Source organism: Enterobacter nematophilus (assembly GCF_026344075.1).
In the GTDB taxonomy this organism is placed as follows: Bacteria; Pseudomonadota; Gammaproteobacteria; order Enterobacterales; family Enterobacteriaceae; genus Enterobacter; species Enterobacter nematophilus.
In genome coordinates this window covers 56,568-287,253 of the sequence record NZ_JAPKNE010000001.1, presented here as the reverse complement: position 1 = coordinate 287,253, position 230,686 = coordinate 56,568, and the positions used below count along the sequence as shown (strand labels likewise).

The window sequence follows — 230,686 nt, the reverse complement described above, 5'->3', positions numbered from 1 at the left end:
CCCCTGACGCTGGCCGAGCTGGCGGCGCAGGCCGCCCTCAGCGAATACCATTTTGCCCGCATGTTCCGCCAGTCGACGGGGCTGGCGCCGCATCAGTACGTCATGCAACGGCGCATGGAAAAAGCGAAAAACCTGGTACAGCATACCTCGACGCCGCTGACGGATATCGCGCTGGCCTGCGGGTTTAACTCCGCCAGCCACTTCAGTAACCGTTTCCGCAGCGTCATGGGTATGACGCCCTCACAGCTACGCGCGGCGAGCGCGTGAAAACAGGGCGTAGCATACGCCGCCCAGCACCAGCCCCCAGAATGCCGAACCGATGCCCAGGATCGTGACGCCGCTCGCGGTCATCAGAAACGTGACGATGGCCGCGTCGCGCTCCGCTTCATGATTTAGCGCCTGATATAAACTCCCGCTGATAGTACCCAGCAGCGCCAGACCGGCCAGCGTCTGGATCCAGCTGAGCGGCAGCGCAGCCATTATGCCGGTGATGGATCCGCCGAACACCCCCGCCAGCAGATAAAACCCGCCGGCCGCGATGGCTGCCAGCCAGCGTTTACCGGCATCCGGGTGGGCATCCGGGCTCTGACAGATAGCGGCGGTAATGGCGGCTATGCAGATGGAAAAGACGCCAAAGGGCGACAGCAGCAGCGCGAGCCCGCCGGTAAAAATAATGAGCGGTGAGACCGCCAGCGGATAGCCGGAGGCTTTCATCGTCGCGAAACCGGGGGCATTTTGCGAGGCCATGGTCACCAGGAAGAAGGGCAAACCGATGCTCACCAGGCTGGTGAAGGTAAAGTCCGGGGCAATGAACTCAGGCATCACGAGGGAGAGGGTGATTTTATCGGTGACAACGTCACCTCCCGCCCACGCCACGATCCCGCCCGCTAGCAGCGTTACGACGATGGCATAGCGCGGTGCCAGCGCTTTCGCCAGCAGCCACGCCGCAATCATGCTGCCGCACAGCAGAAAGTGCCCATCCAGATGGGCAAACGCGTGCAGACCAAACTGCAGGAGTACGCCTGCCAGCATGGCGGCCGCAAGCGAATGGGGGATCAGCCTCATCAGACGGGCGAAAAGGCCGGTAATGCCGCAGAGTAAAATGAGCGCGTTGGCGAAGATGAACACGCCGATTGTCTCAGCCAGCGTCACGCCGTGCAGGCTGGTGGCGAGCAGCGCCGCGCCGGGCGTTGACCAGGCGGTCAGCACCGGGGCTTTATACCACCAGGAGAGCGCCAGCGTGCTGACGCCCATCCCAATCCCCAGCGCGGTCATCCAGCCCGCAATCTGCTGCGCGCTGGCGCCTGCCGCCGCGGCGGCCTGCCAGATGATGGCTGCCGAGCTGGCGTAACCGACCAGAACGGCGACAAATCCAGCCAGTACGGCTGGAACGAGATGAGAGGAAGGGCGCATAGAGACTCCGCTGTGCGTTATAACGTCCGCGATAAGGTAACACTGTGCGCTATAGCGTACAAGTGGTATGCTCGGAGTCATCAGGAGGGAGCATGGACATTACACAACATCTTGCAGCAACGCTGAAAACGCTGCGCCAGGCGCGCGGCTGGAGTTTGTCGAAGCTGGCGGACGAAACCGGCGTGTCGAAAGCGATGCTCGGGCAAATCGAGCGCAATGAGTCCAGCCCGACGGTGTCGACGCTGTGGAAAATCGCCACCGGGCTGAACGTCCCGTTCTCCGCCTTCATCACGTCCGAGGCGGACAGGCCGGCCGTGTTTGACTCGCAGCAGCAGGCGATGGTGGTCAAACCGCTCTTTCCCTGGGATGAGACGCTCGGGTTTGATTATTTCTCTATTACGCTGGCACCGGGCGCCGTGAGCGAGTCCACGCCGCACGAGGCGGGCGTGATTGAGCATGTGGTGGTGATCGGCGGCGAGCTGGAGATGAACATCAACGGCGAATGGCAGACGATTTTTGCCGATTCGGGCGTGCGTTTTGCCGGCGATAAACCGCACGCCTACCGCAACAGCAGCGACCGGCCGGTGCATTTTCACTCTCTGATCCATTATCCCCGCTGAGGCTACGCAAAACTGTTTCGCTGGCGCATACTTCTGACTACAATAGCCGCCATTTTGACCATAACGGATAACGACGAAGTATGCGCCTGCAATCCCATCATCTTGAACTTTTAAGCCCGGCCCGCGACGCCGCCATTGCCCGTGAAGCGATCCTTCACGGCGCTGACGCCGTCTACATCGGCGGCCCTGGCTTCGGTGCCCGCCATAACGCCAGCAACAGCCTGCGCGATATTGCCGAGCTGGTGCCGTTCGCCCACCGTTTCGGGGCGAAAGTGTTCGTGACCCTGAACACCATTCTTCATGATGATGAGCTGGAGCCCGCGCAGCGTCTGATTACCGATCTCTACCAGACCGGCGTCGATGCCCTGATTGTTCAGGACATGGGCGTGCTTGAGCTGGATATTCCGCCGATTGAGCTGCATGCCAGTACCCAGTGCGACATCCGCACGGTAGAAAAAGCCAAATTCCTCTCTGACGTCGGTTTCTCACAGATCGTGCTGGCGCGCGAGCTGAACCTGAATCAAATCCGCGATATTCACCAGGCGACAGACGCGACGATTGAGTTCTTTATCCACGGCGCGCTGTGCGTCGCCTATTCCGGCCAGTGCAACATTTCCCACGCCCAGACGGGCCGCAGCGCCAACCGCGGCGACTGCTCACAGGCCTGCCGTCTGCCGTATACCCTGAAAGACGATCAGGGGCGCGTGGTGGCGTTCGAAAAACACCTGCTCTCCATGAAGGATAACGATCAGACCGCCAATCTGGGCGCGCTGATCGATGCAGGCGTGCGCTCCTTCAAGATTGAAGGGCGCTACAAAGACATGAGCTACGTGAAGAACATCACCGCGCACTATCGCCAGATGCTGGACGCCATTATTGAAGACCGTGGTGACCTGGCGCGCGCCTCGGCTGGTCGTACCGAGCATTTCTTTATTCCGTCGACGGACAAAACCTTCCACCGCGGCAGCACGGACTATTTCGTGAACGCCCGCAAAGGGGATATCGGCGCGTTTGACTCACCGAAGTTTATCGGTTTACCGGTCGGTGAGGTGCTGAAAGTGGCGAAAGATCACCTGGACGTTGAAGTGACGGAGCCGCTGGCGAACGGCGACGGCCTGAACGTGATGATCAAGCGTGAAGTGGTGGGCTTCCGCGCCAACACGGTCGAAAAAACCGGCGAGAACCGCTACCGCGTCTGGCCGAATGAAATGCCTGCCGATCTTTACAAGGCAAGGCCGAACGCGCCGCTCAACCGTAACCTGGATCATAACTGGCAGCAGGCGTTGCTGAAAACCTCCAGCGAGCGCCGCATCGCGGTGGATATTGAGCTGGGCGGCTGGGAAGAGCAGCTGATTCTGACCATGACCTGCGAAGATGGCATCAGCGTAACGCATACGCTTGATGGCCTGTTCGAGGTGGCAAACAACGCGGATAAAGCCCTTAACAGCCTGAAGGACGGCGTGGCGAAGCTGGGCCAGACGATTTACTACGCCCGCGCTATCGAGGTTAATCTGCCGGACGCGCTGTTCGTGCCGAACAGCCTGCTTAACCAGTTCCGACGCGAAACGGCAGAGATGCTGGATGCTGCTCGTCTGGAGCACTATCCGCGCGGCAGCCGTAAGGCCGAATCCGTTCCTGCGCCCGTGTATCCGGACACCCATTTATCGTTCCTGGCCAACGTTTACAACCATAAAGCGCGTGAATTCTATCATCGCCACGGCGTGCAGCTGATCGACGCGGCCTATGAAGCGCACGAAGAGAAGGGCGATGTGCCGGTGATGATCACCAAGCACTGCCTGCGCTTTGCTTTTAACCTGTGCCCGAAACAGGCGAAAGGGAATATCAAGAGCTGGAAGGCCACCCCCATGCAGCTGGTCAACGGTGACGAAGTCCTGACCCTGAAGTTTGACTGCCGTCCTTGCGAAATGCATGTTATCGGCAAAATGAAAAACCACATTTTCAAAATGCCACCGCCGGGCAGCATCGTCGCGTCCGTGAGCCCGGACGACCTGATGAAAACCCTGCCGAAACGCAAGGGCAGTTAACTACCTTACGTGCGTGTCCGGTTTGCGCGATTTCTGCCACAGGTGGTGCTCGCGCAAACCCTCCGCTGACTCTTCCGCTGCGCTGCGTAACTCGTCGCTGTCGGCCTCATGCCGCAGCTGATGTTCCACATTCTTTACCCAAATATATTCATGGCCTTTGTGCCCGGCCATCAGCTGGCCGGAAAACAGAGCACAAATAAGCATAACGAGAGATAACCCTTTTTTTACCATGGTTTCACCGCTGAATAACATTGCGGGAATAAGCATGCCGATTATTTTTTCTCGTTATTATTCAATAATTCAAAGTACAGCAAAGAAAGTGTCAAATACTGTAGGTAGTGAATCCGTCTTAAGAAATATCCTAAATATGAATTACGCGTTGTAAACTACCTGTTCTGGTACGGAAATAGACATTTACTTTAAGGATAATCCTATATAATAGAGGTTCTCTGGCTAAGGAATGAGTCTAAATAAATGAAAAAAATAATCGCGCTTGCGCTCCTCGTGGCGGCCGTTGGGGCTACCGCAGGGGTTCGCTATATCGGTAATGACGAACCAGAATATATTCAGTCCGCGGAAGTTCGCGTTGGTTCTTATTTAACCAGCGACTATGGACGCGTAGCCTGCAATAGCAAAAAAGTAAACGATCAACGCTGGGAATTAGACTGCACCCATCCGGCACGGGGAAAAACATTCCAGTTTGCGGTATATCCCTCTGAAAAAGCTCCCTACGGAGTATCGCGTTCGTTTTATCTCGAGGCACTTAACGATGATGCAAAACAGAGCGCTGAGCAGGGTCTGATGCGCTATTTGCAAATCAATACCAGCGCGAGTTAACCGGGCTGTTTAGGTTTCGTTAAGGCAGCCGGTGTTAGTTTATACGAGATCCGCTGCCCGACCATGGAGCGTCGGGGACGTAGAGACCAAAATACAAATCTATCCATGCAAGCATTTACCGCCAGATAATGGCGGTTTTTTTTTGCGCTTTTACCGCTAGCGGGCAGGATCGGAACGTGAAAACTGTTTACGATACTGGGCCGGAGACAGCGCGAACTGCTGGCGAAAATGATGGCGCAGCGTCGACGCCTGACCAAACCCGGTCTGTTCAGCGATGCTGTCGATGCTTAAACGGCTGCTCTCCAGATAATCTTTTGCTCTCAGCAGGCGCTCGTTGAGCAGCCAGCGTGCGGGCGTCGTGCCCGTTGCCGCCTCGAAGCGACGAAGAAAGGTGCGCTGGCTCATGCCGACCCGACGCGCCAGCGAGTCGACGCTGTGCGGCTCGACGAGGTGCGTGTGCAGAAAATCAAACAGCTGGCCCAGGCGCTGGCTCTCCCGCAGCTGCGCCACCGGGCGGCTCAGCTGCTGCGGCTGTGAACCATCCCGGTGAGGGGGGATCACCAGCCGTCGCGCCACGCTGTTGGCGGTTTCCATGCCATAGTCCCGCCGGACGACGTGCAGACAGAGATCGATTCCCGCCGCGCTGCCTGCGGACGTCAGGATATCGCCTTCGTCCTGGTAGAGCACGTCCTCAACCACCTCGATGTCAGGGTAGCGGGCCTTAAGCGCGTCAATGTAGCGCCAGTGCGTCGTGGCTTTGCGGCCGTTCAGCAGCCCCGCAGCGGCCAGCACGAACGCGCCCGAGCAGATGGACAGCAGTTGACATCCTCGCGCGCTGGCCTGGCGCAGCGCCTCGCAGAGCGCCGGAGGAACCGGTGAGTCCAGCCCCCGCCAGCCGGGAACCACGATCAGATCCGCCGATTCAAGCAGGCTCAAGTCCCCATCGGCAACGATGCGGATCCCGCCGGTCGCCCGCAGTTCTCCGCTATCCACGCTCGCCACCGCAAAACGGTACCAGTCGTCGCCCAGCTCCGGACGCGGCAGGCCAAAAATCTCAACCGCCACGCCAAACTCAAAGGTACACAGCCCGTCATACGCCAGCACTACCACCTGCGGGCGGATAACCTGTCTTAAGTTTGTCATCTTTTTGCTGTTTTCTGGCATAAGCGAGCGCATTCACGGGCTGAATTTGTGGATAGAGTAGTGTTAACACAAACGCCAAAGATGAGGAAGGATCATGAGCTATGTTACTGAATTTCCGGCTGCCGAGCCGCAGGAAGCCGTTACCCATTTTCTGCGTCGCCTGAGCGTCGAAACCGACTGCGCCGACGTGCATCATGCCATCGCCAATAACGAGCAGGACTTCGTGCTGCTGCACGTGGTGGGGAGCCCGGAGCAGTTTGCCCGCCGCCACGTGCCGGGCGCGCTGCATATGCCCTGGAGCCAGATCACCGCTGATCGGATGTCCCAATGGCCGGAGGGGACGCTGTTTGTCGTGTATTGTGCGGGGCCCCACTGTAACGGCGCGGACAGGGCGGCGCTGAAGCTGGCGCGTCTCGGACTGCCGGTCAAAATCATGCTCGGGGGCATCACCGGCTGGGAAGATGAACGCTACGCGTTTGCCAGCCAGGCGCATGAGGCCGCGCTGTGAAGATGAATTTTTTTCAACACCCGTGAAATTTTCTCGTTTGCCGGAATCGGTCAGGTATGACATCTTTTTTGGACATTTAGACATCCAGAAGTCTAAAGATTCAAATGATGAATTATCACCGCGGGCAATTATTACCGGCAGACTGAGGAGATTTCCATGCAACGACAGCACGCCCCATACCGCGCCGACGTAGTCGGCAGCTTTTTACGTCCGGATGCCGTTAAGCAGGCGCGCCTGAAGTTCGCCAGCGGCGAGATTGATGCCGGACAGCTTCGTGCGGTGGAGGACGAGGCCATTCGCCACGTCGTAGAGCAGCAGTGCGCGTGTGGCCTGCATGTGGTGACCGACGGTGAATTTCGCCGCGCCTGGTGGCACTTCGATTTCTTCGACGGTCTTCAGGGCGTTGAGCGTTACGATTCACAGCAGGGGATTCAGTTCAACGGAGTGCAAACCAAAGCCCACGGCGTGCGCGTGACCGGCAAGCTGGGCTTTGGCGACCACCCGATGCTGGAAGACTTCCGCTATCTGAAAAGCATCAGCGGCAGTGCCCAGCCGAAGATGACCATTCCCAGCCCAAGCGTGCTCCATTTCCGCGGCGGGCGCAAAGACATCGACGCGACGGTGTACCCGGATCTGAACGACTATTTCGACGATCTGGCGACTACCTGGCGCGACGCCATCCGCGCATTCTACGAAGCGGGCTGCCGTTATCTGCAGCTGGACGACACCGTCTGGGCCTATCTCTGCTCGGACGACCAGCGCCGTCAGATCCGCGAGCGCGGCGACGATGCCGATGAGCTGGCGCAAATCTACGCCCGCGTGCTGAACAAGGCCCTGGAAGGCAAGCCGGAGGATCTGACCATCGGGCTGCACGTCTGTCGCGGTAACTTCCGTTCAACCTGGATTTCCGAAGGCGGCTACGAGCCGGTGGCGGAGGTGCTGTTCGGGACGGTTAACGTTGACGCCTTCTTCCTCGAATATGATAACGACCGCAGCGGGGACTTCGCGCCGCTGCGCTTCGTTCGCCCGGGCAAGCAGCAGGTGGTGCTAGGCCTGATCACCACGAAAAACGGTGAGCTGGAGAACCCGAAAGGCGTGAAGGCCCGTCTGGAAGAGGCGGCGAAATACGTGGCGAAAGAGCAGATCTGCCTCAGCCCGCAGTGCGGCTTTGCCTCCACCGAAGAGGGCAACAGCCTGAGCGAGTCCCAGCAGTGGGATAAGGTCCGCCTGGTGACGCAGATCGCCAGCGAGGTCTGGTAATTCCTCCGGTACAGCGCTGCATTATAAAAGTGCAGCGCTGTGCCATTCTGAGTCGTTCTCTTTACATCCTGCCTTCTGTCTCCTGCAATAGCGCGTTTTTCATCCTGGCATCCTTTTTGCTCCTGCTTCGCTGACACCTTTATTTCCGCGTCCATGCCGTAACGGACGTTTTCGCACAGCGTTCTTTTTCAGGAGTGAAAATATGCAGCGTCGTACCTTATTAAAAGCCTTTGCGTTATCCGCATCCGTCGCGGCGATGGGAATGAGTTTTGGCGTGCAGGCGGCCGATACCATCAAAGTGGGGATCATGCACTCTCTGTCCGGCACGATGGCCATCTCCGAAACCCCGCTGAAGGACGTCGCCCTGATGACCATCGACGAGATCAACGCTAAAGGCGGCGTGCTGGGTAAAAAACTGGAGCCAGTGGTGGTGGATCCGGCCTCAAACTGGCCGCTGTTTGCCGAGAAGGCGCGCCAGCTGCTGAGCCAGGATAAAGTGGCCGTGGTGTTCGGCTGCTGGACGTCGGTTTCGCGCAAATCCGTGCTGCCGGTGTTTGAGGAGCTGAACGGCCTGCTGTTCTATCCGGTGCAGTATGAAGGCGAAGAGATGTCGCCAAACGTTTTCTATACCGGCGCGGCGCCGAACCAGCAGGCCATCCCGGCGGTGGAATACCTGATGAGCGAGGACGGCGGCGGGGCGAAGCGCTTCTTCCTGCTGGGTACCGACTACGTTTACCCGCGCACCACCAACAAGATCCTGCGCGCCTTCCTGCATTCGAAAGGCGTTGAGGATAAGGACATCGAAGAGGTTTACACCCCGTTTGGCCATAGCGACTACCAGACCATCGTCGCCAACATCAAGAAATTCTCCGCAGGCGGCAAAACCGCCGTGGTATCGACCATCAACGGCGACTCCAACGTGCCGTTCTACAAAGAGCTGGCTAACCAGGGGCTGAAGGCCACCGACGTGCCGGTGGTGGCGTTCTCCGTAGGCGAAGAAGAGCTGCGCGGGATCGACACCAAACCGCTGGTAGGCAACCTGGCGGCGTGGAACTACTTTGAATCCGTGGATAACCCAACCAACCAGGCATTTGTGGCGGATTACAAAGCCTATGCGAAGGCGCACAAGCTGCCGAATGCCGATACCGTCGTCACAAACGATCCGATGGAAGCCACGTATGTGGGTATCCATATGTGGGCGCAGGCGGTTGAAAAAGCGGGCACCACCGACGTGGATAAGGTGCGTGCGGCGATGGCCGGTCAGTCGTTTAAGGCGCCGTCTGGCTTTACGCTCACCATGGATGCTACCAACCATCATCTGCATAAGCCGGTCATGATCGGTGAAATCGAAGGTAACGGCCAGTTCAACGTGGTCTGGCAGACGGAGCAGCCGGTGCGCGCCCAGCCGTGGAGTCCGTTCATCGCCGGGAATGACAAAAAGCCCGACCAGCCGATGAAAACCGCCAGCAACTAAGCCATTGCCTCAGGGAGAAACGTCATGAACGCCATGCGCATGTTCATCGCTCTTGTATGGCTTTCCGGACTGCTGCCAGGGATGGCGCAGGCATCGGATGCCGATCGTTTTGTTGCCGCCAGCCGCGGACAGCAGGCGGAACTCCTCGCGCAGTGGGCCGCCGCGCCGGATGCCGCCAGGCTTCCGCTGCTTCAGTCCCTGCAAAAGGAAAACCTGTATACCGACAGCCAAAAGCACGCCTTTGCGAAGCGTAACGGCGAAATAATTTCGCTCGGTGACGCCCGCGCGGCCGAAGGGCAAACCAAAGCCGTACGCCTGACCAACCGGCTGCGCGTGCTGGCTGCAACGGCCATTGCCACGCACCAGCTTGTTAGTGACAGCGTCACAGAAAGGCGGGCTGCAGCCCGTCAGCTCCAGCGTGATGCCCAGCCCGACATGCTCGCTTTTCTGGAAAAGCGCGCCGGGGATGAAACGGACGCCGTAGCGCGTCAGGCGCTGCAGCTGGCGGTGGCAAACCTCCAGCTGGCGAGCCCGCAGCCGGAGGTGCGCCGCAGGGCCGTTGAACTGCTGGGCCAGTCAGACGATCCGGACGTGCAGTCCAGACTCACGCCATTTACCCAGGCGCAGACCGAGCCGGACGCCGGCGTGCGCGCGGCCGCAGAAGAGAGCCTTAGCCAGATTACGCATCGCCTGATGTGGGGCGATCTGCTGGGCCAGGCGTTTATGGGACTTTCTCTGGGGTCGGTGCTGCTGCTGGCCGCGCTTGGGCTCGCGATCACCTACGGTCTGCTGGGCGTTATCAATATGGCGCACGGCGAGATGCTGATGCTGGGGGCGTACGCCACGTGGATGGTGCAGCAGGCAATGGCCGGGCTTGCGCCCCAGTGGCTGGCGCTCTATCCCGTTATCGCGCTGCCGGTGGCGTTCTGCGTGACGGCGGGCATCGGAATGGTGCTGGAGCGCACCGTGATCCGTCACCTGTACGGTCGCCCGCTGGAAACGCTGCTGGCGACGTGGGGGATCAGCCTGATGCTCATCCAGCTGGTGCGCATGACCTTTGGCGCCCAGAACCTGGAGGTGGCAAACCCGGCATGGCTTTCCGGCGGGGTACAGGTTTTTGCCAACCTGACGCTGCCGTGGAACCGCATTGTGGTGCTGGGCTTCGTGCTGCTGGTGCTGTTGTTCACCTGGCTGATTCTGAATAAAACGCGTCTTGGCCTGAACGTGCGCGCGGTGACGCAAAACCGCAGCATGGCCGCCTGCTGCGGGGTACCGACCGGGCGCGTCGATATGCTGGCGTTCGGGCTGGGCTCAGGGATCGCCGGGTTAGGCGGCGTGGCGTTATCCCAGCTTGGTAACGTCGGGCCGGAGCTTGGTCAGGGTTACATAATCGACTCGTTCCTCGTTGTCGTTCTCGGTGGCGTAGGCCAGCTGGCAGGCAGCGTGGCCGCAGCGTTCGGGCTGGGCATTTTTAATAAAATCCTCGAGCCGCAGATGGGGGCGGTGCTGGGCAAGATCGTGATTCTGGTGGCGATCGTGTTGTTTATCCAGAAGCGCCCTCAGGGGCTGTTTGCGCTGAAAGGGAGGGTGATTGACTGATGAGCCAGCCGCTGACCTTAACGCTGGCGCGTAAAGCGCCGCGCGTAACGCAGATTGCCGGCAGCCTGCTGGTGGCGTGTCTGCTGATATTACCGTTTTTCGCCCTGCTGCCCGCCACGCATCCGCTGGCGCTGTCGACCTGGATGCTGACGCTCATCGGCAAGATCCTCTGCTATGCCGTCGTTGCGGTGGCGCTGGATCTGGTGTGGGGCTACGCCGGGATGCTCTCTCTTGGACACGGCATCTTCTTCGCCCTGGGCGGCTATGCGATGGGCATGTACCTGATGCGCCAGGCGTCAGGCGACGGCCTGCCCGCGTTTATGTCGTTTCTCTCCTGGAGCGAGCTGCCGTGGTTCTGGTGGGGCACCCAGCACTTCGCCTGGGCGCTGGTGCTAATCGTGATGGTGCCGGGCCTGCTGGCGCTGGTGTTTGGCTGGTTTGCCTTCCGCTCGAAGATCAAAGGTGTCTACTTCTCGATTATGACCCAGGCGCTGACCTACGCGGGCATGCTGCTGTTCTTTCGCAACGAAACCGGCTTTGGCGGCAATAACGGCTTTACCGGCTTTACCACGCTGCTCGGGTTTTCGGTGACGGAAACGGCCACCCGCATCGCGCTGTTTCTGGCGACGGTGCTGCTGCTGCTCCTGGCGTTGGGCACCGGATTCGCGCTGGCGAAGAGCAAGTTTGGCCGCATCCTGACCGCCGTGCGCGACGCGGAAAACCGCCTGACGTTCTGCGGGTACGATCCGCGCGGGTTCAAGCTGCTGGTGTGGACGCTCTCTGCCGTGCTGTGCGGCCTGGCGGGGGCGCTGTACGTTCCCCAGGTCGGCATTATTAACCCCGGTGAGATGTCGCCGACCAACTCAATAGAAGCCGCTATCTGGGTGGCGCTGGGCGGGCGCGGCACGCTGGTGGGGCCGGTGATTGGCGCGGCGCTGGTGAACGGGGCGAAGAGCTTCTTTACCGTCGCCATGCCGGAGTACTGGCAGCTGTTTCTGGGGCTGATTTTTATTGCCGTCACGCTGTTCCTGCCGCGCGGCGTCTACGGTCTGTTGCGTAAGGGAGAGAAATAATGCAGCAAACGGAAGGATTATTTACCCGCCAGTTGCCCGGCGATCGCTATCGGGACCAGACCGACCCGGTGCTTCAGCTTGAGGCCATCAACGTCAATTTTGATGGATTTCTGGCCCTGACCGATCTCTCGCTGAATATCGGCGTGGGCGAGCTGCGCTGCGTGATTGGCCCCAACGGGGCGGGTAAAACCACGCTAATGGACGTGATTACAGGTAAAACGCGGCCAAAGAGCGGGAGAGCCATTTACGACCAGTCTATCGACCTGACCGCGCTGGAGCCTGCGGCCATTGCCCGTCGGGGGATTGGCCGAAAATTCCAGAAGCCCACGGTCTTTGAAGCGCTGACGGTGTGGGAGAACCTTGAGATCGCCATGAAAACCGATAAATCCGTCTGGGCGAGCCTGCGGGCAAAACTCAACGGCGAGCAGCGGGACCGCATTGACGAGATGCTGGTTCTTCTGCGCCTTGGCAGCGAGCGGGACCGTCGCGCGGGGCTGCTTTCGCACGGGCAGAAGCAGTTCCTGGAGATCGGCATGCTGCTGGTGCAGGACCCGCACCTGCTGCTGCTGGATGAACCCGCCGCCGGGATGACCGACGCGGAAACGGAATACACCGCCGAGCTGTTCAAAACCCTGGCTGGCAAGCATTCCCTGATGGTGGTGGAGCACGACATGGGCTTTGTTGAAACGATTGCCGACCACGTCACGGTACTGCATCAGGGACGCGTGCTGGCGGAAGGCTCGCTTCGCGAGGTGCAGGCCAACGAGCAGGTGATTGAGGTCTATCTGGGGCGCTAAGGAGCGATGATGTTACAGGTTAACGAACTGAATCAGTACTACGGCGGCAGCCATATCCTGCGCGGCGTGAGCTTTGAAGCCGCCACCGGTGAAGTCACCTGCCTGCTGGGGCGCAACGGCGTCGGGAAAACCACGCTGCTGAAGTGCCTGATGGGGCTGATCCCGGCGAAAACCGGGGAGGTCATCTGGCAGGGTAAAACGATCACCCACAGCAGGCCGCACCAGCGGGTGCAGTCTGGCGTGGCGTATGTCCCACAGGGCCGCGAGATTTTCCCGCGCCTGACCGTGGAAGAGAACCTTCTGCTTGGGCTGTCGCGTTTTTCCGCCCGCGTGGCAAAGCAGGTTCCTGACGAGATCTGGCAGCTGTTCCCGGTACTCAAAGAGATGAAGCACCGCCGCGGGGGCGATCTCTCCGGCGGGCAACAGCAGCAGCTGGCGATTGGTCGCGCGCTGGCGAGCCGTCCGCAGCTGCTGATTCTGGACGAACCCACCGAAGGCATACAGCCTTCCGTCATCAAAGAGATTGGCCAGGTGATCCGCACCCTGGCAAACAGAGGCGATATGGCAATCCTGCTGGTCGAGCAGTTTTACGACTTTGCAGCCGAGCTGGCCGACAGCTATCTCCTGATGTCCCGCGGCACCATAATCCAGCGCGGGAGGGGCGAAAATATGGAGCAGGAGGGCGTTCGCGGACTGGTTGCGATCTGAAATGTTATAATATAACATCCTCATTTTTATAAAACGGAATGAGGGCGTTACTTTGGCTGCACATATTGGGAAATTTGCCATGACTCTGGGGGCGCTGCTGGTCAGCGGCCAGCTGTTTGCTCACTCGCACGGCCATCAGATGACCGAAGCGGAACAGAAGGCGGCAAACGGCGTGTTTGAGGATAAAGACGTAAAGGACAGAGCGTTGTCCGACTGGGACGGCACCTGGCAGTCGGTCTATCCGTTCCTGCTGGACGGCTCGCTGGATCCGGTCTTCAAACAGAAAGCGCAGAAGGATAAAAGCAAAACCTTTGACGAGGTGAAAGCGTACTACCGCAAGGGATATGCCACGGACGTGGATGCCATCGGCATCGAAAATAACGTAATGGAATTCCACAGAGGCAAGGCGGTCAGCAGCTGTCAGTATGCTTACAGCGGCTACAAAATTCTGACCTACGCATCGGGCAAAAAAGGCGTTCGCTATCTGTTTGAGTGTAAGGATGCCGACAGCAAGGCGCCGAAGTTCGTGCAGTTCAGCGACCACATCATCGGGCCGAAAGCCTCTTCGCACTTCCATATTTTTATGGGCAACACATCCCACGAGGCGCTGCTGAAAGAGATGGATAACTGGCCGACCTATTATCCAAACGAGATGTACAAAGAGCAGGTGGTGGAGGAAATGCTGCACCACTGATGCGTTATTGCCGGGTGGCGGCCACGCCTTACCCGGCCTCTATTCTCTACGCCGCTTTGGGTGACTCGTTCCACGCCTTCACGCTCATTCCCCGCAAAATCATCAGCCAGGCAATGACGATGGCGACCATCATGATTGCAAACAGCGACCAGTGCGGCAGGTGGGTCAGGATAATGCCGGTGATCATCGGGTTTGCCGCCGCCCCGAGCCAGCCCAGCGCCTGCGCGGAAAAATAGCTCGCCTTCATCCCCGGCGGGGCGATGTTGTCGATCAGCATGTATTCACCCGGTGCGTAGATAATCTCACCCAGCGTAAAGATGGCGGCGGCGATGCCCCAGTAAATCAGGTTCTCCCCAGAGAGCATAAAGCCTCCCAGCCCCAGGATAAAAAACAGCGTTGCGGCGGTCATTAAAGGCCGAATATTGCTGGCGGAGATCTTGCGCCCCAGCGCGTACTGCAGGGTTACCACCACGGCGGCGTTAACGGGCAGCACCACGGCGACCACCTTCTGGGCAAAATCGCTGTCGGCATTGGCGGCCAGCACGTACTGCGAAATGCAGCTGGCGAACGATCCGCCCACGTAAGACGCGAGCAGGCCGGAGAGGGTGAACCAGAACAGGGCGCGGTCTTTCAGGAGCACCGACGGCTGCCAGGGCATCTTTTCCTCGGCGGTATCCAGCGCGACGCTTTTTTGCACGAAGAAATGAATAAACCCGAGCGGCAGCGCGGCGCAGAAGGCCGCCAGCCAGAACGGCAGCTGCAGGCTGTACATCACCAGCAGGGTGCCAATCGGCGGCCCGATCGTCCAGCCAATGTTCAGGAAGCTGTAGTTGAGCGAGAAGACGCGCGCTTTCTGGCTGGAGGTCAGCACGTCCGAGAACCAGGCTTTCAGCACCGTCGAAAAGACGGAATAGGCGCAGTTGATGAGGGAAAAGAACAGCACCACCAGGGTGACGTTATCCACCAGCGGGATTGCGACAAACCCGGCGATAAAAGCCACGATCGCGATCAGCATGTAGCGTTTTTTATCAAACTTATCGGCCAGAATGCCAAATCCCAGGCTGAACACCACGCCAACGGTCAGCGCAATCGTCAGGGCATAACCAATATTCTCGACGCTCATGTTAAACACGCGCGTGAGATAAATGGTCATGAACGGCAGCGTTGCTCCCCGACCGATGGTTAATAACAATGACGATGCCAGCAGCGCTGCGGTTGAGCGCCTGAGAGATGGTTTCATTTTCCTTCCCGACGGTTGCTTATGCTTTTTTTTAGACGTGTGTTAACAGGATTACCATGACATAAGGGGCTTGTATAGCACCCGATTTATCCCTAAGTGCTTCAGCTGCCTGCCAGAAATAATGATCTTCTCGCGGCACACTTTTTTCTGTTACCTTGAAGTGTTAACAAATTATTAATAATTCAGGGGCAGGGTATGACGCGTAAAGACGGACTGCTGGCGTTGCTGGTGGTCGTGGTATGGGGGCTCAATTTTGTGGTCATCAAGCTGGGATTGCACAACATGCCCCCGCTGATGCTGGCCGGTTTGCGTTTTATGCTGGTGGCGTTCCCGGCGCTCTTTTTCGTCGCCCGTCCGAAAATCCCGTTGAAACTCCTGCTGGGCTACGGTCTGACCATCAGCTTTGGCCAGTTCGCGTTTCTCTTCTGCGCCATCAAGTTCGGCATGCCGGCCGGTCTTGCCTCGCTGGTGCTACAGGCGCAGGCGTTCTTTACCATCATTCTAGGCGCGTTCGTTTTTGGCGAACGTTTACAGGGCAAACAGCTGGCGGGGATAACGCTCGCGGTGTTTGGCGTGCTGGTGCTGATTGAAGCCAGCTTGAACGGTCAGGATGTGGCGCTGCTCGGGTTTATGCTCACGCTGGCGGCGGGGCTGAGCTGGGCGTGCGGCAATATTTTCAACAAGCTGATTATGCAGCACGAGGCGAGGCCTCAGGTGATGTCCCTGGTGGTCTGGAGCGCACTGATCCCGATAATCCCGTTTCTGGCGGCGTCGTTTATTCTGGATGGCCCGGAGGTGATGCTGAAAAGCCTGGTCGAGATCGATCTGACCACGATCCTTTCTCTTATCTATCTGGCGTTTGTCGCCACCATCGTGGGCTACGGGATCTGGGGCTCGCTGCTGGGGCGCTATGAGACCTGGCGCGTCGCGCCGCTGTCTTTGCTGGTTCCGGTGGTGGGGCTTGCCAGTGCGGCTATACTGCTGGATGAAACGCTGAGCGCGCTGCAGTTGCTCGGTGCCGTGCTGATCATGGCCGGTCTGTACATCAACGTGTTTGGCCTGCGGGTTCGCCGGGCGGCGCGGGTAAGGGGATAGGGCATAAAAAAGCCCCGCATCTGCGGGGCAAAAACGAATCAGAGGCCGTGCTGATTATAATAAGGCACGCCTAATTCGTCGGATTTGTCGCTACCAGCACCCATGTGGTTGAAATCATAAGGCGACTGGTCATGTGCTGACGGCAAAATCATCGTGTCATGATTATTTTGCTGCGTTGCACCTGGGGTTTGCTCCGCGAAGGTCTGGCTGGAAAACAGCACCAGCAAGGCGAGGGCGGCGGAGGCGGTAACTTTCATTTTTTCCTCGGTTACGTCTTTTACAGGCGATGATTAACTACAGTGTTTTAACGGATACAGGTAACGGGATTCACCCGGCACGCTGGTGATTCGGTACTTATGAGGCGGCACGTCAAAATAGTTCTTGAACGTACGCGTGAGGGTTTGCTGTGATTCAAATCCGTAACGCTCCGCCAGATAAAGGATCGGTTCATTGCTTTCTTTCAGCTTCTGGGCAATTTCCGTCAGCTTGCGGCTGCGAATATATTGACCTAATGAATGACCGGTCTCTTTTTTGAACATCCGTTGCAGGTGCCATTTGGAGTAACCTGAACGCTCTGACACTTTTTCAAGGGAGAGCGGCGATTCCAGGTTATCTTCGATCCAGTCCAAAATGCTATGAATAGTGATAGCGTCAGTATTGCGTCTGGACATCGTCATACCTCTTTTTTCTGTTTACGGCAGTATTTTCTTCAGCAAAAGCTCAAGGGTTGCCACTTCATCTGCCGTTAAGTTTTTTGTTAGTTCCTGATGCAGTGTTTGTCCTACTAATTGATGACATTGCTCGCACATAGCCGCACCATCGCTGGTGAGCCTGACCAGTACGCCGCGTTTGTCATTCGGGTTAGGGCTTCGTTCTACCCATCCTTTGCAGACGAGACGATCGAGCATGCGGGTTAACGCACCCAGATCGACAGAGAGCACCTTTTTCAGCTCAACCGGCGTGATACACACTTCGCAGCGAATGGAACACAGCACTTTGAACTGTGTTGCGGTGATATCCAGCGGTGACAGGTAGTCATTGAGCAGGCGATCTTTTTTCTGGTTAACCATATGAATAAGACGACCCAGCGGAACAACGTCGTTAAAGATATCACTGGTGCTTTTCACAATGGTTGCCCTGGCAAGTAGTTTAATCACGGCAGATATTATTGCTCAGGCAAGTATAAGTCAACTGAATGAATCAGCCGATGCCACGAATTGCTAAAACGTTTCATGAACTCTTTTTGAAGGCTTTCAAATCATATAGATAACGGCAGATTATCTTTACCGGAAGAAAATAATCGTTACGTTGCGCGCATGGCTGAACGTCATGCTTTCACCCTATAATTGCGATGTTAAATGTGGATAAGGACAACGACGCACTATGTTGGATTTGATTAAAGCAATTGGGCTTGGGCTGGTGGTACTGCTGCCGTTGGCTAACCCGTTAACGACGGTGGCGCTTTTCCTCGGACTGGCAGGGAACATGAACAGCGCCGAGCGCAATCATCAGTCGATGATGGCTGCAGTGTATGTATTTGCCATCATGATGGTGGCCTATTACGCCGGGCAGCTGGTGATGAACACCTTCGGGATTTCCATCCCTGGCCTGCGTATCGCCGGGGGGCTGATTGTGGCATTTATCGGTTTCCGCATGCTGTTCCCGGCGCAAAAAGCACACGAGTCGCCCGAGGCGGCCAGTAAATCCGAAGAGCTGGAAACTGAGCCGAGTGCCAATATCGCTTTTGTACCGCTGGCTATGCCCAGCACGGCAGGGCCGGGTACCATCGCGATGATCATCAGCTCCGCGTCGACGGTGCGCGACAGCGCAACCTTCCCGGACTGGGTGCTGACGGTTGCGCCGCCGCTGATTTTTGCGATTATCGGGCTTACCGTCTGGGCGTCGCTGCGCAGCTCCGGTGCAATTATGCGCTGGGTAGGCAAGGGCGGTATCGAAGCGATTTCCCGCCTGATGGGCTTCTTGCTGGTCTGTATGGGCGTGCAGTTTATTATTAACGGCGTGCTGGAGATTATTAAGACTTATCATTGATGTGATTGCCGGGTGGCGCTGTGCTTACCCGGCACATGCACACGTCACCCGTGCTGCCCCTGTTCCTCCAGCGCCACCGGCCACTTGCGGAAGATGAGTACCGACCAGATCAGCGCCACCAGGGCCGGAATCGCCCCCAGATAGCCAATCGCGGACATCGACACGTGCAGGCTAATCTGATTGCCCACCAGCGCCCCCGCGCCAATCCCCAGATTGAATATCCCCGAGAACAGCGACATCGCCACGTCCGTGGCATCCGGCGCCAGTGCCAGGACTTTCACCTGCATGCCGAGACCAATAATCATGATCGCCACGCCCCAGAACAGGCTGAGGATCGCCAGCTGGCTTTCGCTGCCTGACGCAGGCAGCAGCAGCACCAGGCACGCCAGCAGCAGGCCGATGGCGCTGCTCACAAGCGTGGAGGCATGCTGGTTACCCAGTTTGCCGAACAGCACGCTGCCAATAATGCCCGCGCCGCCGAGGATGAGCAGTAAGAGGGTGGCAAAGTTATCGCTAAAGCCCGCGACCACCTGCACAAACGGTTCAATGTAGCTGTACGCCGTGTAGTGCGCGGTGACCACGATAACGGTGAGCAGGTAGATACTCAGCAGCGCCGGGCGACGCATCAACAGCGGCAGGCTTTTCAACGAGCCGGAGTGTTCGCTTGGTAGTTTTGGCAGCAGCTTAATCAGACACACCAGCGTCACCAGCGCGCCCATGCCGATGGCGAAGAAGGTGGTACGCCAGCCGAAGTACTGCCCCACGATGCGGCCAATGGGCAGCCCCAGCACCATCGCCAGCGCGGTACCGGTGGCAATCAGGCTCAAGGCCTGGGCGCGTTTACCCGCCGGCGCGAGCCGAATAGCCAGCGACGCGGTGATCGACCAGAAGACCGCGTGGGCAAAAGCAATGCCGATGCGGCTAATGACCAGCACCGTAAAATTCCACGCCATAAACGACAGGACATGGCTGGCAATGAACAGGGCAAACAGGCCGATCAGCAGCCTGCGCCGCTCCATCTGGCTGGTGAGCAGCATAAACGGCAGCGACATCAGCGCTACCACCCAGGCGTAGATGGTCAACATAATGCCCACCTGCGCCGTTTCCATCTGGAAGCTTTCGGCTATGTCAGACAACAGCCCAACCGGAACAAATTCTGTGGTGTTAAAAATAAACGCGGCAATGGCCAGCGTGACCACGCGTAGCCACGCAACTCTGCGGGAAACTGTGTTCGTTGTCATAGGGATGTCGGAGATTCGTTGCTGGAAAGAAGAGGAGACGATCTTAAAACGTCGAACGGCGAAAACTCAATCATTATGTGACGCAGATCTCAATATTTACCTTATGAAAGCGGTAGCCGGAGGCGCTGTTTTCATTGAATATAAAAGTACAACACAGCAAAAACGGGCGGTAAGACAATGCAGGAGATTGATTTTTATCTGGTAGATGCGTTCAGCGATACCTCGTTCGGCGGCAATCCCGCGGCGGTTTGTCCGCTGAACGAATGGCTGCCGGATGAAACGTTACTGAAAATGGCGCAGCAGCATAACCAGTCGGAAACCGCATTTTTCGTCTGCACAAAAGGCGGCATTGAGCTACGCTGGTTTACCACGCTCACTGAAGTCAATCTCTGCGGCCACGCCACCCTGGCCGCCGCGCACGTTCTGTTTAATGAACTCGATTACCCCGACTCGCGGATCCACTTTGATACCGCCTCTGGCCGCCTGACGGTCAGCCGGGAGGGAGAGTGGATGACGCTGGACTTCCCGGCGTGTCCGACCCGTGAAGAGACGCCGCCGCCGGAGATGCTTGCGGCGCTCGGTATCCGCGATTACGTTGAAGCCCGCAAAGGCCGCGCCTGGGTGATTGTGCTGGAAAACCGCCAGCAGGTTGAAGCGCTTGCCCCGCGCTTTTCGGCGATGATGCCGGGCGAGCATAAGGTGAGCGTGACGGCACCGGGCGAAGGGGAATATGACTTTGTCAGCCGCTTCTTCTCGCCGGGCGTTTCCGTTCCGGAAGATCCGGTCACCGGATCCGCGCACACGATGCTGATCCCCTACTGGAGCGAAAAGCTGGGGAAAACGGCGATGTTTGCCCGTCAGGTCTCGGCGCGCGGCGGGGATGTGCGCTGCGAGCTGAAAGGGGGGCGCGTATTGATGAGCGGTCAGGCGTCGTGCTACCTGAAAGGCACTGTGTATCTGCGCTAAAACTGATAACAAGAGAGGAAGAGACAATGCGGGAAATTGATTTTTATCTGGTGGATGCCTTCAGCGACAAAACCTTTGGCGGCAACGCGGCAGCGGTATGTCCTCTGGAAGAGTGGCTCCCGGACGAGACGCTTCTCAAAATGGCGCAGCAGCATAACCAGTCGGAAACCGCCTTTTTTGTGCGCACCGACGGTGGATTTGAACTGCGCTGGTTCACCACGCTGCATGAAATTAACCTCTGCGGCCATGCGACCCTCGCGGCATCACACGTTATTTTTGAGTATCTGGACTATCCGCATACGGAAATCCACTTTACCACGCGCTTCGTGGGCGAGCTGACGGTCAAACGCAGCGGCGACTGGCTGACGCTGAATTTCCCCGCGTGGTCGACGGAGGTCGTTGATAACCCACCGCCAGCACTGTTTAGCACGCTGGGCATCCCGGCGGCAAAAGAGGTCCGCGTCGGGCGAGACTACATCGTGGTGCTGGAGAGTCAGCGGCAGGTGGAGGCGCTAACGCCGGATATTGGCGCGATGGTTCCGCTGGATAAAATGGTCTGCGTGACCGCGCCGGGCGAGGGGGAATATGACTTCGTCAGCCGCTTCTTCTGCCCGGGCGAAGGGGTGCCGGAAGATCCGGTTACCGGGTCCACGCACAGCATGCTGATCCCCTACTGGAGTGAAAGGCTGGGTAAGACGTCGCTTAACGCCCGCCAGGTGTCGTACCGCGGCGGGGATCTTCGCTGTGAACTGAAGGGCGACCGCGTGCTGATTGGCGGCCAGGCCACGCTGTATCTGAAAGGGCGTATCTTCTTACGCTAGCCGGACAGGGCTATAAGTTAATACTATGAAGCACCCTGGCAGGGCTGCGCTATGTTGGAATTGAGTCTAAAAAACAAGCAAGGAGCCTGCCATGTATTCCATTACCTCTGAATCTGCCCGTCATCCTGACATTCTCAAACTGATAGCGGCGCTTGACCGCTATCAGAGCGAACTCTATCCCGCTGAGAGCAATCATCTGCTCGATCTGGCTGCGCTGCCGGAAACGTCGCTCATCCTGATGATCGTCCGCGACCAGCAGCTACAGGCCGTGGGCTGCGGGGCCATCGTGCTCAACGGCGACGGAACGGGGGAGATGAAGCGGGTCTATATCGATCCGGCCCATCGTGGGCAGCATCTCGGAGAGACGCTGCTGGCCGCCCTGGAAGACGAGGCGCTGAGCCGTCACTGCCACACGGTACGCCTGGAGACGGGTATCAAACAACCCGCCGCGATTCGTCTCTATGAACAGTGCGGATACGATGTGCGCCCGGCTTTTCCCCCGTATGCTGACGACCCGCTCAGCCTGTTTATGGAGAAGGCGCTGGTTGAAGACGTTCGTTTAGCAGCGCTATAAACGCTTCCAGCTGGCGGGTCATCGCCCCGCGTCGCCACACCAGCCAGGTGGTGAGCCAGCGCCAGTTTTCCGCCAGCGGCCAGGCTTCAACCTGATGGTGGCCAGGCATACTCTCCAGCATTGAGCGCGGCATCAGCGCGATGCCCGCGCCCGCAATGACGCAGGCGAGCATGCCGTGATAGGACTCCATCTCATGAATGCGTCCCGGCGCGGCTCTGTCTGCATGAAACCAGCTCTCCAGGTGCCGGCGATACGAGCAGTTTGCGCGAAAGGCATAAACGTCGCTGCCGCTCACCTGCGCAGCGCGCGTCACCTCCGCCTGCCCGGCAGGGGTGACCAGCATCATCTCTTCCCGGTAGACCGGCATCCCCTCCAGCTCCGGGTGCGACAGCGGCCCGTCGACAAAGGCGGCGCTCAGGGTTCCCTCCAGTACGCCATCAATCATCGTCCCGGACGGCCCGGTAGAAAGGGCAAACTGGATGCGCGGATAGCGCTGGTTAAACTGCGCCAGCGTCTCAGGGATGCGCACGGCGGCGGTGCTCTCCAGCGCGCCGAGGGCAAAAAGCCCCTGCGGCTCATCGCCCGCGACGACCATGCGCGCTTCATCCACCAGCGCCAGGATCTGCCTGCTGTAGCGCAGGAAGTTATGTCCGGCGGGAGATAAGCGCAAACGCTGGTTTTCACGAATAAACAGCTCAACGCCAAGATCGGCCTCCAGCTGGCGGATGCGGGTCGTCAGATTCGAAGGAACGCGATGCACCTTCTGCGCCGCATGGGTGATGCTTCCCGTCAGCGCGACGGCGTTAAACATTTCAAGCTGGGTTAAATCCATAGCATTCTCGTTTCGTGAATAAGGTGGTCAGTATTATTCATTTTTAAGAAATAGCAGAGTGAGCCACACTTAATCAACCGAAACGCGTGGAGAACATCATGAAATATTCATCTGCTACACATGCTCTGTCCGTTAACCCTGCAACGGGCGAAACGCTCGCCTCGTATCCGTGGGCGACGCAGGAAGAGGTTGAACGTGCCGTCGCGCTGGCTGATGCGGGCTTTCGTCAGTGGCGGCGCGAAAGCGTAGCCCACCGGGCGCAGAAGCTGCGGGATCTCGGCGCCGCGCTGCGCGGCCGGGCGGAAGAGATGGCCCGGATGATGTCCCGCGAGATGGGAAAACCCATTCAGCAGGCGCGGGCGGAAGTGGCGAAATCAGCCGGTCTCTGCGACTGGTATGCCGAACATGGCCCGACGATGCTGAATGCTGAACCTACGCAGGTCGAGAATCACAACGCGGTCATTGAGTATCGCCCGCTGGGTCCGATTCTGGCGGTGATGCCGTGGAACTTCCCGCTCTGGCAGGTGCTGCGCGGCGCGGTGCCGATCCTGCTGGCGGGCAACAGCTATCTGCTCAAACACGCCCCCAACGTGCTCGGCTCGGCGGAACTTATCGCGCAGATTTTTGCGGACGCCGGTTTTCCTGAAGGCGTGTTCGGCTGGGTGAACGCTACCAATGACGGCGTAAGCCAGGCGATTAACGATCGCCGCATTGCGGCGGTGACCGTGACCGGCAGCGTGCGTGCCGGGGCCGCCATTGGCGCGCAGGCCGGGGCGGCGCTGAAAAAATGCGTTCTTGAGCTGGGAGGCTCTGACCCGTTCATCGTTCTCAACGACGCCGACCTGGATCTTGCCGTGAAGGCGGCGGTAGCAGGGCGCTACCAGAATACCGGGCAGGTGTGCGCGGCGGCCAAACGGTTCATTGTGGAAGCGGGTATTGCAGATACCTTTTCCCGACGCTTCGTTGACGCCGTCGCCGCGTTAAAGATGGGCGCGCCCGATGAAGAAGAGAACTACCTTGGCCCGATGGCGCGCTATGACCTGCGCGATGAACTGCATCAGCAGGTGCAGGCGAGCCTGGCAGAAGGGGCAACGCTTCTACTGGGGGGAGAGAAAATCAGCGGTGAGGGGAATTATTACGCGCCAACCGTGCTGGCGAACGTCACCCCGTCAATGACGGCCTTCCGCCAGGAGCTGTTTGGTCCGGTCGCGGCCATTACGGTTGCGAAAGACGCGGCGCACGCCCTGGCGCTTGCCAACGACAGCGACTTTGGCCTCTCTGCCACGGTCTTCACCGCCGACGCAGCGCTTGCGGATAAATTCTCTCGCGAGCTGGAGTGCGGCGGGGTGTTTATCAACGGTTACAGCGCCAGCGACGCGCGCGTGGCCTTTGGCGGCGTGAAGAAGAGTGGCTTTGGCCGAGAGCTTTCCCATTTCGGGCTGCACGAATTCTGTAATGTGCAGACGGTGTGGAAGGATCGCGTGTAATTTTTTCGGCCCTCATCACGAGGGCTGTTGTCATTTATCTGCAATGGTTCTGTCATTTTCGTTTCGTAGACTCGCACGCGTCTAACGTCTTGTTACTGAAGAGAATTATGAACCTAACGCAAATTTTTCGTCGTATTGCGCAGCGTCTTATCCCTCGCCAGTTTGGCCTGCTGACGGGTATCTTTTGTATTATTGGCCTTTTCTCCGCGCTGCAGCTCTCCTCATCCTTTCTGCTGAACGCTTCCCTGAAGGAAGCTCAGCGCAATGAACGGCAAAACCTGCTGGCGTATCAGCAGCAGAGCAAGCTGGATCTGGCGCGCGTCTCCCTGCTGGCGGCGAGCGATCTGCTCAACCGCTCCGGCGTCTGGTTTATGCAGGATAAAGAGACCGGCTCGGAAGGAAGCTGGCACAGCCTGATGGACGACGCGCAAAAGTCGCTGGCGGTTTCTCAGCAGGCGTGGAAGGCGTGGCTGGCGCTCAGCCCGCCAAAAGATGAGGCGCTGATTAACAGCTATCAGCTTTTCTACGATGCCATTAAAGAGCAATCGGAAGCGCTTGTCAGAACCAACTCCATTGATGCCTTTTTTGCCGTGCCGGCGCAGGCGTTTCAGACCGACTTTAACGACAACTACGCGCGCTATCAGCAGGCCAGCGAGAAGCAGGCCATGCAGGGGCGTCAGGCATTGATGGCGCAGCTCTCCGGTCTGCAAACGCTGTTCCTGCTGGCGCCGGTGCTGCTGCTCGCCATCGCCGTAGCCGTCTGGTTCGGCATGTCCAGGTGGGTGATTACGCCGCTGCGTCGGCTTATTGCGCACATCAACCAACTGGCCGCCGGAGATCTCTCCGGCACGCCGCCAAACGTCATGCGCTTTAACCGGGAGACGGGACAGCTCAGCGACAGCGTTGCCACCATGCAGCGGGGCCTGCAGCAGCTGGTGACCCAGGTCAGCCACGCCACGGCCACGATGGTGGAGAACATTGGCTCCCTGGCGGAGGGAAACCAGAAGCTGTATCAGCAGTCGGCGCGTCAGGCCAGGGAGCTAGAGGAGGTGACAACGCATATCGCGGCGCTGGAAACCCACGTGGAAGGGAATACCGGCTATGCCCGACTCGCCAGCTCGCGGGCGGATGAAGCGCGTCAGGCCGCGGTAGGAGGCGACCAGATGATGTCCACCGTGAATGCGTCCATGCAGGCGATCGTCGAGCGATCGTCAGAGATGCGCGGGATCGTGGCGATGATCGACAGCGTGGCGTTTCAGACTAACATTCTGGCGCTGAACGCCGCCATTGAGGCCGCCCATGCCGGGAACCAGGGGCGCGGGTTTGCCGTCGTCGCCCGGGAAGTCGGGCTCCTGGCGCGAAAGAGCAGCCACTCGACGCAGACCATTCAGGAGCTGATCAACCGCTCCGTACAGGGCATTGAAGACGGCTCCCGCGCCGTGAATCTGATGGAAGAGAATTTGCAGCAGGTTACCGGTCTGGTGGGCAATTTAAGCAGTTTGCTGAATGAAATCTCTACCGCCACGCTCAGTCAGGGAGAAAGTATCCACCAGATGACGCGCCAGCTTCAGGCGCTGAATCAGGTCTCGCGCCAGACGGATTTGCTGGTCTCTGACGCCTCGGAAGCCTCAGAACGCCTGCAAAAGCAGTCCGATCTTTTATTGCAGGCCGTTTCGCGTTTTCGTCTTAGCGCCTGACGCAATACATTAGCCTCTGTTATACTCGCAGCCCGTTTTAGCCTGAGGGCAAGGAGCAAAAAGAGTGGCTGCGGTCATCCATAATGAGATGCTGGACGAGATTCTGGCGCAGGTTCGTCCGTTATTGGGAAAGGGGAAGGTGGCCGACTACATTCCGGCCCTTGCCTCGGTGAGCGGGAATAAGCTGGGCATCGCTATCTGTACCATAGACGGACAGCGATACCTGGCAGGCGATGCCACGGAACGTTTCTCCATTCAGTCTATTTCTAAAGTGCTGAGTCTGGTCGCGGCGATGCGCCAGTACGAGGAAGAAGAGATCTGGCAGCGCGTGGGAAAAGATCCGTCCGGCCAGCCCTTTAACTCACTGCTTCAGCTCGAAATCGAACAGGGTAAACCGCGCAACCCCTTTATCAACGCCGGGGCGCTGGTGGTCTGTGATATGCTGCAAAGCCGCCTCAGCGCACCGCGTCAGCGAATGCTTGAGATTGTTCGTCAGCTCTCGGGCGTGGACGACATTGCCTATGATTCGGTGGTGGCGCGCTCGGAGTTTGAACACTCCGCCCGCAACGCGGCTATCGCCTGGCTGATGAAATCCTTCGGTAACTTCCACAACGACGTGGCGACCGTGCTGCAAAACTACTTCCATTACTGCGCCCTGAAGATGAACTGCGTTGAGCTGGCCCAGACGTTTCTGTTCCTTGCGCACCAGGGGCACGCGCCGCATCTCGATCAGGAGGTGGTTTCCCCGCTTCAGGCGCGTCAGGTTAACGCCCTGATGGCAACCAGCGGCATGTATCAGAACGCCGGGGAGTTTGCATGGCGGGTTGGCCTTCCGGCGAAATCGGGCGTTGGCGGCGGGGTGGTGGCGATTGTGCCGCATGAAATGGCGATTGCCGTCTGGAGCCCGGAGCTGGATGAAACGGGAAATTCACTTGCCGGCGTGGCGGTTCTGGAGAAGCTGACCCAACGTCTGGGACGTTCCGTATACTGATGTCTGACCTGGATCCTCTCTTTTCCCGCCTGGCGAGATCGACGTTTCGCTCGCGCTTCCGCCTGGGCAATAAGGAACGGCAGTACTGCTGGGACAAAGGTCCCGACACCATTGACCAGCATGCCGCCGATTTTATCGCTAAACGCCTTGCACCCGCGCAACCGGCAAACGACGGCAAGCAGACGCCCATGCGCGGCCACCCGGTGTTTATCGCCCAGCATGCCACCGCGACCTGCTGCCGGGGCTGTCTGGCAAAATGGCATAACATTCCCCAGGGCGTGCAGCTGAGCGAGCAGCAGCAACATTATATCGTCAACGTGATCCACCGCTGGCTGGTGATACAGATGAACGCCCAAAAATGATATTTAATGCGTTCTGCGCTTACCGCCTCCAGCCCGGTTGGCTGACGAGCAAATCGTCATAACGCATTGACGTGAAATGGATAGCGGCTTAACAGGATGTCGAACACTGACAATGTCTCTGTTTAAGCTACGCTTTGAGTAACGCTTTACGTCAGGAGACATTATGAAAGCACCTGCAACACCTGAAAATGAAATTGACAGACTTCACGCGCTGCGCGAATCGGGTCTGCTTGAGATTGACAGTTCCCCGGCGTTTGACCGCTTAACGCGTCTGGCAAAACGCTTTTTCCAGGTACCGCTGGCAATGGTCAACCTTATTGATGAGCATACGCTGATCGTTAAGTCGGCGGATGGGCAGGCACCCGATTCCGTTCCGCGCAACATCTCTTTTTGTGGCCATACCATCCTCACCGAAGCCCCGCTGATCGTCGGGGATATGCTTCAGGACGATCGTTTTGCGGATAACCCGCTGGTGGCCGGCGAACCTCGCGTGCGGTTTTACGCAGGCTTTCCGCTGCGCTTGCGCAACGGTGCAAGCGTGGGCTCGCTTTGCCTGATTGACTACGCACCGCGGGAGTTCTCAGCGGCCGATCTCGCCGTGCTGGGGGATTTGGGCGCGCTTGCTGAAGATGAGTTTGCGGCAATCAGCGCGGCGACCACGGATGAATTGACCGGATTATTCAACCGACGGGGCTTTAATCAGCTCGTGCGGTTCACGCTCTCCATCGCCCGACGCCGGGCTGAGCCGTTAACGCTCGGCTGGCTGGATCTGGATCGTTTCAAGGAGATTAACGATCGCTACGGGCACGAAGAGGGGGATAAGGCGTTAAAAACCATGGCGCAGCTGATGCGTGCCTCTTTCCGCGAAGCGGATCTGCTGGTTCGTTTCGGTGGCGATGAGTTTGCCGTGCTGTTTGCCGATACGGATGAGAAGGGCGCGTGGATTGCCATGCAGTATCTCGCCGAGCAGGTCGAAAACTACAATGCACGCAAGCTACATCCGTGGTCGCTTCTGTTCTCCTGGGGGCTCAGCGAATTCGATCATAACGGCAACGACCTGCAGCAGTGGCTCAAAGATGCCGATGAAAAAATGTATGCCATGAAGCAGCAGCGGCAGCGGGCCAGATGACATAACAAAAGCGTATGACCGTTCCGTTTGCGTTAATAAAATGTTAAATGCAAAGTGAGGGTATTCAACGTAAGGACAAAAAATGAATACCTCACTGCAAATCCAAAACCTCACCCGCGACGACATTCTCACCCATCTTGATGCGCTGGCCGAAATCCTCGAAAACTGCGTTAACGGCGGCGCATCCGTCAGCTTTATGCTGCCCTTTAACCTTGAGAAGGCCCGTTCATTTTGGCGCGGCATAGCTGACAGCGTAGGGCGCAACGAGCGCGTTGTGCTGGCGAGTATTGATCCGCAGGAGGGCGTTATAGGCACGGTACAATTGATTACCGACCAGCCGGAAAACCAGCCGCACCGTGCGGACGTGGCAAAGCTGTTGGTTCATGAAAAAGCGCGTCGCAAAGGAGCCGCAATGGCGCTGATGGAAGCGCTGGAAGCTGAGGCCCGGGCCAGAAACATTTCGGTTCTGGTGCTCGATACCTCCACCGGCAGCGGCGCCGAAACCTTCTACCAGCGCGCCGGCTGGCAAAAGGTCGGTGAGATCCCGCGCTACGCCCTGATGCCGGACGGCGCCCTGACGGCCACGTCGGTGTTCTATAAATTCTTATAATTTTTCACAACCGCGCCGGGGATTGATCGAAACAGGGTTTCTGGTCGTAAAGTTTTGATAAGTTATCGTACCAATCTTATCAGGCTGTATGACTAATCATAAAAGGAACCCTCTTGTGAACACGCTCAACCGTCGTGATTTTCCCGGTGCGCAGTATCCCGAACGCATTATTCAGTTTGGCGAAGGCAATTTCCTGCGTGCGTTTGTCGACTGGCAAATTGACCTTTTGAATGAACATACCGATCTCAACGCCGGTGTGGTTATCGTTCGTCCTATTCAGAGCGACTTCCCGCCGTCGCTGAACGCGCAGGATGGTCTCTATACCACCCTCATTCGCGGCCTGAACGGGCAGGGTGAGGCGGTGAGTGAAAGCCGCCTTATCCGCTCCGTTAACCGCGAGATCGACGTCTACGGCCAGTATGATGCGTTCCTCAAGCTGGCTCATAACCCGGATATGCGCTTTGTTTTCTCGAACACCACCGAAGCCGGAATCAGCTATCACGCGAGGGATAAGTTCGACGATGCGCCTGCCGTCAGCTACCCGGCGAAGCTAACGCGCCTGCTGTTTGAGCGCTTCAGCCACTTTAGCGGCGCGCATGACAAGGGCTGGGTCATCATTCCGTGTGAACTGATTGACTACAACGGCGACGCATTGCGTGAACTCGTGCTGCGCTATGCGCAGGAGTGGGTGCTGCCTGCCGCCTTTATCCAGTGGCTGAACGAGGCAAACCACTTCTGCTCAACGCTGGTTGACCGTATCGTGACCGGTTACCCGCGCGACGAAGTGGACGAGCTTGAGGCCGAGCTGGGTTATCACGACGGGTTCCTGGACACGGCTGAACACTTCTATCTGTTTGTTATTCAGGGGCCTGAATCACTTGCCCGCGAGCTGCGTCTGAATCAGTATCCGCTTAACGTGCTGATTGTGGATGACATCAGGCCCTACAAAGAGCGCAAAGTCGCAATCCTGAACGGTGCGCACACGGCGCTGGTGCCAGTGGCCTATCAGGCAGGGCTGGATACGGTTGGCGAGGCGATGAATGATGAAGACGTATGCGCCTTCGTCGAAAAAGCTATTTATGAGGAAATTATTCCGGTTCTCGATTTGCCCCGCGACGAACTGGAGTCGTTCGCCAGCGCGGTAACGGGGCGTTTTCGAAACCCGTACATCAGACACCAGCTGCTTTCCATCGCGCTCAACGGCATGACCAAGTACCGCACGCGTATTCTTCCGCAGCTGCTGGCAGGGCAGAAGGCAATGGGGCAGCTGCCTGCACGTCTGACGTTTGCACTGGCTGCACTGATCGCGTTTTATCGCGCGGAGCGTAACGGGGAGAGCTATCCGGTGCAGGATGATGCGTTCTGGCTGGAACGGTACCAACAGCTATGGGCGCAGCATCGCGATAATCAGATCGCTACCCGCGAACTGGTGCACGCCGTGCTGAGCGTGGAGGCGCACTGGGAGCAGGATCTGACGAAGGTAGACGGTCTCGTCGACCAGGTGACGATTGATCTGGATGCCATTCTGCTGAAGGGCATGCGCGCGGCGGTGAAGCCGCTTTGCTAATCACGTGACCCGGCTTCGGCCGGGTTTAGAAAGGCATTGCTTTAGTTACAACATACTATTTATCCCGTTTTTTAAAAACAGATGCAACACCGTGCGGTTTTCGTTCTTCAGGTGAGAGAATGCAATGTTCCGTTAACATGCTTGCAACCGTGAGGGGGATCACGTTTAATAGCCACGCTCTTTTCTTGCCTGAAACTCACTATGATTGTTCGTCCTAAACAGCACTGGCTACAACTGATTTTTGTCTGGCACGGTTCGGTACTTCCCAAAATCTATACCCGACTGCTGCTCAACTTCCTGCTTTCTATCGCCGTTATCCTGATGCTGCCGTGGTATACCTCGCTGGGCATCAAATTTACCGTGGCGCCGTTTAGCATTCTCGGCGTGGCGATCGCCATCTTTCTGGGTTTCAGAAATAACGCCTGTTATTCACGCTACGTTGAGGCTCGCCTGCTTTGGGGGCAGCTGATGATAGCGGCACGCTCGCTGTTTCGCGAGGTAAAAAACACCTTGCCGGACGATAAGCACCTGGGGGAGTTTGTCCGCCTGCAGATCGCCTTTGCCAACTGCCTGCGCATGACCCTGCGCCGGGAAATGAACGCTGAGCAGCTCTCGCGCTACCTTGCACCGGACGTTTTAGCTCAGGTAATGGGCGCCAACTCGCCGGCGAACCGTATTTTACTGGTCATGGGGGAGTGGCTGGCCGCGCGGCGGCGTAACGGGCAACTCTCCGACATCCTGTTCCACAGCCTGAACAACCGTCTGAACGATATGTCTATCGTCCTTTCGGGCTGCGAGCGCATTGCGAGCACGCCAGTACCGTTTGCCTATACGCTGATTTTGCACCGCACTGTGTATCTGTTCTGCATCATGCTGCCGTTCGCGCTGGTTGTGGATCTGCACTACATGACGCCGTTTGTCTCGGCGCTGATCTCATACACCTTTATCTCGCTGGACACCCTGGCGGAAGAGCTGGAAGACCCGTTTGGCACAGAAGATAACGACCTTCCGCTGGACGCCATCTGCAACATGATGGAACGCGATCTGCTGCAGATGAACGACGAAGAGAACATTCCGGAAAGGCTGATGCCGGATAAGCACTATCAGCTAACCTGACGGGCGTTCCACTCGTCGCGGGTGATTTCCCACAGTTCGGAGTCCAGCATCCCGCTGACGTAGGATTTCTTTTCCGTTCTGATAAGCCGCATGCCGCTGCTGTCTGAAATACGACGGGAGCGGCTGTTCGCGGCGGCCTTCGGCGCCCGCAAAACGGATTTGTTCAGCGTATTAAACCAGTAATCCGTCGCCGCAATGCTGGCCTCACGCATATAACCCTGTCCCTGAAACTCCGGCGCCAGCCAGAATCCGCGGTTGTTATCGTCAACATCGTACAGACAGATAATCCCCATCAACGCATCCGGCACTTCACGACGGCGGATACTCCAGATCCAGGCTATCCCTTTTGCCATATCCGGCAGCGCAACGTTGTTGACATAATTTTCCGCGCCATTATCCGGGTAGGGCCAGGGCACCGAAGAGACCAAATAGCGGACGATCTCCCAGCGCGGATACAGCTTTTGAATCTGAACCGCATCTTCGGCAACCAGCGGTTTCAGCAGGAGACGTTCTGTCGTGAGGGTCGGTATCGTCATCTGCGGATCTCCGTATTTAAGCGTTATGTTTTTGTTTGCGTTCTGGTATTTTCATCTCTATCACATTCTGGTGAGGCGTGCTGTGGTTATTCACTATCAAAAATGGGCAACGTCTCTTTAATGGCGAAATATAGATGAGCTTTTTGTCTCTTTTAACCGGACGCGTATTCCAGGATCTCATGCAGCATGGCAAAGAGATAGAAGAGGCTGTTGCTCGTCGTGATACCCGCCTTTTAAACCATTCCACTCCCGAGCTGGAACGGTATTTTTCCCGGCCGCTCAGCGAGCTTCCGCGTCAAAATCCTTATCCGGTAGCGGCGCTGTTGCCTCTGTTTTTAGTGGCATTTGCGTTAAACCTTTTGCCTTTTCTCCACGCATTGCCGGGCCTATCGCCATTACATCATGCGCTCAGTTTTTTCATACCATCATTAACAATGACATGCGTGCTCATAGTGATAAGCGTACTTCTGGCCCGTGGGAAGACGTCTGGATTGTTGGGGTTTACGGCCTTGTTCATCATTCTGCTGATAGCGACCCTCGTTCAGGCGCTCCCTATACTGCTTTCTCATGACGGAAGTCTTTGGCCACTGGTCATCGCATCTTTCGCTCTGCTACTTTGTCGGATGGTAATGAACAGCAGAGGCTTTGTGCTGTTTACGCTCTATTGTCGCACTCAGCGTCTTGCCAGACTGGCCCGCGAAATGCGGCTAAAAAGCCGTTAAAGAGGCGATATGATGGGGCTGATTTACGCTGTTTTGAAATGGCAATCGACTTGTAATGAGAGGAACGCATGGCTGTCACGGTAAGATCTCTACGCGAAGACGACTATTCCCAGTGGCGACCGCTGTGGGATGGCTATACCCATTTTTATGAGTGCTACCTCGAGGAGTCCGTCACCGCATCGACATGGGAAAGGGCGCTCTCAGCGCATTCTCCGATGTTCTGCCGCGTGGTAGAGAAAGACGAAAATGTCATCGGTTTCGCCATGTGTGTTCTGCACGAAGGAACCTGGTCAACCGCGCCCGTCTGCTACCTGGAAGATCTGTTTGTTGATGCAGCCGAGCGCGGCGCGGGAGCGGGTAAGGCGCTTATTGATGCCCTGATCGCGGAAGGCAAGCGCGAAGGGTGGTCAAAGCTCTACTGGGTCACCCGGGAGAACAATCCGGCACGTAAACTCTACGATCGGTACGGTGACGCAGACGATTACGTCCGCTATCGTCTCTCCCTTTAAGAGGACAGCGCCTGTGTTTGTATCAGACTGTATCCGTGTTCCGGATACATACACAGGCTTGCAATAAACGCGTTTTCGCACATATCCGCTATACATTGAACTGTTGTTATAACCCCGTAAATTGTTCTCAACCGGAGATACCAACATGTTCAGCAAACTCGCTTATTCAACGCTTGCTCTCACCGTTTCCCTGGGCACCGTCATGTCCTGTCAGGCCGAAGCCACCGGCACGAACTTCGCGGCCGCTTTCGATCGCCCACAGCAAATCAACGCCGGCGATCTTAACGTCGGGTATGTCGACATTGGCCCGAAAGACGGCCAGCCGGTCATTTTGTTACACGGCTGGCCATACGATATTCACAGCTACGCTGAAGTCGCGCCTGCGCTGGCGGCAAAAGGCTACCGCGTGATTGTGCCTTCTCTGCGCGGCTACGGCACTACGCGCTTCCTGTCGGCAAAAACGCCGCGTAACGGCCAGCCTTCCGCGATGGCGAAAGATATCGTGAACCTGATGGACGCCCTGAATATCAAGCAGGCGGTATTTGCAGGCTATGACTGGGGTGCTCGTACGGCGGATATCGTTGCGGCACTGTGGCCAGAGCGCGTTAAGTCGCTCGTTTCGGTGAGCGGCTATCTCATCAGCAGCCAGCAGATTGGTAAACAGCCGTTGCCGCCAAAAGCGGAGCAGCAGTGGTGGTATCAGTTCTATTTCGCCACCGAGCGCGGCGCTGAAGGCTATGCCAAAAACACGCATGACTTCGCCCGTTTGATCTGGTCGCAGGCCTCGCCGGACTGGAAATTTAGCGATGCAACCTTCAACGCCAGCGCCAAATCCCTTGATAACCCGGATCACGTTGCGGTGACGCTGAGTAACTATCGCTGGCGCTTAGGGCTGGAAAAAGGCGAGCGCAAATACGACGCCTACGAGCAAAAACTGGCCACGCTGCCGAACATCACCGTTCCGACGATCACCATCGAAGGCGGAAACAACGGGGCGCCGCATCCGGCACCGCAGGCCTACGCGGGTAAATTCACCGGTAAGTATGAACACCGTACCTTCGGCGCAACCGTGGGGCACAATCCCCCTCAGGAAGATCCGCAGGATTTCGTCAAGGCAGTCGTTGACGCTGACAAACTCTGAAATGTGCTATTTTCAGTACGTTACCCTTCGGTCTGGAGATTTCGGTGGAGCATATTGATCATATCCTTGTCGTCGATGACGACAGGGATATTCGTGAACTGATTATCGACTATCTCGTTAAATCCGGTTATCGCGCCTCTGGTGCGGCAAACGGCAAAGAGATGCGCGTCGTGCTGGACAAGCAGCATATCGACCTGGTGGTGCTGGACGTTATGATGCCCGGCGACGACGGGCTTACGCTGTGTCGGCAATTACGCGTCGGGAAATATAAAGATCTGCCCATCCTGATGCTGACGGCGCGCAACGAGGAGACGGACAGGATCCTGGGCCTGGAAATGGGAGCCGACGATTACGTTGTAAAACCTTTCGTCGCGCGAGAATTGCTGGCGCGTATTAAAGCGATTTTACGCCGTTTTCGCACGATGCCGCCCAATTTACAGGTGACGGAAGCAGGGCGGCTGGTGACGTTTGGTGAATGGCAGCTCGATACCGTTGCCCGACACCTGATCGACCCGGAAGGGGTGATTGTGGCGCTCAGCGGGGCGGAGTATCGCCTGCTGCGCGTTTTCCTTGACCACCCGCAGCGGGTGCTGACCCGCGATCAGCTGCTCAACCTGACGCAGGGACGCGACGCCGAGCTGTTTGAACGCTCAATCGACCTGCTGGTTAGCCGGGTTCGCCAGCGTCTGAATGAAGATGCCCGCACGCCCGCGTATATCAAAACCGTACGCAGCGAGGGCTATGTGTTTACCATGCCGGTCACCATCAAAGAGGCTAACGAATGACGCTCTGGCCTCGCTCGCTGCTGGCCCGCCTGCTGATCGTCGTGCTGCCCGGCCTGTTGCTGGCCAACGCCCTGAGCCTGACGCTGGTCATGATTGAGCGAATGCACAGCGCCCGAACGGTGATGCTCGGTAATCTGGAATACGATGTTGCGACCAGCGTGGCTATCTTAGACCGCTTACCGGCCAGCGAGCGCGCGGCCTGGCTGCCGCGCCTCGAACGGGGTAACTACCGCTATATTCTGGGGCCGGGAGAGCCCGGCAACGCGCCGACGGACAAGCGTTCGCGGGACGCCATCCGAACCTTAAAAGCGACGCTTGCGGAACAGTACCCGCTCAGCTTCACCGCCGTTCCCGGCGCCATTTCACATATCCAGGCGCATCTCACGTTACATGATGGCGCGCCCCTGACCATCGACCTGATCCCTCGGATGCCGCCGGTCGCCAGCTGGCTGCCGGTTGTTCTTATTCTGCAGCTGCTCGTGCTGGCTGCCTGCTCCTGGATCGCCGTGCGGCAGGTGGTGCGGCCTTTTTCAGAGTTTACTCGTGCGGTAGATTCCCTGGACCCGGCGGCCAATTCGCCAATGACGGAAAAAGGGCCGGTTGAGGTTCAGCGGGCAGCGCACGCCTTTAACGCGATGCAGGCGCGCATTCAGACTTATCTCCGGGAGCGGGCGCAGATTCTGGCATCCATTTCGCACGATCTCCAGACCCCGATTACCCGCATGAAGCTTCGTGTTGAAATGGCTGAACAGCCTGACCTGCGCGACAAGCTTTTAAACGACCTGGATAACATGTCGCGTCTGGTGCGGGAGGGTATTGCGTATGCCCGGTCATCAGAATCACTGGAAGAGACCTCGCTGAAGCTGGAGCTGAATGCCTGGATAAACAGCATCGCCTGCGATTATCAGGACATCGGTAAAAACGTGCAGTTTCAGGCAGGCGAAAACCGTTTGCCCATCGTTACGCGTCCACAGGCGCTGCGCCGGGTGATGACCAACCTGCTGGATAACGCCCTGAAATTTGGCGACTACGCCATCATTAACGTTGATGACTCGGCAGCCGGAGAGGTGGTTATTCACATCATCGACGGCGGGCCGGGGATACCGGATGCCGAGCTGGAGGCGGTATTACAGCCGTTTTATCGGGTGGAAACGTCACGCAACCGCGACACCGGCGGGACAGGGCTCGGCCTGGCTATCGCTGCGCAGCTCACCGCTCAGCTGGAAGGAAAGCTAAAGCTGGCGAACCGCGCAGAGGGCGGGCTGGACGTTTCGATTACTCTCCCGCGCCGTTAATTGTACGGTTCTGTATCACCCGGCATGGGCGATACAGAGCCAGACAAAACCCACGCTTTTACACATATCCTGAACACATCCGCACGATGAAATAGCCTCACTGCAGCGTCGCAGGACTTGTAATGTGAGGTGTCTATGTTTCTGATAATTGCTTTCCTGGGTGGGATGATAAGCCTGCTCAGTCCATGTACGCTCCCGGTTATTCCTCTCCTGTTCGCCGGTTTTCAGGGGCAGCGGCGACACATTCTGGCGCTGCTCGCGGGGATGATCGTCATGTTCACCCTGGTGGCGATGGTCGTCACCGTTGCCAGCGAGTGGATAGCAGAGGCAACTATCGTCGGGCGCTGGATCGCGCTTATCGTCCTGGCCACGGCCGCGCTGGCCTTAATTTTTCCGGCCTTTGCCCAGCGTATTGCCGGGCCGGCAGTGAGCGCGGGAAATGCCCTCAACGCCCGAAGCGGGAAAACGCGCGGTATGGCATCGGCTTTTCTGGCCGGGCTTGCGGTCGGGCTGCTCTGGTCTCCCTGCGCGGGACCGATTCTGGGCGCCATTTTCAGCATCAATATTGCCGGACACTCGGCCATTGCCACAGGAGCCTTGCTGGCCGCCTACGGTAGCGGCTGCGCGCTGATGCTGGGTTTGCTCGTTTTCGGAGGCCGCACGCTGATGGCGCCGCTGAGAGCAAGATCGGCGCTGATGGAAAAATTACGTCAGGGGGGAGGCGTGGTAATGTTAGCGGCCGTCGTCATTAACGCAACAGGGATGACGTCTGTTCTGCAGGGCGCAAACGGCGTCGCGGATCGCCTTGAAACCGCGCTGCTGAATCTGGCAAAACCCGCCACGCAACCGGCGAAGCTTCAGCCGGTCGTCATGACCGAGCCCAGCAGCCAGCTGCCTTCATTAAGCGGTGGAACAGGGTGGGTGAACGGTGACCCTGTCACGTCTGAGTCACTGCGCGGGAAGGTGGTTCTGATCGATTTCTGGACCTGGGACTGCATTAACTGCCAGCATACGCTTCCGCACGTGCGCGACTGGGCAACAAAATACCAGTCCCAGGGCCTGGTCGTCATAGGGGTACACACGCCTGAATATCCCTGGGAGAAACCGATCGCCTCGGTGAAAAACGCGGTAAATAAATGGCAGCTGCCGTACCGTGTTGTGACGGACAACAACTATCAGATCTGGAACGCTTTCGGCAATCAGTACTGGCCAGCGCACTACTATTTCGATGCTAAAGGCCAGCTACGCTATACCTCGTTTGGCGAAGGGAATTATGAGCAGCAGGAAAAGGTTATCCAGCAGCTGCTCAAAGAAGCCCGTTCATAGCGTCGTTCAGGGCTGACGCTGGGCAACCATAAACAGCCGGGGAAAAGCCAGCAGTATCTGCCCGTTTTCCTGGAGCGGATACTGCTCCTCCAGCAGTTCATGGTAGCGTTCCAGGAAACGTTTCTGCTCGCTCTCGTTGAGTTCCTGGAGCCACGGGCGCAAACCGGTCGCGCTGACCCAGTCAATAATGGCCTGGTGCGAACTCATTTTATGGAAATAGGTTGTCCGCCAGATATCCACATCGCAGCCGGCCTCCGACAGGATATCGTAATAGGCATGCACGCCGGGCAGCGGCTCGCGGCCACGGTCCGGGTAGCCTTGCTCCAGCGCTACTTCGCGCATCGCCACATGCGTGGGCTCAAGCCAGTTGTCCGGCATCTGGATCGCCAGCACGCCATTGAGCGTGAGAAGTGACGCCAGGTGAGGCAGGAGATCGTAATGGTCAGGGACCCACTGTAGCGATGCGTTCGCATAGATGAGGTTCAACGGCTGGCCTGGCCTGAACTGGCGGATATCGGCCTCAACGAACTGACAGTCGGGCAGTGCGCTGCGCGCCTCTTCCAGCATGGCAGGCGAGTTATCGACGCCGACGATCTGAGCCTTAGGCCAGCGATGCTGCAACAGCGCGGTGCTGTTTCCCGGCCCGCAGCCCAAATCAGCGATGGTGGCGACGTCACTCAGGGGAATTCTGGCAAGCAGCTCGGCGGCAGGGCGCGTTCGTTCAGCGCCGTATTGCAGATAAAGCGAAGGGTTCCAGTCGGCCATCTTCAGATCTCCGTTTTGCGTGTTTCAGCAAGGATAGCACAGGGCGACACCTGCACCGGGACAGGCGTCGGAAGAGCGGCAGGTTACAGAATGCCTTTCAGTGCAATATGGTAGAGCAGCATGATGGTTTTTCCGTCGACGATCTTGCCCGTATCAATTCCCCGCAGTGCCTCTTCAAAGGGCATTTCAAGCACGTCGATATCTTCGCCCTCCGCTTTGATACCGCCGCCTGCGCTGGTTTTGTCCTTCGGCTGATACTCGGCAAGATAGAAGTAGAGTTTCTCCGTGACGGAGCCAGGGCTCATGTAGGCTTCAAAGATTTTCTGCACGCTCGACACGTTAAACCCGGTCTCTTCTTCCGCCTCTGCTTTAATGCGGCTTTCGGGATCCATATTATCGAGCAGGCCGGCCGCCGCCTCGATCAGATCGTCCTCATGGCCATTAATAAAGACCGGGAAGCGGAACTGGCGGGTCAGAATCACGGTTTTTTGGTCGCGGTTGTAGAGCAGGATCGTGGCGCCGTTCCCCCGGTCATAAACTTCACGCGTTTGCCGCTGCCATTCGCCATCGCGCCTTTGCAGGTCAAAGGTATATTTTTTAAGTAAATACCAGTTATCGGACAGGGTTTCACTGTCAATGATGCGCACATCTGCACGTTTTGATTGCACGTTTCGTCCTCCTTACGTAGAGTAACTATCAATAACAGCATTAACGTGCAGTTTCAAGATTAAACATGCAACATCAGGAATCCAGGATGCTCACCAGTCAGCGAAAACAGTTGATCCTTGAAAAGCTCGGCGCCGAAGGTCAGGTGCAGTCAAAAGCGCTCAGCGTTCTTTTCGACGTCTCTGAAGACACCATCCGACGCGATTTGCGCGAGCTGGCGGCAGAAGGGCGTTTACAGCGGGTTCACGGCGGCGCGCTGCCGTCGTCTTCCGCTACTGTGCCTTTCGCGGAACGGAAGTCCGTTAAAATGGATGCCAAAAGAAAGGTGGCGCAGAAGGGGGCGCAGCTGATTTCTTCGGGCCAGGTGGTGATCGTTGACGGTGGAACGACCACCTCAGAACTGATCGCCTTTTTACCGCATGACCTGCGCATTACCGTGGTGACGCACAGTCCAAGCATTGCCCTGGGGCTTGTTAATCATCCTTCCATCGAGGTTATTCTGATCGGCGGCCGTTTGTATAAACATTCGATTGTCGCGGTCGGCGCGGCGGCCATCGAAGGTATCGAAAATATTCATGCGGATCTGTTCTTTATGGGCGTAACCGGCATCCATCCGGAAGCAGGGCTGACGACCGGAGATTTCGAAGAGGCGTGCATCAAACGTGCATTTTCCGGCAGAGCCGCCGAGACGGTTGTTCTGGCGTCGCCGGAGAAAATTAATACGGCGTCATCATTTGTGATCGGCGATGTGGCGCTGGCAAATACGATCGTGGTTGAAGGAGATACCGATCAAGGCTGGATTAATGCGGTATCGGAAAAAGGGGTGTCGGTCGTGCTGGCTTGAGCGTGAGCCAGCCAGAAACTGGCTGGCGTGGGAACCGTTAAGCCTGAGGAATGCTTTCAAGCGAGGTATAAATCGTGAGGCCGTGTTTTCGCGCAACCTCTATGTCCATGTCCGCGCCCTGAGACGCGCCGGCAATACGATAGATTGCATCACATTTTGCGATAAGCCGGTGTGCAACGGGATACAGCATCGACTCTGCAATCTCATCGCCCACTGACGTCGAGCCCGCGGCCTTCGCCAGTGGAAGCGCCAGCCATTCACCAATCACCGGAACGTGTCCGCGCTGGTAAACGGCTAATGCAGCTCGTTCAAGACGAGCAAGATTTTCATCAATGCGGGCCTGAATGCCGTCTGTACCGCTTCGATAGGGGCCAGCAATCAAAATCAACTGTTGCGTCATATCCACCTCGTTAAGTGTTTTTGCATGAAACTGCAGGTTTGTGTCTCACTTCACGGGAATGATAATCGGCAATATCGTGCAATATCAAGAATTATCAGGCAAGCAGATGAAATTAAGTTATCCTTCTTCGGGGGCATGGCATACCGCTTCGATATTATGACCATCAGGCGCAATGACAAATGCGGCATAGTAATTTTTACCGTAGGAGCGCAATCCCGGTGCACCATTATCGCGTCCGCCTGCGCGCAGCGCGGCATGGTAAAAGTCATTAACCTGCTGGCGTGTCGTGGCTACAAAGAGCAGCGGTGGTCAAAGCCTGGAGTATATCAAACGTCTTTTAACCTTGTATAAACGTAGACGTTGAGGGTGCGGATATCGTGATAGCGTTGACATTTGAACAGGCGAATTTTCAGGCTATCAATGACCAGAGCAATCGCCGTAGATAGGCAGATTTTGCCTAACCTTACTTTAGTGCGCATAATGTATATTATGTTAAATTAAGTTCGTCGTTCATTTAGTTCATAGCCGGCCACAGACTACGATCAATCATACACTTACCTATCCCCCCCAACTTCTTCTTGCAGGACGTTATGTTTGTTGGTTACTTTGTTCATACGCATACTATCCATAGGGTTAAGTGCCGCGTGTTCATGCTCACACAACTCAATATCAACCAACGGCAGCATTTATGGATCCTGAAAGATAATCATACGTGCCAGCCGCTTTTATATCCTTATAGACCACCTTGCTTTGTGTTCATTAGCCACGCAATCCGCTTCACTTCAAGCGCTCAAGTTTTTCTATGAATTTTGGCACCAGAAACATGGCGTGACGTTTTGTTTTGCTTAAGCTTCTATTCCTCGAACCACAATCCCTTGATAGCCATTGATGAACTTACAGCTTTTTTCATTATCTGGAAGATACATAAAGCAGAATCCCTACTCTTACCCATTCTCGTCAGATGAACAATGGCACGCCCCATAAGCGCTTTCGAAGCCTGACTGCTAAGATGGTCATAAATGATTTTATTTGTAAAGTTATAGTGGGTATAAATGGCCGGAATTGGGGGCGTAAAGAAGATATAACGGCGCTTCGCCAGTCAGTACTGAAATTTAGGTGTATCTTCGACCCAACAAAAGGGCAATTAATTGCCCTTTTTAATCAGTCTGCAACAACTTCTAAACCATTGCGGAAATTGCGCCACAGTCATGGGGTTTATCAAAACCAGAGGTGCTTTTCACATATTCAGTAATAAGCGCACCAATAATTTTAACTGCATCTCTGTTCGTTGTTATAAAGCCCAAGGGCATCGTAACAGGCAACGTTTCGGGTTGAGAAATATGATAGACAACGGCGGAAAACTCACCTTCAAGATGAAGGATCTCAACATTACCATCCAACAGTCCTTCTACCAGCCCTTTAGCGCACGCGTGGAATTGCCCAAGTTCATGCTTCCACTGTCTCGCAGCCCGGGCATCAGCTGAATCATGGACGGGTATGTACAGCACCGGTTTATATAGCCGTTTATCCTTCGTAGCCGACTTGTTAAGAAAATCGCTCAGGCTTGAGATGAATCGGACGCTTTTTGACCAGTAGGGATCTGTTGGTGCCACCCAGATGAACGGGCTACCGCCATAATCGGTTTTGTCTCTGATACGCTGATTAAGCACTGGTGCCAGAACTTTCTGTAGCTTTTCCCAGTTGTTTTTAGAATAAACCGGGCCTAAAAATGTTGTCCTGCCTGAACCTGAGTATTCTTCCAGCGCCTGCATATCCTTGATAAATAATGGATTAAGCTGATTGGTTTTAGAGTCAAACAGCTTAAGCGTAAGGTCATCGTTAATGGAAACCATGGCCTTAAAAATACTCATGGTATTGTTATGTCGTGATAACCTGGCTATCTCAACAGCCATTAACTCATGAACACATTCCGAACTGTTTAACAGTTCATAGTCTTCACGTTCGACAGCCTTACCATCGTTATCCATTTTAAATTCCGTTGTTAAACGGAGCGGTATTTGCCGCAGCTTGTTAACAGAATTAACAGTATAAATTGAAGGTTGTTCTTTTCCGCCCTGAGCCTGCAGATGAGACAAGTAACCTTTATCCAGGATTTGATTAAACTGGTATTGAAAGTACTTCTCAACCAGTTTCTCACTTTGTGAAATATTGTTGTCATCAACCTTTAAGGTTAACCCTCCCCTCCAGTGATCCTGGAAAGTTTGGTTGCTGAAGCAGCTAAATGTGGCTAAATCAAAGGATAAGGTACCGCCACTGTCCTGGACAGTGGCGAGGTGCGGTATCTCACCAACCTCTGAAAAATAGCCATTTGATTTGTCGGTTAAGGTCAGTCTGCCATCAGAAGAGAGCGTCAATTCACCACGCTGCACAAGATCGGAAATCGCCTCCTCTGTCTCACGGTGGGTCAGACCAAAATAGGTTGCTATTTGTGCTTTGCTCATCGAGGCTACATGAACAAGTCTCAGCACAAACTCTCGGATGAATGGCAGCCCTTTCTGGGAAACATAGGAAAACTGAATGTTAAACCTCTGTGCGGGCAGCAAGAAGTCAACCTCATGATAGGTTACTTTGTTATCATATATCATTTTTTTTGCCTCCCTGTGGAACGGAGAGGAATCTGTATCCAGCTTCCTGACCACGTTCAGCCATATAACTTACAACGGAGCCTAATGGCAGTTCTTTATTATTTCCCTTCCAGATATCGGCATTACCCACAATCAACAGGCGATCCATTGCGCGAGACATCGCGACATTTATACGGTTTGGAGCGCGTAAAAAACCTGGGCTATGATGCTTATCCGAACGCGTCAGCGACAGGATGATGATCCGATTTTCTTTGCCTTGATAACTATCAACCGTGTCAATTTTAACAATATCCTTAAATCCCTCGCTCCAGATTTCTTGGTTGAATTTCTGACGGAGCAGCCGCTTTTGTTCGGCATACATACATATCACGCCGATAGCTGCTTCATCTTTGTTAACAAGCTTTGAGAGTTGAGCGACAAATTCTTCATTCTCTGACACCTGTTTAAGAACAGAAATAATCTCGTCAGCTTCACATCGGTTGTAAATGCTTGTTCCGCGATCTTCAAGATGATGTGCCCGGTGGCCCAGATTAGCAGTATCAAGCCAAGTTACGACGCTACGTAACGCTTCCGGTGCATGCTGATAGACATCCGGAATTGCCCGTTCTCCATTCAGAAGCTGCTTGTCATAGAACGTCTTAGATACGAGATCGCCAATCGGCGGAGCCATACGATACTGGGTCAGCAAAGCTGCACTCGCTTGCGCACCATAAGCAGAGTTGAAGGCACGGGCAAAGTCACTTCGTAATACCTCGTCAATTTCAGTACGGGGGTTATTGATACCCAACTTCCTCGCTAATGCCGCCTTGTGGGCATCTGAGTACAACGGCGGAAGCTGCAGGTGGTCACCCACCAACAGAACGCGTCTGGCCGACTGCATTGCAATGGCCAGTTCACTTGCAATCGAGCGCGCCGCTTCATCAATGATAACCCAGTCGTAGATATTCTCCTGAATGCCAATGTGCCCCTGTCCTATACCTACGCATGTTCCAGCCACTAATTGCCTGGAGCGCGAATAAAATTCGTCCAGGTTAACTCGCTCTCCCGACATAGCATCCTGCATATCGCGGGATATTTTAGCTAATGCCTTTACCCGTCTTGCCTCATCAGGTCTGACGCCATAATCCGTACACAGCCTGGAAATTAGAATGTCTTTTGCTGCAGAGACCTTCGCGCTTTTATCCAGGTTAATCCCATATTCCTGACTCAGCCTGGAGCGGATGGAAAAATCGAGTTCAACTGCAATTTCTTTCAGTTCACTGATCTCTTTTGAATCCGTTAAATCGTTAACTTGGTAGAGCAATTTCTCAAGGTGATCGATTTGCCTGAACAACCTGAGCTCAGCAAGTACAACACCCGAAATAAACCCCGGCTCCAGGCCAATGGCTTCACTCAATGCTTCAACACGGTACTTAATTTCAGCATTGAACAGTTCGCGCTTCTCCGTTGTAATTGCGTTTGAATACACATCTTTCAGGCCAGGGGAAACGGCCCCTTCCCGGTTGCTGAACCTGACGACGTCCAGCTCTGTACCCAGCCGGAAACAGTGCTTTCTGATGCGCTCGGCCGCTGTATTAACAGCCTCGTGTGACTGGCTGACCAGTAAAATGCGTTTGGTATTCTGTTTCTCGATAAGGTAGTGAACAAAGGCCGCGATGAACTCGGTTTTACCGGTCCCCGGTGGCCCTTGAAGCAGGGAGAGAGGGCCATTATTGACCAGTTTGTTAAACGCTTTTCTTTGCTGCTCGTTCAGACTGATCTTGTTTCCGTGCTGGTCTTCACGGTCGTATCTGGCAAAATCTGCATCGCTGAGATTGATACCGTAATTTTGAGCCACCTGTTTGCAGGAAGGGTCGAACAGGTCAATTAAGTCAGGCAGCACACTTTCTCGATCGAGGAGCCGCTCCAGTGCGCGTTTACGTTTCTGATAAGACGCCCGATCCTGCTTTGTACGGAAGAAGACAATATCAGAATCTTTCAGCCTGTATGCTGCTGAACGCACTTTGACCAGACGGATCTCTTTGAGCTCTGACTTCTTAAGGGAAACCTCACCTATAAATCGCTCAACACCTTCATGATCGACCTGCAAGGCTTCAACTTCATCACCACTTCTGAATGCGCCAAGAGGATCAACATCTGCGGAGTAAGGGAGAAGTAGCTCTCCATGAGCATCTGCAACCGGGACCACCTCCCCGCTGACTTCAATGTTTGGATAGGATTCTGTTTCAGTATCCAAAATGGCGCGCCAGAGCTTCACCGTCGGGATTTCCAGCACTTCTTTTAAAGCAGGTTCAAGCACCTGCTTATCCAGTCTTGCAAAGGCATCTTTTAGCTGAAGCGTAAGCGGATCTTGTTCCTGAACGTCTTTAGATGCGGCAATCAACTCGATTGCACGAGCAAAAGATTCTTCTTCATTAAGCAATACTGTCAACGCCGACAGATCATGTGTACTGCCGGGTATAATCCTGATGCCGGTATCAATTTCGAAATGGCTTTCATCAATATCTTGCTTACGAATGGATGAGCGTGCCCATGGTTTGAAGCTATGAATCAGCGTTTTCTGCTCTTTGTGGAACACTGCAGTGAAACCGCCGCCTATTCCGTTGAAAGTGACTTTTACTTCGGCTGGCACTTTAGGATTTGGCTCAACTTTGACATACAGATGGCCGTTATCTGGCAGGACAGAGATTATTTCATCGGCATTTCCTGCTGTTATCTCTATCAGAGCTTGTTCTGAGGCCAGGTCATTGCTGTCTATCGCTTTTTTAAACCGCCCTAAATCCTTAAACCCAAAAACTGGATCTTCCAGCTCAGCACGGATGGCATTCGCAATAGTCGGATAAATGTCAGATTCCTGCCCCCATGACAAACCTAACAACTCGCTGGACATCTTCATCACTGCATAGTTGTCGCGTTCAAAGGAAGTACAATTATCGACGTATTCAGGGCTGTAGCTGTGGTTTTTAGATTCTTCACCGGACGGTGAAAAATCGGGGATATCAATGAGGAAAAGCGAACGACTCTGTGTCCCAAGCATCACATTGCCAGGATGGATGTCCCCGTGAGAAACACCCAGACCGTGTAAGTGCTCAACGGCGGCGACGAACTTATAAATAAGGTCGATTTTTTCATCATCGGGGACCACCATTTTATCCCAAGTTTCTCCCTGTACCTGATCCGTGACCATATAGAGACTTGATGATTTTGATGCGATACCGAATTCACGAATTTCAGGCAGATACGTTGGTTTAACTAAAGAAAGCTGCTCAACCTGCTTTAAAAACTTCAGAACCTGGAAGTTAATTGAAGGAGCCTCTCCCTGCCCCCCCACGTTCAGCCAAGCCTTAACGAGCCTTCCACCCGAGATATAGACTTCTTTGTCGGATGTTTCGACTAGAAAGTCATCGTCTTCCCGGTACTGACGAGAGTGATTGATAGCATGCCGATAAGGATCAAGCTCAGCATCATCAAATGTAGGGATCGCCTTGCCCGCAGGTTCGGCTTGTTTCAGGGCATTAAAGAATTCAGTCGCGGAAGTAAATTTTGCAGCAACGGCATCCAGTAATACATTTGAATACCAGTACTGACTATTTAGCATACTGTCCTGTACTGTTTCCAGACTCTTTGGCGACATGCGCATACCGCTTAATAAGTGCCAAGCTACAAGGCTCAGGGCATGAACATCCTGCTGAAAAGGTGTAAGCTCGCCCTCATCAAGCATGTCTTTTACCTCGACTGCACCTACAGATAAAAGCTTACGATAATCGCCGACCGTTCCGGCTGGCCGGTGGTATGCCGAAATAAAGTTTGAAAGGGCGACTTCTTTTGAAGGTGAAATCCACAGGCTGTGATCGGCGATATCCCTGTGCGCAATTTTCATCTCATGGAGATCGCTAAACTTCGCGATGAGCAGTTTGACCACATTCAAGCGGTCCGGGTCAGAAAACGCCTTGCCATATTTTCCGATAAATTCGTTAAACCGGACATGACCCGGCGGAAGCTCATAGACTTCGCTGTACTCGGCCGTCACCTCGTCTTTCTGAAAACTCGTCAGAGACCTTAGACAGTGGTTATATAGGTCACGGTTCTGATGATTGATGTGCTGTAGCACCTCACGCTCACGTGAAACGATCTGAGCTCTTCCTTCCGGCGTGTTCGCTTTCGTTCCCGCGATATTCCTAAAATTCCACACTCTGAGTAACGCTTCGCTATTTGCTGATATTTCAGATTTTGCTAGATATTCCCGATACACCTTTTTAGGATGTTCGAAAATCATATCCTTAGCTTCGTAGCCATTAACTCTCAGGGCTTTTGGCGCCGTCTGAGGCCCTAGGAACAGATTATCAAAAAGAGGAAAATCCTTGTTAAGAACCTCGGAGCCTCGATGCGGTTTGAAGTAATTATTGAATGTCCTGCGATCGGCAAATTTCAAAAAATCTTTTAACGAGATCGTATGGTGGAGTTGTTCCTCCGGCAGCGCGCTGAAGTCTGTATTGCCGGTCATCACAACAAAAAAATGAACAATAGGGGTATAGCCTTTGTTCGTAAAACGGTCTGCAAGACGCTTGAGTTTGTTGTCCAGCATGAATTTTTTGCTACGGGTCACACTTACTGGCGAGCGCCCCATGTTCATATCACCCTTATACCAAGTATCCCCGCGCGCGGTTACAGGCTGATGGTTCCAGTCTTTAAGTTCAACAATGATCACGTTGCAGTGTGTGACAATAACTAAATCGAATTCACCTTCTTTTTTTGCCTCAACAAATCGAAAACCTGCATAACCTTTCCAGGGGAACATTCCATTGCCGGTAAAACCATAGCTTTGTAGCTGCTCACTAATTGAACCGCCACGGACAGGCTTATCAGGCTTAGATACGTTGACTGAAAAAGCAGCCTTTATTTTCTCGATAGCCAACACTTCCTGCTCTTGTAAGCCACCATCCCACATTTCTACTTCCAACGAAGTTCCCCTTAGATTTCGGTTTAAATTTGCTTTGAAAGTCAGGCCATTTATTCTGGTCAATAACGGATGAACCGGATTAATTGCTATCTATGTTACTCTTAACCATATATTTTTTAACATCATCGATTGTTTGAAACGCAAACAGGCTCACTAGTGAAGTTCAATTTATAAGCCAAAACGCACCGAAAGAGACCTTTATACATGCTTATGTGGCCTGTCAGTTTCTACTACGTAATGTAAACAAAAAGATAGCTGTCTTGCGCCGTGTTTTCACCCTAAAATACGGCAATATTTCTCCATAGCAATAGCAAGGTCCACAACTCGGTAGTAAGAAACTCTACTCATTGATACTTATCAATTCTAATGCCTTTTCCCAACGCATAGATCCTAATCATCACAAAAATCACTGCATCGTGAGCTTATGATTGCGGTCAATAACGCATCGGCATTTGTGGGTAGTTCACTCACGGGGACTATCCGCAATCCTCAAAATACGGTCCAATCCGGGCGCTATGTTGCAGTCATTTTCACCTAACTAAACGCTGAGTGTTCTAATGCTTAAAGTTTTATCCCGTCGCCTGAAACACTGTAACGAGGTGGCGACCAGAATAAGCAATTCCACCCTGACACAACTGCAACAGCTGAAGGCTCAGTTGGCCGAAGAAATGGGCAAGCCTGTGGGGCTACATACCATGGGCATTCCGGCGGCACTCAGTACTCTCGGCGTGATTGTCAGTTTCGCGATTCCGCAATTGTGGCTGGGGTATGGCGTACTGGCAGCACTCAATCAGCCAGCCGAACGCGTCGCCCTGCTGTTCGCTGGCCTGAACGACGTGATGATGTTTATGATTGGCAAAGGCAGCATACGCGCCGTACGGTTACATCTTACGCTGGCGATGATAAGCCTGATATTGACGGCAGCCTACCTGCTGGCCGCGCTGAGCGGTAGCACTTCTCCGGGGGTCAGCCTGGCCGCAGCGCTGGTAAGTCTCGTCATGCTGGGGCTTAGCGGCAGCTGTATCCTTTCTACCGCTTTCTATAAGATGCTGTTATTTACTTTGCATAATCGCGCCTGGCGGAGGCTTATAAGCCAGACGCGCTAAGCAAACCCGCCGCTATCGGCGGGATTCTTTTATGCCTTTCTCTGCCTGCGCAACCAAATTAACTTATACGCCGCAGGAATAATAAACAGCGACAGCAGCGGCGCCGTGATCATCCCGCCTATCATGGGCGCGGCTATCCGGCTCATAACTTCCGACCCTGCCCCCGTCCCACAGAGTATCGGCAACAGGCCCGCAATAATCACCGCCACGGTCATCGCTTTTGGCCGCACGCGCAGCACGGCGCCATGATAAAGGGCGTCATCCAGCCCCTTTTCGGTGAATGTTTCTGGACGCGACAACGCCGGATTCGCCTCGATGGCATGCCGCAAATACATCAGCATGACGACCCCGAACTCTGCCGCCACCCCGGCCAGGGCGATAAAGCCGGTGCCGGTTGCAACAGACATATGGAAGCCCTGCCAGTACAGGAACCAGATGCCGCCGACCAGGGCAAACGGCAGACTCATCAGGATCAGCAACGCCTCATCCACGCGACGGAACGCCAGATAGAGCAGAATGAAGATGATCATCACCGTCATCGGCACCATCAGCTTCAGTTTCTTATTGGCGTGCTCCAGCAGTTCAAACTGCCCGGAGAATGACACGCTGGTACCCGGCCTCAGCTTCACGTTTTGGCTGATGGCCGCCTTAATGTCGTTCACCACCGACACCATATCCCTGCCCCGTGCATCGATGTAAATCCAGCTGGCAGGACGCGCATTCTCCGTTTTCAGCATGGTCGGGCCAGATACGACCTTTATATCAGCCACATCGCCCAGCGTAATCTGCTGCTTCATCGGCGTCAGAATCGGCATCTCTCTCAGCGTCTGCGGGCTGTTCCGGTAGTCCTGAGGATAGCGAATGTTTATCGGGTACCGGGCAACGCCCTCCACCGTTTCCCCCACCGTCGCGCCGCCGATGGCCGAGGAGACAAACAGCTGCACGTCACCCACCGTCATCCCGTAGCGGGAGGATTTTTCCCGGTTGATATCAATATCAATGTAGCGCCCGCCCTCCAGACGTTCAGCCAGGGCTGACACCACGCCCGGCACGGTTTTCGCTACTGCCTCGATGCTTTGCGCCGTCGCGTCGATATCAGACAAAACGGTACCGGAAACCTTGATACCTATCGGGCTTTTGATCCCGGTTGAGAGCATATCAATGCGGTTACGTATGGGCGGCACCCAGAGATTAGCCAGGCCGGGCAAACGAACGGTTTTGTCCAGCTCGTCAACGATCTTGTCCATCGTCATGCCTGGCCGCCATTGATCCTCCGGCTTAAGCTGAATGGTGGTTTCCACCATTTCAAGCGGCGCAGAATCCGTTGCCGTTTCCGCCTTACCGGTCTTACCAAACACTGACGCCACCTCAGGCACGGTTTTGATTAATTTGTCCGTGGTCTGTAACAGCGAGGCCGCTTCTGCCGGGGACACGCCGGGCAGCGTGGACGGCATATACAGCAGATCCCCCTCGTTGATCTTCGGCAGAAACTCGCCGCCCACCTGGCTCAAAGGCCAGATGACAGTGAAGATGGACAAGACGGCAACGAGCAACGTTGTTTTGGGCCAGTGCAGCACCCGAACCAGAAGCGGGTGATAGGCTTTAATCAACAGCCTGTTCAGTGGGTTACTGGTCTCGGCGGGGATTTTACCCCGGATCCAGAATCCCATCAGAATAGGGATAACAATGATGGCCAGCGCGGCTGCACCTGCCATGGAGTACGTTTTGGTAAAGGCCAGCGGACCAAACAGCCGCCCTTCCTGCCCCTCCAGGGTGAAGATGGGAATGAACGACAAGGTAATAATCAGCAGGCTGATAAACAGCGCTGGCCCCACTTCCACGGAGGCGTTGGTGATCGTCTTCCAGCGAGTAACGTTATCAATCTGCTCGCCCGGATGCTGATGATCCCACTCTTCAAGCCGTTTGTGCGCGTTTTCAATCATCACGATGGCCGCATCCACCATCGCGCCGACGGCAATCGCAATCCCGCCCAGCGACATGATATTGGCGTTCAGCCCCTGGAAGTGCATGACGATAAAGGCAATACACAGGCCCAGCGGCAGAGAGACAATCGCCACCAGCGCGGAGCGGACGTGCCAGAGGAACAGCGCGCAGACGATGGCCACCACAACAAACTCTTCAAGCAACTTGAAGCTCAGGTTGTCGATTGCCCGGTCGATCAGCTGGCTGCGATCGTAGGTGGTCACGATCTCAACGCCTTCCGGCAGGCTGGCCTTGAGGGTCGCCAGCTTATCTTTCACCGCGGTAATAACGTCGCGCGCGTTTTTGCCCGAACGCAGAATTACCACGCCACCCGCAACTTCCCCCTGCCCGTTCAGCTCGGCAATACCGCGCCGCATTTCCGGCCCCGTCTGTACGCGGGCAACATCACGAAGGTAAATCGGTACCCCGTTTTCGCCGGTTTTCAGGACAATGTTATTGAAATCATCCAGCGTCTGCAGATAACCGCTGGCGCGGACCATATACTCCGCTTCCGCCATTTCAACCGACGATCCCCCTGCTTCCTGGTTCGACGATTCAAGCGCCTGCTTAACCTCCGGCAGGCTGATGCCGAACTGGGTCAGCTTTAGCGGATCAACCTGAATCTGATACTGCTTAACCACGCCGCCCACCGACGCGACCTCGGCCACGTTCGGGATAGTTTTCAGCTCAAATTTCAGGAACCAGTCCTGCAATGAACGCAATTCGGCGAGATCGTGTTTTCCGCTGCGATCCACCAGCGCATACTCAAATATCCAGCCCACGCCAGTGGCATCAGGGCCGATTTCAGAGCTCACCCCGGCAGGCAGTTTGCCCTGAACCTGGTTCAGATACTCCAGCACGCGCGAACGGGCCCAGTAGAGATCGGTGCCATCTTCAAAAATGACGTACACATACGAATCGCCAAACTGGGAAAAACCGCGCACGGTCTTTGCGCCGGGAACCGACAGCATGGTGGTGGTAAGCGGATAGGTGACCTGGTTTTCAACAATCTGCGGGGCCTGGCCGGGATAGCTTGTTTTAATTATCACCTGAACATCAGACAGATCGGGCAAGGCATCGACCGGGGTGTTGATGATGGTCCATGTCCCCCAGACGCTAAGAAAAAGCGCCCCCAGCATGACCAGGAAACGGTTGGCGACCGATCGCCGGATAATCCATTCAATCATCATCGTCTCCTTAATGGCCGGAATGCGCGTCGTCAGCGGTTTCAGCCTGACGCATGCGCTCCAGCGCGCCGGTGATATTGGCCTCCGAGTCAATCAGGAACAGGCCGCTGACCACCACCGACTCCCCCTCTTCCAGTCCGCTACCAATCCCGGACTGCTGTTGAGATTCATGCAGCACGTGTATCGGTTTCGGCACAAAGCGCCCGTCTTTATCAACGGTAATGACGCGCTGTTCTTTTCCGGTATCGATCACGGCTTGGGAGGGGATCAGCAGCATCTCCTGACTTTGCGTATTCAGCTTCAGGTACGCGTTCATGCCCGGCTTCAGCAGCTCGTCCTTGTTAGAAACCTGCAGGCGAACCTGCAGCGTGCGGGTGGTCTGGTCCACGCTCGGCAGAATGTTCCATTTTTCTACCGGGAAGGTTTTATCCGGATAAGCCGGTATCGAAACAGCAAACTGCGAGGTGTCTTTCAGCAGATAAGCGATGGATTCAGGTACCGCCGCGCCGATCCATACCGGATCCATCCCCTGTATTTGCGCTACCACCTTATCTTTGGAAATATTCATGCCGGTACGCAGGTCAAAGGCCGTAATGACCCCGTCGATGGGCGCCCTGATGGTAAACCGGGTCTGGATAGTACGGCTGGCGCGCAGCCTCTGGATATCCTCGTCCGGCATACCCGCCAGCCGCAGCCGTTCAAGCACCCCTTTTATTTGCGTCGGCGTTCCGCCGGTGCCGGATAACAGCAAAAATTCACTCTGCGCCTCGACCCAGTCCGGAATAGTAATATCAATCAGCGGCGTGCCTTTCTTCACGCGATCGCCGGTCGTCAATGGGTATACTTTTTCAACGAAGCCTTCCGCGCGCGCCTGCACAATAACAAACTGATAGTCGTTATAGCTGACGTTAGCCGGGATCGTCTGGGCATAATTCAGCGTTCCGCGCGTCACCTTTTGCGTTTTTAATCCCAGGTTCTGAACCTGAGTCGGATCGATACGTATACCGGCACTGGTGTTATCCTCGTTTTCATCCGCATATTTCGGCACCAGATCCATATCCATAAACGGCGATTTACCGGGCTTATCGAATTTAACGTCGGGTTTCATCGGGTCATACCAGAAAAGCACCTCTCTTTCCGACGCGTTATTTGCCGTTTTTTCAGATGAATGAAGCGCCTGCCATGCCGTCAACGATATCAGCCCTCCCGCAATAAGGCTGCTGACTATCATGGCAGCATATTTTATTTTTAATGAGGCCATGCCGTATCTCGCTATTTAATGCTTTTGAGTAAAGAGATATTGCCCTGCTGAACAAATGAAAAATCAACCTGGCTGCCGGGCTTCAGTGCGTTAATACTCTCGTCAGCGTCGGTAAAGGTGAACCGCATGGTCATCGCGGGCCAGCCAATGGCCGGAATAGCGTCATGAGAAATGGTGATTTTTTTATTCGTAAGATCAACCGCTTTCACAACGCCCTTACCGTGGATAATCTGCTCGGAAGCCGCGTCGCTGGCGGCGTTCATTGCGTCGTGCTGATGCACCTCCGCCTGGAGGCTGGCAGAAAACACAACGGAGATCGCACCGAATACAACGGCCTTAAGTGAATTACGCATTTTTATTTTCCTCTTTGATTAAGTTATTCGACCCAACCACCGCCCAGCGCGGTGAAGAGATTTATTTCATTCACCTGTCGGGCGTAAATAAGGTCGAGAATGATTTGCTGCGTGGAGAAAAGAGAACGTTCCGCGTCGAGTACCTCGATATAGCTGACCGCACCGCTGGAATATAACCCTCTGGCACGCTGCAGCGTGATTTGTAGCGAAGCAAGATAACGCTGCTGCGCTTCAATTTGCTGGGTAATGCTGTCCCGCAGCGCGAGCGCGTCGGCAACCTGTTTAAAGGCGGTCTGGATTTTTTGTTCGTAATTAACAACCGACTGCTGCTGGCGAATTTCGGCCAGCTTCAGGTTGGCCTTATTCCTGCCCGCATTAAAAATGGGAAGTTCAATTTTAGGAATAAAATTCCACATTCCGCTGCCCGCGGTGAACAGGCTGGACAATTCCGTACTGCCCGTTGAAACCCCGCTGGTCAGCGAAATGGACGGGAAAAAGGCAGCTCGCGCCGCGCCGATATCCGCATCGGCCGCCTTAAGCTGATACTCCGCCTCCATAATATCCGGGCGCTGCAGCAGTATCGCTGATGAAAGATGGGGAGGCAGTTTCACCGGCGCAACGTCGCCGCCGTTCATACCGCTGTCGCCCGGCAGCGCGCGATACGTGCCGAGGACCAGCTGCAATGCATTATTGGCCTGCTCCAGCTCCCCCTCTCTTTTGGCAATCTCTGCCTGCGTGCTTTCGATCTGTCCCCGGGCCTGTTCCAGCGCCAGGACGTTCGTGCTTCCCGTCACCAGCTGCTGCTCAACGAACGCATAGGACTGCTGGTAATTTTTCAACGTCTCCCGCGCAATGCGCAGCTGTTTATACGCCAGCTGCTGGTTGAAATAGCCCTGCGACACGTTAGAGACGAGCAGGATATGCACGGCGCGGCGGGCTTCCTCGCTGGCGAAATAGCGCTGTCGGTCGGCCTCGCTCATGTTTTTCAGCCTGCCGAAAAAGTCGAGATCGTAGCTAAGCGCAAGCCCCGCCTCGTACTGCTGTGAGGTGGGTTTATCACCTTTCAGCCCACCGCTGTAGGTGATACCCGAATTTGCATTCAGCTGAGGATAACGGTCCGCGTCCGTCACGTTGAACTGCGCCCGGGCTTCTTCGACCTTCAGGGCGGCCATTTTTATATCGCGGTTGTTCTTCAGGGCTTCCGCAATCAGCCCGGCAACCTGCGGGTCGACAAAAAAGCGTCGCCAGCCGGTGTCCTGATACCCCGGCATCGCTGGCGTCAGGCCGTTACGCGAGAGGGAAAACTGCTGGGGTACCGGTGACGCGGGCCGCTGGTATTCAGGCGCCAGCGAAACGCAGCCTGCCAGGATGAATACCGTACTGATGCTTAGTCGTTTTAACAGGAACATAACGCTTCTCGTCCAGAGTTTGACGAGGGCTACTCTACGGAAGGCATCCTGTTTGACGGGTGACAGGATAATGACAATGTTGTCATTTTTAACGTAAGTCATTGTTAACGGCGGTACGCTCACTAGAATGTCATCAGCAGCCAGTCAGGGGGAGCACGATGAAAATACTGATCGTTGAAGACGAAATGAAAACCGGTGAGTACCTCAGCAAAGGGCTGACTGAAGCGGGGTTTGTGGTGGACCACGCTGACAATGGCCTGAACGGATACCATCTCGCCATGACCGCTGAATACGATCTGCTGATCCTGGATATCATGCTGCCCGATGTGAACGGCTGGGATATTGTCCGCATGCTCCGCTCGGCCGGAAAAGGGATGCCGATACTGTTACTCACGGCGCTCGGCACGATTGAACACAGGGTAAAAGGGCTTGAGCTGGGCGCGGATGATTATCTGATTAAGCCTTTCGCCTTTGCTGAGCTGCTCGCCAGGGTAAGGACGCTGCTAAGACGCGGGAATACGGTGATCGCGGAAAGCCAGCTTCATGCGGCTGACCTGACGGTTGACCTCGTGTCGCGAAAGGTGAGCCGGGCCGGAAACCGCATTTTACTCACCAGCAAAGAGTTCAGCCTGCTGGAGTTTTTCCTGCGCCACCAGGGAGAGGTGCTGCCCCGTTCCCTGATTGCCTCTCAGGTGTGGGACATGAATTTTGACAGCGACACGAACGCGATTGACGTGGCGGTTAAGCGGCTGCGGGCGAAAGTTGATAACGATTATGAACCGAAGCTGATCCAGACGGTGCGCGGCGTAGGCTATATGCTGGAGGCGCCGGATGCGCGCTAAGCCCTTCAGACGGCCTTTTTCGCTTGCCCTGCGGCTGACCTTTTTTATCAGTCTTTCCACGATCCTGGCCTTTTTCGCCTTTACGTGGTTTATGCTGCACTCCGTTGAAAAGCATTTCGCCGAGCAGGACATCAGTGACCTGCAGCAGATTAGCACCGCGATGCACCGCATCCTGCAGTCCCCGGCCGATCCCGACCAAAAGAAAATCAGCAAGCTTAAAGAGTCGATTACCAGCTACCGCAACGTGGCCGTCCTGCTTCTGGATCCGCAGGGAAAGACCCTGTTCAGCTCGGCGCAAGGGGCGGCGTTACGCCCTGCAATGAACGCGGCAGACTTTAGCGCACACCGTCGCGCGCAGGATGTGTTTCTCTGGACGGTTGAAGACCCTGCCGCCCCCATGCACGCCGGGCACGACATGAAAATGGAAACGTACCGGATTATCGCCTCTTCGGGCACGGCGACGCTGCAGGGCGAAGCGCAGAACTACGTTATGCTGATCGGGCTTTCCATTAATTTTCATCTGCACTACCTGGACGCGCTGAAGAAGAATCTTTTTGCCATTGCCGCGGTAATCAGCCTGCTGATTATTCTCATTATTCGCATCGCGGTGCGCCAGGGTCACCTGCCCCTGCGTAACGTCAGCAACGCCATTAAAAATATCACCTCGGAGAATCTGGACGCGCGGCTGGAACCCTCCCGCGTGCCCGTTGAGCTGGAGCAGCTGGTTATCTCCTTCAACCATATGATCGAAAAGATTGAAGACGTCTTTACCCGGCAGGCGAATTTTTCCGCCGACATCGCGCACGAAATCAGAACCCCCATCACCAACCTGGTGACGCAAACCGAAATCGCGTTGAGCCAGAACCGCTCGCCGAAGGAGCTGGAGGATGTCCTGTACTCCAGCCTTGAAGAGTACAACCGGATGACCCGGATGGTCAGCGACATGCTGTTTCTGGCGCAGGCGGATAATAATCAGCTGATCCCGGACCGGGTGATGTTTGATTTGCGTGCCGAGGTCGTGAAAGTGTTCGATTTCTTCGAAGCCTGGGCGGAAGAACGTAACATCACGCTGAACGTTAACGGGCAGCCCTGCCTGACGGAGGGCGACCCGCAGATGTTCAGAAGAGCGATTAACAATCTGCTCTCCAATGCCCTGCGCTATACGCCGGAAGGAAACGCGGTGACCGTCTCGCTCAGTGAACAGGAGAACGATGTTGAACTGGTGGTTGAAAACCCCGGCACGCCGATCCCGCAAGAGCATCTGCCGAGGCTGTTTGACCGTTTTTATCGGGTGGATCCTTCCAGGCAGCGCAAAGGCGAAGGAAGCGGGATTGGGCTTGCCATCGTGAAGTCCATCGTCGCTGCGCATCACGGAAAAGTTCGCGTGGAATCAGATGCGGTATCGACGCGCTTCATTCTCTCCGTGCCGAAAAAAGTGACCTGAGCCGTCAGCGGACAGCGCGGCACACCTCCAGCACCTTTTCCCTGAGCCAGCGATGCGCCGGGTCCCTTTCCATGCGCGGGTGCCACATCTGTGACACCGTAATGCTCCGGGTTTTAAACGGCAGTTCAAAGACGTGCACGCGCTCGGTCATCGGCTGATTGAGCAGGTAGAGCGCCGGCACCATGGCAACGAGATCGGAGACCAGCGCCACCGATAGCGCCGTCGGGAACCCTGGCACCACGCTGGCGATTTTGCGCTTCATCCCGCGTTCCGCCAGCGCCTCATCGACAAACCCGTGTAACGAGCCGTCGGGCGAGGCCACCACGTGCCCCCAGGCGACATAGTCCTCAAGGCTGACTGACGGCAGCGAGGCCAGCGGATGCCCCTGGCGCACCGCGCCCACAAACCGATCCTGAAACAGCCGTTGCAGACGAATTTCAGGCCCCATATTGCTCTGCACGCCGATCTCCAGGTCAACCAGCCCCTCACGCAAATAGCGCGACGTTTTCTCCGGTTTCGGCGAAAAGCGAATGCAGACGTCGGGCGCCACCGCCGCCACGGCGGCAATGAGCAGTGGCCCAAACGCCACTACAAAGCCATCGTTGGCTCTGATGGTGAACAGGCGCTCCATACGCTCAACATTCAGCGTTTCCGTGGAGGGCTGCAGCACCGCCCTCGCCTCATGCACTGCGCTTCTGGCCCGGTCCCGGGTGGCTTCGGCCCAGGGGGTCAGCACCATCTGCCGACCGGCCCGCACCAGGATAGGATCGCCGGTCACCTCCCGCAGCCTGCTCAGGGTGCGGCTCATGGCGGAGGTGCTCAGGTTTAAGCGTCGCGCCGCGCCCGCCACGCTGGCTTCGGCCAGCAGAACGTCGAGCGCAACCAGAAGGTTAAAGTCAGGATCGGACACGATGGCTCCTCAGATAAGGCGTTACATGCAACGATAAAGTGCAAACGCTGCGTCTTCCGCCCTGTATACCCCATGATTATAGTTTCGTCATCACTATTCTTATCGGGAGTAACAACGATGACGCTCTTTTCAAACCAGCCCGGCGATGAAGGCTTACCCGGTCATGAACGTGCAAGGGTGATGGTCGCCGTCATGACCACCACGCTGATGGGCGTCTTTGACGGCACTATGATCAACATCGCGCTGCCCTCCATGGCGAGGGCGATGCAGGTCCCCGCGAATGTTGCGGTGTGGTTTGCCAACGGCTATCTGCTCTCTGCGGCAATGACGCTGGCCATCTTCGCGGCGCTGGCGGCGCGCGTGGGATATCGACCGGTGTTTCTTGCCGGGCTTGCCACCTTTACGCTCACCTCGCTCGGCTGCGCGCTGGCGACCACGCCAGAAATGCTGATTGGCATGCGTATATTACAAGGCATCGGCGGCGCGGCTACCCTGAGTATCGCCCCGGCGATCCTGCGTTCCGTTTTTCCCGGTCGCCTGCTTGGGCGTATTCTTGGGCTGCACGCCCTGCTTATCGCCTCCAGCACGGCGATTGCTCCCGTGCTGGGGGGAACGATACTGGACGCGCTGAGCTGGCAGTGGCTGTTCGCCATTAACCTTGTGCCGGGCAGCATCGCCCTGCTGCTGGCATGGCGGGCGTTGCCGCGCCAGTCGGACGTTGACCGCTCCCCCTTTGATGCGCCGGGCGCCGCGCTCTCCGCCGTGCTGTTAGGTTCTGCAATCATGCTGGCCGACAGCCTTCAGCACATAACGCAAGGCATCGACCCGGCGGCCACTGGCTGGGGGCTTCTCGCGCTGGTCAGCGCTATCGCCTTCGTCTGGCGGATTCGGCGCGCGCACAGTCCCATACTGCCGCCCGTAATGTTCAGAAACGGGCGCTTCACCCTCGCCGCGCTGACCTCGCTGGCCTCGTTTGTCAGCCAGGGCATCACCTTTGTCGCGCTGCCGTTCCTGTTTCAGAGCGTCTATGGCTACAGCCCGGTGGTTTCGGCGCTGCTGTTCACCCCGTGGCCAATTGGCATCGTGCTGATCGCGCCGCACGCGGGGCGCTGGGCGGATACCCTTTCCGGGCCGCTGATCTCGACAATCGGGCTGATGATTTTTGTCGGTGGACTGGTTCTGCTGGCGACGTTGCCGGAAAATCCGTCCGCATGGAATATCTGCCTGCGCAGTCTGGTATGCGGGATTGGGTTTGGCTGCTTCCAAAGCCCCAATAACCGGGAGATGCTCGCTAACGTGGCGCGGGAATATGCCAGCTATGCCTCCGGCGTGTTGTCTATCGTCAGGACGTTCGGCCAGTGTCTCGGTGCCGCCGTCGTGGGCGTGCTGCTTGCGACGACGGAATCAGACCATGACCGGGCCGTGCATCTGGCGCTGTGGATCGCCGTTATCGCCTCGACGGGATCGGTGTTGTTTAGCCTGAGCAGGCTGCGCCCGGCGGTTCGGGCATCTGCGTAAACTGTTGCAGCGCCTCGCGGCGCTGCACGTTTATTTACTCCAGCGCCAGCAGCGCAAAGCTCGCCAGCCAGTGCCCGCCGCTGTAGTGGCTGCCCACCACGTGCTCAATGCTTGCCTTCAGGTGCTTCGCCACGGCATCACCCAGCGCCTGCTGCGCCGGATGATTTGCCGGAAGCGCCCTGGCAATATGCTTCATGCACCAGGCGCGGCTGAGGTTTAACCCGTCGAGATGGGCGATTTTCGGGTCGGTACGGTCGCTCACTTCCGCCGGGTTCATCAGCGCCGCAGTGGAGCCGACATCCGGCAGAAACGCGTCAAACCAGGCAGGGAAATTCTCTGCGACCTTGCTCATCAGCAGCGCTTCCGTCAGTGCGCCGGAAATGTACTCATCGCCACCCGGCTCGTAGTGGGCCGGATAGCGCGTGTCGGCGAGATAAAACCGCTCCGCCGCCGTCACAATCGCCTGCTCAAGCGCGCTATCTTCTACGGCACGGGCGTAGTCCAGCCCCAGCGCCAGGGCAAACGCGGTGTTGTAGTGCGTCCCGACGCGGATCGGATAGGTAAGCTTGTTGAGGTAGTCCACCAGCCGGTTGCGGATATCCTGGGTTAGCGGCTCCAGCGTCTGGTACCAGCCTGCGGCCTGCGGCAGCGACGACTGTTTCAGCTCCTGGGCCAGCGCCAGCAGCCAGCCGTAGCCATACGGCCGCTCGAACGAGGCGCGGAACGGCGCGGTGAAATAGGCCAGCTCCTTCGCCACGTTCTGCTCCGTCAGATGCTCGTCGAAAAGCGCAACGATGTCATTCCGACACGGTAGCTCAGGATAGAGGCGCACGCAGCGCAGCAGCAGCCAGTAGCCGTGCACCGCCGAGTGCCAGTCGAAACAGCCGTAGAAAATCGGGTGCAGCTCGCGAGGCGGCAGAACGTCACCATCATCATTCAGCAGGTGCATGATGTGGTTCGGGTATTCCTGGCGCAAGTAGGTTAAAGGCATGCGGGCAAACGCGTCAGCCTGATGTTGCGTCAATTCCATAACAGCTCCTTAGCGAAACACGAGGAAATACATGAGGAACACGTTCACCACCAGCAGGGTTAACGCGGTCGGGATCTGGATCTTGATAACCTGATATTTATCCTTCAGCTCCAGCAGCGCCGCGGGAACGATGTTAAAGTTCGCGGCCATCGGCGTCATCAGCGTGCCGCAGTATCCCGCGTACATGCCGATCGCCAGCAGCGGCGCCGGGTTGCCGTGATGCACGTTGATCAGAAACGGCAAGGCGATCCCCGCGCTCAGCACCGGGAAGGCTGCAAAGGCGTTACCCATGATCATGGTAAACAGCGCCATCCCCACGCAGTAAATCACCACCAGCATAAAGCGGCTGTCCGGGTTCACAAACAGGCTCACCACCTTCTGCACCGAATCACCGGTATTGGCCGCCACGAACACGCCGCCGAGCATGGCCAGCATCTGCGGCAGGATCACCGCCCAGCCGATGGTATCGACAAGACGACGAGACTGGCGAATGGCGTGCAGCGGCGTGCCTTTGGTCAGCCACCAGCCGGTGAGGATCGCCGCGACGCAGGCCACGCACAGCGCCGCCAGGGTGAGCTGTTTCTGGTCGAGAAGATAAACGCCGCCAATCGACACGCCCTTCAGGAACAGCGTCCCGATCACCGTCACCACCGGGATCATCAGCGCAGGAAGGAACAGCCAGTTTTTAAGCCGGTTCGATGAGGCAACGCGCTCCTCGTCGGAGGCCATTTTATAGTGCCCTTTCCCCACCAGGCCAAAACCCGCCAGCAGCGCGATTGCGATGACGCACCCGCCGATGATTCGGTACGCCAGGGATTTACCCAGCTCCTGCACCATCAGGTCACCGAACAGGAAGATCCCGCCGAATAAGAACCAGAACAGCGCAGTGGTAAAACGCTTCGGATTGGCGCGGTCGCGCAGGGTCATAACCACCAGCAGCATCACGACAAAGCCGATCAGGTAATACACGCGGTTAATGGTGATAAGCGTCATCATTGCGCGGCCTCCTGCGTACCCTGCTCTGCACGCCAGGCCATAACGTCGCGGCGGATGCTGGCATCCAGGCGCAGCAGGCGCGTCATATGAATAATCAATGCCGCAATGGCGGTGGGAATGGCCCACAGGCCGATGTGCAGCGGCTCGATCCCTTCGATCCCGTTTTCCTTCAGAAACGCGTCAATCAGCAGCACCGCACCGAAGGCGATAAAGATATCTTCCCCAAAGAAGACCGCGATGTTATCGCACGCCGCGGCATGGGCCTTGATTTTGTCGCGGATGTGCTGCGGCAGCTCGCCGTACTCGTTCAGCGCCGCCCCTTCGGCCATCGGGGCCAGCAGCGGGCGCACCGTCTGGGCATGGCCGCCCAGCGACATCAGCCCCAGCGCGGCGGTGCCCTCACGCGCCACGAAGTAGAGCATCAGGATACGCGCCGAAGTGGCGCTGGCGATCTTCGCCACCCAGGCCTGGGCGCGCTCTTTAAGGCCGTAATATTCCAGCAGACCAATCACCGGCAGGATCAGGATGAAGGTCGCCAGCGATCGGCTATTGACGAACTTCTCGCCAAAGGTCTCCAGCAGCATCCCGAAATCCATCCCGACCAGCAGGCCCGTCGCCAGCCCCGCCACCACGACGACCAGCAGCGGGTTGAAGCGCAGTGCAAAACCAATGACCACGATCGGTATCCCGATCAGCGGCAACAGCGTAGTACCGTCCATAACGTTTACCCTATCGAAAGTGAGCGTTGCGCGCCGACGGCTATTTTTTTAATTTGCGGCGAGCGATGTTGTGTTTTTCGTCAGGCTTCACAAAACCTGCGCTAAAAAGCTATATCTGAACCTCAAAAACATGTAAACAAATTATCAATAAAATGTTCTTATTTTATCGACGAGTTTACATTTCTGGCTAAGGAACGTTATGACCTCGAAAAAGAGTGCTTCACCCGATCGCGACGATATCAACGATGGCCGGATCGTCTCTTCCCGCCACCTGGTGTCGGAGCGCTGCGCGGAACTGTCAGAGCTGGAGTACGCGCTGATCATGACCGGCAACGCCTTTAACAAGTGGATGGTGCGCTGCATGACCGCCGCCGGCGAACCGGATATGGGCGCCTTTGACGTCTCGCTGCTGCATCACGTGAACCACCGCGACCGCAAGAAAAAGCTGGCCGACATCTGTTTCGTGCTTAACGTGGAAGATACCCACGTGGTGACCTATGCCCTGAAAAAGCTGGTCAAAGCGGGCTACGTAACGAGCGAGAAAGCGGGGAAAGAGCTCTTTTTCTCCACCACGGAGGAAGGGAAAGCGCTGTGCATGAAGTACCGGGACGTGCGGGAGGCGTGTCTTATCGCCATTCACGCGGAGAGCGGCATTTCCGGGAAATCGATCGGCGAAACCGCGCAGCTGTTACGCGCGATCTCTTCCCTGTATGACACCGCCGCCCGGGCGGCGGCATCACTCTGAACTACGGACGTCTGAACAGGGTTATACTGCGTCCGGCCAGTTCGTACTCTACGGCGTCGACGATCGCTGTTCCGGCGGCAGCGTCATCCGCCGTAGACAGCTCCAGCACCCATCCCCCTTCGCCAAACTGCGGGATCTGGAACGGCACGGTGCCTTCAAACGGGTTGAACAGCATCAGCACGTCGTGCCAGATGCCGTCCTCCTGCCTGAGATCCGGCCTGCTGATGGAGACCCCGAGCGTCGAGCCTTCATCCCACTGCTCGGCCTGCTGCGGGCCGCCTCCGGCGTTAAACCAGCGGATCTCCAGCCCGTCGCGCCAGCTTTCACGGCGCAATAATGGCTGCTGCGCGCGAAGCGCAATGAGCCGGCGGGTAAACTCGCGCAGCGCAGCGTCGTTTTCGGACAGCCCGTTCCAGTCGATCCATGATATTTCGCTGTCCTGACAGTAGCCGTTGTTGTTGCCCTTCTGCGTGCGGCCAAACTCGTCCCCCGCCAGCAGCATCGGGGTACCGTGGGAGAACAGCAGCGTGGTCAGGAAATTACGCTTCTGCCGTTCGCGGGTGGCGATAATGTCCGGGTTCTCCGTCGGCCCTTCTTCGCCATAGTTGTACGACCGGTTATCGTTATGCCCGTCGTTATTGTCCTCGCCGTTGTCGGCGTTGTGCTTCTCGTTGTACGACACCAGGTCATTCAGCGTAAAGCCGTCGTGGGCGGTGATAAAGTTGACGCTGGCCCACGGGCGACGTCCGCGCAGGTCGTACAGATCCCCGGAGCCGAGAAGACGCGCGGCAAAGTCGGTGGAGACGTTATCCCCCTTCCAGTATTCGCGCACGGTGTCGCGGTATTTATCGTTCCACTCGCCCCAGCCCGGCGGGAAGCCGCCGACCTGATAGCCGCCGGGGCCAATATCCCAGGGCTCGCCGATCAGCTTGAGTTTAGAGAGAACCGGATCCTGGGTAACGGCGTCGAAAAAGCCCCCGCGCGGATCGAACCCCTCGGGCTCGCGGCCCAGTATCGTCCCCAGGTCGAAACGAAAACCGTCAATGTGCATGGATTCGGCCCAGTAGCGCAGGGAGTCCATCACCATCTGCAGCACGCGCGGGTGCGAGGTATTCACCGTGTTCCCCGTCCCGGTGTCGTTAATGTAATACCGGTGCTGGTCCGGCAGCGTGCGGTAGTAGCTGTAGTTATCAATGCCCTTGAACGAGAGCGTTGGCCCCAGCTCGTTACCTTCCGCCGTGTGGTTGTAGACCACGTCCAGAATCACCTCGATGCCCGCGTCATGATACGCGCGCACCATGTCGCGAAAGCCCTGGATCCCCGCCGGGCCGTAGTAGCGCGACGCCGGGGCAAAAAAGCCGAGCGTGTTATAGCCCCAGAAATTTTTCAGTCCACGGTCGAGCAGATGCTGGTCGTCCGGGAACCAGTGAACGGGCAGCAGCTCCACCGAGGTAATGCCCAGACTCTTGATGTAGTCGACCGAGGCTTTATGTCCCATCCCCTCGAACGTCCCGCGCAGCTCGGGCGGGATGGCCGGGTTCATCTGGGTAAAGCCCTTCACGTGGCTCTCATAGACGACGGTATGCGGCCAGGGCACGTTTGGCCGGTTGTTGTCCTGCCAGTCGAAGGCGTTCGGGTCGATAACCTTGCATTTCGGCGTGAACGGCGCGCTGTCCCGCGTATCAAAGCTCAAATCCAGCTCGTCATGCCCCAGCTCATAGCCGAAATGGGCGTCGTTCCAGTCGATATCGCCCACCAGTTCACGGGCATACGGATCGATAAGCAGCTTATGCGGGTTGAAGCGATGGCCGTTTTCCGGATCGTAAGGGCCGTAGACGCGATAGCCGTACAGCGCGCCGGGCTTCAGGTCAGGCACATAGCCGTGCCAGACCTCATGGGTACACTCCGGCAGCTCCAGCCGGGCGATTTCGGTTTTCCCGGACGGGTCAAACAGACAGAGCTCCACCCGCTCAGCGTGCGCGGAGAACAGCGCGAAGTTGACCCCCTTCCCGTCATAATTCGCACCCAGCTGCTGGCCATGACCGGCCCGAATTTCAAACGTTGTATCCTTTGCCATTTTCGTTCTCCACGATTATTCGCAGGTAAGCAGAACCAGTACACATCCCTTTTCTGACGTTAAATCCAGCGTCTCTTGCAGAATGCGGCTTTCACCGCTGAACAGATCCCGGTAGCGCTTCCCGGCCAGTTCGTCGGGTATCGCTACCGTGGTATTGACCCACAGCTGATGATTATCGGTGACGCCAAAAACCAGACGCGGCACGGCAACGATCAGCGCCTCGTCGTCCTTAACCCGCGCATAGACAATCAGGTTTTCCTCGCGCTCGCCGGAAACCTTGAGCGGCAGCCAGTCGCCGTAGCGGAAAAGCGCGTCGTAATGTGGTCGAAGCCGTAACAGCGTTGCGGTGACAAACTGCTTAACCCTGCCGTCTCGCCAGCACGCCGGGTGTTCAAACACCGTGGCATCCGCCGCGCTGAGCTTTTGCACCAGCGCGTTGAAGTCCGGCTCCCGTCGGTTATCCGGGTCGACGAGGCTAAAGTTGAGCGCCTCGCTGCCCTGATAGATGTCCGGCACGCCGGGCGCCGTCAGCTTGATCAGCGTCTGGCTGAGGCTGTTCACCAGCCCGGCGCGGATAAAGAGCTGCATCGCCTCGCTAAAATCGTGCAGAAACAGGCTGTTGTCCGGGGACAGCAGGTGCCGCGCGTAGCTCAGCACCACGCTCTCATAGCTCTCGTTGCTGTCGATCCAGTCGGTGCGCTGCTTCGCCTCGCGAAGCGCTTTCTCAAGGAAGCCGATGAAACGCGTCTCCAGCGATGCAAGCCCTTCGGCATCGTCCGGCGACAGCGTGGCGGGCCAGACGCCCGCCAGCGCCTGATAGATCATCCAGGTATCGGCGGCGTTCGGCGCGGTGCCGTCGTTGAGAAAACGCACCTGGGTCTGGTTCATCTGCCGCCAGCGGGCGAGGTTTTCTCCCCAGCGTTCCGGCGCCTCCGTCAGGGTGTAGAGCCGCGCCCGGGCGTCTTCTCCGCGCTTGGTATCGTGCGTGGAGGTGCCCAGCAGCGCGTCGGGCTGACGGGCGAGACGAATGCGCATCTCCTGGTGAAAGCGGGATAACGAGAACGCGCGCGGCGTCGGGTCAGCGCCCACTTCATTGAGCGCAAGCTCAAGGTTCAGGCGGAAAAACAGCGTATCTTCCACCGATTTCGCCATCAGCGGCCCGGTCAGCTGCTGGAAGCGGGTCCTGAAAAGCGCGGCGCAGTCGCGGCAATCTTCCGGCAGATCGCCGGTAAGAATGCGCACAATCAGGCTCAGGGCCGCTTCGGACGTATTTACCCCGGCGACCACGCGGCTGAGCAGCGCCACGTCCGGCGGGGTTAACCCCTCGCGAGTGCCGTAGGTGCGGTACACCGGAAACGCAATAAGCAGCTCGCGAAGCGCGTGGCGGATATTCTCGCGCGGCAGCGCAACGTCATTGCGTTGGGCCAGATCGTCCGCAAGGTTTAGCAGCGTGGTGAACTCGCCCTCAAAATTACGATCGGTCATCAGGCCCTTGGCATCGCGCAGTTCCGCGTGGCGGTCGACCGTGACGCCCAGCGTCTCGTCGTGGATTGTCTCCAGGCGCGAGAGGTTATCGTCGTCGACCAGCACCTCCGCCAGCGAGGCAATAAACTCGTACCCGGTGGTGCCGGAAACCGGCCAGTCGGTGGGGAGCTGCTCTCCCTTCGCGAGAATTTTCTCGACCGTAATGTAACAGTCGGGTCCGGCTGCCTGCCGCAGCTTCTGCAAATAACCCAGCGGATCGGCCAGGCCATCAATATGGTCAATGCGCAGGCCGTCCACCACGCCCGCGTGAACCAGCTCAAGAATGAGCCGGTGCGTATCGTCGAAGACCGCCTCGTCTTCAACCCGAACGCCCACCAGACCGGTGATCTCAAAGAAGCGCCGCCACGAGAGCTGCTTCGGCGCTTCCCGCCAGGACAACAGACGCCAGCTTTGCGCCTCATGCAGTTCGGCGATGCTTTTATCGTCGCTGTACGTGCCCGGGTTGAGCGGGTACGTCGTGTCGTAATAGACCAGAGAGGCCTTATTCGTGACAGCGTCACGCTTTAACGTAATGGCCCCCTTCTCCAGCTCCGCCTCAAAGGTGTCGCCGAGAAACGGTAGCGTAAGCGGGCGCGACGCGTCGATATCGAAATAGCGGAAATAGCGGCTCTGCTGGCCGTATTCAATCACGTCCCGCCACCAGGCGTTTTCCAGCGAGGTGGACATATGGTTCGGGACAATATCCAGAATCAGCCCCATGCCGGCCTGCCTGAGCGCCGCGGCCATGCGGTCAAACCCTTCCCGACCGCCAATCGCGGGGTCAATTTCATTCGGGTTGGTCACGTCATAGCCGTGGGTGGAACCCGCTGTGGCGGTAAAGACGGGCGAGGCGTAGAGATGGCTGATGCCGAGGTCTTTCAGATACGGCACCAGCCCGACGACGCGGTCAAACGTCATGCCGTTGCGGAACTGAATACGGTACGTGGCGGAAGGGATCATAACGATGCGTCTCCATCAGCAAAGCGAACGACAATACTGTTCGGCGGCAAAACGTCCTTTACCTCCGGCCAGGCGAAGCGCGTCTCCCCTGCGAGCGCGGGCAAGTCGACAGGCTTAGGGCCGATATTGAGCGCCAGAGAGAGCGTCCCGGAGGGGAAGCGCCAGCTCACCGCCACCATGCCGGGCGCGGTCTCGATCGCCTTGCCCTCAACGGCGCCGCCCTGATGCAGAAGCGGAACGATATGGCGATGGCGCAGCGTCAGCAGGTGACGGGTGAAGCGCAGCCACGTTTTCCCTTCGTCGGTTGCAATCTTATGCCAGTCGAGCTTTGAGCGGACGAAGGTGTTCACGTCGTTCGGGTCCGGAACGGCTTCATCGTGCCCGGCGTGGCCGGTAAACTCTTTCGCGCGCCCTTCCCGCACCGCTTTTGCCAGGTCGCCGTGAAAGTCGGTGAAGAACAGGAACGGATGCGTTTCACCGAACTCCTCGCCCATAAACAGCAGCGGGATATGGGGAGAAAGCAGCAGCGCGGCAAGCAGCACCCGCGTTTTATCGGCTCCCGCGAGGGTAATAAGCCGCTCCCCCTGGGCGCGATTCCCGGTCTGATCGTGGTTCTGAATGAAATCGACGAAGAACTGCGGCGGCTGGGTGCGGCACTCCACCCCGCGCGATTCCCCGGTTTGCAGCGAAATCTCGCCCTGGTAGACAAACCCTTCCGCCAGCGCGCGGGCGAACTTTTTCTCCGGCTCACACGCAAAATCCTGGTAGTAGGCGTGCGTTTCGCCGGTGGCAAACACGTGGGCAGCGTTGTGGAAGTCATCATTCCACTCGGCGGTGAACAGCGGCGCGTTGCCCTGTTCGTCGCGCGGGTGCAGGAAAATGACGTTGCGGCTGTCTTCCGTGGTCAGGTGAACGTGACGGTGGGGGATCGCCTCGCGGATCTTCGCGGCAATCTCCTCCAGAACGTGCGTCCCGGAGCTGTCTTTAATCTGGTCGATGGCATCGAAGCGCAGGCCGTCCAGACGGTACTCCGTCAGCCAGTAGAGCGGTGCATCGGTAATGTACTGCCTCACCGGCTCGCGCTCGTAGGCGATGCCGTTGCCCCACGGCGTCATCCGCTCGGCATCAAAAAACGCGGGCGACAGCAGAGGCAGATAGTTGCCCTCCGGGCCGAAGTGGTTGAGCACGATATCCAGCACCACGGAAAGCCCCAGCCCGTGCGCGGCGTCGATAAACGCGTGGAAATCCTCCGGCGTGCCGTAGGCCGCGTGCGGGGCATACAGCAGCACGCCGTCGTAGCCCCAGCCGCGGGATCCGCCAAACTGGGAGACGGGCATGACTTCAAGCTGGGTGATGCCGAGCTCCGCCAGATAGGGCAGCTTGTCGATGGCCGCCCGGAAGGTGCCCTCCGGGGTAAAGGTGCCGATATGCAGCTCGTAGATAACCGTCTCTTCCCACGGCCGTCCTGCCCAGTCCCGGTTGACCGGCTGATAGCGTCGGGGATCGATAACGACAGAGGGGCCGTTCACGTCGCCCTTTTGCGCGCGCGACGCCGGGTCGGGTACCGCCGTGCCGTCCTGCAGGACAAACTGATATTCTGCACCGTGCGTGACGCCAGAAACGTCTGCCTGGAACCAGCCGTGCCCCACCGCCGTCATCGGCACGTCGGCGGCGGCCAGACGTAGCGTAAGTTCTTTCTGTCCTTCTGCCCAGACGCGAAAACGTACCACGTCATCGGAAATAAACTCAGCACCCCACTGCTTTTGAAATGTCCTGAATTCCATTCATTGTCCTCGAATGACCCACATTTTACGCGGAACGAAGTACAAGCTTAGTCCAGGATTAAAAGTCCGTTAGCTCAGCGGATTTAACCGCTTCGTCTATTCTTTATGAAATAACTCACTACCGGGAATACTATGCAGATTCGAAAAGGATTAAATACCGATCTCCCACGCCTTGAATGCTGTGACTTTTCGTTCACCATTAGCCGCATCGCCAGAGAGCCTTTTATCCACGGTGATTTGCATATTGAAACCGTTGCCGAGCCGTGGATAAAAACCTACGAGCTCGACATCCAAACCCTTGAAAACCACTGCGTTAATCCGGACGCCATCTTTCTTGTCGCTGAAACGGATGACGGTGAAATAGCGGGATTTATTACCGCGTCAATCGGCTGGAATAAGTTTATTTCGGTGGATTACATCGCCGTGGAGCGCACGAAACGCCGAACCGGCGCCGCACAAAAGCTGATGGCCGCCGCACACGTCTGGGCCCGGAGCGTAAACGCGCCGGGATTACGGCTTGAAACACAAAATGTGAACGTCTCAGCCTGTCTGTTTTACCGTCACTACGGGTTTACCCTGGGCGGGTACGATCGTTATCTCTACAATGCCTTACCGGAAAAAGACGAGGTCGCCCTGTTCTGGTATTACATGCTGGTGTAGCGACGCAGCCTTCATATTTCTGTCATTGAACGTCATTACGCTTTCGGGATTTTAACCACGGTGTTGAGGAAAGAAGTGTGAATTCAATGGCTAAGGCATTACTGCTGGCATTACCCGTATTGAGTGCAACGGCAGCGGCGATGGCCGCCGAGCGCGAGTTATGTGAGCCTAAAGCGTACGAAATGGCGCTGCGCTATCAGCAGAAATCGGCAGAGATTATGGCCCTTCAGCTGCAGACGTATCGGTTTGCCACCGGGCGTTTCAACGAGAAGTTAAAGGATCTGAAAAATCCTGAAAATTACGCCGTGGTGATGGACCTGGATGAAACGGTGCTGGATAACACCCCTCTGCTGGTGCGCGACATGGCGCAGTGTCACGACTATACCAAATGGGATACCTGGAGCGACTGGGAAAAACAGGGAAAGCCCGGCTTAATTCCGGGTGCGAAAGGGTTTCTTGACCACGTTAATCAAAGCAAGGTCCGTATCTATTACGTCTCGGACCGCATGCAGGAAAATAAAGCCGACACGCTCAGGACGTTAAAAGCCCTGGGGCTTCCGCAGGTATCCGATGAAAGCGTGCTTCTGGACACGGTCAGCAAGGAAGAGCGTCGCCAGAGCATCCTCAAAAAGCAGCAGATCGTGATGCTGTTTGGTGACAGCCTGGCGGATTTCGCCGTGCAGTTTAAAAACAAAAAGCCGAGCGAGCAGCAGCGAGAGCTGGTTGAAGCCAGCGCGGAACGCTTCGGTAATGACTGGATTGTGCTGCCTAATGCCGCTTATGGCTCCTGGTCGAAAGCCACGCCGGACGCCTGGAACGCGCCGCTGAAAAAATAACGCCTTAAGGGCCGGGAGAGGCTTCACCGCCCCCCGGCTTTTGCGCTGTGCTATTTATCTCGTTTATAGGTCCTATCATTTCTGAGCAGGTTCTTATAATTTTACGGAGCAGTAAGATGAGCACTTTCAAAGGAGACTCGTATGCTTACCGTGAAAAAACTTGCTCTTTCCACGCTGATTTCCAGTTCATTGCTTTTCTACCCCGCGCTGCAGGCCTCTGCAGAGACGCCGCAGCACGTCGTGAAACAACCCGCTGGCGGTTACAGCGTGCAGGTCGGCGACGTTCTGGTCACGTCGTTTACGGACGGGACCGTAGCACAGGATCTGCACAAGCTGCTGCGCCGGACCACCGGGGAGAAGACCGACGCGCTGCTCGCGAAAAACTTCCAGACCAACCCGGCGGAAGTGTCCATCAATGCCTTTCTGATTGCGATGCCCGGACACAAAATCCTGGTGGATACCGGCTCCGGCCAGCTCTTTGGCCCCGGCAACGGCGGACGTCTGATTGAGAGCCTCGCCACTCAGGGAATCAAACCCGAGGACATTACTGAAGTCCTGCTGACCCACGCCCATTCCGACCACGCGGGCGGCCTGGTGAAGGACGGCAAGGTGGTGTTCAGCAACGCGCGCGTTTACGTCGGCAAACCGGACGTCGACTTTTTCTTTAACGAAGATAATCAGAAAAAAACCGGCTATGACCAGAACTACTTTGACGTCGCGCAGAAAACCTTAAAGCCCTATCTTGACGCCGGCAAAGTGGTGCCGTTTAGCGGGACCTCTGAAATTCTTCCCGGGCTTACCGGCACGGTTCACCCCGGACATACGCCGGGCTCGGCCTTCTACACGCTTGAAAGTAAAGGCGAGAAGATCACCTTCATCGGTGACGTTATCCACGTTGCGGCAGTCCAGTTCCCGCAGCCTGAGGTCACTATCGCCTACGATCAGGATCAGGACAGCGCGGCCCGCGTGCGCGAGCAGGCGTTCGCAGACTTTGTGAAAAACAGAGACCTGGTTGCCGCGCCCCATCTGCCTTTCCCGGGTATCGGATACGTGACGAAAGGCGAGAAAGGCGGCTATGCCTGGGTCCCCGTCACCTATACCAACCGGGACGCCAGCAGCGCGAAATAAAATGGCGCCCGTTTCTGAGATGGACATAGACCTGCTCCTGACGCTTGACGCTCTGCTTCAGGACAGGAACATCACCCACGCGGCCGCGCGGCTGGGCATCAGCCAGCCCGCGCTGTCCGCCCGCCTGGCGCGTCTGCGCACGCTCTTTGGCGAACCGCTGTTTATCCCCTCCCCACATGGACGCGGAGTGTTACCCACCCCGAGAGCGGAGGCGCTGAAGCCGCAGGTTGAAAGCGTTTTACGCGGCATCAGCGCGATGTTTGCTCCCACCGCGTTTGATGCGAAGACCAGCACCCGGACCTTTGTCATTGCGCTGCATGAAAACCCGGCGCTGATGCTGGGCACCGGGCTGCTTAACCAGGCAGGCGCCGCGGCGCCGGGCATCCGCCTGCGCTTCGCCCTGCCGGAGATGGCCGAACTGCCGCAGCAGCTGGAAAACGGTGACGTGGATATCTATATCGGCGTCAGCGCGGGGGCCCATGACGGCTGGGTAAGGCGCAAGCTGCTCGACGACGCGTTTGCCACCGCCCAGCGCAAAGGCCATCCGCGCGGGACCGGTGCGTTAGATCTGGAAAGCTACTGCGCGCTTTCTCATCTGGTGGTGTCGTCAGCGGGGGATCCGTTTACCGGCTTTGTCGATCAAACCCTGGCCGGGCTGGGCCATCAGCGGCACGTCGCGATGTCCACCCAGAGCTACGCCATGGCGCCTGCGCTTGTCGCCGGAACCGATCTCGTTTGCACCTTACCGGAACGGATGCTGCGACAGTTCGCCAGCACGCTGGATATTTTTCCCCCGCCGCTGCCGCTCCAGCCGATTACCATTTACATGTACTGGCACCCGAAAAACAGCCGGGATCCGGCGAGCGTCTGGCTGCGCGAGCAGCTGCTGGAGGCGGCCGGGCGTCAGGTGTGATTGAGACCTTTACTACCCGTCGTTACAGGCGGGGGGTCTTTGGCCTGTTTGATGGCTTACTTTTCGGCGTAGCCCACGGGTCGTCATAACCCGGCAGTGGCGCGGTACGAGTCAGTCCACCCCATGGAGAAAGATGTTTCTTTATTGGGTCCGGTAAGGTATCCACTAACAGGAATTCTGTTAGAAGAATTCTTTCTGTCTGGATCTTTAGGGCGAGTGATTTCGCCAGGCTTTTTAAAAAATGACCATAGTTATATTCAGTTATTTTACTGTACTGTTCCAGCGTTGGCCTTATCCTCTTAATCACACGTCGTAATTCTCTTCGGGATGGAAATAGCGCGGTGAGTTTTATCCACCCCTCTTTAAAATATCCCGCCTCGTTATCATTCCCAAGCTTGAGATCAACCACCTCCTTCAGCGCCAGATAGATCCCAAGACTGGATTTTATTTCATCCTTGTACATGAGATACGCTTTTGGAATACCAAACTGAACGTCATCGTATTCTGGTGCATGTACAAATGCCCAGTCGTCCATTCCTTCAATCTCATACTGACGGCTTGTTTCAATGGCGGACAGGGTATCGAAAAGACTGATTAACGTCAGTTTCGAGAGAAGGATGCAAACGTCGGGATTGAAAATAATGGGCTGAGCGTTCTCCGGGACAGGATCGACAACGTTGATGGCAATATTCTTGTCTGCATCAATCGAGGTGTGCGTACAGACGAAGGTGCTGACATCTTTAGGCGGTTCATCGTTACAGATAATCTGAGTGACGCTGTCCAGTTGTGCGACCGCCTCTTCAATTCTCTGCCACCGGGGGGAATGCTCGCCACCTTTACTCTCAAAAACATGCCATTCGCCAGCGCTGGTCTCAATAAGATAATCAGGCGTTTTTCTTTTATCCTCCTCCGGGTAAAACTGCAAAGACGCTTTTTTAATCAGCCCGGCGTGAATAAAATGTTCTATCTGTTCATGTCTTGAGGTGAGCCAGTAAGTCGCCGATTGATAACAGAAAAAACCGCCGAGAATAAACGATATGGTCGATTTTTCTGAGGATTCAATGCACTGGTAAAATTTCCGCATTTTGAATGCTTTGTCCTGGCCCACTTCAACGCATGTCCCGGCAAGTCTTAATCTGGAGCGCGTATACCAGCCAATCCATTTGTAAATGTTTTCATCTAAAATGCCGTCAGCCGTCCAGTCGATACACTGCGAATATCCACATTCCAGTGCGCCAGGGGTCGCAAGCAATGACGTTTCAGCGATAAGCCTTTTCTCCGGGAATACCATGTCCATCGGTGGGGCATAAGTCATGCAGGCATCTTTGTATGACGGATAAGGGATCCTTTCTTTAATCCCTTTTTTCTTGTTGCTGAGCCTTTTCTTATTAATACTGACTTTAATTTGATTTCTTCTTGAAACGAGGCTCTCTGAAACCTCCCAGTAATCGAAGTTGTTCCCGCCCTTCTGCATATTCTTTTCCCGGAGTGAAAATTGTAGGTATTGAGACGCCTTGATTATACCGAACGGGATCGAATCCTTTACGCTCAAATAAGGTAGGTTTGTTGCCGCTTCCCCTGCTTTCTTGTACCCTTTCACCGGTAAACCCACCCCACTAAAACTGAGACCTTCGACGCCTATGACTGCACACATTTCCAAAGATCCTTTGCATGGCGTTACGCTGGAGATGATGGTCAACGCCCTGGTGGCGCGATATGGCTGGAGCGAGTTGGGCGACCGCATCAAGATTAACTGTTTCAGAAAAGACCCCAGCGTTAAATCGAGCCTGAAATTCCTGCGCCGCACCCCGTGGGCGCGCGCGGAAGTTGAAGCCCTGTATCTGGACTCCCTCAACGATGAGGAATGCGCAGAACAGGCGGCGCCCGCCTTTAATCCCTGGGCTAATAGTCGGATTATCAAGAGCTAATACGCAAATGACGCGACACGTAAAACGGATCGGTGCGCTGGCTGCCTGCGCACTTTTACTTGTAAGCTGCTCCTCAAAACCCCCTAAATCACTGGTTACCCCTCTTTCCACCGCCAGCAAACCGACGCCGCAGGCAAACGAGCCGATGCGCGGGATCTGGCTGGCGACCGTTTCTCGTCTCGACTGGCCGCCGGTGGCCTCGGTGAATGGCCGCAGCGCCGACCAGCGCATCGCCATGCAAAAGCAGGCGCTGATCGGCAAGCTCGACAACCTTAAGCGCCTCGGGATTAACACGGTATTTTTCCAGGTGAAGCCGGACAGCACCGCGCTCTGGTCTTCAAAGATTTTACCTTGGTCGGATATGCTGACGGGCAACATCGGCGAATATCCGGGTTACGACCCGCTGCAGTTTATGCTGGATGAAGCGCACAAGCGCGGTATGAAGGTTCATGCCTGGTTCAACCCTTACCGCGTGTCGACCAATACCAAACCGTCAACCATCGCCGCCCTGAACCGGACCGCATATCTTTCCCCGTCCAGCATTTATGTCCAGCATCCGGAATGGGTGCGCGTCTCCGGCGATCGCTTTGTTCTCGACCCGGGCATTCCCGACGTGCGCGACTGGATAACCAAAGTGGTGACCGAAGTGGTGGCGAACTACCCGGTAGACGGCGTGCAGTTTGATGATTACTTTTACGCTGAATCGCCGGGATCCGCGCTCAACGACGCGCAAACCTGGCGGCAGTACGGCCAGGGATTTGCCTCAAAGGCCGACTGGCGCAGACACAATACGCAGCAGCTGATCGTGCAGGTGTCCCGCGCGATCAAGCAGACCAGGCCCGACGTGGAGTTTGGCGTCAGCCCGGCGGGCGTGTGGCGAAACCGCTCCTTTGACCCGGCGGGTTCGGACACGCGCGGCGCTGCGGCCTACGATGAATCCTTCGCCGATACGCGTCAGTGGGTGCAGCAGGGCCTGCTGGACTACATTGCCCCGCAGATATACTGGCCCTTCGCCCGTGATGCGGCGCGCTATGACGTGCTGACCAGATGGTGGGCCGACGTCGTCAAGCCGACCCACACCCGCCTGTATATCGGCATCGCGTTCTACAAGGTGGGCGAGCCGTCGAAAAATGAGCCGGACTGGACGGTTCAGGGCGGCGTGCCGGAGCTGAAAAAACAGCTCGATCTCAACGATTCGCTGCCCAGCGTGAACGGCACCATTCTGTTCCGGGAAGATTACCTGAACCAGCCGCAGACCCAGCAGGCGGTGAACTACCTCAAAGGACGCTGGGGTAGCTAAGTGATTATCAGGCAGAAACGCCCCGTTTCTGCCTGATTTTTTACGGCTTCGGCCCGAACATCGCCTCAAGCTGCTGCGCGTCCGGCATACCGACCACCTGCTGCAGCTCGTTTTCCGCATTCAGATAGTAAATGGCCGGCGTGGCGTTTGCGCCCAGGCTGTCCATTAACGCCTGGTGTTTTTGCAGGATTTCTACCGTTTCGCGGGAAGCGTCCCCTTCTGGCTTGGGTAATTTTTTACCGCCGGAAAGCTCGTATTCGCGCCAGGCCGAAACCGGATCTTTCGCATTCAGGATCGCAGAGGCGTTGCGCCCGCTGTTGGGGTTAAGAAACGCCACCAGCAGCGTGTTGAGCTGAACCTTGCCCGCCTTCACCCACGGCTGCGCTTCGGCCCAGAACTGCTTGCAGTACGGGCAGAACGGATCGGCGAAGACGAAGACCTTACGCGGGGCGTTATCGGCCCCTTCCTTCAGGGGATGCGCCGCGTTGAGGTTCTTCCACATCTCGCGTCCCATCGGAGCGTAGATCTCTTTCTGGAAGTAGCCTTCGCTGAGGTTTTTTCCTTGGTCATCGTACAGATAGCCCGAAATAACGTGCTTGCCGTCCGGCGTTAAAAACAGCGTCACGCCCATGTCCTGATATTGACCCAGCCAGGCCGGTGCGCCGCCGGGGGCATCCAGTTTCTTAATGATTTTGATCTGCTGCTGCTCGCTGAACTGCTTCACCACATCCGGTATGGCATCAGCGGCCTGGGCCAGCCCTGATGCCGCCAGCGCCGAAAGTAACAGTAATTTTTTCATTTCCCTCTCCGGTTTGTCGGGGGCATTCCGCCCCCTTCAGGTTAGCGGTTTTTCAGTGCGTCACTGACCATTTCGTCAAACTGTTCAAAAGGAACCCAGCCGGGCAGCAGACCTTCACCGATAAGCGTGGCGGGCGTGCCCTGAATTCCCATTTTTTCCGCGACGATCAGGCTGCGTTTGATCGATACCATGCTCTCATCATCCGGCGCGGTAATGCTCACCCCCGCGCGCTTCTGCGCCTCCTGAATGCTGGCGTCATCGTGGTATCCCTTTTTTGCCATCAGGGTATGGTTAAATTTCATAAACTGCTCAGGATGCGCGCGCCAGACGGTTAACGCGTCACGCGCGGCGGTCAATGAACTTTCCGAGCGGAAAGGTAAAAACTTAAAGACCACCGCCACATCCGGGTGTTTTTCGACGATCTTCTCCAGGTAAGGATCGAATTTCTTACAGTACGGGCAGTTGTAGTCGGTAAACACCACCAGGGTGAGCTTTGGATTTTTCGCGCCAATACGCGGGGAGTTCGGATCGTTAAACAGGAAATCAGAGATCATCTTCTGCGCACGCTGTTCCTGGTCCGGCGTCAGCGGCTGGGCAGCGAACACCTGAGCCGAGGCCAGCAGGAACATAAGCGTAATAAAGAATTTTTTCATAATGCATTAGCCTTTTGCGTTATTCAGGGTGGTGACCAGAGTGTGCTTATCCAGCAGCGGCGAAAGGATCTCTCCGTCAGGCGCGCCGGGGCCATACACCTCATTAAAGGGAATGGCGTAACGGTTTCGCTTCGCCAGAAACTCCGCGATAAGCGCGGAGGGCTGGCTCCAGTCTCCGCGCAGGGCCACCACGTCCGGCTGGCTCAGCGCGGCAATAACGTCCGGCTGACGCAGTACCCGGTGCTCGTTAACTTTACAGGTCACGCACCAGTCCGCGGAGATATCCACAAACACCCGTTTCCCCTGCGCCAGCGCATGCTGGATGGCTTCCTCGCTGAGCGGCTGCCACGGGATGGTCTGTGCCACGCTTTGCGTGGTGGCGTCAGACGGTGAGTTGAGCAACCCGCGCAGCTGATATCCGCCAGACACCGACAGCGCGATGACCACGACCCAGAACAACGGCGAGGAGGTTTGCCCCTTCTTCGCGAACAGCGCCAGCGCGATAGCGATCAGCACCAGCATCACGATCTGGCTGACCGCCTCGCCCAGATGCAGGCTCAGCAGCGTGACCAGCCAGAGGCTGGAGGCCAGCATCATCAGGCCCAGGATCGTTTTGAGCGTATTCATCCAACGGCCGGGTTTTGGCAGCATCATGGCCGTTTTCGGCACCAGGGCGACAAACAGCCACGGCAGGCTCATGCCCACGCCGAGCATCAGGAAGATAAGCCACAGGGAGTGCAGCGGCGCGCCAAGGGCAAAGGCAACGGCCGTACCGAGGAACGGCGCGGAGCACGGCGTGGCCAGCAGCGTGGCGAACATCCCTTCGCAGAAGCTGCCGCCAAGCCCTGTGCCCCCTGCCGTTGCCAGCCGCCCGGCGGCGGCTGAAGGGAGCAGCATCTCAAACGCCCCAAACAGGTTCAGCGCAAAGAGGAAGGTCACGGCGACCATCAGGCCGATAAACCACGGGTTCTGGAACTGAATGCCCCACCCAAGCGACGCCCCGGTCAGCTTAAGCGCGGTCACCATCGCGGCCAGCAGCATAAAGGAGGTGAGGATCCCGGCGCTGGTGGCCAGGAAGCGCAGCCTGATGGCGCGCCTGTCCGATCCCGCCTGCAGGATGCTGTTAAGCTTCATGCCCATTACCGGCAGCACGCAGGGCATCAGGTTCAGGATCAGCCCGCCCAGCAGGGCAAAAAGCACCATTTTGCCCGTTCCGCCCGGTGCGGAAGGCTCTGCGGGGGCAGCGCCAACGGTCATGTTGGTTTGCTGCGCGTTACCGCCATTGGTCAGCACAAACGACAGCTTCTTGCCTTCCAGCGAGACGGGTTTATCGCCCCATTCGTCGGTCACGGGTACCGCCACCCGAAGCGTATTGCCGTCGTGTTTAATGACCGGCTCACCGGGCAGAACGTCACCCTCCAGCGGGTCAAAGTAGATCCCCGGATTGTCCCACTTCCCGTCCGTGGTGCCGGTAATCACCAGCTTGTCGACAGAGAGCCAGGCGGCCAGATCCGCGGATACGCCCGACGTGCCCGGAACGGTGCGCATCGCTTGCTCGAAGGCGGCCTGAAAGCCCTCATCCACCGGCTGGTTAAAATCGAGATGCAGCGGATAGTCCGTCAGCAGGCAGACGTTACTGCACGTGGAGAGCGTAAGCGTCCCGTCCAGCGTGTCGCTCTTCACCCCGTCGAGAACGATCGGAATCGTGACCTTGTCGTGATACCCCTGCGTGGTCATGCCGGAGATGTCGAAACGCGACGGTACCGGCCAGGACCAGCTGTCGGTTACGCCTTCCGGCCAGCTGATTTTCGGGGCCACACCGCCCTCGCCCGGCGATCGCCAGTAGGTTTTCCAGCCGGGCTTTAGCTCAACGGTGAGCAGGCCTTTAATGTGCGCTTGTTCCCTTTCCGCCTGGAAGCGGATGCGGGCGTGATCGTTTTGTGGGGAGACCAGCCAGCCGGTGTCTGCCGCATGGACAATGCCGATGCAGGACAGCCACAGGAGGACGAATCCCCTGAAGAGGTTAACCATGTATTACTCCGTGAACAGTGAAAAATTATCGTGTTAAGACGATGATTTTCATTCACGGAAAACGCAGTTTTTAAGGTGTATTCGGGGAGGCGGTGCCTGAACGGGCTGTTCCGCGGGAGAAAATGCCCGCCCTTGCGTCAGTAGCTGTAACAGCGCGAAGAAGATAATGATGGCCGGCAGCGCGCCGTCAAAGAACAGGGGCTGGGCACAAAGAAGCGACTGGGCGCCTAGCTGGCAGGGCGATGGCCCGGACGGCTCAGTCTTGCTGCTTTGCGTTGGGGCATCTGCACTCAGTGAAATCTGCGGATCCAGTCCCTGTAAAAAATGGTTGAGATACACCGCACGCTGCACGAGGCAAAGCGCCATCGCGAGACAGGTGATGATCAAAAGCCATTTTCCGAGGAGCTGACGGTTGCGCATAATATTCCACAATAACAAGACGCCCCGATCATAAACGATAGTGATGAATCTACAAGTATCCGGAGTGTAAGGTTTTGTCTGTCGCCGCTATTCACCCGTCAGCGCGTCGTAGATATCCCGCAGCCGCGTGCGCAGAAACAGCACCGCCTTGTGCTTGCGGGATAACAGCGCCTGCTCGCTGGCCCCCGTCTCCTCTGCCAGCATTTTAATGCTGCAGCCGTGCAGCTCGGTCTTTTCAAATACCTCGCGCTGCGGCGGCGGGAGTTCTGACAGCGCCTGCCCCAGCACTTCCCACAGCAGCGTTTTGAGATACTCCTCCTCCGGCGTTTGCGGTACGCCGAACAGGGTTTCGGCCAGCTCGTCTTCGGGGAAACCCTCTTCGTCTTCGCCCGTAAAATAGCCGGAGAGCGGCACCTCGCGCTTTTTACGCGCCCGGTCGGTCATCTCGTTACGCGCCGCGCGGAACAGCCAGGCCGCGACGTTTTCGACCGGCTGCTCCACTTTCATCAGCTGATAGGTTACTTCCTGCAAAATGTCGTCGGCATCATCGCGAACGGACGTCCGTCCGCGAATAAAAGCTTTCAGCCTGGTGCGGCAGGCATTGAGCGCCGACATCAGCATGGATCCGCCCGCCTCCCCGGATTTCATTTCGCTCACTCTGATTCCGGCGTTTTTGGCGCGGCGTCGTCGCGCTTGTCGTCACGATGGCCGTGCCAGCCGCAGTGCCCGCGCCCGTGGCGACCAAACCCTTCGCGGCGCTGCTGAATAAACGCCTCGCGCTGCTCGGGCGTCATGTTCATCCAGCGCTCGTGCATCCGGCGGTGCGCGCCAAACATCCCCGGGCGGAAACCCAGCCCGCCAAACAGAATGCGGCTCAGCACCAGAATGCCCAGTGCCTGCCAGAACCCGATGGCCTTCACGCCGAGGATCGCCGGGAGTAAGGCGTTCCACAGGGACATAACCAGCAGGCCGAGCACGATGAAAATTACCGCGCCGATGACTAAGCCCTTGCCCATACGGTGGCGACCGAATCCGCGCCCGTGTCCTCTGCCGTGCAGTTCAAAATCTCTCATGGTGTTTACCTCGTTTACAGTAACTGATTATGGCTTGTGATGAGGTAGACGGATGAGGAAGGGAAATATTGCCGGGGTGAATATAATTTTTTTTGTGCTGCGAAATTTGGACTCATAGCGGTTAGGGCTGGCGCTCGCTATGAGTCAACGTCAGGCCATCATTTTTTGCGAATAATTCGCTTAAAGAATGCGATAGCGATGGCGGCCAGTATGATTGACACCAGTGCGAGGAAGATGAGCAAGGACAAAAGTGGATTTAACAAGCCACCTAAACTGGTGAAGTCGCTGATACGACCAAGTTGCTCTGACGTGCATACACGCAGAATGATCTCAGGGATAATAAGCAAAAATATAATGACGGTCAGGACATAAACCAGAGCACTCTTGCGCTTTCCCATTTCCGTTGTAGCTCCTTTCTCAATCATGAACAATGATAATAAGATAATGATACTGCAAGGTTATATAAAATGGCACAAAATTCATAAACTACATACTGTCCGTGGCATTAAAGTTTTACTAACAACTGCCGATGTATAAGTTACCACTTAAGTTTGAGGCTCCAAAATGTTCTCTGATATTTTTAAAAATAAAGATTTCATTATTTATTTTATTTATGGCGCTGTATTTATAGTAATTATAAACAGAGCGTATGGAATGTCTAATTTACTAAGATTTGTCTTTCGCTACTTGGCAATTGGCTACTCAGATGTAAGAATGAAAGAACTTGATGATAAATGGTTTGATATCCAACTATTCAAAATCACCAATGGAATTAACACCACCAACCTAAACGACGCGCGACTAATACAAAGAGGGTTAAATGAGGGGGTGTTAAAGCCATCATGGTTTTTATTTACTAGTTCATGGGGAGACATCACTATAAAAATGTCGAAAAAGAAATTAATCTTCTCCTATTTAATTGGGTTAGTTATATTTTTCATGGGGAATTATGCATGGATTGAGCAAACAAAGATTGTAGATGGATTCGTCAAAGTCGACTACAAGGAATTTAGTTATTACCTTTCTAAAGAAAAGCTGATCATAACATCACTTAACAGATCCATCGATAACGCCACCGTTCATAGTAAAGAGGATTGCAAGAATATCCCGAACTCTATCGCTAAGGACTCAATGTTATCTATAGCATGTACGAAGTTACTTGATAATAGATTGTCGTATATATGGTGGCTTGAAAAAGAAATCCAGTCTGTAAATAACAGAAAAAACACGCTAAAACTTATATCTTACATTTATTGCATCACTAGCGTTTTGTGGGTTTTTTCATTATACCAATTCAATCGTGCCAGCACCCATGTCATAAATTATAAGTTATTAATACAAAATCAGAACTGATCGAGAAAAGTAAAAGCCCACCTTCGACCACTTTTATAGAAGGTGGCTTTCGAGAGTGCCTTTAAGGGGGTATTGCTATTTTAAGTCTACCCGTTTTAGCTCCATATATTTTAGAGATGGCTAGTTTTGTGTTGTTTTAGTCAATCAAAAAAACATGTTAGTCATTACAAATGTAAAAAATCACCAAAGAAAACTGTCAGAATTAAAAGAATTGTGGTGGAAGTAGTAAACGACGAGGCCCCCTCAGGAGCCTCCCACCATCAATCAAGCCTGCACCGGCAACCTAAAACTCGAAATACTCCGTGAAAGCTGCTGCGCCTGCTCTTCCAGCGAGGCCGCCGCCGCCGCAGACTGCTGCACCAGCGCGGCGTTCTGCTGGGTTACGCCATCCATCTCGGTCACCGCCTGCCCGACCTGGCCGATCCCGCGGCTCTGCTCTTCGGAGGCGACAGAGATTTGCTCCATCAGCGTATTCACCTTATTCACCGACGAAATAATCGAATCAATGACCTCGCCCGAGCGGCTCACCAGCTCCGCGCCGTTTTTGACGCTGGAAACCGACTGCGCGATCAGGCTCTCGATGTCCTTAGCCGCCACCGCGCTTTTCTGTGCCAGGGTGCGCACTTCGCTGGCGACCACCGCAAATCCGCGCCCCTGCGTGCCGGCGCGCGCCGCTTCAACCGCCGCGTTCAGCGCCAGAATATTGGTCTGGAAGGCGATGCTGTTGATCACGCTGGTAATGTCTTCGATGCGCTTCGAGTTCGCCGCGATGGTGTTCATCGTGTCGATCACTTCACGGGTCACCGCTTCACCGGTGTGGGCATTTTTCACCGCGTCCTGCACCAGTTTACCGGCCTGATAGACGTTGTCGGTATTGTTCGCCACCGTCGCGCTCAGCTCTTCCATGCTCGCCGCGGTCTGGGTCAACGCTGAAGCCTGCTGCTCGGTACGCGAAGCCAGGTCGATATTCCCGGAGGCAATCTCCTGCGCCGCGTGCGTCACGGTATGGCTTGCATCGCGCACCTGGGCGATGGTGGCAAGCAGTGCCTGACGCATCTGCTCCATCGAGCCCATCAGGTGGTCGATTTCGTTATGTGAACTCCCCTTCACCGGCACCGGAATGTCCAGCTTGCCCGCCGCAATCTGGCTGCAGTGCTCGCGCGCCAGGTTGACCGGGGCAAAGACGAAGCGCTTCATGAAAATGCTGACGGCAACAATCACCACCACAAACAGGCTGGCAATAACGGCAATCATCACCAGGCCGGAGACGAAATTACTGCGCGCATCCTCGTTCAGGCTTTTGGCGTATTTTTGATGAACCGAAAGCACCTGGTCGAGCACGATTTCATACTGGCGGTCGAGACGGGAAACTTCCGGGATCAGCGCGTTAAATTTGGCGACATCGTGCGCCGCCGCGGCATCGATCAGCGGCGCCAGCCCCTGGTTACGGTAGTTTTGCCAGGCGTCCTGATAGGCGCTCACCAGCGGCGCTTCATCAGTCAGACGCGGCGAAGCCATAAAGGCCGCAAAGGCATTGTCCGCTTTGGTCAGCGCCTCTTTCACTGCGGCAAGCTTTGCAGACTCGTCTGTCGAGTTGCCCGCTTCCACCATCTTCACATACTCCATCACCCGCACGCGCAGGGTACGGCTGTGGTTGATGGGGTCAATAATCGACAGCACCACCTGGATCTCTTTGTTCACGTTATCCAGCGAGTTATTACTTTTAATGATGAGGCCAACGCTGGTCACGGTGCTGACAACAAAGAACAAAAGCAGTGAGAACAGGACAATCAGGGACGACTTTTTCAACGACATAAACCAATACCTCAAGGAGAATTATTCCTTATGGTTATCGGCGCATCCAAAACTTAAATTAATTAAAGTTATTGATGTATCGGTCGGCGCTATACCGCTGGCTTATAGCGCCGCTGCAAGGTGGCATCCAGCTTGCGCTGCAATGGCTGCGGCGTCTCCCCTTCGATCAGTTTGCCAATCAGATCAAAGCAGTGCCACGCCAGCTGGCGGTTGTCCTGGCGAATGGTATCCACCGGGATCGTCAGCGAATCATACAGATAGTGATCGTCAAAGCTGGCTAACCTGATCTCGCTTTGCAACAGGTTGTGCTGGCCCATATAGCGCAATACCCCTTCCAGCAGCCCACAGGCGGCGGTGAACAGCGCTTTTGGCGGACGTCCCAGACGCGCACAAAGTTCAGCAAACATCTCGTATCCGGAGCTCGGGTGATAGTTGCCGTGAATGATCCACTCGGGGCTCAGCTCCACGCCGGCCTCTCGCAGACCTTGCTTAAACCCTTCCAGACGGTCGCGCGTCGGAGAAAGCCGCGGCTGGCCGCCGAGGAAGTAGAATTCATCCGGATGCTGACGCGCAATGTCCGCTACAAGCGTTGCTGTCGGGGTAATGGAATCGGTGATCACCAGCGGCAGCGCGCTGTCGTTCATATGCCGGTCAAAAAGCACCACGGGCAGCTGCTCGCTGAGCTTCAGGTAGTCCGCATCGTTCAGCATGCTGGAGGCCACAATCAGCCCGTCCACCTGACGCGCCACCATGTTGTTCACCACCACCGTCTCCTGCCCCGGATTTTCATCGCTGCAGGAGATCAGCAGCTGAACGCCCGCCTCGCGGCACAGCGTCTCCAGCTCGTGAGAAAAGACGGCAAAACCGTAGTTGGTGATCTCAGGAACCACCAGGCCAATGGTGTGGCTGCGGTTATCGCGCAGCGACCGGGCGTGAATGCTGGGCTGATAGTGGTGCTCTTTTGCAATCGCCAGCACGCGCTCGCGCGTCTCTTCCGCCACGCGAAGCTCTTTGCTGCGCCCGTTCAGGACCAGGCTGGCGGTGGCTTTTGACACCCCCGCCAGCTCCGCGATGTCTTTAATGGTGACGCGTTTTGTTTTTCTCACAACGACTTAGATCCGGCTGCCAAAACCCTCATTCTATCATGCAGGCGCGCAGCGACCAGTAGCGTAATGTGATGTCGGACGCACCTTCGAATCGCACCCGGGCCGGATGGTCAGGAAAATAGCGGCTGCTCATCACCCCTTCGCCGTGATTGATGAAAATTTCGACGCTGGAGCGGTCGCACAGAACGCGTAAATGACGGACGTCGCCCAGCCAGTAGCGGGTCAACGTTTCACCGGTTTTCAGGCTGGCGCGTTCCAGGCGCACGCCCTGCTCATCGATCGTGAGGCGCAGCGCGCCGGCAAAATCAACATTCACCTGCGATGCGCCCAGCTCAAACTCCAGGCGCGCCGCGTCCAGTTCCGGCGCCTCGCTGGCGCGCCCCTGCCAGCGCTGCTCTTCTTCGCGCAGCGCCGCCAGCTCGCGCGCCGGGGTCTGCCAGAGCCTGCCGTCGCGATAGCGAAGTTCGCGCGGGCAGGTCATCTGGTGCATCCAGCCGTGCGCCCGCGTCGGCTGAAGCATCTCTTCCCCGTCCGGTATGCCCATCCAGCCGATCAGAATGCGGCGTCCATCTTCTGCTAACGAGGTTTGCGGGGCGTAGAACTCAAAGCCCGCGTCCAGCTCGTGCAGCTCGCCGTGATCGAATGCGGCGCTGGCGTAGTCAAATGCCCCGCTCATCCAGGTGGCCGGATAGGTGTTGAGGTAGCGATGCGGCTCGCGCGCCAGCCCCTGCGGGCAGCAGATCAGCACGTGCGTGCCGTCGAGGGCGAACAGGTCCGGACACTCCCACATATACCCCGCTTCCGTCAGGCCGTTGACGCCGTGACCGGCGATCTCCCCGCAGGACGCCCAGGCGTGCAAATCGGCTGATTTAAACAGCAGCACCTTGCCGCGCTTTTGCACATCCTGCGCGCCGAGCACCATGTACCACTCCCCGTCGTGCTGCCACACCTTCGGGTCGCGAACGTGGCCGGTGTAGCCTTCCGGCAGCGCCAGGACCGGCCCCAGCTTCTTAAAGGTTCCGTCCGCCTGTTCCTCCGCCAGGCACTGCCAGGCGGTGCGGCTGCCGTCATCAAACTTAACGTTGCCGGTGTAGCACAGCGTCAGGACGCCCTGGTTGTCCACGGCGCTACCGGAGTAGCAGCCGTTGCGGTCATACTCTTCGTCGGGCATCAGCGCCAGCGGCTCATGCTGCCAGTGCACCAGGTCCGCAGAGCTCCAGTGCCCCCAGCATTTAAAGCGATGCTCGCAGCCCAGCGGGTTCCACTGATAAAACAGATGGTAGCGTCCGGCAAACCAGATAAACCCGTTCGGGTCGTTCATCAGACCCGTCACCGGCGCGGGGTGCCACTGCGGGTAGTGGCTATCCGCCAGCGCCCGCGGCTGCCCTTTCATAACGGCCTGCAGGATCGCAGGCCAGCGGGAAGGTAACGTCATTATTCAGAGTCCGTTTTATATTTCAGCAGCAGCGAGACGGTAAACGCCACGCCGAAGGCAATCACCATGCCGATAATATAGTTGAGCAGCGAGCTGGCCTGCACGATGGCCATGCCCGGAATGGCGGTCAGCCCGACGGCGGTCATGTAGACATGGACTGACACTACCCAGGCCCCGCCCGCCGCGCCGCCGATCAGCGCGGCGATAAACGGCTTCACGAAGCGCAGGTTGATACCAAAAATGGCCGCTTCGGTGATGCCCAGCATCGCAGAGAACGCCGACGGTAAGGTAATGGCCTTGATTTTCACGTCTTTGGTTTTGAACCACACCGCCAGGCAGGCGCCGCCCTGCGCCACGTTCGCCATGGCCCAGATCGGCAGCAGGAAGTTCACGCCAATCGACGGGTTACCCAGCAGCCCGGCCTCAATCGCGTGGAAGCTGTGGTGAATACCGGTGATCACAATCACCGAGTACAGGCCGCCGAACAGCAGCCCGGCCAGCCAGCCCGCGTGTTCAATCAGCGTGCTGAGGATAAAGGAGATGCCGTCGCCCAGCGCGCGCCCTGCCGGGCCGATAATCAGCAAGGCGATAAAGCCGGAGATAACGACGGTGAGAAACGGCGTCAAAATCAGATCCAGGGCGTCCGGGATCGCGCGGCGCAGGTTTTTCTCGACGATGCTCATAAACCAGACGGCCAGCAGCACCGGGAATACCGTGCCCTGGTAGCCAATCATCGCGATCTCAAGGCCGAAGAAGTTCATGGTGTGGAAGCCGGAGGCCACGCCCCAGGCGTTGGTTAGCGCCGGGTGGGTCAGAATGCCGCCCAGCGTCGCGCCCAGATACGGGTTACCGCCAAACTCCCGCGCCGCGGTAAAGCCGATCAGGATTGGCAGAATGATAAACGCCGCCGAGCTGCACATGTCCAGCATGATGTAGAGGGCGTTATCCGCATTGACCCAGCCGTAGGTTTTCACCATCCCGAGCAGGCCCATCAGCAGGCCGGACGCCACAATGGCGGGAATGATCGGAACGAAGATATTGGAGAGCAGACGCGCAATGCGCTGGAACGGGTTCAGCTTGCGCGCCGCCAGATCTGCGGCTTCAGACTTGCTGGACTCGCTAATCCCCGCCGCCTGAATAAACGCGGCGTAGACCTTATTCACCACGCCCGTGCCGAAAATCACCTGCATCTGCCCGGCGTTATGAAAACAGCCCTTCACGCCCTCGACCTTGCCAATCGCCTGCCGATCGGCAAGCGCGTCATCGACCAGCACCAGACGAAGACGCGTTGCGCAGTGCGCCGCTCTGGCAATATTTTCCTTGCCGCCCAGCAGCGGAATAAGCTCGCGGGCGATTTGATTAACATCCATAGATACCTCTGCCTGACTTCTTTTTATGATGTGCGAAACGCCCCCGCCGGGCGGGAGCGTGATGGGTTAAAACCAGGTTTCCATCTGGACCCCAAAGTTCCATTCCCCGCCGGCGTTGAAGCCGCTGCTGCCAAAGGCATCATCGCTGGCGTAATTATCCAGTTTGCTGCTCCAGTCCATCCAGGTGGCAAACAGGCGCAGCTCCGGGCGGCTGAAGAAATCGCCGATTTTGCTCGCTTTTAGCGTTGGCGCAAAGGTCAGCTTGTAGAAACTGCCGTTAACGGCGTTACGGTCCTTATAGCCTTCCGGATTTAAATCCATGTACTGATAGCTTCCCTCAAACGCCAGGGCGAAGTTCTGGGTCACCTCTTTGATCAGGCGGGCGTTGAGCGTCACCCACTCATAGCTGTCGCCCTTGACGTAGCGATCTTTGCTGCTCTGCGCCAGCACGGCAGGCGCGATGCTCCAGCCACCGCCAACAGTCGTGACACCGTAACTTGCGAAGCGCCAGGTATCGGCATCAGAGAGCAGCGCCCCGTCGGAACCGATGCTCTTAACTTCTGCCCCCAGGCCGTGACCGTACAGCAGCGCCGTTTTGGCACTCCCTTCCCGCAGGCCGTAGAAGCTCTCGTTGTGCAGCCCAACCAGGGCATGAACGCCGTTATTGGCCGCGTCGGTTTTGATGAGATCGCCGTTAGCGTCTTTACGGTCGTCGTTATCCTTCGCCCGCAGGCCGCTGACCATCACCTGCAAAGGCCCGGCGAAGTGGTTCATGGTGAGGATATAGTTCTGAACGTTATTGTCGGTCTGTTCCACGCTGCCGAAGTTACGGCCGTAGATCGAGAAGTTGCTGCGCAGCGAATCGTTCCACTTCACGTCGTAGACGCCGCCACCGGTACCTGCGAGGAACACCACGTCGGAATCCAGCCAGTGAATGTCAAAGTTGTCGCGGTCGAAGCGTTTACCCGCCCAGAAGGTGCTGCCCTTCAGCGCGCCGGTAAAATCAGGCAGGTTGCCCAGCTCCGCAAAGGCCTGGCGAATATTGAGATCGCTGGTGTCTGCTGACCAGTCGTTATAGGTTCGCTGACCGTCGGCCAGCATCGCCTTGAAGCGCGTGGTCGCCCCGTTATCCAGGGTTTGCTTGTGCTCCAGGTTCAGCTCGACGTAGGTGTCGGCTTCGTTACCCAGACGCCCTACCGCACCGCCGGTTTCCCCGGCTGGCGTCAGGTACGGGCCGCTTTTGCTGCTGGAGGCCGCGTCGTTCATCAGCAGGCCGGAACGGGCGTAGCCGTGGAACTCAAACCCGCTGCTCTGGTCCGCCTTTTTCTCCAGCGCGGCGGTACGCTGCGCCACCGCCTGGGCTGTGGTTTGCGTCTGCTGCTGGGCGGCGACCAGCTGCTGCGTTTTTTGCTCGGCTTCGGTGGCGCGTTTTTCAGCGCTCTGCGCACGCGCTTCAGCAGCCTGAAGGCGCTGCTCCATCGCGGCAAGGCGCGCTTCGATGCTTGTCATATCCGTCTGGGCAAAAACAGAGGTACTGCCGGCCAGCATGCCTATCATCACGGCAAGTCTGCGTTTTTTATACATTTTGTCGCATCCCTAAAAGTATTAATCGAACGTGCTAAATTGCTAAACCGGTTTAGGCTGCTGATACTAAACCTCGGAATTTTGGATCGGCAATCTTTTTTGCTAAACCGTTTTAGTAAGTGTGATCGGGGCGACAATTCAGGCCGCCGAACGGCGGCCCGTGAAGGAATAAATTACAGATCCTGCTGCCAGGGTAACGCGGTCATCGCCCCCTTTGCCGTGGTGGCTAACGCCCCGCAGCGCTGGGCTAAGGCGATTACCGGAACCAGCTCCTGACCGGCGGCCAGCCCGTAGAGCAGCCCGGCGACGAAGGCATCCCCCGCGCCGGTGGTATCGACGCACTGCACAGGGGTGGCCGGATAGTGTTTCACCCCGCCCTGATGCCAGGCGATAACGCCCTCTTTTCCCTGGGTGACCAGCACCAGGCGCGCCGGGCAGCGCTGCATCAGCGCGTTCAGACCTTGTTGTACATCCGCATCGCCGGTTAAAAACGTCAGTTCCTCAGCGGAGAGCTTGACCACGTCGGCGCTTTGCAGGGCCTGTTCCAGGCAGCGACGCAGCGCGTTTTCATCCGGCCAGAGATCCGGGCGAATATTGGGGTCGAAGCTCACGTAGCCGCCCACCTTCCGGATGGCGTCCATCGCCTGAAAGGTCGCCGAGCGGCTCGGCTCTGCGCTTAGCGCGATGGAACAGACGTGCAGCCACTCGCCCGCGCTGAAGGTCGGCAGGTCGGCAGGTTCAAGAAACAGATCGGCGCTCGGGCGTACCATGAAGGTAAACGAGCGTTCGCCGTGGTCGTCCAGATCCACCACCACCGTCGAGGTGCGGTGCGCCGGGTCAAGGCGCATATGCTTCACGTCAACCCGCTCGTCAGCGAGCGTTTTCGCCATAAAGCGCCCGAAAGGATCGTCGCCAACCCTGCCGATAAACGCGCTTTTGCCCCCCAGCCGGGCAATGCCCACCGCGACGTTTGCCGGTGCCCCGCCGGGGCACTGCAGTAGTCTCCCTTCACCATCGGGCAATAAATCCACCACCGCATCGCCAAGTACCCAGATTTTTTCCATGTGATCCTCTTAGCTAAACCATGTTAAACCGTTTTAGCTATTTAAGCACAGGCAGGGCTAAGGGGAAATAACGCGGGAGGAAAATTGCCTAACGCATCAGATGCGGCCAGCGAATATCGCCGACGCCGTTAAGCTGCGGACGGGCAAACAGGAAGCCCTGGAAGCGGCGGATCCCGGCAGATTCGAGCCAGCACCACTCCTCTATTTTCTCGATCCCCTCGGCCACCAGGGTAATTTCAAGATCGGAGCAGCAGCTGATGATGGAGCGCACAATCGCCTGCTTCGGGCCGCTGAGGTGGATGTCGCTGATGATTTCGCGGTCGATTTTGATTTTATCCGGCTGGAAGCGGGTCAGCAGCGAAAGTCCGGCATAGCCGGAACCGAAATCATCAATCGCCAGCCCCACGCCCTCGGCGCGTAGCTGTTTAATGGCGCTGTTGAACTGGTTAAGCCCGGATATCATCTCGTTTTCAGTGATTTCAACGACCACCTGCTCCGGCTGAAGCCCATGCTGTTTAATCTGATCGACCAGAAACGCCACCGCGCCCGGGACGTTCACCAGCGACATCGGCAGCAGATTGACCGCAATTTTATGGCTGCCAATCCCCAGCTTTTGCGCCAGCGCGAAGGCATACGCTTTCGTCTGGAGATCGACTTCATAGATTTTGGCCGGGTCCAGGGCGCTGAAGAAATGTTCCGGGCTGCCGCCATCATTGCCGCGGATAAGAGCTTCAAAGGAGCTGATCTTACCTTCCGAGGGCTCAATAATGGGCTGAAGCGCAAACTGGCAGTGCTGGCTGACAAGCAGGCCCAGGCTTTCTCCCAGCGGTAAAGTTTCCGTTGAGAGCGTCCATTTTGCCGGATCGTAGCGTCCCCCCGACGGAGCCGGACGTTTGCCCGTAATAAACGTCTGTATAAATTTGAACACCCGGTCATCAGATGTCAGATAGCTGTCCAGCTTGCTGTAATGCAAAACCGACTGCAGAACCTCTTTCGATGACTGCGTCTGCAGATCGAACAGCAGCATGCCGACATTTTCAAAACGCCTGCGCGGGCCGTAATCCCGCATCAGTTCAACCACCCCGCCGTGCCGCTTGTCATTGCGGATTTTATGGAACAGCTTAACCACGCTCTCTTCAGAACCTTCGAGTATTTGCAGCACGTCAGTGCCTTTTGCGAGCAGAACCCCGGTGATATTCAGACTGGCATTGCGGATCCGGGCGTGCTCCACCAGCTCCCTCAGCGCGGAGGACTGACAGGATAATTTCAACTGGCTTCGGTAAATCAGCGTGGTCAGCACAATAGGGTGTTCCGATGAGAAAGAGCGGTGCATTGAAGCTACTGTTTAACATACTTTAACAATGCGACCTAACACATTCACGCCACAAGGGAACGTTACTTTTTCTCAACCCCGATTCGGCTGTTAATCCTCTCCTGCATATAGCCATAAAACGGGTTTGAGGTGACCCTCATCAGCGCCTCTTTGCCAACGCTAAGCACGGACGTCTCTCCCCACAGCGCAATCGTCCCCAGGCTTATCCCGTAGCGGTTTTTCACGCCAGGCTCGCGACCGTAGAGATCGTCATCCGGCGGGAACGGCACGGCAACGTGCGACAGCGAATAGACATCCTGCGGCCAGGCCTGCGCAAGCGGCACGACCGTTTCGCGGGTGCTGCCTGCCGGGGTTGTTTTCGCCACCGTCGAGAGACTGTGCTCGCTGGCATTGGTGATAATCGTGACACTGTAACGCCTCTCGGCAACCGGCAGGAGCGCCGAGGTTGCCGTCCACGACGAGGGCTTGAACAGCGGGCGGAAGCTCGCCGCCTGGTTGATGTCAAACACCACCAGCTCGCTGCCGTTTGCAGGAAGCTGGTCAAACAGGCCGCTCACCACCGCGCGGGTGCTGACCGTAGAATCCATGACCGACTGGAACGCCAGTACCGGCGGCAAATTCGCCAGCCTGTTCTCCCGCGCCTCGCGGCCAATCTGTTCCTGCAGGGCCTTCGTCAGCAGCCACGACTGGCGGGCGGCGTTCACCGGGAAGGAGTTGTATTTATACGGGTTATATTCCGGAGAGATATTCAGCCACGCCGCTTTGGCAAACGCCGGCAGCAGCGCCGGTAGCCCTGCAAAACCGGCAAAGCGCGCAAAGGACGTCACGCCGATCATCGGTGAGAGCAGGATTACCTGCTGCGGCCGACGAAGCGAAGAGGAATCCAGCGCATCGAGAGCATATTTCATCGCCAGCGCCCCGCCGTTGGAGTACCCCACCAGATGCAGAGGCACGTTCTCTCCCGCCAGGCGCGTGGCTTCCCGCACGGCAAGACGCGCTGCGGCGAGCCACATCTCCCAGTCAACGTCCGTCAGCGCGCCGGGCGCGGTGCCGTGTCCGGGCAGGCGCGGTGCCACGGCCACAAAGCCGTGCTGCTGATAATTTTCGGCAAGGTGCCTGACGCTGTAAGGCGAGTCCGTCAGCCCGTGCAGCAATACCACCGCGCCGCGCGGCTTCCCGTTCGGCATCAGCACGAAGGAGCGGTTGGCATCGGGCGTAAACTGCCCCGGCCACACCAGGCTTTGGCGATAATAGCGGTTTAGCGGCGTTTGTTCCTCGCCCTCTGTTTTCGCCGTCACCGCTCTATCCAGCTCGGCGAAAATGGCGTTTTCCCGGGCAACATACCCGGCAAAGTTGGCGTTATCGAGTTCACGCACGGACATCTCGTCCGCCCGCCAGGTGTGCCAGGGGTGCAGCTCCGGCCCCTGCTGCGAGAGATAGACCCGCACCGCCAGCAGGACGACCAGGACGATCCCCACGACCATCCCTGTTTTCTTTGCCAGCGCCACCAGGCGCACGCTGATTCGCCAGGGCAAATTCGCCATGCCGGGATCCCTTTCATGTTCACAATGCTTCTATCTTATCAAAAATGTGAACGCGCTGACGTATTCACCAAATTCATACCTGCCGCGTCAGCCGCTGCACCAAAAGTGAACTACGCTGCACAAATGTTGATCATCGGTTAACCAAATATTGCGTGAAATTTACAGCACGGCGGGTTTTAACCGCCCTGTGAACATGGCACACGTCATGCATTGTTAACCCGGTAACACAAACCCAGCTTTTGACAGCCAATTAACAGCGAGGCGGTATGACGACGAAACCCGAGATGTTGAGCCGTATCGAAGCGACGTTCAGCCAGCTCACCCCCAGCGAAAAGCGGGTCGGAAGCTGGCTGCTGGCGCACGCCGCGCAAATCCCTTTTGAAACGGCGGAGAGCGTCGGTCTGGCAAGCGGGACCAGCGGGATCACCGTCGGACGCTTCCTGCGCAAGCTGGGGTACCGCAACCTGGAAGATGCCAAAAAGAGCCTGCGCGAACCGTACCAGCCCTGGGGCATGAACGAGCGGCTGGACTCCTGGCAGCAGCAGCGCCCCCTGCCCAACCGCCTTCAGCACGCCCTGTCGCTGGAGGTGGACGCCATCACGCAGGTGTATCAGCTGGCGCAAACGGACGCCTTCCGTCAGGTGGTGCACAACCTCGCCCATGCCGACGCGGTTTTTGTGCTGGGGATCCAGTCCACGCGCGGGATCGCCAACGCTTTCTTCAGCCACCTTGAGTACCTTCGCCCGCGCGTGAGCTATTCCGAGGGCGCTTCCGGCAGCTGGGTGGAGTCCCTGAACTCGGGCTTTTCGCACCCTTACGTTGTGCTGACCGATACGCGCGCCTACTCCGCCATGGCCCGCCAGTACTGCCGCGTGGCCAGCGAGAAAGGCATTCCGCTGGCCTTAATCACCGACATCTGGTGCCCGTGGGCGCGGGATTACCCGATGGATTTACTGCAGGTGAAAACCGACACCGGTCATTTCTGGGATTCACTTGCCCCCGTGAGCTGTCTGTTCAACCTGCTGCTGTCGGGCGTGGTGGAAGCGCTGGGTGAAGCGCTTCCGGCGCGTCTGGCGGTCAACCGACAATTACAACAAGAGTTTGGTCAATTCGAACGCTAAAGGAGCGGAGCTATGCCCGATGAGAGTGAACTGATTGATGTGGCGAAGACGTTTCCCACGCTGCATATCGATCTGAAGTATGCCACCGCCGACAACATCACCGGCAGGCCGATCTATCAGGAGGCGCTGTGCCTGCTGCATACCGACGCCGCCACCGCGCTGGCAAAAGCCATCAGCATTGCCGCGCTGGCCGGGCTGAAGCTGGTTGTGTACGACGCCTACCGGCCGCAGCAGGCGCAGGCCCAGCTGTGGGACGCCTGCCCGAACCCGGAATACGTGGTCGACGTGGCAATTGGCTCCAATCACAGCCGCGGGACGGCCATCGACGTCACCCTGATGGACGAGCATAACAGCGTGCTGGATATGGGCGCCGGCTTTGACGAAATGCATGACCGCTCGCATCCGTATCACCCCTCCGTACCGCCGCACGCCCAGCGCAACCGTCTGCTGCTGAACGCCATCATGTTCGGCGGCGGCTTTGTGGGGATTAGCAGCGAATGGTGGCACTTCGAACTGCCGAACGCCGCCAGCTATCCGCTGCTGGAAGACCGTTTTGCCTGTTTTCCCCTGACGCACACCTCTCTTTAACCTGGAGCACTGCCATGAAAACATCGCTTCTCACGACCGTAATCGGCGCCACGCTGGCGTTGAGCGCCCCGCTGGCGCTGGCCGCCGTCCCAAAAGACATGCTCGCAATCGGTAAAGCCGCCGATCCGCAAACGCTTGACCCGGCCATCACCATTGATAACAACGACTGGACCGTCACCTATCCGTCCTACCAGCGTCTGGTTAAGTACAAGCCCGGCTCTACCGAGGTGGAGGGCGATTTGTCGACGGGCTGGAAAGCGTCCGACGACCAGAAAGAGTGGACATTTACCCTGGCGGATAACGCCAAATTCTCCGACGGCACGCCGGTCACCGCCGAAGCGGTCAAACTCTCCTTTGAGCGCCTGCTGAAGCTCGGCCAGGGGCCGTCTGAAGCCTTCCCGAAAGATCTGAAAATTGATGCCGTGGATGACCACACGGTGAAATTCACCCTCAGCCAGCCGTTCGCGCCTTTCCTTTACACGCTGGCAAACGACGGGGCGTCCATCATTAACCCGGCGGTGCTGAAGGCCAATGCCGCGGACGACGCGCGCGGTTTTCTGGCGCAAAACACCGCCGGTTCCGGGCCGTTTATGCTGAAAAGCTGGCAGAAAGGCCAGCAGCTGATCCTGGTGCCGAACCCCCACTGGCCGGGCGAGAAGCCGCACTTTAAGCGCGTCTCGGTGAAGATTATCGGCGAGAGCGCCTCGCGCCGACTGCAGCTTTCTCGCGGCGATCTGGACATCGCCGACTCCCTGCCGGTCGATCAGCTTTCGGCCCTGAAGCAGGAAGGCAAAGTCGCCGTCGCGGAATACCCGTCCCTGCGCGTGACCTATCTCTACCTCAACAACAGCAAAGCGCCGCTCAATCAGGTGGATTTACGCCGGGCCATCTCATGGGCGACGGACTACCAGGGGATTGTGAAAGGCATTCTGAGCGGCAACGGCAAGCAGATGCGCGGCCCGATCCCGGAAGGCATGTGGGGCTTTGACGCCGCGGCCATGCAGTACAGCTTCGACGAGGCCAAAGCCAAAGCGGCGCTGGAGAAGGTCAAAGACAAGCCCGCCAGCCTGACCTTCCTCTATTCGGACAACGACCCGAACTGGGAGCCGATCGCCCTCTCCACTCAGGCGAGCCTCGGCAAGATCGGCATTAACGTCAAGCTGGAAAAACTGGCCAATGCCACCATGCGCGACCGCGTCGGAAAAGGCGATTACGACATTGCCATCGGCAACTGGAGCCCGGATTTTGCCGACCCGTACATGTTCATGAACTATTGGTTCGAATCGGACAAAAAGGGGCTGCCGGGCAACCGCTCGTTCTATGAGAACAAAGAGGTGGATTCGCTGCTGCAGGCCGCGCTGAAAACCACCGACCAGGCGGAACGCACCAAAGATTACCAGCAGGCGCAAAAGGTGGTGATTGACGAAGCGGCCTACGTCTATCTGTTCCAGAAGAACTACCAGCTGGCGATGAACAAAGAGGTCAAAGGCTTCACCTTTAATCCGATGCTGGAGCAGGTGTTCAACATCGCCACCATGAGTAAATAACGGTTCTCGCCGGGGGAAAGCGTATGACGTTCTGGAGCATAGTGCGCCAGCGCTGCTGGGGGTTACTCCTGGTGGTGGCCGGTGTCTGTATCATTACCTTTATTATTTCACACATGATCCCCGGCGACCCGGCGCGTCTGCTGGCGGGCGACCGCGCCAGCGACGAAATCGTGCAGAACATCCGCCAGCAGTTAGGGCTGGATCGGCCGCTGTATGTGCAGTTTGGCCGCTACGTGGACGCCCTGGCCCACGGTGATTTAGGCACGTCCATCCGTACCGGACGCCCGGTTGCGGAAGACCTGAAGGCCTTTTTCCCCGCCACGCTGGAGCTGGCCTTTTGTTCCCTGCTGCTGGCGCTGGTCATTGGCGTGCCGCTGGGGATTTTGTCGGCGGTGTACCGCAACCGCTGGCTGGATCACCTGGTGCGTTTAATGGCGATGACCGGGATCTCCACGCCGGCCTTCTGGCTCGGGCTGGGCGTGATTGTCCTGTTCTACGGGCACCTGCAGATCCTGCCGGGCGGCGGCAGGCTGGACGACTGGCTCGATCCGCCGACCCACGTCACCGGGTTTTATCTGCTGGACGCGCTGCTGGAGGGCAACGGTGAAGTCTTTTTCAACGCGCTGCAGCATCTGATTTTACCCTCGCTGACGCTGGCGTTTGTTCATCTGGGCATCGTGGCGCGCCAGGTGCGCTCGGCAATGCTGGAGCAGCTCAGCGAGGACTACATCCGCACCGCCCGCGCCAGCGGCCTGCCCGGCTGGTACATCGTCCTGCGCTACGCCCTGCCGAATGCCATGATCCCGTCCATCACCGTGCTCGGGCTGGCGCTGGGCGATCTGCTTTACGGCGCTGTACTGACCGAGACCGTTTTTGCCTGGCCGGGAATGGGCGCCTGGGTGGTGACGTCCATTCAGGCGCTGGACTTCCCGGCGGTGATGGGCTTTGCGGTCGTCGTCTCGCTGGCCTACGTGCTGGTTAATCTGGTGGTCGATCTGCTTTACCTGTGGATTGACCCGCGAATCGGGCGCGGAGGTGCCGAATGATGTTAACGCAGGAAACGCCCGTCCCGGTGAAAACCGCCAGACAACGCGTCAACTGGGCAAAGCTGTTCTGGATGCTGCGCCAAAGCCCGCTTACGATCGTTGGCGGCGTCATTATGATCGCGATGCTCTTCCTGATGGTGGCCTCGCCGTGGATAGTGCCGCATGACCCGAACGCGCTGGACCTTACCGCCCGCCTGCAGGCGCCGTCTGCGCAGCACTGGTTTGGCACCGATGAGGTGGGACGCGACCTGTTCAGCCGCGTGCTGGCGGGCAGCCAGCAGTCGATTACCGCCGGGCTGGCGGTGGTGGTGATTGCGGGCGGCATTGGCTCGCTGCTGGGCTGTTTGTCCGGCGTACTGGGCGGGCGCGGCGACGCCGTCATCATGCGGGTGATGGACATTATGCTCTCCATTCCCTCTCTGGTGCTGACCATGGCGCTGGCCGCCGCGCTCGGCCCGAGCCTGTTTAACGCCATGCTGGCGATTGCGATCGTCCGCATACCGTTCTACGTGCGGCTGGCGCGCGGGCAAACTCTGGTGGTGCGTCAGTTCACCTACGTTCAGGCCGCCCGCACGTTTGGCGCGTCCCGCTGGCATTTGATCCGCTGGCATATCCTGCGCAACGCCCTGCCGCCGCTGATCGTGCAGGCGTCGCTGGATATCGGCAGCGCCATTCTGATGGCCGCCACGCTGGGGTTTATTGGCCTGGGTGCGCAGCAGCCCACCGCCGAATGGGGCGCGATGGTGGCCGTGGGCCGTAACTACGTTCTGGACCAGTGGTGGTACTGCGCCTTTCCCGGTGCGGCGATTTTTATTACCGCCGTGGGCTTTAACCTGTTTGGCGACGGTATCCGCGATCTGCTGGATCCCAAATCAGGAGGCAAACAGTGATGACCGAATCGGTACTAAGCATTGAAGACCTGCATCTGAGCTTCCCGATTTTTCGCGGTGAGGTCCACGCGCTGAACCACGTTTCGCTTGAGATCGGCAGGGGCGAAATTGTCGGCGTGGTGGGCGAATCAGGGTCGGGCAAATCCGTTACCGCCATGCTCGCCATGCGCCTGCTGCCGGAGGGCAGCTACCGTATTCATCACGGTCAGGTGAAATTACTCGGTGAAAACGTCCTGACGGCGTCCGAGAAACAGCTTCGCCAGTGGCGCGGCGCTAAAGTGGCGATGATTTTTCAGGAGCCCATGACCGCCCTCAACCCGACGCGGCGAATTGGTAAACAGATGGTGGAGGTAATCCGCCAGCATCAGCCGCTTTCCCGGCGCGAGGCGCAGCAGAAAGCGATCGCCCTACTGGAAGAGATGCAAATCCCGGACGCGAAGCAGGTCATGGCGCGTTACCCGTTTGAACTCTCCGGCGGCATGCGCCAGCGGGTGATGATCGCCCTTGCCTTCTCCTGCGAGCCGGAGCTGATCATCGCCGACGAGCCTACCACCGCGCTGGACGTGACCGTCCAGCTCCAGGTGCTGCGCTTGCTGAAGCATAAGGCGCGGGCCAGCGGGACCTCGGTGCTGTTTATCAGCCATGATATGGCCGTGGTGTCGCAGCTCTGCGACAGAATGTACGTGATGTATGCGGGCAGCGTGATCGAGAGCGGTGCCACGCAAACGCTGATCCACCGACCTGTGCATCCCTATTCCATCGGCCTGCTGCGGTGCGCGCCGGAAAACGGCCAGCCGCGCGATCTGCTTCCCGCCATCCCCGGCACGGTGCCCAACCTCAGCCAGCTTCCGCAGGGGTGCGCTTTTCGCGATCGCTGCTTTGCCGCCGGGGCGAAATGCAGCGAAACGCCGCGCCTGGCGCCCGCTGGCGCTGAAGGACAACGGGCTGCCTGCTGGTATCCACAACGGGAGAAACACCATGTCTGACGTACTGCTGGAACTGGACAGCGTGCACGTGAACTTTGCGGCGCGCAAAAACTGGCTGGGCCGCGTGACGGAACAGGTCCATGCCCTCAACGGGCTGGATCTCCAGATCCGTCGGGGGGAAACGCTGGGCATTGTCGGGGAATCCGGCTGCGGGAAAAGCACGCTGGCCCAGCTGCTGATGGGCATGCTTAAGCCGAGCTTCGGCGCATGCCAGCGTGCGCACCACGCGGGCGGCATGCAGATGGTATTTCAGGATCCGCTCTCCTCGCTCGACCCGCGGCTGCCGGTCTGGCGCATCATCACCGAGCCGGTGTGGGTGCAAAAACGCAGCAGCGAGCGCGAGCGCCGCCGGCTGGCGGAGGAGCTGGCGCTGCAGGTAGGCATTCGACCGGAATATCTCGACCGCCTTCCGCACGCCTTCTCCGGCGGGCAGCGCCAGCGCATCGCCATCGCCCGGGCGCTCTCGTCCGACCCAGATATCATCGTGCTTGATGAGCCCACCAGCGCGCTGGATATCTCCGTGCAGGCGCAAATCCTCAACCTGCTGGTGACGCTACAGCAGCAGCGTAATCTGACATTCGTACTGATCTCGCATAACGTCTCGGTGGTCAGGCACATGAGCGACCGGGTGGCGGTGATGTATCTCGGGCAGATTGTGGAGCTGGGCAGCGCCGCGCAGGTGCTGAGTGAGCCGCGACATCCCTATACCCGCCTGCTGCTCGATTCGGTTCCCCGCACCGGAGAGCCGCTGGATGAAACGCTGGCGCTACGCAAAACGGAGCTTCCCGGCAACCGACATCTGCCCGCAGGCTGTTTTTTCCGCGACCGCTGCCCGATGGCAACGCAGGGGTGTGAACGTCCCCAGCCGCTACAGCCCTCTCGCGAGGGCCGTCACGTTCGCTGCTGGCGCAGCCTGGATTAAATTTGCGCCATCCCGCCGTCCACAAACAGTTCGGTGGCGTTAATAAAGCTGGCCGCGTCGGAGGCCAGAAACGCCACCGCTTTACCCACCTCAACGGGCGCGCCTAAACGCCCCAGCGGTACCTGCGCGGCCAGCGCGTCGTACAGCCCCTGACGGTGTTCTTCCGGCACCAGATCGCCGAGACCTGGCGTTTTGATTGGACCCGGGCTCACCACGTTGACGCGGATCCCGCGGCCCTGCAAATCCAGCGCCCAAGAGCGGGCAAAGTTACGCACCGCGGCCTTACTGGCGCTGTAGACGCTGAAGTTGGCCGTCCCCTTAATCGACACCGTCGAGCCGGTCAGAATAATCGACGAACCGGCGGATAACAGCGGCAGCGCCTTCTGCACCGTGAACAGCACTCCGCGAACATTGGTGCCAAAAATCCGATCAAACTGCTCTTCGGTGATCGCGCCCAGCGGCAGCATATCGCCGCCACCCGCATTGGCGAACAGGATATCAAGACGGCCTTCTTCTTTTGCTATCCGGGCATAGACCGCATCCAGATCCGCAAGCTTAGAAACGTCCGCGCGAATGCCCACGGCCGTTGAAGCTATTTCTGCCACCGCCGCGTCCAGCTCGGCCTGGCGACGCCCGGTGATGTACACCTTCGCGCCCTGAGCCGCCAGCTCCTGCGCCGTGGCAAGACCAATACCAGTGCTGCCGCCGGTGACCAGTGCGATTTTTCCTGAGAGAGTCGTGTTCATGTCATTTACCTTTTTGTGTTTGCGTTGGACAGACTTTAGCCCTTGCGGCATTAGTGAAAAACGGGCAAAAATGAAAATGACTATTCACCTACAGAAACAATAAGAGGCCATCATGGATCAGCTCATGGCGATGCGCGCTTTCACGCGGGTGGTGGAATCCGGCAGCTTTACCCGCGCGGCGGACTCGCTGAATATGCCGATCGCCACCCTGAGCAAGCTGGTTAAATCACTTGAGGCGCATCTGGAGATACGCCTCCTGCACCGGACGACTCGCCGGGTGGTCGCGACGCCTGAAGGGATGGAATACTATGAAAAAGCGCTCCGGGTGCTGATTGATATCGAAGATATCGACACCTCGTTTCGCGTTTCCCGCGCGACGCCCAAGGGGCATTTGCGGGTTGACGTGGGCGGGTCCACCGCCAGGGACGTACTCATCCCTCTGCTGCCGGAATTTGTGCGGCGCTACCCGGATATCCGCATCGATCTTGGCGTGGCCGATCGTCCGGTCGATCTCATCAGCGGTAACGTAGACTGCGTGATCCGCGGCGGCCCGCTGAACGATTCAACCCTTATCGCCCGCCATCTCGGTGATGCCCAAATGGTCACCTGCGCGACGCCGGGTTACCTGAAAAACCACGGTGTACCGGCCTATCCGCAGGAGCTGCGCAACGGCCATAAGCTTATTAGCTATCTCTCTCCCGTCACCGGACGACCGTTTCCGTTTCGCTTCAGGGAGAACGGCGAAGCGCTGGAAATCAGCATTCCGCACTATCTCGGCGTCAATGAAAGCAACGCTCATCTGGCGGCTGCCGCGGCGGGGCTGGGGATCGTTCAAACCTTTGAGTATTCGGCTAAGTCATATTTACAGGCGGGAGGGCTGACGGCGATCCTGGGCGACTGGCGCCCTGCCGCCTATCCGTTTCATGTGGTTTACCCGCAGAACCGGCATTTGACGCACAGACTGAAGGTATTTATCGCCTGGCTGGCGGAGGTGTTTCCCGCCGCGCTGAAGGGATAGCCGGGCGCGAACCCGGCTGGGGCTTAGTTAAGCTTATAGTCCAGCGTAATCTCAGCTTTCAGGAGCTGCGAGACCGGACAGCCCGCTTTGGCTTTCTGAATAATGCCGTCAAACTGCTGTGGCGCAATGCCCGGAACGGTTACCTTGCTCTGCAGCGCAACCTTAGTAATGGCAAAGCCGCCGTCGGTTTTATCCAGAGAGACGTCCGCGGTCGTATCAATCGAATCAGCGGTATAGCCCGCTTCACCCAGCATCAGCGACAGCGCCATGGAAAAACAGGCCGCATGTGCCGCGCCAATCAGCTCTTCCGGGTTGGTCCCTTTTTCACCCTCAAAGCGGGTGTTAAAGCCGTAAGGCTGTTGGTTGAGAACGCCGCTCTCGGTGGAAACCGTTCCTTTCCCGCGCTTAATGTCGCCAGACCAGTGTGCCGAACCGTGCTTATGAATCGTCATTCTTGCTCTCCTTTTGGCTTACAAAGGGTTAAGTATAGACTACGCATCTGACACGCCCTGGAACACAGACGATTCCGGCTCTTTCACCTGCTGTACCGACAACAAGGATAAAAATATGACGCTAAAAATCAGGATGGCCGTCGCGGTAACCACGCTGGCTCTCTCTCTTTCTTCACTGGCCAAAACGCCGGAAAACTTTATCTATACCAGCTCAGGCGACCTCGATGCGGCGCTCCCGCTTGTTGCGCGTGGCGACATCGGCGGCGTGCAGATCGTATACAACTGGCGCCTGCTTGAACCCGAGAAGGACAGCTATGACTTCTCGCGAATTGAGCAGGATCTGGCGCGCGTTAAGGCCGCCCGGAAAAAACTCTTTATTCAGATCCAGGATCGTTTTTTTGAGCCGGACGCCCGCTACGTTCCGGACTATCTGATGCACGATAAGCAATACAGCGGCGGGATTGCGCCGCAGTTTGATAACCCCGGCGAGGGCAAGCCTGTCGGCGCGGGATGGGTAGCGCGTCAGTGGGACCCCGCGGTGCGCCAGCGCTACCAGGCGCTGCTGGCTGCGCTCGCAAAACGCTTTGATGGCGAGGTGTATGGCGTAAACCTGCCCGAAACGGCGATTGATATTGACGAGAAAAATCCGCCAGCGGGCTTTACCTGCGACAGCTATTTCGCGGGTGAAATGGAAAACCTGGCCTTTGCGCGCAAGGTCTTTCAGAAATCACACGTGGTGCAGTACGTGAACTTCTGGCCGTGCGAGTGGGATAACGACCACAACTACATGGGGCGTCTGTTTGCGTATGCCAGCGCCAACAATATCGGCCTCGGTGGGCCGGACATTGTTCCCAACCGCAAGGCGCACATGAAGAATGCCTATCCCTTCTTCCATAAAAATAAACAGACGCTGCCGCTTATCGCCATGGCGGTTCAGGAACCGACCCTGACCTATAAGGATCCTCAGACCGGTAAGCCCTTCACCAAAGCGGAATTTGTCCGCTTCGGCGAAAGCTATCTCGGGGCAGATATTATTTTCTGGAGCACGGCCTCTCCCTGGCTAAAGGCAAAGTAATTGCCCCTCAGGCAAGGCTGCGGGACAGTTCGTCGAGGAACGCGCGCAGCGCGGCAGGCTGGTATTCCCGTGACTGATAAATGCCGTGGATGGCAAGCGGTTTTGGCTCGAGCGCCTCCAGCACCGGCACCAGCAATCCCTGCTCCAGCGCGGCGCGCGCTTCGCGCTCCGGCAGCATGGCGATGCCGCAGTGCTCGATCGCCGCGTGCATCAGCAGTGAAGAGATGCTGGCGCTCAGGTTGCCGCTGACGGCCACGCTCAGGCTTTCACCTTCCGGCGTCAGGAAACGCCAGGACTGGCCGGCGAAAAAGCTGTAGTGCAGGCAGTTGTGCTGCGTTAATTCTTCCGGGCTGGCGGGGGTTCCGTGCTGTGCCAGATACGCCGGCGAGGCGCAGAGCACCGAACGACACTCCCCCAGCCGGCGGGCGATCATGCCGGGCTCGGGGTTATCGGTAATGCGCACCGCGACGTCAATGCGCTCTCCCACCAGGCTGACCGGGTGGTTGTTCACGTCCAGTTCGATGCGCAGCTGCGGGTAGCGCGAGAGCAGGCCGGGCAGGACCGGCGCAATCAGGTGCATCGCGGTAAAGTGCGCGCAGGCTACCCGCAGCGTGCCGGACGGGAGATCTTTTTCCGACTGGCCTTCGATTTCCTGCGAGATCTGCGAGAGCGTCCGCGTTTTTTGCAGCACCTTTTCCCCTGCCGCGGTTAGCGTCAGCTTGCGCGTGGAGCGATTTACCAGCCGCGTCCCCGCCCACTTCTCCATTTGTTCAAGGTAGCGGCTCACCATCGGGCGGGAAATGCCCAGCGCGCGGGCCGCCGCGCTCAGGCTTCCCAGCTCGCATATCCGGTTATAGACCTGAGCGGCAATAACGCGATCCATATAAGCTCCATCTGCTCGATTTATGAAACTAAGCATGTCTTGTTTCAGGAATTCTGGCAAATGAGAATATCCGTACAATAACGATATTCCTGAACAACAGAGACAACAGCATGAAACTCACTCATATTGCCCTGCTTTCCGCCCTTTTCGCTCCGGCCGTTTTTGCCGCACCGTTGACGATTGATACCTATAATCCGCAGGAAAAAGGCATTTTCGCGGTCTCCTCCACGCTCGTTTCCGGACCGAAAGAGGCGGTGCTGTTTGACGCGCAGTTCAGCGTGAAGGATGGCGAAGCGCTGGTAGAGAAAATCCGCCGCAGCGGTAAAACGCTGAATAAGATTGTGATCACCTCCGGCGATCCGGACTTCTATTTTGGCCTGCAGCCGCTGGTGAAAGCCTTCCCGAATGCCAAAGTGGTGGCCACGCAGCAGGTGGTTGACCATATTAAGGCCACCAAAGACGCCAAGCTCGCCTTCTGGGGCCCGCAGATGAAAGACGGCGCGCCGACTGAACTGGTGGTGCCGCAGGTGCTCGCCTCCACCACCTTTATGATTGACGGGGAAAAGGTCGATATCGAGCAGCCGGACAGCTACGCGGCCTATGTGTGGATCCCGTCAGCAAAAACGATTCTTGGCGGCACCGGCGTCTCCTGGGACATTCACGTCTGGACGGCAGATACCCAGACGCCGGCTCGCCGTCAGCAGTGGCAACAGATCCTGGACAACATGGCCGCGCACAAACCGGAACGCGTGATCCCGGGTCACTATCTGGGCACGCCGCCGGCCGGGACCGGGGCTATTGATTTTACCCGTGGCTATCTGCAGCATTTTGAACAGGCATTGTCGGCACATAAAGACTCTGCTGGCGTCATCGGTGCACTGAAAAAACAGTATCCGGGCCTGGCCGAAGAGAGCTCTCTGGAATTAAGCGCCAAAGTGAATACCGGCGAAATGAAGTGGTAATTTAAAAACGGCTCCTGCTATATTTTCGCGATGGCAGGAGCCCCCAAAAATATCTTCACCGCTACACATCAATATATCCCCACATTCTAAAAGCGCATAAAAGCATGCACTTATGTCATTTTTATTTCTAAGATGAATCTGAGCCACAACCGGGAAAATATTTGCCATTCTGTTTATGAATTAAATTTTTTGCGAGCCGTACCATTAAACAGACAACGACACGGAGGCAGCATGTTTACTTATTACCCGGCTAATACCGCAGCAGCACAACCTGAACTCGTTAACGCGATCGCGCAGGGTCTTCACGCCGAGCACGGTGCTGTGACTGAAGATGACATTTTAATGGAACTGACCAAGTGGGTGGAATCCACGGATAATGACATCCTCAGTGACATCTACCAGCAGACCATTAACTACGTCGTCAGCGGGCAAAACGCACCTTTGTAAAAACCTGCTAAGCTGGATCTGCAACCTAAGGGGTTACATTTCGTTTGCGAACGCAAACTGGTCCTTAAAACTATCAACAGGATTGAGGAGTTAACATGAAATCGAACCGTCAGGCACGCCACATTCTGGGACTGAACTACAAGCTTTCTAATCAGCGTAAAGTGGTGATTGAAGGCGACCACGAAACGCAAGTCACTCACGCCACCGGCAGAAAACGCCACGCGGGCAAGTAAGTTCCCGACTGAGATCCAGAACACCATCGGCAAAACCGATGGTGTTTTTGTTTATGTGTTGCGGTAATTAATATTTAGCTCCTTTATAATACCGCCCGACCGCACCCCGTAGCACAGGCCAGAAAGATGACAAACAGCAGTGTCAGGGACGGATCTTCAAAAAAAGAGTGAGTGACATGGACAACAAACTGAAAAAACATCGTTCCTTATATATCCCTTATGCCGGCCCGGTTTTACTCGAATTCCCCCTGCTCAACAAAGGTAGCGCCTTCAGCATGGAAGAGCGCAGCAGCTTTAACCTGCTGGGCTTACTGCCCGAAGTGGTTGAGACCATTGAAGAGCAGGCAGAGCGCGCGTGGATCCAGTATCAGGGCTTCAAAACCGAGATCGACAAACACATCTACCTGCGCAACATTCAGGACACCAACGAAACCCTCTTCTATCGCCTGGTGCAAAACCATCTCGAAGAGATGATGCCAGTGATCTACACCCCGACGGTGGGTGCGGCGTGCGAACGCTTCTCTGAGATCTACCGTCGCTCACGCGGCGTTTTTATCTCTTATCAGAACCGTCACAACATGGACGACATTCTGCAGAACGTGCCGAACCACAATATCAAAGTGATCGTGGTGACCGACGGGGAACGTATTCTCGGCCTCGGCGATCAGGGTATTGGCGGGATGGGGATCCCAATCGGTAAACTCTCTCTCTACACCGCCTGTGGCGGCATCAGCCCGGCCTACACCCTGCCGGTGGTGCTGGATGTCGGCACCAACAACCAGCAGCTGTTGAACGATCCGCTTTACATGGGCTGGCGTCATCCGCGCATTACCGACGACGAGTACTATCAGTTTGTCGACGACTTTATCCAGGCCGTGAAGCACCGCTGGCCGGACGTTCTGCTGCAGTTCGAAGACTTTGCGCAGAAAAACGCGATGCCGCTGCTGAACCGCTATCGCGATGAGATCTGCTCCTTTAACGACGACATCCAGGGCACCGCAGCGGTGACCGTGGGCACGCTTATCGCCGCCAGCCGCGCGGCCGGCAGCCAGCTGAGCTACCAGAAAATCGTCTTCCTGGGCGCAGGCTCTGCGGGCTGCGGTATCGCCGAGCAGATTATTGCCCAGACGCAGCGCGAAGGCTTAAGCGAAGAACTGGCCCGCTCCCGCGTCTTTATGGTTGACCGTTTCGGCCTGCTGACCGACGGTATGCCGAACCTGCTCCCGTTCCAGACCAAGCTGGTCCAGAAACGTGAGAACCTGAAAAACTGGGATACCGACAACGAAGTGCTCTCCCTGCTGGACGTGGTGCGCAACGTGAAGCCGGATATTCTGATCGGCGTTTCCGGGCAAACCGGTCTCTTCACCGAAGAGATCATCCGCGAGATGCACAAGCACTGCGAGCGCCCTATCGTGATGCCGCTCTCTAACCCGACCTCCCGCGTGGAAGCGACGCCGCAGGACATCATCGCCTGGACCGAAGGTAACGCGCTGGTTGCCACCGGCAGCCCGTTCGATCCGGTGGTGTGGAAGGATAAAATCTATCCGATCGCCCAGTGCAACAACTCCTATATCTTCCCGGGCATTGGTCTGGGCGTGATCGCCTCCGGCGCGTCCCGCATTACCGACGAAATGCTGATGTCAGCGAGCGAAACCCTTGCGGGCTATTCGCCGCTGGTCAACAACGGCGAAGGGCTGGTGCTGCCGGAGCTGAAGGACATTCACAAGGTGTCGCGCGCAATCGCGTTTGCGGTGGGTAAAATGGCGCAGCAGCAGGGCGTGGCGGTGAAAACCTCTGCCGACGCGCTGCAGCAGGCTATTGACGATAACTTCTGGATGCCTGAATACCGCAGCTATCGCCGTACCTCGATTTAATTCTGCGCTCGAACCGTTCCCTCTCCCCTGCGGGGAGAGGGTTAAGGTGAGGGGCACAGACCGCACGATCGAATATCCCCTGGCCAAACCCCCTTTCCCCCGCTACACTCCTTTCATCCATTAACCCACTGAATATATAAGGAGGCCAATTATGCTGTACTGTGAAATTTTCAATGTTTCACATACATTTGGTGATCGCACCAGCTCAAGCGTTATCGGTATCGTGCTGCGATAACTTCTGCTTGAGCGAAGACACCAACCCCTGAAATCCCTTCTCTCGGGCTTACTGAGTTATCGTCAGCGATGTTTGACGAGGCATAAACATGCCTGTAACTCTTGGGTAAGCAACAATGAGCACTTTACTTACTGCACAATCTTTACGCGTTGATACGGCGTTTGGCACGCTCTTCGACTCCCTCTCCTTTACGCTGAAAAAAGGCGACCGCATTGGCCTGCTGGGCGACAACGGCTGCGGCAAAAGTACGCTTTTAAAGGTGCTGGACGGAACAGATATCCCTGCCGCCGGAACGGTCGCGCTTGCCGGGCACTGCCTGATGGCGCGCGTGGAGCAACATCTCCCGGACGCCATTTTCCCGCTGACCATGCTGGATGCCGTACTCGCGCAGCTGCCTTTAGCTGAGCACGACAGCCTGCGCTGGAAAGCCGAAACGCTGCTGGCCAGTATGGGTTTTACGCCGCAGGATATGACGCTGCAATCCGCCACCCTGAGCGGCGGACAGCACACCCGCCTGCTGCTGGCGCGGGCGTTGATTCACGAGCCGGATCTGCTCCTGCTGGATGAACCCAGCAACCACCTCGATTTGCCGACCATGCTCTGGCTGGAACACTTTTTACAGAACTGGTCAGGCAGCTTCGTGCTGGTTTCGCACGACAGACAGCTGCTGGATGCCGTCACAAACGGCAGCTGGATCCTGCGCGATAAAACGCTGCACTACTTTGCCCTTTCCTGCACGGCCGCCCGCAGGGCGCTTGCCGCAAAAGATGAAAGCGATGCGCAGCGCAATAAGGCGGAGCAAAAGGAGATCGACCGCGTAACCGCCAGCGCGAAGCGGCTGGCGACCTGGGGCAAGGTTTATGACAACGAAGATCTGGCCCGCAAAGCAAAACAGATGGAAAAACAGGTCGAACGGCTGAAGGAGAGCCAGACGGAAGTAACGGCAGGCAGCCAGTGGACGTTAACCCTGCGCGGTGACGCGCTGCGGGCAGACCGTCTGCTGGAAATGGAAAACCTCGGCGTACCGCCTGCACCGGGGCTGCCGGACCTGTTTGGCATCGACGTTGCGCGGCTCAAAAGCGGCGATCGCGTGGCGATTGTCGGGCGTAACGGCTGCGGTAAATCGTCGCTGATGAAGCTTATCTGGCGCGGCTTTACCGGGGAACTGGCAAACGCGGGTCTGAAGCTGCACCCGCGCGTGTCGGCAGGCTATTACGACCAGACGCTTCATCAGCTTGCGGACAACGCCACGCTGCTCGACGCGCTGGAGCCGTTTGCACCCGATCCACAGCACAGGAAGATGGCACTCATCAGCGCCGGCTTCCCGTGGGCGCGCCACGGGCAAAAAGTCAGTACGCTCAGCGGCGGCGAGCGCTCTCGCCTGCTGTTCGTCGGGCTGACGCTTGCCCGTTATAGCCTGCTGATGCTGGATGAACCCACCAACCACCTCGACATGGAGGGCAAAGAGGCGCTGGCGGAAACGCTGCAGCAGTTCGAAGGCGGCGTGCTGCTGGTCAGCCACGATCGCCAGTTAATCAGCCAAAGCTGTAACCGCTTCTGGCTGATTGAGGACGGCAGGCTGAGCGAGTGGCACGATGCTGAAGCGGTGTTTGAGCGGCTGCGTGAAAGCGCGGGGCTCGGAACATCCCCCGCACCGGTGATTTCCTCTGCGACGGTTCAACCCTCGCCGTACGACGATCTGCTGGAGCGGCTGATCGCGCTGGAAACGCTGCTGGAAGAAGACCTGGCGCGTAAGCCGAAGCATCAAAAGCCGCAGCTGCAGGCGCAATGGCGTAAAGAGATTGAGGAGATAGAAGCACAGCTGTAACGCTGCGCCCGGCGAGCCTCTCGCCGGGCCAGTATTTTCCCCCTAAATTATTAGAGTAACGCCCTGTTCTTAATCTGAAATCGGATTAAATGATGACATTATGTTGCTGCAGCCTTGCATTACCAGGCTAATGTATTAATCCTTAAGAGGTATTACCCTGCTATGCAGATTCTTATCATGAACAAGGAGATACACATGAAGGCTGCTGTTGTTACTCAGGATCATCAGGTTAACGTCACCGAAAAAACCTTACGCTCCCTTAAGCATGGGGAAGCCCTGCTGAAGATGGAGTGCTGTGGCGTTTGCCATACCGACCTTCACGTGAAGAACGGGGATTTTGGCGATAAAACGGGGGTGATCCTCGGCCATGAAGGGATTGGCATCGTAAAAGAGGTCGGCCCTGGCGTGACGTCGCTGAAGGTGGGCGACCGCGCGAGCGTGGCGTGGTTTTTTGAAGGCTGCGGCCACTGCGAATACTGTAACACCGGCAATGAAACCCTGTGCCGCGATGTGAAAAATGCCGGTTACTCCGTTGATGGCGGTATGGCCGAAGAGTGCATCGTCACCGCGGATTACGCGGTAAAAGTGCCGGACGGTCTGGATTCAGCTGCGGCCAGCAGCATCACCTGCGCCGGCGTCACCACCTACAAAGCGGTGAAAGTTTCCGGAATTAAGCCGGGCCAGTGGATCGCGATTTATGGCCTGGGCGGGCTGGGCAACCTCGCGCTGCAGTATGCTAAAAACGTCTTTAACGCCAAAGTCATCGCCCTTGACGTTAATGACGAACAGCTGAAGCTGGCGGCCAGCATGGGCGCGGATTTAACCATCAACTCCCGCAGCGAAGACGCCGCTAAAATTGTGCAGGAAAAAACCGGCGGCGCGCATGCTGCGGTGGTCACTGCCGTCGCGAAAGCGGCCTTCAACTCGGCGGTGGATGCGGTTCGTGCCGGTGGCCGCGTGGTTGCGGTTGGGCTGCCGCCGGAAGCGATGAGCCTCGACATTCCGCGTCTGGTGCTGGACGGCATTCAGGTGGTGGGTTCGCTGGTCGGCACCCGTCAGGATCTGCAGGAAGCGTTCCAGTTTGCCGCTGAAGGCAAGGTGGTGCCGAAAGTTACGATGCGTCCGCTTGAGGATATCAACGCCATCTTCAAAGAGATGGAACAGGGCCAGATCCGCGGCCGTATGGTGATCGACCTACGTTCATAATCTCTTGCCCTTTATCACCGCTCCCTCCCGGGAGCGGTTTTCATACTGGCGCACGGGCCTTAAGCTGCGTCTGTCTCGCCCGCAGATACCCGTAAATAAGCAGCGCGCTCATGGCCGAGAAGGAAAGTATTGCCGCTGGCAGCGTGACGTAACGCCAGCTAAAGCCCAGGGTAATCATCATCCCGCCGAAGTACGCGCCAATCGCGCTGCCGAGATTAAACGCCATCTGCCCTCCTGCCGCCCCCAGCATCTCACCGCCCTTCGCATTTTGCAGAAGCAGGATTTGCAGCGGCGCAGAGAGCGCAAACAGCCCGGCACAGCAGATAAAGCCCATGACCAGCGAGGCCGTTTTCAGTTCACCAAAGGCAAAAAGCAGCAGCAGCGAGGCGACAATCACCATGTCGGTAGCCGCCGCAATGCGCAGCGGGCTAAACCGGCCAGAAAGCTTACCGCTCAGCAGATTGCCCAACACCATGCCCAGCCCCATCAGCATCATGATGACCGTCATCACACCTTCCGAAAAACCGGAGACGTTGACCATAAAGGGCTTAACGAAGCTAAACCACGCGAACACGCCGGCGTTGCCAAACATGGTGGCGGCAAAAATCAGCCAGGGTTCCGGTTTCTTCAGGAAGTGGAACTGCTCGGTCAATTTAATTTCTGATTTGTCGTGGATGTCCGGCACCCAAAGCAGAACCGAGAGGATCACCAGCGCGTCGAACACGGCAATCAGGAAAAAGGTATAGCGCCAGCTAAACTCGTGCCCCAGCCAGGTCCCCAGCGGCACGCCCACCAGGTTGGCTACGGTCATACCGGCGATCATCCCGGCCACCGCGACCGTCACCTTCCCCGGTGGCGCAATCTTGGAGAGGATTATCGCCCCGACGCCAAAAATGGCCCCGTGCGGAAAACCGGAAATCAGCCGCCCCAGCGCCAGCCAGAAATACGACGTAGAAAACGTAAACAGGGCATTTCCAACTGCGCACATCGCCACCAGAAACAGCAGCGTGGTTTTTAAGGAGAACTTGCCTGAAAACAGCGCCACAATCGGGGCGCCTATCACTACGCCGAACGCATAAAAGGAGATCATATTCCCGGCGGAGGGAATCGAAATGCCGGTGTCATGCGCCAGCTCGGTTAGCACGCCCATAATGCCAAATTCAGCCATGCCCAGGCCAAACGTGCCAAGCGCCAGCGAAAAAATTGTTTTTTTCATACCGCAACCACAGGTTAAAACTCGCGACGGGCATTATTGAACAATCTTGTATGGTGAGCCAGTTCAAATCAGCCGGCTGACACATTAATCCATTAATTCAGGTGGATTACACTTCATAGTGCGGTCTCGCTTTTTCCCGCGCCGGACAACCTGAGGATGACAATTATGGGAAGCAAAAAGAAAACCCGTGTCGCTGTTGATGTCGAAAAAAATGCGCCGTTGAAGACCAAAGAGTACGAACAAGAGCTGCGCCGCCTGCACGTTGAACTGGTTAAGCTCCAGCAGTGGGTCGTCGCCAAGGGATTAAAGGTGTGTATCGTATTTGAAGGACGCGACGGCGCCGGTAAAGGCGGCACCATCAAAGCGATTACCGAGCGCGTCAGCCCGCGCGTCTTTCGCGTCGTTGCGCTTCCCGCGCCTACCGATAAAGAGAAAAGCCAGCTCTACTTCCAGCGTTACGTGCCGCATCTGCCCTCAGCGGGCGAAATCGTCATCTTCGACCGCAGCTGGTATAACCGCGCGGGCGTCGAGCGCGTGATGGGATTCTGTACCGAAGAACAGGTGGATAAATTTTTGGACGGCACGCCGGTCATGGAAAAAGCGATGGTCGATGCCGGCATTATCCTGCTGAAATACTGGCTGGAGGTGACGCCGAAAGAGCAGGAGCGCCGCCTGCGCGACCGCATCAACGACGGGCGCAAAATCTGGAAGCTGTCGCCCATGGACATTAAATCCTTTAACCTGTGGGACGAGTATACCCTCGCCCGCGACGCCATGTTTGAAGCGACAGATACCGCCTGGGCACCGTGGTTTGTGGCCCGTTCAGAAGATAAAAAGCGCGTGCGCCTGAATATTATTTCGCACCTGCTGACGCAAATCCCCTATAAAGAAATTCATGTTGATAAGGTAGATTTACCGAAACGTAAAATCGGCAAAGTGAAGCCCACCAAATACCCGTTCCGGTATGTGGAAGAGCGGTTCTGATATTACTGGAAGGCGGCTCGCAGAACGTAGATTACCAGGGGAAACGGTATTGTTTTTTGTTGGCTGCGGTTGATAATGGCCGCACCAACAAAGGATAAAATAATGAAACATACCGCAAGAATAAAACAAGGCCAGGACATCGCGTCGCGTAAACCCTTGTATCATGTAGAGCAACACTCGGTTAACCGCCGTCAGCCATCAGAAGCGGATCGTTCATTCATTCAGTCAATGAATGAACTTGTCGAAAAGCATGGAACCATTACTGATGATGAGTTTTTCAGGGTGCTTTAATGCTGAGACAATTTAATGTTTACCGTAATACATCTGCAGCTACCCGGGACAAGCTTCCCTACTATATGCTCATTCAGGATGATTGTTATGACGATCTTGCCACGCGCGTAATTGTGCCGCTCGCAAGAAATAATAAGTTACCGTTATGGCAGATCCATCTGGCTCCGGGGGTAAATATCGACTTTGAAACATTTCTGATTTATTCACCCATGATAACCCACCTTAACAACAACAAAATTAACCCTAAAGACTTTGTTTGTAATTTACGCAATACACGCCATGATGTTATTGCAGCAATCGATCGCTTATTGACTAACACATGACGCCGGCTGGTCAGGCATTTGTCCTGCCTGAGCAAGCGCAGCGCCGCCGGACAAAGCCGACGGCGCAGGCCTTACTTGATCCCTTCCGTACTTTCCTGTTTCGCTTCCAGCCGTTCCACGTCACGATACCAGCGCGGGTGGTGTTTCTGCGCCCAGCGGCGGCTCACCTTCCCTTCAATCATGCCTTTAATCGACCCTTTTACCCAGAACGCCATATACATATGGATCAGGATAGCGTGGATCAGAATAATGGCCGACGTCGCGTGAATAAGCAGCGCGTAGCGAATCACCTGGATCGGGAAATAGTGCGCGAAATACGGACGCCAGATAATCACGCCGGTCACCAGCAGCACAAAAATCATGCTCATGATGGTCCAGAACATCATCTTCTGCCCGGCGTTATATTTTCCCACCTTCGCGACTTTATGCTCGTTACCTTTGAGGACTTCGACTATCCCTTTCACCCACGGAATGTCCTGCTTGTCAGGGATGTTGTGGTGCACGAAGCGCACGAACATAAACATCAGCACCACGAAAATCAGCACCCCGAAGAACGGGTGCAGAATGCGCCCCATCTGCGGCGTGCCGAAGGTTTCGGTCAGCCACTGCAGCGTCGGGAAGAAGAACGAGATGCCGGATACCGCCACCAGGAAGAAGCAGATCACCACAGTCCAGTGACAGGCGCGGTCGACAAACTTCGTGCGCACGATCGTTTTCGATTTACTCATGATGCTCCTCCTCGTCCTCATCCACCTCTTTGTTAGGGCCGATACCGATGTAGTGATAAATCAGCCCCGCAAAGGTGGCGATAAAGCCCGCCGCAGAAAGCGGTTTAAGCGCCCCTTTCCACAGGTTGATGGAGGTATCGATCGCCGGATCCTTCGGCAGGTTGTGATACAGCTCCGGCTGGTCGTTATGGTGCAGCACGTACATCACGTGCGTCCCGCCCACGCCCTGCGGGTTGTAAATGCCCGCCCTGTCGTAGCCGCGCGCTTTCAGCTTGTTCACGCGTTCTTGCGCCACGTCGAGCATCTCTTTTTTGGTGCCGAAGTGGATAGCGCCGGTCGGACAGGTCTTGACGCAGGCAGGCTCCTGCCCGACGCTGACGCGGTCCACGCACAGGGTGCATTTATATACCCGGTTGTCCTCTTTACTGAGGCGCGGGACATTAAACGGACAGCCCGCGATGCAGTAGCCGCAGCCGATGCAGTTGTCCTGCTGGAAGTCGACGATCCCGTTGGCGTACTGAATAATCGCGCCGGCTGACGGGCACGCCTTCAGGCAGCCCGGATCTTCACAGTGCATGCAGCCATCCTTGCGGATCAGCCACTCCAGCCTGCCGTTCTGGTCGGTTTCGCTAAAGCGCATCACCGTCCAGGATTTGGCGCTCAGATCCGCCGGATTGTCGTAGACCCCAACGCAGTGCCCCACCTCGTCGCGGATATCGTTCCACTCCGAGCAGGCCACCTGGCAGGCCTTACAGCCCACGCAGGAGGAGACGTCGATAAGCTTGGCGACCTCTGCCTTATAGTCCCGCGCGCGAGGCGCGGGCGTGATCGGGTTGGTCGCGGAGCGTTTAATAATGTCTTGTGTTTCCATCGCCATTTAATCGCTCCTTACGCTTTCTCGATGTTGACCAGAAACGCTTTGTACTCCGGCGTTTGCGAGTTGGAATCGCCGACGTTTGGCGTCAGGGTGTTGGCGATGTAGCCCTTCTGCGCCACGCCCTCAAAGCCCCAGTGCAGCGGGATGCCGACGGTTTCCACCTGCTGGCCGTGCACGTTCAGACTTTGCAAGCGGCGGGTCACCACCGCCACCGCGCGAATAAAGCCGCGCTTGCTGCTCACCTTCACGCGGTCGCCGTTGGCAATGCCCTTCGTTTTCGCCAGCGTTTCGCTTATCTCCACAAACTGTTCCGGCTGCGCGATGGCGTTAAGCCGCGCGTGCTTGGTCCAGGTGTGGAAATGCTCGGTCAGGCGGTAGGTCGTCCCCACGTACGGGAATTTGTCCTTTTTGCCTAAGCGCAGCACGTCGTCTTCGTAAACCCGCACCACAGGGCTTGAGACCACGTTCGGGTGCAGCGGGTTGGTGCCGAGCGGCGTTTCCATCGGCTCGTAGTGTTCCGGGAACGGCCCTTCCGCCAGCTTGTTGAGGGCAAACAGGCGCCCCAGCCCTTCCGGCTGCATGATGAATGGCCCGGTGCTGCTGCCCGGCGCGGCGGTGTTGTAATCCGGGATGTCGTTCCCCGTCCACTTCGCCCCGTTCCACTGGATCAGCATCCGTTTCGGATCCCACGGCTTGCCGTTCACGTCGGCGGACGCGCGGTTGTACAGCACGCGACGGTTCAGCGGCCACGCCCATGCCCAGCCAAGCGTGTTGCCCAGGCCTGACGGGTCAGCGTTATCGCGGTTCGCCATCTGGTTACCCTGCTCCGTCCAGCTGCCGGTGTAGATCCAGCAGGACGATGCCGTGGTACCGTCGTCACGCAGCAGCGCGAAGCTGTTCAGCAGCTGGCCTTTCTTCGCCACCAGGTTGCCGTTGGCGTCGTAGAGATCCGCCAGCGCCAAGCCGTTGTTCTCTTTCGCGACTTCCTCAGACTCAGGACGATCCGGCTGCTTGTAGTGCCAGCTCATCTTCAGCAGCGGCTCGGCGCCCTTGCCGCCTTCGGTGCGGTACATTTCGCGCAGGCGATGGTAAATGCCGGCCAGGATTTCGCCGTCGTTACGCGCTTCGCCCGGCGCGTCCTGCCCTTTCCAGTGCCACTGCAGCCAGCGGCCGGAGTTGGCAATAGAGCCGTCCTCTTCCGCAAAGCAGGTGGAAGGCAGGCGGAACACTTCGGTCTGAATCGACGCCGGATCGACATCGTTGGATTCCCCGTGGTTCTGCCAGAAGGTGGACGTTTCGGTAACCAGCGGATCGATAACCACCATGTACTTCAGCTTGCTCAGGCTGCGAACGACTTTGTTCTTGTCCGGGAAGGAGGCCACAGGGTTGAAGCCCTGGCAGATATACCCCGTGACGTTGCCCTTATCCATCATGTTGAAATACTTGATGACGTCGTAAGCCTGGTCCCACTTCGGCAGCCACTCAAAGCCCCAGTCGTTCTCCTTCTGCGCCGCGTCGCCGTAGAAGGATTTCATCAGGCTGACGTAGAATTTCGGATAGTTGCTCCAGTAGTTCACCTGGTCCGGCAGCGTCGCTTTTGGCGTATTGGCCTCAAGATACGCTTGCAGACTGGCCTGCTTTTCCGACGGCAGCGTCAGGTAGCCCGGCAGGCTGGTGGAGAGCAGACCGAGATCGGTTAAGCCCTGAATGTTAGAGTGGCCGCGCAGGGCGTTCACGCCGCCACCGGCCATACCCATGTTGCCGAGCAGCAGCTGGATCATCGCCATGGTGCGGATGTTCTGCGCGCCCACGGTGTGCTGCGTCCAGCCCAGCGCATACAGGAACGTCGTGGTTCTGTCTGCGGCGCTGGTGGAGGCCAGCACCTCGCACACCTTCAGGAAGTCCGCTTTCGGCGTGCCGCAGATGTTCTCCACCACGTCCGGCGTGTAGCGGGAAACGTGCTGCTTCAGCAGGTTCCACACGCAGCGCGGATGCGTCAGGGTTTCATCCCGCATCGCATAGCCGTTTTCGTCGAACTGATAGTTCCAGGACGATTTATCGTACTGGCGTTTTTCGGAGTCATAGCCGCTAAACAGCCCGTCATCGAAGGCAAAATCATCCCGCACCAGCAGGTTCGCGTTGGTGTAATGCTTAACGTAGTCCGCGTTAATTTTATTGTTTTCGATCAGGTACAGCAGGACGCCGGAGAGGAACGTAATGTCCGTACCGGAGCGGATCGGCGCATAGATATCGGCCACCGATGCCGTACGCGTAAAGCGCGGATCGACGACGATAAGCGTCGCATCGTTGTTGTTTTTCGCTTCCATCGCCCAGCGGAACCCCACCGGATGGGCTTCAGCGGCATTACCGCCCATCACCACCACGACGTTAGCGTTTTTGATATCAACCCAATGGTTGGTCATCGCACCGCGACCAAATGTTGGAGCAAGACTTGCTACCGTTGGTCCGTGTCAGACGCGCGCCTGGTTGTCTACCGCCAGCATGCCGAGAGAGCGCACAAATTTTTGCGTCAGCATGCCGGTTTCATTGCTTGCCGCAGATGCGCACAGCATCCCGGTAGAAAGCCAGCGGTTGACCGTTACGCCCTGCTCGTTCTTTTCAATAAAGTTGGCGTCACGGTCGGCTTTCATCAGTTTTGCAATGCGGGAGAACGCCTCATCCCAGGAGATACGCTGCCATTTGTCGGAGCCCGGCGCGCGGTATTCCGGGTAGCGGAGGCGGTTTTCGCTGTGGACATAGTCCAGTAGCCCCGCCCCTTTCGGGCACAGTGCCCCACGGCTCACCGGATGATCCGGATCCCCTTCAATATGGTAAATTGCTTCTCTGGCGTTTTTTGCGCCATCGCCCAGGCTATACATCAATAGCCCACAACCCACGGAGCAGTATGTGCAGGTGTTACGGATCTCTTTCGCACGCAGCAGCTTATAGTTGCGTGCCTGAGCCAGCGCCATTTTGGGAGCAAATCCCAGCATTGCGGCTGTGGTTCCGGCCATACCGCCCGCACAGATTTTGAAAAATTGTCTGCGGCTGACGTCCATTGTTGTCCTCGTTATCTGATAAGACTTCGCGCCGCAAACTAACATTAAAACCCCTGTTTTTTTTGCGTCAAATCAAGGACGCCTGACGTCGCCCCCTTAATAGTCACCGCTGCCGCGTTTGAATAATCCTTTAGGGTTAAACACTTGAGAGAATAATTCGCGGCAGGGCCAGAATTAATGCTATACATTTTCCCTTTGATTTTATTAGCGATGAAAACGTAATGGACAGAAAGAGAGCAACGCTCACGGGGCTGGCGGCGATACTGCTATGGAGCACAATGGTGGGCCTGATTCGCAGCGTAAGCGAGGGGCTGGGGCCCGTCGGCGGCGCGGCGATGATTTACACCCTCAGCGGGTTATTGTGCCTGGTGACGGTAGGATTTCCTGATATTAAACGTTTTTCACCCGGGTATCTTATTGCAGGCAGCGTACTGTTTGTCAGTTACGAAATTTGCCTGGCGCTGTCGTTAGGCTATGCCGCCACGCGAGCGCAGGCGATTGAAGTCGGCATGGTAAATTATCTCTGGCCGAGCCTGACTATCGTCTTTGCTATTTTATTCAACGGGCAGAAATCCACGCTGTGGGTCATTCCCGGTTTAGCTATCGCTCTGCTCGGCGTGTGTTGGGTATTAGGCGGTGAGCAAGGGTTACATATTGATGAAATAACCCGCAATATTGTCTCGAACCCGCTCAGCTATGCGCTGGCCTTTGCCGGGGCATTTATCTGGGCCGCCTACTGCACCGTAACCGCTAAATTTGCCAAAGGGCAAAACGGTATTACCCTCTTTGTTTTGCTCACTGCGCTGAGCCTGTGGGTGAAATATGTCGTTAGCGATCAGCCAGAAATGGTGTTCAGCTTTCCGGTTATCGTGAAGCTCGTTATGTGCGGCATTGCGCTTGGGTTTGGCTATGCGGCATGGAATATTGGCATTCTGCACGGTAACGTCACGGTGCTGGCTGCCGTGTCCTATTTTACTCCCGTACTCTCTGCCGCGCTTGCAGCCGTGCTGCTAAGCTCACCCCTCTCTTTTTCGTTCTGGCAAGGCGCGCTGATGGTCTGCGCCGGGTCATTGCTCTGCTGGTACGCTACACGAAAATAGGGTTCAGATTTATGCCGGGTTCGATTAAACCCGGCATAAAAATTAACATAAATTTAATATGTGATCACACCGTAATATATTTATCAGAACATTAGTGCGCTTGTTGATGTTCTGTTTATATTAGATTCCTTCGTCAATTCCCACGACGTCAAATTGACATAACCTGACACCGTAGGGTAACTATTTATCTGCGAATATTACCGCCATTAATAACCCGTAATGCAATAATACCCGCCATCAGACCTGCCAGAAATTAAACGCATTCTGATTAAATAATCGCCACCTCATTTTATTCAGCCGTCATTAACCCGATCTCGATCACACTAAATGAAATTATTACTCATATTTTGAAACTTATTATTGAAAGGCAGCGACAAGATTTTTAAAAATAGCACGCCGTTGACGAACAGCCTCGTTTAGAAATCGTTCGCGATGGTTCAGGAAATACTGAAAAAAATTATAAGGAATATTTAAGATGAAACTTAAATTAGTTGCAGTGGCAGTCACTTCCATGTTGGCAGCAGGCGTTGTAAACGCAGCTGAGATTTATAACAAAGACGGTAACAAGCTGGATCTGTACGGTAAAGTGACAGGTCTGCACTATTTCTCTGACGACGCTGGCGCGGACGGTGATAAAACCTACATGCGTATCGGCTTCAAGGGTGAAACCCAGGTTAACGACCAGCTGTCCGGCTACGGCCAGTGGGAATACCAGATTCAGGGTAACAAAGACGAAGGCGACAACCAGTCCTGGACCCGTGTGGCCTTCGCAGGTTTGAAGTTCGCTGAAGCCGGTTCATTCGATTACGGTCGTAACTACGGCGTGATCTACGACGTGACCTCCTGGACCGACGTTCTGCCAGAATTCGGCGGCGACACCTACGGTGCCGACAACTTCCTGCAGTCTCGTGCAAACGGCGTGGCAACCTACCGTAACCAGGACTTCTTTGGTCTGGTTGACGGCCTGAACTTTGCCCTGCAGTACCAGGGTAAAAACGGCAGCGTAAGCGGTGAAAACACCAACGGCCGCAGCCTGCTGAACCAGAACGGCGACGGCTACGGTGCGTCCCTGACTTACGATCTGGGTGAAGGCTTCAGCGTCGGGGGTGCAATGTCCTCCTCCAAACGTACCGCTGACCAGAATGCGGCTGGCGTATACGGTGAAGGCGACCGCGCAGAAGTATACAGCGGCGGCGTGAAGTACGACGCGAACAATATCTACCTTGCCGCGCAGTACTCTCAGACCTACAACGCGACCCGCTTCGGTACCTCTAACGGCAACCGCAGCGACATTTACGGTTTCGCAAACAAGGCGCAAAACTTCGAAGTTGTGGCTCAGTACCAGTTTGACTTTGGCCTGCGTCCATCCATCGCTTACCTGCAGTCTAAAGGTAAAGACATCGAGAACTTCGGCGACCAGGATCTGGTTAAATACATCGATGTTGGCACGACCTACTATTTTAACAAAAACATGTCCACCTACGTGGATTACAAAATCAACCTGCTGGACGACAACCAGTTCACTCGCCAGGCAGGTATCGGTACCGACAACATCGTTGCGCTGGGTCTGACCTACCAGTTCTAAGATTTGTCAGTAAAAAAGCCAGCTGAATAAGCTGGCTTTTTTTTGGCTTCTGCACATGTTTACCGCGAATTGACCTTCGCCAGGCTAAACCAAATCCCGACGGCCAACAGCAGCAACATCCCTCCTGCGCTCCCCAGCGCCACGCTGTGTGAGGTAATGAACGCCGCTTTCGCCGCTTCAATTACCGAGTCTCCCAATGCTGGCGTCAGCTCCTGCGCCACCTTCATCGCCTCACCAATGGATGACGACGCGCTATCGACGAGCGTTTCGTTCAGCCCCTGCGGCAGCTCAATCGACGCCGAGAAGCTGCGGGTGAGCAGCAGGCCGAAAATAGCAATCCCTAGCCCCGCGCCCAGCTCGTAGGACATGGTTTCAATGGCCCCTGCGGCTGACGCTTTCTCTTTTGGCGCCGCGGCCATAATGGCTGAAGTCGAGGCCAGCAGCGCGCTTGCGGCGCTAAAGCCCAGCAGAACCATCAGGCTCCACGCCTGCCACTGCTGCGTGCTGAAATCAAGCATCGACAGGCCGATGAAGCTGACCGCGCTGAGCCCCATCCCCCCGGCAGCGACAATGCGCAGCCCCAGACGGCCCACCAGCACACCGGCAATCGGCCCGCTGAATCCACTTGCCACCATCACCGGAAGCATAAACATGCCCGCCTCAAACGGCGTAAAGCCGTGGACAAACTGCAGCTCCTGCGCCATCAGCAGCTCAAAGCCCACCAGGGCGATCATCGCCGTCATCGCCATGACCACGCCGCTTAAAATAATGCGGTGACAGAACAGGCGCATGTCGATCATCGGCACGCGGGCGCGCAGCTGGATGCGCACAAAAATAAACAGCATCACGGCCCCCGTGAACAAGGTACACGCTACCAGCCACGGCGACAGAACGCCTTTTAACGCGGTTTTGGCGCTGTAGACCAGCAGCAAAATCGCCACAATCAGCATGACCGCATGGCTGATATTTAACGGCTGCTCAGGACGCCCTTCCTGCTGCGGAACAAAGCGCGCGGCAAGGGTAACGACGATAAGCACGATCGGCACGTTGATCAAAAATACCGAGCCCCAGTAGAAGTGCTCCAGCAGCATACCGCCAATCAGCGGACCAAACGCCGCCCCGCCGGAACCCACTGCCGCCCAGACGCCGAGCGCGATGTTGCGATCTTTCGCGTCGGTAAACAGCGTACGGATCCCCGCAAGCGTAGCCGGAATGATCATTGCTGCACCGATCGCCAGCGAGGCGCGCGCCGCTATCAGCCACCCTGCCGACGGGGCAAACGCGGCCGCCAGGGACGACAGGCCAAACAGCGTGCTGCCGATCATCAGCAAGCGTTTAAAGCCAATGCGGTCACCCAGCGCGCCCATCGGCAGCACCATCCCCGCCATCACCAGCGAGTAAATATCGATGATCCACAGCAATTCATTGCCGCTGGCGCCCAGCGTCATGCTCAATGTCGGCGCCGCCACGTGCAGCACCGTCGCGTCAATCGCCACCGGGATGTACACCAGCACGATAATCACTAACGCTAACCACTGACGAAACATAAATTTCCTTTTCATTTTAAACATGGACACATGTCCAGAATCCGATCCTACGTAAAGTTGAACGTCTGTCCAGCTTTTTGTTACACTCGTTTCGGTCTTATTGAGAGTAGAGAAAAAATGCGCTATTTGAGCAAGGAAGAGAGACGGGAAGCGATCTTACAGGCCGCGATGCGCGTGGCGCTGGCCGAGGGGCTGGCAGCCATGACGGTACGGCGCATTGCCGCAGAAGCGGGCGTCGCGACCGGACAGGTTCACCACCACTTTGCCTCCGGCGGCGAGTTAAAATCGCTGGCGTTTGTGCGCGTGATCCGCGAGCTGCTGGATGCCGACGTGGTGGGGGAAAACGCCAGCTGGCGGGAACGGCTGCACAGCATGCTCGGCAGCGACGACGGTGGGTTTGAACCTTACATTCGCCTGTGGCGGGAAGCCCAAATTCTCGCCAGTCGGGATCCCGAGATCAAAGCGGCTTATGTCCTGACCATGGAGATGTGGCATCAGGAAACCGTGGCGATTATCCGTGACGGGGCTGATGCCAGCGCGTTCACGCTTACCGATCGGGCGGAAAATATCGCCTGGCGTTTAATAGGTCTGGTTTGCGGCCTGGATGGGATCGCCGTATTAAATATGCCTGAAATGGACGATGCGGCGTTTAATAAGCATCTCGATAAACTTATCACCCTGGAATTGTTTTAATACTCCTTCTGGAGTATTAATTTTCAAGAGAGTTACAATTAGTAACACATTAAGCGAACCCTTATTTTCATTCTAATCTCGGGGGTTCGCTTTTTTATCTATCCTTTCAGATGTATCCCAAAGCATCCAAAAAAACCAATAACGCTTCCACAATCATCTTTTTGTTTTTACTTCATTTTTCTCTCCATCATGGTAAGCAAGAGGGCGATATGTCGCAACAAAGTGAAAAGAATAATCCCCATCTGTTGAGTAACTGGAAACCTGAAAACGTGCAATTTTGGGAGAACAAAGGAAAACATATCGCACGAAGAAACCTATGGATTTCGGTAGCTTGCCTGCTATTAGCGTTTTGCGTGTGGATGTTATTTAGCGCCGTTGCGGTCAACCTGAATAAAGTCGGATTTAATTTCACCACCGATCGGCTTTTTATGCTAACGGCATTACCTTCTCTCTCCGGCGCGATATTGCGCGTCCCCTACTCGTTTATGGTGCCAATATTTGGCGGACGTTACTGGACGGTATTGAGCACCGTTATCCTGATTATTCCCTGCGTCTGGCTGGGGATAGCCGTTCAGGACACCGCGACACCTTACTGGGTCTTTATCGTGATTGCCCTGCTCTGCGGTTTTGCCGGGGCCAACTTTGCCTCCAGCATGGGTAACATCAGCTTCTTCTTTCCGAAAGCCAGACAGGGCAGCGCGCTGGGCATCAACGGCGGGCTGGGAAACCTGGGCGTCAGCGTGATGCAGCTGGTTGCGCCGCTGGTGATTTTCCTGCCGATGTTCACCTTCCTCGGCGTGCACGGCGTACCGCAGGAGGACGGCTCGACGATGTGGCTGGCCAATGCGGCCTGGATCTGGGCGCCGCTGCTGCTGCTGGCAACGCTTGCGGCGTTTTTTGGCATGAACGATATCGCCAGTTCAAAGGCCTCCATCGCCAGCCAGCTGCCGGTGCTGAAGCGCTTACACCTCTGGCTGCTGAGCCTGCTTTATCTCGCTACTTTCGGCTCGTTTATCGGCTTCTCGGCGGGCTTTGCCATGCTGTCGAAAACCCAGTTCCCGGACGTGAACATCCTGCACCTCGCCTTCTTTGGCCCCCTGATCGGCGCGCTGGCGCGTTCGGCGGGCGGGATGATCTCTGACAGGCTTGGCGGCGTGCGCGTCACGCTGATTAACTTCGTCTTTATGGCCGTATTCAGCGCCCTGATCTTCCTGACCCTGCCCGGCTCTGGCTCCGGCAGCTTTGTCGCCTTCTACCTGGTCTTTATGGGCCTGTTCCTTACCGCCGGGCTGGGCAGCGGTTCGACCTTCCAGATGATCGCGATTATCTTCCGCCAGATCACCCTCGACCGCGTCAAAAAGCAGGGCGGCACGGACGAGCAGGCGCAGCATGAAGCGGTGACGGAAACCGCCGCGGCGCTGGGCTTTATCTCCGCCATCGGTGCCGTTGGCGGGTTCTTCATCCCTAAAGCCTTTGGCACCTCGCTGGCGATGACCGGGTCGCCGGTCGGGGCCATGAAGGTCTTCCTCGTGTTTTACATCGTCTGCGTGCTCGTCACCTGGCTGGTGTATGGCCGCAAATCCGCACAAAAATAAAAATTATATCTTCGCCGGAGCGTGATGCACCACCCTCCGGCCATGCTATCGAAGCAGGAGAAATGTCATGAGCAAACTGCTGGACCGCTTCCGTTACTTCAAAACAAAAGGCGACAGTTTCGCCGATGGGCACGGGCAGGTGTACCACACCAACCGCGACTGGGAGGACAGCTACCGCCAGCGCTGGCAGTTCGACAAGATTGTGCGATCCACCCACGGGGTAAACTGTACCGGCTCCTGTAGCTGGAAAATTTACGTTAAGAACGGCCTGGTGACCTGGGAAACCCAGCAGACCGACTACCCCCGCACCCGCCCTGACCTGCCTAACCACGAACCGCGCGGCTGCCCGCGCGGCGCAAGCTACTCCTGGTATCTCTACAGCGCCAACCGACTTAAATATCCGCTGGTGCGCCGCAGGCTGATTGAGCTCTGGCGCGAGGCGCTGGCGCAGCATGCCGATCCGGTGCTGGCCTGGGATGCCATCCAACACGATCCGCAAAAGGCCCAGAGCTACAGAAAGGTGCGGGGTAAAGGCGGATTTATCCGCTCGAACTGGAAAGAGCTAAACCAGCTGATTGCCGCCGCTAACGTCTGGACCATCAAAAACTACGGCCCGGACCGCGTGGCCGGTTTTTCGCCTATTCCGGCGATGTCGATGGTCTCCTACGCCGCCGGTACGCGCTATCTCTCCCTGCTGGGCGGCACCTGCCTGAGCTTCTACGACTGGTACTGCGACCTGCCGCCGGCGTCGCCGATGACCTGGGGCGAGCAGACCGACGTGCCGGAATCCGCCGACTGGTACAACTCCAGCTACATCATCGCCTGGGGCTCGAACGTGCCGCAGACCCGCACCCCGGACGCCCACTTCTTCACCGAGGTGCGCTACAAGGGGACCAAAACCGTCGCCATCACGCCGGACTTCTCGGAGGTGGCGAAGCTCAGCGACCAGTGGCTGGCCCCCAAACAGGGCACCGACAGCGCCCTCGCCATGGCGATGGGCCACGTGATCCTCAAAGAGTTCCACCTCGATAACCCGAGCGATTACTTCCTTAACTACTGCCGCCGCTACACCGACATGCCGATGCTGGTCCTGCTCGACGAGCAGGCAGACGGTCGCGTGGTGCCGGGGCGGATGCTGCGCGCCTCGGACCTCGTCGACGGTCTGGGAGAAGCCAATAACCCAGAGTGGAAAACCGTCGCTTTTGATATTGCCGGGGATCTGGTGGTGCCGAACGGCTCCATCGGCTTCCGCTGGGGAGAAAAAGGCAAATGGAACCTGGAGCCTCAGGCCGCGGGCCATGAAACAGAACTCACCCTCTCCCTGTTGATTACGCACGATAGCGTGGCGGACGTCGCCTTCCCCTACTTTGGCGGCAACGAAAACCCGCACTTCCGCAGCGTGAAGCAGGAGCCGGTGCTGACGCGCCGCGTGCCGAGCAAAACCCTGACGCTCGCCGACGGCAGCCAGAAACGCGTGGTCAGCGTTTACGATCTGGTGCTGGCTAACTACGGTCTCGATCGCGGTCTGGAGGACAGTAACGCCGCAGACAGCTATGACCAGATCAAAGCCTACACGCCCGCCTGGGGCGAGCAGATTACCGGCGTGCCCGCGTACCTGATTGAAAAAATTGCCCGCGAGTTCGCCGACACGGCGCACAAAACGCACGGTCGCTCGATGATCATCCTCGGTGCCGGGGTGAACCACTGGTACCACATGGACATGAACTACCGCGGAATGATCAACATGCTGGTCTTCTGCGGCTGCGTCGGGCAGAGCGGCGGCGGGTGGTCCCACTATGTCGGCCAGGAGAAGCTGCGCCCGCAAACCGGCTGGCTGCCGCTGGCCTTCGCGCTGGACTGGAACCGCCCGCCGCGCCAGATGAACAGCACCTCCTTCTTCTACAACCACGCCAGCCAGTGGCGCTACGAGAAGCTGACCGCGCAGGAGCTGCTCTCCCCGCTGGCGGATGCGTCGAAATTCACCGGACACCTGATCGACTTTAACGTCCGCGCCGAGCGCATGGGCTGGCTGCCGTCGGCCCCGCAGCTCAACCTTAACCCGCTGCACGTGAAGGCGCGCGCGGACGCGGCGGGCATGACGCCGCAGGAGTACACCGTTCAGGCGTTAAAATCCGGCGATATCCGCTTCGCCTGCGAGCAGCCGGACAACGGTAAAAACCACCCGCGCAACCTGTTCGTCTGGCGCTCAAACCTGCTCGGCTCGTCCGGGAAAGGCCACGAGTACATGCTGAAATACCTGCTCGGCACCGAGAGCGGCATTCAGGGTGAAGACTTAGGCTCAACCGACGACGTGAAGCCTGAGGAGGTGGAATGGCAAACCGCCGCCATCGAGGGCAAGCTGGACCTGCTGGTGACGCTCGATTTCCGCATGTCCAGCACCTGCCTGTTCTCCGATATCGTCCTGCCGACCGCCACCTGGTACGAAAAAGACGACATGAATACCTCGGACATGCACCCGTTTATTCATCCGCTTTCCGCCGCCGTCGATCCGGCGTGGGAATCGCGCAGCGACTGGGAGATCTACAAAGGCATCGCCAAAGTCTTCTCCGAGGTGTGCGTTGGCCATCTGGGTACCGAAACCGACGTGGTGCTACAGCCGCTGCAGCACGACTCCCCGGCGGAGCTGTCGCAGCCGTTTGATATTCAGGACTGGCGCAAGGGCGAATGCGATCTGATCCCCGGTAAAACCGCGCCAAACATTGCGGTCGTCGAGCGTAACTACCCGGAAACCTACGAGCGCTTTACGGCTCTCGGCCCGCTGATGGATAAGCTCGGCAACGGCGGCAAAGGCATTTCATGGAACACGCAGAACGAGGTCGATTTCCTCGGCAAGCTGAACTACGTCAAGCTCGACGGCCCGGCGAAAGGCCGCCCGCGCATTGAAACCGCTATTGACGCCTCTGAAGTGATCCTTGCCCTCGCCCCGGAAACCAACGGTCAGGTGGCGGTGAAGGCCTGGGAAGCGCTCGGCGAACTGACCGGGCGCGACCACACCCATCTGGCGCTGAACAAGGAAGACGAAAAGATCCGCTTCCGCGATATCCAGGCGCAGCCGCGCAAAATCATCTCCAGCCCGACCTGGTCCGGCCTTGAGAGCGAGCACGTCTCCTATAACGCGGGCTATACCAACGTCCACGAGCTGATCCCGTGGCGCACCCTTTCGGGCCGCCAGCAGCTGTATCAGGATCATCCGTGGATGCGCGCCTTTGGGGAGAGCCTGGTGGCCTATCGTCCACCGATTGACACCCGCAGCGTCACCCATATGCGCGAGATCCCGCCCAACGGCTTCCCGGAAAAAGCGCTCAACTTCCTGACGCCGCACCAGAAATGGGGCATCCACTCTACCTACAGCGAAAACCTGCTGATGCAGACCCTGTCGCGCGGCGGACCCATCGTCTGGATCAGCGAAACCGACGCGCGCGAGCTGGGCATTGAGGACAACGACTGGATCGAAGCCTTCAACGCCAACGGCGCCCTCACCGCCCGCGCGGTGGTCAGCCAGCGCGTGCCGCCGGGAATGACCATGATGTACCACGCCCAGGAGCGCATTCTGAACATTCCGGGCTCAGAAGTGACCGGGCGGCGCGGCGGGATCCACAACTCGGTCACCCGCGTCTGCCCGAAACCGACGCACATGATCGGCGGCTATGCCCAGCTGGCGTACAGCTTTAACTATTACGGCACCGTTGGCTCCAACCGCGACGAATTCATCATGATCCGCAAAATGAAAAACATTAACTGGCTGGACGGCGAAGGTCGGGATCAGGTACAGGAGGCGAAAAAATGAAAATACGCTCACAGGTTGGCATGGTTCTGAATCTCGATAAATGCATCGGCTGCCACACCTGCTCGGTCACCTGCAAGAACGTCTGGACCGGGCGCGAAGGGATGGAATATGCGTGGTTTAACAACGTCGAGACCAAACCGGGGATTGGCTACCCGAAAAACTGGGAAGATCAGGAGGAGTGGCAAGGGGGCTGGATCCGAGGCATACACGGCAAGCTGACGCCTCGCCTCGGCGGCAAAATGGGCGTGCTGTCGAAAATTTTCGCCAACCCCGTCCTGCCGCAGATTGACGATTATTACGAGCCCTTCACCTTTGACTATCAGGATCTGCACCGCGCGCCGGAGGGGGATCACCTCCCTACCGCCCGCCCGCGCTCGCTGATTGACGGCAAGCGGATGGACAAAATCGTCTGGGGACCGAACTGGGAGGAGCTGCTGGGCGGCGAGTTTGAAAAACGCGCCCGCGACCGCAACTTCCAGAAGATCCAGAAGGAGATGTACGGCCAGTTCGAAAACACCTTCATGATGTACCTGCCGCGCCTGTGCGAGCACTGTCTGAACCCGAGCTGCGTCGCTACCTGCCCGAGCGGCGCGATTTACAAGCGCGAAGAGGACGGCATTGTGCTGATTGACCAGGACAAATGCCGCGGCTGGCGCCTGTGCATCAGCGGCTGCCCGTACAAGAAAATCTACTTCAACTGGAAGAGCGGCAAGTCAGAAAAATGCATCTTCTGCTACCCGCGCATTGAGTCCGGCCAGCCGACCGTCTGCTCTGAAACCTGCGTCGGGCGCATCCGCTATCTCGGCGTGCTGCTGTATGACGCGGACCGCATCGAGGAGGCCGCCAGCACCGAGCATGAAACCGATCTGTACGAGCGCCAGTGCGACGTGTTCCTCAACCCGAACGATCCGGCGGTAATTGAGGAAGCCCTGAAACAGGGTATTCCGCAGAACGTGATTGACGCCGCCCAGCGTTCGCCGGTCTACAAAATGGCGATGGACTGGAAGCTCGCCCTGCCGCTGCACCCGGAATACCGCACCCTGCCGATGGTCTGGTACGTGCCGCCGCTGTCGCCGATTCAGTCCTACGCGGACGCCGGCGGCCTGCCGCAGAGCGACGGCGTTCTGCCGGCGGTTGAAAGCCTGCGCATTCCGGTGCAGTACCTGGCAAACATGCTCAGCGCCGGCGACACCGGCCCGGTGCTGCGCGCCCTGAAGCGCATGATGGCGATGCGTCACTATAAACGCTCCCAGACCGTGGAAGGCGTGACCGACACCCGCGCCATTGAGGAAGTCGGCCTGAGCGAAGCGCAGGTTGAGGAGATGTACCGCTATCTCGCCATCGCGAACTACGAAGACCGCTTCGTGATCCCCACCAGCCACCGTGAAATGGCGCGCGACGCCTTCCCGGAGAAAAACGGCTGCGGCTTCACCTTTGGCGACGGCTGCCACGGCTCCGACACCAAGTTCAACCTCTTCAACAGCAGCCGCATCGACGCGATCAACATTACCGAGGTGCGCGAACACGGGGAGGGAGAGTAATGCAGATCCTTAAAATCATCGCGCTGCTGATTGAGTACCCCGATGAGCTGCTGTGGGAAAACCGCGATGAGGCGCTTTCCCTGGTTGAGCAGGACGCGCCCATGCTGCTGCCGTTTGCGCAGCAGCACCTGAGCGCCCCGCTGCTGGATAAACAGGCCGAATGGTGCGAAGTGTTTGAGCGCGGGCGCGCGACCTCGCTGCTGCTGTTCGAGCACGTTCACGCCGAGTCCCGCGATCGCGGCCAGGCGATGGTTGACCTGATGGGCCAGTATGAGAAAGCCGGTCTGGCGCTGGACTGCCGCGAGCTGCCGGACTATCTGCCGCTCTATCTGGAATACCTGAGCATTGTTTCCGACGACGAGGCGCGCGAAGGGTTACAAAACGTCGCGCCGATCCTGGCCCTGATTGGCGGCCGCCTGAAGCAGCGCGGCGTGGCGCACTATCAGCTGTTTGATGCCCTGCTGACGCTGGCCGGTACGCGGCTTTCCAGCGACAGCGTGGCGAAGCAGGTGTCCGGTGAAAAACGGGATGACACCCGTCAGGCGCTGGACGCCGTGTGGGAAGAGGAACAGGTGAAGTTTATTGAAGACAACGCCACATCGTGCGACAGCTCGCCGATGCAGCAATATCAACGACGCTTTAGCCAGGACGTCGCGCCGCAGTACGTGGACGTCAGCGCCGGAGGCCCAAAATGATCCATTACCTGAACGTGTTTTTCTATGATATTTACCCCTATATCTGCGCCACCGTGTTTTTCCTCGGCAGCTGGCTGCGCTACGACTACGGGCAGTACACCTGGCGCGCCTCGTCGAGCCAGATGCTCAGCAAGCGCGGTATGAACTGGGCCTCTAACCTGTTTCATATCGGGATTCTGGGCATCTTCTTCGGGCACCTGTTCGGCATGTTAACCCCGCACTGGATGTACGCCTGGTTTTTACCCGTCGCGGTTAAGCAGCAGCTGGCCATGATTGCGGGCGGGATTTGCGGCGTGCTGACGCTGATTGGCGGGTCGATGCTGCTTTACCGCCGCCTGTTCAACCAGCGGGTGCGCGCTACCTCCACCACGCCGGATATCATCATCATGAGTATCCTGCTTATCCAGTGCATTCTGGGGCTGTCGACCATTCCTTTCTCCGCTCAGTACCCTGACGGAAGCGAGATGATGAAGCTGGTCGGCTGGGCGCAGGGGATCGTGACGTTCAAGGGCGGCTCGTCGGAGATGCTGAGCGGCGTTGCGCCGATCTTCCGCGTTCATCTGGTGCTGGGGATGACGATCTTCCTCATCTTCCCGTTCACCCGTCTGGTACACGTGTGGAGCGCGCCGTTTGAGTATTTCACGCGTCGGTATCAGGTGGTGAGATCGCGCCGTTGATTGAAGCCGTCAGATGTGTCGTCTCATAATGGCCCAAAAGTATCGTTATTGGTTCTCCAGGTGACTCATACCGTTAGCGACCGTGCGGAATAATGGCTCCCGAACACAACACAGAGGGAGTTCGCGTGATGAAACCATTTTTTCGTACGGCTTTGCTGATCGGCATGATGAGCACTTTTTCAACCTATGCTAACGCTCAGGAAACGACCGACAGGAATAGCAAGACCATCCGTGCAATGACGGGCGCAACGGCGACTTCGTCTTTATCCGCCTCACAAACTGCGTTAATCGTGGTGGATATCCAAAACGAATATTACGCAGGTAAAGATTTTCGTGGTCAGATGGTGATCCCTGATGGCGATAAGGTACTGAAGAACAGTCAAAAGCTGGTTAGCTATGCCCATCAAAAGGGGATGCCGGTCTACTTCGTTCGTCATATGGGGCCGAAAGACAGTCCACTGTTTGCCGAGGGATCTATCTATGCGCAGTTCCATAAAGATCTGCAGCCTTCTGCGCAAGACGCCATTATCACCAAAGCGACCCCGAGCTCTTTTGTTGGCACCGATCTGGATGCGCAATTAAAGAAAAAAGGCATCAAAAAGGTGATAGTCATTGGCCTGATGACGCACATGTGCATTTCCTCTACCGCGCGTGACGCTGTACCGCTGGGCTATAACGTGATTATCCCTGAAGATGCGACAGCAACACGCGATCTGGATGATGGTAAGGGTGGCGTGGTGGACCACAAAACGCTGCAGCGTGCGGCATTAGCCGGTGTTGCCGATGTGTTTGCCGAGATTATGACGACCAGAGATGTTATGGCGCTGCCAGTCACAGAATAAGACCGGGCTTGATCCCTGCCGCCAGCCAGGACTTTATACTGGCTGGCACAAGGAGGCTTACATGACGCTTAAAATTGGTATTGTTGTATTTGACGGTATTATTCCTTTTCACCTTTCGGTGCCCTATGCCGTATTTGAGAAAGCGCTAACGCCAATGGGCGCCCCCCTTTGCCAGCTTGTCGTATGCGCCACCACGCCCGGCGCGCTTAAAACCAATGCCGGATTTTCTATCCTTGTCGAGCGTGGGCTTGATGAGCTGGCCGGAATGGATATGGTGATCGTCCCAAGCTGGGACAGTCCCGAGCATGCCCCGTCCCCCGATCTCCTGCAGGCCCTGCAAAAAGCCCATGCCGCGGGTTCACGTATTGTGGGTTTGTGTATGGGCGCGTTTGTGGTCGCCGCTGCCGGGCTACTTGAAAACCGCCCTGCAACGACGCACTGGCGCTGGGCGTCTGACTTTCAGCGTCTCTATCCCTCCGTGCAGATGGATAAAGACGTTCTTTATATCGATAATGGTGACGTTGTCACTTCTGCGGGCACGGCGGCCAGTATCGACTGCTGCCTGCATCTGGTGCGTCAGGCCTGGGGCGCGGAAGTGGCGAATAGCGTAGCCCGGTTGCTGGTTGTACCGCCCCATCGTCAGGGTGGACAACGTCAATACGTAGAACTGCCGGTTCAGAACACGCGTCGTGGAGATAACTTCACCGACGCGCTAGCCTGGGCGACGGAAAACCTCCAGCTTGCGCTCACGCTGGACTGCGTGGCGGGAAAAGCCTGCATGAGCCGTCGCAGCTTTACCCGGCGTTTTCAGCAAACCACCGGTGAGAGCTTTTCGCGCTGGCTGCTAAACCAGCGCATTATCGTCGCCCAACGCTATCTCGAAAAAACCGACCAGCCTGTGGATGACATTGCCGAGCGCGTCGGGTTTCCCTCGACAACGTCCTTGCGCCGCCACTTTCACAAGCTGCTTAACACCTCGCCATCTCGCTATCGGCGCGAGTTTCGTGGCCGATAGCGAGGGGGCTATTTCCCGTGCGTTTCAAACCCTGCCATCACCGCCGTGAGTTCTGCCAGCGTAAAGCCGTGCTTCGGATCGTCAACGCCCAGCCCAAAGCGTTCCTGCATCAGCTGATACAGCGCCCCGGCATCCGGCAAATGGATCTGCTCCTCCACGTGCCCGTTCTGCCAGTGGGTGAAGTTGAAGTTGGTCAGCGTCAGCTTGCCGCCGTCCGGCAGGTGGCGGCACATTAGCAGATGATGACGAAAATGCGACTGCGGCCAGTGCGCCGACCAGAAGTTCCCCATCACGTAATCGCTGAAATACTGCGTCGTCAGGTCAAAATGGTACATCGACTGCCAGTGCTCGTGGTGGCGGAACTGCAGCACCCAGTCGTTGCCCTCGCTCAGCAGACGGTAGATGCCGTGCGGGGTCTCCTGCTCCTCGTTGGCGAGCAGGCGAATCGGCGCCGTCAGCGTCTGTCCGCCGAACCCCACGTCGGCAATCCAGCGCTCGCCGTTCAGCTCGACCAGCAGCAGGCGGTGCGTGCGCGGCGGCATCTGCGCCGGATTTGCCAGTACGACCCGCCCCAGCACGCTGCGCACGGTAAATCCGACTTCACGCAACGCGCGCTCGAAAAGGCCGTTTTGCTCAAAGCAATATCCCCCGCGTCGCGCCGTCACCAGCTTGTCGACCAGACATTGATCTTCAAGATGGATTTCGCGCGGCAGGACGACATCAATATTTTCGAACGGGATCGCACAGTTGTGGTGTAAATGCAGCGCGCGCAGGGTATCGATATCCACCCGTGGCGGTTGCGCCCAGCCGATGCGAGCGAAATAGGCGGTCAGAAATGGGGACATGCATCATTTTCCTTTGATTGTGATGTTCTGTTTATAAACTAATTTTACGCACTCACTTTGATTTACGTGCTTTTTCGCCATACTCATCGGTGTAGATGAGGAGATCCTATGAGCCACTTTCGCCCTGTTGAATTACGTCATGCCAGCCGTCTGCTCAACCACGGCCCCACCGTGCTTATCACCAGTCGTGATGAATCCCTCGACAGACGCAACGTGATGGCCGCCGCGTGGTCAATGCCCGTTGAGTTTGAACCGCCGCGCATCGCAATAGTCGTGGATAAAAGTACCTGGTCACGCGAGCTGATCGAGCGCAGCGGAAAGTTTGGCATCGTCATCCCCGGCGTGGCGGCGGCCAACTGGACGTTCGCGGTGGGCAGCGTCAGCGGACGCGACGAGGACAAATTCAACTGCTACGGGATCCCGGTCGTAAACGGCCCTGAGCTTGGCCTGCCGGTGATTGAAGAAAAATGCCTGGCGTGGATGGAGTGCCGGTTACTACCCGTCACTTCCGCGGCAGAAAAATACGATACGCTGTTTGGCGAAGTGGTTTCCGCAGCAGCGGATGAACGCGCGTTTGTCGCCGGACGCTGGCAGTTTGACGGGGATAAGCTAAATACACTGCATCATTTGGGCGCGGGGACATTTGTGGCGAGCGGGAAGATGGTGAAGGCGCTGGATTGATTTACTTAATCTTATCCCGCTGAATTATAAAAATTTCTATGGCATTTTATGTTTATCATGGCGATGTAAAACGGAGGATATTTCAGAAGTTGTTGCATAAACAATCTTTCATTAAGGAAATATCAATGTCATGGAATAAAGATGGTGCAATATCATATGCGAAATCCCACGCGCAACCCAAGAGCACGGGTTATTGTGCTCGCTACGTAACCGAAGCGATCAGAACGGGTGGCAGATTGAAAATCCCCAACACGCATCTGGCAAAAGATATGGGTCGCACATTAGTCAACGCAGGCTTCCGCCTGGTATACGATCAACCCCATGCAGGCGACGTCGCAGTTATTCAAAATATTGTTGGTCATGATAGCGGTCACGTTTGCATATACGATGGTCAGCAGTGGATCAGCGATTTTGTTCAACGCACCCTGTACCCAGGGCAGGCTTACCGCAACATACAACCACATTACGAACTGTTCAGGCATGATTAATGAAAACACTCTGCTTTTTACTTTTAGCCCTTTCTCCGCTCGCGGCCGCAGAAAACGTTTATGCACCCGGACAGGCGGCGCTTAAATTCAATCAATGGTATATCGCGCAGTTAGATCAGAACAAACCGCCCGTACTTGACCCAGATATTATGGATGATTACGTTGCCTCGGGGACAATTGCAGCAATAAAAGAATTGTATTCAGGTGACAGTAACGAAAAAGATATGCCTGATGCGGATATGTTCATCAAATCACAGGATTGGGATGAGGACTGGAATCAAATAACCGTCCTGCACTCTGATTTTGACGCCGTTTGCACAAACGTCTATATCGCGTTTGGTAAGAAGCAAGATCACGTTGTTGCAGATTGTCTTGTTGAAGAACAAGGGAAATGGAAAGTCCGCTCGGCAACGCTAATTAAGTAACATGCATAATCTCCGTGCCGTATAAAAAGCACATGGTAGCCAAACGACTACCATGCGCAATTAATTAACTTTTCGCACGCTTCGCAATAATCTCATCCGCAACATTCCGCGGTGCTTCCGCAAAATGATGGAACTCCATCGTATACGTCGCGCGTCCCTGGGACATCGAGCGCAGCGTGGTGGCGTAACCAAACATCTCCGCCAGCGGTACGTCAGCGCGAATAATCTGGCTGCCGTACTGCTCCGCCATCCCCTGCACCATTCCACGGCGGGAAGAGAGATCGCCCATGATGTTCCCGGCGTACTCTTCCGGCGTTTCCACCTCCACGTGCATGACTGGCTCAAGGATAACCGGATCCGCCCTGCGAGCGCCCTCCTTGAAGCCGAGGATCGCCGCCATGCGGAACGCCATCTCCGAGGAGTCGACGTCGTGGTACGAGCCAAACGTCAGCGTCGCTTTGACGTCGACCACCGGATAGCCCGCCAGCACGCCGCTGTTCATGGCCTCACGCAGCCCTTTCTCAACGGACGGGATATACTCGCGCGGCACCACGCCGCCCTTGGTGGCATCTTCAAATTTAAAGCCACTTCCGGGCTCCAGCGGCTCCAGGCTCAGGACCACATGGCCGTACTGCCCTTTACCGCCGGACTGCCGGACAAATTTACCTTCGATATCCTTCACCGCCTTGCGCAGGGTTTCGCGGTACGTCACCTGCGGGCGACCGATATTCGCCTCGACGCCAAACTCACGCTTCATGCGGTCGACGATGATCTCCAGGTGTAGCTCACCCATCCCGGAGATAATGGTCTGGCCGGACTCTTCGTCAGTATGCAGGCGGAACGACGGATCTTCCGCCGCCAGACGCTGCAGCGCGATCCCCATTTTCTCCTGATCGCCTTTGGTTTTCGGCTCAATTGCCAGCGAGATAACCGGGTCCGGGAACTCCATGCGCTCAAGCGTGATCACCGCATTAGGGTCGGTCAGCGTGTCGCCGGTCGTGACATCTTTCAGACCCACACAAGCCGCGATATCGCCCGCGCGCAGTTCGTCCACCTCGTGGCGATCGTTGGCGTGCATCAGCACGATACGCCCGATGCGCTCTTTCTTCTCTTTCACCGGGTTGTACACCGCGTCGCCTTTGCGCAGAACGCCAGAGTAGACCCGGATAAAGGTCAGTTGCCCGACGTACGGGTCGCTCATCAGCTTGAACGCCAGCGCCGAGAACGGTTCGTCATCGCTTGGATGACGCTCCGCGTGCTGCCCTTTTTCATCCACGCCGTCAATGGCCGGCACGTCCAGCGGGGACGGCATCAGTTCAATCACCGCATCCAGCATGCGCTGCACGCCTTTGTTTTTAAAGGCGCTGCCGCACAGCATCGGCTGGATTTCGCCCGAGATGGTGCGAATGCGCAGCCCCTTGATGATTTCCGACTCCGTCAGGTCGCCCGTCTCCAGGTACTTGTCCATCAGCTCATCGCTGGCTTCCGCCGCCGCGGAGACCATTTTTTCCCGCCACTCCCGGGCGGTACCGACTAAATCGTCCGGCACGGGAGCATAGCTGAACGCCATGCCCTGCGTGGCGTCGTCCCACAAAATGGTGCGCATCTTGATGAGATCGACCACGCCGGTGAAACGATCTTCGGCACCCACCGGGATGACAATCGGCACCGGATTGGCCTTCAGGCGCTCCTGCATCATCCGCACGACGCGGAAGAAGTCGGCGCCCGGACGGTCCATTTTATTGACGAAGGCCAGCCGCGGAACGTGATATTTATTGGCCTGACGCCAGACGGTTTCCGACTGCGGCTGCACGCCGCCCACGGAGTCATACACCATCACGGCGCCGTCGAGCACGCGCATAGAACGCTCCACCTCAATGGTGAAGTCCACGTGCCCCGGGGTGTCGATGATGTTGATCCGGTGCGGCTCAAAGCCTCTGTCCATGCCCGGCCAGAAGCAGCTGACCGCCGCGGAGGTAATCGTGATCCCGCGCTCCTGCTCCTGCGCCATCCAGTCAGTGGTTGCCGCGCCATCGTGTACTTCACCCAGCTTGTGGCTCATCCCGGTATAGAACAGGATGCGCTCAGTGGTGGTTGTTTTACCGGCATCGATATGCGCGGAGATACCGATGTTGCGATAACGTTCGAGAGGGATGGGTCGGGGCATGATATTTCCTTAAGTCTCATGACTTGTCTGTGACGACCGGGATGGTCGTGCATTCGTTCGTTTGCTATAATAGTCCTATTGTACGAGTATTATCGAACTATTTTTTAACGGTTGACCTATTGTTGATATAGCTCAATCTGACGCCAAACGCAGGAAAACGATGATCCCAAACCACCCTGAAACTGAACAAATACTGCTGGAAAATGTGCTGTTTGCCCTCGGCAACCCACTCCGGCTATCGATTATCCGCCGGCTGGCCGATGGCAGTGAACTCAGCTGTAACGCGCTGCGCCCGGACGACGTGGTGAAGTCCACGATGACCCATCACTGGCGCGTTCTACGCGACAGCGGGGTCATCTGGCAGCGTCCGCAGGGGCGGGAGAACATGATTTCATTGCGCAGAGACGATCTGGATGCCCGCTTTCCGGGGCTGATGGAGATACTGCTGACAGCAGGAAAATGAAAAATACAGCTTATTGATATTTAGCTCATTGTTGGCCGGGCAAGCGCAACGCCACCCGGCACGAGATGAGACCCGTTTTTTAGTGCTGAACCCCCGAGCGGTCAGAAAGGTCGTCGGCGGAGAGGATATCCACCCGCGATGCCGCGCGCTTGCGTCGGGCATACCTGTCCGGCTGGCCTTCAGGGCGCGTTTTGAAGCGACGGTGCAGCCACATATACTGCTCCGGCGCCATCAGCACCGCGCGCTCGATCGCCTGGTTCATCTGGGTTGCGACAGACTCTTTATCCGCGCCCTGCAATGAAGCGCTGATATCTTCAAGGATAATCAGCTCGTATCCGGTACCGTCCGCCCTGCGGCGCGGTACGAACGGGATCACGGCAGGTTTGGCGCTTTTTACCAGCATATAGCTGCCCGCCGTCGTGGCGGCATCCGGGACCGCGAAGAATGGCGCAAACACGCTGTTGGCTTTGCCATAGTCATGATCCGGGGCATACCACAGAATTTCATTCTGCTTAAGGGCGCGGATCATGCCCTTTAAATCATGGCGATCCAGCATGGTCTTATTAGAACGCAGACGCCCGCGCGTTTGTAGCCAGTCCAGGAGCGCATTATTGTTAGGGCGATACACCCCAATACCGGGGTTGAGCATGCCAAATATCCGCGCGCCCAGTTCAAGCGTCAAAAAATGCATCCCCACCAGCACCACACCCTTTCCCTGCTCCCTGGCTTTTTCCATGTGCTCATAACCCGTCACGGTAAAGCATTTCCGCACCCGCCGCTCGGGCCAGAACCACGCCATACCGGTTTCGATTACCCCCATCCCCACGGACTCAAAATTACGCTGCAGCAAAGATTCACGCTCCTCTGCTTTCATCTGCGGAAAGCAAAGTTCCAGGTTGCGGCGGGCAATCTCGACGCGGCGAGGCAGCAGACGCATGGCTAACCGCCCCAGGCTGTGTCCCAGTCTGAACAACAGCGGGTAAGGCAGCAGCATGATGAGCCACAGCGCGGCGATGCCTGTCCAGCTTAGCCAGTATCGAGGGTGGAAAAAGGCGGGTGAAAACCGGGGTAATTTTGTCATGAGAAAATTATCCTTTAACGTTGCTGTCCTTAATTGATTCTGATGGAGATCTTTCCTAAGGATTTATTAAATGTCAGTCAGAAACCTTAAGTGTAACGGATAAGATAAAACTCACTTTTATCGTTTTTTGCGAAATGAGGGTGTGAGAGTCAGGAGAAGCCGGGTAAGACGACGCTACCCGGCCCCAAAAATTACATTGAATACCCGGGCTTCTTAATTAACTCGTCCAGCTTCGGTCCTATTTCGGTATCCCATACCTGGGCTTTCCAGTCTTCCGGGTTCACCTGGTTCAACGCAACCGATACTGAACCGTCTTTGCTGTTGAAATGGCGAATAATCACCTCGGCGATATCTGCCGCCAGCGCGGTTTTTTGCTCGTCGTTAAGATCGCGGGGAAAACATTTGATATCTACGTGTGGCATATGCAGGCTTCCTGTTATGTATGAGCATTCCACGTTATCAGATAATGTTGTTTGCCTTTAACACCTTGTGCAGTTCCGGCAGCTGACACACGGTATCCGCAATCGCCGTAAGCTTCGGCGTATTCGTCGCAAACCACTCATGGCGAGGCCCCCATGTGCGCGCCACCGCTATATATACATCCAGCAGCGTCAGCCGTTCACCCAGCGCAAAAGGGTCGGCCTTGAGCTGATTTTCAAACCACAGATAGAGGGATTTCCGGTATTCAATGCAGTTTTTCTGCAGCTGTTCCGGCGCATCGGGCACCCAGCGTTCGGGATAATCGGCATAGGTAAAGGTGGGATAGACGTTCGCCACGAACCAGATAAGCAGACGCTGAAACTGCTGGCGCTCAGCCTGCCCCACGGGCGGGGCGAGATCGGGACAGCGGTCGAGCACCATCAGGGCAATCGCCGCCGTTTCGGTCACGATCGCGCCATTTTCCAGCTCCAGGGTTGGCACCTGACACAGCGGATTGAGCTTTTGCAGCAGCTCGCGCTGCGGGCCGGGCTGGTCAAACCCGTCCACGTTCACATACTGATAAGGGATATCAGCCAGGGTGAGCATCACTTCACCGATCGCCGAGCCCCAGCCGGGTACGCCATAGAGTTTCATCATGTTGCCCCCTCAGGGATAAAAACCCTAAGTGTAGAGCACCATGAGCAGGTTATCCCAGGCGGGTAGACCGCCTGTTTCATCAGCGTTCCTTACAGCACTTTGGAGAGGAACTGCCGCGTTCGCGGGTGCGACGGGCGGTTCAATACCTCGTCGCTGCTGCCCTGCTCTACAATTTTTCCGTCGACCATAAACACCACCTGATCCGCCACTTCACGGGCAAAGCCGATCTCATGGGTGACCACCACCAGCGTGGTGCCGGACCGGGCGAGCTTTTTGATCACGTCCAGCACTTCGCCCACCAGCTCGGGGTCGAGGGCAGAGGTCGGCTCGTCAAACAGCATCACGCGGGGGCGCAGCGCCAGCGCGCGGGCAATCGCGATACGCTGCTGCTGGCCGCCGGAAAGGTGGCGGGACCAGGCGTCCGCTTTATCCCGCAGCCCAACCACGTCCAGCAGGCTGTAGGCCCTTTCCACCGCCTCTTTTTTGCTGAGCTTCTTATGCGCAATGGGCGCCTCAATCAGGTTTTCCAGCACCGTCAGATGCGGAAAGAGATTAAAGTTCTGGAACACGTAGCCCACGTTGACGCGCTGCCTGAGGATCTCTTTCTCCTTCAGCTCGTAGAGTTTATCGCCCTGACGGCGATAGCCGATGTAATCCCCGTCTATCTGGATAAAGCCCTCGTCGACGCGCTCCAGATGATTAATGGTGCGCAACAGCGTCGATTTGCCCGAGCCTGAGGGCCCGAGAATGACCGTCACGGACCCCGGCGGGATCTCCAGCGAAACGTTGTCGAGCGCCTTATGGCGACCAAAATACTTGCTGACGCCGGTGATCGAGATACGTCCTTCAGGAGAGGCTTGCATGGATAGGCTCCTGTGCTGGCGTGGTGGTAACGGAACGGGCACGGCGGGCGACACGGTTCTGATTAACCGCAGAGCGGCGTTCGCTGCGGGCGAGTGCGCGTTCAACACCGTACTGAATAGCGGACAAGACGGTGGTAATCACCAGATACCATGCGGCACCGACCATCAGCAGCGGGATCACCTCCTGCGTGCGGTTGTAGATCATCTGAATGGTGTAGAACAGCTCCGGCATCGCCAGGACGTAGACCATCGCCGTGCCCTTGGCGAGGCTGATGATTTCATTGAACCCGGACGGCAGAATGGTGCGCAGCGCCTGAGGCAGGATTATCCGCACCGTACGTCGCCAGGCCGGCAGGCCGAGCGCGGCAGCCGCTTCATACTGCCCGTGATCGACCCCGAGGAATCCGCCGCGAATGATCTCGGCGGTATAGGCGCTCTGCACCAGAGTTAACCCCACCACGGCGGTGGAGAACTGCCCCAGCACGTTGATGGTTTCAAAGCTGCCCCAGGTGATGCCGGTGAACGGCACGCCGAAAGAGAGCCTGTCGTAGAGATAGGAAAAGTTGTAGAGAACGATCAGCACCACGATCAGCGGCAGCGAGCGGAACAGCCAGATGTAGCCCCACGCCAGGCTGCTCAGCAACCATGACGAGGACAGTCTCGCCAGCGCCAGCACGCCGCCCAACACCACGCTCAGCGCGGTGCCGATCAGGGTAAGCAGCAGCGTCTGTCCTACGCCTTCGAGGATCGCCGGGTCAAAGAACCAGCGGGCGAACACCGCCCACTCCCAGCGCGGGTTAAAGGCCACGGACTGAACCACGACCGCCAGTATAAACAGCGCCACCGCGGCGCCGACGGCCCGCAGCGGGTAACGCGCCGGGACCACCTTAATGGTTTCAACGTTGCTCATCGTCGTTCCTCATGCGGTTTTACTGAACGCTTCGCGCACCAGCGTTTTAGTGAAGCGCAGCCGACCGTCAAACGGCGGCTGGCTGTACTCTTCCGGGTCGCGATTAAGATCGAACTGCGGCTGGTAGCCCTGGCTGAGGTACAGCCGCACCGCTTCGGGCTGGCGAAAACCGGTTGTCAGGTAGATCTTGCTGTAGCCTGCCAGCACCGCCCTGCGCTCCAGCTCCTGCACCACGCGCCCGGCAAGCCCCTGCTGACGCAGGGTTTTGTCCGTCCAGATGCGTTTGATTTCCGCGGTGCGTTCGTCGAAGGGCTTGTAGGCGCCGGTGGCGATAATCTTCCCGTCGCGCTCCAGGACGATAAACAGCCCCTGCGGCGCTAAATACCACTCGGTGAGCTCCACCTCGGCATCTTTGGAAAAGTAGTCCCCGTAGCGCGCGGCGTACTCACCGAACAGCCCCTCGATAACGGGCTGGAGTTCGGCATCTTCCGGCGAGACGTCACGAAATTGTTCACGCATAGCGCCTCCTCAGTCGCCCAGCCCCGCCGGGTTCACTTCTGACTGCGGAATGCGCTCAACGCCCTCCCCCCAGCGGTTGAGCACTTTGTCGTAATCGCCGTTTTTGATTACGCCGTTCAGTGCGGTTTGCACCGGCTCAACCAGGCCGCTGCCTTTTTTCAGCGTCACCGCAATGTGCGCCGCCTTCGGCCAGCCGCCGTCGACGCTGCCGACCAGCTTTGTTTTCCCGGTCAGCGCCGCCTTCCATGCGCCAATCACGTTCGGGCCAAAGTAGGCATCCGCGCGCCCGGACTGGAGCGCCAGCATTTGCGCCGCATCGTCTTTGGTGTAGATCGGCGTAAACGGCTTCAGCCCCTTCTTCAGGTTTTCAGCATTCCATGCCAGCAGGATGGCCTCCTGATTGGTCCCGGAACCAACGATAATCCGCAGCCCGGCGATATCCTCCGCCTTCTGAAGCGATTCGATCGGGCTGGTCGATTTCACGTAAAAACCGAGGGAGTCCTTACGGTAGGTGGCAAAATCAAACTTCTCTTTGCGCGCTTTGGTAACGGTAATGTTGCTGATGGCCGCATCGTATTTTCCGGACGCCACGCCCAGCGGCCAGTCTTCCCAGGAGGTTGGCACCACGTTCAGCTCCAGCCCGAGGCTGTCGGCCACCAGACGGGCGACGTCAACCTCGCTGCCGAGCAGCGTTTTGTTGTCGTCGGAAAACACCGTCAGCGGAGGTTGATTGAGGCCCGCCACCGCTACGGTAAATTTCCCCGGCACGGCAAAGCGATAATCTTTCGGCAGCTGCGCCACGGCATCGCTGTTTTTGGCGGTGTTGATCGGCGTTTTATTGGCTTCGATACTCACGCCGGTGCCGTTGATGTTCACATTCTCTGCCCAGACGGCAGGGGTAAAGGCCAGCGCGAGCGCCAGAATAAGCGTTGTTTTCTGCATAGCGAAGTTCTCTTTTATTGTTGTGTGAACTGGTTTTTCGGTTGGTCTAAGCCCAGACTCTCGCGCAGCGTGGTGCCCGGGTAGTCGGTGCGGAACAGGCCGCGCGCCTGTAAAACAGGCACCACCTGGTCAACAAAGCGCGGGAAGGTATCCGGCGTTCCGCCCTGAATAATGAAGCCGTCTGCGGCATAGCCTTCAAACCACGCCTGCAAACCGTCGGCGACCTCCTCCGGCGTGCCGGAAAAGCGCGGGCGCGGCGATGCGGCCTCAAGCGCCACCTGGCGAAGGGTTAAGTTGCGCTCGCGGGCGTTACGCTTAATTTCATCGGTGGTGCTGCGGAAGCTGTTTTTGCCTAAGTCGCCGATATCCGGGAACGGCTCGTCGAGCGGATACTGGCTGAAATCGTGATGCTCAAAATAGCGCCCGAGGTAATTGAGGGCATCGGTAACCGACACCAGCGCCGCCGTGGTCTGGTACTGGTTTTCCACGTCATCGGCATCTTTACCCACGATCACGCTAACGCCCTGGCAGATATGCAAATCTGAATCGCGGCGGCCGTTTCTTTCCAGCTGCTGCTTCACGTCGCGGTAAAACGCTTTCGCTTCTTCGAAGGTTTCGTGATGGGTAAAAATGGCGTCGGCATGTTTTGCCGCGAGCCTTTTCCCGTCGTCCGACGCGCCCGCCTGAAAAACAATCGGACGCCCCTGCGGGGTGCGGCCAATATTCAGCGGTCCGGCGACCTTGAAGAAGTCACCGTGGTGATTCAGGGCGTGAAGTTTAGCCGGGTCAAAAAACTGCCCGCTCTCTTTGTTGCGGATGAACGCGTCGCCTTCCCAGGAGTTCCACAGCCCTTTCACCACGTCGAGGTACTCATCGGCAATGCGGTAGCGCAGGGCATGCTCCGGGTGTTTTTCGCGGGAAAAGTTCTTCGCCGAGCCTTCCAGCGGCGAGGTCACCACGTTCCAGCCCGCGCGCCCGTTGCTCAGGTGATCGAGGCTGGCGAACTGGCGTGCCGTGGTAAAGGGCTCGCTGTAGGAGGTGGATAAGGTTCCCACCAGCCCCAGACGCGAGGTGATGCTTGCCAGCGCGGATAATACCGTTAACGGCTCAAAGCGGTTTAAAAAATGCGGAATGGATTTCTCATTGATATAAAGACCGTCGGCAACGAATAAAAAATCGAGTTTGCCCTCCTCCGCTTTTAACGCCGTCTCTTTTACAAATTCAAAATTAATGCTGGCATCCGCGACCGCCGCTGGATGACGCCAGGCGGACATATTTCCGGACGCACCGTGCAAAATGGTCCCGAGCCGCAGTTGACGATGTGCAGACATATTTACCTCTCCAGAATTAAACGTGTTGCAGCGCTTTTTCCGCAAGCTGGGCGAAATAGCGGGCAGCGGGCTCAATTAATGCTTCGTCCGGATTAAATGCCGGGTGGTGTAAACCAAACGGGCTATTGCTGCCGATGCTGACAAACGCGCCGGGAACAGACTGCAAATAAACCGCGAAATCTTCCCCACCCATATGCAGCTCCGCGTGTCGGGTTTCATACCCCGCCTCACGGGCAACCGAGGTGGCAAAATCGGCCCAGCGCTCGTCGTTCACCAGCGCGGTGGGCCCGGCATACCAGGTAATATCAATCTGCGCGCTGAAGGCGCTGGCAAACCCGGCGGCGATTTCACCCACGCGGGTCTTCACGTTCTGCTGCACCTCCGTGCGATGGGTGCGCAGCGTGCCTTCCAGCTCGACGCTTTCCGGCAGCACGTTCCAGGTATTCCCCCCGGCAATGCGCGTTACGCTCAGCACCACCGAATCCAGCGTGTTGACGTTGCGGCTGGCAACGCTCTGCAGCGCCGTCACCAGCTGGCTCGCCAGCACAATGGCGTCGTTGCCTTCGTGAGGACGCGCGGCGTGCGCGCCTTTGCCGGTAATGCGGATTACGAAGCGGTCGACGTTGGCATAGAACGGCCCGCCGCGGGTGGCGAACTCACCGACCGGCAGGCCGGGCTCGTTGTGCATACCGAAGATGGCGCGGACGTCACGGAGGGCCCCCGCGCGCACCATGCTCTTCGCACCGCCAAAATTCTCTTCGGCAGGCTGGAACAGGATCCGCACCCGGCCGTTGAGCGAGGCTTCGCGCTCTTTGAGCTTTAACGCGGCGCCGAGGATCACGCTGGTGTGGATATCGTGTCCGCAGGCGTGCATCACGCCCGCCCTCTGCGAGCTAAACGGCACGCCGCTGCGCTCCTCAATGGGCAGGGCATCAATGTCTGCCCGCAGCGCAATCAGCTTGTCACCGGTCCCGATTTCCGCCACCAGCCCGGTCGGCAGGTCGTAGGGCTGCGGGGGAATTCCGGCATTCGTCAGCCACTGGCGCAGGCGCGCAGTGGTCTCCACTTCCTGGCCGGACAGCTCCGGGTTCCGGTGCAGCTCGCGGCGCCAGGCAATCAGCTGTTCGCCGAAGCTCATGCGGTGACCTCCCTGTTAAGACGCGCCTCGGCCAGCAAACGCAGGGACTGCACGCGCGCTGCCCCCTCCGCGACCGGCGTATCGATGATGAATTCGTCAATGCCCCACTGCTCATGCAGCGCGTTGAGCTGTTCCAGCACCGACTCAGCCGTGCCCGCCAGCAGCGACTGGGCCCGACGGGCAATGCGCACCGGCTCGCTCCCCGCCTGGCGTGCAAAGGCGTAGGCCTGTTCCTCGCTGGCGACGGTCACGCGCTGGCCGTTTGCCAGCTCGACGCCCCACACTTCGACCTTCTGCGCCAGCGCGTCCGCCTCGGCATGGGTCGGCGCGACAATCGCCTGCACCGCCACAATCACCTCTCGCGCGCTGTTCTTACGCCAGGTTGATACCACCTCGCGCAGCAGTTCCGGGTCGCCGTTCAGGTGCGCGGCAAAGACGAAATGCCAGTCGAGCGATGCGGCGAGCAGCGCGCTTTCGGTGCTGGCGCCCAGCAGAAAGCCCTGGGCAGGTACCGGCGGCAGCGGCGTGGCGCGCACGGTTTCCTCCGAAGACTGACCTTCAGGACGGATCCAGCGATCGAGCTGGGCCAGCTGTTCGGCAAAACTGCCTTTTTCATGTAGATGCAGCCCCTGTTGCAGCGCGCGGGTCGAGAGCGGCAGCCCGCCGGGGGCTTTCCCGACGCCCAGATCCACGCGACCGGGCGCCAGCGCGGCCAGCACGTTGAAGTTCTCAGCGACTTTATAGGGGCTGTAGTGCTGGAGCATGACGCCGCCAGAGCCGACGCGGATGCGCGTGGTTTGCCCGAGGATCCAGGCAATCAGCAGCTCCGGCGAGGGGCTGGCGAGCTGTGGCGTGTTGTGGTGTTCGGCAATCCAGAAGCGGTGATAGCCCAGATTTTCTGCCTGTTGCGCCAGCGCCAGCGTACGCGCCAGCGCATCGGCAGCCGTTTCATTTTCAGCGATGGGGCTTTTATCCAGAATGCTGATTCGCCATGACATGTTGCGTTCTCGTTTGACTTAACATGTCGATATTATTAAAGGCGCATTTCACCACTGAGAAACAATTAATTTACATTTGGTTTCCCGGAAAACAGAAAAGCATAACCCTGCTAACGGTGTGATTTTAGCGATGAAATCAGCGCATCCGCCTCCTGACGACGGGTGATGCGGACAAACTGGATATGGCGGTATTGCGGGTTTTGCATGTCAGCTTCGTAACGCTTGCGGTTGCTGCGCCACGTTTTAATTGTCCAGATGATGATGGACTCCCGGCTGAAAAATGAGCGGCGGAAGCTTTCGCGGTTTCCGGTGCCGGGCCACAGTTCCTGCCGGTGCCATGCGCGTTTGAATGCGCGCGTGACCGCCTGCCGGAGCGTGCGGGTGAATCCGCAGTCGACCCACACGACCATATCCACATCACGCCACTTCACCGGGCGCGTGCGGTTGTAGTTGCCGTCAAGCACCCAGCCGGGCGTGGCAGCGAGCGTATCCTCCAGCGTGTCTAGCAGCACTTCGTCCGGTGTCCCCTGCCAGTCAGGGCGCCAGTACAGCCTGTCCATCTCAATATACGGGAGCGACAGCTCCGTCGCGATGCGTCTGGCAAGCGTACTTTTTCCACTTCCGCTGGTACCGATAATATTAATTTTCACCGTTCCGCCTGACCCTGCTGAAAAAAACGGATCGCATCATATCGTTTTAGTTTTGTTAATGAAACGCGAGTGAAGCGCAGCAGGCTGGCGCTCTACCCCTATGTAATTATTAAGGGATTCTGATGATTAAAGCAGCACTTCAATAATTGTTTTGACTAAAAAATCGCCACGATTCAGCGCGTTGTAATCCTTGTCTGCTCTGACCACACGATTTCCTTCGACCTGCATCACTTTCGGCACGGTTATATTTTGCGTCGCTTATGAATTGCAGGTAGGATGCCTCGCCATGTTTCGCCTTATCCATACGCAGAATGACTGGGAAGGCGGCATGTGTTTGCGCAGAAGCAATCGTTTGTATTGCGCTCTGCCAGGCAGGACTATCACGATAATGGTTCAGACAGGCAAACAGGTAACTCAATGAAAACAAGCAATAAAAGCGCAGCCGATCATCATGCTGCGAAACGTCGCTGGTTGAACTCCCACGAAGAGGGCTACCACAAAGCGATGGGCAACCGTCAGGTTCAAATGATCGCCATCGGCGGCGCTATTGGAACGGGTCTGTTTTTAGGTGCTGGCGCGCGTCTGCAGATGGCGGGCCCGGCTCTCGCCCTGGTTTATTTGGTGTGCGGGATTTTCTCCTTCTTTATTCTTCGCGCGCTGGGTGAACTGGTACTGCATCGCCCTTCCAGCGGAAGCTTCGTCTCTTACGCCCGAGAATTCCTCGGTGAAAAAGCCGCCTACGTGGCAGGCTGGATGTACTTCGTCAACTGGGCAATGACCGGTATCGTCGATATCACCGCCGTTGCGCTCTATATGCACTACTGGGGCGCGTTCGGTGATGTGCCGCAGTGGGTGTTTGCCCTTGGCGCGCTGGCGATCGTCGGCACCATGAACATGATCGGCGTGAAGTGGTTCGCCGAGATGGAGTTCTGGTTTGCGCTGGTCAAAGTGCTCGCCATTGTGATTTTCCTGGTGGTCGGTACCGTCTTCCTCGGCAGCGGCAAGCCGCTGGATGGCAATGCTACCGGCTTCCACCTGATAACCGATAACGGCGGCTTCTTCCCGCACGGCCTGCTGCCTGCGCTGGTGCTGGTTCAGGGCGTGGTGTTTGCCTTTGCCTCTATCGAGCTGGTCGGTACCGCTGCGGGCGAATGTAAAGACCCGCAGACCATGGTGCCAAAAGCCATTAACAGCGTGATCTGGCGTATTGGTCTGTTCTACGTCGGCTCCGTGGTGCTGCTGGTTCTGCTGCTGCCGTGGAACGCCTATCAGGCCGGCCAGAGCCCGTTCGTCACCTTCTTCTCGAAGCTCGGCGTGCCTTACGTGGGCAGCATCATGAACATCGTGGTGCTGACGGCGGCGCTCTCCAGCCTGAACTCCGGTCTTTACTCTACCGGCCGTATCCTGCGCTCCATGTCGATGGGCGGTTCCGCGCCGAAGTTCATGTCGAAGATGAGCAAGCAGCACGTACCTTACGCGGGCATTCTGGCCACGCTGGTGGTGTACGTCTTCGGCGTATTCCTGAACTATCTGGTGCCGTCACAGGTCTTCGAGATCGTTCTGAACGTGGCCGCGCTGGGGATTATCGCCTCCTGGGCCTTTATCGTGGTCTGCCAGATGCGTCTGCGTAAAGCCATTAAAGAAGGTAAAGCCGCAGATATCAGCTTTAAGCTGCCGGGCGCGCCGGTGACCTCCTGGCTCACCCTGATCTTCCTGTTCAGCGTGCTGGTGCTGATGGCGTTCGACTACCCGAACGGCACCTATACCATTGCCACCATCCCGCTGCTGGCCGTGCTGCTGATCGCTGGCTGGTTCGGCGTGCGTAAGCGCGTTCACGAAATTCACAGCACCGCGCCGGTTCATCCGGATGATGAAAAACACGACGCGCCGCTGGTGGAAGAGACCTCGCGTTAAGCATCAAGAAAGCATTAAAAAGGGAAGGCCTATGCCTTCCTTTTTTTTATATTACAGCGCGATACGAATCACGTCGTCAGGCTGGGTCGCTTCCTGCTGGCGGGTAGATTTCTGCTTCACCGTCACGTAGAGCGTTTTGCCATCCGACGAGAGCGCCAGGCTGTTCGGATAGACCGGCGTATCGAACGTTTTGGTCACTTTGTAGGTTTTCGCGTCAATCACGCTCACCTTGCCGGCCTCGCGGTGCGTCACGTAGGCTTCATTGCGCGCCGGGTTAAACAGAACGGCCAGCGATTCAGGCGCGGCGATCTTCTCGATCACGCTCCCGTCTTTCAGGCTCACCGCCAGCACTTCCGGCTGTTTTGAATCGGTCAGGAACGCGCGCTGACCGGCAGTGTCCAGGCTCAGGTTCAGGTAGAAGTGCTCTTTTCCATCGTCCTGCACTTTTTTACGGCTCAGGATTTTGTTGGTGGCGGTATCAATGGTGACCAGCTCACCGTCTGCATTGGTGGTGTAGAGGCGTTTCGCCTTTGCATCCAGCGCCAGACCGGTGCTGTACGTGCCGGTATTGGCAATGGTCTCTTTCAGCTTCAGCGTTGCGCCATCCACGACCCAAATCACGCTCTCTTTGCCGACACCTGTGATGTAAATCGTGTTGCTCGCGTCATCCGCCACCAGCTGGCGCGGCTGCAGCGGCTTGACGGTTTCACTGCGCTGGCGGCTATCAAGTACCAGACGCCCTTTCACGTCGCCCGTTTTCGCATCAATGGCCGTCACCGCGCCGTTGATTGTATTACCCAGCCACAGGGTTTGCGTCGCGCCGTCGAGGGTGGCGCCAAACGGTTTGAGATCGCTATGAATAGCCTGGGTCACCTCCAGCGTGGCAGGATCGAGGCGATAGATAACGCCACCCTTGTCGAGTTTACGGCTTTGCGACGTCGCAACCCACAGCGCGTTCTCCTGCTGGCTGACCGCCATTTCATAGGCACCCTTACCCACCGCTTTACGCAGCATCTCTTCGGCGGCATGCGCCTGGAAGGTTCCGGCAAACAGTAAAGCGGCAGACAGCAGAGACGTACTCAGGCGTGGCGAGCACAGATGGCGTAAAGACATAACAATTCCTTTTTTGAAAATTGGGGGTACTGCTGACATCGCTTCCGGCTGGCAACGTCATGGCATTGCCGTTTTGATAATGAGAATAGTAATCATTAATAAGTTAAAAGTGGAGTTTTTCTTTTCCCTATTGCCTTTCATTAACGCAATGTGCGGTTATAGTTTTCAAAACATTTACAAAACCTTTAACATGTATGGACATGTTCCATTTGGTTCGTTTATACATCACAACCGGTTTTACTCATGAAAATCATATCTGCCCGTAAGGCATCTCTCCCGCTGCTGCTGGTTCCCGTTGTTTTTGCGCCTCTAAGCGCGATAAGCGCAGAGGAACAGACCATGATCGTCAGCGCCACGCCGCAAACCGTATCAGAGCTTGATACTCCGGCGGCGGTCAGCGTCGTGAATGGCGACGATATGCGCCACGCCGCGCCGCGCATTAATCTCTCCGAATCGCTTGGCAGCGTTCCGGGACTACAGATTCAGAACCGTCAGAACTATGCTCAGGATCTCCAGCTTTCGATGCGCGGATTTGGTGCCCGGTCAACGTTTGGCGTGCGCGGCATTCGCATGTATGTCGACGGTATTCCAGCCACCATGCCGGACGGACAGGGCCAGACCTCCAACATCGATCTCTCCAGCATTGACAGCGTTGAGGTGCTGCGCGGTCCCTTCTCCGCCCTGTACGGCAACGCCTCTGGCGGCGTGATTAACATCAATACGCAAACCGGACAGCAGCCGCCGACCATCGAGGCGAGCAGCTATTACGGCAGTTACGGAACATGGCGCTACGGCATGAAAGCCACCGGCGCAATGGGTGACGGGACGCACGCGGGGGACGTGGATTACACCGTATCCACCACCCGCTTCACCACTAAAGGCTACCGCGACCACAGCGGCGCGCGGAAGAATCTCGCGAACGCCAAACTGGGCGTACGCATTGACGACGCCAGCAAGCTGACGCTGATTTTTAACAGCGTGGACATGAAGGCCAACGATCCGGGCGGGCTGAGCTATCAGGAGTGGCAGGACAACCCGCGTCAGTCCCCGCGTGGCGATCAGTACAACACGCGCAAGACCATCAAGCAGACTCAGGCGGGGCTGCGTTACGACCGCCAGCTTAGCGCTCAGGACGATCTCAGCGTGATGATGTACGCCGGCGAGCGTGAAATGACTCAGTACCAGTCGATTCCCTATCAGCCGCAGCTGAGGCCTTCTCACTCCGGCGGCGTGATCGATATGCAGCGTCATTATCAGGGGGTTGATACCCGCTGGACGCACCGCGGCGAGCTGCTGGTGCCGGTCACCTTCACCACCGGTCTGAACTATGAAAACATGAGCGAAGACCGCCGCGGGTACGAGAATTTCGTGATGAACAACGGCGTGCCGGAGTACGGCGTGAAGGGTGATAAACGCCGGAACGAACGTAACCTGATGTGGAACGTTGACCCTTACCTGCAGACCAGCTGGCAGCTGACGGAGAAACTGTCCGTCGATGCGGGCGTGCGTTACAGCTCGGTCTGGTTTGATTCCAACGACCATTACGTTACGCCGGGCAACGGCGACGACAGCGGTGACGCGAGCTATCACAAGTGGCTCCCGGCGGGCTCCGTGAAGTATGCGGTGACGGACGCGTGGAACCTCTACGCTGCCGCAGGACGTGGCTTCGAAACGCCAACCATCAACGAGCTCTCGTATCGCGCCGATAACCAGGGCGGCCTGAACATTGGCCTGCAGCCCTCCACGAACAACACGTATGAGGTGGGCAGCAAAACCCGCATTGGCAATGGCCTGCTGACGGCAGCGCTGTTCCGCACCGATACGGATGACGAGATCGTGGTGGATGCCAGCTCTGGCGGCCGCACAAGCTATAAAAATGCCGGGAAAACCCGTCGTCAGGGAGTCGAAGTGTCTCTCGATCAGCAGTTCGCTGAGAGCTGGAAGCTGAAAATGGCGTGGACCTATCTTGATGCCACCTACCGGACCAATGTTTGCGGCGACGCGGACTGTAACGGCAACCGTATGCCGGGCATTGCCCGCAATATGGGCTATGCGTCGTTTGGCTGGCAGCCTGAAGAAGGCTGGTACGCGGGCTCGGACGTGCGCTATATGAGCGATATCATGGCAGACGACGAGAACACGGCGAAGGCACCGTCGTACACGGTGGTCGGGCTGAATACCGGGTATAAATTCAACTACGGCAGCTGGGGGATGGACGTCTTTGGCCGCGTAGATAACCTGTTCGACAAAGAGTACGCTGGCTCGGTTATTGTCAACGAATCCAACGGGCGTTATTACGAGCCAGCGCCTGGCCGTAACTACGGTGTGGGCCTGTCGGTTTCTTATCGATTCGAGTAAGAAAAAAGTAAAGTTTATTTTATATAGAAAATAACGCTCCTGATGGCAATATGCCATCAGGAGTTATTCACCAGATAAATAATTAAACGCGGTATATAGTCGCTCTGTTAAATAATCTCTCAGTTAAAATATTGTCGCTGTAAAAGCGTATTCGCTTCATCAATCAACTTTTCTATCGCCTTCTGGCTGGCGTCAACATCCCGGCGTTCCAGGGCTGAAAGCAGTTCGTCATAGTGATACGTCGCTTCTTTAATGTCATTAAGCTCCTGGTGCAGATAGTTAATGCACGGCCCGATGCGCACCCAAAGCTGTTCAATTAACGCATTCAGCGTGGGCATTTCCGCGTACTGATAAAGCGTAAAGCGGAAGATGCGATTCGCCTGCAATGCCTGCTGAACGTTCCCGTTGCGCATGGCCTCATGAAACGCTTCCGACAATTTGCGCAAGGTCTCCATCTTTTGGTCAGACATATTCTGACAGGCTGCGGCGACCGCCATGGGCTCAAGCTGCTTGCGAATAGCGTTGATTTCGTTGTAACGGTCCAGCGTCACTTCCGGCACCAGAAATGCCTGTGCTGGCGTGGCATGCAATGCCCCTGCTGATACCAGACGCAGCAGCGCCTCGCGTACTGGGGTAATGCTGGTTCCTAATTTATCGGCGATCTCTTTCGTAATCAGTCGTGCACCAGGTTTAAGGGAGCCTGTAATTAACGCTCCTTTTAAACTGAGTTCAACTTGCATGGTAAGACTGATCCTTTGGGCTTTTTCTAAGTGATCCAAATCAAGCATGTTCAATTCCTGTAGCTAAAACTTAATGCTATTTTTAAACGCCAGTTTTAATAAAACGACGCTGGTCCGATATATCCTGTATCGTCATGCCTGGTGGTGGGAAGTACCTAAAACAGCAAAAAATGCAAAATGTGTTTTTTTTATCGGTTTCGGGCTCATCCGGGATGATGGCGCGAAAAGCCATGTCCGTTAATTAAAGACAATATATCGTATCTTCACAAATAAATATGGCGGGAAACCCCGCCATAGTGCCTTTTATTTATTGTCCCCCGCGACGCGAATCACGACTTTACCGAAGTTTTTTCCTTCCAGCAGGCCAATCAGCGCTTCAGGCGCGTTCTCCAGCCCGTCCGTCACCTGTTCACGATAGTGAATTTTGCCCTCCTGCACCCAGCGCCCCATCTCTTCCTGAAACTCGTGAATGCGGTGACCGTAGTCCTGGGCGATGATAAAGCCCTGCATCCGAATGCGTTTCTTCAGAATGGTGCCCATCAAAAGCGGCAAACGGTCCGGCCCCTCAGGCAGGCCCGTTGCATTGTAGCCGCTCACCAGGCCACACACCGGCACGCGCGCGGAGGTATTCAGCAGCGGCAGCACGGCGTCAAACACCTTCCCGCCGACGTTTTCAAAATAGACATCAATGCCATTCGGGCAGGCGCGTTTCAGCTGCTCAGCGAAATCCGCCGCGTGGTGATCCAGACACGCGTCAAACCCGAGCCCCTCTACGGCGTGGCGGCACTTTTCTGCGCCACCGGCGACGCCAACCACCCGGCAGCCTTTAATTTTGCCGATCTGCCCAACGGTTGCGCCAACCGGGCCCGTCGCCGCGGCCACCACCAGCGTTTCGCCCGCTTTAGGTTGTCCGATATCCAGTAATCCCATATAGGCGGTAAAGCCCGGCATCCCAAGAATGCCCAGCGCCCAGGAGGGATGGGAGGGATTCTCGCCCAGCTTGACCAGGCCGCTGCCGTCCGAAAGCGCGTACTCCTGCCAGCCGCTGTAGCTCAGCACCCATTCACCCGCTTTAAAGTCGGGATGGTTTGACTGCTCAACGCGGCTCACCGTTCCCCCTACCATCACCGCACCAATCTCAACCGGCGGAGAATAGGATGGCGCATCGCTCATGCGGCCCCGCATGTAAGGGTCCAGCGACAGCCACACGGTGCGAAGCAACAGCTGCCCCGTCTGAGGCGCAGGAACAGGCTGCTCTTCCAGACGAAAATTCTCCGCCACCGGCGCGCCCTGTGGACGAGAGGCCAGCACCCAGCGGCGGTTTTGCGAAACAGAGTGATTCATCGGGTTCTCCTTCTGGTACAAATGTCATTACAGCCTGGCTCACGATCGGCATTATCGCCTTAACATTACGAGGCAGACTGGTTAAGCCGGACCACAAGATAGATACAGGTTTCGTTCGTTTCGTTGATGAAACGGCAGTCGTTTGGCGGCCCCAGTTCCAGACAGTCTCCGGCCTTCATCTCGTGGCGGGTATCGCCCTCCTGAAAAACCAGCTCGCCGGACTGCAGCCAGATCAGCTGACGCGCCAGCGCGTAGGACGATGCCGGCATCGGGACGTCGCTCCCCGCGGGAAGCTCAATCTGAACGAGGTCGATAGGCAGATCGGTACGTGGGGAAACGTGGCGACGAAGGTAGTGTGTTTGCGGATCGCGCCAGACGGGCTGGTTCGCCAGGCGCAGGAGTTTCCCCTCCTGCATCTCGGCTCTGGCAATCAGGGTCGACATGCTGATCCCAAACGCGCCTGACAGGCGGGCAAGCAGGGTTGCCGTCGGGCTGCTGTCACCGCGTTCTATTTTATGGATCATGGCGCGAGATACGCCTGCCCGCTCGGCCAGCTCGCTCAGAGACCAGCCGCGTGATTCACGTTCGAGGCGAATTCTGGCGCTAATACGCTGATTCATTGTGTCTGATAGTGTGTTCATAACGTCATACTAAAGGGTATAAAGGCCGTTTCAATGTGTCTCATCATAATTCTCACGTAGCGTTCTGACGATACAGTTGTGTAATATCATATCTATAGCGTAATACTATAGTAAACAACACACAGAGGTTTAATCATGATCGTTCGTCACGCCTGTAAAGAAGACTGCGCTGCGATAGGAGAGATCTATAACCATGCGGTGCTGCATACTGCCGCGATCTGGAACGATAAAACCGTCGACACCGATAACCGAATCGCCTGGTTCGAGGCCCGCACGCTCGCGGGTTACCCGGTTCTGGTGAGTGAGGAAGACGGTGTTATCACCGGGTACGCCTCTTTCGGCGACTGGCGCGCCTTCGACGGCTTTCGTCACACGGTCGAGCATTCGGTGTACGTCCATCCGGAGCATCAGGGTAAAGGCATTGGCCGCACGTTAATGAAAGCGCTGATCAACGAGGCCCGCGCCATCGGCAAGCACGTGATGGTGGCCGGCATTGAAGCGCAAAATACGGCCTCGATTCACCTCCACGAAACGCTCGGTTTTGTGACAACGGGGCAGATGCCGCAGGTGGGAACCAAGTTTGGCCGCTGGCTGGACTTAACCTTTATGCAGCTGCAGCTGGACGAGCGCAGCGACCCGGACGCGATCCCATGAATCAGTCGCTGACGCTGGCGTTCCTGGTGGCGGCGGGGATCGGTCTGGTGGTGCAAAACACCTTAATGGTGCGAATCACCCAGTCCTCCTCCACCATTCTTATCGCAATGCTGCTGAACTCCCTGGTTGGTATTGTGCTGTTTGTCAGCATTCTGCTGCTGAAGCAGGGCTTCGCCGGGTTCAGCGAGCTGGCATCAACGGTGCGCTGGTGGACGCTGATCCCGGGGCTGCTGGGGTCGTTTTTTGTGTTTGCCAGCATCAGCGGGTATCAGAACGTTGGCGCGGCAACGACCATCGCCGTGCTGGTCGCAAGCCAGCTGATTGGCGGGCTGGTCCTTGACGTGCTGAGAAGCCACGGCATTCCCCTGCGCGCCCTGATCGGCCCGGTGTGCGGCGCGGTGATGCTGGTCGTGGGAGCCTGGCTGGTGGCGCGACGCCAGTTTTGACTACAGTATGGTGCCGCCTTTGGTCAGCTGTTCCAGACGCGCGTCCATCTCCTCTTTATGCTGCTTGCCGTGGTGCGAAATCGCGGTACGCAGACGCTGCTGCTGGGCGTAACGGTCTTCACGGCTGAGATCGGCATCATCGCTCAGTTCAATCAGCAGTTCGTTCATGTGGGCGATGACGCTCTCTTCGATGGCGGCATCGACGCGGGCGGTAACTTCGTTTAAATGTGACATTGTCACTCCTTGTTTTTGCCGGGTGGCGGCTTACGCCTTACCCGGCAATAAATGCTTAGTTCAGCTTCGCTTTAGAGAAATCGCTGCCCATCAGGCTCACGCTGTACCCGGTCACGTTGCTGCGGGTCGCAAAGAACGTTTTGCCGTTTGCCAGCGCGATCCACGGAGCCTGCTGGTAGAAAATCTCCTGCGCCTGGCCGTACAGTTTCGCACGCTCGGCCGGATCGCTGGTCAGCTTCGCTTTTTGCACCAGAGCATCATAACCCTTATCGCACCAGCGCGCGGCGTTTGACCCGGTTTTAATGCTGTTGCAGCCCAGCAGCACATCGGCGAAGTTATCCGGGTCGCCGTTATCGGACATCCAGCCGAACAGCGCGGAGTCGTGCTCGCCTTTGCGCATCCCGGAGAGGTATTCGCCCCACTCGTAAGAGACGATTTTGGCCTTCACGCCGACCTTCGCCCAGTCGCTCTGGATCATCTCCGCGATACGACGCGAGTTAGGGTTATACGGACGCTGAACCGGCATTGACCACAGCGTGACCTCTGCGCCCTTCTCCAGCCCGGCCTGCTTCAGCAGCGCTTTCGCTTTTTCAGGATCGTAGCTGTAGTCCTGCAGATCTTTATTAAAGCCCAGCATATTTGGCGGGATCGGCGATTTTGCCACCGTACCGGACCCCATAAAGACCGCATTGACGATAGCCTTCTTGTCGGTCGCGTAGTTCAGCGCCTGACGCACCAGCACGTTATCGAACGGCTTTTTCTCGGTGTTAAACGCCAGATAGCCGACGTTCAGCGCATCGACCGAGTGCAGCGTCAGGTCTTTGTTGTTTTTAATCACGTCAAACTGGACCGGAGACGGCGCAGGAATAATCTGGCATTCATTGGTCTGCAATTTCGCCAGGCGGGTTTCCACGTTTGGCGTGATGGAGAAGATAAGATGTTTGGTCGGCACCTCGCCATCCCAGTAGTTCGGATTGGCGACGTAGCGGATCAGCGAATCCACCTTGTACTGCTGGAGCACGTAGGGCCCGGTACCAATCGGCCAAGTGTCCACGTTCTCCGGCGTACCTTTTTTCAGCATTGCATCGGCGTATTCGGCGGAGAGAATGGAAGCGAAATCCATTCCCCAGTCGGCCAGGAACGCGGCGTTTGGTTCACTGAGGGTGAACTGGACGTGGTAATCATCAACCTTTTTAACGTCCTGAATCAGCTTGTCGAGCCCGACGTCATTAAAGTATTCGTAGTTGCCCTGCGAGACATTGTGGTACGGATGCTTAGGGTCTTTCTGACGCATCACCGAGAAAATAACGTCATCGGCGTTAAAGTCGCGGGTCGGCTTGAAGTATTTATTGCTGTTGAACTTCACCCCTTTACGCAGGGTAAACGTATAGGTCTTGCCGTCCGGCGAAATCGTCCAGGACTCCGCCAGGGAAGGAACCGGGGTATTTTTTACCGGGTCGAAGTTGATCAGGCGGTTGTACAGAACCTGAGAGCTGGCCACGAACGACGGGCCGGAGCTGGCGATTTGCGGGTTGAACGACTCGGGCGACGCTTCCGAGCAGTAGATAAGAGTGTCGTTGTTTGCCGCCCATGCGGCACCGGCTGGTAAAAGTGCGCTCAGCGCAAGGGCGAGCAGCGTTTTCCCTGTAGACATAGTTATAACCCTGACAGTTTTATTATATAGGTCAGTAATAACAGCACAGCCGTTATGACCTGGCAAATAACGAAACACTATCAGGTTATTCTAAAGCCGCGTTTTTTGCCGGTTTTGCCGCCAGTGCAGAAAATGGTGATTTGTCTTAAGTGACGTTATTCGTCAAGCACAACCGTCACTTTCTATGCCGCAAGAAATCGGCGCTTTTAGCGTCTCTTCCTCCGTTTGTTTGCTTCCTCGTTTCGTTAAAGTAACGGTGTGAAGAAGTATATGGGATCAAATCGTGGCAAAAACTCTTTTACGCAGCGGTAATCTGGATGATTTTCAGGCCGTTGGCGGCGGCGGACAGGCCGTTTTTGAATCAGCGTTACAAATCCGGGAAGCGCTCCGGTTGCGCAAACAGCAGGCCATTGTCGACTGTCTGGCTATTCCTCAGGTCAACGACAGCGGCGACCGCGTGGACTGGTATTCCCCCGTTGAGGGAAGCGTCACCAGCTGGAAGGCGGCCAGTGAAGACGACCGCTATCGCGCCCTGCGCTATCTGGAAAACACGCTAGCCAGCGTTGAGTCGTTAAGCAAGAAGTGCCTCCAGTCGCCCAAAACCGCGCAGCAGCTTTTCGGCTCGCTGCTGTCGAAAGCGTTTCAGTTTCCCGGCGAGAATTTTGTTTTCCTGGTCGAAGGAAAGCCGATCGTTTGCTTCTGGGGTTTTGTAAACCTGAACGAAAATGCGCGCGACGATGTCCTCGACTGCCTGCGTGAGGCACTGATCCCCGAGCCTGCCCCCGTTGTGATTGAAGAGCCCGAGCCAGAACCAGAGCCCGCGCCCGAACCGACCATCACCTTTGAAAAAGCAGACGAGCCGCTGATTGCGCCCGTCGCAGCCGTGCGTATTACGCCGGAAGAACTGTATGAGCCGGCTCCCGCGCCGGTTGTTGCGCAACCCGCACAGGAACCTGCGCCTGTTGCCGTCACGAAAAAACGTCGCGTTCCCCTGTGGACCCTGCCGGTTGCCGCCGTGATTGTGGCCGCCGTTGCCGCGCCGCTGATGTGGCCAAAACAGACCCCTTCGGCAGAGCCCGCTCCGGCACCGACTCCTGAGCCCGTAGCTATTGCACCACAGCCGATTAAAGCGGTGGAGCCGCTGGCTATGAATCTCCCCCTGCATCAGGCTGAGGTCGTCGCAGATAAAGAAAAAGAACCCGTGCCTGAAGCCGCACCGGTGGTCATTGTTCCGATCCCGAAAGATGCCATGGTGATGGAAGCCGGTCAGGTGAAAGCCGGCTCGACGCGCTTCCTGAACGGTACCTGGCGCGCGGTTCTCGACGTGAAAGATCCGGTTACCGGCAAGCCGCCGTCAGTGCGCTATCAAATCCAGAACAATAAAGGTTTCGCCCGCGTCGTGCACGGCGACAACATTGTCTGCCGCGCGGAGATCTTCTCCGGGCTGCACAGCAACGGCGAGCTGATGATTAAGAGCCGCGGCAATGCCCGCTGCACCGACGGTTCCCGCTACCCAATGCCGGAAGTCGCCTGTAAAGCCGGGGCCAGCGATATCGCAGAATGTCGCGCTCGCTATGATGCTAACACCGTCGTCCCACTGACGTTCAAGAAAGCAGGTGCCTGATCCTATGCTGGTAAATCTTTGCGACTATAAACAAAGCGTCACGCTTATTGCCAACAGCGGCGTGCAGTTCCTGGATTTCGGCCTGACGCCGCAGGACACCGCCAGCAACGGGCGCTTCGTACGTAAAACCGCGAACGGCCCCCTTTTGCGACTCGATTTCGACCTGGTGAACGGGCGCTATACCCTGCCGGGGACAAACGGCGGTCAGCCTGAAGTGGTTAAACCGGAAACCACCATTCCGCTGCATCAGTCCCTTGCCGTCCTTGACGGCGTCTGGCTTCCCTTGCCCTTCCTGCGCTTCAACCCGCCGCGGACCTTTGTGGAAGGACCGGATAACTGGGCGCGCGTTCAGGTGCGCAAGCTCGATAAGCCCGACACGGCAGGCAACACGCACCGCGTCACCCTCGCGCTCGACAGCCAGATCGCGGAGCATGCCACCTCCGCCCTGTCGCCGGTTGAAAACGATATCCTGAACGGAACCCGCTTTGCGCTGGCCTGGCGCGATAGTGAGGTAGAAAGCTTCCTCGACCAGACCTGGATTGACGGCTGGCTGCGCGAGGCGTTTACCCAGTATGCCGACGGCGTTGAAAACCGCTCTGAACGCGACCTGCATCAGGCGATGCGCAGTTTTGAATATCAGGCCCACTGGCTCAATGTACTGACCATGCTCGGTGAACAGCTCACCGTGCCGGAAGTGAAATTTGTCACCCATACGCTCAGCACGCCTGCCATTCCGGTCGACCTGATCCTCGACGTGGGCAACACCCACACCTGCGGCGTCATTATTGAAGACCACGGTGATGCAAATGACGGGCTTCGGCAGACCGCCGAGCTGCAGGTTCGTTCGTTAAGCGAGCCGCAGTTCCTCAACGAGCCGCTGTTTACCAGCCGTCTTGAATTCTCCGAAGCGCGTTTTGGCAAACAGCACTTCTCGGTGGAAAGCGGTCGTGAAGATGCGTTTGTCTGGCCGTCGATCGTTCGCGTGGGCGATGAAGCCCGCAAGCTGGCGATGCAGCGGCTGGGAACCGAAGGTAACAGCGGCATCTCCAGCCCGCGCCGCTACCTGTGGGATGAAACGCCCGTCGTGCAGGACTGGCGCTTTAGCCAGATGAACGGCAAAACCCAGCGTGAACCGCTCGCCACGGCGTTTCCACTGATGAACCTGATGAACGATGACGGTGAGCCGCTGTTTACGCTGCCGCAGGACGAGCGGCTGCCGGTCTTCTCGCCGCAGTACAGCCGCAGCACGCTGATGACGCACATGCTGTGCGAGCTGCTGGCGCAGGCGCTGGGGCAGATCAACAGCGTCGCCACCCGCCTGCGTCTGGGCTTCCCGGCCTCGCCGCGCCAGCTGCGCACCCTGATCCTGACCCTGCCCTCGGCCATGCCGAAGCAGGAGCGCGAGATTTTCCGTCGCCGCATGTTTGAAGCCATTGCCATCGTCTGGAAAGCGATGGGCTGGCACCCGCAGGATGAAGATTTTGCCACCCGCAAGCAGCAGGAAAAAAGCGTGGTGCCGGTCCCTGAGATCCAGATGGAGTGGGATGAAGCCAGCTGCGGTCAGCTGGTCTGGCTGTATAACGAAGCGATTTCCCGTTTTGGCGGCCAGACGGAGGCCTTTTTCGCCTCCCTCGCCCGCACGGATCGTGAACCCGAGCCGGGCGTGCAGCCGGGCCGTGCATTACGCGTCGCGTCTATCGACATCGGCGGCGGCACCACGGATATGGCGATAACCCATTACCAGCTTGATGACGGCTCCGGTAATAACGTCAAAATCACCCCGCAACTGCTGTTCCGCGAAGGGTTTAAAGTGGCGGGCGACGATACCCTGCTGGACGTGATTCAGCGCTATGTCCTGCCCGCCCTGCAAACGCAGCTGCAGAAATCCGGCATTGCGGACGCCTCTCTGCTGATGGCGTCGCTGTTCGGCGACTCCGGGCGTATTGATACCCAGGCGGTGCTGCGCCAGCAAACGGCGCTTCAGCTCTTTATGCCGATTGGCCACGCCATTCTTTCCGCGTGGGAAGCCAGCGATATAGACGATCCGCTGGCGGGCCTGCATGCCACCTTCGGCGAGCTCCTGCCGCAGAAACCAACCCGCAACGTGATGAATTATCTCCAGCAGGCAGTCGATCATGCCGTGCCGGCGGGCTCAGAGGCGTTCGACCTGTTCGCCGTGCCGCTGCACGTGAACTTCCGCGAAATGCAGGATGCGATGCTGGCCGGTCAATTTACGCTGACCTCGCCGCTTCACGCGGTGTGTGAAGCGATTTCCCATTACGGCTGCGATATTCTGCTGATCACCGGGCGCCCTGGCTGCCTGCCGGGCGTTCAGGCGCTGATTCGACACCTGCAGCCGGTGCCGGTCAACCGCATCGTCTGGCTGGACAAATACCAGGTGCACGAGTGGTACCCGTTCAGCCAGCAGGGGCGCATAGGCAACCCGAAATCGACCGCCGCGGTCGGGGCCATGCTCTGCAGCCTGGCGCTCGATCTGCGCCTGCCGCGCTTCAACTTTAAGGCCGCGGACATTGGCGCGTATTCAACCGTGCGGTATCTCGGCGTGCTGGATAACACCGTCAATACCCTGCGCGAGGAGAACGTCTGGTATCAGGATATAGACCTGGATAAGCCGGGCGCGAAGCTCGACGCGCGGCTGCACTTCCCGCTGCGCGGCAACGTCACCCTCGGCTTCCGCCAGCTGGCGAACGCGCGCTGGCCCGCCACGCCGCTTTATACGCTCAGCATCAACTCGGCTGAACTGGCAAAAGCGATTGCTGGCGACGGCGTGCTGAACGTGCGGCTTAAGCTCTGCGGCGGCAGCAAATTAGAGGGCCCAGAGGCCTTCGAGCTGAGCGATGCCTGGCTGCAGGACGGTACGCCGGTTGCGCCTGACGCGTTAACCTTCAAACTGAATACTTTGGCCGACCGCCGACACAGCGGCAGCCACTACTGGATCGACAGCGGGAGCGTATACCTGAAATGACAGCGACGACGACCACCACTCAGGCCTTAATCGGGTGGATTAATGAGACGCGCCTGAACGCCCCTGTGCTGGATAACGATGCTGACGCCCTGCTTGCTCGCATCAACGCGGCGCAGGCGCGGGAGCTGGCCATTGAACGCGCCCTGACCCGCCGGAGCAGCATTGGGCTTTATGGCCATTCGCAAAGTGCCAAAGCGCACCTGCTGCTGTCGCTGTGCGGCAGCGGCAACGGTCGCCTGAACGTGACGCCGGGCCAGCGCACCTTTGACTATTTCTCGCATATCAACCCAGGACATGCCCTGACCAACATGGCCGTGCGCTTCACCCGCGACACCCCGGAAGTAGCGGATGAGGCGTTTCCGCTGCGTCTGAGCCTGGTCACCGAGGCCGAGCTGGTACAGCTGTTTATTGCCCGCACGACGCTGCATCCGAAGATGCGCGCGGTGGATAAGGCGGTCATTGAGACGCGTCTGGAGAAATGGCGCGGCCTTCGCCAGCCGCAGGGCGTGCCCGGCATCACGGCGCAGGAGGTGGGTGCGATTTCGCGTTTCTGGCAAAGCACGGTACCCGCCGCGAAACAGCAAATTGATGACGCCCTGTGGCACGAGTTTGCCCAGCTGGTGCCCTCGCTCGATCTCAGCACCCGCGCCAGCGTCTGGTCGCTGCTGTGGGGCGAGCAGCAGGAGTTAACCCAGCAGTGGCTGAAGCTTGCCCACGTGCTGCATCAGACCAGCCATGCGAGCGAGCTGGCTGCGCCGCTGAGCCTGCTGGTGGACAGCTTTGGTCTCCCTGGCGAAGGCTTCCTGACGCACGGCACCTTAACCCAGCAGGAGGCTCAGGAGACGCTGCTGCATCCGCTGAACAACTGTGAAATGCTCAACGCCATCAGCATCCCGGTCGACGTGCTTGCCTTCCTTACCCGCGAGCTGGTCTTGCCGGTTGAGAACGGCGCGCTGGATAACGTTGATATCATTGATATTCCGGTCTTTGAAGACGGCAGTGCCGATCCTTTGGTCCAGGCCAAATGCCAGTGGCTGCTTGAACATTACCGCCAGCAGCTCCAGCCGGATGTGCTGGTTATCTGCAATGCGACGGCGCAGCACGAGCAGACGGCCCAAAAAGCAAAAGCGTTAATTAACTGGATAAAAGAGACCCAGCCTGCCGAGGAGTCCGCCCTGCCGGGTCTGGTGTGGGCGATCACCCCGCATGACGCTCGTTTCACCACCCGACAGAATCTCGATGAAGCCGTGCAGCATCTGCTGGGCAAGCCTGGCCTGCGCTGGGGAACTCTGCAGGCGCTGGACAGCCACAGCATGCAGCGCGTCATTGAGTGGTTGTCTCAGGCTACGCTCCCCGCACAGCGGCAGAAGCGTCTCGGCACGCTGAAAAACCTGCTTCGGCAGGAGATCGCGTCGCTGATGCAAAGCTATCTGGCGCCGCTGGTTGAGGAACCGGGTACGCGACGTGCTCAGGCCGAAAACATGGTGCGCACGCTGCAAAGCAGCGCCGCCCGTCACGGCGAGCTGCTTGAGGGCCTGCTGCCGCCGCTCAAAGCCTTTGAAACACTGCTCGCCGTTCAGCAGCCGCGCGAGGAGCAGGTGAACGGGCTGTTTACGGACACCATCGATCTGTTCGCCGATAACGCCCAGGAAAGCGCAGGACGATTCCAGACAAAAGACAAAGCGCGCCTGGCGCACAGAGTATGGATAAATCATCTGCGCCAGTGGAGCCGCAATGAAGCTACCGCCGCCCGTCTTGGCCTGGAGCCCGCGGTGCTGCAGCAAATCGCGGATGTGCTGGTGGTAACCAGCTACAGGCTTAATCTGCCGCAACAGCTTCAGCGAATTGTCGACGCGGATAAAAGCAGCGCGGCGCAGCTGCATGCGGTGATGGGCAATTTCGTTGGCTGGCTGGGCTACGACCAGACGCCGTCAGCAGAACGCCCCGCAAGCCGCATTCGCAAAGGCCAGGCAATTTTTGTTACGCCCGTCGTCAGCAGTGCCGCACCGCGCCTGACGCGCCTGGGGGAACAGCCTGTCCATGCGGCCACCGCGTACGTTTACGACTGGCTGGTTGCCCTCTATAGCCGGGCAATAGAGAACATTGATTACCAGCACCCGCATGACGTTCAGCCTGACGCACGTCGGGCACTGCGGGCTTTAATCCTGTAGCGGCCTTTCTTGCCGGGTGGCGCTGCGCTTACCCGGCTATATTCCGCAACGATAATCACGCCGCCATGCACTCCGCTAACGCCTGCGCCAGTGCCGACGGGTTTTCCCACGACATGGAGTGCCCCGCCGCAGGGATGATTTTGACCTCAGCCCCCTTCTGCTTCAGATTATCCACATCGTCATCCGGCAGTGAGAGCTCGCCGAAAATCAACGTCACCGGGCAAGGCAGCGACAGAAATTGCGCTTCCCAGGCCGGCTTAACGCCCGCTACCAGACTTGATGCGCCGCGCCAGACGGCATAAGGGGCATTGCTTTGCAGGCACCCGGCCCAGGCGGTGGTTTCTTCGCGGAGCATGTCATGATAGCCCTGCGCCACAAACTGGTGTTCGGTTTGCGCCGCAATAGAGCGGCTAAACATCCCCCCACCGGCGTGAAAATTGGGCTCTGAAACCATCAGCCCCTTCACGCGCGGTGCCAGCAGCCCCGCCGTTTCAATCGCGATGCTGCCGCCCATGCTGTGGCCGTATAACCAGAAGGCATCCAGCTGAAGATGGTCAATCAGCTCCGCCACGACGCGCGCCTGATCGGTGGTTTTGTAGCTGTAGTGCTCAGGTTTATCGCTGTAACCGCTGCCGGGTAAATCGATGAGAATGGCTCTGCGCCCGCCAAACTGAGGGTCTCGAACAACGCGGGGATATTCATAGGAAGAGGCGCAGCCCAATCCGTGGATAAAGACGACGGGATCGCCAGAGCCTGGCAAATCATGCCAGCGGACGGTGCAACCCGCATGCTGCGAGTAAAAACTGTTCATAAGCACTCCTTTTACGATGCACTGTGTATTTATACAGTTACCGTATCCGGAATGCCATAATCATTTTTTAAAAATGGAAGCGTGCTTCAGAAAAGCGAGATCAAGAGCGCTACGGGGAAGCTCATCGGCCAGGTCGACCCTACCAGAAACGCGCTGAGCAGGCGGATACGCTTGCGATCTTTAGAAAGGAACCACGTAATTAACGCGCAGATGGAAGCCATGATTGCGTAAAAAACCAACATCTTTTGATACAACGTCATTCTGAATACCAGAGCCGAAAAAATAACCGCACGCAATATGCGTCATATGTTGATACAGATCAAGTTTTTTCGTTACACAATAACCACTTAAATATTAAGCCTAATAACAACTGAGTATTTTGCATAACAAACAGGGGGAGCGGACAACGACTTTTATTGATAACGTGCATTTTAAATGCACTTTTTGATAAATTCCCTCTCCTGAACAAGTGTCTAATAAAGGCAGACATTCATGGGAGGCAATATGCTACGCATTCCGCAGAGTTGTATTCATACCCGCTCTACCCCTTTCTGGAATAAAGAAACCGCCCCCGCCGGGATCTTTCAGCGTCATCTCGACACGGGTACCCGTCCGGGCGTTTATCCCCGCCTGTCCGTTATGCAGGGCGCCGTCCGCTACCTGGGTTATGCTGATGAACATGCCCCAGAGCCCGACAGCACACTGATTATCAGGGCCGGCCACTTCGGTGTTTTTCCCCCTGAGAAATGGCATCACATCGAGGTGATGAGCGACGACACGCTGTTCAATATTGAATTTTTCGTCGAACCAGAGGTGTTGAAGTCGCTTTGAGCGGCTTTTATTTACGAGGTAACCCTTATGCTACGTATTCCTGAGAATTTTGTTCATACCCGCTCCACGCCATTCTGGAACAAAGAGACAGCCCCAAAAGCCCTCTTCACCCACCATAATACGAAAGCCAGCGTCTATGGCCGTTTGTCCGTGATGCAGGGAGCAGTGCGCTATTTTGGTTTCCCAAACGCTGACGCGACCGAACCGGATCTTGAGCTGGTGATCGAAGCCGGATCGTTTGGCATCTCGCCGCCGGAAAAATGGCACCGCATCGAGCTATTGACCGACGATACCTGGTTCAATATCGACTTTTTTGCCGATCCTGACGTTACGCTTCAGGGCGCAGGCATCGGCAAAGTGGTTAATACATATAAGGAGTAACGGCGTGGGCAAAGCAACCTACACAGTGACCGTGACTAACAATAGCAACGGCGTCTCGGTGGATTATGAAACCGACGCCCCCATGGAGTTGCTCATCCCGGACGTTGCCGCAGACGTGGTGAAAGATCTGGTGAATACCGTTCGCGCTTACGATACGGAAAATGAGCACGAGGTGTGCGGCTGGTAAAGCAAACGCCCGGCGATGCAGGCCGCCGGGCGTGAGCTCTTAGTGTTTTATCATCACATGTCGGACAACCGTGTAATCCTCAAGCCCGTACACCGACATATCTTTACCGTAACCGGATAACTTCATGCCGCCGTGCGGCATTTCGCTCACCAGCATAAAGTGGGTATTGACCCAGGTGCAGCCGTACTGCAGGCAAGCGCTCAGGCGATGGGCGCGGCCGACATCCTGAGTCCAGACCGACGAGGCCAGGCCGTACTGTGATTCGTTCGCCCAGGCCAGGACCTGCGCTTCGTCGTCGAATTCGGTGACGCTCACAACCGGTCCAAACACTTCGCGCTGAACGATGGCATCCTCCTGTTTCGCCCCGGCCAGCAACGTTGGCTGGAAGTAGTAGCCCGCCCCCTCTTGTTTGCTCCCGCCGGTCACCACGCGGATGTGGCCGAGGGCTTTCGCCTCGTCAACCGCCTGGCAGACGCGTGAAAGATGGGCAGCCGAGCTGAGCGGACCGAGTTCAGTAGATTCATCCTCCGGAGCACCCATTTTGAGGCTGGCGACCGCGGCGCCGAGCTTTTCCACCAGCGCAGCATAAATGCCTTTCTGGGCATAGATACGGCAGGCCGCCGTACAGTCCTGCCCGGCATTGTAGAAACCAAACGTCCGCACGCCTTCTACAACCGCGTCCAGGTCCGCGTCATCAAACACGATAACCGGCGCTTTACCGCCCAGCTCCATGTGGGTGCGCTTAATGGAGGACGCCGTGTGGCCGATGATATGCTCCCCGGTGGCAATCGAACCGGTCAGCGAAACCATGCGCACTTTTTCATGCCCGGTGAGCGGATCGCCCACCGTTTTTCCGCGGCCAAACAGCACGTTGAGCACGCCAGCCGGGAAGATATCTTTTGCCAGCTCCGCCAGCTTTAAGGCCGTCAGCGGCGTGATTTCAGACGGCTTGATGACCACACAGTTACCGGCCGCCAGCGCAGGCGCCAGCTTCCATGCCGCCATCATCAGCGGGTAGTTCCACGGCGCGATAGAGGCAACCACGCCCACCGGGTCGCGGCGGATCATCGACGTGTGGCCGTCAAGGTACTCGCCCGCGGCCAGCCCGTTCAGGCAGCGGGCCGCCCCGGCGAAGAAACGGAAAACGTCGACCACCGCCGGAATTTCATCGCCCAGCGCACAGTGCAGCGGCTTGCCGCAGTTGAGGGACTCGAGCCGGGCAAACTCTTCGCCATGCGCTTCAATCGTATCCGCCAGCTTCAGCAGGCATTCGGCCCGCGTTTTCGGTGTCGTTTGTCCCCACTCCACAAAAGCACGGTCGGCGGCCTGAACCGCCGCGTCGACCTGCGCCGCTGACGCTTCAGCAATCTCCAGCAGCACCTCTCCGGTGGCCGGGTTATAGACCGGCTGTTTCTCTCCCTCTCCGGCAACCAGTTCACCATTAATCAGCAGATGTGTTTGCATAGCTTTGTCCTGTTCAAATCACTGTTATTTCCCGCTGCCGGCAATGTTCTCGCCGTCGCGGGTTAGCCACCAGGCTCCCAGAATGGGGATGGTTGTTACCAGCATCACCAGCAGTGCAACGACGTTGGTGACCGGCACGTCGCGCGGACGTCCAAGCTGATTGAGCAACCACAGCGGTAACGTGCGTTCGTGTCCCGCCGTAAAGGTTGTGACGATAATTTCGTCAAACGACAGGGCAAACGCCAGCATTCCCCCGGCCAGCAGCGCGGAGCCCAGGTTGGGCAGCACCACGTAGCGGAAGGTTTGCCATCCGTCGGCCCCGAGATCCATCGACGCTTCCACCAGACTCCAGGAGGTGCGTCTGAACCGGGCAATAACGTTGTTAAATACCACCACCACGCAGAACGTGGCGTGCCCTACCACGATGGTGAAAAACCCCGGCTCAAGGTTGATTGTTTTGAACGCCGTCAGCAGCGCCAGGCCGGTGATGATCCCCGGTAACGCAATCGGCAGCAGCAGCAATAGCGAGATCGCGTTCTTGCCAAAAAACTCGCTTCGCCACAGCGCCGCTGCAGCAAGCGTGCCAAGCACAAGGGCAATCGCGGTGGAGAGCGCGGCAATCTGAAGTGACAACGTCACCGATTCAATGATATCTCCGCGCCCCGCCGCCGCGGTAAACCACTTCAGCGTCAGGCCCTGAGGCGGAAAGCTGAAGGCCGCGTCTTCGGTATTAAAGGCATAGGCTGCGATAATCAGCAGCGGAAAATGCAGGAAGATGACGCCTCCCCAGGCTGCCACTTTCAGGAACAGCGGTGCGCGTTCAGAGTGCATCGAATGCTCCCAGACGCTTCACGAACGCCAGATAGAGTGAAATCAGCACGATGGGAACCAGCGTGAACGCGGCGGCCATAGGCATATTGCCGATCGCCCCCTGCTGGGAGTAGACCATGTTACCGATGAAATACCCCGGCGGCCCGACCAACTGCGGTACGATGAAATCCCCCAGCGTCAGGGAAAAGGTAAAGATTGAACCCGCGGCAATACCCGGGACAGCCAGCGGCAGAACGACATAGCGGAAGGTCTGGCGCGGAAGCGCGCCGAGATCGGCTGAGGCCTGAAGCAGCGAGGCAGGCAGACGTTCCAGCGCCGCCTGGACCGGCAGGATCATAAACGGCAGCCAGATGTAGACGAAGACCAGAAACCGTCCCAGCCCGGAGGTGGACAAGGTGTTGCCGCCAATCGCGGGTAGCGTAAGGATCGAGGTCAGGATCGGCTCCAGCCCCAGATGGTTGAGAAACCACTGCGCTACCCCGTCCTTCGCCAGCAGCAGCGTCCAGGCGTAGGCTTTGACGATGTAGCTTGCCCACATCGGCAGCATCACGGCGATATAGAAGAATGCTTTCCACTTCCCGCGGGTGTATCGCGCCATGTACCAGGCCATCGGGAATGCCAGAATTGCGCTGGCAATCGTCACCGCAATCGCCATTGTTAACGTGCGCAGGATGATGTCATAGTTTGCCGGGTTGAAAAGCGCCCGAATGTTCGCCAGGGTCAGATCCGGCGTCACCGCCATGGTGAAATCGTCAAAGGTGTAAAATCCTTGCCACAGCAGGGTCAGAAGCGATCCCAGATAGACGATGCCAAACCACATTAGCGGCGCGAGCAGGAGCAGGAACAGGCCGAGCGACGGTTTACGCCAGAACAGTGCCGTCACGCGGCTCATGCGGCCGCGCGAGGCGGGAGGGTGCGCGACACTCATAGCCATTTCATCTCTCCTCGTACAGGCGAATCATCGCCTCGCGCGACCACGACGCCGTGACGGCCTGCCCCGGCGCAATGCCGTGCAGCGGCGAGAGATCGCTGAAGTTGGCCTGGCTCACCAGCAGTTTGGCACCGTTGGCGAGCCTGAGCTCCAGGCGCGTGGATGCCCCCTGATACTGAACGGCCTGCACGACGCCCTGCACCTGAACCTCACCGACCTCATTCAGGCGGATATGCTCCGGGCGCAGGGAATAGCTGCCTTCCATGCCGCAGATTTTATGTGACAGACCTGCGTCAAAGACGTTAGAGGTGCCGACAAAACCGGCGACAAACGGCGTGTGCGGGCGCATGTAGAGATCGCGCGGCGTATCTACCTGCTCGATACGCCCGTTATTGAATACCGCCACCCGGTCCGACATGGAGAGGGCTTCGCCCTGATCGTGGGTGACGAAAATAAAGGTGATACCGAGTTCCTGCTGAAGCTTCTTCAGCTCGAGCTGCATCTGTTCCCGCAGCTTGAGATCGAGCGCACCTAGCGGCTCGTCGAGCAGCAGGACGCGCGGTTCATTCACCAGCGCCCGGGCGATGGCAACGCGCTGGCGCTGGCCGCCGGAAAGCTGCGAAGGCTTGCGGGCGACGGCAAAGCTAAGGCCCACTTTTTCCAGCGCATCACCGGCCTGCGCGTGGCGTTTTTTCTTGTCGACGCCTTTGACCATCAGCCCGTAGGCGACGTTATCGAGGATCGACATATGCGGGAACAGCGCGTAGTCCTGAAAGACGGTATTCACGTCCCGCTCCCACGGCGGCAGCGCGCTCGCCTCTTTGCCGAAGATGGCGATAGTGCCGCCGGACAGCTGCTCAAAGCCGGCAATCAGACGCAGGCAGGTGGTTTTGCCGGAGCCCGAAGGCCCCAGCATGGAGAAAAACTCCCCGTCACGAATCGCAATGGTGACCCCATCCACCGCCCGCACGTCGCCGTACAGTCGGGAAACATTGTTAAACTCTACTGCGTACGTCATGTTCTGCTCCCGGACGATTAGCGGCCGCCCATAATGGCGATGTAATCCTGCGTCCAGCGGCTGTAAGGCACATATTTCCCGCCTTCCGCGATGGGTGTTTTCCAGAACATGATTTTGTCAAAATAGTTATAGCCGTTGGTTTCGCAGCCCTTGTCGCCCAGCAGCGTGCTGGCCTTACAACCTTCAGCAACGACGGGCAGCGAGCCAAACCATGCCGCCAGATCGCCCTGCACTTTCGGCGTGAGCGACCAGTTCATCCACTTGTAGGCGCACATCGGGTGTTTTGCCTGCGCGTGCAGCATGGTGGTGTCCGCCCAGCCGGTTACCCCCTCCTTCGGGAAGACGGTGGCAACGGGCTGGTTCTCGGCCTTCAGGGCATTCGCCTGATACGGCCAGGCGCTGGAGGCCACGACGCCTTCATTTTTGAAGTCGCTCATCTGGACGGTGGTGTCATGCCAGTAGCGGTGGATCAGGGCATGCTGGTCGCGAAGCACCTTGAGCACGGCGGCATATTGTTCTTCGGTGAGCTGGTACGGGTCTTTGATCCCCAGCTGCGGCTGGGTGGCTTTGACGAACAGCGCCGCATCGGCGATGTAAATCGGGCCATCATACGCCTGCACGCGCCCCTGATTAGTTTTACCGTCCGGCAGATCCTGCTTTGTAAAGACCACGCTCCAGCTGTCCGGCGGCGTCGGGAAGGTTTTGGTGTTGTACATCAGCAGGTTGGGGCCCCACTGATACGGCGTGCCGTAGACTTTGCCGCCCACGTTAAACCACTCGCCCTTCACGATGCGCGGGTCGAGGGTTTTCCAGTTAGGGATAAGATCGGGGTTAATCGGCTGAACGCGTTTGCCCATGATCAGGCGCAGGGAGGCGTCACCTGAGGCGGTGACCAGGTCATATCCGCCTTTCGCCATCAGGCTGACCATTTCATCGGACGTGGCCGCCGTTTTGACGTTGACAGCGCAGCCGGTCTCTTTTTCAAACTGGGTGACCCAGTCATAATTTTTATCCGTCTGTCCGCGTTCGATGTACCCCGGCCAGGCGATAATATCCAGTCGACCTTCCCCGTCGCCGATGGCTTTTGGCGGTTCTGCGGCTTGCGCGGTCATGATAGTCATGCCGAGCGCGCACAGGCTGCTGCGGGCAAATCTTTTGCTCATAAGAGTTACTCCTGTCGCAATGAAATTAGCGGCAGCCGTGCCGTAAAAATATCTCCCTCATTAAACGTAGACCGCGCAAATGCGCCGCACCGTTCGGCTTAAGGAAATTTCATCAAGGTGTGACAGAGGACGCATTCCCCGTTAACTGGATTATAGACAAGGAGTTAGCCGCGAAAGCCGGTATGCAGATTTCATATGATACGGCACCGCAAAATATTCGCCGTGCCGTCGTCAGGATAAGAAATGATTATTTAAATAAAGGGAAAAAGTTATTCCATCATTGTGCTAATTAATTTACCCAGCTGAATGACCGCCTGCTCTTCCCGCTCGCCCCACGCCCAGGACGTATTAAACCGGAAGAACGGCGTCCACGCGTCTGAGGTGGAAAACATCTTTCCAGGCGCAATGCTTATGTGGTGCGTTAAGGCCTTTTCGCTGAGCTGGCCCGCGTCCAGCCGCGCCGGCAGCTCCAGCCATAAAAAGTAGCCGCTGTCGTTATGGTGGATTTTAACGCCGGCAGGCATATGGCGCAGAAGCGACTGCCACGCCTGCTGTTTTCGCTCGGCGAGCGTTCGTCGCAGGCGCCGCAGATGGGCGTCGTAGCGCTTGGTCGCCAGGTAGTCCACCAGCGCCAGCTGCATGGGAGAACTGGTTGAGAGCGTGCTCATCAGCTGCAGCTGCTGAATGCGCCGCGCGTGTTTTCCCGCCGCCACCCATCCGATGCGAAACCCCGCCACCAGGCATTTTGAGAAGGAGGAGCAGTGGAGCGTCATGTCACTCCGATCCCAGGCTTTCGCCGGAAGGGGCTTTTCCCGACCAAAATAGAGCTCGCTGTAGACATCGTCCTCGATCAGGGTGACGTTGTGCTCCGTCAGGAGCGCGACCAGACGCGCTTTTTTCTCCGCGCTCAGCGTAAAGCCAAGCGGGTTTTGACCGTTGGTCATGAGCCAGCAGGCTTTTACCGGGTAGTCGTTCAGCGCCTGTTCCAGCGCATTCAGGTCGATCCCCTCCCGGACGTCTGTGGCGACCGACAGCGCTTTTAGCTTCAGACGCTCCAGCGCCTGCAGCGCGCCGTAGAAACAGGGGTTTTCAACAATCACCCAGTCTCCTGGCTCCGTCACCGCCTGCAAACTCAGGTTGAGGGCTTCAAGGGCGCCTGCGGTAATGACGATTTCGTCCGGCGAGATGTTCATCCCCTGCTGCGCATAGCGGCGCGCAATGGCGTGTCGGAGTTCAGCGTTACCGGGCGGTAGGTTCTCAATCACGCTCATTGCTGTAGCGGTTTTACTGACGTTTGCCAGCGAGCGGTTGAGCTGCTGAAGCGGGAAAAGCCGGGGGTCGGGAAAGGCGGAAGCGAAAGGAACAACGGACGGATCGCGGCTGGCCTGTAAGACCTCGAAGATGTAGGTATTGATATCTACCGCTTCATCACGCATCACCTGGGCAGGCGGCGCAGGCTGTTGTGCGGTCGGGCGCGAGGCAACGTAATAGCCCGACTGCGGCCTGGCGACAATGCGCCCCTGACTTTCCAGCATCTGATACGCGTGGCCAACGGTCATAAAACTCATGCCGCTGCTTGCCACCTGCTCACGCAGGGAAGGCAGCTTATCGCCCGGCAGCCAAACGCCAAGCTCAATCTGCGAGATAATTTGTTGCGCCAGACGCTGGTATTTTTTCATCAGATTCTCCTTATTGCCGACAGTGTATATCAGCAGGAGAAAAAGAGAAGATTTTGCTAACTGTTATGAAAAAACGGGTTAATTACTTGCGGTACTCGGTGATGTGGCTTTGAGCGGAACGCGCAGCGGCCAGGTGATCGAGCGTAATCATCGGCGATTTGCAAAAAATGCATTTTGCACCGAACGGGTTTTTCTCAGACACATCGAAGGCTGAGGTACGGTACTGCGAACCATGACAGCATGGGCAGCGGAAATGAATGTAAGAAGTCATAAGATTCTCCTGTAAACGTAAAAACGTAAATTGCTAATGGGCCTTTCAGGCGATAGTGGTTTGAAACAAAAACTAATCGGAGTGTAGAAAGAGAACCAGGAGCGGCTGCGGAGAGGCACAACGTGATGAGAACTGCTTTATAAAACTACGTCAGATATTTTTTTGGACTCAAAACCAGAAGACCATTAACGCACGGCGATGACGGCAAAGCAAGCGGTTTAATGTGGAAAATTCATAAAAATACACTTTAGAACAGTGATGAACGCATTACTGTAGTGTATTAATCAAATCGACAACTGCATTTCGACACATAACTCAATGAAATATAAATATTTTGCATGGCATTTTTGGCCTAATCGGCTTGCCCGCTCTGGAGTATTAAATTACTCAAAAATATCATCGACTAAATCAAAAAGGAGTTTTACATGGCCATTCCAGCATATTTATGGATAAAAGATGACGGCGGAGCAGATATTAAGGGCGCTGTTGATGTTCAGGATCGCGAAGGCAGCATAGAAGTTAATGGCTTTTCCCACAACCTCAGCCTGCCTACCGATGGTTTTACGGGAAAAATTACCGGAACTCGCAAGCATTCATCCGTAATCATACAAAAAGACTTTGATTCTTCGTCACCCTATCTCTATAAAGCTGTCGCAACCGGTCAAACTCTTAAATCTGCAGAGTTTAGGTGGTACAAGATTAATGATGCAGGGCAAGAGGTAGAATACTTCAACATGTTTTTGGAAGGAGTAAAAATCGTCGGCGTCTCGCCAATGATGCATGACACAAAAGATCCAACGAAGGAAAAACACAATCATCTCGAATGTGTAGAATTTCGATATGAAAAAATCACCTGGAAACACTGTGACGGTAACATCATGTTTACCGACGACTGGAATGAGAGACCTCAAGCATGAGATACCCAACTTTAGCGGTGTCTCCTCACCCACCTTATGATATTTCATCTTTCTCACCGCCAGGTGTTAATATTATAAATAATATGATGTTAGCACGTTTTCATCGGGGCCCATCAGCACTAACATATGAGTGGTTTTATCAACAGGTCAGGTTACATGGCCCATGGGATTATAAAACAAGAATTGGCCGACAATACGAGAATTTTGGCAATTTTCATTATGGTGCAGTTGGCACTGCGGCTGGAATTTCTGCCCCCGTTCTTTTACGTGCTGCCGGATGGGCGCAGTCAAAATCAGGGAATGGGAAATCAACAGATAGACACTGGTATGGTCCCCCCCTTTTGGGGATGATCCTAATGATCAACTCTGGATTAAATGCGGAATAGACTATGCAACCAGAACGGGTTTTTAAAAAACGCTATATTCTAGTACCTTTATTATTTTCACTGGCCTACTCCGGATGGTTTTTATATTTTATGAACTTCCCTGTCGAACAAGATTTACGTTCAAAAGTAAAAGTCAATAGCTGGGCTGTTTTGTATGTTACTCAAGCTAATGCCGGGGCAATGACATCCTTTACCTATCATTACTATTTATCGGATGCAAAAAGAAGCGAAGCAGATTTTTTATCTCATATTGACCAGGCCACGCCATTTATGGTGACTAACGATCCTGACGTGATAATCAGTGTTAAGGACGATGGCGTATATCTACGTGTTCGTGGGGACATATATTCTTTCCATAATACGTCTAAACTCGCCAATATTCTTCTTGATGCATCACCATACTAAAGGTGCTCGCTGAATGCTCATTAGTCTGGAAACTGTTATAGATAAATAACACAGGTCTGTCTCTGCAACCCATAGCTGGCGCGGCTTAGAATGGCATCGACATAATTACATCGCGGAGTTTTGCATGTTTGGTTTGGATGCTTTTCACCTTGCGCGGATACAGTTTGCCTTTACCGTATCCTTTCACATTATTTTCCCGGCCATCACCATTGGCCTGGCCAGCTATCTTGCCGTGCTCGAAGGGCTGTGGCTGAAAACAAAAAATCCGGTCTGGCGCTCGCTGTACCATTTCTGGTCGAAGATTTTCGCCGTCAACTTTGGCATGGGCGTGGTCTCCGGGCTGGTGATGGCCTACCAGTTTGGCACCAACTGGAGCGGCTTTTCGCAGTTTGCGGGCAGCATTACCGGCCCGCTGCTGACCTATGAAGTGCTTACCGCCTTCTTCCTTGAAGCCGGGTTCCTCGGCGTGATGCTGTTCGGCTGGAATAAAGTGGGGCCAGGCCTGCACTTCTTCTCCACCTGCATGGTGGCGCTGGGCACCATTATCTCCACCTTCTGGATCCTCTCATCGAACAGTTGGATGCAGACCCCGCAGGGCTACGAGATCGTCAACGGTCAGGTGGTGCCGGTGGACTGGTTCGCCGTGGTATTTAACCCCTCCTTCCCCTATCGCCTGATGCATATGTCGATTGCGGCATTCCTGAGCAGCGCCCTGTTTGTCGGTGCATCCGCGGCATGGCATCTGCTGCGCGGGAATAATACCCCCGCCATCCGGGCGATGTTTTCGATGGCGCTATGGATGACGCTGATTGTCGCCCCCATCCAGGCGCTGGTTGGCGATATGCACGGGTTGAACACTTTAAAGCACCAGCCCGCGAAGATTGCCGCCATTGAAGGCCATTGGGAAAACCCGCCGGGTGAGCCTACCCCGCTGCTGCTGTTTGGCTGGCCGGACATGGAACAAGAGCGCACCCGCTTTGGAATGGCGATCCCGGCGCTGGGGAGCCTCATCCTGACGCATAGCCTGGATAAACAGGTCCCTGCGCTAAAAGAGTTTCCAAAAGAAGACCGTCCTAATTCCACCATCGTCTTCTGGTCGTTCCGCATTATGGCGGGCTTAGGAATGCTGATGCTGCTGCTTGGGGTTGTGGCGCTCTGGCTGCGTTATAAAAAGCGGGTTTATTCTTCACGTCCGTTCCTGTGGTTTGCGCTGCTGATGGGGCCATCCGGGCTGATTGCCATTCTGGCAGGATGGGTCACCACCGAAGTCGGTCGCCAGCCGTGGGTGGTCTACGGGCTTCAGCGAACGAAGGATGCGGTTTCTGCCCATGGCGATCTGCATATGAGCGTGAGTCTGCTGGCCTTCTTCGTCGTCTATACCTCGGTATTCGGCGTGGGCTACAGCTATATGGTGCGCCTCATCCGAAAAGGCCCGCAGCCGCATGAATCGTTCGCCACCGAGTCCGACGGACGCCCGGCGCGCCCGCTTTCTGCCGTCACAGCTGAACATAAGGAGCAGCCATAATGGGTATCGATCTTTCCATTATCTGGTTTGTTATCATCGTCTTTGCCACGCTGATGTATATCGTCATGGACGGGTTTGATCTGGGGATCGGTATTCTGTTCCCGGCAACGAAAAACGCCGACGATCGCGACGTGATGGTCAACAGCGTCGCGCCAGTCTGGGACGGCAATGAGACCTGGCTGGTGCTCGGCGGTGCCGCCCTGTTTGGTGCATTCCCACTGGCCTATGCGGTGATTATTGATGCTCTGACCATCCCGCTGACGTTAATGCTGATCGGACTTATTTTTCGTGGCGTAGCGTTTGAGTTTCGCTTTAAAGCCACGCCGGCCCACCGTCCTTTTTGGGATAAGGCGTTTATTGGCGGTTCCGTTCTGGCGACGTTTACCCAGGGCGTGACGGTGGGTGCCGTCATTAACGGCTTTAGCGTCACTGGCAGAACGTACACCGGCGGACCGTTTGACTGGTTTACCGCGTTTAATCTGTTCTGCGGCGCGGGTCTGGTGGTGGCCTACGCGCTGTTAGGTTCTACGTGGCTGGTGATGAAAAGCGAAAATGCGCTGCAGCAAAGGATGCGTGAGGTTTCGAAGACGCTGTTGATCGTGCTGCTGGCGTTTATCGCGGCGATCAGCCTCTGGACGCCGCTGGCGCACCCGGACATCGCTGCGCGCTGGTTTACGCTGCCGAATCTGTTTTATCTGCTGCCGGTCCCTGCCCTGGTCGTCATGTTTAGCCTCTACCAGTGGCGCTGCCTGAATAATCCTGACAGCCATGCTCGGCCGTTTATTCTGACGCTGGGGCTGATCTTCCTCGGCTTTAGCGGGCTTGGGATCAGCATCTGGCCGCATATCATACCGCCGTCGATCACCCTGTGGCAGGCCGCCGCGCCGACGCAAAGCCAGGGCTTTATGCTGGTGGGCGCGCTGTTGATCATTCCCGTCATTCTGGTCTACACCTTCTGGAGCTACTACGTATTTCGCGGCAAAGTTCAGCCTGGGGAGGGTTATCACTGATGCAACAACCTGTCTGGAAAAGATTGCTGTGGCTGGCCATTATCTGGGGCGGCAGCGTACTGGCGCTGGCAGCAGTCAGCATGCTCTTTCGCATGCTGATGACGGCTGCCGGGTTTAAATCGCATTAAACTTCATTCCGGGCAGCCCTGCGCTGCCCGACACCACCCCGCACTTTCAGATAAACCCCATTAACGCACCGCAGAGTATCGTTACACTGGTAAAAGATTCACAGAATTTATTATTTGAGAAGAAAAATGAAAAAGCTCATCGCGTTAAGTGTTATCAGCCTTGTCCTCAGCGGCTGCGTTAATCCGGGCAAAGCATCCGTTCAGCCGGATCGGCTGAAGAGCCACCGTTTTGTTCTGGAAAACGTGGACGGCAAGGCCGTGAAGGGCATGACAACGCAGCCTGAGATCGCTTTTAACGCGCTTCCCGACATTAGCCTCATTGATAACATTAGCGTTTCGGGCCAGATGTGTAACCGCTTCACCGGGCAGGGAAAGCTGTCCGAAGGTGAGCTAAAGGTGAAAACGCTGGCGATGACCCGCAAACTCTGTACCGAACTACAGCTTAACGAGCTGGATCAGGCCATCAGCGACATGCTGCGCAAAGGGGCGCAGGTCGACCTGACTGAAGACCAGCTGACGCTGGCGACGGCCGATAAGACGCTGATGTTTAAGCGCGCAGAATAATCAGTAGCTACCGCAGCTTCCAACGGCAAGCGACTGTTCACTGCAGCGTTTGCCGTTTGGCAAGGCGCACATTCCAATAGACGAACCATCAAGCTGGCGGGCAACGGACAGCGAGCCGCCAATCATGGCGCAGTTGGCCTGGCCTGAACTGGACATTGCCGCTTTCATTCCCGGCGCCACGTGGGCCGCCGTGGCCTGCTGAACAGGTTCACTGCTACATGCCGATAATAATAGCGCGGCACACCCTACCCAAAATGCTGAACGCATGCTCTCTTCCCCGTAATTAGTGCGAAACCTAAGCATAATAGGCATCACATCCCGTGTCGTCGAGAGCGGAAGTGCGTATTTATGCGCTGCTGAAACAATTTCTCGCAATTTTTTTCGCCCTAAGTTTGATCTAACCATTGATGGTGGAAATACCGAGGACACAAAAGCGAAAATCGCAAAACCCCCTGTTTGCTAGACTTAAGAGATAATATTCAGGGCTGGTCGCCTTATGACAGCCTCTCTATTTTTGCGCAATGTAAGGGTGTCGTCCTATGCAAACTATTGACGGTAATGGTGCAGTTGCCTCAGTCGCGTTTCGCACCAGTGAAGTTATCGCCATCTATCCGATCACGCCTAGTTCAACCATGGCCGAGCAGGCGGATGCCTGGGCGGGAAACGGGTTAAAAAACGTCTGGGGCGATGTCCCGAGAGTGGTTGAAATGCAGTCTGAAGCGGGGGCGATTGCTACGGTCCACGGTGCGCTGCAGACAGGCGCGCTTTCCACGTCGTTTACCTCCTCTCAGGGATTGTTGTTGATGATCCCAACGCTGTATAAACTCGCGGGTCAACTGACCCCCTTCGTCCTGCACGTCGCGGCGCGTACCGTGGCCACCCACGCACTCTCTATTTTTGGCGATCACTCGGACGTGATGGCCGTGCGCCAGACCGGGTGCGCGATGCTGTGCGCCAGCAGCGTTCAGGAAGCCCAGGACTTTGCCTTAATTTCGCATATCGCCACGCTTAAAAGCCGCGTTCCGTTTATCCACTTCTTTGATGGTTTCCGTACGTCTCACGAAATCAACAAAATCGTCCCGCTGGCGGACGAGACTATCCTTGATCTGCTGCCGCAGGCGGAAATCGACGCGCATCGAGCCCGCGCCCTGAACCCGGAACATCCGGTTATCCGAGGGACATCGGCAAACCCGGATACTTATTTTCAGTCACGCGAGGCCACAAACCCCTGGTACAACGCGGTTTATGACCACGTCGAGCAGGCAATGAATGACTTTGCCGCCGCAACCGGACGCGAGTACAAACCGTTCGAATACTACGGCCACCCGCAGGCCGAGCGCGTGATTGTGCTGATGGGTTCCGCTATCGGCACCTGTGAAGAGGTGGTCGACGAGCTGCTGACCCGTGGAGAAAAGGTCGGCGTGCTTAAAGTGCGTCTTTACCGCCCGTTCTCGGCTAAACATCTGCTCTCTGCCCTGCCGGAAAGCGCGCGTACCGTGGCGGTGCTCGATCGAACCAAAGAGCCTGGCGCGCACGCGGAACCGCTGTATCTTGACGTGATGACAGCCCTCGCTGAAGCCTTTAATAACGGCGAGCGTGAAACGCTGCCGCGCGTTATCGGCGGACGCTATGGCCTGTCTTCCAAAGAGTTTGGGCCGGACTGCGTGCTGGCCGTGTTTAACGAGCTAAGCGAAGCAAAACCCAAGCCGCGCTTTACGGTGGGCATTTATGATGACGTGACGAATCTTTCCCTGCCCTTGCCGGAAAACACCCTGCCCTCGACCGCCAAACTTGAGGCGCTGTTTTACGGCCTGGGCAGCGACGGCAGCGTCTCGGCGACCAAAAACAATATCAAGATCATCGGCAACTCAACGCCGTGGTACGCGCAGGGTTACTTCGTCTACGACTCCAAGAAAGCCGGCGGTCTGACCGTTTCTCACCTGCGCGTCAGCGAGCAGCCTATCCGCTCGGCCTATCTTATTTCTCAGGCCGACTTTGTTGGCTGCCATCAGCTGCAGTTTATTGACAAGTACCAGATGGCCGAGCGCCTGAAGCCCGGCGGCATCTTCCTCCTCAATACGCCATACAATGCGGATGAGGTCTGGGCGCGCCTGCCGCAGGAAGTACAGACGGTGCTGAATCAGAAAAAAGCCCGCTTCTACGTGGTTAACGCGGCGAAAATTGCCCGCGAATGTGGCCTGGCCGCGCGAATCAATACCGTCATGCAAATGGCCTTCTTCCATCTGACCAATATCCTGCCTGGCGACAGCGCGCTGGTGGAGCTGCAGGGGGCCATTGCCAAAAGCTACAGCAGCAAGGGGCAGGAGCTGGTAGAGCGAAACTGGCAGGCGCTGGCGCTGGCGCGCGAGTCGCTGTTTGAGGTGCCGCTGCAGCCGGTCAATGACGCCAGCCCGAATCGCCCTCCGGTGGTCTCGGATGCGGCGCCTGATTTCGTGAAGACCGTGACGGCCGCCATGCTGGCCGGGCTGGGTGACGCCCTGCCCGTCTCTGCGCTGCCGCCGGACGGAACCTGGCCGATGGGCACCACGCGCTGGGAAAAACGCAACATCGCCGAAGCGATCCCCATCTGGAAAGAAGAGCTCTGTACCCAGTGTAACCACTGCGTCGCGGCCTGCCCGCACTCGGCCATTCGCGCCAAAGTGGTGTCACCGGAAGCAATGGAAGATGCCCCGGCCAGCCTGCACTCTCTGGATGTAAAATCCCGCGACATGCGCGGCCAGAAATACGTTCTGCAGGTCGCACCGGAAGACTGCACCGGGTGTAACCTGTGCGTTGAGGTCTGCCCTGCTAAGGACAGGCAGAACCCGGACATCAAAGCCATCAATATGATGTCGCGCCTTGAGCACGTTGAAGAAGAAAAAGTGAACTATGACTTCTTCCTGAACCTGCCGGAAATCGATCGCAGCAAGCTGGAACGCATTGATATTCGTACCTCGCAGCTGATCACGCCGCTGTTCGAGTACTCCGGCGCCTGCTCCGGCTGCGGTGAAACGCCGTATATTAAGCTGCTTACCCAGCTGTACGGTGACCGGATGCTCATTGCCAACGCCACCGGCTGCTCTTCGATCTACGGCGGTAATTTACCGTCCACGCCGTACACCACCGATGCGAATGGGCGCGGTCCGGCATGGGCAAACTCCCTGTTCGAGGATAACGCCGAGTTTGGCCTGGGCTTCCGCCTCACCGTTGACCAGCACCGCGCGCGCGTGATGCGCCTGCTGGAACAGTTTGCCGGGCAGATCCCTGCCGATCTCAATGCCGCACTTCACGCCGACGCCACGCCCGAGGTGCGTCGCGAGCAGGTAGCGGAGCTGCGTAACGCCCTTCAGGGGGTGGCCGGTGCTGAACAGCTTCTTACCGACGCTGACGCTCTGGTCGAAAAATCGATCTGGCTGATTGGCGGCGACGGCTGGGCTTACGACATCGGCTTTGGCGGGCTGGATCACGTGTTAAGCCTGACCGAAAACGTCAACATTCTGGTTCTGGATACGCAGTGTTATTCCAATACCGGTGGGCAGGCATCGAAAGCCACGCCGCTGGGCGCCGTCACGAAATTTGGTGAACACGGTAAACGCAAGGCGCGTAAGGATCTCGGCGTGAGCATGATGATGTACGGCCACGTTTACGTCGCGCAAATCTCGCTGGGCGCGCAGCTTAACCAGACGGTGAAAGCCATTCAGGAGGCTGAAGCGTATCCGGGGCCGTCGCTGATTATTGCCTACAGCCCTTGCGAAGAGCATGGCTACGACCTGGCCCTCAGCCACGATCAGATGCGTCAGCTGACGGCCACCGGCTTCTGGCCGCTTTACCGGTTCGATCCGCGCCGTGCGGACGAGGGCAAATTACCGCTGGCGCTGGATTCGCGTCCACCGTCAGACGCCCTGGCAGAAACGCTAATGCAGGAGCAGCGCTTCCGCCGCCTGAATGCGCAACAGCCTGAGGTGGCAGAGCAGCTCTGGCAAGACGCGGCAGCGGATCTGCAAAAACGGTATGACTTCCTGGCGCAGCTGGCAGGAAAAGCCGAAAAATCCACCAGCGACTAAACCCACTGCCCGGCTCGTCCGGGCATTTTTTTGCCATAAAAAAAGCCCGATGTCTTCACATCGGGCTAATCCAGATAATTAATGAATCTCTCTTTAGTTTCCCAAATGACATTCACGATAATTATGGATAAATAATCTTAAAGGCATATAACGGGGCAGAGATTACCTGATTTAACCGCTAATTAATAATTTTTATTTAATATGGTTTATTTAAACTCATTCATAAAACAAATGACTATTACCGTAGATTTATCCGGTTTAGATTTTACTTAATTCGTAACAATTCTATTTTATTAATATTCCGCACGAGTGATTTAGCATGAGACAGCTTTCTTATTCGGAAAGTTCAACAGGTAATCAAATAAAAACAACTGCAAAGGAAAATCACTATGCAAAGAAAAGTACTGGCTCTTATGATTCCGGCTCTGTTAATGGCTGGCGCCGCGCATGCGGCAGAAATTTATAATAAAGACGGCAACAAACTGGATCTGTACGGAAAAGTAGATGGTCTGCACTATTTCTCCGATGATGCTTCTAAAGACGGGGATCAAACCTACATGCGTCTGGGTTTCAAAGGTGAAACGCAGATTAACGACATGATGACAGGCTACGCGCAGTGGGAATATAACATTCAGGCAAATAACACCGAAGGGTCTGATAATCAGTCCTGGACGCGTCTGGCCTTTGCGGGTGTCAAAGTGGGTGACTACGGTTCCTTCGATTACGGCCGTAACTATGGCGTGCTGTACGACGTGGAAGGCTGGACCGATATGCTGCCTGAGTTCGGCGGCGACTCTTACACCTATGCCGATAACTTTATGACCGGCCGCGCCAACGGCGTAGCAACCTACCGTAACACCGATTTCTATGGTCTGGTGCAGGGTCTGAACTTCGCGCTGCAGTATCAGGGCAACAATGAAGGCAGTAATTGCGATGAGACGGGTTGCTCTCAGGAAGGGACTAACAACCGGACAGATAACAACATCCGCAATCAAAATGGCGACGGCTTCGGTATTTCTACCACCTATGATTTCGGCATGGGGATCAGTGCCGGTGCCGCCTACGCCTCATCTGACCGTACAAATGACCAGGTAAGCGCAGGTACTGGCGCTGCGTCTCAATATGCGGGAGGTGATAAAGCGGATGCCTGGACTGCTGGCCTCAAATATGACGCAAATAATATCTACCTGGCGGCGATGTATTCTGAAACCCGTAATATGACGCCGTACGGTTCAGGTGATAGTGAGTTAGGCGGCGGTATTGCCAACAAAACTCAGAACTTCGAAGTAACCGCCCAGTACCAGTTCGATTTCGGTCTGCGTCCGGCTATTTCTTACCTGCAGTCTAAAGGGAAAGACCTGGGCAACGGTCAGGGCGATCAGGACCTGGTTAAATATGCGGACGTAGGCGCGACTTACTATTTCAACAAGAACATGTCCACCTACGTTGATTATAAAATCAACTTGCTGGATGAAGACGACAGCTTCTACAAAAACAACGGCATCAGCACCGACGATGTCGTTGCATTAGGCCTGGTTTACCAGTTCTGATAAGTAGAGCCCGCAGCATAATGCGGGCTCCTCTTTTTGATGTTTGTCTCACAACAGCACTTTATTGCCGTATTGTTGAGGATAAGTTGAAAGAAAACGGGTTAGACTGCGCCGATATCCCCCTCTTCACTAAGGATGACAGCGTTGTTTGGCCGAATATCCGTTACCATACTGACTCTTCTGGCGTGTTTATGGATGGCGTTAATCTTTGATTTTCGCGATATTGTCGGGCATCTCGGCACGCTGTTAAACCATCTGGATCGCCATTAACGGTCATTCCCAGAAAAAAAGCCACCAGCAGTGCCGGTGGCGTTCATACGCGTTTCGAGCGTTACTTTTTCACGGGTTGAGGCTTTTTATCCCCTGATTCCGGGGCCTCACGCGGATCGTCTTTTTCTACACAGAGCATAATTTCTCCTGTTTTAGAAACCCACTTCCCACTATAGCCAGGCTGATAAAAAAAAGGCCAGGCGGTAATTAACCTTTACTGGTCTCTTTTTTGCGAAACGAGAGATAGCCAAAAACGCCGCTTTCACCATCGCTCGGATGGTTTACGCCATCCATCACCGTCACTTCGGGGAAATCAAACGGCGACACGTTTTCAAAACAGGCGACATTCACTCCGTATTCATTTGGGTTTGAACGACGCTGATGGAACGTGTAAATCCCGCAGACCGAGCAGAAGAAATGCCGCGCCGTCCCCGTGTTGAACCGGTACTCCGTCAGCTTATCCTCACCTCTGGTCATGGTAATGCCCGACAGCGGTGCAGAGACCACAACCGCGCCCCGCATACGGCAGAAAGAGCAGCTGCAGCGCCGCGCGGTATTAAAGCCGTCAGTAAGTTCGACGGTAAATGCCACCGCACCGCAATGGCACTGTGCATGACGAATGTCAGCCATCGGCTATACCCCTTTTCTCACCAGCTCGGCAGCTTTAAGGAAAACCTCATCTTCCACACCATCGCCTTTTTGCCTGCCGAGCCTGACCAGTTCGTTAACAATGCTGTCACGATCGATCGTTTTTTGCGATGAAACCAGCCCTATAACGGCGGCCCCAATCGCCAGCCCCACTAATCCTGTTTGTTCGTCTTTGTTCTTCATACTCATGCTCCTGATACAACAAACAAGCGTAGCAGGATTTTCAAAAACGCAGCGTCAGACCGTGTTCGGGCGTTTTAGTATTTCTGCGCCTGAATTGCTGTGAGCCCGACGCGCTGGCCGTACGAGAGCTCTAAGGTATTTCCATCGGGATCGGCAAAGAATACATAGTACCCAACGGGATCGCCCAGATCTTCCGGCGCTTTCCGTAACACCCCTTCTTCGATAGCCATCGCGGTTTTTCTGTCAATTTCTTCGCGCGTGGCGCAGGCAATCCCAAGGTGGCCAAAATGCCCCAGCGGCGTATCGGTCACGGTGTCCGCCTGCACCAGAACCAGCGCAAAAGGACGCGTATGGTCAGTTAGCCACGCCACTTTACGGGCATCGGGTAGGTCGGGCTCACGCGAATGAATGACCTCCATCCCGGCATATCGGCGGTAGAAAGCAACGCTCTTCTCCAGATCCCTGACCATAAAAGCAACATGAGTGAATCCTACGTCAATGTCTTTCATTTTAAGATGTTACTCCTGTATCAACATGTCGCAGACATCTTAAAAGCTCAAGTTAACTTTAGGTCAACGGTGAATTTGTGCGGTCCTGATGATGTTCAAAAAAGAATAATGGGACAGAAATGATAAAGCGCCGCCGTGGCTGAAATACTCACGACGATGCTCAGCAAAAACCAGGTTTTGAAGGGCTGCTTCTGCGTTTTATGGCGAAAGATCTGTTGGCCTAATATGGCGCCTGGCCACCCTCCCACAGTGCCAAACGCCAGTAACGTGATCTCCGGTACCCTGCGCATCCCTTTTCGCGCGGCGGTTTTATCGACACCGTAAACGATCATCGTCAGGACATTGATTAACAGCAACCACATGGCAAAGGGATACGTGGCCAAAAAGCTGCTGATTGCAGCGATGAGCAGGAATAAAAAGCAAAGGCGATTCAGAGTCATAAGGACAGCCACTGGATATTTATGCGAATTCGAAAGGCATTATACGCAGGGAGCGGCCACTATTCTGTTCAGATCTGCCTGTGTTTGAGGAATTATCAGTTTTCATCGGCCTGATGTTAACAACATGCTGACCGACAAGCGTGGAAAACGTCCCTGCGGGAAATATTTCCCGCAGGGAACGCGCTTAAGGTGTGACGATATTGAACCAGAAATCAAATTTATCCATATACCCGAGCATCGCGTCGAGTTTCGCTCCATCACCTGAAATTTTTACATCGCCGCTGTCTTCGGCCTGCTTGAGCGTAACCTCTTTCAGGATGATTTTATTCAGCGTGTCCCGATTCAGGGTCACCGTCGCATCTGCGTCCTTCGCCTCGGCGTTAGCCGTGTGGTTCAGCACGCCATTTTCCAGCTCCAGCTTATATTTGCCGCCATCGCTGCCCAGATCGATGTTAAATACCGATTTAGCGTCTCCGGCTTTCTGGCCGTTAATATGTACCGCCAGATAATCGAAGAACATCTCTGGCGTCATGGCGCGCACGGTATCCGGGCTGGCGGTGTTTGGCGTCGGGCCTTTCACTACGCCGTTACGGAGCTCCTGGGCTCCGGTCAGGTAGAAGTTACGCCATGGCCCCGATTCAGCCTGGTAGCCGAGCTGCTCCAGCGCATCCGCTTCCAGGTTACGCGCGGCCTGGTTATTTGGGTCGGCAAACACAACTTTGCTCACGACCTGTGCAACCCAGCGGTAGTTCCCCTGGTCAAAGTCGGTTTTCGCCTTGCTCAAAATGGCATCCGCACCGCCCATATACTCCACGAATTTTTTCGCGCCTTCTTCTGGTGGCAGTTCATCCAGCGTGGCCGGATTGCCATCAAACCAGCCAAGGTAAAGAACATAGGTCGCTTTCACATCATGGCTCACCGAGCCGTAGTAACCGCGGTTAGCCCAGGTATGCGCCAGTGAATCTGGCAGCTTAAAGTTTGCGGCTATTTCATCCCGCGTCAGCCCTTCGTTTGCCATGCGAAGCGTCTGGTCGTTGATGTAACGATAGAGGTCACGTTGACTTTTCAGCAGCTTGACTACGTTTTCGTTACCCCAGGTCGGCCAGTGGTGTTGTGCCATGATGATTTCCGCTTTATCACCCCAGCGCACAATCGCCTGATTGATGTATTTCGACCACGGCAGCGGTTCACGAATTTTCGCGCCACGCAGTGAATAGGTGTTGTGCAGGGTGTGAGTGACATCCTCGGCAGATTCGATGAGTTTTTTCTCTTCGATATACCAGAGCATTTCCGAGGGTGCTTCGGAACCCGGCGCGAGCATAAAGTCGTAGGTAAGTCCGTCGATGACCTCTTTCTGACCATCTTTCTCAATGATGTTCGTAGGAGCAATCAGCGTTACCGTTCCTGCTGATGTTGTGGTCCCCAGACCAGCCCCCACCTGTCCTTTGGCATCTGGCTTCAGCAAGTTGCCGTACATGTAGCTGGCGCGGCGGCTCATAACATTACCTGCCATGATATTTTCCGCAACGGCGGCTTCCATAAACCCTGCCGGGGCATAGACTTTGACCTTGCCGGACTTCACGTCCGCTTCATCAACCACCCCCCGCACGCCGCCGTAGTGGTCAACATGGCTGTGGGTATAAATAACGGCAACAACGGGTTTATTCCCGCGATTTTTGAAGTAGAGCTCCATACCCACTTTCGCTGTTTCTGCCGAAACCAGCGGGTCCACCACGGTAATACCCTCTTTACCTTCGATAATGGTCATATTCGACAGGTCAAGATTTCGAATCTGATAAACGCCGTCGGTAACCTCAAACAGACCGCTAATATTGATCAGCTGAGATTGACGCCATAAGCTGGGATTAACCGTATCGGGAGCTTTATCGCCTTCTTTAATAAAAGAATATTGTTGCGGATTCCAGATTATATTTCCTTGCTCGCCCTTGATAACCTCCTGAGGAAGTGGCGCGATGAAACCTTTATGAGCATTGGTAAAATCAGCGTTATCGGAGAAAGGAAGTTGATTATACAAGGCATTGTTGGCTTGCTGCGTTGCTGCTGCGGCCTCTTTAGAGGCCTCTGCGGCCCAAAGGGACGGGCTCATTGAGCCCAGAATGCCAGCTAAAGCAAGGCTCCTTACTATCATGTTGAATTTCATCAAAACCTCTCGATGTTCTGCCACAGCATATGTGGGATTTTTTAAAAAGAACTTAATGAAAGGAAGCATGAATAAATATAAGTGGTGTTGCGCAATCAGCAAGTTAACTGGCGAAAATTAACGCGTTGAATTTGTGCAGAAATGGTCTAAGCAGGGCTGTTAATTCTGTACATTCTTGACCGAATAAAAACCGATAATAGCAATACACTTATCATACCGTTGTTGATTGTCAGTTCTTTCCGTTCATCAACTATTACTGAATCTGTACTGATATCATCTCGCCGCTCTCCATCAATAGTGCTTACGCCTGTTCTTGTCAGGCTAAATCTCTTGATGCAATCCCTAAGCGTATTGAATTCGTCGCAGTAATCCGTACCATACGCGGCATGCCTACGCCTGCTGGCGTTTATCTGCCAGCGCTACCCCGTCTTTCATTCCCGGTCAGACGGGCTTGAAAACGCGAAAAGGGTTTACGAAATTTACGGGGCAGGATAGCGGAAATGAGCCAGGATCAGATCGTCATGCCGGATGTTCGGTCGTCGATTTAGAAAGAGGCCTACCCCTATGGTGCCCTGACGCCTCCCGAGACAAATAAAAATGCCAGAGAATCAATCGAGTACAAAGAAAGAGCAATACAACCTGAACAAACTGCAAAAGCGCCTGCGCCGTAACGTTGGCGAAGCCATTGCAGACTTCAACATGATTGAAGAAGGCGACCGCATCATGGTTTGCCTGTCAGGGGGTAAAGACAGCTATACCATGCTGGAGATCCTGCGAAATCTTCAGCAAAGCGCGCCGGTGAATTTTTCTCTGGTGGCGGTCAACCTTGACCAGAAACAGCCGGGCTTCCCGGAGCACATTCTGCCGGAATACCTGGAACAGCTGGGCGTTGAGTACAAAATCGTCGAAGAAAACACCTACGGCATCGTGAAAGAGAAGATTCCGGAAGGGAAAACCACCTGCTCGCTTTGCTCCCGTCTTCGCCGCGGCATTCTCTATCGTACCGCAACGGAGCTGGGCGCGACCAAAATCGCGCTGGGCCATCACCGCGACGATATCCTGCAAACGCTGTTCCTGAACATGTTCTACGGCGGCAAGATGAAAGGCATGCCGCCTAAGCTGATGAGCGATGACGGCAAGCACATTGTGATCCGCCCTCTTGCCTACTGCCGTGAAAAAGACATTGAGCGTTTTTCTCAGGCGAAAGGGTTCCCGATCATTCCATGCAACCTGTGCGGCTCTCAGCCGAACCTGCAGCGTCAGGTGATTGGCGACATGCTGCGCGACTGGGACAAACGTTATCCGGGCCGCATTGAGACCATGTTCAGCGCGATGCAGAACGTGGTCCCTTCCCACCTCGCAGACGTTGAGCTGTTCGACTTCAAAGGTATCAACCACGGTTCGGAGGTGGTGAATGGTGGCGATCTGGCGTTTGACCGGGAAGAGATCCCTGTGCAGCCTGCGGGCTGGCAGCCGGAAGACGATGACAATCAGTTCGAAGAGTTACGTCTGAACGTGCTTGAAGTGAAATAAGCGATGGGCGTCTCAGAAAGACCTTCTGAGACGCTTTATGCCTTATTTCAGCAGACGTACGCGGCAGGTTTTGCCTTTAATTTTGCCGTTTTGCAGCTGCTTCCACGCCTTATGGGCAACCGCCTGGCGAACCGCCACGTACACATGCGCCGGATGAACCGCAATCTTCCCGATATCCGCCCCTTCCAGACCCACATCTCCGGTCAGTGCGCCCAGCACATCCCCCGGTCGCATCTTGGCCTTTTTGCCGCCATCAATGCACAGCGTCGCCATTTCGGCCTCCAGCGGCACGACCCTGACGCTGCCCGGCGCGTTTACCCAGTTCAGCTTGATCTGCAACATTTCTGAGAGAATATTAGCGCGCTGCGCCTCTTCCGGGGCGCAGAAGCTGATGGCCAGGCCGCTGTTTCCGGCGCGGGCAGTACGACCAATACGGTGAACGTGCACTTCGGGATCCCACGCCAGCTCATAGTTCACCACCAGTTCAAGGGATTTAATGTCCAGACCGCGCGCGGCCACGTCGGTCGCCACCAGCACGCGCGCGCTGCCGTTAGCAAAGCGCACCAGCGTCCGATCGCGATCGCGCTGTTCTAAGTCGCCGTGCAGCGACAGCGCACTCTGCCCCGCCGCATTCAGGGCATCACAAACCGCCTGGCAGTCTTTTTTGGTATTACAGAACACCACGCATGACGCAGGCTGGTGCTGGCTCAGCAGTTTCTGCAGGAGCGGGATTTTTCCCTGCTGAGAGGTTTCGAAAAACTGCTGTTCGATGGCAGGCAGAGCATCGACGCTGTCGATCTCAATGGTGAGCGGATTTTTCTGCACGCGACCGCTGATCGCGGCGATGGCTTCAGGCCAGGTCGCAGAGAAAAGCAGCGTCTGACGATCGGCCGGCGCAAAGCGGATCACTTCATCAATGGCATCGCTGAAGCCCATATCCAGCATCCTATCCGCCTCGTCCATCACCAGCGTGCTTAAGGCATCGAGCGAAACGGTGCCTTTTTGCAGGTGATCCAGCAGGCGGCCGGGCGTCGCGACAATAATGTGCGGCGCGTGCTGGAGCGAATCACGCTGTGCGCCAAACGGCTGCCCACCGCAGAGGGTTAAGATCTTGGTATTCGGCAGGAAGCGCGCCAGGCGGCGCAGCTCACCCGCGACCTGGTCTGCCAGCTCGCGGGTCGGGCACAGCACCAGTGACTGGGTCTGAAACAGCGACGCGTCAATATGCTGCAGCAGACCAAGACCGAAAGCGGCCGTTTTCCCACTGCCCGTTTTCGCCTGCACGCGCACGTCCCGGCCCTCAAGAATGGCGGGCAGCGCGGCCGCCTGAACAGGCGTCATCGTGAGGTATCCCAACTCGTTAAGGTTGTCGAGCTGGGCGGCAGGCAGAACATTCAGGGTAGAAAAAGCGGTCACAATAGTCTCTCGTGGTCATCTTTACGGTCAGATGGCGCGTATCCTCGCAGATCTCGGGGTTCGATGCGACAATTTAATCGGTTCTTCGTCCGGCGGCGGGTCTGGCATCGGCTGCGGACGCGGAATGGGATCGGGCATCGGTACGGGATCGGTGGGGACAGGATCGGACTGACGCGAGTGTTGCAGTAGCAGAGCGAGTAAAATGCTCATCTTTCCCTCCAGGATTTGCTGTCGTCCCTTTTAGGGTAGACGCTGAGAAACAGGAGGCAAAAAAAAGCCGACTATAAAGTCGGCGTCGTACGAATCAATTGTGCTATGCAGTAATTCAAAAAAGGAAGTAAGACAATATGGAGCGCAACGCCCATCGCTTGACGTTGCATTCACCTGCGGGAGTAATATTGCACCTTACGGGGGTGATGTTTATTGACTTCGCTCAATTAAAAGAGCGTTTTAATCCCCGTAAAAGGTGAAAAAAAACCTAAATTTACAGCCATTTACTACGATGCAACCACCATGCAACACCACCAATCAAAACAACTAACATGACGCAAAACGCGGTGAAGCCGTACCGATATTCGCCGCCGGGTATACCGCCCAGATTGACGCCAAAAAGCCCTGTCAGAAATGTGCTGGGTAAAAAGACCATCGCCATCAGGGACATCGTATAGGTTCTTCTCGCCAGCGACTCCTGCATCACCTGTGCGATTTCATCCGCCATCACCGCCGTTCGGGCGATGCAGGAATCAATCTCATCCAGCCCGCGCCCCAGCCTGTCAGCAATGTCCTGCATCCGGCGGCGCTGATCGTCATTCATCCAGCTGAGTCTTTCGCTGGCCAGACGGGCATACACATCCCGTTGTGGCGTCATATACCGACGCATCACGATCAGCTGCTTGCGCAATAGCGCCAAAAAGCCGCGCGGCGGGATCTGCTGATCGAGCAGATTATCTTCCAGGTCGATAATTTTATCGTGCAGCTCTTCAATAAATTCGCTCGCGTGATCGGTCAGGGCATCACAGACGTCCACCAGCCAGCTGCCGCAGTCGACCGGTCCGGTCCCCTCTTTGAGGTCGTTCACAATATCGTCCAGCGCCAGAACCTTACGCTGACGTGTAGAAACAATCAGCCCATCGTCCATATAGACGCGCATCGCCACCAGCTGATCGGGACGTTCATCCGTGCTGCCGTTTATACAGCGCAGGGTGATAAGCGTCCCGTCACCCATCCTGCTTACGCGAGGCCGCAGGCTTTCCCCCGCCAGCGCATCACGTACGTTGTTAGGCAGTAGCGGAGTCGAGGCCAGCCAGTCAGCGCTGTCCGGGTGGGTATAGTTCAGATGTAGCCAGCAGGGATGCTCTTTATCAATGACATCATTATCTTCCAGCGGTCGGGCACCGCCGCGACCGTCCAGCACCCACGCAAAAACTGCGTCAGGAACGTTAAGTTCAGATCCTTTAATGCTCTCCACAGCGCCTCCCCTGTTTGGCTCTTACGATGTCAGTCTAGCTTCCATCAGGGGTTAAGCAACAACTATGTCTCGCATCGCGCTGAAATCGCTCAGGAATTGTACACGCTGTGTTTCGAGAATAATAAATATCCTCCGGCATAGCCGGAGGTTTTTCTGATGCGCCTATAAGGCTCTCTTACATGCCGCGCCCTAACAGGCGCATGCGATCTGACATTTGCATCAGACTTCGCTACTTACGGCCCGTAAACGGGCTGCCCGGATAAGGGATCGATAACTGCTCTCCCATTTTATCCTCTTCAAGCTGGTGCTTTATGTATTCCTGTATCTTCGCCGTGTTCTTACCCACCGTATCGACGTAGTACCCTCTGCACCAGAATTCACTGTTCCTGTATTTGAATTTCAAATCGCCAAACTGCTCATAAAGCATCAGGCTGCTTTTCCCCTTCAGGTAACCCATAAACCCCGAGACACTCATCTTCGGAGGGATCTCAAGAAGCATATGGATATGATCTGCACAGCATTCTGCTTCCAGAATGTTCACATTTTTCCACTCACACAGTTTCCTTAAAATGCTGCCTACCGGAACACTTGCCTTCGGTATTTCGGCGCAAAAACTATGTGATATTTACAGTTCCATCGGGTGTGCGCTAAGCTCTTTTCGTCCCCCATTGGGACCCCCTTTTGATTTCTTGTTGAACTTTTGCAGTTGCCAGACCGCAAGGTGTTTTAACAAATCAAAAGGGGTTTTGATAACTGGCTCAAAGCTGAAAGCTTGACGGAACCCCCAGCCTAGCTGGGGGTTTTCTGTGCACAAAAAAAGCCTGGCATGCCAGGCTTCGGGAAGCGGTCAGAGAGAGTGCTCGGGGCGCTGATGGAACGAGACGGGGCTGGCTACTGGTGACGGAGGATGCCCTTGGTCCAGCCTGAAATTTCGGGTCCGCGTCTGCAGTTCGATCACCTGATTGCGCAGCACATCAGAGGAGCCGTTGAGTTCCTCCGCCATCGCCACGTTGCTTTGCGTGACCCGCTCCAGTTCGGACAGCGCCAGCGTGATCTGGGAAATGCCCTTCTCCTGCTCTGCGGTCGAGGTAGAAATCTCATCCATTAACCGGCTGACGTTGCCGGAGCCGGTCACGATGTCACGCATATTCTTCTCCGCTTCCGACACAACGCTGGCCCCCTGGGTGACATTACTGCTGGTAACGTCAATCAGCGTTTTGATGTTTTTCGCCGCCTCCGCGCTGCGGTGCGCCAGATTTCGGACTTCCTCTGCGACCACGGAGAACCCTTTACCGTGATCGCCCGCTCGCGCAGCCTCGACGGCCGCGTTAAGCGCCAGAATATTCGTCTGGAATGCAATGCCGTCGATCAGCGAGATAATTTCCGTCATCTGCTGCGCGCACTCGGTAATGGATTGCATATTGCTGGCAACCTGTTCCATCAGATCGCCTCCCTTGCGCGCCTGCACCGTCGCGGCATTCGCCTGCTCGCTCGCCAGCCGGGTGTTATCGGCATTGTTTCGGGTACTTGCCGCCATCTGCTCCATACTTGCCGCAGTTTGCACCAGAGAGGCAGACTGCTGCTCTGTTTTCACCGAGAGTTGAGCACTGCGGGAAGAGAGCTGATCCGACAAGGCCATGGCGTTTTGTGATGATGCCCTGATCTCGCGCACCAGCGTAGCGATGTTGCTGGAAAGGCTATTAATCCCGGGAATTAATCGCCCCGCGCAGTTATTGCCAAACTCGGGTATAGCGACGCCTAAGTTGCCTGCGGTCACTTCTTCAATACTTTTTTTCACAGTATTGATCGGCGTCACAAGAAACTTCGTCATATAACTCCAGAGCAAAAATAACGCAACAAAATTGACCAGATTAATCGAAACGAAAAGAGAGAGATTGCTGGAAAATAGAACAACGATACCTGCATTCACTAAAAAAAGGCACAGCAGGAACCAGGCAATGAAGGTCCTGACACTAATATTTCTTAGCATGATTTTACCCACAACATATATTTTGGTCGGCATTAAGATTTATAGCATTCACTTTTGCGTTTGTCCTCACATAATGCGCTGGTTTCTCGTTTCGCCGTTACACACCCTGTATTTAGCTTAAGTCAGACAAAAAAGGTGTTTTAGTGGAAATGCCACGCCCCACATGCTGTATTGCTGGTCCAAACTTCCCTGAAGCGATACCATTATCTGCGGTAAAACGATTCATTTGCACACATATTTAAGACGCTTTGCTACAATCTATCGGCTATGTTTAGCCGTGCTTAATGCGTTAACAAAAAGAATATATTTTATATTTCGGGCAAGTTTGGCATTTTATATAAATGGTCATTTTTCACGATAAATAATTAATATGGTTTGAATGCGCATGTTCGTTGCCGGAAAAGACGTGCCGGCAGGCGAAATCGGTAACCCTCTCAGGCGTGGGATTGCATAATGCTCAATATATCGTGGGACCCTGTGTTGATCGCTGTCTCTTATCTGGTGGCGTTTATCGCCTCCTTTGTGGCCCTGGACAGCGCCGGGAAAATTCCCCTTTCCAGCCGTAAAGCGGCTTTGTTCTGGCGCATCGCCGGCGGGGTTACGCTGGGCATCGGGATCTGGTCAATGCACTTCATCGGCATGCTGTCGATGCAAATGCCGATGATGATGAGCTATGACCTCTGGCTAACCCTTGCGTCTCTCGGCGTGGCGGTTGTTGCTTCCACAATAGCAATTAACATTGCCGTTACGGGCAAACACCTCTCGCTCTTTCGGCTGTTCTTCGCCACGGTCATCCTCAGCGCTGGCGTGGTCTCCATGCACTATATCGGCATGGCCGCGTTGATGCTGAAAGAGAGCATTCTCTGGGATCGGCGCACTGTGGGTTTGTCCGTGGTGATTGCCGTGGTTGCCTCCGGCGTGGCGTTGTGGCTGGCTTTCCGACTGCGGGACAGGCACAAAGGGGTCTTTGTTACGCGCATTCTCGCCGCGTTAGTCATGGGCGCCGCCATTTGCGCGATGCACTATACGGGCATGAGCGCCGCGCATTTCCATGAGATGGCGCATACGCTCCCCGGCGGGGTCAGCGAGCTGGGTTTATCCATCTGGGTTTCCGTCACCACGCTCTCCCTGCTCGGCATGATGTTAATTATTTCGCTTATCGACTCGCACTGGCGGACCAGCCGGCTGACGGACAATTTGCGCCAGCTCAACCGTCAGCTTGAGCTCCAGGTTCGCTTTGACGCTCTCACCGGCCTCGCAAACCGCCAGCAGATGGATATCCGAATGCAGGATTGTCTGCACAGCGCCTTGTTGAGTAACAAACAATTTGCCGTGATTTTTCTGAATGTCGATCGCTTCAAACGCGTGAATGATACCTGGGGTCACAGCGTCGGCGATGAGTTATTAATCACCATCGCCCAGCGCATTACCTCCCGGCTTACCCGTGAGATGACGCTGGCCAGGCTGGGTGGGGATGCCTTTATCCTGCTGGTTCCCGTATGCGACGAAGAAAAGCTCACTACCCTGCTCACGACGCTGCTCGCGGATATACGCCGTCCGCTTTCGCTTTGCGGACATCCGCTGAGTACCACCCTCAGCGCGGGCGTCAGCCTCTATCCTCAGGATGGCGAAACGCTGCAGGAACTGAAGTTAAAGGCGGATGCAGCCTTACAGCACGTTAAGCAAGACGGTCGTAACGGATGGGCGGTTTACCGCCCTGAGATGTCAACGGCGGTTCCGGCGCAGCCGGGTTTTCTGCAGGAGCTTTCTCAGGCGCTGGAACGCGATCGGTTTGAACTGTGGTATCAGCCAACCTGGCATGCAGAAGATAAAACTATCCGCGGTTTTGAGGCTCTTCTGCGCTGGCGGCATCCGGAGCAAGGCATTTTGCTACCAGGCCTGTTTTTACCCACCCTGGAACAAACGGGTTTGATTATCCCGGTTGGCAACTGGGCTATTGAAGCCGCGTGTCGGCAGCTTCATTTCTGGACTGAACAAGGCTTCAGCCAGTGGACGTTGTCGCTCAATTTATCTCCCGTGCAGTTCGAACAGCCGGATATCTTTCACATCGTTTCGTCCATGCTGGAAAAATATAATCTGTCGCCCTCAAGGCTGATCCTGGAGGTAACGGAGAGTACCGCACTAAAAAATCTCGACCGCAGCATCGAGTTGCTTAATGCCTTTAACCGTACGGGGATCACCGTCTCTATTGATGATTTTGGCACGGGCTATTCCAACCTGCTGATGCTGAGCGTTCTTCCGGCAAAAGAGCTTAAAATCGACAAGAGCTTTGTGGCCTCTATGCTGGAAAATGAAAAAAGCCGCAGGCTGGTGGAAACCATTATTAATATTGCCCGCACCATGGAGATGACCGTCGTTGCCGAGGGAATTGAAACGGACGAGCAGCAGGCAATACTGACCAGCCTCGGCTGTGACTATCTCCAGGGATACCTCTTCTCCCTCCCATTGCCCGCTGAACAGGTTCCGTGGCTGCTGCTACAGAAAAACTCAGACAAACAAATTATACCCATGAGTAAAATTCAAACGGACCCCGCATTTATTTCACAAAAAAATCATGCCTGACGGGATTGAGTAGAGTATGTTTCAAGGAAGTACATGCGGGTCAGTTCTGCCATGATTGTCAGGCATATCGTGCCGATGAACAGGAACATACTATGTCGCAAAATAGTTTTGATGCGCTCAATGCAATTAAAACGCCCGTGTGGCTCATTTCTCCTGTCTCGGAACAGATTATTTTTGCCAATGTGGCCGCAGTACAGCTGACGGGTAATAAAACGCTGAATGACCTGCGCAAAGGTTCATTCTCTGCAAGTGCGCAAACCGTACTGTCGATGTATGTTCCCGAACTGAAAAACGATCACGATATTGTCGAGATCTGGACAATTAGCCGGGGCGGGCAGGACGTGCCGTTAAGCTGTCGTCTCTCACTCAGCCACGGCACGCCGCACGGCGATATTATCGTTTTCGAAGGAATCTCTTCGCACGCCCGCTCAGGCCTGAAAGCCAGCCGTTCCGCAACCTATCAACGCAAAAAACAGGGGTTTTACGCACGCTTTTTCCTCACCAACAGCGCGCCGATGCTGCTCATCGATCCTGCCCGTGACGGGCAAATTGTCGATGCAAACATGGCCGCGCTCGGCTTTTACGGTTATTCACATGATGAGATGTGCCGGAAGCATACCTGGGAAATTAACACGCTTGGCAGAGGCGTCATGCCTATCATGACGGAGATCGCCGCGCTGCCCGGCGGACATAAGCCGCTCAATTTTATTCACCGCCTTGCCGATGGCTCCACCCGCCACGTCCAGACCTACGCGGGGCCCATTGAGATTTACGGTGACAAACTGATGCTGTGCATAATCCATGATATTACTGAGCAAAAGAGGCTTGAGCAGGAGCTGGAAAATGCTGCATTACGTGACTCGATGACGGGGTTACTCAACCGACGCCAGTTTTATAACGTTATCGACCAAACCAGCCTGAGCCACCTTTCCGCACAGCAGCAATTTAGCCTGCTGCTGGTGGATACGGATCATTTTAAAAACATCAATGACCTCTTCGGTCATCTGAAAGGTGATGAGGTGCTTATCGCCCTCTCCCGAACGCTGGAAGCCTGCTGCAGACAAGATGATCTGGTGTTCCGCTGGGGCGGTGAAGAGTTTGTCATCCTGTTGCCGCGCACGTCTCTCGAAACGGCTCTGAAGATTGCCGAATCCGTCCGTGCGGCGGTCGCCCATATTACTCTCCCAGGCTTGCCGCGCTTTACCGTCAGTATTGGCGTGGCGCGCCATGACCCGGAAGAGAGTATTGACGCGCTGTTTAAACGTGTCGACGATGCGCTCTATCGCGCCAAAAATGATGGACGTAATAAAGTCCTTGCGGCATGAAACTGGAGTATCGTGAAAAGCCCCGCTACAATGCCCAGCTTAAGTAAATAACGACGGGTGGGTTGTGGCAACAATGGGAAAGACAGAAATAATACTCACCTTAATTATTTTATTGCTTATAATATTTGGCTTATGGTTTATTTTCAGCGGTGAGATTTGGTATTTCGTTGAATATCTGGAAAACAGTCTCTACCCCACTTTTGACGCCCTGTAGCGCACGTTTAACTTATTGTTTCACCTACCGAATTTGTCAGGTATCTGCATTGCCCTCAGCCACGTAAGATACGCGGCGTTATCCTCCAACAATGTTGATAACGAATCACTAAATCATTTGCTTATTTCGCCCGTTCTCTGACGGGCTTTTTTTATTTCCGGCTATTAAGCAAAGAGCGTCAGTCGCCATGTTGGTGCAGCACCGCTCTGTTCCAGTCATAAAAGGCGCGTACCGAAGGCGGGAGATAGCGGTTTTGTGGATAGACAAGCGAAAGCGGTAAATCGAAAGAGAGGTTCTCCAAACAGCGAACCAACGCCCCGCTCTTCACATACGGCTCAGCCAGATAGCTGGCCACGCGAATTAATCCGAGCCCTTGAATGCCGGCCTGGATATAGGCGTCGGTATCATCGACGATCAGCGTCTCTTTCATGCGAATTGCACAATCGCCGTCATCACGCGTAAAAAACCAGTCGATAGTGCGCCCGGTACGGTGGTTCAGGTAACCGACTGCGTAATGCTTTTCCAGTTGGTCGAGATTTTCCGGCTTACTACAGGCGGCTATATAGCCCGGAGAAGCCAGAACAACCCATCTGAAGTTCGCCAGAGGGCGCGCGACCAGCGTCGTTGAATCTTCGATCCTCCCGGTGCGGATCGCGCAGTCATACCCTTCCTGAATGATGTCCTCCACGCTATCGCTGGAACAGAGCATCAGTTCCAGCTCGGGAAACTGGCGGAGAAATTCCGGGAGGCTGGGAAGAATGCAATGTCGGGCGAGAGACTGCGGCATCCCCACTTTAAAACGGCCTCTGGGCTGTGCCGATCTGCCGGGAAAGGAAGATTCCATTGTCGCAATATCCGCCAGCAGCCGTTTGCTCTCGTCATAGTAACACCGGCCTTCTGCGGTCACGCTGAGTTTTCGGGTGGTGCGTTGTAAAAGCTGAATACCCAGGTATGTCTCCAGCTCCTTAACAACCCGCGATACGGTTGAGCGCGGTAGCCCCAGCATTTCTGCCGCCCTGGCGAAGCTATGGGTATCGACCACGCAAACGTATACCCGCATTGATTCCAGTTTATCCATATTCCCACCGCGCCTGAAAGGTCAATTATCCCATTTTTACGAACAGTCTAACCTATGCCTGTCGTCTTATCGAATGCAGCCATCTGACATAACCTTGCTCAAGTTGCAGTAGACAGGTGATTTAACAAAGAGAGGCTCAGCATGAAAGAACGTGATATCAAGACAGGCGAAAATGTATTAGTGCTTGGTGCAGGACAATTGGGCGCTGCCGTGCTGGAGTATCTGGTTCCGGCAGTCACGCAGCGCGACGGCGCTGTCTCCGTTATCGTTTCGCCCCGCTCCTGGGACAGCCGGGGCAAGCTTCAGTCCGAAACGCATCAAAAACTGGCTGATGCAGGGGCAGAATTTATCGCGGTCGATGTCGCCGACAGTTCCACTGAAACGTTAAAAACCCACTTTCTGGATTTTGATACCGTCATCAACTGCATGGGGTTTGTCGCCGGAGCAGGTACACAGCTCAAAATTACCCGCGCGGTACTGGAAGCAGGCGTAAGCCGCTATTTCCCCTGGCAGTTCGGCGTGAATTACGATGTGGTCGGCAAAGGGAGCGGCCAGCCCGTCTGGGACGAGCAGTATGATGTCAGGACGCTGTTGCGGGAACAGAACGCGACGGAATGGGTGATTGTTTCAACCGGTATGTTTACCAGCTTTCTCTTCGAGCCGGCGTTTAATGTGGTGAATTTATCCGAAAAAACCATTAATGCGCTTGGAGGATGGGACACGCAGGTCACCGTGACATCACCTGCAGATATTGGCCGACTCACCACCGAAATTTATTTGCATCAGCCGCGGATCGTAAATGAAGTGATATTTGTCGCGGGTGAAACAACCTCCTACGGAAAACTGGCCGAAAAGGTTGAACGCACGACAAAACAAACCTTTGCCAAAAACGTATTGACGCTCCCGGATCTGCTGAATGCACTGCAGTTAAATCCGGATGACCAGATGCTTCGCTATCGCGCGGCCTTCGCCCGAGGAAACGGCATGTGGTGGCCGATGAGTAACACCTGGAATGTTCAGAATAATATACCAACTCAAGATATTGAATCATGGCTTAAAACCGTTATGTCGCCATGCGTTTATCCCGCCCCGGCGGCGCGCCAAACATACGGGCATATTCGCGGGTAAATTGCGAAACACTGGCATAACCGACCGTATACGCCGCCTGCGCGATCCCTGCGCCATCGACAAGCATCAGGCGGCGGGCATGGATAAGGCGTAGCTGTTTCTGGAATTGCAGGGGCGAAATCGTGGTTATCGCGCGAAAATGCTGATGGAATACGGACACGCTCATGCCCGCCACCTCAGCAAGCTCGTCAACGCTTATCGTACGTGTAAATTCCTTACGCAACATTGCGACCACACGGCTAATTCGTCCAGAGTGGCTATCCGCCGCGCCCAGGGCGCGAATAGCAGGACCATGGACACTGCGAAGCAACCAGTAATGCAGCTCTCGCCGTAGCCCATCTCCAAGAACCGCCATCGCCTCCGGTTGTTCAAACAACCTTGCCAGCCGGTAAGCAGCGTCCGTCACGTCGGCATTCATTGGCTCAACCCCAACGCAAGGCGCTCCCCCCTGCTTCGCTGGCACAGCATCCTGCAACTCACGCAGGATGGCGATATCCAGTTCCAGCACCAGTGAATAGTAGGGATGGCGAAGGCTGGCCTGGGTAATCTGACTGAGGGTCGGCACATCGGCGGCTATCACCATCGCCTCGCCGGGGCCATATTCAAAACTTTCCGTCCCCGTAGCGACGCGTTTTCGCCCCTGCAACAGCATCGCCATCAGCGGTCTGTTGATCGCCGCCTGCAGGTCGCCCGGATGCAAAGCCCGGATAATCGTCAACCCTGGAACCGGCGTTACGGCAACCCCGCTACGGTCGACGTGAGCATCGGCATACCGGCGGCAAAGATCGAACAGGAGATCGCGCATAGACACTCTTTCAGGCAAGTTTTTAAGCCATAGTATGCGGTCATTCTCAACAGAACGAACAATGAAAAGAGAAACAGGCAAAAGATAACCAGAATCAGGCAAAGTGAATTAGTGGCCTTCTCCTACTGTAAAAGCTCCACCAAACAGAGGATACACAATGAGTAAAATTGCACTTATCACCGGCGCCAATCGTGGTCTTGGCCGTAACACCGCCCTCTCTATCGCGCGTCAGGGTGGCGATGTTATCGTCGCTTACAGAGGAAACACCCCTCAGGCTGAAGCGGTTGTCGCGGAAATCCGCACCCTTGGTCGTAAGGCGATCGCACTTCAACTGGATGTGGCGCAGACGACGAGTTTCCCGGCATTTGCCGAAACCCTGCGTCAACAACTCGCCGAAGTCTGGCAGCGCGACACCTTCGACCACCTGATAAATAACGCAGGTCATGGCGAGTTTGCCGGGGTGGCCGAGACCACCGAAGCGCAGTTCGACGGGCTATTCAATGTCCATGTTAAAGGGGTATTTTTCCTGGTTCAGACCCTTTTACCCCTGCTGGCGGACAGCGGGCGCATCATCAACTTCTCGTCCGGCCTGACCCGGGTATCGTACCCTGGGTTCTCCACTTACGCGGCGGCAAAAGCGGCTGTGGAAATGCTCAGCGTCTATCTGGCACGCGAGTTGGGCCCGCGCGGCATCACCGTCAATACCATCGCGCCAGGCGCCATTGAAACCGATTTTGGCGGCGGCCTGGTTCGCGACAGCGCAGATGTCAACGCGCAGTTTGCCGCGATGACCGCGCTCGGGCGGTTCGGCGTTCCCGACGATATCGGGCCGATGGTCGCCAGCCTGCTGCGTGATGACAACCGCTGGGTAACCGCACAGCGCATTGAAGTGTCGGGCGGGCAAACCATCTGAATACGCCAAAAATACCGTCAGAAAAGTGATGCTTTCTGCTGTGGCGGGTGATGGTCAGAAAAGAGGAACTGGCGCCGCAAGCCGCGCCAGTACTTGATTAGTGCTTCTCAATATACATCGTCCGGCTATACGCCACGTCTTCCGGGTTATTGATCGGGTAGCCCTTCACCCAGGGCTTAATCAGGCGACCGTTGGTGTACTGATAGATTGGCGCGATGGGCGCCTTCTCCATGAGGATTTTCTCCGCCATGTTGTAGTCCGCATTGCGCGCCTTCGCCGTGGTTTCCAGCGTCGCCTGCTGGACAATCTTATCGTAGGCAGGGTCATTAAAGCGGGAGATATTGCCGCTGTGGGTGGAGGTCAGCAATGACAGGAACGTTGATGGCTCGTTGTAATCGCCCACCCATGAGGCGCGGATCACGTCAAAGTTGCCGGTGTTACGGCTATCAATGTAGGTTTTCCACTCCTGGTTTTGCAGTTTGACATCCACACCAAGATTTTTCTTCCACATGGAGGCCACCGCAATCGCGATTTTCTGGTGATTTTCCGAGGTGTTGTACAGCAGGTTAAGCTTCAGCGGACGCTGAGGGCCATAGCCTGCGGCCTGCAGCAAGGTTTTGGCCTGGGCGTTCAGCTCCTGCTGCGACATCTGCTCAAACGGCGAGGCGTCCGGGGTGAAGGCTGCCGTCACGTCAGGGGTGAAGTGCCAGGCGGGCTTCTCACCCGCCCCTAACACCTTTTCCGCCATGATACGACGGTCGATGCTCATACTCAGCGCCAGACGAACCCGTGCATCCGCCGTCGGGCCTTTTTGGGTGTTAAAGGCATAATAATACGTGCCCAGCTGAGGCGGCGTATAAACCTGTCCCGGAATGTCCTTCAGGAGCTTCTGATACATGTTTTTTGGGAACGACTCGGTAATATCGATATCCCCTGCCAGATAGCGTTTGGTGGCCGACGATTCCTGATTAATCGGCACGAAGGTCACCTTCTGCAGGACCGTTTTGGCATTGTCCCAGTAGTGCGTATTGGGCACCACAACCAGTTTTTCATTCACCACGCGGTCCTTCAGAACGTAAGCGCCGTTCCCCACCAGCGCGCCAGGCCGCGTCCACTCTTTACCGCTTTCTACATTAGCTTTTTGTACTGGATAGAAGGCAAAGTTCGCCGTCAGGTTGCTGAACCACGGCAGCGGTTTGTCCAGCTGGACGCGTAACGTCCTGGCATCCACCGCCGTCACTCCCAGCGTATCGGGCGCGGCTTTGCCGTCAATAATGGCCTGCGCGTTATTGATTCCCGCCAGCGCGGCAAACCAGGCAAACGGAGAGGTTGTTTTCGGGTCAACCAGACGCTGCCAGCTGTAGACAAAATCCTGGGCGGTGACGGGGGAACCGTCGGACCATTTCGCGTCATCGCGTAAGGTAAACGTCCAGACGCGGTTATCATTGCTCTGCCAGCGTGTCGCCACGCCCGGCGTCAGCTCCCCTTTCTCATTCTGATTAACCAGACCTTCGAAGAGATCGCGAATGACCTGAATCTCGGGCAACCCCACGGCTTTCGCCGGGTCCAGCGAAGCCGGCTCGTCTTTAATATGCCTGACCAGCTCCTGTTTTTGCGCCAGCGCAGTGCCCTGCGGCACGTCAGCTGCGAAAGAAAGTGAAGAGAGCCCGCACAGGCACAGTGCGGCAAAAAGACGCGAAACAGGATGCTTCATAAGATCCCCTTTAATGAATTCAGGTATTAAGCAGATGCGTAATTATTTGTTTCGACAAAGAGAAATGCAAATAACTTACGCCTGAATAGTGATTTAAGGCAATTCTTAGCCATTACGGAAACTATTTGATTAACAGCGTGTTTTGCACAACACTGCCAGTAGTGACTTCTTTATCAGGATTTCGTATGGCAACCACCCGACCGAGAGCGGAACGCGGCGCCTTTCCGCCGGGCGCTGAGCAATATGGCCGTTCATTTTTAGGCGCATCGCTGATCTGGTTTCCCGCCCCCGAGGCAGACCGCGAAAGCGGCTTGATTCTTGCCGGCACGCACGGGGATGAGAACTCCTCCATCGTGACGCTTTCCTGCGCGCTGCGGACGCTGACGCCTTCATTGCGACGTCATCACGTGATTCTGGCGGTTAACCCGGACGGCTGTCAGCTGGGGCTTCGCGCCAACGCGCGAGGCGTTGACTTAAACCGTAATTTTCCGGCAGCAAACTGGCGCGCCGGGGAAACGGTGTATCGCTGGAACAGCTCCGCCGAGGAGCGAGATGTGGTTCTGCTGACGGGAGATAAGCCGGGCTCAGAGCCGGAAACCCAGGCGCTGTGCCAGCTTATCCATAAGATCCACCCCGCGTGGGTGGTTTCCTTCCACGATCCGCTGGCCTGCATTGAAGATCCGCGCCACTCCGAGCTCGGCGCGTGGCTGGCAGACGCGTTCGCCCTGCCGCTCGTGACCAGCGTGGGCTATGAAACGCCAGGCTCGTTCGGTAGCTGGTGCGCCGATTTGAGCCTGCCCTGTATTACCGCTGAATTCCCGGCGATCTCGTCCGATGAAGCCAGCGAAAAATACTTAAAAGCCATGGTGGAGCTTTTGCGCTGGCAGCCTCAGAGATGAAGCACGCCGCTGGTAAAATGGAGCGCGGGTGAGACGTCAACCGCCAGCCACGTCGGGCCGTCCAGATCGGCGAAACGGACCTGATTGACCAGCGGTAGCGCCGCGCCGATTGCCCGGGACGTACAGAGCATACAGCCCAGCATCAGTGAAAAACCCTGCGCCCGGGCTTCTTCCGCCAGGGCCAGCGCCTCTGTCAGCCCGCCGGTCTTGTCGAGCTTAATATTAATCATCTCGTAGCGGCCCTGCAGCTCGCTTAAGCTCGCGCGGGTGTGGCAGCTTTCATCGGCACAAACGGGCAACGGATGGATAAAGTTCTTCAGCGCCGCATCATCTTTTGCGGGCAGAGGCTGCTCCAGCATGGCCACTCCAAGGTCGGCCAGCAGCTGACAGCGGGCGGCCAGCCCTTCTGGATGCCATGATTCATTGGCATCAACTATCAGCGTGGCTGCGGGCACCGCCGCGCGAATGGCGACCATCCGCTCGCTAATCAGACGATCGTCGAGCTTCACCTTCAGCAGCCGGGCCCCGGCGTCATAAAGCGCTTTGGCGCTGGCGGCCATCTGTTCCGGCTCGCCAATCACTACCGTTTGCGCGGTAGCCACCGATTCCGGCAGCGCCACGTCCAGCAATGCTGTCAGGGGTTGTTGCCGCTTCGCCGCCTCCAGGCTCCAGAGCGCGCTATCAATGGCGTTGCGTGCGGCCCCGGCGGGCAAACGCTGCTGTAATGCCTCACGCGTGAGACCGGTTTGCAGGTCTGGCACCAGCGTCATGATATGCGCCATCACCGACGCGAGGCTTTCACCATAGCGCGGGTAAGGCGTGCACTCCCCTACGCCTTTAAAACCGTCCTCTTCGATTTCAACGACCACCACGCTGGCTTCACTTCGGCTGCCGCGAGAGATCACAAACGGGGTATGCAATGGCCAGGCTTCTTCATAGACCTTAACGCTTCTCATCACTGACTCCTTGCGGCCCGAAAAGGCGAAAAAATTTGGTTTGCCGTGTTATCCGCGGATGGCATACACTAGCCCCGACGTTAACTATATGTAAACAGGAAGATATCTATGTCACAACTCGTTCATTTCCAGGGCAACCCGGTTGCTGTTGCAGGTTCCATTCCGCAGGCTGGCAGCAAAGCGCAGGCTTTTACTCTGGTGGCTAAAGATCTGTCTGACGTCACACTGGCTCAGTTTGCGGGTAAACGCAAAGTGCTGAACATTTTCCCGAGCATTGATACCGGCGTTTGCGCCGCATCCGTGCGTAAGTTCAACCAGCTGGCAACTGAAATGGACAACACCGTTGTGCTGTGCATTTCTGCTGACCTGCCGTTTGCCCAGTCTCGCTTCTGCGGCGCTGAAGGCCTGAGCAACGTTATCACCCTCTCCACCCTGCGCAGCCCGGATTTCCTCGAAAACTACGGCGTCAGCATCGCCGAAGGCCCTCTGAAAGGCCTGGCAGCACGCGCGGTACTGGTTCTGGATGAAAACGACACTGTCGTGTTCAGCGAACTGGTTAATGAAATCACTACCGAGCCGGATTACACCGCCGCGCTGGAAAAGCTGAAAGCATAATCATTACTTAGCATTCTATACCGCTTTTTCAAAACCTCGCTATGGCGGGGTTTTTTATTAATTACAAGCTGAATCGTTAAAGCAACAATACTCTTGAGTCACAATATTTATGCAATTTAATTTCGACAATTCAGCTAAATGGCGATCAAACCCGCATATTGATCGTTAAATAGCCGCGTATTTACCCTCAGTGAGGCACATCACATTTCCCTTATCGCCAAAACATTAGATTTGCTTACGAAGTTAAATAATCGTTTCAGCAAAAAGGGATAAATATGAAAATAAAACTGGCTTTAACGCTCCTTTCGGTACTGGTTTCGGGCCATGCCGCAGCAAAAACCTGGGTGCTGACAAGCGCTGAAAGCAGCGTGGAAAAAGGAAACTGGAAGATGTCCAGCGATGAGCTGAAAATTAACGATCGAACGTTCAGCATTGAGCAAAAAGTGTTGCACGGCGGCAGGCAGGAAGGCAGTAAAGTCATCGTCATTAGCAGTACAAACGGCCTGACCATTACCTTAAGCCCGACGCGCGGGATGAACCTTCTGCATGTAGAAGGCTTTGGCACCAGGCTGGGCTGGAACTCGCCCGTTAAAGAGGTCGTTAACCCGGCGTATATTAATCTGGAAAGCCGAAACGGACTTGGCTGGCTGGAAGGTTTCAACGAAATGATGGTCCGCTGTGGCTACGAATGGACGGGGCACCCGGTCACCGCTGACGGCCAGATTTATACCCTGCACGGCAAGGCGGGGAATACGCCCGCATCCCAGGTGGAAGTGGAAGTTGCGGATGCCGCACCGCATGAAATTCGTATTCGCGGTTTAATCAAAGAGAGCACGTTTAAAAAAGCAGATCTGCAAACCATGACCGAACTGCGTTACGTTCCGGGAACCAACCGGTTCAGCCTGCATGACGTTCTGACGAACCATGCCGATTACCCTCATGATTACCAAATCATCTATCACAGCAACTTCGGCGCACCTGTCCTCGAAGAAGGCGCGCGCTTCCTTGCCCCGGCGGCAAGAGTGAGCCCGTTCAATGATTACGCCAAAGCGGGCGTTAACGACTGGCAAACCTACGCCGGGCCGACAAAAGGCTTTGATGAGATGGTCTTTAACATCAAACCGCTCGCGGACAGCAACCACGAAACCCTCGCGGCGGTGGTGAATAAAGCCGGTGACAAAGGCGCGTCGATTCAGTTTGATACCCGCCAGCTGCCCGTGCTGACCCTGTGGAAAAATACCGATACGCCAAAACAGGGCTATGTCACGGGTATTGAGCCGGGCACCAGCTACGCCTACCCCGTTACCATTGAACGCGAGCAGAAGCGGGTTAAGCAGCTGCAGCCAGGCGCCAGCGCGCAGTTTGATCTGACCTATACCCTGCTACACAGCGCGCAGCAGGTGAAGGATGTTGAAAGCAGGATTGCGTCGATACAGGGAGAGACAAAAACAGAGATCGTGACCACGCCCCTGGCAAAGGAATAAGCATCAAAAAAGCCTCTTTACAGAGGCTTTTTGTTATTCTTCGCCTTTCTTATGATTCAACCCATACTCACGTAGCTTATTTGCAATCGCGGTATGCGAGACGCCAAGGCGTTTTGCCAGTTTTCGGGTGCTGGGATAGCTGCGGTACAGCTGCGTCAGCACGGAGCGCTCGAAGCGGCTGGTGATATCATCCAGCGAGCCTTCCATCGCCTCTTCGCCTACCGATACCGTCCCGGCGTCGTAATCCGGCAACAGAATGTCCTGAGGGCGCAGTTCATAGCCTTCCAGCTGGGTCAGCGCGCGATAAACGGCGTTTTTAAGCTGACGAATGTTGCCCGGCCAGCCGTAACGCATTAACACCGTGCCGAGATCGGCAGACAGCTTCGGACGCGGAACGCCCTGCTCGTCGGCAAAGCGGGCCACAAACAGCTCCGTTAGCGGCATGATGTCCTGCGGACAGTCGCGCAGCGGTGGAATGTTCAGCGTCAGGACGTTGAGGCGGTAGTAGAGGTCCTCGCGGAAAATCCCCTTTTGCACCAGCTCCACCAGGTTTTTCTGGGTGGCGCAAATGACGCGCACGTCCACATGCACCTCATGATCCTCGCCGACGCGGCGGAAGGTGCCGTCGTTCAGGAAACGCAGCAGCTTAGCCTGCATACGCGGCGACATTTCGCCGATCTCGTCCAGCAGCACGGAGCCGCCGTTGGCCTGCTCGAAGAACCCTTTCTTGCCTTCCGGCGCGTGTCCAAACAGCTCGCTTTCGACGGCATCTTCCGGAATAGAGGCGCAGTTAAGCGCCAGATACGGTTTTGCTGCACGCGGGCTTGCCAGATGCACGGCGTGCGCCAGCAGATCCTTCCCGGTGCCGGTATCGCCGGTAATCAACAGCGGCGCGGTCAGGCTGGCAAGCTTGCGCGCCTGGTCAACCACGTGGCGCATTTTCGGGCTGACGGCAATAATCTGGCTGAATGCGCCTACGTCCTGGCTGGAGAGGTTTTGCAGCTGGCGCCCCATGCGTAGCGTCGAGCGCAGCATGATCACCGCCCCGGTCAATACGCGAGCATTTCCCTCTCCTTTCAGATAGACCGGCGTAATCTCCATCAGGAAATTCTGCCCGTTAATCACCACGTGCTCGCTGTGCGTATTCTGCGGGTTACTGTCCAGCCAGCGCTGAAAGTTAAAACCGGGGATCAGCTGCGCGGCGTGGTGGTTGCTGAGCTTCTCCTGGCTCTGCGCGAAAAGCTGGCAGCTCGCGTGGTTAACGCGCTCGACTTTACTTTTCAGATCCAGAGAGAGGAACGGCTCGGGCATCGCTTCAAGCAGTGCGCTCAGGGCGAGGTGCTCGCGCTCGGAGGGCATCCAGGGGATGGTGCGTACATCCGTAACGCCAGCGATACGGCGGATTTCCGCCATCAGGCTGCTGAAGGTATTAAATTCAATTTCGGCAAAATTGAGGTAAATTCGCCCGACAGGATCGATTTCAATGCCACGTAAATCAATGCTACGTAAAACAAGAAGATCGAGTAATTCGCGGGTCAGACCGAGACGGTCTTCACAGAAGACTTCAAGACGCATGGGAAATTCACCGTTTTAAGCCAATAACGTTAAAATGATATGTCAGAACACGGTGAACCGGAAGATGGCTGTCAACAAATATTGACAGCCAGCACGATTAGTGAACAAAGCCTTAAGGAGACGGTTTTTTATTGAGCGTCTCTTTCAGCTGACCGATCAGTTCACGCCTGAAATCCCCCAGCCGCGGCTTATCGCCATCAATCCACGGCAGCGGGCGGCACACTTCCATAGCTTTGATACCCAAACGCGCCGTCAGTAAGCCTGCACCGATGCCCTGGGCTGCACGGGCTGAAAGACGCGCAGCCAGATCCTGCGACATCCAGTCCATTCCCACTTCGCGCACCAGCTCGCTCGCGCCCGCAAACGCGATATTGAGCAGGACCAGTTTGAACAGCCTGAGCCGGCTGTAGTAGCCCAGCTCTATGCCGTAAAGGTTCGCGATACGGTTGATGAGGCGCAGGTTACGCCAGGCGATAAAGGCCATATCCACCAGCGCCAGCGGGCTGACGGCAATCATCAGCGTGGATTCCGCCGCCGAGCGGCTAATCTCGCGTCGCGCCTGCGCGTCCAGCACCGGCTGAACCATATGGGAATAGAGCGTGACCACCTCCCGGTCGTTCTGGGTTTCATGGATGGCGGCATACCAGCGCTGAAGCGCCGGATGCGACTGATCGATACCGGCCTGGCTGGCCAGTTTTTCACAGAAGGCGCGGCCTTTGCCGGTGCCGTGGCTGTGGAGAAGATCCCGCGCTTCATCACGCTCGTGCGCGCGCTGTCGCAAACGCCAGAGGCGGCGCCACTCGGTGGCAACCGATCCGACGCCCGCCCCCACGATGAGCGCGCCCGCGGCACAACCGCCCAGCGCGACCCAGTCCTGGGTTTGCCAGGCGTTCATCGCCCACTGTACGCCCTGCCCGACCACGCTGACGCCAAACAGCGCCAGACCGGCGGTGACCATCTTGCGCCACAGGCTGCGTTTAGGACGCAGAGCGGCTTCCACGACCGCCTCCGCCGGACCGTCCTCGACGGCGGGATCGTCCGGCAGCGCCGGGGCAAAGTTCTCCGCCTGCGCGCCGCTGAACGTCTGCGCCGTTTTAAAGGCGTCCTGACGCTCGGGCTCAAGGGTTCCGGTAAAGTCTATGCGCGGTTTTAACGGTTCCGTCATCGCAATTTATCTCCAATCAAAAACTCCAGCGCCGCATCCAGACGGATGTGCGGTAACGGCCGATCGACGCTCATGGTCTGAGGACGGAAGGCTTCAAACTGGAAGCCCTGGCTCTGCCAGAAGGCCTGACCCGGCAGCCGCGCGGGGACTTCGCCGGGATAGACGGTAAGCGGCTCGCCGTCACTGAGTCGATTCCCGCGTAATGCCGGTATTTTCTCGCCGTTAAGGTCAATCAGGCCGCTTTGGGTCGCCTGCACCGATGCGAGCCCAAGACAATCCATGCTGATGCCTTCAAACGCGGCGTTTTGCCAGGCGTCCTGCACCAGCTGCTGCAGCAGAGAAACCATGTTGGCGTGCTGATCGACCGTGACGTGATCGGCTTTTGTGGCCGCAAAGAGCAGCTTGTCGATCACCGGCGAAAACAGGCGGCGGAACAGCGTCCGCTGCCCGTAGTGGAAACTCTGCATCAGCTGCGTCAGCGCGAGGCGCATATCGTTAAATGCCTGCGGCCCGCTGTTGAGCGGCTGCAGGCAATCCACCAGCACAATCTGGCGGTCGAAACGTAAAAAGTGGTTTTTATAAAAACCTTTGACCACCTTTTCACAGTAGTAATTGTAACGCTCGCGCAGCATGCCGGCGTTAGTGTGTTTGTCGGCCTGCGCCAGCTTCGACTCGCCTGCGCCGTCCACGTCCGGCCACGGGAAGAACTGCAGCGCGGGCGCGCCTGCTAAGTCACCCGGCAAGACAAAACGGCCCGGCTGGATGAAGTGCAGCCCTTCCTGTTTGCACTGATGAAGATAGGCTGTCCAGGCTTCAGCAATGGTCGCCAGACGGTTTTCATCCGCAGGCGCCAGCGGATCCAGACCTTCGCACAGCTGTCGCCATTTCATCGACCACTCTGCGCGTTGCCCCTGCAACAAGCCCGTCATCTGACGGGACCAGCTGAGGTAGTCCTGCGCCAGCATCGGCAGGTCGAGCAGCCATTCTCCGGGATAATCGACGATTTCCAGATACAGGGTGGAGGTATCCTTAAAGTGACGTATCAGCGATTCATTAGAGCGAAAGCGCAGCGCAAGGCGAATTTCGCTGACGCCTCGCGTTGGCGTCGGCCACGCGGGCGGGTCGCCGTAAAGCTGCGCCAGCCCTTCGTCGTAGGTAAAACGCGGTATGCCAAAATCACGCTGAGGAACGCGCTTAACGCCCAGCAGACGCTCTTCGCGCACGGCGCTGAGCAACGGCAGGCGCGCGCCGGCGTGCAGGTTCAGCAACTGGTTTACCATCGCGGTGATGAACGCCGTCTTACCGCTGCGGCTCAGGCCGGTGACGGCCAGACGCAAATGTCGATCAACGCCGCGGTTCACCAGTGAATTGAGTTCGTTCTTAAATCGCTTCATCGCCATCCTTCATTGCCCGGAAGCCTGGAATGTATGGCTTCAGAATACAATAAATGGGGGCAGATCGTTGATTATCAATTCTTATTTATTGCTATTGCCGTTTTCTCTCCAGTAAGATGAACGACATTGCTGTCAGTCCGGAGTGAGTAAGGTGTATGTCACCCACCATCTATGATATCGCACGGGTTGCGGGCGTATCGAAATCAACCGTTTCCCGCGTTCTGAATAAACAAACAAATATTTCTCCTGAAGCGCGAGACAAAGTGCTTAAGGCGATAGACGAATTAAATTATCAGCCCAACAAACTGGCCCGCGCCCTGACCTCTTCTGGCTTTGATGCCATTATGGTTATTTCGACCCGCTCGACCAAAACCACTGCCGGTAACCCTTTTTTCTCCGATGTTCTTCACGCCATTACGGCAAAAGCGGAAGAGGAAGGGTTTGACGTTATTTTACAAACCTCGAAAAGCAGTGAGGACGATCTGCAGAAGTGCGTAGGAAAAATAAAGCAGAAGATGATCAAAGGGATCATCATGCTGAGTTCACCGGCAAACGAATCTTTTTTCACCACGCTGGACGAATACGGTGTGCCCGTGGTGGTTATTGGAAAAGTAGAAGGTAAGTTCCAGAATATTTATTCTGTTGATACGGACAATTTTCACGACAGCGCTATTCTGGTCGATTCGTTTATTAAACATGGACGAACAAAAATTGCCTGTCTGCATGCCCCGCTCGATTATCACGTTTCTATCGATCGCCTTGCGGGCTATAAATCCAGCCTTGAGAAGCAGGGTATCGCCATTAACCCGGAGTGGGTCATTGATGGCGGATATACCCATGAAAGCGCGCTTGAGGCAGCCTGCAAATTACTCTCATCTGACAACCCGCCCAATGCCGTTTTTGCTACTGACAGTATGAAATTGTTGGGTCTTTATCGTGCAGCGGATGAGTTAAATCTGATGGTTCCCGAGCAGGTTGCCATGGCAGGATACAGCGATCCGATGCTGTCTCTCGTTTTAACCCCTGCGCCAGGCGGGTTTGATATCCCGACGAGAAAGCTCGGCGAAGAGAGCTGCAACGTGTTGTTTAAGCGTATTGCGGGTAAACCTGCGCCGCACAAGATTTTGGTTGATACGCATTTTTCGGATGCGGCTGCATTACGCTAAAAAACCAGGGGCAAACGCCCCTGGTAAATCATTATCAGAACGCGTAGTTCACGCCGACACCCGCGTAGTGGAAGCGATCGCTCTCACCTTCATCGTGGTTTTCCCATTCGTAGGCATATTCCAGCGTCATGGATAAACCGTTGTTAAAATCATAGGCGTACAGCATACCCAGACGGTTGAAATCATGCCCTTCACGCGTTGGATCGTCCTGCCAGTCCCAGTTTGACCAGCGATCGAGACCCAGTCGGGTATAAGGGGTTAACGTAGTCTGACCCAACGAAATTGGCAGATAGGCGCGAATTTCCTGGGAAGAAAACTCGCCGTTATTACGTGAGCTGTCCATATTGAAGCCGCGCTCTAAATAGTAATTCACTTTGGCGGAGACGGTTTCATTGATAGTCCAGGTAAAGCCCGTTTCGGTCTCGACGCGGCTGTCAGAATAGCCGGTTTTTTCCAGATCGTTGGCAAACTGATACATGGCAAACCAGCCGCCAAAGCGCCAGTCGTCGGTTAATTTAATATCCCAGTCAGGCTGAACTTTGTAGCGCTGCATATTAGCGCTGCCGTCTTTGGCACCGTGTTCATCTTTAAAGTGATAACCATAATTGCGGAAGCCACCCGTTAGACCGAAAGTAAAATCATCGGTGCCGATAAAGCGATAGCGTAATTCAAATTCCGGACGATCGAAATAGGTGCCACGCGTCATGCTGCTATAATCAACCGGGCCTTCCTGATACATTGCCAGAGAGATTGTCCAGGCATCCCATGTTGCATTAAACCACACGGAGGGTTCATATAATCCATCTTTATCGTCGCCCTGACCTTCGACGTTTTCAATTTCATACATGGCACCGATATTAAACTCCCACTGCTTTGCGGATTCTGTTGCTTGCGCGCAGCTAACCCCTGCGCACAGAACGAGCGCAGCACTTCTTAGTAGAGTACTCATTAAATATTCCCTTTATAATTAACAAACAAAAAAACCGGAAATTTGCATTTCCGGCAAACACCTTTCTTATCTAATAGCCGCTTCGGTATCGGCGTCGAAGAAATGGCACTTATTCATATCGAACTGAATGCCGATAGTATCTCCGGCTACGTAGTCATTGGCCGCGCCCGCACGGACAACCAGTTCATGACCGCCCACGGTGGCATAAAGCATAAATTCGGCACCGGTCAGCTCAGCGACGCTGACTTTCGCCGTGATATCTTCTCCGCTGCTTTGCAGGGTAAGAATATCTTCCGGACGGATCCCGAAGACCACCGCTTTACGCTGGTAACCCTGCGCATTCAGTTCGGCCAGCTTGTCCTCGGGGATTTCCAGACGCAGCGTTTCCGTCACGAAATAGCGATCGTCGATAGCGCCACGAATGAAGTTCATCGCCGGAGAGCCAATGAACCCTGCGACAAACATATTGGCAGGCTCGTTGTACACCTGCTTCGGCGCACCCACCTGCTGAATGATGCCGTCTTTCAGGATCACGATGCGGGTTGCCATCGTCATGGCTTCCGTCTGGTCGTGCGTCACATAGATCATGGTGGTGTTAAGCTTCTGGTGCAGCTTGCTGATTTCGGCACGCATCTGCACGCGAAGCTTGGCATCGAGGTTGGATAACGGCTCATCCATCAGGAAGACGCCCGCTTCGCGCACGATCGCCCTGCCCAGCGCCACGCGCTGGCGCTGACCACCCGATAAAGCGCCAGGCTTACGCTTCAGGTATTCACGTAACCCCAAAATCTGCGCCGCCCAGTTAACGCGTTCTTCAATCACCGCGGGCGCTATTTTTTGCATTTTCAGGCCAAACGCCATGTTGTCGTAGACCGTCATGTGCGGATAAAGCGCGTAGTTCTGGAATACCATCGCGATATCGCGCGACTTGGCGGGCACGTCATTCATGCAAACGCCGTCAATAATCAGTTCACCCGCGCTGATCTCCTCAAGGCCGGCAATCATTCGCAGGGTCGTGGATTTACCGCAGCCCGACGGACCGACGAAAACAATAAACTCTTTGTCTTCAATTTCGAGGTTGAAATCCTTAACCACGTGGACCTGGTTATCATAGATTTTCTGAATATGTTTCAGAGACAGTTGAGCCATAATTTATTCCTTATCAATACGCCCGGGACGCCCAGAATTCTGTGAGGCATTTCCAGGTCAGTTCCCGCGTTGAATGAAGTTGTAATCCCGCATGGTTAAGGCCAGGCCCAATCCCGACCGACAGCATTCCTGCGGCGTTGATTGCTTCAACACCCGCAGCGGCATCTTCAATGCCAATGGCCTCTTCAGGGCGCACATTCAGCCCCGCACAGGCCGCAAGGAAGATCTCAGGGTCCGGCTTTGAGCGGCAAATGCGGGAAGCATCAGCGCAAAAATCAAATGCCTGGTGAATCCCCAGCGCGTGCAAAATCCCTGGGGCATTGAGCGATACGGATGCCAGCCCAATTTTGACCTTCGCGGAACGGATCTCCCCCAGCACGTCGCGGATCCCCGGCAGCAGAGAATCCTGCGTCAGTGATGCCAGCGACTGGACGTAAAGCGCGTTTTTTTTCGTTGCAAGCGCCAGGCACTGCTCCTCGCTAAACATCCCCACTTTACCTCCATGCTTCAGAATGCGCTGGAGGGAATCCATGCGGCTTATCCCCTTCAGCTGTTCGTTAAAGACTTCATCAAAGGTGATGCCAATCTCTTCCGCCACGGCGCGCCACGCCAGAAAGTGCAGATGTGCGGTATCGGTGATCACACCGTCCAGATCGAATACGACAGCCTTAAGCGTCATGGTGCCCCTCCGTGGTAGCGGTCCCAGTTGCGGGTGCAGAAAAGTCCTTATAAGCGCAAACTTTTCGCTCCGATACGTGCAGCGTTTTGCCCCACAGCGTCAGCGTGGCAGGCGCGGTGGTTTCAATGGTTAACACCTCGTTTTCATACGTGAAGTGCATTGTTGCGTTTCGCCACCGCAGCGGGAAAGCGAGTTTCTGCCAGTGAGCAGGCAGTTTCGGCGCAAGATGCAGCTCCCCTTCAATGATTTGCAGGCCAGCAAACCCCTGAATGGCACCAGACCAGATCGCACCGGTGGCCGCGGCATGAATGCCCTCATCGCTGCTGTGCGGATCGTCGCCCAAATCAATGGCGATACCGTCGCGCCAGAAGGCATAGGCCCCCTGCGTATCACCGCAGCGCGCGAGCACAATCCCGTGAATGGCCTTGCTCAGGGATGAGTCATGGATCGTGCGTGGTTCATAGAACGCCAGATTGGCGGCGCATTGCTGCGGCGTAAACCGTTCCGGCAGCAGGTAGTTAAGCATCACCACATCGGCCTGCTTAAGGATCTGCATCTCATTCACTTCCGCACGGGAATAATCGAGCAGAATCGTCTGCTTACCCGCTTTGGCTTTGTAGCGGTTCAGATCGATAGCAGGTTTTGACATGAAGGTATCATCCTGCGGGATCACACCGTCGGCATCGGCCTCTGGCAGCCATAAGCGCGCCAGGAACAGCGTGGCATTCTCCGTGAAACGCACATCCTCACGCTCAAACATCGCCATAAACTGGCGCGCGCAGGCAACGTTGTGCCAGGCCAGATAGTTGGTATAGGCGTTGTTGTTCACGTGCTCGGTGTATTCGTCCGGTCCGATCACGTCATGGATTTCCAGACGACCATTGATTTCCGTGGCGCGTCCCATCCAGAACAAGGCCGTTTCCATCAGCAGCGTCAGGCCTTCGTTACGCATAAAGGCATCATCGTGCGTCGCCTGCCAGTAAGCGACGACCGCCCAGGCGATATCTGCCACGATGTGATGTTCAGCGAGTGCAGAAGCCACCTTCTGGCGTACCCCGGTGCGGATGTTGATCGCCGCGAACTCCGGCGTCTCTTCCTCTCCGCTTGCGGCGCTTTCCCACGGGAACAGCGCGCCAGGCCAGCCGTTACGACGGGCTTTTTCCCGGGCGCCTGAGAGATTAAGCCAGCGATAGCGCAGAAGGTTTCGGGCAATCTGCGGGCGGGTAAACAGATGGAAAGGCAGCAGGAAAATTTCGGTATCCCAGAAAACGTGGCCCTTATACCCCTCTCCCGTCAGCCCTTTTGCAGCAATACTGCTTCGCTCATCATGGGCAGGCGTCATTGTGGTCAGATGCCAGACAGCATAATCCAGCGCCATCTGATCCTGATGTTCAGCGGAAGTCACTTCCACCCGCGCGTCACGCCAGACGTCTTTCCACGCATACGCTGAGCTTTCAAGCAACGCGTCGTAGCCTCTTGCGGCAGAGACTTTGAGATCGGCCAGCGCGTTGCGCGCGAAAGACTCCTGTGACAGCGCTTTATCACTGCGATGCGTCAGCCAGACGATTTTCTCAAGCGTGACAGTGTCACCCTGATCAAGTATCAGCGAATGGTGAACGCTGAGACGACGGTTTTTGGCGGTGAAGCAGCTGTCGCTCTTCGCTGAGAGCTGACAAAACGCCGAAACAACAACCTCAGACGCCCGATCCTGCGTTTCATACACGCCCTGCATGTAGTGCTGGTCAAAGACCCTGACCGAGATTTCATCCAGATGCTGTCTGCCGCTGTTCGTTTGGGTTGCGTCAATGCCGGTTTTCAGCACCGCCTGCGTGGCGCCATCAAGGGGCGTGATCGAGAGCTGCATAGCCACTAATGGCAGCTGGTCCAGTGACGCAAAACGACGACTCTCCAGCCTATAGCGCTTCCCATTGGTTGAACGCCAGACAACGTTACGATGCAGTTCGCCGTTCGCAAAGGCCAGCTCGCGCTGCCACTCAAGGATTTCCCCTGAAAGGAGGGTGAAATTGATGCCATCCAGCTCAACATCAATCCCGGTGATATCCGGCAGATTGACCAGTTCAGTGGTCTCGTTGCGCCCCGCGCGATGATACAGCCCCGCGAGGTACATGCCTCTGGTCTGCTGGGTGTAATCTTCTTCGTGCGCAGCGCGAATGCCCATGTAGCCGTTACCGCAGGCCATGACAGAGGCGTATTTATTCAGGCTGTGAGGACAAAAGCCCGGATCGGTTAATACAGACACGTTCAGCATAATGTCACGCTTTCCCCTGTTTCTGCTGATTCATACAGCGCGGCGACAAGCTGCTGAATAACCAGTCCCTGTTCTGCATCGGCAATCATGACGGGCTCTCCCTGCACATGGCGCACAAAGGCATCCATGCTGCGCAGATGGCGCTGATCGTCCGCCTCTTCGCGCTGGGTAAGGGTTTCTAAAACACCGGCTTCGTCGTTGTAGATGTGCGCCGGGAACAGCGTTGCCCCCGCCTTTTCACCGCAGAAAGAGACGTTCATGATCGACTGCTCGCGAATGTTAAGCGCAAACGAGGTATCCAGACGCAGAATGCCGCCGTTGCAGAATTCAATCGTGCCAAACAGGGCATCTTCAACGGTAAATTGCGTTGGGTCCCACTCGCCAAACTGACCGGTGCTTTTACGGTTTCCCAGCCTCTGGAAGCTGTGCGCGGTCACCCGTTTTACTGCAGGGAAACCCAGGACATACATTGCGGCGTCAAGCATATGAATGCCGATATCAATCAGCGGTCCGCCACCCTGTAACGATTTGTTGGTAAAAACGCCCCACCCCGGTACACCGCAGCGGCGCAGCGCCTGCGCCGAGGTAAAGTAAACTTCACCGAGCGTCCCGTTCATTACCGCATCACGCAGCAGTTGGGTATCCAGGGCAAAGCGATGGTGAAAATCATACGCCAGGACTTTTCCTGCCTTGCGCGCCGCAATGCGCATCTGGTCGGCCTGTTCCGGCGTCATCGCCGGGGGCTTTTCACACATAACGTGACAACCTGCTGCAAGGGCTGCCATTACGTGTTCAAAATGGAACCGGTTGGGCGAACAGACGCTCACCACATCCGGTTTTACTGCCTGCAACATCTCGTGAGCGTCCTGCCATGCCGATGGAATAGCATAACGTTCCGCGAACGCCTGTGCCTGCTCAAGGCGGCTGTCCATGACAGCCACCATTTGAACATCACTGCGCGTGGCGTAATACGAGGCATGCACTTTGTCCGCGACCTGCCCGGCGCCAATAATGGCGACGCGCAGAGGCGAAGGTGTAGAAGCACTCATCACGCTCGTCATCCTTAGCATTCACGCAAATAAGTGAGAGAGTCCTGATAAGCCTTAGCCGGATCCTCGGCGCGAACGCGGCATTCATACACCACGTATCCCTGATAGTTATCGGCACGCAGCTGGTCGAACAGGCTGGCAAAATCGAGGCTGCCGCTGCCCGGCTGATAGCGATGATTATCTGCAATGTGCACATGACCAAGCAGATCGCGGTTCTGATGCAGCGCGTCCGTCAGCGAGTCTTCTTCAATGTTCATGTGGTAGAAGTCGCCGATGATCTGCACGTGCTTCAGGCCGTTCTCTTCAATATAACGACGCGCGTCTGCCAGGGTGTTGATCATATGATCCTGGTAGCGGTTCAGCGGCTCCAGGTAGACGGTAGTGCCGGTGCGCGCCGCCACTTCATCCAGCCAGCGCAGCGAGGCGCTAACCGCTTTGCGGTCACCGTCCAAGCTGCGTGGGGAGGTCATTGGCGGCAAACGGAAGGTAAACATGCCCCAGGCAGCAGGCACGATAATGCCCTTTCCGCCGACTTCCGCCAGCGCTTCCAGAATGCGTTCGATCTGCTGTAACCCGTTCAGACGGCGTTCTTCGATGAAATCACCGATCCAGCCATCATATCCGCCACATGCTGTCGTCACCGGCAGGCCAGTAGCTTTGATAGCGGCTTTCACTTCGTCGAGATTTTCCACCAGCAGGCGGCCGTCAATTTCATAGCCATCAAAACCCATCGCTTTGATGTACTCGAATTTTTCCATGATGTTGGTCGGGAAAAAGGCCTGGTTTTGTGTTGCGATCTTCATGATTTGCTGTCCTTAGCTTAAAAAGTGACGCCCATTTTGATACTGAGTTCAGGATGCTGATCGACATACTTCATATAGCTTTCCGGGCTGGTGGCGAAGGTCACGACCGGGTCGATCAGATCGTCACAGTTCAGATAACCGTTCATCAGCAATTCCCAGCAGGTCTCTTCGATACGCTTGCGGCTCCAGCGCGGATAGTCCGGGTTGGGTTCACTGCAGGCGCGGGAGAAGACAATCTTCGCGTTGTTGAAATGTGCTTCGCGGCCGAGGTTGAAACCCGCGGCAAACGGCTTGGCGAACGCCACGTAGGAGATGGTGCCGCCGTAGGCAAGTCCGCGCAGCGCGGACTGCAGCGCATCGGCAAAGCCGCTGGTTTCGATGATCACGTCCGCGCCCTGCTTGCCGGTCAGCTTTTTGATTTCCAGACCGACATCGGTACCGATTGGATTCAGGCAGTGGTCCGCGCCGTGACGGCGGGCGATTTCACAGCGGTGTTCGATCGGATCAACGCCGATAACCACAGACGCACCGGCCTTTTTCGCCAGCTGAATCGCAATCTGTCCGATGGCTCCCAGACCGACCACGACAACAAAGTCGCCCACGCGAACGTTGGCATCACGCACGCCGCTCATGGCGAACTGCGCCGGATCGTAGCAAACGGCATTCTTCCAGGACGCGCCCTGCGGCATTTTACGCAGCTTATAGTTGTTCACTGCGTTAACGATGACCGTCTCCTGCAGCGGGCCGTAGCAGCAGACGCTGTCGCCGATCTGGTATTCCGTCACGTCTGCACCGCATTCAATAATGTCGCCAACGATCATGTTGCCCAGCTGGAACTTACCGAACTCGATACCGCGCGCAGCGCCCTCCTCACGCGGCGTGAACATCTGCCACTCTGCGTTGAACTCTTCATCAATAAACGGGCTTGCCGCGCGGAAATCCACGACTTCCGTTCCGTGCTTCGGCGCGCCAAAGCGGGCGCGAATTTTCACTTCATGTGCTTCCACAGCACGGTCTTCATATTCCACCAGCGCCGCCACGCGTGGCGCTGTCGCAACTAACTTCTTCATAACTTGCTCCTGATAAAAAATTGGCCGCCTTAGCCCTTGACGCCACCGGCGGTCAAACCACTTTTAATAAAACGTTCAGAGAGTGCGTACATGATGACCACCGGAAGCGCCGTCACCAGCGATGCCGCCATCATGCGACCCCAGATATAATCTGGCGTACTAAAGAGCGTGTTCAGCCCGACCGGCAGGGTAAAGTTGCTGGCACTGGACAGGAAAATGGAGGCAAACAGGTAGTCGTTCCATGCCACCATGAAGCAGTAAACAAACACCGACACGAGACCGGAAATGGCCAGCGGCACGGTAATGCGGAAGATGATTTGCAGTCGGTTCAGACCATCCATCATCGCGGCCTCTTCTATTTCGTCCGGAATGGTGTCGAAATAGCTGCGCAGCATGAATACCGCCGTAGGTAATGTCTGGGTCACCATGGTGATGATCAGCGCCAGTTCAGTGTCGTAAATGCCGAGCGCGGTAATGATTTTGAACAGCGGCACCACCAGCAATATCCCGGAGAACATATAGACGGTGTAGAAGCTCGCGTTGATCGTCGTGCGTCCTTTAAAACGCAGCTTGGACAAAGCGTAAGCGCCAAGCGTGCCGAGAAACACCGCAATTACCGATGACGTCAGCGACACCACCATGCTGTTGCGGAAGTAATCCACAAACGGGAAGATCAGCGGGTTAAAGATGTCGACGTAATGCTGAAGCGTCCACGCCTGCGGTAGAATAGTCGGATTCAGCGATATGGCCTCTTTCGCGCTCTTGAATGACGTCATCAGCATCACGAAGAACGGGAACAGCGTGATAATCAGAAATACCGCCAGCCCCAGATAGAAACCAATACGGCCCAGTATGCGTTTATTTGTTGCCATTGAGGTTTACCCTTTTTCTGGTCAGCAGAATGACGGCGAAGATGATCACAAACAGCACAACGGAAATGGCGGCTGCTTTACCCAGATCGTTGAATGCAAAGGCGGTTTTATAGAGATACACGCCCAGAATATCGACCTTCGTGGTCAGCAGATAAACATCCGCAAACATGTAGAACATCCAGATAGTTCGCAGCGTGACCACCGTTGCCAGTACGGGCATGATGGCGGGCAACGTGACGATACGGAAACGCTGCCAGGCGTTGGCTCCGTCCATCTCTGCCGCTTCATACAGCGATTTATCAATGGTCTGCAAAATCGCCAGGAATGAGATAAAGGCATACGGGAAGTAGCGCCAGATGGCGAACAGCACCACCAGCACGAAGCTGCTGCCAGGGTTGTCGAACCAGAGCGGTGCCTGGCCATACAGATGCAGCAGATCGACGCCCAGATAGTTCACAATGCCGTAGCCGTTGTTGAACATGTATTTCTAGGCAAACACCAGGGAAATAGAGGGCGTCACGTAGGATAAAATCACCAGCGAACGCGCCGTCTTCCGCAGACGAAACTCACGGTTAAAGAAGATGGCGACGGCAAGCCCCAGCCCGGTACTGCCGAGCACGACCAGCGCCGTATACCAGAACGTCATCCACAGCGAGTGCCAGAACGCAGCATCCCCAAGAATGCGGATGTAGTTATCCAGGCCGACGAACACCGCATCAATACGCGGGTTAAGCGGCAGACGTAAGAAACTGATTTCAATATTGGAAATCATTGGCCAGGCCACCAGGCCCCCCAGCAAAATCAGGCTGGGGGCCAACAGCAGCATGGCGAAAGGCATATCTGAACGACCAGAAAACAACGTCTTCATAATTTCCTTCCGCAGAGCGCTCCTATCGTTGTGAAATCAGGTCAGTCAGTCGCGTCTGGCTCTTGCTGAGCGTTGCGCTGAGATCTTGTTTACCCACAGTGACGTTATGCACCATGGAGCTGATAATGCCGGAACCTGTCACATCGCCCATGCGCGTGAAGTTTTTGTCGCCGACAGCGCCAAACACCTGCACGTTCGGGAACTGGGCGATCAGTTCATAAGGCAGTTGCCCAAACGCTTTAATCACCTCGTTGTTTTTCCAGGTATCGGTGCCTACCACCAGCGTGTTCACCGGCAGCGCCGCGCCCGGCGACATCATGACCCAGTCGGTTGCGTTTTGAGCCTGCTCCATCCACGTCACAAACTTTTCAGCCGCTTGCGTTTCTTCTTCGGTTTGGCCGGTGGTGATCGTCAGCGACGTGACCATGCCGTAGACGGCAGAGGACTTTTCTGTCGGGACGACGAAGCCAAGGTTGGCAGGGTTACCATCCAGGAATACCGCTGGCAGGATGTAGGTGGAATAGACGGCCATCGGCGCAGAACCGTTCATGAAGGCATCTTTGATCTCCATGACGTCGTTCGAGCCCGGCATGGTGGTCGCGGCCAGCGATTTATAGAACGCCAGCGCCTTCGCCATTTCAGGGGTATCAATTTCAACGTTTCCGTTGGCATCAAAAACGTTCGCGCCGCCGGACAGCGCAAACTGGGAGAACGCCTGCTCGGTCATGACGCTTTCCGCGGTAGGAAGTGCAATGCCGTAATGTTTGTTGGCCGGATCGTTAAGTTTCTGGCTGGCTTTCAGCAGTTGTTCCCAGTTATGCGGTTCCTGAATACCTGCAGCGGCAAGCACATCTTTGTGATACCAGACGCCGGACAGCCAGGCACTCATCGGCACGCCCGTCCAGGCGGTGCCGTCTTCGGTACGCACAACGCGCAGGATCCCGTCATAGAAGGTCTTTTCGCCTACCGCTTTAATGGCTTCGCCGATAGCCTTGCGATCCAGCAGTTGTTCCTTATCCATGACTTTCGCGTAATCATGGCTGACTTCAATCACCTCAGGCAGCGCGCCCGTTCTGGCGAGCGTAATCACCTTGGTGTTGTAGGCATCTTCTTCCACCGGCACCTGCTTCACCGTAATGCCAGGGTTTTCTTTTTCGAATTTTTCGATCAGCTTCGTAATAACCGCCTGACGCTCCTGCTCTACTGACGAGTGCATGAACTCAATGGTCACAGCAGACGCTTTATCATCCTTACAGCCTGATAACAGGGCGCACGAAACCAGTGCTGATAACAGCACAATTTTGGGCATTTTCATTTTAGGGTCCTTTTTAGTTTTCTTTAATCCACATAACCTGCCATGGATTGAGGGTCAGTTCTTTACCGCTAACAGCTTGTCCTGATAGTAATTCCATACCAGTAAGCTTGTCCCCATAAACGGTATGAACGTTATTACTAAAATTAAACAGGGCTGTAATTTTCTCACCGTTTTCAGCCACGCGAACAATTTTAAGAATTTGTTCATCCAGTGATTCAAAAAATGCCTGCGCATCAGGGTGAAACGCACTTTCCCCACGACGAATCGCAATAAACTCGCTTAAGCGGGAATAAATTTTATGACGAATGCTATTTTTATTATTAAGTTCGAGATCAACCTGGCCTGCGGTATATTTCTTGCGGTTTATTGCGCGGTTATAGCCGAGGCGCTCGACCCCTTCATAATCGTTACGGGAGCCAAGAATGCTTTGAATATACACGGCAGGTACACCAGGGAAACTTAACAGCACCGCATGCGCCAGAATAAAGCGCGCGATGCGTTCATCATCTGAACTGTTTTGCGCGCTTAACGCGTCAAGATAGGTCACATTGATTTCGTAAGGGCTACGCGTTCCGTCAGGATTATTTTTCCAGTTTACCAGCGCCCCTTCCTGCTGAAGTTTCTCAACCAGTGCGAGGATTTCTGATTCCGGCAGAATGCCGCGCAGCGGGTTCAGACCGATACCGTCATGAGACGCCAGGAAGTTGAACCAGGTCGTTTTTGTTGAAGGCAGCGCCAGCGACCCCGCCCATTGACAGAGAGCTTTAACATCCTGACGGTGCACAGCATGCAGCACCAACGGCGGCAAGGAGAACTGGTAGACCATCTGGGCTTCATTTTCACCGTCACCAAAATAAGAGATATTGTCCTTATGCGGAACGTTCGTCTCAGTAATGATCACGGTACCTGGCGCCACGGCCTCGGTAATAGCACGGAAAAGCTGGATGAGACAGTGGGTCTGTTCCAGATGGATGCAGCTTGTTCCAGGGATCTTCCACATAAACCCGACGGCGTCCAGACGGATATAACGCGCCCCTTCCGCCAGGTAATGGAGCAGCACGTCAACCATCGCAATCAGCACCTGTGGCGAGGCGAAGTTGAGATCGATCTGGTCATCGCTGAAGGTGGTCCAAAGATGGCGCACGCTGCCATCATGCAGCGTGAATGGCGTCAGCAACGGTAATGCGCGAGGACGCGTCACAGCAGATAAATCGGTTTCAGGATCGACAGCAATAAAGAAATCTTCGTAGCCAGGTTTCTGCGCAAGATAATTAGCAAACCATTCACTTTTTGCTGACATGTGGTTGCACACGAAATCAAACATTAAGCTGACAGACTGTTTTAAATCGGCAACGTCTTGCCAGGTCCCGGTTTCAGGCGCAACGTTGTGGTAATCAATAACGGAAAATCCGTCATCAGAGGACCAAGGATAAAAAGGTAAAAGGTGGACATGGGAAAACGTGCGCGCGAGCCACTCATTATAAAAGCGGGTAAATACCGGCAACGCTTTCTCCCCTTTCGCGGAGAACTGATCGGCGTAGGTGATCAGAACAACGTCTTTTTCATCCCAGCCTGATTTACGCTTTTCTGTAATATCAACAGCAGCTTGTTCAAGCTTTGTTAATAACACTTTAAAATGTGCTTCAGAAAATGATTCACCGTAAATATGATTGATAAGATTTTTAATTTTTGCGTTCACATTATTTTCCATGGTAGCGGTCCCACGAAGGGCAATCTACTCCCCTGAAAAATATCTGTCAACGAACCGGGAGGCTGAAAAACGCAATTACAAAGCAGCTCTGTGCAGTAATGTGAGCTGCCGCAAAGAAAGTGAGGGAAAGGGATGAAATGTCGTTAGCCCTTCCGGGGAGAGAAAGGGCTAACGCGAGCGTGAATTATCGGGATAAGTAGCGGCGTGACAGCCGCTTCGCCGCTTTTTGCAACAGGGGTTCAAGCGCCACGGCCAGCAACATTCTGACCGGCTTGCGGGCAACAGATTTGATCGCCCAGCCCGCCACACCTGCCGGGCCGTAACGTAACGCCGTCATCAGAACCAGTTTACCTGCGATTTTCAGGCCGGGTTTTACCTTCTGACCGGCCTGTTGCCAGTTTTTCTTCATGTATGTT

209 protein-coding genes and 7 pseudogenes (1 of these 216 running past the window's edge) are annotated in these 230,686 nt (G+C 56.4%); 107 read left to right on the top strand and 109 right to left on the bottom strand.

Features of this window, described 5'->3' with window-relative positions; genetic code table 11:
• Nucleotides 1-267: the final stretch of a helix-turn-helix transcriptional regulator gene (locus OSH03_RS01355; protein WP_266178044.1), read on the top strand. It extends 606 nt beyond the left edge of the window; 267 of the gene's 873 nt are visible here — the last part of the coding sequence; the start codon falls outside the window, past its left edge; the stop codon is at nt 265-267.
• Here OSH03_RS01355 and OSH03_RS01350 read toward each other — a convergent pair.
• On the bottom strand, nt 247-1,413 hold the full coding sequence (locus tag OSH03_RS01350; RefSeq protein ID WP_266178043.1) for a benzoate/H(+) symporter BenE family transporter: 1,167 nt from the start codon (nt 1,411-1,413) through the stop codon (nt 247-249). The genes OSH03_RS01355 and OSH03_RS01350 overlap by 21 nt on opposite strands.
• Nucleotides 1,414-1,505: 92 nt before the next feature.
• On the opposite strand from OSH03_RS01350, the gene OSH03_RS01345 reads away from it, so the two are divergent.
• Together OSH03_RS01345 and OSH03_RS01340 are read left to right on the top strand one after the other, a co-directional pair.
• Nucleotides 1,506-2,033 carry a helix-turn-helix domain-containing protein gene (locus OSH03_RS01345; protein WP_061098236.1) on the top strand — a complete coding sequence of 176 codons (528 nt, stop codon included), beginning with the start codon at nt 1,506-1,508 and terminating at the stop codon, nt 2,031-2,033.
• 80 nt (nt 2,034-2,113) lie between these two features.
• Complete coding sequence (locus OSH03_RS01340) at nt 2,114-4,078, top strand: peptidase U32 family protein (RefSeq protein ID WP_266178042.1); 1,965 nt, start codon at nt 2,114-2,116, stop codon at nt 4,076-4,078.
• Here OSH03_RS01340 and OSH03_RS01335 read toward each other — a convergent pair whose 3' ends face one another.
• Nucleotides 4,079-4,309 (bottom strand): DUF2554 family protein, encoded by a 231-nt coding sequence (locus tag OSH03_RS01335; RefSeq protein WP_061099667.1) that lies wholly within the window; start codon nt 4,307-4,309, stop codon nt 4,079-4,081. It abuts the gene before it with no gap.
• Nucleotides 4,310-4,552: 243 nt separating this feature from the next.
• Between OSH03_RS01335 and OSH03_RS01330 the strand changes: the two genes are divergently transcribed.
• Nucleotides 4,553-4,915 carry a hypothetical protein gene (locus tag OSH03_RS01330; RefSeq protein ID WP_151413745.1) on the top strand — a complete coding sequence of 121 codons (363 nt, stop codon included), beginning with the start codon at nt 4,553-4,555 and terminating at the stop codon, nt 4,913-4,915.
• Nucleotides 4,916-5,071: 156 nt separating this feature from the next.
• Here OSH03_RS01330 and ftrA read toward each other — a convergent pair whose 3' ends face one another.
• The gene (gene ftrA / locus OSH03_RS01325) at nt 5,072-6,079 is read right to left on the bottom strand and encodes a transcriptional regulator FtrA (RefSeq protein ID WP_266178041.1); all 1,008 of its coding nucleotides are present in this window, start codon (nt 6,077-6,079) and stop codon (nt 5,072-5,074) included.
• A 73-nt stretch (nt 6,080-6,152) separates the two neighbouring features.
• Here ftrA and OSH03_RS01320 point away from each other — a divergent pair, with 73 nt between their 5' ends.
• The 8 genes from OSH03_RS01320 (at nt 6,153) to zinT (ending at nt 14,171) form a co-directional block, all read left to right on the top strand.
• Complete coding sequence (locus OSH03_RS01320; protein ID WP_266178040.1) at nt 6,153-6,566, top strand: rhodanese-like domain-containing protein; 414 nt, start codon at nt 6,153-6,155, stop codon at nt 6,564-6,566.
• Between the two features lie 156 nt (nt 6,567-6,722).
• Nucleotides 6,723-7,826: a cobalamin-independent methionine synthase II family protein gene (locus tag OSH03_RS01315; protein WP_266178039.1), complete on the top strand. Its 1,104-nt coding sequence runs from the start codon at nt 6,723-6,725 to the stop codon at nt 7,824-7,826.
• A gap of 202 nt (nt 7,827-8,028) precedes the next feature.
• Nucleotides 8,029-9,300, top strand: a complete 1,272-nt coding sequence (gene urtA, locus OSH03_RS01310) for an urea ABC transporter substrate-binding protein (protein WP_253541980.1) — start codon at nt 8,029-8,031, stop codon at nt 9,298-9,300.
• A gap of 24 nt (nt 9,301-9,324) precedes the next feature.
• On the top strand, nt 9,325-10,899 hold the full coding sequence (gene urtB / locus OSH03_RS01305; protein ID WP_266178038.1) for an urea ABC transporter permease subunit UrtB: 1,575 nt from the start codon (nt 9,325-9,327) through the stop codon (nt 10,897-10,899).
• Nucleotides 10,899-11,972 carry an urea ABC transporter permease subunit UrtC gene (gene urtC, locus OSH03_RS01300; protein ID WP_266178037.1) on the top strand — a complete coding sequence of 358 codons (1,074 nt, stop codon included), beginning with the start codon at nt 10,899-10,901 and terminating at the stop codon, nt 11,970-11,972. Before urtB ends, urtC begins: the two co-directional genes overlap by 1 nt.
• Nucleotides 11,972-12,769, top strand: a complete 798-nt coding sequence (gene urtD, locus OSH03_RS01295; protein ID WP_266178036.1) for an urea ABC transporter ATP-binding protein UrtD — start codon at nt 11,972-11,974, stop codon at nt 12,767-12,769. The genes urtC and urtD overlap by 1 nt, the downstream gene beginning before the upstream one ends.
• 9 nt (nt 12,770-12,778) lie before the next feature.
• Nucleotides 12,779-13,477, top strand: coding sequence for an urea ABC transporter ATP-binding subunit UrtE (gene urtE / locus OSH03_RS01290; RefSeq protein WP_266178621.1), 699 nt, complete (start codon nt 12,779-12,781; stop codon nt 13,475-13,477).
• Nucleotides 13,478-13,529: 52 nt separating this feature from the next.
• On the top strand, nt 13,530-14,171 hold the full coding sequence (gene zinT, locus OSH03_RS01285; RefSeq protein WP_061098225.1) for a metal-binding protein ZinT: 642 nt from the start codon (nt 13,530-13,532) through the stop codon (nt 14,169-14,171).
• 46 nt (nt 14,172-14,217) lie between these two features.
• Here the strand turns inward: zinT and ydeE are convergent, their stop codons facing one another.
• On the bottom strand, nt 14,218-15,411 hold the full coding sequence (gene ydeE / locus OSH03_RS01280; RefSeq protein WP_266178035.1) for an efflux MFS transporter YdeE: 1,194 nt from the start codon (nt 15,409-15,411) through the stop codon (nt 14,218-14,220).
• Nucleotides 15,412-15,606: 195 nt separating this feature from the next.
• Between ydeE and eamA the strand changes: the two genes are divergently transcribed.
• Complete coding sequence (eamA, locus tag OSH03_RS01275) at nt 15,607-16,506, top strand: O-acetylserine/cysteine exporter (protein ID WP_253541985.1); 900 nt, start codon at nt 15,607-15,609, stop codon at nt 16,504-16,506.
• Between the two features lie 38 nt (nt 16,507-16,544).
• On the opposite strand, the gene marB is transcribed toward eamA, so the two are convergent.
• The 3 genes from marB to marR are packed head-to-tail and all read right to left on the bottom strand — an operon-like array spanning nt 16,545 to nt 17,633.
• On the bottom strand, nt 16,545-16,763 hold the full coding sequence (gene marB, locus OSH03_RS01270; protein ID WP_028013138.1) for a multiple antibiotic resistance protein MarB: 219 nt from the start codon (nt 16,761-16,763) through the stop codon (nt 16,545-16,547).
• A gap of 33 nt (nt 16,764-16,796) precedes the next feature.
• Entirely contained in the window at nt 16,797-17,177 is a 381-nt protein-coding gene (gene marA / locus OSH03_RS01265; protein WP_008502237.1) for an MDR efflux pump AcrAB transcriptional activator MarA, read from the bottom strand.
• Nucleotides 17,178-17,198: 21 nt separating this feature from the next.
• The gene (gene marR, locus OSH03_RS01260) at nt 17,199-17,633 is read right to left on the bottom strand and encodes a multiple antibiotic resistance transcriptional regulator MarR (protein ID WP_028013139.1); all 435 of its coding nucleotides are present in this window, start codon (nt 17,631-17,633) and stop codon (nt 17,199-17,201) included.
• 256 nt (nt 17,634-17,889) lie between these two features.
• Between marR and OSH03_RS01255 the strand changes: the two genes are divergently transcribed.
• Nucleotides 17,890-18,555: a MarC family NAAT transporter gene (locus OSH03_RS01255; protein WP_061098222.1), complete on the top strand. Its 666-nt coding sequence runs from the start codon at nt 17,890-17,892 to the stop codon at nt 18,553-18,555.
• Between the two features lie 44 nt (nt 18,556-18,599).
• Here OSH03_RS01255 and OSH03_RS01250 read toward each other — a convergent pair whose 3' ends face one another.
• Nucleotides 18,600-19,796 carry a sugar transporter gene (locus OSH03_RS01250; RefSeq protein WP_266178034.1) on the bottom strand — a complete coding sequence of 399 codons (1,197 nt, stop codon included), beginning with the start codon at nt 19,794-19,796 and terminating at the stop codon, nt 18,600-18,602.
• Nucleotides 19,797-19,973: 177 nt separating this feature from the next.
• Here OSH03_RS01250 and OSH03_RS01245 point away from each other — a divergent pair, with 177 nt between their 5' ends.
• The 3 genes from OSH03_RS01245 to OSH03_RS01235 all read left to right on the top strand — a co-directional run bounded on the left by OSH03_RS01245 (nt 19,974) and on the right by OSH03_RS01235 (nt 22,157).
• A complete protein-coding gene (locus OSH03_RS01245; RefSeq protein WP_266178033.1) occupies nt 19,974-20,762 on the top strand; it encodes a PhzF family phenazine biosynthesis protein in 789 nt (262 codons plus the stop codon).
• 26 nt (nt 20,763-20,788) lie between these two features.
• Nucleotides 20,789-21,583, top strand: a complete 795-nt coding sequence (locus tag OSH03_RS01240) for a PhzF family phenazine biosynthesis protein (protein ID WP_266178032.1) — start codon at nt 20,789-20,791, stop codon at nt 21,581-21,583.
• A gap of 91 nt (nt 21,584-21,674) precedes the next feature.
• Nucleotides 21,675-22,157, top strand: a complete 483-nt coding sequence (locus OSH03_RS01235; RefSeq protein WP_061098218.1) for a GNAT family N-acetyltransferase — start codon at nt 21,675-21,677, stop codon at nt 22,155-22,157.
• Here OSH03_RS01235 and ptrR read toward each other — a convergent pair.
• Nucleotides 22,111-22,989 carry a putrescine utilization regulator PtrR gene (ptrR, locus tag OSH03_RS01230; RefSeq protein ID WP_266178031.1) on the bottom strand — a complete coding sequence of 293 codons (879 nt, stop codon included), beginning with the start codon at nt 22,987-22,989 and terminating at the stop codon, nt 22,111-22,113. The genes OSH03_RS01235 and ptrR overlap by 47 nt on opposite strands.
• Nucleotides 22,990-23,087: 98 nt before the next feature.
• Between ptrR and sad the strand changes: the two genes are divergently transcribed.
• From sad to OSH03_RS01190, 8 genes are all read left to right on the top strand, one after another.
• Complete coding sequence (gene sad / locus OSH03_RS01225; protein WP_266178030.1) at nt 23,088-24,476, top strand: succinate-semialdehyde dehydrogenase; 1,389 nt, start codon at nt 23,088-23,090, stop codon at nt 24,474-24,476.
• A gap of 107 nt (nt 24,477-24,583) precedes the next feature.
• Complete coding sequence (locus OSH03_RS01220; RefSeq protein ID WP_266178029.1) at nt 24,584-26,173, top strand: methyl-accepting chemotaxis protein; 1,590 nt, start codon at nt 24,584-24,586, stop codon at nt 26,171-26,173.
• A gap of 64 nt (nt 26,174-26,237) precedes the next feature.
• Nucleotides 26,238-27,164: a glutaminase B gene (gene glsB / locus OSH03_RS01215; RefSeq protein ID WP_266178028.1), complete on the top strand. Its 927-nt coding sequence runs from the start codon at nt 26,238-26,240 to the stop codon at nt 27,162-27,164.
• On the top strand, nt 27,164-27,526 hold the full coding sequence (locus OSH03_RS01210; RefSeq protein WP_266178027.1) for a DUF4186 domain-containing protein: 363 nt from the start codon (nt 27,164-27,166) through the stop codon (nt 27,524-27,526). Before glsB ends, OSH03_RS01210 begins: the two co-directional genes overlap by 1 nt.
• Nucleotides 27,527-27,689: 163 nt before the next feature.
• The gene (locus OSH03_RS01205; RefSeq protein WP_151413735.1) at nt 27,690-28,655 is read left to right on the top strand and encodes a sensor domain-containing diguanylate cyclase; all 966 of its coding nucleotides are present in this window, start codon (nt 27,690-27,692) and stop codon (nt 28,653-28,655) included.
• An 82-nt stretch (nt 28,656-28,737) separates the two neighbouring features.
• Nucleotides 28,738-29,265, top strand: coding sequence for a GNAT family N-acetyltransferase (locus OSH03_RS01200; protein ID WP_266178026.1), 528 nt, complete (start codon nt 28,738-28,740; stop codon nt 29,263-29,265).
• 115 nt (nt 29,266-29,380) lie between these two features.
• Nucleotides 29,381-30,832 carry a tagaturonate reductase gene (locus OSH03_RS01195; protein WP_266178025.1) on the top strand — a complete coding sequence of 484 codons (1,452 nt, stop codon included), beginning with the start codon at nt 29,381-29,383 and terminating at the stop codon, nt 30,830-30,832.
• A 201-nt stretch (nt 30,833-31,033) separates the two neighbouring features.
• Nucleotides 31,034-31,948, top strand: a complete 915-nt coding sequence (locus OSH03_RS01190; RefSeq protein ID WP_266178024.1) for a bestrophin family protein — start codon at nt 31,034-31,036, stop codon at nt 31,946-31,948.
• Here OSH03_RS01190 and OSH03_RS01185 read toward each other — a convergent pair.
• Nucleotides 31,936-32,484 (bottom strand): GNAT family N-acetyltransferase, encoded by a 549-nt coding sequence (locus OSH03_RS01185; protein WP_151413732.1) that lies wholly within the window; start codon nt 32,482-32,484, stop codon nt 31,936-31,938. The two genes, OSH03_RS01190 and OSH03_RS01185, sit on opposite strands and share 13 nt — an antisense overlap.
• Before the next feature lie 134 nt (nt 32,485-32,618).
• Here OSH03_RS01185 and OSH03_RS01180 point away from each other — a divergent pair, with 134 nt between their 5' ends.
• The 6 genes from OSH03_RS01180 (at nt 32,619) to OSH03_RS01155 (ending at nt 38,262) form a co-directional block, all read left to right on the top strand.
• The gene (locus tag OSH03_RS01180; RefSeq protein ID WP_266178023.1) at nt 32,619-33,206 is read left to right on the top strand and encodes a hypothetical protein; all 588 of its coding nucleotides are present in this window, start codon (nt 32,619-32,621) and stop codon (nt 33,204-33,206) included.
• Nucleotides 33,207-33,274: 68 nt separating this feature from the next.
• Nucleotides 33,275-33,715: a GNAT family N-acetyltransferase gene (locus OSH03_RS01175; protein ID WP_266178022.1), complete on the top strand. Its 441-nt coding sequence runs from the start codon at nt 33,275-33,277 to the stop codon at nt 33,713-33,715.
• 145 nt (nt 33,716-33,860) lie between these two features.
• Complete coding sequence (locus tag OSH03_RS01170) at nt 33,861-34,856, top strand: alpha/beta fold hydrolase (RefSeq protein ID WP_266178021.1); 996 nt, start codon at nt 33,861-33,863, stop codon at nt 34,854-34,856.
• A gap of 44 nt (nt 34,857-34,900) precedes the next feature.
• Complete coding sequence (locus OSH03_RS01165; RefSeq protein ID WP_028013158.1) at nt 34,901-35,641, top strand: response regulator; 741 nt, start codon at nt 34,901-34,903, stop codon at nt 35,639-35,641.
• Complete coding sequence (locus tag OSH03_RS01160) at nt 35,638-36,936, top strand: ATP-binding protein (RefSeq protein WP_266178020.1); 1,299 nt, start codon at nt 35,638-35,640, stop codon at nt 36,934-36,936. Before OSH03_RS01165 ends, OSH03_RS01160 begins: the two co-directional genes overlap by 4 nt.
• Before the next feature lie 135 nt (nt 36,937-37,071).
• Nucleotides 37,072-38,262 (top strand): cytochrome c biogenesis protein/redoxin, encoded by a 1,191-nt coding sequence (locus OSH03_RS01155; RefSeq protein ID WP_266178019.1) that lies wholly within the window; start codon nt 37,072-37,074, stop codon nt 38,260-38,262.
• 6 nt (nt 38,263-38,268) lie between these two features.
• On the opposite strand, the gene tam is transcribed toward OSH03_RS01155, so the two are convergent.
• A complete protein-coding gene (tam, locus tag OSH03_RS01150; RefSeq protein ID WP_061098203.1) occupies nt 38,269-39,027 on the bottom strand; it encodes a trans-aconitate 2-methyltransferase in 759 nt (252 codons plus the stop codon).
• Between the two features lie 83 nt (nt 39,028-39,110).
• On the bottom strand, nt 39,111-39,695 hold the full coding sequence (locus tag OSH03_RS01145; RefSeq protein ID WP_061098202.1) for an NUDIX hydrolase: 585 nt from the start codon (nt 39,693-39,695) through the stop codon (nt 39,111-39,113).
• Nucleotides 39,696-39,781: 86 nt separating this feature from the next.
• Here OSH03_RS01145 and OSH03_RS01140 point away from each other — a divergent pair, with 86 nt between their 5' ends.
• Complete coding sequence (locus OSH03_RS01140; protein WP_266178018.1) at nt 39,782-40,537, top strand: DeoR/GlpR family DNA-binding transcription regulator; 756 nt, start codon at nt 39,782-39,784, stop codon at nt 40,535-40,537.
• Between the two features lie 37 nt (nt 40,538-40,574).
• Here the strand turns inward: OSH03_RS01140 and OSH03_RS01135 are convergent, their stop codons facing one another.
• Entirely contained in the window at nt 40,575-40,937 is a 363-nt protein-coding gene (locus OSH03_RS01135; RefSeq protein WP_266178017.1) for a TIR domain-containing protein, read from the bottom strand.
• 117 nt (nt 40,938-41,054) lie between these two features.
• Nucleotides 41,055-41,240: pseudogene (locus OSH03_RS01130) on the bottom strand (VOC family protein); the annotation flags it as partial.
• 341 nt (nt 41,241-41,581) lie between these two features.
• Between OSH03_RS01130 and OSH03_RS01125 the strand changes: the two are divergent.
• A pseudogene (locus tag OSH03_RS01125) lies at nt 41,582-41,842 on the top strand (integrase); the annotation flags it as partial.
• Between the two features lie 15 nt (nt 41,843-41,857).
• Nucleotides 41,858-41,955, top strand: a pseudogene (locus tag OSH03_RS22135) (integrase); the annotation flags it as partial.
• A gap of 160 nt (nt 41,956-42,115) precedes the next feature.
• Here the strand turns inward: OSH03_RS22135 and OSH03_RS01120 are convergent.
• Together OSH03_RS01120 and OSH03_RS01115 are read right to left on the bottom strand one after the other, a co-directional pair.
• Nucleotides 42,116-43,399 carry a hypothetical protein gene (locus OSH03_RS01120; protein ID WP_266178016.1) on the bottom strand — a complete coding sequence of 428 codons (1,284 nt, stop codon included), beginning with the start codon at nt 43,397-43,399 and terminating at the stop codon, nt 42,116-42,118.
• Between the two features lie 133 nt (nt 43,400-43,532).
• Nucleotides 43,533-48,491, bottom strand: coding sequence for an AAA domain-containing protein (locus OSH03_RS01115; RefSeq protein WP_266178620.1), 4,959 nt, complete (start codon nt 48,489-48,491; stop codon nt 43,533-43,535).
• Between the two features lie 569 nt (nt 48,492-49,060).
• Here OSH03_RS01115 and OSH03_RS01110 point away from each other — a divergent pair.
• Entirely contained in the window at nt 49,061-49,609 is a 549-nt protein-coding gene (locus OSH03_RS01110) for a hypothetical protein (RefSeq protein WP_266178015.1), read from the top strand.
• Nucleotides 49,610-49,638: 29 nt separating this feature from the next.
• Here the strand turns inward: OSH03_RS01110 and silA are convergent, their stop codons facing one another.
• From silA to OSH03_RS01090, 4 genes are read right to left on the bottom strand one after another with little or no spacing between them, the layout of a single operon-like run.
• Nucleotides 49,639-52,779, bottom strand: coding sequence for a Cu(+)/Ag(+) efflux RND transporter permease subunit SilA (gene silA / locus OSH03_RS01105; RefSeq protein WP_266178619.1), 3,141 nt, complete (start codon nt 52,777-52,779; stop codon nt 49,639-49,641).
• Between the two features lie 10 nt (nt 52,780-52,789).
• A complete protein-coding gene (locus tag OSH03_RS01100; protein ID WP_266178014.1) occupies nt 52,790-54,040 on the bottom strand; it encodes an efflux RND transporter periplasmic adaptor subunit in 1,251 nt (416 codons plus the stop codon).
• An 11-nt stretch (nt 54,041-54,051) separates the two neighbouring features.
• Nucleotides 54,052-54,393 (bottom strand): cation efflux system protein CusF, encoded by a 342-nt coding sequence (gene cusF / locus OSH03_RS01095; protein ID WP_253542022.1) that lies wholly within the window; start codon nt 54,391-54,393, stop codon nt 54,052-54,054.
• Between the two features lie 23 nt (nt 54,394-54,416).
• Entirely contained in the window at nt 54,417-55,802 is a 1,386-nt protein-coding gene (locus OSH03_RS01090) for an efflux transporter outer membrane subunit (RefSeq protein WP_266178013.1), read from the bottom strand.
• A 158-nt stretch (nt 55,803-55,960) separates the two neighbouring features.
• On the opposite strand from OSH03_RS01090, the gene OSH03_RS01085 reads away from it, so the two are divergent.
• Both OSH03_RS01085 and OSH03_RS01080 read left to right on the top strand, forming a co-directional pair.
• Nucleotides 55,961-56,644: a copper/silver response regulator transcription factor gene (locus OSH03_RS01085; RefSeq protein ID WP_248094848.1), complete on the top strand. Its 684-nt coding sequence runs from the start codon at nt 55,961-55,963 to the stop codon at nt 56,642-56,644.
• On the top strand, nt 56,634-58,088 hold the full coding sequence (locus tag OSH03_RS01080) for a Cu(+)/Ag(+) sensor histidine kinase (protein WP_266178012.1): 1,455 nt from the start codon (nt 56,634-56,636) through the stop codon (nt 58,086-58,088). Before OSH03_RS01085 ends, OSH03_RS01080 begins: the two co-directional genes overlap by 11 nt.
• Nucleotides 58,089-58,092: 4 nt before the next feature.
• Here OSH03_RS01080 and OSH03_RS01075 read toward each other — a convergent pair whose 3' ends face one another.
• Nucleotides 58,093-58,998 (bottom strand): LysR family transcriptional regulator, encoded by a 906-nt coding sequence (locus OSH03_RS01075; protein WP_253542028.1) that lies wholly within the window; start codon nt 58,996-58,998, stop codon nt 58,093-58,095.
• Nucleotides 58,999-59,115: 117 nt separating this feature from the next.
• Here OSH03_RS01075 and OSH03_RS01070 point away from each other — a divergent pair, with 117 nt between their 5' ends.
• Nucleotides 59,116-60,516 (top strand): MFS transporter, encoded by a 1,401-nt coding sequence (locus tag OSH03_RS01070; RefSeq protein WP_266178011.1) that lies wholly within the window; start codon nt 59,116-59,118, stop codon nt 60,514-60,516.
• Nucleotides 60,517-60,550: 34 nt separating this feature from the next.
• On the opposite strand, the gene OSH03_RS01065 is transcribed toward OSH03_RS01070, so the two are convergent.
• From OSH03_RS01065 to OSH03_RS01055, 3 genes are read right to left on the bottom strand one after another with little or no spacing between them, the layout of a single operon-like run.
• Entirely contained in the window at nt 60,551-61,546 is a 996-nt protein-coding gene (locus OSH03_RS01065; protein WP_266178010.1) for a DUF2891 domain-containing protein, read from the bottom strand.
• A 9-nt stretch (nt 61,547-61,555) separates the two neighbouring features.
• On the bottom strand, nt 61,556-62,542 hold the full coding sequence (locus OSH03_RS01060; protein ID WP_151413721.1) for a DUF979 domain-containing protein: 987 nt from the start codon (nt 62,540-62,542) through the stop codon (nt 61,556-61,558).
• Complete coding sequence (locus OSH03_RS01055; RefSeq protein WP_025756467.1) at nt 62,539-63,261, bottom strand: DUF969 domain-containing protein; 723 nt, start codon at nt 63,259-63,261, stop codon at nt 62,539-62,541. Before OSH03_RS01055 ends, OSH03_RS01060 begins: the two co-directional genes overlap by 4 nt.
• 199 nt (nt 63,262-63,460) lie before the next feature.
• Between OSH03_RS01055 and OSH03_RS01050 the strand changes: the two genes are divergently transcribed.
• Complete coding sequence (locus OSH03_RS01050) at nt 63,461-64,006, top strand: winged helix DNA-binding protein (RefSeq protein ID WP_061098182.1); 546 nt, start codon at nt 63,461-63,463, stop codon at nt 64,004-64,006.
• 1 nt (nt 64,007) lies between these two features.
• Here the strand turns inward: OSH03_RS01050 and glgX are convergent, their stop codons facing one another.
• From glgX to treZ, 3 genes are read right to left on the bottom strand one after another with little or no spacing between them, the layout of a single operon-like run.
• Nucleotides 64,008-66,083 carry a glycogen debranching protein GlgX gene (glgX, locus tag OSH03_RS01045; RefSeq protein WP_266178009.1) on the bottom strand — a complete coding sequence of 692 codons (2,076 nt, stop codon included), beginning with the start codon at nt 66,081-66,083 and terminating at the stop codon, nt 64,008-64,010.
• Nucleotides 66,084-66,098: 15 nt separating this feature from the next.
• A complete protein-coding gene (gene treY / locus OSH03_RS01040; protein WP_266178008.1) occupies nt 66,099-68,567 on the bottom strand; it encodes a malto-oligosyltrehalose synthase in 2,469 nt (822 codons plus the stop codon).
• Nucleotides 68,564-70,351: a malto-oligosyltrehalose trehalohydrolase gene (gene treZ, locus OSH03_RS01035; protein WP_266178007.1), complete on the bottom strand. Its 1,788-nt coding sequence runs from the start codon at nt 70,349-70,351 to the stop codon at nt 68,564-68,566. The genes treY and treZ overlap by 4 nt, the downstream gene beginning before the upstream one ends.
• A 132-nt stretch (nt 70,352-70,483) precedes the next feature.
• On the opposite strand from treZ, the gene OSH03_RS01030 reads away from it, so the two are divergent.
• From OSH03_RS01030 to OSH03_RS01015, 4 genes are all read left to right on the top strand, one after another.
• The gene (locus tag OSH03_RS01030; RefSeq protein WP_119915662.1) at nt 70,484-71,011 is read left to right on the top strand and encodes a GNAT family N-acetyltransferase; all 528 of its coding nucleotides are present in this window, start codon (nt 70,484-70,486) and stop codon (nt 71,009-71,011) included.
• Nucleotides 71,012-71,097: 86 nt separating this feature from the next.
• Nucleotides 71,098-71,847: a 5'-nucleotidase, lipoprotein e(P4) family gene (locus tag OSH03_RS01025; protein ID WP_277614532.1), complete on the top strand. Its 750-nt coding sequence runs from the start codon at nt 71,098-71,100 to the stop codon at nt 71,845-71,847.
• Nucleotides 71,848-71,988: 141 nt separating this feature from the next.
• On the top strand, nt 71,989-72,975 hold the full coding sequence (locus OSH03_RS01020) for an MBL fold metallo-hydrolase (RefSeq protein ID WP_266178005.1): 987 nt from the start codon (nt 71,989-71,991) through the stop codon (nt 72,973-72,975).
• Nucleotide 72,976: 1 nt separating this feature from the next.
• A complete protein-coding gene (locus tag OSH03_RS01015; RefSeq protein ID WP_266178004.1) occupies nt 72,977-73,888 on the top strand; it encodes a LysR family transcriptional regulator in 912 nt (303 codons plus the stop codon).
• Between the two features lie 22 nt (nt 73,889-73,910).
• Here the strand turns inward: OSH03_RS01015 and OSH03_RS01010 are convergent, their stop codons facing one another.
• The gene (locus tag OSH03_RS01010; protein WP_266178003.1) at nt 73,911-75,542 is read right to left on the bottom strand and encodes a hypothetical protein; all 1,632 of its coding nucleotides are present in this window, start codon (nt 75,540-75,542) and stop codon (nt 73,911-73,913) included.
• On the opposite strand from OSH03_RS01010, the gene OSH03_RS01005 reads away from it, so the two are divergent.
• Nucleotides 75,529-75,816 (top strand): VF530 family protein, encoded by a 288-nt coding sequence (locus OSH03_RS01005; protein WP_061098172.1) that lies wholly within the window; start codon nt 75,529-75,531, stop codon nt 75,814-75,816. The genes OSH03_RS01010 and OSH03_RS01005 overlap by 14 nt on opposite strands.
• Before the next feature lie 7 nt (nt 75,817-75,823).
• On the top strand, nt 75,824-77,116 hold the full coding sequence (locus OSH03_RS01000) for a glycoside hydrolase family 10-like protein (protein WP_266178002.1): 1,293 nt from the start codon (nt 75,824-75,826) through the stop codon (nt 77,114-77,116).
• A gap of 40 nt (nt 77,117-77,156) precedes the next feature.
• Here OSH03_RS01000 and dsbG read toward each other — a convergent pair whose 3' ends face one another.
• The 7 genes from dsbG to OSH03_RS00965 form a co-directional block, all read right to left on the bottom strand.
• Nucleotides 77,157-77,915: a thiol:disulfide interchange protein DsbG gene (dsbG, locus tag OSH03_RS00995; protein WP_266178001.1), complete on the bottom strand. Its 759-nt coding sequence runs from the start codon at nt 77,913-77,915 to the stop codon at nt 77,157-77,159.
• 41 nt (nt 77,916-77,956) lie between these two features.
• Nucleotides 77,957-78,568 (bottom strand): DsbA family protein, encoded by a 612-nt coding sequence (locus OSH03_RS00990; protein WP_266178000.1) that lies wholly within the window; start codon nt 78,566-78,568, stop codon nt 77,957-77,959.
• Nucleotides 78,569-78,574: 6 nt separating this feature from the next.
• Entirely contained in the window at nt 78,575-80,599 is a 2,025-nt protein-coding gene (locus OSH03_RS00985) for a protein-disulfide reductase DsbD family protein (RefSeq protein WP_266177999.1), read from the bottom strand.
• Nucleotides 80,600-80,647: 48 nt separating this feature from the next.
• Nucleotides 80,648-81,019 carry a hypothetical protein gene (locus OSH03_RS00980; protein WP_266177998.1) on the bottom strand — a complete coding sequence of 124 codons (372 nt, stop codon included), beginning with the start codon at nt 81,017-81,019 and terminating at the stop codon, nt 80,648-80,650.
• Nucleotides 81,020-81,106: 87 nt separating this feature from the next.
• On the bottom strand, nt 81,107-81,667 hold the full coding sequence (locus OSH03_RS00975; protein ID WP_266178618.1) for an RNA polymerase sigma factor: 561 nt from the start codon (nt 81,665-81,667) through the stop codon (nt 81,107-81,109).
• A 5-nt stretch (nt 81,668-81,672) separates the two neighbouring features.
• Complete coding sequence (locus tag OSH03_RS00970; RefSeq protein ID WP_266177997.1) at nt 81,673-82,092, bottom strand: hypothetical protein; 420 nt, start codon at nt 82,090-82,092, stop codon at nt 81,673-81,675.
• A gap of 158 nt (nt 82,093-82,250) precedes the next feature.
• Nucleotides 82,251-82,490, bottom strand: coding sequence for a hypothetical protein (locus tag OSH03_RS00965; protein WP_266177996.1), 240 nt, complete (start codon nt 82,488-82,490; stop codon nt 82,251-82,253).
• 166 nt (nt 82,491-82,656) lie between these two features.
• On the opposite strand from OSH03_RS00965, the gene OSH03_RS00960 reads away from it, so the two are divergent.
• Nucleotides 82,657-83,445 carry a hypothetical protein gene (locus OSH03_RS00960; RefSeq protein WP_266177995.1) on the top strand — a complete coding sequence of 263 codons (789 nt, stop codon included), beginning with the start codon at nt 82,657-82,659 and terminating at the stop codon, nt 83,443-83,445.
• Nucleotides 83,446-83,709: 264 nt separating this feature from the next.
• Here OSH03_RS00960 and OSH03_RS00955 read toward each other — a convergent pair whose 3' ends face one another.
• The 8 genes from OSH03_RS00955 to OSH03_RS00920 form a co-directional block, all read right to left on the bottom strand.
• Nucleotides 83,710-85,260 (bottom strand): methyl-accepting chemotaxis protein, encoded by a 1,551-nt coding sequence (locus OSH03_RS00955; RefSeq protein ID WP_266177994.1) that lies wholly within the window; start codon nt 85,258-85,260, stop codon nt 83,710-83,712.
• An 89-nt stretch (nt 85,261-85,349) separates the two neighbouring features.
• Nucleotides 85,350-86,366 (bottom strand): LacI family DNA-binding transcriptional regulator, encoded by a 1,017-nt coding sequence (locus OSH03_RS00950; RefSeq protein WP_266177993.1) that lies wholly within the window; start codon nt 86,364-86,366, stop codon nt 85,350-85,352.
• A 28-nt stretch (nt 86,367-86,394) separates the two neighbouring features.
• Nucleotides 86,395-87,801 carry a sucrose-6-phosphate hydrolase gene (locus OSH03_RS00945; RefSeq protein ID WP_266177992.1) on the bottom strand — a complete coding sequence of 469 codons (1,407 nt, stop codon included), beginning with the start codon at nt 87,799-87,801 and terminating at the stop codon, nt 86,395-86,397.
• Nucleotides 87,801-89,171 (bottom strand): sucrose-specific PTS transporter subunit IIBC, encoded by a 1,371-nt coding sequence (locus tag OSH03_RS00940; protein WP_266177991.1) that lies wholly within the window; start codon nt 89,169-89,171, stop codon nt 87,801-87,803. Before OSH03_RS00940 ends, OSH03_RS00945 begins: the two co-directional genes overlap by 1 nt.
• Nucleotides 89,172-89,237: 66 nt before the next feature.
• Nucleotides 89,238-90,755, bottom strand: a complete 1,518-nt coding sequence (locus OSH03_RS00935; protein ID WP_266177990.1) for a carbohydrate porin — start codon at nt 90,753-90,755, stop codon at nt 89,238-89,240.
• A 173-nt stretch (nt 90,756-90,928) separates the two neighbouring features.
• The gene (locus tag OSH03_RS00930; RefSeq protein WP_266177989.1) at nt 90,929-91,819 is read right to left on the bottom strand and encodes an aminoimidazole riboside kinase; all 891 of its coding nucleotides are present in this window, start codon (nt 91,817-91,819) and stop codon (nt 90,929-90,931) included.
• Between the two features lie 88 nt (nt 91,820-91,907).
• On the bottom strand, nt 91,908-93,119 hold the full coding sequence (locus OSH03_RS00925; RefSeq protein WP_266178617.1) for a diguanylate phosphodiesterase: 1,212 nt from the start codon (nt 93,117-93,119) through the stop codon (nt 91,908-91,910).
• A gap of 95 nt (nt 93,120-93,214) precedes the next feature.
• Nucleotides 93,215-94,696, bottom strand: coding sequence for an alpha/beta hydrolase (locus OSH03_RS00920; RefSeq protein ID WP_266177988.1), 1,482 nt, complete (start codon nt 94,694-94,696; stop codon nt 93,215-93,217).
• 266 nt (nt 94,697-94,962) lie between these two features.
• Between OSH03_RS00920 and OSH03_RS00915 the strand changes: the two genes are divergently transcribed.
• From OSH03_RS00915 to OSH03_RS00885, 7 genes are read left to right on the top strand one after another with little or no spacing between them, the layout of a single operon-like run.
• Nucleotides 94,963-95,817 (top strand): MurR/RpiR family transcriptional regulator, encoded by an 855-nt coding sequence (locus OSH03_RS00915; protein ID WP_266177987.1) that lies wholly within the window; start codon nt 94,963-94,965, stop codon nt 95,815-95,817.
• A 12-nt stretch (nt 95,818-95,829) separates the two neighbouring features.
• Nucleotides 95,830-96,405: a D-alanyl-D-alanine dipeptidase gene (gene ddpX / locus OSH03_RS00910; RefSeq protein WP_048959010.1), complete on the top strand. Its 576-nt coding sequence runs from the start codon at nt 95,830-95,832 to the stop codon at nt 96,403-96,405.
• A gap of 14 nt (nt 96,406-96,419) precedes the next feature.
• A complete protein-coding gene (locus OSH03_RS00905) occupies nt 96,420-97,952 on the top strand; it encodes an ABC transporter substrate-binding protein (protein ID WP_266177986.1) in 1,533 nt (510 codons plus the stop codon).
• Nucleotides 97,953-97,975: 23 nt separating this feature from the next.
• Nucleotides 97,976-98,998, top strand: a complete 1,023-nt coding sequence (locus OSH03_RS00900) for an ABC transporter permease (protein WP_041909885.1) — start codon at nt 97,976-97,978, stop codon at nt 98,996-98,998.
• Nucleotides 98,995-99,888 carry a D,D-dipeptide ABC transporter permease gene (gene ddpC, locus OSH03_RS00895; RefSeq protein WP_266177985.1) on the top strand — a complete coding sequence of 298 codons (894 nt, stop codon included), beginning with the start codon at nt 98,995-98,997 and terminating at the stop codon, nt 99,886-99,888. Before OSH03_RS00900 ends, ddpC begins: the two co-directional genes overlap by 4 nt.
• The gene (locus tag OSH03_RS00890) at nt 99,888-100,874 is read left to right on the top strand and encodes an ABC transporter ATP-binding protein (RefSeq protein ID WP_266178616.1); all 987 of its coding nucleotides are present in this window, start codon (nt 99,888-99,890) and stop codon (nt 100,872-100,874) included. Before ddpC ends, OSH03_RS00890 begins: the two co-directional genes overlap by 1 nt.
• On the top strand, nt 100,867-101,796 hold the full coding sequence (locus tag OSH03_RS00885) for an oligopeptide/dipeptide ABC transporter ATP-binding protein (protein ID WP_266177984.1): 930 nt from the start codon (nt 100,867-100,869) through the stop codon (nt 101,794-101,796). Before OSH03_RS00890 ends, OSH03_RS00885 begins: the two co-directional genes overlap by 8 nt.
• On the opposite strand, the gene OSH03_RS00880 is transcribed toward OSH03_RS00885, so the two are convergent.
• A complete protein-coding gene (locus OSH03_RS00880; RefSeq protein WP_061098150.1) occupies nt 101,793-102,542 on the bottom strand; it encodes an SDR family NAD(P)-dependent oxidoreductase in 750 nt (249 codons plus the stop codon). The two genes, OSH03_RS00885 and OSH03_RS00880, sit on opposite strands and share 4 nt — an antisense overlap.
• A gap of 112 nt (nt 102,543-102,654) precedes the next feature.
• Between OSH03_RS00880 and OSH03_RS00875 the strand changes: the two genes are divergently transcribed.
• Complete coding sequence (locus OSH03_RS00875; RefSeq protein ID WP_151413704.1) at nt 102,655-103,560, top strand: LysR family transcriptional regulator; 906 nt, start codon at nt 102,655-102,657, stop codon at nt 103,558-103,560.
• Nucleotides 103,561-103,583: 23 nt separating this feature from the next.
• Here the strand turns inward: OSH03_RS00875 and OSH03_RS00870 are convergent, their stop codons facing one another.
• Nucleotides 103,584-104,012: an OsmC family protein gene (locus OSH03_RS00870; protein WP_028013230.1), complete on the bottom strand. Its 429-nt coding sequence runs from the start codon at nt 104,010-104,012 to the stop codon at nt 103,584-103,586.
• A 115-nt stretch (nt 104,013-104,127) separates the two neighbouring features.
• Here OSH03_RS00870 and OSH03_RS00865 point away from each other — a divergent pair, with 115 nt between their 5' ends.
• Entirely contained in the window at nt 104,128-105,087 is a 960-nt protein-coding gene (locus OSH03_RS00865; protein WP_061098148.1) for a hypothetical protein, read from the top strand.
• 7 nt (nt 105,088-105,094) lie between these two features.
• Here OSH03_RS00865 and OSH03_RS00860 read toward each other — a convergent pair whose 3' ends face one another.
• Nucleotides 105,095-105,970, bottom strand: a complete 876-nt coding sequence (locus tag OSH03_RS00860) for a LysR family transcriptional regulator (protein ID WP_266177983.1) — start codon at nt 105,968-105,970, stop codon at nt 105,095-105,097.
• Nucleotides 105,971-106,080: 110 nt separating this feature from the next.
• Between OSH03_RS00860 and OSH03_RS00855 the strand changes: the two genes are divergently transcribed.
• From OSH03_RS00855 to adhP, 6 genes are all read left to right on the top strand, one after another.
• On the top strand, nt 106,081-106,932 hold the full coding sequence (locus OSH03_RS00855) for a Vmh family MBL fold metallo-hydrolase (RefSeq protein ID WP_266177982.1): 852 nt from the start codon (nt 106,081-106,083) through the stop codon (nt 106,930-106,932).
• 231 nt (nt 106,933-107,163) lie between these two features.
• The gene (gene bdm / locus OSH03_RS00850) at nt 107,164-107,379 is read left to right on the top strand and encodes a biofilm-dependent modulation protein (protein WP_013096534.1); all 216 of its coding nucleotides are present in this window, start codon (nt 107,164-107,166) and stop codon (nt 107,377-107,379) included.
• Between the two features lie 95 nt (nt 107,380-107,474).
• On the top strand, nt 107,475-107,612 hold the full coding sequence (sra, locus tag OSH03_RS00845; protein ID WP_008501714.1) for a stationary-phase-induced ribosome-associated protein: 138 nt from the start codon (nt 107,475-107,477) through the stop codon (nt 107,610-107,612).
• Between the two features lie 176 nt (nt 107,613-107,788).
• The gene (locus OSH03_RS00840; protein ID WP_266177981.1) at nt 107,789-109,486 is read left to right on the top strand and encodes an NAD-dependent malic enzyme; all 1,698 of its coding nucleotides are present in this window, start codon (nt 107,789-107,791) and stop codon (nt 109,484-109,486) included.
• 350 nt (nt 109,487-109,836) lie between these two features.
• Nucleotides 109,837-111,549, top strand: coding sequence for an ABC-F family ATP-binding cassette domain-containing protein (locus OSH03_RS00835; protein WP_266177980.1), 1,713 nt, complete (start codon nt 109,837-109,839; stop codon nt 111,547-111,549).
• A 195-nt stretch (nt 111,550-111,744) separates the two neighbouring features.
• Nucleotides 111,745-112,755: an alcohol dehydrogenase AdhP gene (gene adhP / locus OSH03_RS00830; RefSeq protein ID WP_061098144.1), complete on the top strand. Its 1,011-nt coding sequence runs from the start codon at nt 111,745-111,747 to the stop codon at nt 112,753-112,755.
• Nucleotides 112,756-112,795: 40 nt separating this feature from the next.
• Here adhP and araJ read toward each other — a convergent pair whose 3' ends face one another.
• Nucleotides 112,796-113,971, bottom strand: a complete 1,176-nt coding sequence (gene araJ, locus OSH03_RS00825) for an MFS transporter AraJ (RefSeq protein ID WP_266177979.1) — start codon at nt 113,969-113,971, stop codon at nt 112,796-112,798.
• Between the two features lie 165 nt (nt 113,972-114,136).
• Between araJ and ppk2 the strand changes: the two genes are divergently transcribed.
• The 3 genes from ppk2 (at nt 114,137) to OSH03_RS00810 (ending at nt 115,569) form a co-directional block, all read left to right on the top strand.
• Nucleotides 114,137-114,955, top strand: a complete 819-nt coding sequence (ppk2, locus tag OSH03_RS00820) for a polyphosphate kinase 2 (RefSeq protein ID WP_266177978.1) — start codon at nt 114,137-114,139, stop codon at nt 114,953-114,955.
• 102 nt (nt 114,956-115,057) lie between these two features.
• Complete coding sequence (locus tag OSH03_RS00815; protein ID WP_266177977.1) at nt 115,058-115,246, top strand: hypothetical protein; 189 nt, start codon at nt 115,058-115,060, stop codon at nt 115,244-115,246.
• A complete protein-coding gene (locus OSH03_RS00810) occupies nt 115,246-115,569 on the top strand; it encodes a CcdB family protein (protein WP_266177976.1) in 324 nt (107 codons plus the stop codon). The genes OSH03_RS00815 and OSH03_RS00810 overlap by 1 nt, the downstream gene beginning before the upstream one ends.
• A 71-nt stretch (nt 115,570-115,640) precedes the next feature.
• Here the strand turns inward: OSH03_RS00810 and fdnI are convergent, their stop codons facing one another.
• Genes fdnI through fdnG form a run of 3 tightly spaced genes read right to left on the bottom strand, consistent with a single transcriptional unit; the run spans nt 115,641 to nt 120,233 of the window.
• The gene (gene fdnI, locus OSH03_RS00805; RefSeq protein WP_061098132.1) at nt 115,641-116,297 is read right to left on the bottom strand and encodes a formate dehydrogenase-N subunit gamma; all 657 of its coding nucleotides are present in this window, start codon (nt 116,295-116,297) and stop codon (nt 115,641-115,643) included.
• Nucleotides 116,290-117,174, bottom strand: coding sequence for a formate dehydrogenase subunit beta (gene fdxH, locus OSH03_RS00800; RefSeq protein WP_266177975.1), 885 nt, complete (start codon nt 117,172-117,174; stop codon nt 116,290-116,292). Before fdxH ends, fdnI begins: the two co-directional genes overlap by 8 nt.
• An 11-nt stretch (nt 117,175-117,185) precedes the next feature.
• On the bottom strand, nt 117,186-120,233 hold the full coding sequence (fdnG, locus tag OSH03_RS00795; protein ID WP_266177974.1) for a formate dehydrogenase-N subunit alpha: 3,048 nt from the start codon (nt 120,231-120,233) through the stop codon (nt 117,186-117,188).
• Nucleotides 120,234-120,454: 221 nt separating this feature from the next.
• Between fdnG and yddG the strand changes: the two genes are divergently transcribed.
• Together yddG and OSH03_RS00785 are read left to right on the top strand one after the other, a co-directional pair.
• Nucleotides 120,455-121,333, top strand: coding sequence for an aromatic amino acid DMT transporter YddG (yddG, locus tag OSH03_RS00790; protein ID WP_266177973.1), 879 nt, complete (start codon nt 120,455-120,457; stop codon nt 121,331-121,333).
• Between the two features lie 475 nt (nt 121,334-121,808).
• Nucleotides 121,809-122,918 carry a porin OmpC gene (locus OSH03_RS00785; protein WP_061098128.1) on the top strand — a complete coding sequence of 370 codons (1,110 nt, stop codon included), beginning with the start codon at nt 121,809-121,811 and terminating at the stop codon, nt 122,916-122,918.
• A gap of 59 nt (nt 122,919-122,977) precedes the next feature.
• Here OSH03_RS00785 and OSH03_RS00780 read toward each other — a convergent pair whose 3' ends face one another.
• The gene (locus OSH03_RS00780; RefSeq protein WP_266177972.1) at nt 122,978-124,465 is read right to left on the bottom strand and encodes an MFS transporter; all 1,488 of its coding nucleotides are present in this window, start codon (nt 124,463-124,465) and stop codon (nt 122,978-122,980) included.
• A 117-nt stretch (nt 124,466-124,582) separates the two neighbouring features.
• On the opposite strand from OSH03_RS00780, the gene OSH03_RS00775 reads away from it, so the two are divergent.
• From OSH03_RS00775 to OSH03_RS00740, 8 genes are all read left to right on the top strand, one after another.
• On the top strand, nt 124,583-125,158 hold the full coding sequence (locus tag OSH03_RS00775) for a TetR family transcriptional regulator (protein WP_266177971.1): 576 nt from the start codon (nt 124,583-124,585) through the stop codon (nt 125,156-125,158).
• Nucleotides 125,159-125,367: 209 nt separating this feature from the next.
• The gene (locus tag OSH03_RS00770; protein ID WP_266177970.1) at nt 125,368-126,753 is read left to right on the top strand and encodes a NarK family nitrate/nitrite MFS transporter; all 1,386 of its coding nucleotides are present in this window, start codon (nt 125,368-125,370) and stop codon (nt 126,751-126,753) included.
• A 67-nt stretch (nt 126,754-126,820) separates the two neighbouring features.
• Nucleotides 126,821-130,561, top strand: a complete 3,741-nt coding sequence (locus OSH03_RS00765) for a nitrate reductase subunit alpha (RefSeq protein WP_266177969.1) — start codon at nt 126,821-126,823, stop codon at nt 130,559-130,561.
• A complete protein-coding gene (gene narH, locus OSH03_RS00760; RefSeq protein ID WP_266177968.1) occupies nt 130,558-132,102 on the top strand; it encodes a nitrate reductase subunit beta in 1,545 nt (514 codons plus the stop codon). The genes OSH03_RS00765 and narH overlap by 4 nt, the downstream gene beginning before the upstream one ends.
• Complete coding sequence (gene narW / locus OSH03_RS00755) at nt 132,102-132,797, top strand: nitrate reductase molybdenum cofactor assembly chaperone (protein ID WP_061098123.1); 696 nt, start codon at nt 132,102-132,104, stop codon at nt 132,795-132,797. The genes narH and narW overlap by 1 nt, the downstream gene beginning before the upstream one ends.
• On the top strand, nt 132,794-133,474 hold the full coding sequence (gene narI, locus OSH03_RS00750; RefSeq protein ID WP_061098122.1) for a respiratory nitrate reductase subunit gamma: 681 nt from the start codon (nt 132,794-132,796) through the stop codon (nt 133,472-133,474). The genes narW and narI overlap by 4 nt, the downstream gene beginning before the upstream one ends.
• Nucleotides 133,475-133,602: 128 nt before the next feature.
• Complete coding sequence (locus tag OSH03_RS00745; RefSeq protein ID WP_151413757.1) at nt 133,603-134,316, top strand: isochorismatase family protein; 714 nt, start codon at nt 133,603-133,605, stop codon at nt 134,314-134,316.
• Between the two features lie 61 nt (nt 134,317-134,377).
• Nucleotides 134,378-135,331 carry a GlxA family transcriptional regulator gene (locus OSH03_RS00740; RefSeq protein ID WP_266177967.1) on the top strand — a complete coding sequence of 318 codons (954 nt, stop codon included), beginning with the start codon at nt 134,378-134,380 and terminating at the stop codon, nt 135,329-135,331.
• An 8-nt stretch (nt 135,332-135,339) separates the two neighbouring features.
• Here the strand turns inward: OSH03_RS00740 and nhoA are convergent, their stop codons facing one another.
• Nucleotides 135,340-136,176: an N-hydroxyarylamine O-acetyltransferase gene (nhoA, locus tag OSH03_RS00735; RefSeq protein WP_266177966.1), complete on the bottom strand. Its 837-nt coding sequence runs from the start codon at nt 136,174-136,176 to the stop codon at nt 135,340-135,342.
• A 108-nt stretch (nt 136,177-136,284) separates the two neighbouring features.
• Between nhoA and OSH03_RS00730 the strand changes: the two genes are divergently transcribed.
• From OSH03_RS00730 to OSH03_RS00720, 3 genes are all read left to right on the top strand, one after another.
• Complete coding sequence (locus tag OSH03_RS00730) at nt 136,285-136,857, top strand: flavin reductase family protein (protein ID WP_061098118.1); 573 nt, start codon at nt 136,285-136,287, stop codon at nt 136,855-136,857.
• A 125-nt stretch (nt 136,858-136,982) separates the two neighbouring features.
• Nucleotides 136,983-137,345 (top strand): CHAP domain-containing protein, encoded by a 363-nt coding sequence (locus OSH03_RS00725; protein ID WP_266177965.1) that lies wholly within the window; start codon nt 136,983-136,985, stop codon nt 137,343-137,345.
• Nucleotides 137,345-137,770 (top strand): DUF3828 domain-containing protein, encoded by a 426-nt coding sequence (locus OSH03_RS00720; RefSeq protein WP_266177964.1) that lies wholly within the window; start codon nt 137,345-137,347, stop codon nt 137,768-137,770. Before OSH03_RS00725 ends, OSH03_RS00720 begins: the two co-directional genes overlap by 1 nt.
• Before the next feature lie 64 nt (nt 137,771-137,834).
• Here the strand turns inward: OSH03_RS00720 and fusA are convergent, their stop codons facing one another.
• Complete coding sequence (fusA, locus tag OSH03_RS00715; protein ID WP_266177963.1) at nt 137,835-139,937, bottom strand: elongation factor G; 2,103 nt, start codon at nt 139,935-139,937, stop codon at nt 137,835-137,837.
• A 160-nt stretch (nt 139,938-140,097) separates the two neighbouring features.
• On the opposite strand from fusA, the gene OSH03_RS00710 reads away from it, so the two are divergent.
• Nucleotides 140,098-140,400, top strand: a complete 303-nt coding sequence (locus OSH03_RS00710; protein ID WP_061098116.1) for an ArsR/SmtB family transcription factor — start codon at nt 140,098-140,100, stop codon at nt 140,398-140,400.
• Between the two features lie 79 nt (nt 140,401-140,479).
• Here the strand turns inward: OSH03_RS00710 and OSH03_RS00705 are convergent, their stop codons facing one another.
• The 10 genes and pseudogenes from OSH03_RS00705 to OSH03_RS00660 form a co-directional block, all read right to left on the bottom strand.
• On the bottom strand, nt 140,480-141,481 hold the full coding sequence (locus OSH03_RS00705; protein ID WP_266177962.1) for a Kdo(2)-lipid IV(A) acyltransferase: 1,002 nt from the start codon (nt 141,479-141,481) through the stop codon (nt 140,480-140,482).
• Nucleotides 141,482-141,672: 191 nt separating this feature from the next.
• Nucleotides 141,673-141,903 (bottom strand): tautomerase PptA, encoded by a 231-nt coding sequence (gene pptA / locus OSH03_RS00700; protein WP_028013275.1) that lies wholly within the window; start codon nt 141,901-141,903, stop codon nt 141,673-141,675.
• A gap of 37 nt (nt 141,904-141,940) precedes the next feature.
• Complete coding sequence (locus OSH03_RS00695) at nt 141,941-142,558, bottom strand: glutathione S-transferase family protein (RefSeq protein WP_253542128.1); 618 nt, start codon at nt 142,556-142,558, stop codon at nt 141,941-141,943.
• 89 nt (nt 142,559-142,647) lie between these two features.
• Nucleotides 142,648-143,421 carry an amino acid ABC transporter ATP-binding protein gene (locus OSH03_RS00690; RefSeq protein WP_266177961.1) on the bottom strand — a complete coding sequence of 258 codons (774 nt, stop codon included), beginning with the start codon at nt 143,419-143,421 and terminating at the stop codon, nt 142,648-142,650.
• Nucleotides 143,405-144,331 carry an amino acid ABC transporter permease gene (locus tag OSH03_RS00685; RefSeq protein ID WP_266177960.1) on the bottom strand — a complete coding sequence of 309 codons (927 nt, stop codon included), beginning with the start codon at nt 144,329-144,331 and terminating at the stop codon, nt 143,405-143,407. Before OSH03_RS00685 ends, OSH03_RS00690 begins: the two co-directional genes overlap by 17 nt.
• Nucleotides 144,332-144,340: 9 nt before the next feature.
• A complete protein-coding gene (locus OSH03_RS00680; protein ID WP_266177959.1) occupies nt 144,341-144,850 on the bottom strand; it encodes a GNAT family N-acetyltransferase in 510 nt (169 codons plus the stop codon).
• A 9-nt stretch (nt 144,851-144,859) separates the two neighbouring features.
• Nucleotides 144,860-147,123, bottom strand: a pseudogene (locus tag OSH03_RS00675) (NtaA/DmoA family FMN-dependent monooxygenase).
• A 16-nt stretch (nt 147,124-147,139) separates the two neighbouring features.
• A complete protein-coding gene (locus OSH03_RS00670; protein WP_266177958.1) occupies nt 147,140-148,261 on the bottom strand; it encodes an amidohydrolase in 1,122 nt (373 codons plus the stop codon).
• A complete protein-coding gene (locus tag OSH03_RS00665; protein ID WP_266177957.1) occupies nt 148,258-149,259 on the bottom strand; it encodes an LLM class flavin-dependent oxidoreductase in 1,002 nt (333 codons plus the stop codon). Before OSH03_RS00665 ends, OSH03_RS00670 begins: the two co-directional genes overlap by 4 nt.
• A gap of 110 nt (nt 149,260-149,369) precedes the next feature.
• Complete coding sequence (locus OSH03_RS00660) at nt 149,370-149,909, bottom strand: AAA family ATPase (protein WP_253542136.1); 540 nt, start codon at nt 149,907-149,909, stop codon at nt 149,370-149,372.
• 417 nt (nt 149,910-150,326) lie between these two features.
• On the opposite strand from OSH03_RS00660, the gene ansP reads away from it, so the two are divergent.
• Nucleotides 150,327-151,823, top strand: a complete 1,497-nt coding sequence (ansP, locus tag OSH03_RS00655) for an L-asparagine permease (RefSeq protein ID WP_153655812.1) — start codon at nt 150,327-150,329, stop codon at nt 151,821-151,823.
• Between the two features lie 51 nt (nt 151,824-151,874).
• Here the strand turns inward: ansP and yncE are convergent, their stop codons facing one another.
• On the bottom strand, nt 151,875-152,936 hold the full coding sequence (yncE, locus tag OSH03_RS00650; RefSeq protein ID WP_266177956.1) for a 7-bladed beta-propeller protein YncE: 1,062 nt from the start codon (nt 152,934-152,936) through the stop codon (nt 151,875-151,877).
• A gap of 243 nt (nt 152,937-153,179) precedes the next feature.
• On the opposite strand from yncE, the gene pqqU reads away from it, so the two are divergent.
• A complete protein-coding gene (pqqU, locus tag OSH03_RS00645; RefSeq protein ID WP_266177955.1) occupies nt 153,180-155,294 on the top strand; it encodes a TonB-dependent receptor PqqU in 2,115 nt (704 codons plus the stop codon).
• Nucleotides 155,295-155,413: 119 nt separating this feature from the next.
• Here pqqU and OSH03_RS00640 read toward each other — a convergent pair whose 3' ends face one another.
• From OSH03_RS00640 to OSH03_RS00630, 3 genes are all read right to left on the bottom strand, one after another.
• The gene (locus OSH03_RS00640; protein WP_061098103.1) at nt 155,414-156,082 is read right to left on the bottom strand and encodes a GntR family transcriptional regulator; all 669 of its coding nucleotides are present in this window, start codon (nt 156,080-156,082) and stop codon (nt 155,414-155,416) included.
• 255 nt (nt 156,083-156,337) lie between these two features.
• A complete protein-coding gene (locus tag OSH03_RS00635) occupies nt 156,338-157,378 on the bottom strand; it encodes an NADP-dependent oxidoreductase (protein ID WP_266177954.1) in 1,041 nt (346 codons plus the stop codon).
• Between the two features lie 65 nt (nt 157,379-157,443).
• Nucleotides 157,444-158,019 (bottom strand): helix-turn-helix domain-containing protein, encoded by a 576-nt coding sequence (locus tag OSH03_RS00630; protein WP_061098101.1) that lies wholly within the window; start codon nt 158,017-158,019, stop codon nt 157,444-157,446.
• A gap of 135 nt (nt 158,020-158,154) precedes the next feature.
• Between OSH03_RS00630 and OSH03_RS00625 the strand changes: the two genes are divergently transcribed.
• Both OSH03_RS00625 and OSH03_RS00620 read left to right on the top strand, forming a co-directional pair.
• Nucleotides 158,155-158,673 carry a GNAT family N-acetyltransferase gene (locus OSH03_RS00625; RefSeq protein ID WP_266177953.1) on the top strand — a complete coding sequence of 173 codons (519 nt, stop codon included), beginning with the start codon at nt 158,155-158,157 and terminating at the stop codon, nt 158,671-158,673.
• Complete coding sequence (locus OSH03_RS00620) at nt 158,670-159,119, top strand: DMT family transporter (protein WP_061098099.1); 450 nt, start codon at nt 158,670-158,672, stop codon at nt 159,117-159,119. Before OSH03_RS00625 ends, OSH03_RS00620 begins: the two co-directional genes overlap by 4 nt.
• On the opposite strand, the gene OSH03_RS00615 is transcribed toward OSH03_RS00620, so the two are convergent.
• Entirely contained in the window at nt 159,120-159,353 is a 234-nt protein-coding gene (locus OSH03_RS00615; RefSeq protein ID WP_266177952.1) for a YdcY family protein, read from the bottom strand.
• 55 nt (nt 159,354-159,408) lie between these two features.
• On the bottom strand, nt 159,409-161,007 hold the full coding sequence (locus tag OSH03_RS00610) for an ABC transporter substrate-binding protein (protein WP_266177951.1): 1,599 nt from the start codon (nt 161,005-161,007) through the stop codon (nt 159,409-159,411).
• 283 nt (nt 161,008-161,290) lie between these two features.
• Here OSH03_RS00610 and OSH03_RS00605 point away from each other — a divergent pair, with 283 nt between their 5' ends.
• From OSH03_RS00605 to OSH03_RS00595, 3 genes are read left to right on the top strand one after another with little or no spacing between them, the layout of a single operon-like run.
• Entirely contained in the window at nt 161,291-162,631 is a 1,341-nt protein-coding gene (locus OSH03_RS00605; protein WP_266177950.1) for an SrfA family protein, read from the top strand.
• A 4-nt stretch (nt 162,632-162,635) separates the two neighbouring features.
• Complete coding sequence (locus OSH03_RS00600; RefSeq protein ID WP_266177949.1) at nt 162,636-165,617, top strand: virulence factor SrfB; 2,982 nt, start codon at nt 162,636-162,638, stop codon at nt 165,615-165,617.
• The gene (locus tag OSH03_RS00595; protein ID WP_266177948.1) at nt 165,614-167,788 is read left to right on the top strand and encodes a virulence factor SrfC family protein; all 2,175 of its coding nucleotides are present in this window, start codon (nt 165,614-165,616) and stop codon (nt 167,786-167,788) included. Before OSH03_RS00600 ends, OSH03_RS00595 begins: the two co-directional genes overlap by 4 nt.
• A 55-nt stretch (nt 167,789-167,843) precedes the next feature.
• Here OSH03_RS00595 and OSH03_RS00590 read toward each other — a convergent pair whose 3' ends face one another.
• Together OSH03_RS00590 and OSH03_RS00585 are read right to left on the bottom strand one after the other, a co-directional pair.
• Nucleotides 167,844-168,599, bottom strand: coding sequence for an alpha/beta fold hydrolase (locus OSH03_RS00590; protein ID WP_266177947.1), 756 nt, complete (start codon nt 168,597-168,599; stop codon nt 167,844-167,846).
• A gap of 86 nt (nt 168,600-168,685) precedes the next feature.
• The gene (locus tag OSH03_RS00585) at nt 168,686-168,859 is read right to left on the bottom strand and encodes a GhoT/OrtT family toxin (RefSeq protein ID WP_003856960.1); all 174 of its coding nucleotides are present in this window, start codon (nt 168,857-168,859) and stop codon (nt 168,686-168,688) included.
• A gap of 244 nt (nt 168,860-169,103) precedes the next feature.
• Between OSH03_RS00585 and OSH03_RS00580 the strand changes: the two genes are divergently transcribed.
• Genes OSH03_RS00580 through OSH03_RS00570 form a run of 3 tightly spaced genes read left to right on the top strand, consistent with a single transcriptional unit; the run spans nt 169,104 to nt 169,998 of the window.
• Nucleotides 169,104-169,430 (top strand): TehB family protein, encoded by a 327-nt coding sequence (locus OSH03_RS00580; RefSeq protein WP_041912006.1) that lies wholly within the window; start codon nt 169,104-169,106, stop codon nt 169,428-169,430.
• Nucleotides 169,431-169,457: 27 nt separating this feature from the next.
• Nucleotides 169,458-169,811 (top strand): TehB family protein, encoded by a 354-nt coding sequence (locus OSH03_RS00575; RefSeq protein ID WP_061098092.1) that lies wholly within the window; start codon nt 169,458-169,460, stop codon nt 169,809-169,811.
• Nucleotides 169,812-169,815: 4 nt separating this feature from the next.
• Complete coding sequence (locus OSH03_RS00570; protein WP_047348342.1) at nt 169,816-169,998, top strand: DUF1869 domain-containing protein; 183 nt, start codon at nt 169,816-169,818, stop codon at nt 169,996-169,998.
• A 39-nt stretch (nt 169,999-170,037) separates the two neighbouring features.
• On the opposite strand, the gene patD is transcribed toward OSH03_RS00570, so the two are convergent.
• The 7 genes from patD to ymcF all read right to left on the bottom strand — a co-directional run bounded on the left by patD (nt 170,038) and on the right by ymcF (nt 177,355).
• Nucleotides 170,038-171,462, bottom strand: coding sequence for an aminobutyraldehyde dehydrogenase (gene patD, locus OSH03_RS00565; protein ID WP_266177946.1), 1,425 nt, complete (start codon nt 171,460-171,462; stop codon nt 170,038-170,040).
• Nucleotides 171,463-171,486: 24 nt separating this feature from the next.
• A complete protein-coding gene (locus tag OSH03_RS00560) occupies nt 171,487-172,293 on the bottom strand; it encodes an ABC transporter permease (protein WP_266177945.1) in 807 nt (268 codons plus the stop codon).
• Nucleotides 172,283-173,227, bottom strand: coding sequence for an ABC transporter permease (locus OSH03_RS00555; protein WP_266177944.1), 945 nt, complete (start codon nt 173,225-173,227; stop codon nt 172,283-172,285). The genes OSH03_RS00560 and OSH03_RS00555 overlap by 11 nt, the downstream gene beginning before the upstream one ends.
• A gap of 1 nt (nt 173,228) precedes the next feature.
• Nucleotides 173,229-174,242 (bottom strand): ABC transporter ATP-binding protein, encoded by a 1,014-nt coding sequence (locus OSH03_RS00550; protein ID WP_266177943.1) that lies wholly within the window; start codon nt 174,240-174,242, stop codon nt 173,229-173,231.
• Between the two features lie 17 nt (nt 174,243-174,259).
• Complete coding sequence (gene ydcS / locus OSH03_RS00545) at nt 174,260-175,405, bottom strand: putative ABC transporter substrate-binding protein YdcS (protein ID WP_266177942.1); 1,146 nt, start codon at nt 175,403-175,405, stop codon at nt 174,260-174,262.
• 269 nt (nt 175,406-175,674) lie between these two features.
• Nucleotides 175,675-177,084: an aminotransferase-like domain-containing protein gene (locus OSH03_RS00540; RefSeq protein ID WP_266177941.1), complete on the bottom strand. Its 1,410-nt coding sequence runs from the start codon at nt 177,082-177,084 to the stop codon at nt 175,675-175,677.
• A gap of 82 nt (nt 177,085-177,166) precedes the next feature.
• Nucleotides 177,167-177,355, bottom strand: a complete 189-nt coding sequence (gene ymcF, locus OSH03_RS00535; protein WP_266177940.1) for a cold shock small protein YmcF — start codon at nt 177,353-177,355, stop codon at nt 177,167-177,169.
• A gap of 425 nt (nt 177,356-177,780) precedes the next feature.
• Here ymcF and OSH03_RS00530 point away from each other — a divergent pair, with 425 nt between their 5' ends.
• The 7 genes from OSH03_RS00530 (at nt 177,781) to hslJ (ending at nt 182,290) form a co-directional block, all read left to right on the top strand.
• Complete coding sequence (locus tag OSH03_RS00530; protein WP_266177939.1) at nt 177,781-178,272, top strand: Hcp family type VI secretion system effector; 492 nt, start codon at nt 177,781-177,783, stop codon at nt 178,270-178,272.
• Nucleotides 178,269-178,658 (top strand): polymorphic toxin type 44 domain-containing protein, encoded by a 390-nt coding sequence (locus OSH03_RS00525; RefSeq protein WP_338148595.1) that lies wholly within the window; start codon nt 178,269-178,271, stop codon nt 178,656-178,658. Before OSH03_RS00530 ends, OSH03_RS00525 begins: the two co-directional genes overlap by 4 nt.
• A gap of 3 nt (nt 178,659-178,661) precedes the next feature.
• The gene (locus tag OSH03_RS00520) at nt 178,662-179,063 is read left to right on the top strand and encodes a hypothetical protein (protein WP_266177938.1); all 402 of its coding nucleotides are present in this window, start codon (nt 178,662-178,664) and stop codon (nt 179,061-179,063) included.
• Nucleotides 179,064-179,187: 124 nt separating this feature from the next.
• Complete coding sequence (locus OSH03_RS00515) at nt 179,188-180,588, top strand: cytochrome ubiquinol oxidase subunit I (protein ID WP_266177937.1); 1,401 nt, start codon at nt 179,188-179,190, stop codon at nt 180,586-180,588.
• Nucleotides 180,588-181,598, top strand: coding sequence for a cytochrome d ubiquinol oxidase subunit II (gene cydB / locus OSH03_RS00510; RefSeq protein ID WP_266177936.1), 1,011 nt, complete (start codon nt 180,588-180,590; stop codon nt 181,596-181,598). Before OSH03_RS00515 ends, cydB begins: the two co-directional genes overlap by 1 nt.
• Entirely contained in the window at nt 181,598-181,726 is a 129-nt protein-coding gene (locus OSH03_RS00505) for a DUF2474 domain-containing protein (protein WP_008501283.1), read from the top strand. The genes cydB and OSH03_RS00505 overlap by 1 nt, the downstream gene beginning before the upstream one ends.
• Nucleotides 181,727-181,852: 126 nt before the next feature.
• Nucleotides 181,853-182,290, top strand: a complete 438-nt coding sequence (gene hslJ, locus OSH03_RS00500; protein WP_266177935.1) for a heat shock protein HslJ — start codon at nt 181,853-181,855, stop codon at nt 182,288-182,290.
• Here hslJ and OSH03_RS00495 read toward each other — a convergent pair whose 3' ends face one another.
• A complete protein-coding gene (locus tag OSH03_RS00495) occupies nt 182,291-182,557 on the bottom strand; it encodes a putative hemolysin (RefSeq protein ID WP_061099662.1) in 267 nt (88 codons plus the stop codon). It abuts the gene before it with no gap.
• A 272-nt stretch (nt 182,558-182,829) separates the two neighbouring features.
• Between OSH03_RS00495 and nifJ the strand changes: the two genes are divergently transcribed.
• Nucleotides 182,830-186,354 (top strand): pyruvate:ferredoxin (flavodoxin) oxidoreductase, encoded by a 3,525-nt coding sequence (gene nifJ, locus OSH03_RS00490; protein ID WP_266177934.1) that lies wholly within the window; start codon nt 182,830-182,832, stop codon nt 186,352-186,354.
• A 389-nt stretch (nt 186,355-186,743) separates the two neighbouring features.
• Nucleotides 186,744-187,904 carry a porin OmpC gene (gene ompC, locus OSH03_RS00485; RefSeq protein WP_253542160.1) on the top strand — a complete coding sequence of 387 codons (1,161 nt, stop codon included), beginning with the start codon at nt 186,744-186,746 and terminating at the stop codon, nt 187,902-187,904.
• 331 nt (nt 187,905-188,235) lie between these two features.
• Here ompC and OSH03_RS00480 read toward each other — a convergent pair whose 3' ends face one another.
• The 6 genes from OSH03_RS00480 to OSH03_RS00455 all read right to left on the bottom strand — a co-directional run bounded on the left by OSH03_RS00480 (nt 188,236) and on the right by OSH03_RS00455 (nt 192,115).
• Nucleotides 188,236-188,313, bottom strand: a complete 78-nt coding sequence (locus OSH03_RS00480; protein ID WP_223239581.1) for a hypothetical protein — start codon at nt 188,311-188,313, stop codon at nt 188,236-188,238.
• Between the two features lie 68 nt (nt 188,314-188,381).
• Nucleotides 188,382-188,804 (bottom strand): GFA family protein, encoded by a 423-nt coding sequence (locus tag OSH03_RS00475; RefSeq protein ID WP_266177933.1) that lies wholly within the window; start codon nt 188,802-188,804, stop codon nt 188,382-188,384.
• Nucleotides 188,805-188,807: 3 nt separating this feature from the next.
• Entirely contained in the window at nt 188,808-189,005 is a 198-nt protein-coding gene (locus tag OSH03_RS00470) for a hypothetical protein (protein WP_028013317.1), read from the bottom strand.
• 74 nt (nt 189,006-189,079) lie between these two features.
• Nucleotides 189,080-189,514 (bottom strand): VOC family protein, encoded by a 435-nt coding sequence (locus OSH03_RS00465; protein WP_266177932.1) that lies wholly within the window; start codon nt 189,512-189,514, stop codon nt 189,080-189,082.
• 95 nt (nt 189,515-189,609) lie between these two features.
• A complete protein-coding gene (locus OSH03_RS00460) occupies nt 189,610-189,954 on the bottom strand; it encodes a DUF1294 domain-containing protein (protein ID WP_266177931.1) in 345 nt (114 codons plus the stop codon).
• Nucleotides 189,955-190,138: 184 nt separating this feature from the next.
• On the bottom strand, nt 190,139-192,115 hold the full coding sequence (locus OSH03_RS00455) for an alkyl/aryl-sulfatase (RefSeq protein WP_266177930.1): 1,977 nt from the start codon (nt 192,113-192,115) through the stop codon (nt 190,139-190,141).
• A gap of 597 nt (nt 192,116-192,712) precedes the next feature.
• Here OSH03_RS00455 and ttcA point away from each other — a divergent pair.
• Nucleotides 192,713-193,648 (top strand): tRNA 2-thiocytidine(32) synthetase TtcA, encoded by a 936-nt coding sequence (ttcA, locus tag OSH03_RS00450; RefSeq protein ID WP_266177929.1) that lies wholly within the window; start codon nt 192,713-192,715, stop codon nt 193,646-193,648.
• 42 nt (nt 193,649-193,690) lie between these two features.
• Here ttcA and dbpA read toward each other — a convergent pair whose 3' ends face one another.
• The 5 genes and pseudogenes from dbpA to OSH03_RS00425 form a co-directional block, all read right to left on the bottom strand.
• Nucleotides 193,691-195,064, bottom strand: coding sequence for an ATP-dependent RNA helicase DbpA (gene dbpA / locus OSH03_RS00445; RefSeq protein ID WP_266177928.1), 1,374 nt, complete (start codon nt 195,062-195,064; stop codon nt 193,691-193,693).
• Nucleotides 195,065-195,091: 27 nt separating this feature from the next.
• Entirely contained in the window at nt 195,092-195,274 is a 183-nt protein-coding gene (gene ynaL / locus OSH03_RS00440) for a proline-rich small protein YnaL (RefSeq protein WP_071888254.1), read from the bottom strand.
• Between the two features lie 274 nt (nt 195,275-195,548).
• The gene (zntB, locus tag OSH03_RS00435; RefSeq protein ID WP_266177927.1) at nt 195,549-196,532 is read right to left on the bottom strand and encodes a zinc transporter ZntB; all 984 of its coding nucleotides are present in this window, start codon (nt 196,530-196,532) and stop codon (nt 195,549-195,551) included.
• 229 nt (nt 196,533-196,761) lie between these two features.
• A pseudogene (tnpA, locus tag OSH03_RS00430) lies at nt 196,762-197,201 on the bottom strand (IS200/IS605 family transposase).
• A gap of 178 nt (nt 197,202-197,379) precedes the next feature.
• A complete protein-coding gene (locus OSH03_RS00425) occupies nt 197,380-198,522 on the bottom strand; it encodes a methyl-accepting chemotaxis protein (protein WP_061099658.1) in 1,143 nt (380 codons plus the stop codon).
• A gap of 453 nt (nt 198,523-198,975) precedes the next feature.
• Between OSH03_RS00425 and OSH03_RS00420 the strand changes: the two genes are divergently transcribed.
• From OSH03_RS00420 to OSH03_RS00410, 3 genes are all read left to right on the top strand, one after another.
• On the top strand, nt 198,976-201,105 hold the full coding sequence (locus OSH03_RS00420) for a putative bifunctional diguanylate cyclase/phosphodiesterase (RefSeq protein ID WP_266177926.1): 2,130 nt from the start codon (nt 198,976-198,978) through the stop codon (nt 201,103-201,105).
• Between the two features lie 92 nt (nt 201,106-201,197).
• Nucleotides 201,198-202,430, top strand: coding sequence for a sensor domain-containing diguanylate cyclase (locus OSH03_RS00415; protein WP_266177925.1), 1,233 nt, complete (start codon nt 201,198-201,200; stop codon nt 202,428-202,430).
• 73 nt (nt 202,431-202,503) lie between these two features.
• Nucleotides 202,504-202,644, top strand: a complete 141-nt coding sequence (locus OSH03_RS00410; RefSeq protein WP_061098040.1) for an Ecr family regulatory small membrane protein — start codon at nt 202,504-202,506, stop codon at nt 202,642-202,644.
• Between the two features lie 178 nt (nt 202,645-202,822).
• Here the strand turns inward: OSH03_RS00410 and OSH03_RS00405 are convergent, their stop codons facing one another.
• Nucleotides 202,823-203,722, bottom strand: a complete 900-nt coding sequence (locus OSH03_RS00405) for a LysR family transcriptional regulator (RefSeq protein ID WP_266177924.1) — start codon at nt 203,720-203,722, stop codon at nt 202,823-202,825.
• Between the two features lie 141 nt (nt 203,723-203,863).
• Between OSH03_RS00405 and OSH03_RS00400 the strand changes: the two are divergent.
• Nucleotides 203,864-204,784: pseudogene (locus tag OSH03_RS00400) on the top strand (aromatic alcohol reductase); the annotation flags it as partial.
• Nucleotide 204,785: 1 nt separating this feature from the next.
• On the opposite strand, the gene OSH03_RS00395 reads toward OSH03_RS00400, so the two are convergent.
• Nucleotides 204,786-205,655 (bottom strand): AraC family transcriptional regulator, encoded by an 870-nt coding sequence (locus tag OSH03_RS00395; protein WP_253542173.1) that lies wholly within the window; start codon nt 205,653-205,655, stop codon nt 204,786-204,788.
• 157 nt (nt 205,656-205,812) lie between these two features.
• Between OSH03_RS00395 and OSH03_RS00390 the strand changes: the two genes are divergently transcribed.
• Nucleotides 205,813-206,568 carry an SDR family NAD(P)-dependent oxidoreductase gene (locus OSH03_RS00390; protein ID WP_266177923.1) on the top strand — a complete coding sequence of 252 codons (756 nt, stop codon included), beginning with the start codon at nt 205,813-205,815 and terminating at the stop codon, nt 206,566-206,568.
• Between the two features lie 97 nt (nt 206,569-206,665).
• Here OSH03_RS00390 and OSH03_RS00385 read toward each other — a convergent pair whose 3' ends face one another.
• Complete coding sequence (locus OSH03_RS00385; RefSeq protein WP_266177922.1) at nt 206,666-208,282, bottom strand: peptide ABC transporter substrate-binding protein; 1,617 nt, start codon at nt 208,280-208,282, stop codon at nt 206,666-206,668.
• A 185-nt stretch (nt 208,283-208,467) separates the two neighbouring features.
• Between OSH03_RS00385 and mpaA the strand changes: the two genes are divergently transcribed.
• Nucleotides 208,468-209,181, top strand: a complete 714-nt coding sequence (mpaA, locus tag OSH03_RS00380; RefSeq protein ID WP_151413663.1) for a murein tripeptide amidase MpaA — start codon at nt 208,468-208,470, stop codon at nt 209,179-209,181.
• Here the strand turns inward: mpaA and ycjG are convergent.
• Nucleotides 209,172-210,137, bottom strand: coding sequence for an L-Ala-D/L-Glu epimerase (ycjG, locus tag OSH03_RS00375; RefSeq protein WP_266177921.1), 966 nt, complete (start codon nt 210,135-210,137; stop codon nt 209,172-209,174). The genes mpaA and ycjG overlap by 10 nt on opposite strands.
• 108 nt (nt 210,138-210,245) lie before the next feature.
• On the opposite strand from ycjG, the gene tpx reads away from it, so the two are divergent.
• Nucleotides 210,246-210,752 carry a thiol peroxidase gene (tpx, locus tag OSH03_RS00370; protein ID WP_041909703.1) on the top strand — a complete coding sequence of 169 codons (507 nt, stop codon included), beginning with the start codon at nt 210,246-210,248 and terminating at the stop codon, nt 210,750-210,752.
• Nucleotides 210,753-211,027: 275 nt separating this feature from the next.
• Entirely contained in the window at nt 211,028-212,236 is a 1,209-nt protein-coding gene (locus OSH03_RS00365; protein ID WP_266177920.1) for an aldose 1-epimerase family protein, read from the top strand.
• 33 nt (nt 212,237-212,269) lie between these two features.
• On the opposite strand, the gene tyrR is transcribed toward OSH03_RS00365, so the two are convergent.
• The 3 genes from tyrR to OSH03_RS00350 all read right to left on the bottom strand — a co-directional run bounded on the left by tyrR (nt 212,270) and on the right by OSH03_RS00350 (nt 216,370).
• Nucleotides 212,270-213,811, bottom strand: a complete 1,542-nt coding sequence (gene tyrR / locus OSH03_RS00360) for a transcriptional regulator TyrR (RefSeq protein ID WP_266177919.1) — start codon at nt 213,809-213,811, stop codon at nt 212,270-212,272.
• A gap of 112 nt (nt 213,812-213,923) precedes the next feature.
• On the bottom strand, nt 213,924-214,976 hold the full coding sequence (locus tag OSH03_RS00355) for a YcjF family protein (protein ID WP_193356813.1): 1,053 nt from the start codon (nt 214,974-214,976) through the stop codon (nt 213,924-213,926).
• Entirely contained in the window at nt 214,973-216,370 is a 1,398-nt protein-coding gene (locus OSH03_RS00350) for a YcjX family GTP-binding protein (protein ID WP_266177918.1), read from the bottom strand. The genes OSH03_RS00355 and OSH03_RS00350 overlap by 4 nt, the downstream gene beginning before the upstream one ends.
• Nucleotides 216,371-216,525: 155 nt before the next feature.
• Between OSH03_RS00350 and OSH03_RS00345 the strand changes: the two genes are divergently transcribed.
• The gene (locus tag OSH03_RS00345; RefSeq protein ID WP_266177917.1) at nt 216,526-217,536 is read left to right on the top strand and encodes a LacI family DNA-binding transcriptional regulator; all 1,011 of its coding nucleotides are present in this window, start codon (nt 216,526-216,528) and stop codon (nt 217,534-217,536) included.
• A 34-nt stretch (nt 217,537-217,570) separates the two neighbouring features.
• On the opposite strand, the gene OSH03_RS00340 is transcribed toward OSH03_RS00345, so the two are convergent.
• The 12 genes and pseudogenes from OSH03_RS00340 to pspD form a co-directional block, all read right to left on the bottom strand.
• On the bottom strand, nt 217,571-218,485 hold the full coding sequence (locus tag OSH03_RS00340) for an OmpG family monomeric porin (protein WP_266177916.1): 915 nt from the start codon (nt 218,483-218,485) through the stop codon (nt 217,571-217,573).
• A gap of 66 nt (nt 218,486-218,551) precedes the next feature.
• Nucleotides 218,552-219,634, bottom strand: coding sequence for an ABC transporter ATP-binding protein (locus tag OSH03_RS00335; protein WP_061098026.1), 1,083 nt, complete (start codon nt 219,632-219,634; stop codon nt 218,552-218,554).
• Nucleotides 219,635-219,647: 13 nt separating this feature from the next.
• Nucleotides 219,648-220,313 carry a beta-phosphoglucomutase gene (gene pgmB, locus OSH03_RS00330; RefSeq protein WP_266177915.1) on the bottom strand — a complete coding sequence of 222 codons (666 nt, stop codon included), beginning with the start codon at nt 220,311-220,313 and terminating at the stop codon, nt 219,648-219,650.
• Nucleotides 220,303-222,582, bottom strand: a complete 2,280-nt coding sequence (locus OSH03_RS00325; RefSeq protein ID WP_266177914.1) for a glycoside hydrolase family 65 protein — start codon at nt 222,580-222,582, stop codon at nt 220,303-220,305. Before OSH03_RS00325 ends, pgmB begins: the two co-directional genes overlap by 11 nt.
• Entirely contained in the window at nt 222,576-223,634 is a 1,059-nt protein-coding gene (locus tag OSH03_RS00320) for a D-glucoside 3-dehydrogenase (RefSeq protein ID WP_266177913.1), read from the bottom strand. The genes OSH03_RS00325 and OSH03_RS00320 overlap by 7 nt, the downstream gene beginning before the upstream one ends.
• Before the next feature lie 11 nt (nt 223,635-223,645).
• Nucleotides 223,646-224,434 carry a 3-dehydro-D-guloside 4-epimerase gene (locus tag OSH03_RS00315; RefSeq protein ID WP_045260650.1) on the bottom strand — a complete coding sequence of 263 codons (789 nt, stop codon included), beginning with the start codon at nt 224,432-224,434 and terminating at the stop codon, nt 223,646-223,648.
• A 17-nt stretch (nt 224,435-224,451) separates the two neighbouring features.
• Complete coding sequence (locus OSH03_RS00310) at nt 224,452-225,504, bottom strand: D-guloside 3-dehydrogenase (RefSeq protein ID WP_151413657.1); 1,053 nt, start codon at nt 225,502-225,504, stop codon at nt 224,452-224,454.
• A 29-nt stretch (nt 225,505-225,533) separates the two neighbouring features.
• Nucleotides 225,534-226,376 carry a carbohydrate ABC transporter permease gene (locus OSH03_RS00305; RefSeq protein WP_151413656.1) on the bottom strand — a complete coding sequence of 281 codons (843 nt, stop codon included), beginning with the start codon at nt 226,374-226,376 and terminating at the stop codon, nt 225,534-225,536.
• Nucleotides 226,363-227,244: pseudogene (locus tag OSH03_RS00300) on the bottom strand (carbohydrate ABC transporter permease). Before OSH03_RS00300 ends, OSH03_RS00305 begins: the two are co-directional and overlap by 14 nt.
• Before the next feature lie 22 nt (nt 227,245-227,266).
• Complete coding sequence (locus tag OSH03_RS00295) at nt 227,267-228,559, bottom strand: ABC transporter substrate-binding protein (protein ID WP_266177912.1); 1,293 nt, start codon at nt 228,557-228,559, stop codon at nt 227,267-227,269.
• 13 nt (nt 228,560-228,572) lie between these two features.
• The gene (locus tag OSH03_RS00290) at nt 228,573-230,270 is read right to left on the bottom strand and encodes a sugar phosphorylase (RefSeq protein WP_277614529.1); all 1,698 of its coding nucleotides are present in this window, start codon (nt 230,268-230,270) and stop codon (nt 228,573-228,575) included.
• A gap of 184 nt (nt 230,271-230,454) precedes the next feature.
• The gene (gene pspD / locus OSH03_RS00285; protein WP_028013376.1) at nt 230,455-230,679 is read right to left on the bottom strand and encodes a phage shock protein PspD; all 225 of its coding nucleotides are present in this window, start codon (nt 230,677-230,679) and stop codon (nt 230,455-230,457) included.
• Between the last annotated feature and the right edge of the window lie 7 nt (nt 230,680-230,686).

Bases quoted from the DNA above. Each gene is read 5' to 3' on its own strand.
- OSH03_RS00355 (WP_193356813.1), bottom strand. From the start codon at position 214,976: ATGACGGAACCGTTAAAACCGCGCATAGACTTTACCGGAACCCTTGAG.
- urtE (WP_266178621.1), top strand. From the start codon at position 12,779: ATGTTACAGGTTAACGAACTGAATCAGTACTACGGCGGCAGCCATATC.
- OSH03_RS01190 (WP_266178024.1), top strand. From the start codon at position 31,034: ATGATTGTTCGTCCTAAACAGCACTGGCTACAACTGATTTTTGTCTGG.
- OSH03_RS01220 (WP_266178029.1), top strand. From the start codon at position 24,584: ATGAACCTAACGCAAATTTTTCGTCGTATTGCGCAGCGTCTTATCCCT.
- OSH03_RS00415 (WP_266177925.1), top strand. From the start codon at position 201,198: ATGTCGCAAAATAGTTTTGATGCGCTCAATGCAATTAAAACGCCCGTG.
- OSH03_RS00730 (WP_061098118.1), top strand. From the start codon at position 136,285: ATGAGCCACTTTCGCCCTGTTGAATTACGTCATGCCAGCCGTCTGCTC.
- OSH03_RS00765 (WP_266177969.1), top strand. From the start codon at position 126,821: ATGAGCAAACTGCTGGACCGCTTCCGTTACTTCAAAACAAAAGGCGAC.
- ppk2 (WP_266177978.1), top strand. From the start codon at position 114,137: ATGGGAAGCAAAAAGAAAACCCGTGTCGCTGTTGATGTCGAAAAAAAT.
- OSH03_RS00670 (WP_266177958.1), bottom strand. From the start codon at position 148,261: ATGAGCTTCGGCGAACAGCTGATTGCCTGGCGCCGCGAGCTGCACCGG.
- OSH03_RS01335 (WP_061099667.1), bottom strand. From the start codon at position 4,309: ATGGTAAAAAAAGGGTTATCTCTCGTTATGCTTATTTGTGCTCTGTTT.
- OSH03_RS00340 (WP_266177916.1), bottom strand. From the start codon at position 218,485: ATGAGTACTCTACTAAGAAGTGCTGCGCTCGTTCTGTGCGCAGGGGTT.
- narI (WP_061098122.1), top strand. From the start codon at position 132,794: ATGATCCATTACCTGAACGTGTTTTTCTATGATATTTACCCCTATATC.
- treZ (WP_266178007.1), bottom strand. From the start codon at position 70,351: ATGGAATTCAGGACATTTCAAAAGCAGTGGGGTGCTGAGTTTATTTCC.
- OSH03_RS00915 (WP_266177987.1), top strand. From the start codon at position 94,963: ATGACGACGAAACCCGAGATGTTGAGCCGTATCGAAGCGACGTTCAGC.
- OSH03_RS00840 (WP_266177981.1), top strand. From the start codon at position 107,789: ATGGACAACAAACTGAAAAAACATCGTTCCTTATATATCCCTTATGCC.
- OSH03_RS00835 (WP_266177980.1), top strand. From the start codon at position 109,837: ATGAGCACTTTACTTACTGCACAATCTTTACGCGTTGATACGGCGTTT.
- OSH03_RS01015 (WP_266178004.1), top strand. From the start codon at position 72,977: ATGGCGCCCGTTTCTGAGATGGACATAGACCTGCTCCTGACGCTTGAC.
- ymcF (WP_266177940.1), bottom strand. From the start codon at position 177,355: ATGACTTCTTACATTCATTTCCGCTGCCCATGCTGTCATGGTTCGCAG.
- OSH03_RS00685 (WP_266177960.1), bottom strand. From the start codon at position 144,331: ATGAGCAACGTTGAAACCATTAAGGTGGTCCCGGCGCGTTACCCGCTG.
- OSH03_RS00720 (WP_266177964.1), top strand. From the start codon at position 137,345: ATGAAAACACTCTGCTTTTTACTTTTAGCCCTTTCTCCGCTCGCGGCC.
- OSH03_RS00350 (WP_266177918.1), bottom strand. From the start codon at position 216,370: ATGAAGCGATTTAAGAACGAACTCAATTCACTGGTGAACCGCGGCGTT.
- ddpX (WP_048959010.1), top strand. From the start codon at position 95,830: ATGCCCGATGAGAGTGAACTGATTGATGTGGCGAAGACGTTTCCCACG.
- tam (WP_061098203.1), bottom strand. From the start codon at position 39,027: ATGGCCGACTGGAACCCTTCGCTTTATCTGCAATACGGCGCTGAACGA.
- fdxH (WP_266177975.1), bottom strand. From the start codon at position 117,174: ATGGCGATGGAAACACAAGACATTATTAAACGCTCCGCGACCAACCCG.
- nifJ (WP_266177934.1), top strand. From the start codon at position 182,830: ATGCAAACTATTGACGGTAATGGTGCAGTTGCCTCAGTCGCGTTTCGC.
- OSH03_RS01110 (WP_266178015.1), top strand. From the start codon at position 49,061: ATGCTTAAAGTTTTATCCCGTCGCCTGAAACACTGTAACGAGGTGGCG.
- OSH03_RS00590 (WP_266177947.1), bottom strand. From the start codon at position 168,599: ATGAACAGTTTTTACTCGCAGCATGCGGGTTGCACCGTCCGCTGGCAT.
- OSH03_RS00920 (WP_266177988.1), bottom strand. From the start codon at position 94,696: ATGGCGAATTTGCCCTGGCGAATCAGCGTGCGCCTGGTGGCGCTGGCA.
- OSH03_RS00475 (WP_266177933.1), bottom strand. From the start codon at position 188,804: ATGGCTGACATTCGTCATGCACAGTGCCATTGCGGTGCGGTGGCATTT.
- OSH03_RS01175 (WP_266178022.1), top strand. From the start codon at position 33,275: ATGGCTGTCACGGTAAGATCTCTACGCGAAGACGACTATTCCCAGTGG.
- OSH03_RS00770 (WP_266177970.1), top strand. From the start codon at position 125,368: ATGTCGCAACAAAGTGAAAAGAATAATCCCCATCTGTTGAGTAACTGG.
- OSH03_RS01235 (WP_061098218.1), top strand. From the start codon at position 21,675: ATGTATTCCATTACCTCTGAATCTGCCCGTCATCCTGACATTCTCAAA.
- bdm (WP_013096534.1), top strand. From the start codon at position 107,164: ATGTTTACTTATTACCCGGCTAATACCGCAGCAGCACAACCTGAACTC.
- narH (WP_266177968.1), top strand. From the start codon at position 130,558: ATGAAAATACGCTCACAGGTTGGCATGGTTCTGAATCTCGATAAATGC.
- OSH03_RS01030 (WP_119915662.1), top strand. From the start codon at position 70,484: ATGCAGATTCGAAAAGGATTAAATACCGATCTCCCACGCCTTGAATGC.
- ansP (WP_153655812.1), top strand. From the start codon at position 150,327: ATGAAAACAAGCAATAAAAGCGCAGCCGATCATCATGCTGCGAAACGT.
- OSH03_RS00690 (WP_266177961.1), bottom strand. From the start codon at position 143,421: ATGCAAGCCTCTCCTGAAGGACGTATCTCGATCACCGGCGTCAGCAAG.
- OSH03_RS00630 (WP_061098101.1), bottom strand. From the start codon at position 158,019: ATGAACACACTATCAGACACAATGAATCAGCGTATTAGCGCCAGAATT.
- OSH03_RS00900 (WP_041909885.1), top strand. From the start codon at position 97,976: ATGACGTTCTGGAGCATAGTGCGCCAGCGCTGCTGGGGGTTACTCCTG.
- OSH03_RS00615 (WP_266177952.1), bottom strand. From the start codon at position 159,353: ATGTCACATTTAAACGAAGTTACCGCCCGCGTCGATGCCGCCATCGAA.
- ycjG (WP_266177921.1), bottom strand. From the start codon at position 210,137: ATGAGAAGCGTTAAGGTCTATGAAGAAGCCTGGCCATTGCATACCCCG.
- OSH03_RS00780 (WP_266177972.1), bottom strand. From the start codon at position 124,465: ATGTTTCGTCAGTGGTTAGCGTTAGTGATTATCGTGCTGGTGTACATC.
- OSH03_RS00980 (WP_266177998.1), bottom strand. From the start codon at position 81,019: ATGCGCAACCGTCAGCTCCTCGGAAAATGGCTTTTGATCATCACCTGT.
- urtD (WP_266178036.1), top strand. From the start codon at position 11,972: ATGCAGCAAACGGAAGGATTATTTACCCGCCAGTTGCCCGGCGATCGC.
- OSH03_RS01100 (WP_266178014.1), bottom strand. From the start codon at position 54,040: ATGGCCTCATTAAAAATAAAATATGCTGCCATGATAGTCAGCAGCCTT.
- OSH03_RS00875 (WP_151413704.1), top strand. From the start codon at position 102,655: ATGGATCAGCTCATGGCGATGCGCGCTTTCACGCGGGTGGTGGAATCC.
- OSH03_RS01065 (WP_266178010.1), bottom strand. From the start codon at position 61,546: ATGGAATTGACGCAACATCAGGCTGACGCGTTTGCCCGCATGCCTTTA.
- OSH03_RS00970 (WP_266177997.1), bottom strand. From the start codon at position 82,092: ATGAGAGATTTTGAACTGCACGGCAGAGGACACGGGCGCGGATTCGGT.
- OSH03_RS01020 (WP_266178005.1), top strand. From the start codon at position 71,989: ATGCTTACCGTGAAAAAACTTGCTCTTTCCACGCTGATTTCCAGTTCA.
- OSH03_RS00345 (WP_266177917.1), top strand. From the start codon at position 216,526: ATGTCACCCACCATCTATGATATCGCACGGGTTGCGGGCGTATCGAAA.
- OSH03_RS00455 (WP_266177930.1), bottom strand. From the start codon at position 192,115: ATGAAATTCAACATGATAGTAAGGAGCCTTGCTTTAGCTGGCATTCTG.
- OSH03_RS01180 (WP_266178023.1), top strand. From the start codon at position 32,619: ATGAGCTTTTTGTCTCTTTTAACCGGACGCGTATTCCAGGATCTCATG.
- OSH03_RS00930 (WP_266177989.1), bottom strand. From the start codon at position 91,819: ATGGAAAAAATCTGGGTACTTGGCGATGCGGTGGTGGATTTATTGCCC.
- mpaA (WP_151413663.1), top strand. From the start codon at position 208,468: ATGGCAACCACCCGACCGAGAGCGGAACGCGGCGCCTTTCCGCCGGGC.
- OSH03_RS00665 (WP_266177957.1), bottom strand. From the start codon at position 149,259: ATGTCATGGCGAATCAGCATTCTGGATAAAAGCCCCATCGCTGAAAAT.
- hslJ (WP_266177935.1), top strand. From the start codon at position 181,853: ATGAAAAAGCTCATCGCGTTAAGTGTTATCAGCCTTGTCCTCAGCGGC.
- OSH03_RS00855 (WP_266177982.1), top strand. From the start codon at position 106,081: ATGAAACTCACTCATATTGCCCTGCTTTCCGCCCTTTTCGCTCCGGCC.
- OSH03_RS00480 (WP_223239581.1), bottom strand. From the start codon at position 188,313: ATGCTCTGTGTAGAAAAAGACGATCCGCGTGAGGCCCCGGAATCAGGG.
- treY (WP_266178008.1), bottom strand. From the start codon at position 68,567: ATGATCCCTTCCGCCACGTACCGTATTCAGTTCCGCAACGGCATGACG.
- OSH03_RS01115 (WP_266178620.1), bottom strand. From the start codon at position 48,491: ATGTGGGATGGTGGCTTACAAGAGCAGGAAGTGTTGGCTATCGAGAAA.
- OSH03_RS00295 (WP_266177912.1), bottom strand. From the start codon at position 228,559: ATGAAAATGCCCAAAATTGTGCTGTTATCAGCACTGGTTTCGTGCGCC.
- ydcS (WP_266177942.1), bottom strand. From the start codon at position 175,405: ATGAGCAAAAGATTTGCCCGCAGCAGCCTGTGCGCGCTCGGCATGACT.
- tpx (WP_041909703.1), top strand. From the start codon at position 210,246: ATGTCACAACTCGTTCATTTCCAGGGCAACCCGGTTGCTGTTGCAGGT.
- OSH03_RS00885 (WP_266177984.1), top strand. From the start codon at position 100,867: ATGTCTGACGTACTGCTGGAACTGGACAGCGTGCACGTGAACTTTGCG.
- araJ (WP_266177979.1), bottom strand. From the start codon at position 113,971: ATGAAAAAAACAATTTTTTCGCTGGCGCTTGGCACGTTTGGCCTGGGC.
- OSH03_RS00785 (WP_061098128.1), top strand. From the start codon at position 121,809: ATGAAACTTAAATTAGTTGCAGTGGCAGTCACTTCCATGTTGGCAGCA.
- OSH03_RS01320 (WP_266178040.1), top strand. From the start codon at position 6,153: ATGAGCTATGTTACTGAATTTCCGGCTGCCGAGCCGCAGGAAGCCGTT.
- OSH03_RS00290 (WP_277614529.1), bottom strand. From the start codon at position 230,270: ATGGAAAATAATGTGAACGCAAAAATTAAAAATCTTATCAATCATATT.
- OSH03_RS00860 (WP_266177983.1), bottom strand. From the start codon at position 105,970: ATGGATCGCGTTATTGCCGCTCAGGTCTATAACCGGATATGCGAGCTG.
- OSH03_RS00815 (WP_266177977.1), top strand. From the start codon at position 115,058: ATGAAACATACCGCAAGAATAAAACAAGGCCAGGACATCGCGTCGCGT.
- narW (WP_061098123.1), top strand. From the start codon at position 132,102: ATGCAGATCCTTAAAATCATCGCGCTGCTGATTGAGTACCCCGATGAG.
- patD (WP_266177946.1), bottom strand. From the start codon at position 171,462: ATGCAAACACATCTGCTGATTAATGGTGAACTGGTTGCCGGAGAGGGA.
- OSH03_RS00530 (WP_266177939.1), top strand. From the start codon at position 177,781: ATGGCCATTCCAGCATATTTATGGATAAAAGATGACGGCGGAGCAGAT.
- ttcA (WP_266177929.1), top strand. From the start codon at position 192,713: ATGCCAGAGAATCAATCGAGTACAAAGAAAGAGCAATACAACCTGAAC.
- OSH03_RS00420 (WP_266177926.1), top strand. From the start codon at position 198,976: ATGCTCAATATATCGTGGGACCCTGTGTTGATCGCTGTCTCTTATCTG.
- OSH03_RS00465 (WP_266177932.1), bottom strand. From the start codon at position 189,514: ATGAAAGACATTGACGTAGGATTCACTCATGTTGCTTTTATGGTCAGG.
- fusA (WP_266177963.1), bottom strand. From the start codon at position 139,937: ATGCCCCGACCCATCCCTCTCGAACGTTATCGCAACATCGGTATCTCC.
- OSH03_RS00610 (WP_266177951.1), bottom strand. From the start codon at position 161,007: ATGTCTACAGGGAAAACGCTGCTCGCCCTTGCGCTGAGCGCACTTTTA.
- OSH03_RS00600 (WP_266177949.1), top strand. From the start codon at position 162,636: ATGCTGGTAAATCTTTGCGACTATAAACAAAGCGTCACGCTTATTGCC.
- OSH03_RS00395 (WP_253542173.1), bottom strand. From the start codon at position 205,655: ATGCGCGATCTCCTGTTCGATCTTTGCCGCCGGTATGCCGATGCTCAC.
- OSH03_RS00620 (WP_061098099.1), top strand. From the start codon at position 158,670: ATGAATCAGTCGCTGACGCTGGCGTTCCTGGTGGCGGCGGGGATCGGT.
- OSH03_RS01245 (WP_266178033.1), top strand. From the start codon at position 19,974: ATGCAGGAGATTGATTTTTATCTGGTAGATGCGTTCAGCGATACCTCG.
- OSH03_RS00335 (WP_061098026.1), bottom strand. From the start codon at position 219,634: ATGGCTCAACTGTCTCTGAAACATATTCAGAAAATCTATGATAACCAG.
- OSH03_RS00520 (WP_266177938.1), top strand. From the start codon at position 178,662: ATGCAACCAGAACGGGTTTTTAAAAAACGCTATATTCTAGTACCTTTA.
- OSH03_RS01090 (WP_266178013.1), bottom strand. From the start codon at position 55,802: ATGTTCCTGTTAAAACGACTAAGCATCAGTACGGTATTCATCCTGGCA.
- nhoA (WP_266177966.1), bottom strand. From the start codon at position 136,176: ATGTCCCCATTTCTGACCGCCTATTTCGCTCGCATCGGCTGGGCGCAA.
- OSH03_RS00880 (WP_061098150.1), bottom strand. From the start codon at position 102,542: ATGAACACGACTCTCTCAGGAAAAATCGCACTGGTCACCGGCGGCAGC.
- OSH03_RS01350 (WP_266178043.1), bottom strand. From the start codon at position 1,413: ATGCGCCCTTCCTCTCATCTCGTTCCAGCCGTACTGGCTGGATTTGTC.
- OSH03_RS01000 (WP_266178002.1), top strand. From the start codon at position 75,824: ATGACGCGACACGTAAAACGGATCGGTGCGCTGGCTGCCTGCGCACTT.
- OSH03_RS00595 (WP_266177948.1), top strand. From the start codon at position 165,614: ATGACAGCGACGACGACCACCACTCAGGCCTTAATCGGGTGGATTAAT.
- OSH03_RS00725 (WP_266177965.1), top strand. From the start codon at position 136,983: ATGTCATGGAATAAAGATGGTGCAATATCATATGCGAAATCCCACGCG.
- OSH03_RS01185 (WP_151413732.1), bottom strand. From the start codon at position 32,484: ATGACGATACCGACCCTCACGACAGAACGTCTCCTGCTGAAACCGCTG.
- OSH03_RS00945 (WP_266177992.1), bottom strand. From the start codon at position 87,801: ATGACGTTACCTTCCCGCTGGCCTGCGATCCTGCAGGCCGTTATGAAA.
- OSH03_RS00505 (WP_008501283.1), top strand. From the start codon at position 181,598: ATGCAACAACCTGTCTGGAAAAGATTGCTGTGGCTGGCCATTATCTGG.
- OSH03_RS00635 (WP_266177954.1), bottom strand. From the start codon at position 157,378: ATGAATCACTCTGTTTCGCAAAACCGCCGCTGGGTGCTGGCCTCTCGT.
- OSH03_RS00470 (WP_028013317.1), bottom strand. From the start codon at position 189,005: ATGAAGAACAAAGACGAACAAACAGGATTAGTGGGGCTGGCGATTGGG.
- ynaL (WP_071888254.1), bottom strand. From the start codon at position 195,274: ATGAGCATTTTACTCGCTCTGCTACTGCAACACTCGCGTCAGTCCGAT.
- adhP (WP_061098144.1), top strand. From the start codon at position 111,745: ATGAAGGCTGCTGTTGTTACTCAGGATCATCAGGTTAACGTCACCGAA.
- marA (WP_008502237.1), bottom strand. From the start codon at position 17,177: ATGTCCAGACGCAATACTGACGCTATCACTATTCATAGCATTTTGGAC.
- OSH03_RS00425 (WP_061099658.1), bottom strand. From the start codon at position 198,522: ATGCTAAGAAATATTAGTGTCAGGACCTTCATTGCCTGGTTCCTGCTG.
- OSH03_RS01255 (WP_061098222.1), top strand. From the start codon at position 17,890: ATGTTGGATTTGATTAAAGCAATTGGGCTTGGGCTGGTGGTACTGCTG.
- OSH03_RS01060 (WP_151413721.1), bottom strand. From the start codon at position 62,542: ATGATGACGCTTATCACCATTAACCGCGTGTATTACCTGATCGGCTTT.
- sra (WP_008501714.1), top strand. From the start codon at position 107,475: ATGAAATCGAACCGTCAGGCACGCCACATTCTGGGACTGAACTACAAG.
- OSH03_RS00555 (WP_266177944.1), bottom strand. From the start codon at position 173,227: ATGGCTATGAGTGTCGCGCACCCTCCCGCCTCGCGCGGCCGCATGAGC.
- urtB (WP_266178038.1), top strand. From the start codon at position 9,325: ATGAACGCCATGCGCATGTTCATCGCTCTTGTATGGCTTTCCGGACTG.
- OSH03_RS00985 (WP_266177999.1), bottom strand. From the start codon at position 80,599: ATGGTTAACCTCTTCAGGGGATTCGTCCTCCTGTGGCTGTCCTGCATC.
- OSH03_RS00550 (WP_266177943.1), bottom strand. From the start codon at position 174,242: ATGACGTACGCAGTAGAGTTTAACAATGTTTCCCGACTGTACGGCGAC.
- urtC (WP_266178037.1), top strand. From the start codon at position 10,899: ATGAGCCAGCCGCTGACCTTAACGCTGGCGCGTAAAGCGCCGCGCGTA.
- OSH03_RS00310 (WP_151413657.1), bottom strand. From the start codon at position 225,504: ATGAAGAAGTTAGTTGCGACAGCGCCACGCGTGGCGGCGCTGGTGGAA.
- OSH03_RS00365 (WP_266177920.1), top strand. From the start codon at position 211,028: ATGAAAATAAAACTGGCTTTAACGCTCCTTTCGGTACTGGTTTCGGGC.
- OSH03_RS01315 (WP_266178039.1), top strand. From the start codon at position 6,723: ATGCAACGACAGCACGCCCCATACCGCGCCGACGTAGTCGGCAGCTTT.
- OSH03_RS01005 (WP_061098172.1), top strand. From the start codon at position 75,529: ATGACTGCACACATTTCCAAAGATCCTTTGCATGGCGTTACGCTGGAG.
- OSH03_RS01140 (WP_266178018.1), top strand. From the start codon at position 39,782: ATGCTCACCAGTCAGCGAAAACAGTTGATCCTTGAAAAGCTCGGCGCC.
- ompC (WP_253542160.1), top strand. From the start codon at position 186,744: ATGCAAAGAAAAGTACTGGCTCTTATGATTCCGGCTCTGTTAATGGCT.
- OSH03_RS01070 (WP_266178011.1), top strand. From the start codon at position 59,116: ATGACGCTCTTTTCAAACCAGCCCGGCGATGAAGGCTTACCCGGTCAT.
- OSH03_RS01240 (WP_266178032.1), top strand. From the start codon at position 20,789: ATGCGGGAAATTGATTTTTATCTGGTGGATGCCTTCAGCGACAAAACC.
- OSH03_RS00560 (WP_266177945.1), bottom strand. From the start codon at position 172,293: ATGCACTCTGAACGCGCACCGCTGTTCCTGAAAGTGGCAGCCTGGGGA.
- OSH03_RS01155 (WP_266178019.1), top strand. From the start codon at position 37,072: ATGTTTCTGATAATTGCTTTCCTGGGTGGGATGATAAGCCTGCTCAGT.
- silA (WP_266178619.1), bottom strand. From the start codon at position 52,779: ATGATTGAATGGATTATCCGGCGATCGGTCGCCAACCGTTTCCTGGTC.
- OSH03_RS00495 (WP_061099662.1), bottom strand. From the start codon at position 182,557: ATGCGTTCAGCATTTTGGGTAGGGTGTGCCGCGCTATTATTATCGGCA.
- cusF (WP_253542022.1), bottom strand. From the start codon at position 54,393: ATGCGTAATTCACTTAAGGCCGTTGTATTCGGTGCGATCTCCGTTGTG.
- OSH03_RS00890 (WP_266178616.1), top strand. From the start codon at position 99,888: ATGACCGAATCGGTACTAAGCATTGAAGACCTGCATCTGAGCTTCCCG.
- OSH03_RS00745 (WP_151413757.1), top strand. From the start codon at position 133,603: ATGAAACCATTTTTTCGTACGGCTTTGCTGATCGGCATGATGAGCACT.
- OSH03_RS00975 (WP_266178618.1), bottom strand. From the start codon at position 81,667: ATGAAATCCGGGGAGGCGGGCGGATCCATGCTGATGTCGGCGCTCAAT.
- OSH03_RS00460 (WP_266177931.1), bottom strand. From the start codon at position 189,954: ATGACTCTGAATCGCCTTTGCTTTTTATTCCTGCTCATCGCTGCAATC.
- OSH03_RS00810 (WP_266177976.1), top strand. From the start codon at position 115,246: ATGCTGAGACAATTTAATGTTTACCGTAATACATCTGCAGCTACCCGG.
- ddpC (WP_266177985.1), top strand. From the start codon at position 98,995: ATGATGTTAACGCAGGAAACGCCCGTCCCGGTGAAAACCGCCAGACAA.
- OSH03_RS01200 (WP_266178026.1), top strand. From the start codon at position 28,738: ATGAATACCTCACTGCAAATCCAAAACCTCACCCGCGACGACATTCTC.
- OSH03_RS00410 (WP_061098040.1), top strand. From the start codon at position 202,504: ATGGGAAAGACAGAAATAATACTCACCTTAATTATTTTATTGCTTATA.
- OSH03_RS00695 (WP_253542128.1), bottom strand. From the start codon at position 142,558: ATGATGAAACTCTATGGCGTACCCGGCTGGGGCTCGGCGATCGGTGAA.
- OSH03_RS00990 (WP_266178000.1), bottom strand. From the start codon at position 78,568: ATGAAAAAATTCTTTATTACGCTTATGTTCCTGCTGGCCTCGGCTCAG.
- OSH03_RS01085 (WP_248094848.1), top strand. From the start codon at position 55,961: ATGAAAATACTGATCGTTGAAGACGAAATGAAAACCGGTGAGTACCTC.
- OSH03_RS01050 (WP_061098182.1), top strand. From the start codon at position 63,461: ATGACCTCGAAAAAGAGTGCTTCACCCGATCGCGACGATATCAACGAT.
- OSH03_RS00905 (WP_266177986.1), top strand. From the start codon at position 96,420: ATGAAAACATCGCTTCTCACGACCGTAATCGGCGCCACGCTGGCGTTG.
- OSH03_RS00870 (WP_028013230.1), bottom strand. From the start codon at position 104,012: ATGACGATTCATAAGCACGGTTCGGCACACTGGTCTGGCGACATTAAG.
- OSH03_RS00640 (WP_061098103.1), bottom strand. From the start codon at position 156,082: ATGCTTGATTTGGATCACTTAGAAAAAGCCCAAAGGATCAGTCTTACC.
- OSH03_RS00525 (WP_338148595.1), top strand. From the start codon at position 178,269: ATGAGATACCCAACTTTAGCGGTGTCTCCTCACCCACCTTATGATATT.
- OSH03_RS00775 (WP_266177971.1), top strand. From the start codon at position 124,583: ATGCGCTATTTGAGCAAGGAAGAGAGACGGGAAGCGATCTTACAGGCC.
- OSH03_RS01340 (WP_266178042.1), top strand. From the start codon at position 2,114: ATGCGCCTGCAATCCCATCATCTTGAACTTTTAAGCCCGGCCCGCGAC.
- OSH03_RS00935 (WP_266177990.1), bottom strand. From the start codon at position 90,755: ATGTATAAAAAACGCAGACTTGCCGTGATGATAGGCATGCTGGCCGGC.
- marB (WP_028013138.1), bottom strand. From the start codon at position 16,763: ATGAAAGTTACCGCCTCCGCCGCCCTCGCCTTGCTGGTGCTGTTTTCC.
- OSH03_RS00515 (WP_266177937.1), top strand. From the start codon at position 179,188: ATGTTTGGTTTGGATGCTTTTCACCTTGCGCGGATACAGTTTGCCTTT.
- OSH03_RS00955 (WP_266177994.1), bottom strand. From the start codon at position 85,260: ATGTCGTTGAAAAAGTCGTCCCTGATTGTCCTGTTCTCACTGCTTTTG.
- ptrR (WP_266178031.1), bottom strand. From the start codon at position 22,989: ATGGATTTAACCCAGCTTGAAATGTTTAACGCCGTCGCGCTGACGGGA.
- urtA (WP_253541980.1), top strand. From the start codon at position 8,029: ATGCAGCGTCGTACCTTATTAAAAGCCTTTGCGTTATCCGCATCCGTC.
- OSH03_RS01205 (WP_151413735.1), top strand. From the start codon at position 27,690: ATGAAAGCACCTGCAACACCTGAAAATGAAATTGACAGACTTCACGCG.
- OSH03_RS01080 (WP_266178012.1), top strand. From the start codon at position 56,634: ATGCGCGCTAAGCCCTTCAGACGGCCTTTTTCGCTTGCCCTGCGGCTG.
- OSH03_RS01330 (WP_151413745.1), top strand. From the start codon at position 4,553: ATGAAAAAAATAATCGCGCTTGCGCTCCTCGTGGCGGCCGTTGGGGCT.
- OSH03_RS00575 (WP_061098092.1), top strand. From the start codon at position 169,458: ATGCTACGTATTCCTGAGAATTTTGTTCATACCCGCTCCACGCCATTC.
- OSH03_RS00325 (WP_266177914.1), bottom strand. From the start codon at position 222,582: ATGCTGAACGTGTCTGTATTAACCGATCCGGGCTTTTGTCCTCACAGC.
- ftrA (WP_266178041.1), bottom strand. From the start codon at position 6,079: ATGCCAGAAAACAGCAAAAAGATGACAAACTTAAGACAGGTTATCCGC.
- OSH03_RS00960 (WP_266177995.1), top strand. From the start codon at position 82,657: ATGTTCTCTGATATTTTTAAAAATAAAGATTTCATTATTTATTTTATT.
- OSH03_RS00305 (WP_151413656.1), bottom strand. From the start codon at position 226,376: ATGGCAACAAATAAACGCATACTGGGCCGTATTGGTTTCTATCTGGGG.
- eamA (WP_253541985.1), top strand. From the start codon at position 15,607: ATGACGCGTAAAGACGGACTGCTGGCGTTGCTGGTGGTCGTGGTATGG.
- yncE (WP_266177956.1), bottom strand. From the start codon at position 152,936: ATGTCTTTACGCCATCTGTGCTCGCCACGCCTGAGTACGTCTCTGCTG.
- OSH03_RS01160 (WP_266178020.1), top strand. From the start codon at position 35,638: ATGACGCTCTGGCCTCGCTCGCTGCTGGCCCGCCTGCTGATCGTCGTG.
- OSH03_RS01055 (WP_025756467.1), bottom strand. From the start codon at position 63,261: ATGGACGGTACTACGCTGTTGCCGCTGATCGGGATACCGATCGTGGTC.
- OSH03_RS01135 (WP_266178017.1), bottom strand. From the start codon at position 40,937: ATGACGCAACAGTTGATTTTGATTGCTGGCCCCTATCGAAGCGGTACA.
- OSH03_RS01025 (WP_277614532.1), top strand. From the start codon at position 71,098: ATGGCTAAGGCATTACTGCTGGCATTACCCGTATTGAGTGCAACGGCA.
- OSH03_RS00385 (WP_266177922.1), bottom strand. From the start codon at position 208,282: ATGAAGCATCCTGTTTCGCGTCTTTTTGCCGCACTGTGCCTGTGCGGG.
- tyrR (WP_266177919.1), bottom strand. From the start codon at position 213,811: ATGCGTCTTGAAGTCTTCTGTGAAGACCGTCTCGGTCTGACCCGCGAA.
- pptA (WP_028013275.1), bottom strand. From the start codon at position 141,903: ATGCCACACGTAGATATCAAATGTTTTCCCCGCGATCTTAACGACGAG.
- yddG (WP_266177973.1), top strand. From the start codon at position 120,455: ATGGACAGAAAGAGAGCAACGCTCACGGGGCTGGCGGCGATACTGCTA.
- pspD (WP_028013376.1), bottom strand. From the start codon at position 230,679: ATGAAGAAAAACTGGCAACAGGCCGGTCAGAAGGTAAAACCCGGCCTG.
- ydeE (WP_266178035.1), bottom strand. From the start codon at position 15,411: ATGAAACCATCTCTCAGGCGCTCAACCGCAGCGCTGCTGGCATCGTCA.
- dsbG (WP_266178001.1), bottom strand. From the start codon at position 77,915: ATGAAAAAATTACTGTTACTTTCGGCGCTGGCGGCATCAGGGCTGGCC.
- fdnI (WP_061098132.1), bottom strand. From the start codon at position 116,297: ATGAGTAAATCGAAAACGATCGTGCGCACGAAGTTTGTCGACCGCGCC.
- glgX (WP_266178009.1), bottom strand. From the start codon at position 66,083: ATGGCAAAGGATACAACGTTTGAAATTCGGGCCGGTCATGGCCAGCAG.
- pgmB (WP_266177915.1), bottom strand. From the start codon at position 220,313: ATGACGCTTAAGGCTGTCGTATTCGATCTGGACGGTGTGATCACCGAT.
- OSH03_RS00405 (WP_266177924.1), bottom strand. From the start codon at position 203,722: ATGGATAAACTGGAATCAATGCGGGTATACGTTTGCGTGGTCGATACC.
- OSH03_RS00740 (WP_266177967.1), top strand. From the start codon at position 134,378: ATGACGCTTAAAATTGGTATTGTTGTATTTGACGGTATTATTCCTTTT.
- cydB (WP_266177936.1), top strand. From the start codon at position 180,588: ATGGGTATCGATCTTTCCATTATCTGGTTTGTTATCATCGTCTTTGCC.
- pqqU (WP_266177955.1), top strand. From the start codon at position 153,180: ATGAAAATCATATCTGCCCGTAAGGCATCTCTCCCGCTGCTGCTGGTT.
- OSH03_RS00585 (WP_003856960.1), bottom strand. From the start codon at position 168,859: ATGACGTTGTATCAAAAGATGTTGGTTTTTTACGCAATCATGGCTTCC.
- OSH03_RS01170 (WP_266178021.1), top strand. From the start codon at position 33,861: ATGTTCAGCAAACTCGCTTATTCAACGCTTGCTCTCACCGTTTCCCTG.
- OSH03_RS00705 (WP_266177962.1), bottom strand. From the start codon at position 141,481: ATGACAAAATTACCCCGGTTTTCACCCGCCTTTTTCCACCCTCGATAC.
- OSH03_RS00940 (WP_266177991.1), bottom strand. From the start codon at position 89,171: ATGGATGTTAATCAAATCGCCCGCGAGCTTATTCCGCTGCTGGGCGGC.
- OSH03_RS00710 (WP_061098116.1), top strand. From the start codon at position 140,098: ATGATCCCAAACCACCCTGAAACTGAACAAATACTGCTGGAAAATGTG.
- OSH03_RS00865 (WP_061098148.1), top strand. From the start codon at position 104,128: ATGACGCTAAAAATCAGGATGGCCGTCGCGGTAACCACGCTGGCTCTC.
- OSH03_RS01250 (WP_266178034.1), bottom strand. From the start codon at position 19,796: ATGACAACGAACACAGTTTCCCGCAGAGTTGCGTGGCTACGCGTGGTC.
- OSH03_RS00680 (WP_266177959.1), bottom strand. From the start codon at position 144,850: ATGCGTGAACAATTTCGTGACGTCTCGCCGGAAGATGCCGAACTCCAG.
- OSH03_RS00625 (WP_266177953.1), top strand. From the start codon at position 158,155: ATGATCGTTCGTCACGCCTGTAAAGAAGACTGCGCTGCGATAGGAGAG.
- OSH03_RS01120 (WP_266178016.1), bottom strand. From the start codon at position 43,399: ATGAGCAAAGCACAAATAGCAACCTATTTTGGTCTGACCCACCGTGAG.
- OSH03_RS00390 (WP_266177923.1), top strand. From the start codon at position 205,813: ATGAGTAAAATTGCACTTATCACCGGCGCCAATCGTGGTCTTGGCCGT.
- OSH03_RS00965 (WP_266177996.1), bottom strand. From the start codon at position 82,490: ATGGGAAAGCGCAAGAGTGCTCTGGTTTATGTCCTGACCGTCATTATA.
- OSH03_RS01345 (WP_061098236.1), top strand. From the start codon at position 1,506: ATGGACATTACACAACATCTTGCAGCAACGCTGAAAACGCTGCGCCAG.
- OSH03_RS00315 (WP_045260650.1), bottom strand. From the start codon at position 224,434: ATGAAGATCGCAACACAAAACCAGGCCTTTTTCCCGACCAACATCATG.
- OSH03_RS01010 (WP_266178003.1), bottom strand. From the start codon at position 75,542: ATGTGTGCAGTCATAGGCGTCGAAGGTCTCAGTTTTAGTGGGGTGGGT.
- OSH03_RS00540 (WP_266177941.1), bottom strand. From the start codon at position 177,084: ATGAAAAAATACCAGCGTCTGGCGCAACAAATTATCTCGCAGATTGAG.
- OSH03_RS01210 (WP_266178027.1), top strand. From the start codon at position 27,164: ATGTCTGACCTGGATCCTCTCTTTTCCCGCCTGGCGAGATCGACGTTT.
- OSH03_RS00580 (WP_041912006.1), top strand. From the start codon at position 169,104: ATGCTACGCATTCCGCAGAGTTGTATTCATACCCGCTCTACCCCTTTC.
- sad (WP_266178030.1), top strand. From the start codon at position 23,088: ATGAAATATTCATCTGCTACACATGCTCTGTCCGTTAACCCTGCAACG.